At 38.7% G+C, this 230,686-nt stretch carries 223 protein-coding genes, 2 tRNA genes and 1 pseudogene (2 of these 226 running past the window's edge); 98 read left to right on the forward strand and 128 right to left on the reverse strand.

Annotated features, from left to right (window positions below; translation table 11 throughout):
- The 4 genes from groL to KIV10_RS01100 all read left to right on the forward strand — a co-directional run.
- A protein-coding gene (gene groL, locus KIV10_RS01085; RefSeq protein ID WP_214111637.1) for a chaperonin GroEL crosses the window boundary here: on the forward strand, positions 1–198 show its 3' portion. 1,440 nt of this gene lie to the left of the window's left edge; the window shows 198 of its 1,638 coding nt (coding positions 1,441–1,638); the start codon falls outside the window, past its left edge; it ends in the stop codon at positions 196–198.
- 114 nt (positions 199–312) lie between these two features.
- Positions 313–1,740 (forward strand): mannosyltransferase, encoded by a 1,428-nt coding sequence (locus KIV10_RS01090; RefSeq protein WP_214111638.1) that lies wholly within the window; start codon positions 313–315, stop codon positions 1,738–1,740.
- A 12-nt stretch (positions 1,741–1,752) separates the two neighbouring features.
- Positions 1,753–2,220: a type II RES/Xre toxin-antitoxin system antitoxin gene (parS, locus tag KIV10_RS01095; protein ID WP_214111639.1), complete on the forward strand. Its 468-nt coding sequence runs from the start codon at positions 1,753–1,755 to the stop codon at positions 2,218–2,220.
- Position 2,221: 1 nt separating this feature from the next.
- Complete coding sequence (locus KIV10_RS01100) at positions 2,222–2,677, forward strand: RES family NAD+ phosphorylase (RefSeq protein WP_214111640.1); 456 nt, start codon at positions 2,222–2,224, stop codon at positions 2,675–2,677.
- Positions 2,678–2,754: 77 nt separating this feature from the next.
- On the opposite strand, the gene KIV10_RS01105 is transcribed toward KIV10_RS01100, so the two are convergent.
- The 7 genes from KIV10_RS01105 to KIV10_RS01135 all read right to left on the reverse strand — a co-directional run bounded on the left by KIV10_RS01105 (position 2,755) and on the right by KIV10_RS01135 (position 11,048).
- Positions 2,755–4,293, reverse strand: a complete 1,539-nt coding sequence (locus KIV10_RS01105; protein ID WP_214111641.1) for a bifunctional GNAT family N-acetyltransferase/carbon-nitrogen hydrolase family protein — start codon at positions 4,291–4,293, stop codon at positions 2,755–2,757.
- A 237-nt stretch (positions 4,294–4,530) separates the two neighbouring features.
- Entirely contained in the window at positions 4,531–5,508 is a 978-nt protein-coding gene (locus KIV10_RS01110) for a deoxyhypusine synthase family protein (RefSeq protein ID WP_214111642.1), read from the reverse strand.
- The gene (gene speB, locus KIV10_RS01115; protein ID WP_214111643.1) at positions 5,498–6,433 is read right to left on the reverse strand and encodes an agmatinase; all 936 of its coding nucleotides are present in this window, start codon (positions 6,431–6,433) and stop codon (positions 5,498–5,500) included. Before speB ends, KIV10_RS01110 begins: the two co-directional genes overlap by 11 nt.
- Positions 6,423–7,820 carry a type III PLP-dependent enzyme domain-containing protein gene (locus KIV10_RS01120; protein WP_214111644.1) on the reverse strand — a complete coding sequence of 466 codons (1,398 nt, stop codon included), beginning with the start codon at positions 7,818–7,820 and terminating at the stop codon, positions 6,423–6,425. The genes speB and KIV10_RS01120 overlap by 11 nt, the downstream gene beginning before the upstream one ends.
- 276 nt (positions 7,821–8,096) lie before the next feature.
- A complete protein-coding gene (locus KIV10_RS01125) occupies positions 8,097–9,008 on the reverse strand; it encodes a pseudouridine synthase (protein WP_246516151.1) in 912 nt (303 codons plus the stop codon).
- Positions 9,009–9,149: 141 nt separating this feature from the next.
- Positions 9,150–10,061 carry a geranylgeranylglycerol-phosphate geranylgeranyltransferase gene (locus KIV10_RS01130; RefSeq protein ID WP_214111645.1) on the reverse strand — a complete coding sequence of 304 codons (912 nt, stop codon included), beginning with the start codon at positions 10,059–10,061 and terminating at the stop codon, positions 9,150–9,152.
- A gap of 48 nt (positions 10,062–10,109) precedes the next feature.
- Positions 10,110–11,048 carry a mevalonate kinase family protein gene (locus KIV10_RS01135; protein ID WP_214111646.1) on the reverse strand — a complete coding sequence of 313 codons (939 nt, stop codon included), beginning with the start codon at positions 11,046–11,048 and terminating at the stop codon, positions 10,110–10,112.
- Between the two features lie 235 nt (positions 11,049–11,283).
- Between KIV10_RS01135 and KIV10_RS01140 the strand changes: the two genes are divergently transcribed.
- Positions 11,284–14,523 carry a CHAT domain-containing protein gene (locus tag KIV10_RS01140; RefSeq protein WP_214111647.1) on the forward strand — a complete coding sequence of 1,080 codons (3,240 nt, stop codon included), beginning with the start codon at positions 11,284–11,286 and terminating at the stop codon, positions 14,521–14,523.
- Between the two features lie 14 nt (positions 14,524–14,537).
- On the opposite strand, the gene KIV10_RS01145 is transcribed toward KIV10_RS01140, so the two are convergent.
- The gene (locus tag KIV10_RS01145; RefSeq protein WP_214111648.1) at positions 14,538–15,623 is read right to left on the reverse strand and encodes a diphosphomevalonate/mevalonate 3,5-bisphosphate decarboxylase family protein; all 1,086 of its coding nucleotides are present in this window, start codon (positions 15,621–15,623) and stop codon (positions 14,538–14,540) included.
- A gap of 527 nt (positions 15,624–16,150) precedes the next feature.
- On the opposite strand from KIV10_RS01145, the gene KIV10_RS01150 reads away from it, so the two are divergent.
- The 5 genes from KIV10_RS01150 to KIV10_RS01170 all read left to right on the forward strand — a co-directional run bounded on the left by KIV10_RS01150 (position 16,151) and on the right by KIV10_RS01170 (position 20,434).
- Positions 16,151–16,588, forward strand: a complete 438-nt coding sequence (locus KIV10_RS01150) for a hypothetical protein (protein ID WP_214111649.1) — start codon at positions 16,151–16,153, stop codon at positions 16,586–16,588.
- Between the two features lie 115 nt (positions 16,589–16,703).
- On the forward strand, positions 16,704–17,012 hold the full coding sequence (locus KIV10_RS01155) for a hypothetical protein (protein WP_214111650.1): 309 nt from the start codon (positions 16,704–16,706) through the stop codon (positions 17,010–17,012).
- 25 nt (positions 17,013–17,037) lie between these two features.
- Positions 17,038–17,397, forward strand: a complete 360-nt coding sequence (locus tag KIV10_RS01160; protein ID WP_214111651.1) for a hypothetical protein — start codon at positions 17,038–17,040, stop codon at positions 17,395–17,397.
- 190 nt (positions 17,398–17,587) lie between these two features.
- Positions 17,588–18,001, forward strand: a complete 414-nt coding sequence (locus tag KIV10_RS01165; RefSeq protein WP_214111652.1) for a DUF5004 domain-containing protein — start codon at positions 17,588–17,590, stop codon at positions 17,999–18,001.
- A gap of 102 nt (positions 18,002–18,103) precedes the next feature.
- A complete protein-coding gene (locus tag KIV10_RS01170; RefSeq protein WP_214111653.1) occupies positions 18,104–20,434 on the forward strand; it encodes a T9SS type B sorting domain-containing protein in 2,331 nt (776 codons plus the stop codon).
- 33 nt (positions 20,435–20,467) lie between these two features.
- Here KIV10_RS01170 and KIV10_RS01175 read toward each other — a convergent pair whose 3' ends face one another.
- On the reverse strand, positions 20,468–20,866 hold the full coding sequence (locus tag KIV10_RS01175) for a GlcG/HbpS family heme-binding protein (protein WP_214111654.1): 399 nt from the start codon (positions 20,864–20,866) through the stop codon (positions 20,468–20,470).
- 98 nt (positions 20,867–20,964) lie between these two features.
- Between KIV10_RS01175 and KIV10_RS01180 the strand changes: the two genes are divergently transcribed.
- Complete coding sequence (locus KIV10_RS01180) at positions 20,965–21,528, forward strand: DUF4256 domain-containing protein (RefSeq protein WP_214111655.1); 564 nt, start codon at positions 20,965–20,967, stop codon at positions 21,526–21,528.
- Positions 21,529–21,593: 65 nt separating this feature from the next.
- On the opposite strand, the gene KIV10_RS01185 is transcribed toward KIV10_RS01180, so the two are convergent.
- The gene (locus tag KIV10_RS01185) at positions 21,594–21,815 is read right to left on the reverse strand and encodes a hypothetical protein (RefSeq protein ID WP_214111656.1); all 222 of its coding nucleotides are present in this window, start codon (positions 21,813–21,815) and stop codon (positions 21,594–21,596) included.
- Positions 21,816–22,520: 705 nt separating this feature from the next.
- Here KIV10_RS01185 and KIV10_RS01190 point away from each other — a divergent pair.
- Positions 22,521–24,143, forward strand: coding sequence for a DNA methyltransferase (locus KIV10_RS01190; protein ID WP_214111657.1), 1,623 nt, complete (start codon positions 22,521–22,523; stop codon positions 24,141–24,143).
- Positions 24,136–25,254, forward strand: a complete 1,119-nt coding sequence (locus KIV10_RS01195) for a hypothetical protein (RefSeq protein WP_214111658.1) — start codon at positions 24,136–24,138, stop codon at positions 25,252–25,254. Before KIV10_RS01190 ends, KIV10_RS01195 begins: the two co-directional genes overlap by 8 nt.
- Positions 25,255–25,488: 234 nt before the next feature.
- On the opposite strand, the gene KIV10_RS01200 is transcribed toward KIV10_RS01195, so the two are convergent.
- Entirely contained in the window at positions 25,489–26,460 is a 972-nt protein-coding gene (locus KIV10_RS01200; protein WP_214111659.1) for an IS110 family RNA-guided transposase, read from the reverse strand.
- A gap of 352 nt (positions 26,461–26,812) precedes the next feature.
- Here KIV10_RS01200 and KIV10_RS01205 point away from each other — a divergent pair, with 352 nt between their 5' ends.
- Positions 26,813–27,469 carry an EndoU domain-containing protein gene (locus KIV10_RS01205; RefSeq protein WP_214111660.1) on the forward strand — a complete coding sequence of 219 codons (657 nt, stop codon included), beginning with the start codon at positions 26,813–26,815 and terminating at the stop codon, positions 27,467–27,469.
- Positions 27,470–27,543: 74 nt separating this feature from the next.
- Here KIV10_RS01205 and KIV10_RS01210 read toward each other — a convergent pair whose 3' ends face one another.
- From KIV10_RS01210 to KIV10_RS01225, 4 genes are all read right to left on the reverse strand, one after another.
- Positions 27,544–27,813, reverse strand: a complete 270-nt coding sequence (locus tag KIV10_RS01210) for a type II toxin-antitoxin system RelE/ParE family toxin (RefSeq protein WP_214111661.1) — start codon at positions 27,811–27,813, stop codon at positions 27,544–27,546.
- A complete protein-coding gene (locus KIV10_RS01215) occupies positions 27,803–28,048 on the reverse strand; it encodes a hypothetical protein (protein WP_214111662.1) in 246 nt (81 codons plus the stop codon). Before KIV10_RS01215 ends, KIV10_RS01210 begins: the two co-directional genes overlap by 11 nt.
- A gap of 86 nt (positions 28,049–28,134) precedes the next feature.
- Positions 28,135–29,355, reverse strand: coding sequence for a BaiN/RdsA family NAD(P)/FAD-dependent oxidoreductase (locus KIV10_RS01220; protein WP_214111663.1), 1,221 nt, complete (start codon positions 29,353–29,355; stop codon positions 28,135–28,137).
- A 3-nt stretch (positions 29,356–29,358) separates the two neighbouring features.
- Positions 29,359–30,828, reverse strand: coding sequence for a T9SS type A sorting domain-containing protein (locus KIV10_RS01225; protein ID WP_214111664.1), 1,470 nt, complete (start codon positions 30,826–30,828; stop codon positions 29,359–29,361).
- Between the two features lie 97 nt (positions 30,829–30,925).
- Between KIV10_RS01225 and KIV10_RS01230 the strand changes: the two genes are divergently transcribed.
- Positions 30,926–31,996 carry an endonuclease/exonuclease/phosphatase family protein gene (locus KIV10_RS01230; protein WP_214111665.1) on the forward strand — a complete coding sequence of 357 codons (1,071 nt, stop codon included), beginning with the start codon at positions 30,926–30,928 and terminating at the stop codon, positions 31,994–31,996.
- A gap of 36 nt (positions 31,997–32,032) precedes the next feature.
- On the opposite strand, the gene KIV10_RS01235 is transcribed toward KIV10_RS01230, so the two are convergent.
- Positions 32,033–32,114: transfer RNA gene (locus tag KIV10_RS01235), tRNA-Leu, on the reverse strand.
- 251 nt (positions 32,115–32,365) lie between these two features.
- On the opposite strand from KIV10_RS01235, the gene KIV10_RS01240 reads away from it, so the two are divergent.
- On the forward strand, positions 32,366–33,754 hold the full coding sequence (locus KIV10_RS01240; RefSeq protein ID WP_214111666.1) for a dipeptidase: 1,389 nt from the start codon (positions 32,366–32,368) through the stop codon (positions 33,752–33,754).
- A 41-nt stretch (positions 33,755–33,795) separates the two neighbouring features.
- On the opposite strand, the gene KIV10_RS01245 is transcribed toward KIV10_RS01240, so the two are convergent.
- Complete coding sequence (locus tag KIV10_RS01245; protein WP_214111667.1) at positions 33,796–34,371, reverse strand: PhnA domain-containing protein; 576 nt, start codon at positions 34,369–34,371, stop codon at positions 33,796–33,798.
- 123 nt (positions 34,372–34,494) lie between these two features.
- Between KIV10_RS01245 and KIV10_RS01250 the strand changes: the two genes are divergently transcribed.
- The 4 genes from KIV10_RS01250 to KIV10_RS01265 all read left to right on the forward strand — a co-directional run bounded on the left by KIV10_RS01250 (position 34,495) and on the right by KIV10_RS01265 (position 38,103).
- The gene (locus tag KIV10_RS01250) at positions 34,495–34,860 is read left to right on the forward strand and encodes a BlaI/MecI/CopY family transcriptional regulator (RefSeq protein ID WP_214111668.1); all 366 of its coding nucleotides are present in this window, start codon (positions 34,495–34,497) and stop codon (positions 34,858–34,860) included.
- A gap of 2 nt (positions 34,861–34,862) precedes the next feature.
- Complete coding sequence (locus KIV10_RS01255) at positions 34,863–36,851, forward strand: M56 family metallopeptidase (RefSeq protein ID WP_214111669.1); 1,989 nt, start codon at positions 34,863–34,865, stop codon at positions 36,849–36,851.
- A 72-nt stretch (positions 36,852–36,923) separates the two neighbouring features.
- Complete coding sequence (locus tag KIV10_RS01260; RefSeq protein ID WP_214111670.1) at positions 36,924–37,631, forward strand: peptidoglycan DD-metalloendopeptidase family protein; 708 nt, start codon at positions 36,924–36,926, stop codon at positions 37,629–37,631.
- A 43-nt stretch (positions 37,632–37,674) separates the two neighbouring features.
- The gene (locus KIV10_RS01265; RefSeq protein WP_214111671.1) at positions 37,675–38,103 is read left to right on the forward strand and encodes a YybH family protein; all 429 of its coding nucleotides are present in this window, start codon (positions 37,675–37,677) and stop codon (positions 38,101–38,103) included.
- Here the strand turns inward: KIV10_RS01265 and KIV10_RS01270 are convergent, their stop codons facing one another.
- Genes KIV10_RS01270 through ruvC form a run of 11 tightly spaced genes read right to left on the reverse strand, consistent with a single transcriptional unit; the run spans position 38,104 to position 47,066 of the window.
- Positions 38,104–39,639 (reverse strand): cryptochrome/photolyase family protein, encoded by a 1,536-nt coding sequence (locus KIV10_RS01270; protein WP_214111672.1) that lies wholly within the window; start codon positions 39,637–39,639, stop codon positions 38,104–38,106.
- Between the two features lie 9 nt (positions 39,640–39,648).
- Positions 39,649–40,962 (reverse strand): DASH family cryptochrome, encoded by a 1,314-nt coding sequence (locus KIV10_RS01275; RefSeq protein WP_214111673.1) that lies wholly within the window; start codon positions 40,960–40,962, stop codon positions 39,649–39,651.
- A complete protein-coding gene (locus KIV10_RS01280; protein ID WP_407650138.1) occupies positions 40,929–41,075 on the reverse strand; it encodes a DUF2256 domain-containing protein in 147 nt (48 codons plus the stop codon). Before KIV10_RS01280 ends, KIV10_RS01275 begins: the two co-directional genes overlap by 34 nt.
- An 11-nt stretch (positions 41,076–41,086) precedes the next feature.
- Positions 41,087–42,859 (reverse strand): MutS-related protein, encoded by a 1,773-nt coding sequence (locus tag KIV10_RS01285; protein WP_214111675.1) that lies wholly within the window; start codon positions 42,857–42,859, stop codon positions 41,087–41,089.
- A 19-nt stretch (positions 42,860–42,878) separates the two neighbouring features.
- Entirely contained in the window at positions 42,879–43,238 is a 360-nt protein-coding gene (locus KIV10_RS01290; protein WP_214111676.1) for an MmcQ/YjbR family DNA-binding protein, read from the reverse strand.
- On the reverse strand, positions 43,235–43,864 hold the full coding sequence (locus tag KIV10_RS01295; protein WP_214111677.1) for a DUF4230 domain-containing protein: 630 nt from the start codon (positions 43,862–43,864) through the stop codon (positions 43,235–43,237). The genes KIV10_RS01290 and KIV10_RS01295 overlap by 4 nt, the downstream gene beginning before the upstream one ends.
- A 1-nt stretch (position 43,865) precedes the next feature.
- Positions 43,866–44,216 carry a DUF4260 domain-containing protein gene (locus KIV10_RS01300; RefSeq protein WP_214111678.1) on the reverse strand — a complete coding sequence of 117 codons (351 nt, stop codon included), beginning with the start codon at positions 44,214–44,216 and terminating at the stop codon, positions 43,866–43,868.
- Positions 44,216–44,965: a cyclase family protein gene (locus KIV10_RS01305; RefSeq protein ID WP_214111679.1), complete on the reverse strand. Its 750-nt coding sequence runs from the start codon at positions 44,963–44,965 to the stop codon at positions 44,216–44,218. The genes KIV10_RS01300 and KIV10_RS01305 overlap by 1 nt, the downstream gene beginning before the upstream one ends.
- Entirely contained in the window at positions 44,962–46,095 is a 1,134-nt protein-coding gene (gene hemW, locus KIV10_RS01310; protein ID WP_214111680.1) for a radical SAM family heme chaperone HemW, read from the reverse strand. Before hemW ends, KIV10_RS01305 begins: the two co-directional genes overlap by 4 nt.
- A gap of 24 nt (positions 46,096–46,119) precedes the next feature.
- A complete protein-coding gene (locus tag KIV10_RS01315; protein WP_214111681.1) occupies positions 46,120–46,485 on the reverse strand; it encodes a four helix bundle protein in 366 nt (121 codons plus the stop codon).
- Positions 46,486–46,502: 17 nt separating this feature from the next.
- Complete coding sequence (gene ruvC, locus KIV10_RS01320; RefSeq protein WP_214111682.1) at positions 46,503–47,066, reverse strand: crossover junction endodeoxyribonuclease RuvC; 564 nt, start codon at positions 47,064–47,066, stop codon at positions 46,503–46,505.
- A gap of 163 nt (positions 47,067–47,229) precedes the next feature.
- On the opposite strand from ruvC, the gene KIV10_RS01325 reads away from it, so the two are divergent.
- Both KIV10_RS01325 and KIV10_RS01330 read left to right on the forward strand, forming a co-directional pair.
- Positions 47,230–48,309 carry a glycosyltransferase family 2 protein gene (locus KIV10_RS01325; RefSeq protein ID WP_246516152.1) on the forward strand — a complete coding sequence of 360 codons (1,080 nt, stop codon included), beginning with the start codon at positions 47,230–47,232 and terminating at the stop codon, positions 48,307–48,309.
- Between the two features lie 48 nt (positions 48,310–48,357).
- The gene (locus tag KIV10_RS01330; protein ID WP_214111684.1) at positions 48,358–49,239 is read left to right on the forward strand and encodes a hypothetical protein; all 882 of its coding nucleotides are present in this window, start codon (positions 48,358–48,360) and stop codon (positions 49,237–49,239) included.
- Here the strand turns inward: KIV10_RS01330 and KIV10_RS01335 are convergent.
- The 8 genes from KIV10_RS01335 to KIV10_RS01370 form a co-directional block, all read right to left on the reverse strand.
- Positions 49,236–49,715, reverse strand: coding sequence for a hypothetical protein (locus KIV10_RS01335; protein ID WP_214111685.1), 480 nt, complete (start codon positions 49,713–49,715; stop codon positions 49,236–49,238). The two genes, KIV10_RS01330 and KIV10_RS01335, sit on opposite strands and share 4 nt — an antisense overlap.
- A 67-nt stretch (positions 49,716–49,782) precedes the next feature.
- On the reverse strand, positions 49,783–50,334 hold the full coding sequence (locus tag KIV10_RS01340) for a nitroreductase family protein (RefSeq protein WP_214111686.1): 552 nt from the start codon (positions 50,332–50,334) through the stop codon (positions 49,783–49,785).
- Between the two features lie 93 nt (positions 50,335–50,427).
- Entirely contained in the window at positions 50,428–52,074 is a 1,647-nt protein-coding gene (gene gldJ / locus KIV10_RS01345) for a gliding motility lipoprotein GldJ (protein WP_214111687.1), read from the reverse strand.
- A 146-nt stretch (positions 52,075–52,220) separates the two neighbouring features.
- Positions 52,221–52,988: a YoaK family protein gene (locus KIV10_RS01350; RefSeq protein ID WP_214111688.1), complete on the reverse strand. Its 768-nt coding sequence runs from the start codon at positions 52,986–52,988 to the stop codon at positions 52,221–52,223.
- Positions 52,972–53,448: a hypothetical protein gene (locus KIV10_RS01355; RefSeq protein WP_214111689.1), complete on the reverse strand. Its 477-nt coding sequence runs from the start codon at positions 53,446–53,448 to the stop codon at positions 52,972–52,974. The genes KIV10_RS01350 and KIV10_RS01355 overlap by 17 nt, the downstream gene beginning before the upstream one ends.
- 9 nt (positions 53,449–53,457) lie before the next feature.
- Positions 53,458–53,955, reverse strand: coding sequence for a hypothetical protein (locus KIV10_RS01360; protein WP_214111690.1), 498 nt, complete (start codon positions 53,953–53,955; stop codon positions 53,458–53,460).
- Between the two features lie 100 nt (positions 53,956–54,055).
- Positions 54,056–55,435 carry a HAMP domain-containing sensor histidine kinase gene (locus tag KIV10_RS01365; protein ID WP_214111691.1) on the reverse strand — a complete coding sequence of 460 codons (1,380 nt, stop codon included), beginning with the start codon at positions 55,433–55,435 and terminating at the stop codon, positions 54,056–54,058.
- Complete coding sequence (locus KIV10_RS01370; RefSeq protein WP_214111692.1) at positions 55,432–56,130, reverse strand: response regulator transcription factor; 699 nt, start codon at positions 56,128–56,130, stop codon at positions 55,432–55,434. The genes KIV10_RS01365 and KIV10_RS01370 overlap by 4 nt, the downstream gene beginning before the upstream one ends.
- Positions 56,131–56,508: 378 nt before the next feature.
- On the opposite strand from KIV10_RS01370, the gene KIV10_RS01375 reads away from it, so the two are divergent.
- From KIV10_RS01375 to KIV10_RS01385, 3 genes are all read left to right on the forward strand, one after another.
- Positions 56,509–57,126 carry a hypothetical protein gene (locus KIV10_RS01375; protein WP_214111693.1) on the forward strand — a complete coding sequence of 206 codons (618 nt, stop codon included), beginning with the start codon at positions 56,509–56,511 and terminating at the stop codon, positions 57,124–57,126.
- Positions 57,127–57,144: 18 nt separating this feature from the next.
- Positions 57,145–58,065: a hypothetical protein gene (locus KIV10_RS01380; RefSeq protein WP_214111694.1), complete on the forward strand. Its 921-nt coding sequence runs from the start codon at positions 57,145–57,147 to the stop codon at positions 58,063–58,065.
- 104 nt (positions 58,066–58,169) lie between these two features.
- On the forward strand, positions 58,170–59,690 hold the full coding sequence (locus tag KIV10_RS01385; RefSeq protein ID WP_214111695.1) for a T9SS type A sorting domain-containing protein: 1,521 nt from the start codon (positions 58,170–58,172) through the stop codon (positions 59,688–59,690).
- A 744-nt stretch (positions 59,691–60,434) separates the two neighbouring features.
- Here KIV10_RS01385 and KIV10_RS01390 read toward each other — a convergent pair.
- The 22 genes and pseudogenes from KIV10_RS01390 to KIV10_RS01490 form a co-directional block, all read right to left on the reverse strand.
- Positions 60,435–61,481: a hypothetical protein gene (locus KIV10_RS01390; RefSeq protein WP_214111696.1), complete on the reverse strand. Its 1,047-nt coding sequence runs from the start codon at positions 61,479–61,481 to the stop codon at positions 60,435–60,437.
- A 21-nt stretch (positions 61,482–61,502) separates the two neighbouring features.
- On the reverse strand, positions 61,503–63,296 hold the full coding sequence (locus KIV10_RS01395) for a DUF262 domain-containing protein (protein ID WP_214111697.1): 1,794 nt from the start codon (positions 63,294–63,296) through the stop codon (positions 61,503–61,505).
- A 10-nt stretch (positions 63,297–63,306) separates the two neighbouring features.
- Positions 63,307–65,043 carry a hypothetical protein gene (locus KIV10_RS01400; protein ID WP_214111698.1) on the reverse strand — a complete coding sequence of 579 codons (1,737 nt, stop codon included), beginning with the start codon at positions 65,041–65,043 and terminating at the stop codon, positions 63,307–63,309.
- Positions 65,044–66,870, reverse strand: a complete 1,827-nt coding sequence (locus KIV10_RS01405) for a restriction endonuclease subunit S (protein WP_214111699.1) — start codon at positions 66,868–66,870, stop codon at positions 65,044–65,046.
- Positions 66,860–68,356 carry a class I SAM-dependent DNA methyltransferase gene (locus KIV10_RS01410; protein ID WP_214111700.1) on the reverse strand — a complete coding sequence of 499 codons (1,497 nt, stop codon included), beginning with the start codon at positions 68,354–68,356 and terminating at the stop codon, positions 66,860–66,862. The genes KIV10_RS01405 and KIV10_RS01410 overlap by 11 nt, the downstream gene beginning before the upstream one ends.
- Before the next feature lie 15 nt (positions 68,357–68,371).
- On the reverse strand, positions 68,372–70,738 hold the full coding sequence (gene hsdR / locus KIV10_RS01415; RefSeq protein WP_214111701.1) for an EcoAI/FtnUII family type I restriction enzme subunit R: 2,367 nt from the start codon (positions 70,736–70,738) through the stop codon (positions 68,372–68,374).
- 56 nt (positions 70,739–70,794) lie between these two features.
- Positions 70,795–71,658, reverse strand: a complete 864-nt coding sequence (locus KIV10_RS01420) for a hypothetical protein (protein WP_214111702.1) — start codon at positions 71,656–71,658, stop codon at positions 70,795–70,797.
- A gap of 398 nt (positions 71,659–72,056) precedes the next feature.
- The gene (locus KIV10_RS01425; protein ID WP_214111703.1) at positions 72,057–72,725 is read right to left on the reverse strand and encodes a recombinase family protein; all 669 of its coding nucleotides are present in this window, start codon (positions 72,723–72,725) and stop codon (positions 72,057–72,059) included.
- A gap of 62 nt (positions 72,726–72,787) precedes the next feature.
- On the reverse strand, positions 72,788–73,258 hold the full coding sequence (locus tag KIV10_RS01430) for a DUF488 domain-containing protein (protein ID WP_214111704.1): 471 nt from the start codon (positions 73,256–73,258) through the stop codon (positions 72,788–72,790).
- Positions 73,259–73,529: 271 nt separating this feature from the next.
- Complete coding sequence (locus KIV10_RS01435; protein WP_214111705.1) at positions 73,530–74,525, reverse strand: hypothetical protein; 996 nt, start codon at positions 74,523–74,525, stop codon at positions 73,530–73,532.
- A gap of 8 nt (positions 74,526–74,533) precedes the next feature.
- Entirely contained in the window at positions 74,534–74,812 is a 279-nt protein-coding gene (locus KIV10_RS01440; RefSeq protein ID WP_214111706.1) for a helix-turn-helix domain-containing protein, read from the reverse strand.
- 77 nt (positions 74,813–74,889) lie between these two features.
- Positions 74,890–75,504: a hypothetical protein gene (locus KIV10_RS01445; RefSeq protein ID WP_214111707.1), complete on the reverse strand. Its 615-nt coding sequence runs from the start codon at positions 75,502–75,504 to the stop codon at positions 74,890–74,892.
- Positions 75,497–76,780 (reverse strand): tyrosine-type recombinase/integrase, encoded by a 1,284-nt coding sequence (locus tag KIV10_RS01450; RefSeq protein ID WP_214111708.1) that lies wholly within the window; start codon positions 76,778–76,780, stop codon positions 75,497–75,499. Before KIV10_RS01450 ends, KIV10_RS01445 begins: the two co-directional genes overlap by 8 nt.
- Before the next feature lie 164 nt (positions 76,781–76,944).
- Positions 76,945–77,018, reverse strand: a tRNA-Asp gene (locus KIV10_RS01455).
- A 366-nt stretch (positions 77,019–77,384) separates the two neighbouring features.
- A complete protein-coding gene (locus KIV10_RS01460; protein ID WP_214112134.1) occupies positions 77,385–78,314 on the reverse strand; it encodes a DUF58 domain-containing protein in 930 nt (309 codons plus the stop codon).
- Between the two features lie 80 nt (positions 78,315–78,394).
- Positions 78,395–78,640, reverse strand: a pseudogene (locus KIV10_RS01465) (four helix bundle protein); the annotation flags it as partial.
- 12 nt (positions 78,641–78,652) lie between these two features.
- Entirely contained in the window at positions 78,653–78,748 is a 96-nt protein-coding gene (locus KIV10_RS14110) for a four helix bundle protein (protein WP_456048979.1), read from the reverse strand.
- 102 nt (positions 78,749–78,850) lie between these two features.
- Complete coding sequence (locus KIV10_RS01470) at positions 78,851–79,396, reverse strand: ClpP family protease (protein WP_214111709.1); 546 nt, start codon at positions 79,394–79,396, stop codon at positions 78,851–78,853.
- A 234-nt stretch (positions 79,397–79,630) separates the two neighbouring features.
- Complete coding sequence (trxA, locus tag KIV10_RS01475) at positions 79,631–79,948, reverse strand: thioredoxin (RefSeq protein ID WP_214111710.1); 318 nt, start codon at positions 79,946–79,948, stop codon at positions 79,631–79,633.
- 103 nt (positions 79,949–80,051) lie between these two features.
- Positions 80,052–84,431, reverse strand: a complete 4,380-nt coding sequence (gene dnaE / locus KIV10_RS01480; RefSeq protein ID WP_214111711.1) for a DNA polymerase III subunit alpha — start codon at positions 84,429–84,431, stop codon at positions 80,052–80,054.
- A gap of 225 nt (positions 84,432–84,656) precedes the next feature.
- Positions 84,657–85,106 (reverse strand): ferritin-like domain-containing protein, encoded by a 450-nt coding sequence (locus tag KIV10_RS01485; protein WP_214111712.1) that lies wholly within the window; start codon positions 85,104–85,106, stop codon positions 84,657–84,659.
- Positions 85,107–85,271: 165 nt separating this feature from the next.
- Positions 85,272–86,069, reverse strand: a complete 798-nt coding sequence (locus tag KIV10_RS01490; RefSeq protein ID WP_214111713.1) for a DUF6252 family protein — start codon at positions 86,067–86,069, stop codon at positions 85,272–85,274.
- A gap of 135 nt (positions 86,070–86,204) precedes the next feature.
- On the opposite strand from KIV10_RS01490, the gene KIV10_RS01495 reads away from it, so the two are divergent.
- From KIV10_RS01495 to KIV10_RS01515, 5 genes are all read left to right on the forward strand, one after another.
- Positions 86,205–86,783 carry a 30S ribosomal protein S16 gene (locus tag KIV10_RS01495; RefSeq protein ID WP_214111714.1) on the forward strand — a complete coding sequence of 193 codons (579 nt, stop codon included), beginning with the start codon at positions 86,205–86,207 and terminating at the stop codon, positions 86,781–86,783.
- 11 nt (positions 86,784–86,794) lie between these two features.
- Positions 86,795–87,319, forward strand: coding sequence for a ribosome maturation factor RimM (gene rimM / locus KIV10_RS01500; RefSeq protein ID WP_214111715.1), 525 nt, complete (start codon positions 86,795–86,797; stop codon positions 87,317–87,319).
- A 127-nt stretch (positions 87,320–87,446) separates the two neighbouring features.
- On the forward strand, positions 87,447–88,106 hold the full coding sequence (locus tag KIV10_RS01505; protein ID WP_214111716.1) for a tRNA1(Val) (adenine(37)-N6)-methyltransferase: 660 nt from the start codon (positions 87,447–87,449) through the stop codon (positions 88,104–88,106).
- 50 nt (positions 88,107–88,156) lie between these two features.
- Entirely contained in the window at positions 88,157–89,335 is a 1,179-nt protein-coding gene (locus KIV10_RS01510) for an acyl-CoA dehydrogenase family protein (RefSeq protein ID WP_214111717.1), read from the forward strand.
- A 128-nt stretch (positions 89,336–89,463) separates the two neighbouring features.
- A complete protein-coding gene (locus KIV10_RS01515) occupies positions 89,464–90,153 on the forward strand; it encodes an SGNH/GDSL hydrolase family protein (protein ID WP_214111718.1) in 690 nt (229 codons plus the stop codon).
- Here KIV10_RS01515 and KIV10_RS01520 read toward each other — a convergent pair.
- The 7 genes from KIV10_RS01520 to trmB form a co-directional block, all read right to left on the reverse strand.
- A complete protein-coding gene (locus KIV10_RS01520; protein WP_214111719.1) occupies positions 90,150–90,479 on the reverse strand; it encodes a 2Fe-2S iron-sulfur cluster-binding family protein in 330 nt (109 codons plus the stop codon). The genes KIV10_RS01515 and KIV10_RS01520 overlap by 4 nt on opposite strands.
- A gap of 37 nt (positions 90,480–90,516) precedes the next feature.
- Entirely contained in the window at positions 90,517–91,569 is a 1,053-nt protein-coding gene (locus KIV10_RS01525; RefSeq protein WP_214111720.1) for an NAD(P)/FAD-dependent oxidoreductase, read from the reverse strand.
- 71 nt (positions 91,570–91,640) lie between these two features.
- Positions 91,641–91,883 carry a NifU family protein gene (locus KIV10_RS01530; protein WP_214111721.1) on the reverse strand — a complete coding sequence of 81 codons (243 nt, stop codon included), beginning with the start codon at positions 91,881–91,883 and terminating at the stop codon, positions 91,641–91,643.
- Between the two features lies 1 nt (position 91,884).
- Positions 91,885–93,024, reverse strand: coding sequence for an Mrp/NBP35 family ATP-binding protein (locus tag KIV10_RS01535; protein WP_214111722.1), 1,140 nt, complete (start codon positions 93,022–93,024; stop codon positions 91,885–91,887).
- 158 nt (positions 93,025–93,182) lie between these two features.
- Positions 93,183–93,509 carry an MGMT family protein gene (locus KIV10_RS01540; protein WP_214111723.1) on the reverse strand — a complete coding sequence of 109 codons (327 nt, stop codon included), beginning with the start codon at positions 93,507–93,509 and terminating at the stop codon, positions 93,183–93,185.
- Between the two features lie 2 nt (positions 93,510–93,511).
- Entirely contained in the window at positions 93,512–94,138 is a 627-nt protein-coding gene (locus KIV10_RS01545) for a LysE family translocator (protein WP_214111724.1), read from the reverse strand.
- A gap of 39 nt (positions 94,139–94,177) precedes the next feature.
- Positions 94,178–94,852 (reverse strand): tRNA (guanosine(46)-N7)-methyltransferase TrmB, encoded by a 675-nt coding sequence (gene trmB, locus KIV10_RS01550; protein ID WP_214111725.1) that lies wholly within the window; start codon positions 94,850–94,852, stop codon positions 94,178–94,180.
- 65 nt (positions 94,853–94,917) lie between these two features.
- Between trmB and KIV10_RS01555 the strand changes: the two genes are divergently transcribed.
- On the forward strand, positions 94,918–95,991 hold the full coding sequence (locus KIV10_RS01555) for a glycosyltransferase (RefSeq protein WP_214111726.1): 1,074 nt from the start codon (positions 94,918–94,920) through the stop codon (positions 95,989–95,991).
- Here KIV10_RS01555 and KIV10_RS01560 read toward each other — a convergent pair.
- Positions 95,956–96,999, reverse strand: a complete 1,044-nt coding sequence (locus KIV10_RS01560; protein ID WP_214111727.1) for a sensor histidine kinase — start codon at positions 96,997–96,999, stop codon at positions 95,956–95,958. The genes KIV10_RS01555 and KIV10_RS01560 overlap by 36 nt on opposite strands.
- Positions 96,999–97,679 carry a response regulator gene (locus KIV10_RS01565; RefSeq protein ID WP_214111728.1) on the reverse strand — a complete coding sequence of 227 codons (681 nt, stop codon included), beginning with the start codon at positions 97,677–97,679 and terminating at the stop codon, positions 96,999–97,001. The genes KIV10_RS01560 and KIV10_RS01565 overlap by 1 nt, the downstream gene beginning before the upstream one ends.
- Before the next feature lie 263 nt (positions 97,680–97,942).
- On the opposite strand from KIV10_RS01565, the gene KIV10_RS01570 reads away from it, so the two are divergent.
- Both KIV10_RS01570 and KIV10_RS01575 read left to right on the forward strand, forming a co-directional pair.
- A complete protein-coding gene (locus KIV10_RS01570; RefSeq protein ID WP_214111729.1) occupies positions 97,943–98,890 on the forward strand; it encodes a T9SS type A sorting domain-containing protein in 948 nt (315 codons plus the stop codon).
- 88 nt (positions 98,891–98,978) lie between these two features.
- Positions 98,979–99,953: a LuxE/PaaK family acyltransferase gene (locus KIV10_RS01575; RefSeq protein WP_214111730.1), complete on the forward strand. Its 975-nt coding sequence runs from the start codon at positions 98,979–98,981 to the stop codon at positions 99,951–99,953.
- Between the two features lie 135 nt (positions 99,954–100,088).
- Here the strand turns inward: KIV10_RS01575 and tyrS are convergent, their stop codons facing one another.
- Positions 100,089–101,387, reverse strand: coding sequence for a tyrosine--tRNA ligase (tyrS, locus tag KIV10_RS01580; protein ID WP_214111731.1), 1,299 nt, complete (start codon positions 101,385–101,387; stop codon positions 100,089–100,091).
- Between the two features lie 195 nt (positions 101,388–101,582).
- Here tyrS and KIV10_RS01585 point away from each other — a divergent pair, with 195 nt between their 5' ends.
- Positions 101,583–102,599 carry an NAD-dependent epimerase/dehydratase family protein gene (locus KIV10_RS01585; RefSeq protein ID WP_214111732.1) on the forward strand — a complete coding sequence of 339 codons (1,017 nt, stop codon included), beginning with the start codon at positions 101,583–101,585 and terminating at the stop codon, positions 102,597–102,599.
- A gap of 8 nt (positions 102,600–102,607) precedes the next feature.
- Here the strand turns inward: KIV10_RS01585 and KIV10_RS01590 are convergent, their stop codons facing one another.
- The 3 genes from KIV10_RS01590 to KIV10_RS01600 form a co-directional block, all read right to left on the reverse strand.
- On the reverse strand, positions 102,608–103,030 hold the full coding sequence (locus KIV10_RS01590; protein WP_214111733.1) for a DUF4296 domain-containing protein: 423 nt from the start codon (positions 103,028–103,030) through the stop codon (positions 102,608–102,610).
- On the reverse strand, positions 103,030–104,370 hold the full coding sequence (locus KIV10_RS01595; RefSeq protein ID WP_214111734.1) for a dihydroorotase: 1,341 nt from the start codon (positions 104,368–104,370) through the stop codon (positions 103,030–103,032). The genes KIV10_RS01590 and KIV10_RS01595 overlap by 1 nt, the downstream gene beginning before the upstream one ends.
- A 61-nt stretch (positions 104,371–104,431) precedes the next feature.
- Complete coding sequence (locus tag KIV10_RS01600) at positions 104,432–105,181, reverse strand: polyprenol monophosphomannose synthase (protein WP_214112135.1); 750 nt, start codon at positions 105,179–105,181, stop codon at positions 104,432–104,434.
- A 74-nt stretch (positions 105,182–105,255) separates the two neighbouring features.
- Between KIV10_RS01600 and KIV10_RS01605 the strand changes: the two genes are divergently transcribed.
- Complete coding sequence (locus KIV10_RS01605) at positions 105,256–105,951, forward strand: DUF4271 domain-containing protein (protein WP_214111735.1); 696 nt, start codon at positions 105,256–105,258, stop codon at positions 105,949–105,951.
- A 33-nt stretch (positions 105,952–105,984) separates the two neighbouring features.
- A complete protein-coding gene (locus tag KIV10_RS01610) occupies positions 105,985–106,734 on the forward strand; it encodes a uroporphyrinogen-III synthase (RefSeq protein WP_214111736.1) in 750 nt (249 codons plus the stop codon).
- Positions 106,735–106,802: 68 nt separating this feature from the next.
- On the opposite strand, the gene pckA is transcribed toward KIV10_RS01610, so the two are convergent.
- Together pckA and KIV10_RS01620 are read right to left on the reverse strand one after the other, a co-directional pair.
- Positions 106,803–108,401: a phosphoenolpyruvate carboxykinase (ATP) gene (pckA, locus tag KIV10_RS01615; protein ID WP_214111737.1), complete on the reverse strand. Its 1,599-nt coding sequence runs from the start codon at positions 108,399–108,401 to the stop codon at positions 106,803–106,805.
- A 69-nt stretch (positions 108,402–108,470) separates the two neighbouring features.
- On the reverse strand, positions 108,471–108,869 hold the full coding sequence (locus KIV10_RS01620) for a DUF423 domain-containing protein (protein WP_214111738.1): 399 nt from the start codon (positions 108,867–108,869) through the stop codon (positions 108,471–108,473).
- Positions 108,870–108,939: 70 nt separating this feature from the next.
- Between KIV10_RS01620 and KIV10_RS01625 the strand changes: the two genes are divergently transcribed.
- Entirely contained in the window at positions 108,940–110,307 is a 1,368-nt protein-coding gene (locus tag KIV10_RS01625; protein WP_214111739.1) for a saccharopine dehydrogenase family protein, read from the forward strand.
- A gap of 122 nt (positions 110,308–110,429) precedes the next feature.
- Here the strand turns inward: KIV10_RS01625 and KIV10_RS01630 are convergent, their stop codons facing one another.
- From KIV10_RS01630 to KIV10_RS01640, 3 genes are all read right to left on the reverse strand, one after another.
- Positions 110,430–111,119: a zinc metallopeptidase gene (locus KIV10_RS01630; protein WP_214111740.1), complete on the reverse strand. Its 690-nt coding sequence runs from the start codon at positions 111,117–111,119 to the stop codon at positions 110,430–110,432.
- Positions 111,120–111,237: 118 nt separating this feature from the next.
- The gene (locus tag KIV10_RS01635; RefSeq protein ID WP_214111741.1) at positions 111,238–114,390 is read right to left on the reverse strand and encodes a leucine--tRNA ligase; all 3,153 of its coding nucleotides are present in this window, start codon (positions 114,388–114,390) and stop codon (positions 111,238–111,240) included.
- A gap of 89 nt (positions 114,391–114,479) precedes the next feature.
- Positions 114,480–115,268, reverse strand: a complete 789-nt coding sequence (locus tag KIV10_RS01640; protein WP_214111742.1) for a UbiA family prenyltransferase — start codon at positions 115,266–115,268, stop codon at positions 114,480–114,482.
- A 204-nt stretch (positions 115,269–115,472) separates the two neighbouring features.
- On the opposite strand from KIV10_RS01640, the gene KIV10_RS01645 reads away from it, so the two are divergent.
- From KIV10_RS01645 to KIV10_RS01665, 5 genes are all read left to right on the forward strand, one after another.
- Complete coding sequence (locus KIV10_RS01645) at positions 115,473–116,351, forward strand: cell division protein FtsX (protein ID WP_214111743.1); 879 nt, start codon at positions 115,473–115,475, stop codon at positions 116,349–116,351.
- Positions 116,352–116,398: 47 nt separating this feature from the next.
- Positions 116,399–116,662, forward strand: coding sequence for a DUF3098 domain-containing protein (locus tag KIV10_RS01650; protein WP_214111744.1), 264 nt, complete (start codon positions 116,399–116,401; stop codon positions 116,660–116,662).
- Complete coding sequence (locus tag KIV10_RS01655) at positions 116,662–117,456, forward strand: undecaprenyl-diphosphate phosphatase (protein ID WP_214111745.1); 795 nt, start codon at positions 116,662–116,664, stop codon at positions 117,454–117,456. The genes KIV10_RS01650 and KIV10_RS01655 overlap by 1 nt, the downstream gene beginning before the upstream one ends.
- Complete coding sequence (truB, locus tag KIV10_RS01660; RefSeq protein WP_214111746.1) at positions 117,456–118,145, forward strand: tRNA pseudouridine(55) synthase TruB; 690 nt, start codon at positions 117,456–117,458, stop codon at positions 118,143–118,145. Before KIV10_RS01655 ends, truB begins: the two co-directional genes overlap by 1 nt.
- Before the next feature lie 71 nt (positions 118,146–118,216).
- Complete coding sequence (locus KIV10_RS01665; protein WP_214111747.1) at positions 118,217–118,939, forward strand: energy transducer TonB; 723 nt, start codon at positions 118,217–118,219, stop codon at positions 118,937–118,939.
- 5 nt (positions 118,940–118,944) lie between these two features.
- Here the strand turns inward: KIV10_RS01665 and KIV10_RS01670 are convergent, their stop codons facing one another.
- From KIV10_RS01670 to KIV10_RS01695, 6 genes are all read right to left on the reverse strand, one after another.
- Positions 118,945–119,295, reverse strand: coding sequence for a hypothetical protein (locus KIV10_RS01670; RefSeq protein ID WP_214111748.1), 351 nt, complete (start codon positions 119,293–119,295; stop codon positions 118,945–118,947).
- A gap of 217 nt (positions 119,296–119,512) precedes the next feature.
- Positions 119,513–119,848 carry a hypothetical protein gene (locus KIV10_RS01675; RefSeq protein WP_214111749.1) on the reverse strand — a complete coding sequence of 112 codons (336 nt, stop codon included), beginning with the start codon at positions 119,846–119,848 and terminating at the stop codon, positions 119,513–119,515.
- 132 nt (positions 119,849–119,980) lie between these two features.
- Positions 119,981–121,720, reverse strand: a complete 1,740-nt coding sequence (locus KIV10_RS01680) for an agmatine deiminase family protein (RefSeq protein ID WP_214111750.1) — start codon at positions 121,718–121,720, stop codon at positions 119,981–119,983.
- A 72-nt stretch (positions 121,721–121,792) separates the two neighbouring features.
- A complete protein-coding gene (aat, locus tag KIV10_RS01685) occupies positions 121,793–122,467 on the reverse strand; it encodes a leucyl/phenylalanyl-tRNA--protein transferase (RefSeq protein WP_214111751.1) in 675 nt (224 codons plus the stop codon).
- Positions 122,468–122,575: 108 nt separating this feature from the next.
- Positions 122,576–122,956 (reverse strand): DUF3127 domain-containing protein, encoded by a 381-nt coding sequence (locus KIV10_RS01690; RefSeq protein ID WP_214111752.1) that lies wholly within the window; start codon positions 122,954–122,956, stop codon positions 122,576–122,578.
- 51 nt (positions 122,957–123,007) lie between these two features.
- Complete coding sequence (locus KIV10_RS01695; protein ID WP_214112136.1) at positions 123,008–123,883, reverse strand: flavin reductase family protein; 876 nt, start codon at positions 123,881–123,883, stop codon at positions 123,008–123,010.
- A 102-nt stretch (positions 123,884–123,985) separates the two neighbouring features.
- Here KIV10_RS01695 and KIV10_RS01700 point away from each other — a divergent pair, with 102 nt between their 5' ends.
- Both KIV10_RS01700 and KIV10_RS01705 read left to right on the forward strand, forming a co-directional pair.
- The gene (locus tag KIV10_RS01700) at positions 123,986–125,140 is read left to right on the forward strand and encodes a sensor histidine kinase (protein ID WP_214111753.1); all 1,155 of its coding nucleotides are present in this window, start codon (positions 123,986–123,988) and stop codon (positions 125,138–125,140) included.
- Positions 125,141–125,142: 2 nt separating this feature from the next.
- Positions 125,143–125,481: a hypothetical protein gene (locus KIV10_RS01705; RefSeq protein WP_214111754.1), complete on the forward strand. Its 339-nt coding sequence runs from the start codon at positions 125,143–125,145 to the stop codon at positions 125,479–125,481.
- A 3-nt stretch (positions 125,482–125,484) separates the two neighbouring features.
- On the opposite strand, the gene KIV10_RS01710 is transcribed toward KIV10_RS01705, so the two are convergent.
- Positions 125,485–125,880: an HIT family protein gene (locus tag KIV10_RS01710; RefSeq protein ID WP_214111755.1), complete on the reverse strand. Its 396-nt coding sequence runs from the start codon at positions 125,878–125,880 to the stop codon at positions 125,485–125,487.
- 3 nt (positions 125,881–125,883) lie between these two features.
- Positions 125,884–126,360: a transcription elongation factor GreA gene (gene greA / locus KIV10_RS01715; RefSeq protein ID WP_214111756.1), complete on the reverse strand. Its 477-nt coding sequence runs from the start codon at positions 126,358–126,360 to the stop codon at positions 125,884–125,886.
- Positions 126,361–126,573: 213 nt separating this feature from the next.
- Between greA and KIV10_RS01720 the strand changes: the two genes are divergently transcribed.
- Positions 126,574–127,008, forward strand: a complete 435-nt coding sequence (locus KIV10_RS01720; RefSeq protein ID WP_214111757.1) for a hypothetical protein — start codon at positions 126,574–126,576, stop codon at positions 127,006–127,008.
- Positions 127,009–127,076: 68 nt separating this feature from the next.
- Here the strand turns inward: KIV10_RS01720 and KIV10_RS01725 are convergent, their stop codons facing one another.
- Complete coding sequence (locus KIV10_RS01725) at positions 127,077–129,266, reverse strand: TonB-dependent receptor (RefSeq protein WP_214111758.1); 2,190 nt, start codon at positions 129,264–129,266, stop codon at positions 127,077–127,079.
- A 401-nt stretch (positions 129,267–129,667) separates the two neighbouring features.
- Between KIV10_RS01725 and KIV10_RS01730 the strand changes: the two genes are divergently transcribed.
- On the forward strand, positions 129,668–132,109 hold the full coding sequence (locus KIV10_RS01730; RefSeq protein ID WP_214111759.1) for a hybrid sensor histidine kinase/response regulator: 2,442 nt from the start codon (positions 129,668–129,670) through the stop codon (positions 132,107–132,109).
- Between the two features lie 3 nt (positions 132,110–132,112).
- Here the strand turns inward: KIV10_RS01730 and KIV10_RS01735 are convergent, their stop codons facing one another.
- From KIV10_RS01735 to KIV10_RS01775, 9 genes are all read right to left on the reverse strand, one after another.
- Positions 132,113–133,489 carry a sigma-54-dependent transcriptional regulator gene (locus KIV10_RS01735; RefSeq protein WP_214111760.1) on the reverse strand — a complete coding sequence of 459 codons (1,377 nt, stop codon included), beginning with the start codon at positions 133,487–133,489 and terminating at the stop codon, positions 132,113–132,115.
- A 127-nt stretch (positions 133,490–133,616) separates the two neighbouring features.
- The gene (locus KIV10_RS01740; protein ID WP_214111761.1) at positions 133,617–134,018 is read right to left on the reverse strand and encodes a hypothetical protein; all 402 of its coding nucleotides are present in this window, start codon (positions 134,016–134,018) and stop codon (positions 133,617–133,619) included.
- Positions 134,019–134,226: 208 nt separating this feature from the next.
- The gene (gene arfB, locus KIV10_RS01745; RefSeq protein WP_214111762.1) at positions 134,227–134,631 is read right to left on the reverse strand and encodes an alternative ribosome rescue aminoacyl-tRNA hydrolase ArfB; all 405 of its coding nucleotides are present in this window, start codon (positions 134,629–134,631) and stop codon (positions 134,227–134,229) included.
- Positions 134,628–136,154 carry a DUF4301 family protein gene (locus KIV10_RS01750; RefSeq protein WP_214111763.1) on the reverse strand — a complete coding sequence of 509 codons (1,527 nt, stop codon included), beginning with the start codon at positions 136,152–136,154 and terminating at the stop codon, positions 134,628–134,630. Before KIV10_RS01750 ends, arfB begins: the two co-directional genes overlap by 4 nt.
- A 1-nt stretch (position 136,155) precedes the next feature.
- Entirely contained in the window at positions 136,156–136,689 is a 534-nt protein-coding gene (locus KIV10_RS01755; protein ID WP_214111764.1) for an AAA family ATPase, read from the reverse strand.
- A complete protein-coding gene (gene pnuC / locus KIV10_RS01760; protein ID WP_214111765.1) occupies positions 136,686–137,324 on the reverse strand; it encodes a nicotinamide riboside transporter PnuC in 639 nt (212 codons plus the stop codon). Before pnuC ends, KIV10_RS01755 begins: the two co-directional genes overlap by 4 nt.
- Positions 137,308–137,568 carry a thiamine-binding protein gene (locus KIV10_RS01765; RefSeq protein WP_214111766.1) on the reverse strand — a complete coding sequence of 87 codons (261 nt, stop codon included), beginning with the start codon at positions 137,566–137,568 and terminating at the stop codon, positions 137,308–137,310. Before KIV10_RS01765 ends, pnuC begins: the two co-directional genes overlap by 17 nt.
- A gap of 97 nt (positions 137,569–137,665) precedes the next feature.
- The gene (locus KIV10_RS01770) at positions 137,666–138,367 is read right to left on the reverse strand and encodes a phosphoglycerol geranylgeranyltransferase (RefSeq protein ID WP_214111767.1); all 702 of its coding nucleotides are present in this window, start codon (positions 138,365–138,367) and stop codon (positions 137,666–137,668) included.
- Between the two features lie 3 nt (positions 138,368–138,370).
- A complete protein-coding gene (locus KIV10_RS01775) occupies positions 138,371–139,006 on the reverse strand; it encodes a 4'-phosphopantetheinyl transferase family protein (RefSeq protein WP_214111768.1) in 636 nt (211 codons plus the stop codon).
- A gap of 95 nt (positions 139,007–139,101) precedes the next feature.
- Between KIV10_RS01775 and ahcY the strand changes: the two genes are divergently transcribed.
- The 6 genes from ahcY (at position 139,102) to KIV10_RS01805 (ending at position 145,979) form a co-directional block, all read left to right on the forward strand.
- Positions 139,102–140,418 carry an adenosylhomocysteinase gene (ahcY, locus tag KIV10_RS01780; protein ID WP_214111769.1) on the forward strand — a complete coding sequence of 439 codons (1,317 nt, stop codon included), beginning with the start codon at positions 139,102–139,104 and terminating at the stop codon, positions 140,416–140,418.
- Positions 140,419–140,523: 105 nt separating this feature from the next.
- A complete protein-coding gene (locus KIV10_RS01785) occupies positions 140,524–140,994 on the forward strand; it encodes a very short patch repair endonuclease (protein WP_214111770.1) in 471 nt (156 codons plus the stop codon).
- Complete coding sequence (locus tag KIV10_RS01790; protein WP_214111771.1) at positions 140,987–142,126, forward strand: methionine aminotransferase; 1,140 nt, start codon at positions 140,987–140,989, stop codon at positions 142,124–142,126. The genes KIV10_RS01785 and KIV10_RS01790 overlap by 8 nt, the downstream gene beginning before the upstream one ends.
- A 131-nt stretch (positions 142,127–142,257) precedes the next feature.
- Positions 142,258–144,498, forward strand: coding sequence for a catalase/peroxidase HPI (gene katG, locus KIV10_RS01795; RefSeq protein ID WP_214111772.1), 2,241 nt, complete (start codon positions 142,258–142,260; stop codon positions 144,496–144,498).
- Positions 144,499–144,655: 157 nt separating this feature from the next.
- Entirely contained in the window at positions 144,656–145,126 is a 471-nt protein-coding gene (locus KIV10_RS01800) for an ankyrin repeat domain-containing protein (RefSeq protein ID WP_214111773.1), read from the forward strand.
- A gap of 76 nt (positions 145,127–145,202) precedes the next feature.
- On the forward strand, positions 145,203–145,979 hold the full coding sequence (locus tag KIV10_RS01805) for an amidohydrolase (protein WP_214111774.1): 777 nt from the start codon (positions 145,203–145,205) through the stop codon (positions 145,977–145,979).
- Here KIV10_RS01805 and KIV10_RS01810 read toward each other — a convergent pair.
- Both KIV10_RS01810 and KIV10_RS01815 read right to left on the reverse strand, forming a co-directional pair.
- Positions 145,966–147,570: an Ig-like domain-containing protein gene (locus KIV10_RS01810; protein ID WP_214111775.1), complete on the reverse strand. Its 1,605-nt coding sequence runs from the start codon at positions 147,568–147,570 to the stop codon at positions 145,966–145,968. The two genes, KIV10_RS01805 and KIV10_RS01810, sit on opposite strands and share 14 nt — an antisense overlap.
- Positions 147,571–147,613: 43 nt before the next feature.
- Positions 147,614–148,276 (reverse strand): ComF family protein, encoded by a 663-nt coding sequence (locus tag KIV10_RS01815; RefSeq protein ID WP_214111776.1) that lies wholly within the window; start codon positions 148,274–148,276, stop codon positions 147,614–147,616.
- Positions 148,277–148,360: 84 nt separating this feature from the next.
- On the opposite strand from KIV10_RS01815, the gene KIV10_RS01820 reads away from it, so the two are divergent.
- A complete protein-coding gene (locus KIV10_RS01820; RefSeq protein ID WP_214111777.1) occupies positions 148,361–149,242 on the forward strand; it encodes a hypothetical protein in 882 nt (293 codons plus the stop codon).
- Between the two features lie 84 nt (positions 149,243–149,326).
- The gene (locus tag KIV10_RS01825) at positions 149,327–150,865 is read left to right on the forward strand and encodes a glycine--tRNA ligase (protein ID WP_214111778.1); all 1,539 of its coding nucleotides are present in this window, start codon (positions 149,327–149,329) and stop codon (positions 150,863–150,865) included.
- Here the strand turns inward: KIV10_RS01825 and KIV10_RS01830 are convergent, their stop codons facing one another.
- Both KIV10_RS01830 and KIV10_RS01835 read right to left on the reverse strand, forming a co-directional pair.
- Positions 150,866–151,240 carry a hypothetical protein gene (locus tag KIV10_RS01830; protein ID WP_214111779.1) on the reverse strand — a complete coding sequence of 125 codons (375 nt, stop codon included), beginning with the start codon at positions 151,238–151,240 and terminating at the stop codon, positions 150,866–150,868.
- Between the two features lie 38 nt (positions 151,241–151,278).
- A complete protein-coding gene (locus tag KIV10_RS01835; RefSeq protein ID WP_214111780.1) occupies positions 151,279–154,716 on the reverse strand; it encodes a hypothetical protein in 3,438 nt (1,145 codons plus the stop codon).
- Between the two features lie 256 nt (positions 154,717–154,972).
- On the opposite strand from KIV10_RS01835, the gene KIV10_RS01840 reads away from it, so the two are divergent.
- The 4 genes from KIV10_RS01840 (at position 154,973) to KIV10_RS01855 (ending at position 157,326) form a co-directional block, all read left to right on the forward strand.
- Entirely contained in the window at positions 154,973–155,737 is a 765-nt protein-coding gene (locus tag KIV10_RS01840) for an exodeoxyribonuclease III (RefSeq protein ID WP_214111781.1), read from the forward strand.
- A 43-nt stretch (positions 155,738–155,780) separates the two neighbouring features.
- Entirely contained in the window at positions 155,781–156,737 is a 957-nt protein-coding gene (locus tag KIV10_RS01845; protein ID WP_214111782.1) for an OmpA/MotB family protein, read from the forward strand.
- A 75-nt stretch (positions 156,738–156,812) separates the two neighbouring features.
- Complete coding sequence (locus tag KIV10_RS01850) at positions 156,813–157,067, forward strand: type II toxin-antitoxin system Phd/YefM family antitoxin (RefSeq protein ID WP_214111783.1); 255 nt, start codon at positions 156,813–156,815, stop codon at positions 157,065–157,067.
- A 1-nt stretch (position 157,068) separates the two neighbouring features.
- A complete protein-coding gene (locus KIV10_RS01855; protein ID WP_214111784.1) occupies positions 157,069–157,326 on the forward strand; it encodes a Txe/YoeB family addiction module toxin in 258 nt (85 codons plus the stop codon).
- 40 nt (positions 157,327–157,366) lie between these two features.
- Here the strand turns inward: KIV10_RS01855 and KIV10_RS01860 are convergent, their stop codons facing one another.
- From KIV10_RS01860 to radA, 3 genes are all read right to left on the reverse strand, one after another.
- A complete protein-coding gene (locus tag KIV10_RS01860; RefSeq protein WP_214111785.1) occupies positions 157,367–158,731 on the reverse strand; it encodes an acyl-CoA dehydrogenase family protein in 1,365 nt (454 codons plus the stop codon).
- A gap of 67 nt (positions 158,732–158,798) precedes the next feature.
- Positions 158,799–159,932, reverse strand: a complete 1,134-nt coding sequence (locus KIV10_RS01865) for a M23 family metallopeptidase (RefSeq protein ID WP_214111786.1) — start codon at positions 159,930–159,932, stop codon at positions 158,799–158,801.
- A gap of 36 nt (positions 159,933–159,968) precedes the next feature.
- Positions 159,969–161,339 carry a DNA repair protein RadA gene (gene radA / locus KIV10_RS01870; protein WP_214111787.1) on the reverse strand — a complete coding sequence of 457 codons (1,371 nt, stop codon included), beginning with the start codon at positions 161,337–161,339 and terminating at the stop codon, positions 159,969–159,971.
- Positions 161,340–161,385: 46 nt separating this feature from the next.
- Here radA and KIV10_RS01875 point away from each other — a divergent pair, with 46 nt between their 5' ends.
- Together KIV10_RS01875 and KIV10_RS01880 are read left to right on the forward strand one after the other, a co-directional pair.
- Positions 161,386–164,256: a sensor histidine kinase gene (locus KIV10_RS01875; RefSeq protein ID WP_214111788.1), complete on the forward strand. Its 2,871-nt coding sequence runs from the start codon at positions 161,386–161,388 to the stop codon at positions 164,254–164,256.
- Positions 164,256–164,906, forward strand: a complete 651-nt coding sequence (locus KIV10_RS01880; RefSeq protein WP_214111789.1) for a response regulator — start codon at positions 164,256–164,258, stop codon at positions 164,904–164,906. Before KIV10_RS01875 ends, KIV10_RS01880 begins: the two co-directional genes overlap by 1 nt.
- A gap of 1 nt (position 164,907) precedes the next feature.
- On the opposite strand, the gene KIV10_RS01885 is transcribed toward KIV10_RS01880, so the two are convergent.
- The 4 genes from KIV10_RS01885 to panC all read right to left on the reverse strand — a co-directional run bounded on the left by KIV10_RS01885 (position 164,908) and on the right by panC (position 168,309).
- Positions 164,908–166,056 carry an alpha/beta hydrolase-fold protein gene (locus tag KIV10_RS01885; RefSeq protein ID WP_214111790.1) on the reverse strand — a complete coding sequence of 383 codons (1,149 nt, stop codon included), beginning with the start codon at positions 166,054–166,056 and terminating at the stop codon, positions 164,908–164,910.
- 78 nt (positions 166,057–166,134) lie between these two features.
- Positions 166,135–167,100: a lysylphosphatidylglycerol synthase transmembrane domain-containing protein gene (locus KIV10_RS01890; RefSeq protein WP_214111791.1), complete on the reverse strand. Its 966-nt coding sequence runs from the start codon at positions 167,098–167,100 to the stop codon at positions 166,135–166,137.
- Positions 167,101–167,451 carry an aspartate 1-decarboxylase gene (panD, locus tag KIV10_RS01895; RefSeq protein ID WP_214111792.1) on the reverse strand — a complete coding sequence of 117 codons (351 nt, stop codon included), beginning with the start codon at positions 167,449–167,451 and terminating at the stop codon, positions 167,101–167,103.
- Between the two features lie 12 nt (positions 167,452–167,463).
- Positions 167,464–168,309 (reverse strand): pantoate--beta-alanine ligase, encoded by an 846-nt coding sequence (gene panC, locus KIV10_RS01900; RefSeq protein WP_214111793.1) that lies wholly within the window; start codon positions 168,307–168,309, stop codon positions 167,464–167,466.
- Between the two features lie 181 nt (positions 168,310–168,490).
- Here panC and KIV10_RS01905 point away from each other — a divergent pair, with 181 nt between their 5' ends.
- From KIV10_RS01905 to KIV10_RS01930, 6 genes are all read left to right on the forward strand, one after another.
- A complete protein-coding gene (locus tag KIV10_RS01905) occupies positions 168,491–169,300 on the forward strand; it encodes a glycogen/starch synthase (RefSeq protein ID WP_214111794.1) in 810 nt (269 codons plus the stop codon).
- A 22-nt stretch (positions 169,301–169,322) separates the two neighbouring features.
- Positions 169,323–170,855 carry a DUF4270 domain-containing protein gene (locus KIV10_RS01910; protein ID WP_214111795.1) on the forward strand — a complete coding sequence of 511 codons (1,533 nt, stop codon included), beginning with the start codon at positions 169,323–169,325 and terminating at the stop codon, positions 170,853–170,855.
- Between the two features lie 6 nt (positions 170,856–170,861).
- Complete coding sequence (gene glmS / locus KIV10_RS01915) at positions 170,862–172,709, forward strand: glutamine--fructose-6-phosphate transaminase (isomerizing) (RefSeq protein WP_214111796.1); 1,848 nt, start codon at positions 170,862–170,864, stop codon at positions 172,707–172,709.
- A gap of 539 nt (positions 172,710–173,248) precedes the next feature.
- Positions 173,249–174,754: a F0F1 ATP synthase subunit beta gene (gene atpD, locus KIV10_RS01920; protein ID WP_214111797.1), complete on the forward strand. Its 1,506-nt coding sequence runs from the start codon at positions 173,249–173,251 to the stop codon at positions 174,752–174,754.
- Between the two features lie 73 nt (positions 174,755–174,827).
- Positions 174,828–175,103 (forward strand): FoF1 ATP synthase subunit delta/epsilon, encoded by a 276-nt coding sequence (locus KIV10_RS01925; RefSeq protein WP_214111798.1) that lies wholly within the window; start codon positions 174,828–174,830, stop codon positions 175,101–175,103.
- 141 nt (positions 175,104–175,244) lie between these two features.
- A complete protein-coding gene (locus KIV10_RS01930; protein WP_214112137.1) occupies positions 175,245–176,108 on the forward strand; it encodes a cupin-like domain-containing protein in 864 nt (287 codons plus the stop codon).
- 5 nt (positions 176,109–176,113) lie between these two features.
- Here the strand turns inward: KIV10_RS01930 and KIV10_RS01935 are convergent, their stop codons facing one another.
- The 3 genes from KIV10_RS01935 to KIV10_RS01945 all read right to left on the reverse strand — a co-directional run bounded on the left by KIV10_RS01935 (position 176,114) and on the right by KIV10_RS01945 (position 179,005).
- Positions 176,114–176,587 (reverse strand): regulatory protein RecX, encoded by a 474-nt coding sequence (locus KIV10_RS01935; RefSeq protein WP_214111799.1) that lies wholly within the window; start codon positions 176,585–176,587, stop codon positions 176,114–176,116.
- 174 nt (positions 176,588–176,761) lie between these two features.
- The gene (locus tag KIV10_RS01940) at positions 176,762–178,321 is read right to left on the reverse strand and encodes an Rne/Rng family ribonuclease (RefSeq protein ID WP_214111800.1); all 1,560 of its coding nucleotides are present in this window, start codon (positions 178,319–178,321) and stop codon (positions 176,762–176,764) included.
- A gap of 393 nt (positions 178,322–178,714) precedes the next feature.
- Positions 178,715–179,005, reverse strand: a complete 291-nt coding sequence (locus KIV10_RS01945; RefSeq protein WP_154191036.1) for an HU family DNA-binding protein — start codon at positions 179,003–179,005, stop codon at positions 178,715–178,717.
- A gap of 128 nt (positions 179,006–179,133) precedes the next feature.
- On the opposite strand from KIV10_RS01945, the gene mutY reads away from it, so the two are divergent.
- The 4 genes from mutY (at position 179,134) to gldD (ending at position 182,650) form a co-directional block, all read left to right on the forward strand.
- Positions 179,134–180,198, forward strand: coding sequence for an A/G-specific adenine glycosylase (gene mutY / locus KIV10_RS01950; RefSeq protein ID WP_214111801.1), 1,065 nt, complete (start codon positions 179,134–179,136; stop codon positions 180,196–180,198).
- Positions 180,199–180,306: 108 nt separating this feature from the next.
- Positions 180,307–180,762, forward strand: coding sequence for a single-stranded DNA-binding protein (locus tag KIV10_RS01955; protein WP_214111802.1), 456 nt, complete (start codon positions 180,307–180,309; stop codon positions 180,760–180,762).
- Between the two features lie 21 nt (positions 180,763–180,783).
- Complete coding sequence (locus KIV10_RS01960; RefSeq protein ID WP_214111803.1) at positions 180,784–182,100, forward strand: gliding motility-associated protein GldE; 1,317 nt, start codon at positions 180,784–180,786, stop codon at positions 182,098–182,100.
- A complete protein-coding gene (gldD, locus tag KIV10_RS01965; protein WP_214111804.1) occupies positions 182,090–182,650 on the forward strand; it encodes a gliding motility lipoprotein GldD in 561 nt (186 codons plus the stop codon). The genes KIV10_RS01960 and gldD overlap by 11 nt, the downstream gene beginning before the upstream one ends.
- An 81-nt stretch (positions 182,651–182,731) precedes the next feature.
- Here the strand turns inward: gldD and KIV10_RS01970 are convergent, their stop codons facing one another.
- The gene (locus KIV10_RS01970) at positions 182,732–183,310 is read right to left on the reverse strand and encodes a hypothetical protein (RefSeq protein ID WP_214111805.1); all 579 of its coding nucleotides are present in this window, start codon (positions 183,308–183,310) and stop codon (positions 182,732–182,734) included.
- Between the two features lie 150 nt (positions 183,311–183,460).
- On the reverse strand, positions 183,461–183,718 hold the full coding sequence (locus tag KIV10_RS01975) for a hypothetical protein (RefSeq protein WP_214111806.1): 258 nt from the start codon (positions 183,716–183,718) through the stop codon (positions 183,461–183,463).
- Positions 183,719–183,802: 84 nt separating this feature from the next.
- Between KIV10_RS01975 and KIV10_RS01980 the strand changes: the two genes are divergently transcribed.
- Positions 183,803–184,459 carry a hypothetical protein gene (locus KIV10_RS01980; RefSeq protein ID WP_214111807.1) on the forward strand — a complete coding sequence of 219 codons (657 nt, stop codon included), beginning with the start codon at positions 183,803–183,805 and terminating at the stop codon, positions 184,457–184,459.
- 80 nt (positions 184,460–184,539) lie between these two features.
- On the opposite strand, the gene KIV10_RS01985 is transcribed toward KIV10_RS01980, so the two are convergent.
- Entirely contained in the window at positions 184,540–186,606 is a 2,067-nt protein-coding gene (locus KIV10_RS01985; protein ID WP_214111808.1) for a M16 family metallopeptidase, read from the reverse strand.
- A 22-nt stretch (positions 186,607–186,628) separates the two neighbouring features.
- Positions 186,629–187,945: a M16 family metallopeptidase gene (locus KIV10_RS01990; RefSeq protein ID WP_214111809.1), complete on the reverse strand. Its 1,317-nt coding sequence runs from the start codon at positions 187,943–187,945 to the stop codon at positions 186,629–186,631.
- A gap of 268 nt (positions 187,946–188,213) precedes the next feature.
- Here KIV10_RS01990 and KIV10_RS01995 point away from each other — a divergent pair, with 268 nt between their 5' ends.
- The 4 genes from KIV10_RS01995 (at position 188,214) to KIV10_RS02010 (ending at position 192,211) form a co-directional block, all read left to right on the forward strand.
- Positions 188,214–188,675: a DUF4199 domain-containing protein gene (locus KIV10_RS01995; protein ID WP_214111810.1), complete on the forward strand. Its 462-nt coding sequence runs from the start codon at positions 188,214–188,216 to the stop codon at positions 188,673–188,675.
- A 166-nt stretch (positions 188,676–188,841) separates the two neighbouring features.
- Positions 188,842–189,582, forward strand: a complete 741-nt coding sequence (gene rplU / locus KIV10_RS02000) for a 50S ribosomal protein L21 (protein ID WP_214111811.1) — start codon at positions 188,842–188,844, stop codon at positions 189,580–189,582.
- Between the two features lie 31 nt (positions 189,583–189,613).
- Positions 189,614–189,877 (forward strand): 50S ribosomal protein L27, encoded by a 264-nt coding sequence (gene rpmA / locus KIV10_RS02005; RefSeq protein ID WP_214111812.1) that lies wholly within the window; start codon positions 189,614–189,616, stop codon positions 189,875–189,877.
- A gap of 129 nt (positions 189,878–190,006) precedes the next feature.
- Positions 190,007–192,211 (forward strand): response regulator, encoded by a 2,205-nt coding sequence (locus KIV10_RS02010; protein ID WP_214111813.1) that lies wholly within the window; start codon positions 190,007–190,009, stop codon positions 192,209–192,211.
- A 55-nt stretch (positions 192,212–192,266) separates the two neighbouring features.
- Here the strand turns inward: KIV10_RS02010 and KIV10_RS02015 are convergent, their stop codons facing one another.
- From KIV10_RS02015 to KIV10_RS02040, 6 genes are all read right to left on the reverse strand, one after another.
- Positions 192,267–193,013 (reverse strand): succinate dehydrogenase/fumarate reductase iron-sulfur subunit, encoded by a 747-nt coding sequence (locus KIV10_RS02015; protein ID WP_214111814.1) that lies wholly within the window; start codon positions 193,011–193,013, stop codon positions 192,267–192,269.
- Between the two features lie 40 nt (positions 193,014–193,053).
- Complete coding sequence (locus tag KIV10_RS02020; protein WP_214111815.1) at positions 193,054–193,416, reverse strand: four helix bundle protein; 363 nt, start codon at positions 193,414–193,416, stop codon at positions 193,054–193,056.
- Between the two features lie 29 nt (positions 193,417–193,445).
- Positions 193,446–195,449, reverse strand: coding sequence for a fumarate reductase/succinate dehydrogenase flavoprotein subunit (locus KIV10_RS02025; protein ID WP_214111816.1), 2,004 nt, complete (start codon positions 195,447–195,449; stop codon positions 193,446–193,448).
- An 11-nt stretch (positions 195,450–195,460) separates the two neighbouring features.
- Positions 195,461–196,123 carry a succinate dehydrogenase cytochrome b subunit gene (locus KIV10_RS02030; RefSeq protein WP_246516156.1) on the reverse strand — a complete coding sequence of 221 codons (663 nt, stop codon included), beginning with the start codon at positions 196,121–196,123 and terminating at the stop codon, positions 195,461–195,463.
- A gap of 146 nt (positions 196,124–196,269) precedes the next feature.
- Positions 196,270–197,382 (reverse strand): T9SS type A sorting domain-containing protein, encoded by a 1,113-nt coding sequence (locus KIV10_RS13860; RefSeq protein ID WP_246516157.1) that lies wholly within the window; start codon positions 197,380–197,382, stop codon positions 196,270–196,272.
- 43 nt (positions 197,383–197,425) lie between these two features.
- Positions 197,426–200,260 (reverse strand): WD40/YVTN/BNR-like repeat-containing protein, encoded by a 2,835-nt coding sequence (locus tag KIV10_RS02040; RefSeq protein ID WP_214111817.1) that lies wholly within the window; start codon positions 200,258–200,260, stop codon positions 197,426–197,428.
- A 169-nt stretch (positions 200,261–200,429) separates the two neighbouring features.
- On the opposite strand from KIV10_RS02040, the gene KIV10_RS02045 reads away from it, so the two are divergent.
- The 3 genes from KIV10_RS02045 to KIV10_RS02055 all read left to right on the forward strand — a co-directional run bounded on the left by KIV10_RS02045 (position 200,430) and on the right by KIV10_RS02055 (position 203,718).
- Entirely contained in the window at positions 200,430–201,452 is a 1,023-nt protein-coding gene (locus KIV10_RS02045; protein ID WP_214111818.1) for a bestrophin family protein, read from the forward strand.
- A gap of 134 nt (positions 201,453–201,586) precedes the next feature.
- On the forward strand, positions 201,587–202,879 hold the full coding sequence (locus KIV10_RS02050) for an aminopeptidase P family protein (RefSeq protein ID WP_214111819.1): 1,293 nt from the start codon (positions 201,587–201,589) through the stop codon (positions 202,877–202,879).
- A 68-nt stretch (positions 202,880–202,947) separates the two neighbouring features.
- Positions 202,948–203,718 (forward strand): alpha/beta fold hydrolase, encoded by a 771-nt coding sequence (locus tag KIV10_RS02055; protein WP_214111820.1) that lies wholly within the window; start codon positions 202,948–202,950, stop codon positions 203,716–203,718.
- Between the two features lie 13 nt (positions 203,719–203,731).
- Here KIV10_RS02055 and thiL read toward each other — a convergent pair whose 3' ends face one another.
- The gene (gene thiL, locus KIV10_RS02060) at positions 203,732–204,787 is read right to left on the reverse strand and encodes a thiamine-phosphate kinase (protein WP_214112140.1); all 1,056 of its coding nucleotides are present in this window, start codon (positions 204,785–204,787) and stop codon (positions 203,732–203,734) included.
- Positions 204,788–204,984: 197 nt separating this feature from the next.
- Between thiL and KIV10_RS02065 the strand changes: the two genes are divergently transcribed.
- The 17 genes from KIV10_RS02065 to KIV10_RS02145 all read left to right on the forward strand — a co-directional run bounded on the left by KIV10_RS02065 (position 204,985) and on the right by KIV10_RS02145 (position 219,111).
- A complete protein-coding gene (locus tag KIV10_RS02065) occupies positions 204,985–206,400 on the forward strand; it encodes a choice-of-anchor B family protein (protein ID WP_214111821.1) in 1,416 nt (471 codons plus the stop codon).
- An 18-nt stretch (positions 206,401–206,418) separates the two neighbouring features.
- Entirely contained in the window at positions 206,419–207,828 is a 1,410-nt protein-coding gene (locus tag KIV10_RS02070; RefSeq protein ID WP_214111822.1) for a hypothetical protein, read from the forward strand.
- Between the two features lie 27 nt (positions 207,829–207,855).
- Positions 207,856–208,695, forward strand: coding sequence for an MbnP family protein (locus KIV10_RS02075; RefSeq protein ID WP_214111823.1), 840 nt, complete (start codon positions 207,856–207,858; stop codon positions 208,693–208,695).
- A 5-nt stretch (positions 208,696–208,700) separates the two neighbouring features.
- The gene (locus KIV10_RS02080) at positions 208,701–209,804 is read left to right on the forward strand and encodes a cytochrome-c peroxidase (protein WP_214111824.1); all 1,104 of its coding nucleotides are present in this window, start codon (positions 208,701–208,703) and stop codon (positions 209,802–209,804) included.
- A 146-nt stretch (positions 209,805–209,950) separates the two neighbouring features.
- Positions 209,951–210,280, forward strand: a complete 330-nt coding sequence (locus tag KIV10_RS02085; RefSeq protein WP_214111825.1) for a HesB/IscA family protein — start codon at positions 209,951–209,953, stop codon at positions 210,278–210,280.
- 82 nt (positions 210,281–210,362) lie between these two features.
- Complete coding sequence (sufB, locus tag KIV10_RS02090; RefSeq protein WP_214111826.1) at positions 210,363–211,811, forward strand: Fe-S cluster assembly protein SufB; 1,449 nt, start codon at positions 210,363–210,365, stop codon at positions 211,809–211,811.
- Between the two features lie 40 nt (positions 211,812–211,851).
- Positions 211,852–212,247, forward strand: a complete 396-nt coding sequence (locus KIV10_RS02095) for a hypothetical protein (RefSeq protein ID WP_214111828.1) — start codon at positions 211,852–211,854, stop codon at positions 212,245–212,247.
- Position 212,248: 1 nt separating this feature from the next.
- Complete coding sequence (sufC, locus tag KIV10_RS02100; RefSeq protein WP_214111829.1) at positions 212,249–212,998, forward strand: Fe-S cluster assembly ATPase SufC; 750 nt, start codon at positions 212,249–212,251, stop codon at positions 212,996–212,998.
- 79 nt (positions 212,999–213,077) lie between these two features.
- Positions 213,078–214,391, forward strand: coding sequence for a Fe-S cluster assembly protein SufD (gene sufD / locus KIV10_RS02105; protein ID WP_214111830.1), 1,314 nt, complete (start codon positions 213,078–213,080; stop codon positions 214,389–214,391).
- 55 nt (positions 214,392–214,446) lie between these two features.
- Entirely contained in the window at positions 214,447–214,692 is a 246-nt protein-coding gene (locus tag KIV10_RS02110) for a hypothetical protein (RefSeq protein ID WP_214111831.1), read from the forward strand.
- A complete protein-coding gene (locus KIV10_RS02115) occupies positions 214,683–215,000 on the forward strand; it encodes a type II toxin-antitoxin system RelE/ParE family toxin (protein WP_214111832.1) in 318 nt (105 codons plus the stop codon). The genes KIV10_RS02110 and KIV10_RS02115 overlap by 10 nt, the downstream gene beginning before the upstream one ends.
- 27 nt (positions 215,001–215,027) lie before the next feature.
- Complete coding sequence (locus KIV10_RS02120; protein WP_214111833.1) at positions 215,028–216,245, forward strand: aminotransferase class V-fold PLP-dependent enzyme; 1,218 nt, start codon at positions 215,028–215,030, stop codon at positions 216,243–216,245.
- A gap of 85 nt (positions 216,246–216,330) precedes the next feature.
- Positions 216,331–216,768 (forward strand): META domain-containing protein, encoded by a 438-nt coding sequence (locus tag KIV10_RS02125; RefSeq protein WP_214111834.1) that lies wholly within the window; start codon positions 216,331–216,333, stop codon positions 216,766–216,768.
- Between the two features lie 6 nt (positions 216,769–216,774).
- A complete protein-coding gene (locus tag KIV10_RS02130; RefSeq protein WP_214111835.1) occupies positions 216,775–217,200 on the forward strand; it encodes a SufE family protein in 426 nt (141 codons plus the stop codon).
- Between the two features lie 5 nt (positions 217,201–217,205).
- On the forward strand, positions 217,206–217,529 hold the full coding sequence (locus KIV10_RS02135; RefSeq protein WP_214111836.1) for an SUF system Fe-S cluster assembly protein: 324 nt from the start codon (positions 217,206–217,208) through the stop codon (positions 217,527–217,529).
- A 74-nt stretch (positions 217,530–217,603) separates the two neighbouring features.
- Positions 217,604–218,113, forward strand: coding sequence for a DUF2480 family protein (locus KIV10_RS02140; protein ID WP_214111837.1), 510 nt, complete (start codon positions 217,604–217,606; stop codon positions 218,111–218,113).
- Positions 218,114–218,190: 77 nt separating this feature from the next.
- A complete protein-coding gene (locus KIV10_RS02145) occupies positions 218,191–219,111 on the forward strand; it encodes a DUF3078 domain-containing protein (RefSeq protein ID WP_214111838.1) in 921 nt (306 codons plus the stop codon).
- Between the two features lie 50 nt (positions 219,112–219,161).
- Here the strand turns inward: KIV10_RS02145 and hflX are convergent, their stop codons facing one another.
- From hflX to KIV10_RS02160, 3 genes are all read right to left on the reverse strand, one after another.
- Positions 219,162–220,376, reverse strand: a complete 1,215-nt coding sequence (hflX, locus tag KIV10_RS02150; protein ID WP_214111839.1) for a GTPase HflX — start codon at positions 220,374–220,376, stop codon at positions 219,162–219,164.
- Positions 220,377–220,613: 237 nt separating this feature from the next.
- Positions 220,614–221,978, reverse strand: coding sequence for a DUF5689 domain-containing protein (locus KIV10_RS02155; protein WP_214111840.1), 1,365 nt, complete (start codon positions 221,976–221,978; stop codon positions 220,614–220,616).
- Between the two features lie 27 nt (positions 221,979–222,005).
- On the reverse strand, positions 222,006–224,777 hold the full coding sequence (locus tag KIV10_RS02160) for a TonB-dependent receptor (RefSeq protein WP_214111841.1): 2,772 nt from the start codon (positions 224,775–224,777) through the stop codon (positions 222,006–222,008).
- 135 nt (positions 224,778–224,912) lie between these two features.
- Between KIV10_RS02160 and KIV10_RS02165 the strand changes: the two genes are divergently transcribed.
- From KIV10_RS02165 to KIV10_RS02175, 3 genes are all read left to right on the forward strand, one after another.
- Complete coding sequence (locus tag KIV10_RS02165; RefSeq protein ID WP_214111842.1) at positions 224,913–225,959, forward strand: endonuclease/exonuclease/phosphatase family protein; 1,047 nt, start codon at positions 224,913–224,915, stop codon at positions 225,957–225,959.
- 80 nt (positions 225,960–226,039) lie between these two features.
- Entirely contained in the window at positions 226,040–226,666 is a 627-nt protein-coding gene (locus tag KIV10_RS02170; protein ID WP_214111843.1) for a DUF4097 family beta strand repeat-containing protein, read from the forward strand.
- 35 nt (positions 226,667–226,701) lie between these two features.
- The gene (locus tag KIV10_RS02175; protein WP_214111844.1) at positions 226,702–227,364 is read left to right on the forward strand and encodes a lipoprotein signal peptidase; all 663 of its coding nucleotides are present in this window, start codon (positions 226,702–226,704) and stop codon (positions 227,362–227,364) included.
- Here the strand turns inward: KIV10_RS02175 and KIV10_RS13865 are convergent.
- The 6 genes in view from KIV10_RS13865 to KIV10_RS02205 are tightly spaced (at most 45 nt apart) and all read right to left on the reverse strand, a layout consistent with a single transcriptional unit that may run on beyond the window.
- A complete protein-coding gene (locus tag KIV10_RS13865) occupies positions 227,339–227,749 on the reverse strand; it encodes a DUF2752 domain-containing protein (protein WP_317194695.1) in 411 nt (136 codons plus the stop codon). The two genes, KIV10_RS02175 and KIV10_RS13865, sit on opposite strands and share 26 nt — an antisense overlap.
- Complete coding sequence (locus tag KIV10_RS02185; RefSeq protein WP_246516158.1) at positions 227,736–228,035, reverse strand: CD225/dispanin family protein; 300 nt, start codon at positions 228,033–228,035, stop codon at positions 227,736–227,738. The genes KIV10_RS13865 and KIV10_RS02185 overlap by 14 nt, the downstream gene beginning before the upstream one ends.
- Positions 228,036–228,080: 45 nt before the next feature.
- Entirely contained in the window at positions 228,081–228,644 is a 564-nt protein-coding gene (locus KIV10_RS02190; protein ID WP_214111845.1) for a 5-formyltetrahydrofolate cyclo-ligase, read from the reverse strand.
- Between the two features lie 23 nt (positions 228,645–228,667).
- Positions 228,668–229,669, reverse strand: coding sequence for a succinylglutamate desuccinylase/aspartoacylase family protein (locus KIV10_RS02195; RefSeq protein WP_214111846.1), 1,002 nt, complete (start codon positions 229,667–229,669; stop codon positions 228,668–228,670).
- A 2-nt stretch (positions 229,670–229,671) separates the two neighbouring features.
- Positions 229,672–230,544, reverse strand: coding sequence for a 30S ribosomal protein S6--L-glutamate ligase (gene rimK / locus KIV10_RS02200; protein WP_214111847.1), 873 nt, complete (start codon positions 230,542–230,544; stop codon positions 229,672–229,674).
- Positions 230,534–230,686: the end of an ATP-dependent zinc protease family protein gene (locus KIV10_RS02205; protein ID WP_214111848.1), read on the reverse strand. The gene runs 279 nt beyond the window's last position; 153 of the gene's 432 nt are visible here — the last part of the coding sequence; the start codon falls outside the window, past its right edge; its stop codon occupies positions 230,534–230,536. The genes rimK and KIV10_RS02205 overlap by 11 nt, the downstream gene beginning before the upstream one ends.

A 230,686-nucleotide genomic window follows, 5' to 3' on the forward strand; every position in this document is an offset into this window, starting at 1 on the left:
AAAACTGAAAACTATGTTGATATGCTGAAGGCCGGAATCATCGATCCTAAAAAGGTTACACGTATTGCTCTTGAAAATGCTGCGTCCGTTGCCGGAATGATCTTGACTACCGAATGTGCACTTATTGACATAAAAGAAGAAAACGGCGGAGGCGGAATGCCAGCCGGTATGGGCGGAGGAATGCCCGGAATGATGTAAAATTGAGTATATAACGGTTGATTAATGGTTGAAATAAGCCTGACAGATTAAGTTCTGTCGGGCTTTTTCTATTTTAGAAATGATTATTTTTAGCTGAAATTTTTCAAAAACAAAATGCTGAAAGCAATTAAATTATATAAAATACCCATTATTTTTGCTTTACTTTCAGTAGTATTTTATTTCAATTTTGCATATAATTTGCATCGAAGTGATTTCTTAAAACTCACTACTCTTTACACCGCGCTCTTTTTTTTTACTTATTTATTAATTGAAAAGAATAAACTGAATTTTTGGTTTCTAGCTAGTCTTGGGATTGTTTTTCGTTTACTTTTTATATGCGCAATTCCTAATCTTTCACAAGACTTTTACCGATTTTTATGGGATGGAAGATTGGTTGCGCAAGGAATGAGTCCCTATATTTTAACGCCCGAAATGTATTTTCAAAATTTAGAATTGGGATTTAAAATAAGTGGGGCGCAAAAATTAATTGAAGGAATGGGAACTTTAAGCGCTGGTCATTTCAGCAATTATCCTCCTGTGAACCAGTTATTTTTTGCTATTGCTGCATTCTTGGGCGGAAAAAGCCTTTTGGCTTCGGTGGTAATATTGCGAGCAATTATCATTTTCGCAGATTTTGGAATTCTTTATTTCGGAAAGAAAATTTTAGAAAAACTAAACCTATTCCCAAATAGAATATTTTGGTACTTTTTGAATCCATTCATTATTATTGAGTTGACTGGAAATCTTCATTTTGAAGGTGTAATGCTTTTCTTTTTCACTGTTTCAATTTATTTTCTTTTCAAAGATAAATGGATTTGGGCAGCTATCTTTATGGGAATTTCAATTTCGGTAAAACTGATTCCACTTTTATTTTTGCCGTTATTTTTGAAGTTTTTGAGCAATAAAGATGCGACTACAAAAAATTCCTTCTCGGGAATTGAAAGTTTCAACTTGATGGCGATTTTAAAAGTTTATTGCACAGTTGGTTTTACGGTTATGTTGACATTTCTGCCATTTTTTTCCTCTGAATTCATTCGAAATTTTACATCAACCATTGCACTTTGGTTTCAGAATTTCGAATTCAATGCAAGCATTTACTACCTTATTCGCTGGATTGGCTTCCAAATAGTAGGCTGGAACATTATTGAAATTGTTGGAAAAATCCTCCCCGTAATCGTTTTCTTATTTGTGTTAGGGCTTTCAGTTTTCAGAAAGAATAGAGAACCTAAACAACTGTTGACAGCAATGTTATTTGTTATCTCATTTTACTTTTTATTTTCCACAACAGTGCATCCGTGGTATCTTGCCACTCCGCTATTACTGTCGGTTTTCACAAAATACAAATTTCCAATTGTATGGAGTTTTGCTGTGGTGTTCAGCTATTCTGCCTATGGCGAAAATGGATTTCAAGAGAACCTCTGGTTCGTTGCTATGGAATATTGCATGGTTATTGGATTTGCGATATGGGAAAATTTTTTGAAAGGAAGAATAAATTTGGAAAACTTCAGCAAAAAGTTTAATTTTATATCAGGAAAAGAATAAACTTATACTATTATGGAGAAGCCATATAATATTGAAGAAAAAATCAGCTATGCCCAAGAGGCTCCCACCAGTTTTTATGATGGCAATCTCGCCATTCCATTAATAGACATGACACCGTATCAGAAAATGCAAATTGTGAGGGACGGTGTTACAAAACAATATCTTACCAAATTAAAAGAAGAAACTTCACTAGATTACGATGCCTTAGCACAGGCACTTTCAGTAACAAGGGCCACTCTTATTAATAAAAAAGGCGAACAAAAATTCAACGACCACGTGAGCGAAGGTATAATTGCCGTAGCTGAAATCTATTCATTTGGTTATGAAGTTTTTGAAAATAAAGATAACTTCAATCGATGGATGATGGCTGAAAACCAAGCGCTTTCGGGAGCCACGCCTTTTGATCTAATGGATAATCAATTTGGGCGCGAAGAAATTAGAAACCTCATTGGCCGTATTGCGTATGGCGTTTTTTCCTAAAATGAAAGTTTACCGCATAAGTAAAACGCAATACAAAGATGACCTCAATGGTACGGGTTCAAAACTTTTTGGTGGACGCTGGAACCATATTGACACCCCGTGCATTTATACATCAGAAAATCGTGCGCTCGCTGTTTTGGAATATTCCGTTAATATCGCGATGGATTTTATTCCAAGAGCTTTGAGCATTTCTACGTTCGAAATAGATGAAAATCAAATTTATGAATTGACACTGGCTGATTTACCCGGAAATTGGAACCTAACACCAGCACCCCGATCTACTCGAGATTTCGGGACGAAGTTGCTTCAAAAAAAATATGGTGTTCTGAAAATTCCTTCCATCGTTATTCCTCAGGAATTCAATTATATTTTAAATCCACTTGCCGAAAAACTAAGTTACAAATTACTGGATAATGAGGATTTTATATATGATTTAAGGATAAAAGCAAATACCTAAAATTTTTATAATCAGTATTCTTTGAAAAAAATTTTGAAACCAAACCTACAAGGTTTTAAAAACCTTGCAGGTTTCATCTATTTTTTAACCCGCTCCAATCTGTAAAAATCCTTCCTTCTGTCCTTCAAGTTGTGTACTGCTCCAAAAGTATGTAATTCGCGAAGCAAATCTATGTCGACATCAGCAACCAATATCATTTCGGTATTTGGTGTGGCTTCAGCCTTTATACCATTGCTTGGGAAAGAGAAATCGCAGGGCGTGAATACGGCACTTTGCGCGTATTGAATATCCATATTATGGACGTTGGGCAGGTTACCTACGCTGCCGGCAATTGCCACATAGCATTCATTTTCTACAGCGCGGGCTTGCGTGCAAAGGCGTACACGAGAATAACCATTCTGCGTATCGGTTAAAAATGGAACAAAAAGTATATCCATTCCTTCATCGGAAAGCAGTCTGGAAAGCTCGGGAAATTCAGAATCGTAGCATATCAACACGCCAATTTTTCCACAGTCTGTATCAAAAGTTTTAAGTGAATTCCCATTAACCATTCCCCAGACTTTTGCTTCATCTGGTGTAACGTGAATTTTTTCATAGCGCTCAACGCTTCCATCACGACGGCATAAATACCCTACATTGTACAATTTTCCGCGAACGACTTCGGGCATGCTGCCCGTAATAATATTTATGTTGTATGAAATGGAAAGTTGGGACATTTTTTCGGTAATTTCCTTAGTATGTTTCGCTAATTCGCGGATTGCTTCGGGCTCGCTCATATGGTTGTATTCAGCCATAAGCGGCGCATTGAAGAATTCAGGAAACATGGCAAAATCACAACGATAGCCGGCAACACTGTCTATAAAATATTCCACTTGGTGCATAAGGTCTTCCATCCCTTTATAACTGCGCATCTGCCACTGAATTAAACCAAGCCGTACAATGCTTTTTACTGCGGATGGCTTTGGCTTTGTGATGGGTTTTGTGTAATAAATGTTATCCCACTCCATCAAAACGGCATATTCACCCGAAGCTTTATCGCCTTCCAAATAGCCTTTCAATACACGGATGGGATGAAAATCATTTGAAATTTGAAAGTTGAGCACCGGATCGTCAATCTGCTTGCGCTTCACTTTATCTATATATTGTTTCGGTGAAAGTTTATCTGCATGGAGATGATAATTGGGCATTCTTCCACCGAATACGATGCTTTTCAAATTTAAGTTTTCACACAATTCCTTTCTGTAATCGTACAATCTTCGGCCAAGACGCAAGCCACGGAAATCTGGGCGAATGAACACATCGATTCCATAAAGGACGTCGCCCTCGGGATCGTGAATACTAAAGGTAGGATCATCTGTAATATCCTTATAGGTGTGCTGGTCCTCAATAGCATCATAATCCACGATGATGGATAGCGCACAGCCGGCAATTTCGCCATCTGCCATAATAACAACCTGACCTTCGGGGAAAATTTCAATCAAATTCCCGATTTCATCAATTTTCCAATAGCTGTTCGGCAGACCACCGTAGGACTGAATCGTTGCTTCTTTTAAAGCTTCGTAATCCTTTAGTGTTAAAAATTTAAGTTCTATATTTTCGATTTTCTGTGGTTCCATCTATCTTCTATTTTATGCGGTTCTTTTTTGTAGTGGTTGGGAGATAACAGTTTGTTAGTGGCGAATCATTGTGAGTTGGTGGTAGCCCATTGTTAGTTGGAGGAGACCCATTGTTAGTTTGCGGATCGGGAAAACTTTGTATAATAGAAGCTCCGCAACTTTTGGGTACGGGATTGTAAACTGCAAATTGCCGATTGTTCTTTTCAATACATAGTTTTTATCTGTAGCTTTATATATTTACATACCTAAGAGATACGCAAAAATCAAGGGTGCAACGATGGTGGCATCACTTTCAATGATAAACTTTGGGGTATCAATGTCAAGTTTTCCCCAAGTAATTTTCTCGTTGGGAACTGCACCAGAATAGCTTCCAAAACTAGTTGTAGAGTCACTTATTTGGCAGAAATAGCTCCAAAACGGCGTATCGGTGCGTTCCATGTCTTGGTAGAGCATGGGGACAACGCATATTGGGAAATCCCCGGCTATTCCTCCACCAATCTGGAAGAAACCAATCCCTTTTTCCGAATTATCGGTGTACCAATCTGCTAAGAACGTCATATACTCAATTCCGCTTTTCATTGTGGACGCCTTCAGTTCGCCTTTTAGAACATAGCTTGCAAAAATATTACCCATAGTACTGTCTTCCCAGCCTGGGCAAACGATGGGTAAGTTTTTTTCAGCAGCGGCGTACATCCACGAATCTTTTAAATCAATTTCGTAATGCTCTTCCATAACTCCACTTAAAAGAAGTTTGTACATATATTCGTGCGGAAGATAACGCTCACCTTTTTCCTCGGCTTCCTTCCAAAGTTTTACAATGTGTTTTTGGATTCTTCTGAAAGCCTCTTCCTCTGGAATGCAAGTATCCGTTACGCGGTTCATTCCTTTTTCAAGCAAATCCCACTCGTCTTGCGGCGTTAAATCACGATAATTGGGAACTCTTTTATAGTGGCTGTGCGCCACAAGATTCATTATATCTTCTTCCAAATTTGCTCCCGTACAAGAAATGATATGTACTTTATCCTGGCGTATCATTTCGGCAAAAATCTTTCCCATTTCCGCGGTGCTCATAGCTCCGGCTAGGGAAACAAGCATTTTTGAACCTTGGTTCAATTGCGCTTCATAGCCCTTAGCAGCATCTACGAGGGCCGCAGCATTAAAATGTAAATAGTATTTTTCAATAAACTGAGAAATAGATCCTTTGCTAGTACTCATCTTCTTCTGTATTAAATTTTGAGACACCTTTTTTGGCATCGTTAAAGTTGCTTTCGTATTCATCATCTTCATCTGTTCCTGAAAATTTGTACGTAAGCATTTTATAATAAAGTTTCGCCGCCACAAAATCTGATGCTTTTTCATCTTTATTCGGGCATAGTTCAACAATATCAAACCCCACCACATTTCTTTCCTCAAAAACCTGTCTTAGAAAATCGAGCGTTTCATACCAAAAAAGTCCACCGGGCTCTGGAGTTCCGGTTGATGGCAGGATGGAAGGATCAAACGCATCCAAATCGAACGTGATGAAAACGTTTTCGCCCAAAGCTTCAATAACCTTATCTGGCCAATATTCATCTTTGGCCATATCGTGCGCAAAAAATACTTTTTCCTCGTCCATAACGGTAGTTTCCGAAACGTCCATGCTTCTTATACCCACTTGCACCAAATTGGTGTTTTGACTGGCTTCGTAAACGGCGCAGGCGTGGTTACATTTTGTTCCGTGGTATTCCTTGCGCAAATCTGCGTGCGCATCGATATGCAGCACGGTCAAATCATCAAAACATTCATTGAACGCGCGTATGGAACCGATTGAAATACTGTGTTCGCCGCCGAAAAGCGTTACGAATTTATTTCGTTTGATATATTCCTTTGTAGATTTATGGACTGCCGCAACCATAGCTTCCGGCGATTCATTTTCGGTTATGGCATCTGCGAGGTACACCCCTTGCTTGTATACTTCAGTTCGCGTTTCAATATCAAAAAGCTCCATATTTTCCGATGCATCCAAAAATGCCTCCGGACCTTTGTCCGCACCTTTTTGCCAAGTGCTCGTACCATCGTACGGAACGGGTATCAATACAATTTTTGAAGTTTCCAGTGCCGCATATTTTTGCGGGATTCCTGCGTACGTTTTAATGCTCATAACCTAAAATATTTAGCAATTGCTCGCTTGTTTGTTGTTCTGAAAAAAGTTGATATGTTAATTTATTGTTTTTATCCCTGTCTATTAATATATGCTTAGGCGATGGTATCAAACAATGCTGAAGTCCACCAAATCCGCCAATGCTTTCTTGGTATGCACCCGTATTGAAAAAGCCAATATACAAAGGTTTTTCTTTTCTGAATTTTGGCAAATAAATTGCCGCCATATGTTGCTCGCTGTTGTAATAATCATCACTATCGCACGTCATTCCGCCCAAAAGTACGCGTTCGTACTCATCGTGCCAACGGTTCACGGCCAGCATAATAAAACGCTTGCTAATGGCCCAAGTGTCTGGCAACGTGGTAATAAATGAAGAATTGATCATATTCCATTTTTCGCGGTCGTTCTGTTGCTTTTGGTACAGCACTTCATAAATGGCACCGCCACTCTCGCCAACGGTAAAACTTCCAAATTCCGTAAAAATATGTGGCACCGGCACTTCCCATTCTGCGCAGGTGATGTTGATCTGGTTGATGATTTCATCAATCATATATTGGTAATCGTACTCAAAGGCAAGGCTGTTTTTAATGGGAAATCCCCCTCCAATGTTAAGGCTATCGAGTGTTGGACAGATTTTTTTAAGCCGTACGTAAACCTTTAGACATTTCACTAATTCATTCCAATAATAAGCGGTATCGCGTATGCCCGTATTGATGAAAAAGTGAAGCATTTTCAGCTCAACCCTTTCATTATTCTTAATCTGTTCTTCATAAAAAGGAATGATATTTTTATAACCAATCCCCAAACGCGACGTATAAAATTCAAATTTTGGTTCTTCTTCCGAAGCTATTCGAATACCAACTTTAAAATCTTCCTCAATACTGTCTGATAGCAGCTCTATCTCTTCATAATTATCAATAATTGGAATGCAATTTTCATGTCCCTCATTGATCAATTTGGCTATTTTCTCGATATATTGATCGCGTTTAAATCCGTTGCAGATTACATAGGTTTCATCCGTGATTTTGCCTTGGGCCTTTAAATTTTGGACAATATCTATATCGAAGGCAGAAGAGGTTTCAATATGAATATCGTTTTTAAGCGCTTCGTTTAAGACGTGCTTAAAATGGGAACTTTTGGTACAATAACAATAGTTGTAGTTCCCTTTGTAATCATTTTTATTTATGGCATTTGCAAACCATTTTTTTGCAAGTTTTATATTTTCTGAAATCTTTGGAAGATATGTAAACTTGAGCGGCGCACCGTATTTTTCTACCATTTCCATAAGATCGATGCCGTGAAACTCGAGACCGTTTTCCCCTAGTTTGAATTCCTTTTGCGGAAAATAATACGTTTGGTCAATCAGGTCTATGTATTTGGTGTTCATTCTTGAATTTTGTTGGATTTTGAAAATTATAAATGAATGTCTAATATTCCACGCAAATGGCGGGATATAACATAAAATTAACTTTGCGAATCAATTGAGAATAGGCGTCTGAATGTTAAGTGAATAGAGAAAAGTTGCGCAAGGCTGCGCATATATGATAATGGTTTGAAAGGATAGTAGCCTATTCATTAAAATTAAAGGGGAAACAGTTGTTTCAGATACAAATGTGCCAAAAAAAATTTATATTTTATAAAATTTGGACAATTTTCACAATCTCTATATCATGCTGAAGAAGTTCAGTTCCTTTTCCGTCAATGGTCTCCATCTTCCACGCGGTAGATCTTTTTTGGTGAGTGGGCCAAGTGTAACGCAGTCCACACGAACCACATCATATCCCAAACCTTCAAAAATTGTGCGGATAATGCTGTTCCCGGTATGCTTGATTTTAAGGCCCACTTCACTTTTGGGGGCATTATCCACATAGCTTATTTCCTCAACGAAAATTTCTTTTCCATCCGCCGTAAATCCATCCTTTATTTTTTTGAGGTGTTCCGCTTTCAAGTTTTTATCGAGCTCAATGTGAAATAACCTTGGGATTCCCTTCTTCGTGAATTTTTGAACAAATGCATCATCATTGGTGAACAAAAGAAGTCCGGTTGCGTTGCGGCCCAAGCGTCCAAATGGTTTTATCCTCGCGGTAGTGGCATTTGCAACCAGATCCATAACCGTCATTCCCTTCGCATTACTGTCTGTTGTTGCAAAACCTTTTGGTTTGTTCAATAGTATATAGGTTAAAGGCTCTGGATTGATACGTCTGCCGTCAAAACGAACATCATCTTCAAGTTTTACCTTGTAGCCCATTTCGTTTACAATCTTGCCGTTTACCGTAACCAAACCCGTAGAAATATAGGTATCCGCTTCGCGTCTGCTGCAAATGCCGCTGTTTGCAATGTATTTGTTCAAACGAATTCCGTCCTCAGGATTTGCCTGTTTTTTTTCGATAGTAAGTCTTTCCCTTCGGCCAATTTCCTTTCCGTTTTTATCAAATTTCAATCTCTGCTTGCCCACACGTTCCCCGGAAGTTCCCGGTTTTCTTGAGGCGTTTTCCCTGGAGAGCATTTTCTTGCGCGCATTTTTGCCCGGCTTTCGCGGCGCGTTTCCATTATCATTATTTTCTTCTCTGCCCATATTTGGAAATTTTATTTGAATTTTTCTTTAAAAATTTAATACCGAAATACCGTATTTTCTGGATAATTTCCTGCAAAGATACAGGATTTAAACACCAAATTTTAACAAGTGAAAATTCAATTTAAAAATTGATTGACGGGTTTACGCAAATCTGCTCAAAATTAAAGAGGGATGAATCAAAACAATACTGAAAACCCCTGCAACAATGATAAATTTCAATGTATTGTGAAGGACAACGTAGTGGATTTTCTTTTTTGAATTCCAAAGAATTATCATAAAAACTCCCAGCGCGGCAATGCTTCCGAAGAAATAGAAATCCATGTATCCTATTTCCTCACTAAATTTTGTAATGAGTAGAATGGTAGGCACAAGCGTGAGTAAAATTAGAGCACTCAACATTTGTTTGGAAACCTTTTCGCCGTACACCACGGGAATCGTTCTATACCCCAGTGCCAAATCGCCAGTAATATTTTCAAGATCCTTTACCAGCTCCCGCATCGAAATTAGTAAAAAAAGAAAAGTGGCATGGCCAAAAATTACAAGATCAAAATTTGAGTAGTGTATAAAAATCGCAAAAAATGGAATAACAGCGAGTATCGCGGCGGTTATATTCCCTATAAACGGATATTTTTTTAGCTTATGCGAATAAAACCAAAGCGCAAAAATATAGATGGAAAAAAATAGTACAGCCCTAAATGAAACGTAACTGGCAAAAATTACCGAAAGAAAATTGAGTATAAAATAAGCGGAAAGTTTGGTATGCTGGCTCACCAGTTTATCGAGCATGGTTTTTTGCGGCCTATTTATTAAATCCTTCTCGCTATCATAAAAACTGTTTATAATGTACCCACTAGCGATTGCAGATGAAGATGCAAGTACGAGCATCAATAAATTAACATCCAGCAAAACTTGCCGTACGGGCAAATCTGGAGCCAAAATAAATATGGATGTTAGATACTGGGCAATTACAATTATGAGAATATTATACCCACGAACAATTGAAAACAGACTGAAAAACTTAAGTAGAAAATGTTTTTGTTTTCTGCTCCACATGAATAAGAATTGAAATTTTTCAGATAAAAACTTGCGCTGCGGACTATCTTAAAAATTGTAGACCACTTCCAGTTTGTAATTTTTCAGTGCTTTTTTGGCCTTGTCAATATCTTCGGTGAAACCCAGCATATATCCTCCGCCGCCACTGCCGCAAAGTTTTAGGTAATATGCGTTGCTGTCAATCCCTTTCTTCCAAAGTTTGTGGAATTCCGCAGGAATCATGGGCTTAAAGTTATCCAACACTACTTTTGAAAGTTGCTTAATGTTGCCGAAAAGGGATTTCACATCGCCTTTCAGAAAGTCATCCACGCACGCATCGGTATGTTTTACAAATTGATCTTTCAGCATATTTCTGAAACCTTCCTGTTTCATATTTTCCATAAAAAGCTGAACCATAGGTGCAGTTTCGCCTGTGCTTCCGCTATCCAATAAAAAGACTGCACTCTTTCCATTTTCGGTCTGTGAAGGAATGCCTGCTGGCTCAATATTATCGCTGGAATTGATAAGTATGGGCAAACTTAAATAACTGTTTAACGGATCCAACCCGGAAGATTTTCCGTGGAAAAAAGATTCCATCTCACCAAAAATAGCTTTCAGTTTCAAGAGTTTTTCTCGGGTAAGATTTTCCAAAATGGTAATTTTTTCTTTCGCATATTGGTCGTAAATAGCGGCAACCAGTGCGCCACTACTGCCAACGCCATAACCCTGCGGAATGCTGGAATCAAAATAAAGTCCTTTTTCAATATCCGCATTCAAGCTTTCAAGATCAAAACGTACCAGTTCCGGTTTTTCTTGCTGAAGCGTTGATAAATGTGCTGCAAATCGCTTTAATCCTTCATTTGATTTATGCGTGGAAATAGTGTGGTGCTCATCAATTTTTAGGGCACCGTTGTAAAAATTATACGGAATGGAAAGCCCTTTTGAGTCTTTAATAATTCCATATTCTCCAAAAAGTAAAATCTTTGAATAAAATAAAGGTCCGCGCATATTGCAAGAGTTTATAGGGTAAAAATAGTTTTTTAACGTGTAAAAAACTATCCACGGCGCAAATATACCATCTAATCACCTAATAATTTCCCTAAATTATTATAAATATGGCGGTAGCAATCAGCAACTTATTATTCAATATTTGAAATTTAAAACGCAGAAATAACCTTCATTGAAGCGAACAATTTATTTGTATCTTTCCGTGAGTTTCAAGAAATAATTCATTTTTACTTGTATGAATTCAGAAATCCGGAGCGCGTCAATTTTTGCTTTTTCTTTCTTTTTATTGAATTTTAGCACCCTTTTCTCACAAAATATTTCAACCGTAAAACAAATTCAAAAATTAATTGAACAGGACTCGCTGGCGAAAGCCAAAACTGAAGTTTCACAAAACATAGCCTATTTCAAAAAAGAGCAAAAATTTGATTCGCTTGTGAAATACATTCAGTTTGAGGGCAGTTTCAAATTGAATAATGGCAACAAGCAATTGGCAATAAAAAAAGCCGAAGGCTTAGTTTCAGAAATAAAAAATTCCGGAGATAACCTTGCAATTAATGAAGCCTTTAAAGAATTATCCTGGATTTACGATCTCTCAGGAAATACCCAAAAAGCGTATGATATCGTCTTTGAAAGTTTGGAATATGCAAAAAAAATCAACGACCCACAGAGCACCGCGCTGGCTTCTACCTACTATAAATTGGGTTATTTGGCGGCCAATCTTGGCAATTTTCCCTTGGCCAATAAAAATTACCAGCAAGCACTGCAACTTTTAAGAAAAACTGAAAAAAAGGATTTTGAATTTTACAATCAAATCTACAATGCCCTGGGCGGAATTAAATGGCAGGAAGCAAAACTGGACAGCGCAAAATTTTATTTTGAAGCAGCGCTGAAAGTGCTCGAAAAAACGGACGGCGCAGATATTATGAACCAATACTATCGGCCGGCTCTCATCAAAATGAACCTTGCCGTACTGGGCAATGCCTTGGGAAAAAACAGGGAAGCGATAGAATATTCAGAAAAGGCGATTGCCGGTTTTCAGAAATACATTGAAAAATCAACCGATGAAGCCCGAATTTTAAAGGCGAAGGGAAATCTATTTATGTCCACCGATAATCTTGCGGCATTTTACAACACGCTGGGTGAATACGCCCGCTCCCAGCAATTGATTGAACATTCTTATGAACAGAAGAAAAAATTTTATGAAAAAGGGGACATCAATCTTATTATTTCACAAATTATTCTCGCAGAAGCGAAAATTGCCAGCCGTGATTTTGAAGGTGCCGCAAAAAATGCAGATCAGGCGTTGCAATCCTTAAAAACCAGTCCGGGAGCCAATCTGTATTGGGAAGCGGCGGCGCTCTCCACTCGAGCCAATATTTACGAAATTGAAGGGGATATTGAAAACGCCGAAGCGTTTTATGAGAAAAGTGAGGCAACCTATAGAAAATCCCTCGACGGCTATCCTCAAGGATTTTTGGATAGTATGCTGGAACAATCGCTGTTTTATGCAAGCAACAACAAAGGCAAAAAAGCCCTTCAACTGGCAAACGAAATGTATGAAGCCACGCACACGGGCGATTATAAAAATACCATCCAGCAGTTTTACCACACGCTCAATTTGGCGCAAGTACACTATAAATTGAAGAATTATAAAGATGCGCTGCAATTCAGCGAAGAAGCACTGAAATTCAATTCAGCGGCGGGTTTGGACGGCATCAGCACCACGGATTCCATTTTGGGGCAATACCGAAAACCCATGGCGCTTCTTATAAATGCTTCGGCAAAATATTATCTAGAAAAAAATAAATCTGAAGTTTTTCTGAAAGAACTTTTGAAATCCCTGGAAGATGGAATTTCAATTTTGGACCAACGGAAAAAGGTGGTAAACAATCAAGAAGATGTAAAATTATTGATTGCTGAAAATGAAGAACTTCTCAATTTTGCCAAAAAAATTCGGCTGAAGCTTTTTGAAATCACTAAAGAGGAAAAATACCTCGACAAAGTAATCGCCCTTCACGAATCCAGTATTTACAGTCGCATCAGGTCCCGACTCAACCTGCGCGATAATATTGCCTTTAATAATATTCCGCAGAAAATTTTGACACGAGAGCAAAACCTAAAATCGGGCCTTACCACCGCGCTTGACGGTCCCGGAAATGGACTTTTAAATTATTTTGAAATTTCAAGGCAATGGAATTCCTTTTTGGATTCCTTGCGGCGCGAGTATCCCAAATATTATAAAATGCGCTACGCAACGCTGGAGGAGCCCATTGCAGACCTTCAGCAAAATATACCCACAAACACAACGGTAATTCGCTATTTATTTATTGAGGATGATTTATACGCCTTTGTGGTTTCGGCAAATGCGAAGCAGATTTTCAAATTGGTTTACGAGCCGATTAAAAACCACATCGCCGCACTTCAGCAAAGTAATTTCAGCACCACCCAGAGCAGAACATTATTGTATGAATTGTACAGGGCGCTCTTCCACCCCATTGAAAAAGCGGTGCGCACCAAAAAGATTATCATTTTCCCGGATCGCGACCTTTTCAATTTGAGCTTTGAGACGTTGACGCCCAAACCGCTAAAAAACTTTCAGGAATTTGCAACCAACAGCCTTTTGGCGAAGTATGATATTTCATATAATTTCAGCCTATTGCTGTATAAAGATATGCGGGCAGAAAAGAATTTTTCAGAAAAATATATCGCGTTTGCCCCCGGCTTCAACCATCAAATGAAGCAGAAGTACCAGCAGAGCGTGATCGATTCCTCGAAAATGGATAAAAGCTACCTTACCTTGCTTCCGCAGCCTTTCAGTGAAGATTTGGTAAAGCAATATGCCAAAATTTTCAATGGCGAATATTTTATAAATGAAAATGCATCCAAGCAACATTTTATTGATAATGCGAGGGAACACAGAATTATCCACATTGGCACGCACGCCGAAAGCAATAATTTGAGCCCGGAACTTAGCCGACTTATTTTTGCGAAAGACTACGAAAGTGGCAATGCATATGATGAAAATTCGCTGTATTCGTACGAGATTTACAACATCAACCTTTCCAGCAATCTCGCCATATTAACGGCCTGCGAGACCGGAAAACCTACCTACCAAGCCGGCGAGGGAATGATTAGCCTATCGCACGCATTTAATTATGCAGGCAGCGAAAGCATCTTGACCAGCCTTTGGGAAATTGACGAACAGTCCAGCGCAAAAATTGTCAAACTTTTTTATGAAAACCTTGCGGACGGAATGCCGAAAGATGAAGCTTTACGAAAAGCAAAACTGGATTACATTGCGACCGCGCAGGGCCGCACCTCAGCGCCGCAATACTGGGCAGGCTTGGTATTGATTGGCGACACCTCACCCATAGATTTAAGCCGTGGATTAGATTGGTGGTGGTATGCCCTGGCAGCAATCGTGGGAATCAGTCTGCTTATTTTTCTACTTCAAAACAGAAAACGAACTTTTTAATTTTGAATTTTGAACTATGAATTCTGAATTATTCCAGCACCGAAGCCAACCTCGTCCTCAATAAACTCTCCATTTTTGCAGAAGGGTGCCAATTCGTTTTTAATAAATTCCAGCACCATTTCCTTTTCAGATTTTGGATAGAGCACGTGCGCGTTTGCCCCGGCATCCAGCGTAAAGCTAACGTTGCTGTTATTCGCTTTGCGGAATTTCCAAATGCGGTTGATAATTTCCAGCGTGTTAGGCTTCATCAAAATGAAATACGGCATGGAGCTCATCATCATAGCGTGCAGCGTAAGGGCTTCGCTTTCCACGATTTTTATAAATTCTGAAAGATCGCCCGTTTCAAGAACAGGAATCAATTTTGAAAGATTTTCATTTGCCTGCGTAAAACGTTGCGCGGCAAATGGGTGGTTTTCCATTAAATTATGCCCCACGGTACTGCTTACCTGTTTTTCGCCTTTGTCCACAAGCAGTATTGTATCTTGATAATTTTCAAAGTTTTTGTGGATTTTAGCTTGAAATGTTGTTCCGAAAAGATTGCTGCTACCCTCCACTTTGGGGTGTTCGCCCCAAACTACCAATGGCCCTTCAATGCTTCGGCACGCGCTACCGGAACCTAAACGGGCTATAAAGGATGCCTTTTTCAGTATTTCACGTGCAGTCAAGGCATTTTTATTTTCCATTTCAACCAAGCAAAGTGCTAAAGCGCTCATTCCGCTTGCGGAGGAGGCGATGCCGCTGCTGTGCGGAAAACTGTTGGATGTCTCAATTTTAAATTTATAATCCTTCAAAAAAGGGAGGTATTTTTCTATCCGTTCAAAGAATTTTTTGATTTTCGGCTCAAAGGAAATTTCCCTTTTCCCGTCCAGAAAAACTTCAAAATGAAAATCAGTTGACCGCTTTATTTTTTCGTAGGAAAGTTTGGTGACCGTATGGCATTTGCTCAACGTAAAACTGATGGATGCGTTCATGGGCAACTGTTCGCCGTGTTTTCCCCAATATTTTACTAGGGCAATGTTGCTTGGCGATTGGTAGGTTACGCTTCCATTTGCTAGCGGTCGCAGTTTTTCAATTGATGGCAAAAAATCCTTTTCAGTCATGTTTTCTTTTTTAATAGCCCTACAAGGCCGCCATCGGCGATAGTTGCAGGATATGTAGGTTTCTTCAAGATTACCTTGAACCAAACCTTGCGGTTGACAAAAATAAGGTCTTTTTAAATTAAACTGATGACAATTTTAAACGCATCCCGATGCCCTAGTGCAAACCCCTAATGTAAATTCCACTAATCTATAAAACCCTGCCGATGGCCCCATTACATATTTTGAGGATTATAAAGATGCGGTCCCGTAAGGCGGGGATGGGGGAAGTCCAAAAGCCCTTTCAAGATATTGAAAGGGCTTTTTTATTGGGATTTTCGCTAAATCTTACCAACTTAAAAAAAGCCAGAAAACCTAATTGGGAAAAAGAACAAACTGCTGACTAAAAGCGAAACTCTTGAGGAGATAATGCAGGAGTTGATGATTTGTTTATATTTGGAAATGACTGGAAAGAATTTTTGCTTTATGGTTGGTAGGTTTTTAATCTTAATGTTATTTAGATATATCTTGTGTATAATACAAGTAAAAGGATGTTATTTAGGACAATCATATTTTTAATCATAATAATATCAGGTTGTAATGGAACCAAAACTGTATCTGCGCATTTAACATTTCCTGAATTAAAAATTGAAAATGAAAGATATGATAGGCTTATTTTAGATAGAAAGCCCGAATACGGATATAGTGGAAAAGATGGATGTGTGGTTATGAGAGAAATCTCTATGAATATAACCGAGCTGAGCAATGGTAAATTCATAATTGGACAAGTATACGATTCCGAAAACAAAACCCCACTCTTAAATGCAGGCATAATCTTTTCTGTAAACCGTAATGGAATAATTAATACGATTGAAACTTTATCCGATAAAAATGGAATGTTCTATACTGAATTTGACGGAAAATTAAAAAATATAATTGTTGCACGTGTCGCTTATAGAACTTTAAAAATTGATTTTGACAAACTGTAAAAGCTACATACGCCGCAATTAAAAACCACCATAACGATGTTCTAAAGCCTGGTGACATTATATCCAAATCTTCAAGATAATTACAGGCAGACTTAAGCGCTTAACAATTATTTATATGCATCACAGAAATAAATCGTACATAAAATTATCAGAATCAGTTCATAAAGCTGTTGTTCGTTGGGATCCTTTAGCACTTATATCTTTAGGAGCAGTAAAAGATGAATATGATGTTATTGAGAATAGATTCCTAAGCGGACTAATAAACTCAGAATCTAATGATATTATCATCGAAAAAGTTAAGCTAAGCCTTGAATACTTGGGAATTGATTTAAAATACTTGGAATCTGAAAAAGAAATGGAATTGGAGGCCGATATAAGAAAAATACTTTCTGAACTAAAAAAGCATACGTTCAACAATAAATAAAAGTTACAATACAAAATATATAAATATGAGCCACAGGATATTTTTAAAGTCTAAACCGGGATTACGCGTCGAGAGACTCTCTGAAAACCTCTGGTCAGCTCAATCTAAAGTTCATAATTTGTTTATCACTCCAAAAATTGAATTTAGTGTTGACGTTAAAAACCAAATAAAAATAAAAAAATACGACGTGCTTAAACCAGCATTAATTTATTCCATATTATTCGCTGCAATATTTTTAATTTTAGACTTCCTTTCTGAATCAAGTTTAGCAAATGGCCTCGGATATTTAATTTTGGGAAGTAGTATATTTTATTTTGGAATTATGTCATTACTGATTTTCATTGTAAAAGTTCGAATTCAAAAGCAATTGAATAATAAAAGTTAAAAAACATTTCCTTGCTGTATATCTGAAATTACTTCGTCACAAAACCTCTGGAGCATATCTTTAAATCTTCCCGAAAATCCTCGCTACAAAAAACTGCTCTTAGCCGAAAACTTAACCCATAATTTTCCGCCCTCCCCAAAACTCAATTTTTTTCCATAGCTTAGCGTACGTCGTTTAAAACATCCCAACCATGAAAAAACTATACGTTCTATTCGCATTCATCCTCATCACGGTAGCTGCTAACAGCCAGTCCATTTCAGAAAAGGAGCTTATGGGCGTTTGGCAGGTCACCTCCGTTACCAGCGCTTCCCAAAATCCCAACCAGGCACAGCTTATTGCCGGGTTACAACGTGCAACGATGTACTTCAAAAACGACCATACTTTTGAGTTCAACAGCTACAGCACCAATCCCACTCTTGCGTCATTTATTGAAAACACCCAAAACAGCCAGTGGAAGTACGATGCCAATTTGCAAACGGTAGCCATAGGAACCGCGGAAAATAACTATTCCGCAATGATTATAAAAGTGAGAAAGCAAAACGGAAAAGTGAGTTTCCTTCTTCAGGAAACTAACGTGGAGTTACAGGTAATAAAACCGGAATGATACTTAGATACCAGCATCAAAAATTTATTAACGTTAAATTGTTCTTTAAAACGTTTTAAAAAGATATTTTTGCCGCGCTTAAAAAGAAAGGTTACGTTTTAAATGAAATTTTTAATACATCTGTTAATTGCCTTGGGCTGTGCAAGTTCGGCCCTTTCGCAAAATCTTCAGATTGATGCCACAACTTATACACCGCAACAACTTATTGAGGATATATTAATCGACAGCGGTTGCATTGAAAATGTGCAGATCAGCCAAACCATTGGCGGTAATTTTCAAGATGGCGATAAAAGTTTCGGGTATTTTAGTGCGAACGACAGCAACTTCCCCTTTGAAAAAGGATTGGTGCTAAGCACGGGCAAACTCGCCAATGTACCCGGCCCAAACAACTCATTGAGTGATGATGACGCGCCCGGCTGGGGCGGCGACCAGGATTTGGAAAATGCACTAAACATAAGCAACACCACAAACGCTACAATCATTGAATTCGATTTCATCCCAAAGGCAGATAACATCCAGTTTCGGTATCTTTTTGCTTCGGAAGAATATCAAGAGGGCTCGCCAAATACCTGTATTTATTCCGATGCCTTTGCATTTTTAATCAAACCTATTGGTGGCAATTATACAAATATTGCCGTGGTCCCGGGAACAAATACCCCCGTGCTGGTAACCACCGTACATTCCGGGATTCCCGGATCCTGTCCGCCCATTAATGCCAATTATTTTGAAGGCTGGAACGGCACCAATGTTCCCATCAACTTTAATGGCCAGACAAAAGTACTCGTTGCCGAGGCGCCCGTGGTCATAGACCAGCCGTACCACATAAAACTGGTAATTGCCGATGAGGTGAATTATAGGTATGATTCGGCGGTATTTCTGGAGGGCGGCAGTTTTAACATTGCCGCAAACCTTGGTCCGGATAGAAGTTTTGCTACCCAAAGCCCGCTATGCGATGATGAGGTGTACATCCTCGATGCCACGCCGGAAGGCACAACCCCAGAAGGTTATAAATGGTTCAGAAATGGAAATCTAATTCCTGGGGAAAACACCGCACAGCTAACCGTAACTACGGCGGGGGTGTATAGCGTGGAAGTAGATTTTGGCAATGATTGCATCGCCCACGATGAGGTAACGATTGATTATGCAGACCCAATAACGGTTTTTGATACCGAACTTGTACAATGCGATCCCGGGGTTGACGGCCGCGCAACGTTCAATCTGTTTGATGCGCAACCCAATGTAACCAATGGAAATACCTCACTGGAAATAGCTTCTTTCCATAAAAGTTTTGAAAACGCACAAAACAATCTTCAGCCTATTGTAAATCCCAGCAATTATACAAATACCATAGCCGAAGAGGTTGTGTATGCGCGTGTGGTTTCCATTTTAGGGTGCGTAGGCGTGGCGGCGGTTACTTTAAAAACTACCGCAAATACACTTTCAGATTTTAATCTCGCCGTCTGTAGCAATCCCGAAACGCCCGGTTTTGGAACATTCAATCTTTCAGAAATAACCGCAGAAATTATTGCGATTTACGGCAATGCAGTTACGGTAAACTACTACGCAACATACAATCAAGCCATTGCACAGGTGAATGAACTTTCGCTACCGTACACAAATACCGTTTCGGGAATTCAGACCATTTACGTACGCATTTCTGGAGAAATAGGTTGCGTGGGAACGGCGGCTATTAATTTACGGGTGCTGGATACACCAGAATTCCAAGGGCCTACGGAATATATCTATTGCTTAAATACTTTTCCTCGAAAAATAAGAATTTCAGCAGGGGTAGTTGGCACACAATCCGATCTACTTTTTGAATGGTCCACAGGCGAAACAACCTCTTCCATTGAAGTAAACGAGGCGGGAACCTTTACCATAAATGTAACGAGAAGAAGGCCTATTTTCGGCGAAAATTTTACGTGCAGCGCTTCCAAGACCTTTACTGTTATCGCTTCAGAACCGCCACAGGTCACCTACCAACTTTCAGGAAATCTGGGCAGCGAGACCGTCACCATACTTGCCTCAGGCGAGGGCGATTATCTCTATTCGCTGGATGGGAGCAGTTTCAGTGAAAATTTTATTTTTGAAAACGTGGGGCCGGGCATACATACCGCAGTTGTTATAGATGCCAACGGCTGTGGCAGTACCACCATTGAAGTTTTTGTACTGGGTTTTCCCAATTACTTTACGCCGAACAATGATGGCCACCACGATTTCTGGGAGATAAAAGGAGTCAATTACGAAAAATACCAACTGGCACGCGTAGAGATTTTTGATCGTTTCGGAAAAATGCTGTACACCCTGCGCCGTTTTGAAAATGGCTGGGACGGAACGTACCGTGGCAGGCCCGTTCCTTCCTCAGACTATTGGTTCAAGGCAGTTTTCAACGATGGCAGGTTCCACCGTGGACATTTCACCTTGAAAAGATAAGTAGGTTAAGCAGTTCTTCTTTTTTTAGAAAGTTTATTTTACGGCATCCGCACCGGCTTGGGCAACCTTGTGGTCATTTTCCACCGAATCTCCAGAAACACCAATAGCGCCAATAATTTCATCTCCTTTTTTTATCAAAACCCCTCCCGGAAATGAAATCAATCCCCCATTGGAGTGTTCTATCCCAAATAGCGACCCGCCCGGTTGCGACAGTTTTCCTATTTCGCCAGAATTCATATTAAAATATCTTGCGGTTCGCGCTTTTTTCATAGAAATATCAATAGACCCCAGCCATGCGCCGTCAATGCGCGAAAAGGCAACCAGATTGGCCCCGCTGTCCACCACGGTAATATTCATTTTTACGTTCAGTTCCTTTGATTTTTCAATGGCGGCCGCCACTGCTTTCTGTGCTTGTTCAAGTGTAATATTCATAACATTCATTTTTTAGATTTTAGCCTAATATAATTAATAACTTGCAGACAAACTGAAACCTAGGTATTTTTATAGTGTAACTCTGTACCAAAAAACCGATGCCCACCAAAAACCAACTTATCCAGACCCAGCAAACGGAATTACTGGAAACACTAAAAACAAGATTCCACAAAAACAAGCACCGCCACAAAAATGCGGACTGGGAAAAACTACAAACCAAACTATTGGCAAACCCAGAAAAACTTTGGTCACTGCACCAAATGGAAACCACCGGCGGCGAACCGGACGTAATTGACTATAACAGCAAGACAGATACCTACACCTTTTTCGACTGCGTCCCCGAAAGCCCCAAAGACCGAAGAAGCCTTTGCTATGATGCCGAAGCCCTCCAGGCCAGAAAAGAAAACAAACCCAAAAACTCCGCAATGGAAATGGCCAGCCAAATGGGCATCATCTTATTAACCGAAGCCCAATACAAAATACTGCAAAACCTCGGCGAGTTCGACCTTAAGACTTCCAGCTGGTTGCACACACCCGCAGCCATAAGGCAATTGGGCGGAGCCATCTTTGGAGACCGAAGGTACAATCACGTATTCACCTACCACAACGGCGCCTCCTCCTATTACGCCGCACGCGGGTTTCGTGGGTGTTTGAAAGTTTGATTTAAAAAATACTGCTCAAAGGAATTGCGCCGAATGTCTCGCAAACCAAATGACGCAGGGCTATTCTAACATAGAAGCAGAATGTGCCGCACCCGCCGCCCGCCGCCCTCTACTACCGTACCCTCGTCGCCCTCAAGTTTAAACAGTATAGGGACTAACCAATAAAGTAAAGCCACTCCCTCAATGCTTCGGGTTGAGGGAATGGCTTTTTTTTTTGAAAATTTATATGAAATGTTTTTTTGTAGATTTACGGAAATTGTAATAATGAATATGTTGTATATAGACATGTTGTACGAGAGTTAGAAAGATTACAAAACAACTTCTTCCTCTCCCAAATCAATTCAAAAAATTCCAGGCTTGCTACCGAAGAAGAAAACACGGTTTTTGGGCTGTGGGATTTCAAAACCCATAGCAATGGTAGTTGTTTGTTTGCAAACTTTCCAAAACCCAATCAGTACGTTGAGCGCAGTTGCTTACCCGCGAAGTTTGCACCTGGCGTTTTGAAATCCCGAGAATGGCCGGTACCTGTTTGCCTACGTCTGAAAAAAATCAGCCGAACGGATATTTTTTGGCAGGTGCCTGTCTCCAAAGAATCAAAAACCGTGTTTTCCGCAGAGCCACGATCGCCATTGTTGCCTTTCGATGGCCGGTGATATGGGAAACCCCCGTACAACAACAGCTATAAGCAATGCGGGATGTGTGCAGAAACGAAAAGCAGTTGTATATTTACAAAATCGCCAAAACTTTATTGGCAACAGAAAAATAGAATAAAAAAAGGATCAAAGTTTTGGCTTATGGCGAGTTCGAAGATCATTGAATTTTTGACCCCGCACTGCTCATAGCCGCGGTCCGTTGTGCCTCATTGTGAAAAGCCAACGCACATTCAAGCACATTTGGTTTTTGCCGACACACAAAGCAAACGCTGAAAAACCAAAAGAGCTTGAATTTTGCCAACGCTCGAAGAAAGAATCGTAACTTTGAAAAAAAGATAAATGCAGACGACATTATTTGAAAATATAATTAAACAAGACCAGTCAAAGAAAGAGATTTCTCATAAAGCAGAATCCTACAAAGGACTATATGCAATGCACAAATATTGGGGAAAGAAGCCTTTCAATATTATGGCTGACTTTATCAAAAAATATACTTCTCCTAATGAAATAGTCCTTGACCCGTTTTGTGGTTCAGGAGTTAGTGTTTCAGAAGCTGTATTCAATGGAAGAAAAGGAGTAGGAATAGACATCAATCCCAGCTCTATTTTAATCACAAAAAATGTCATTCAAACTGTTGACACCAAGCTTGTTTTAAGTGAATTCAATAAAATTGAAGCGAAAGTAAAGGATAAAATACAGGAACTATATTTAGTTGAAAGAAATGGTCAAAAGTATGAAGGTCAAAACTATTTATGGGAAAATGGTGAACTAACTGAAATTAGATATTCCAACGGAACAAGAAAGAGATATTCAGATGTTCCCAATCAACTAGATATTGATAAGTCTAAGGAAATAAGCTACGATAATATTAACACCTTTTTCCCAAAAGAGAACTTTTTCCACAATTCTAGAATCAATGCTAACAGAGAAAATAAAACTTCCGACCTCTTTACACCAAGAAATTTACTTGCTCTTTCATTGATATATAAAGAAATTGATAGCATTTCAAACATTCAAGTTAAAGACTTTTTCAAGTTTTGTTTTACAGCATCTATGGGGCAAGCAAGCAAAATGGTTTTTGTCATTAAGAGACGTAATAAAACAAAAGAAAATGGTTCGACTAAAATATCAGAGAAAAAAGAAATAGGAAGTTGGGTTATAGGCTATTGGATGCCAAAAGATTATTTTGAAAACAATGCTTGGACTTGCTTCGAAAACAGGTTTAAAAAAATCTACAAAGCTAAAAAAGAGCAAGGTAAATTAGGTCAAAATCATCAAGAAGGAAAAAAATTTGAGGCTCTCGACAAAACAGATTTTCTTTTAGTAAAGAGTCCGTCACAAGATTACCTAAAATCACTATCTGATAATTCGATTGACTATATTTTAACTGACCCACCACACGGCAACAGAATACCATATCTTGAATTGAGCTTACTTTGGAATAGTTGGTTGAAAGAGAATGCTGATTTTGAAAAAGAAATAATAATTAGCGAATCAAAAGACAGAAAGAAGGATAAAAACGATTACAGTAATTTAATGTACGCTGTTTTCCAAGAGTGCTTTAGAGTATTAAAGCCAGAGAAAAAACTATCGTTTATGTTCAACAGCCTTGATGATGATGCTTGGATAAGTTCAGTTGAGATGTTTAGAAGTATTGGCTATAAATTGGAACTTATAGAAACCCTTGGCTATTCTGCCAACTCTGTTGTTCAAGATAATAGAAAAAATGGCTTGCAAACCGACTTCATTATAACTTACTCTAAGCCTATGCACCCTATTAGTACTGACAGGTTGGAAATAATAAGATTTTCGGAATACCCTGAACTTGTATTAAAAATATCTGAACTAAAGGAAAAGGGCTATAAATCCTATCAAATTATGAATCATATAATGAAGGAGCTATTGTCTCAAGATAAATTTTTAAATGTTACAGAACTCATAAAGGAAATAGATAATGCCTAAAAATTTTGAATATTGGAAAAAGCAACACGACAGTGAGGAGCTTAAAGAATTTAACACCGATAGACTTGGCACACTTTGGTTAAAAGTTAAGTCTATAGTTCGCAGGGAATACATAAATCAATTCTGTCAAGACAATGATATTGAACTTGAGAACACAAGACTAAATGCTCAATTTAAAGAATTGTACAACATTCTTTCTGAGAATGTTGATGAATCTCACGAGTTGCTTAACAATTTCATTTCCCATCAAAATACTTCTGAATTAGACGAGCTTGACACTGATAGCTTAGTTCAAGAACTATATAAAGTTGAAACATTTAAGTGGGGTGCTGACAATCAAAACGACTTGGGCAAGTATCTTGTCAAAAAGTACATAAAGGATAATACCTCTTACGATTATCTTATTGAACAAATGGAATCAGGAGTTCTTGGAACTGTTCAGGACTACCTAGTTTGTAGTTGGTATAACCATTGGTCAAGCATCTTAATAGAACACTTGTTCAAATCTCACGAAGTAGTTTTACCAACTGTAGGCCAAATAAAAAGTGTCGATTTCTTTATGAACGAGATTCCATTTGACCTTAAAGTAACATATCTACCAACAAATTTTATTGAATTTGAAAGAAAACAGGGTGACCTACGACCTGAATTGACAACACTTAAGCAAGCCGCAAGGGCTGCGGATATTAAGTTCAATAGTGATGATTCAAACCTTTACTACTCTTTAACTGAACGATTGAAAGACAAGGGTGGTCAAGCAGCACAGACAGTTGCTGACATAAGACAATTTAGATTAGACTTGATAGATAGAGTTAAGGCTGACCCGTTACTATTAGCCCGTAATCTTTATGAAAACCAGAGTGATTTTAGATTCGGTGCTGAAAACAGAATTTTTCTTATCCTAATCGACAGAACAGATTTTGAACAATCTTGGAAATTGAAAAGAAATGTAGATTTATTAGAACCTGCAATACACTCATATCTTGACACTTTTGAGCAAAAATCAACCAATGATTTGAAACTTGAGTTTTACAAACAAGGTGATTCAGCAAGATTTCCTAAAAAATACGAAGTTTTGACTGATGTAATTATAGTAGAACGAGATAACTAAATGCCAATGCTTCAAAGCCACACACATTGCCAAGCCGCTCAAGCCAGCAGCACCAGCCAAAGCTTGTCAATAAGTGTGTCTTTCCAAACGCACGGACGAAAAAGAAACAACGAAGGCACAACAAAGAACTGAGGTAAAAAACAACTAATTTCTTCATTAATTTTCGACATTATTATTCTAGGCTAACAGATTGAAAAAATGGATCTGTAAGCTATTTTTTTGTTTGGGACCCACTTATTTTACCTCAAGCACCGAAACGAATCCGGCATCATAGGGCAACCCCGATTTTGCGATGGCAAAACACTGTTTCAGCAGTTTGTTGGCCACCGCTATGAGCGCCAGTTTCTTGCTCTTTCCCTTGTTCACGATACGCCCATACAGCTCGCGGCAGGCCCTGTTGTGCTTGCAGGCATTGAAGGCGCACAGGAACAACAGGTTGCGCAGTTTCTTGTTGCCCACCTTGCTGATCCTGCTACGGCCCCGCACGCTGCTACCAGACTCGCGGATGGTGGGCGTGATGCCCACATAGCTGCAAAGCTGCGCAGCGGTGCCAAACTTGGAAAAGCCATCGGTTACCACGATCAGGAACAAAGCTGTCTTGGTTCCGATGCCCGGCACGGTCTGCAAAAGCGTCAGCTGGTACTGCTGCTCCTGCCTTACCAATTCCAGCAGGCGCTCATCGATCGCGGCAAGTTCCTTGTCCAAGTGTTTTTTATCGCGCTTTAAAGAGCGGTACACAAACTTTGACGGGATTCCCAAGGTTTCCTCGCCGTGCAGCTTGTTCTTGGTGGCCGTGCGCTTCTTCAGGTAGCTGTCCATTAAGCGGAAGAGCTGCAGGCACTCGGCCTGCACGTCTGTCAGGGCACTGTAGGGCGGAACCCCGTTGGCCAGGGCATAGTCACAGATGGCCCTGGCATCGCTCTTGTCGGTCTTTACCTTGGCCAGCTTCATCTGTATGAAGCGCTTTACCGACAAAGGGTTAACTACCGATACCGCCACATTGCTTTTGTAAAGAAACTGTGCGAGCCTGTAATGGTAATAGCCCGTGGCTTCCATCACTACCAGTGATTCTTTTGGGATTCCCTTTAAAAAAGAAGCAAGCCCCTTTGCATCATTTTTGAACTGGTTGTGCCCACTGGCACTGCCGTGCACATCAAAGACATCCTTGCTGATGTCGACTCCAAAAGTTTCCATATATTTATCCATAGGAACTGAATTTATGAAAGAACCGGCTACTTGGGCCACAACAACTTGAAAACGAGGTCCAGGCCTCACAGAACTGAACGTGGTTTAAGTAGTAAAAGAGCGGGGATTATCAATGTTGCCGAAGTCTAAAAGCTTCACCGTGTATAGTAACCTTACTCCGCTCTTTTGTTCTTTCTGATTATTACTTAAAGTTAACTGATTTAATGAAAATCAAACTTAAGTTGTGTATAAGCAATAGCGGGTTTAGTGATAAAAAGGAAAGTCTTCTTGTCAATCAAAGTTCGGTGCTTGGCTGAAAGTAAGTGCCTTGTAATCCGCTACTGCTCATGCACGAGACCGTTGGCAACAAAATATGGAATACCATTACTACATACTTCGGAATGGAACTTCCACAGATAAGCAAGCTTTAAAAACTGGTACTTTTATAGTCCGAATTCCGAATCACTATCCATTCAACTTTACTGATGGAAATGGACCTTATAAGTCATTACGAGCTATAAAAAGATATTCACCGATTTATCAATTGTTAAAAAGATCTAATCCGAGACGAGCACAACAAATTGTAGAGGAAAAAAATATTATAAAATCGGACAAATTAATCGCAATACCAAAAGGAACTAAATTTAAACCAGACGTAGTTGAAGGATTTATTCATGCAACTATAGGACGAATAAAAATTGGAGACCTTACTGGAATTCACTTTTTCGACCCTGACAAAGTTAGAATTATAGAGACTCTCGAAAAAAGCGAAAAAACTTCAGTTTTCAAAGCCAAATTTGAATTCTATGATGTCCGAACAAAAAAATGGATTGAGAAAAAAACAGCAAGTACTTTTTTTCCGCTAAATTGGAATTTAGCAACATTACTTATGGAATGTAAATTCGCTTTTGATAGACTAAATGAAGAGGATTTGAATGATGGAAAAATAAAGTCTGTTACTCAATCAAATATTGAGGTTGAAATGATAATAAAAAACGGAAAATTGAAATCATTATATCCATTAATTTAAAAATATCATAAAAACCCAAACACACCCCGCTACCGCGAGCGTTCCGCTCGTGAACAATCATCAAATCCTTCTATTTAAAAAGCCTGTTTTTGGTTTAAAATCCTTAAAACAGTTATGGTTTTATCAAAAACACAATAATGAATGGAGTAATTAAATTTTTTCAAATGAACCATACGCACATCTTTGTAGCGAAGTTGAAATTGAAATGGATTCGCCTTAATGTGCTGCATCTGTTCATGAAAATCTAGGTGGAATTTTTCATTAATACCTTTGGCGCCCAAAAAACAATCGATAATATAAAATTCAATATCCGCCTCTTTCGAAAAGACAATATCAAAATCCATACTTCTTCCTAATTTCAGAATACGGTATGGTTTCTAAAGTCCCATCCTTTTGTCTTTGAAGCATATCATCCATCATCGTTTTATATTCTTCAGAGGGTTCAGCAAAGTGAAGTGCCCTATCCTCAAGCATAAATTCAATATAATTTTTCAGCGAACGCTTTTGTAACTTGGCCTGTGTTTCGAGTATTTTAATAGCTTCATCGTCAAGCTCAATCAATTTCTTTGTCTTTCCCATGGTATATAGATGTTATATACCAAATATAACATAATATCTAATGACACAAATACGGAAATCTCTTAAAAACTAATCCCTTTAGAGCTTCAAGTGCTTAAAGCCTGCGCCACAACAAACCCACCCGTCCAAGCATTCTGAAAGTTGAAGCCACCCGTAATGGCATCAATATTTAAAACCTCCCCAGCAAGGTAAAGTCCGCCGACTACATTGCTCTCAAAAGATTTAAAGTTCACTTCCTTGAGGTCCACACCGCCCGCGGTCACAAATTCCTCTTTAAAAGTGCTCTTGCCCGTTACCTCAAAAACCCCTGCCGTCAATTGGTTGGCAAAATTCATCAAATTTTCGCGGGTCGCTTCCGCCCATGTAAGCGTTTTCGGGATGCCAGCTGCCAATACCAAGTTTTGCCAAAGCCGCTTCGGCAATTCAAACTGTGCATATTTAAAAATAGTCTGCTTGCCCTGCGTATTTTTTAATTCCTTCAAAGAAGAAAGCGCATCCGCTTCCGAAATATCCTGCAACCAATTCACTTCAATGGAAAAATGATATTTCAAAGTCTCCAAAACACGCGCCCCCCACGCCGAAAGTTTCAAAATAGCCGGCCCGCTCATCCCCCAATGGGTTATTAAAAGCCCCCTAACCCCCGAAGGGGGAACTTTTGTATCGGAAACTATCTTCACGTTGGCCTGCGTAGAAATTCCTTGAAGGTTGGCAATCCGCACATCTTTTATATTAAATGTAAAAAGTGAAGGAACGGGCGGAACAACGCTGTGCCCCAAGCCTTCCAGCAATTGCCAGATTTTAGGATTGCTTCCCGTAGCAACCACAATCTTTTCTGCCGAAAAAGAATCGGTAGTAGTAGTTATTTTGAAAAAATCTTCTTCCTTTTCAATCTCCCTCACAGATTGGTTCAGTAATATTTGAATACCAAGCGTATTTGCTTCGCGAAGAAAACAATCAATAATGGTTTGCGATGCATCCGTAACCGGAAACATTCTCCCATCCTCCTCAATTTTTAGGGCAACGCCTCTCTTTTCGAACCAATCAATGGTATCGCCGGTCATAAAACTGTGGAAAGGACCCAAAAGCTCTTTCTCGCCCCGCGGATAGTTCAGCGAAAGTTCCTTTGGGACAAACTCTGCGTGCGTAACATTGCACCTCCCGCCACCGCTCACCTTTACTTTGGTAAGCACCTCTTTTCCCCGCTCAAGAATAAGGATGCGGAGTTTGGGATTGTTGGCAGCGGCGTTTATAGCGGTAAAAAATCCCGCCGCGCCGCCGCCAATTACTATTACATCCGCTTTTTTCAATGCTTATTGCACCACTAATTTTTTGGTGATTTCAGTTTTTTCATTTTTGAAATTCACAAAATACACCCCGCTCGGCAAATTGATTCCGAAGGTATTCTCCCCTTCTGAAATTGCTTCGGTTTTAAGAAGATTACCGGCAATTCCAAAGATTTTCATTTCTGAAAAACCAAAGGTATTGTTGAAATTGATTTCCCCACGTGAAGGATTTGGATAAAAACCGAAGTTTGAAAGATCATTTTCGGCAACATTCAAAACAGCGCAGTCAAAAGGCGTATAAATCACTTCACCCAAAGAAGCATCATCCACCACGTGGAAAATTACATCCTCTACTTCTTCAGCTGTGCTTAGCTCACCCTCAATCCAGCAGTTATTGATTGCCTGTATTGTGTTTGCGGTGTTGTTATAAATGGCAAACGTTTCGCCATTGTTCCCATTTTCAGAAAAAATATTTTCACCGGGATTATCAGCATCGTCACCAAGATTTATCGATGCAGTACCAATAACGGTAATTCCCCAAAGATTTCTTCGGAATTCGTTACCGGAAGCCACCACATTCATAACCCCTGCAGAAGTATTCAGGGAAATTCCGCTGCCGCCAAGATTGGGATCGCCTTGCGTATTGTTGTCCTCAATTACATTCCCACGAATCAATGCAGAATCGCAACTTCCTATAATGGTTATTCCATATCTATTGTTCTGGATTATGTTATCGTCAATAATGGCATTGATGCTTCCGCCTGTGAAATTCGCAATTGCAATACCGCCTGCCATTTCATTTACTGGGTCGCCAATAATTGTATTTTGGATTATCTCCAAAGGCTCATTCGCCATAGTTGTCCCAATATTTATTTGCGGACGGTTGCTGTTGGCCTGGTTATTTCCCTCAATGGTATTATTAAAAATATAAGCTGAAACCGCAGAATTCGCTGCCGATCCAATAGCGGGATTTTCATTAAAGGAAATTGTGTTATTGGTTATCTGTGGCATCCCGCCCGAAAGCTGAATCACGGCACTCGTAGTCGCCCCGGAAACATTGTTGGTCAACGTGCAGTTGTCTATTGAAAATGTATCTGTCAAAACACGGAGTCCACCACCGTATTCAATGGTAGCGTTATTGATTTCAATTTCTGAAAACTCTTCAAAACGAAATCCTTCGTAAGGCATGGTCTCATCAATTGCAGTGATTGTAACCGCATCGCTATCTACGGTGAAAGTCCCAAAAACGGTAACCAAGATTTCAGAATCGATGGCCAGCGTCAAATCGGTATCGATGATAACGGTATCGTTTTCGGCAATTTCAAGATTTTCAAGTAGCGAATAATTGTTACCCGAAATGGTAATGGTGGTTGGGCTTGCGGTGGCAATGTCATCCAGCGTCCAGACAACCCCTGTATTGGGGGTTGTGTAGGTTTGCGCAAATGAAATTGCGGTAAATAATAGTGTAATAAATGTACTGAGGATAATTTTTTTCATTGTAAAATTTTTTTGAAGCGGTAAAAATACGCATCTGCGCTTAGGCAAAAAAGATATTTATCTCCTTTTAAATTGATAAAAGCCCTAAATTTGAAAAATGGTTTTATACATATTTATTGTCTTTTTTATAATAAGCCCATTTTTTCCCGCCATTGGCAGCGCCCATTGGTTTTTCCGCACAGCGGATTTTGTTCGCATACAATCCTTGGTCATTCAGGCAGTTTTACTTGCACTTCTTATTTATTTGAAAGAAGAATTCACGGTATTCAGTTGGGTTTTGCTCGGCGGATTGGTATTGACCATGATTTATCAACTCTTCAAGGTTTTTCCGTACAGCTCGCTCTTCCCCAGAAGACGTTCGCACGCTCCCAGTGATTGCCACGTGTCCATTTTAGCGGGAAATGTACTGCAAACCAATAGTTGCTATCCCGATTTTTTAAACGAAATAAAACGATTTGACCCTGATTTGGTTCTCGCTATGGAAACCAATCAGGATTGGGAAGATTGCCTTTCAGAAATTGAAGATAAATATCCCTACAGCATAAAAGTTCCATTGGAAAATTTCTACGGAATGCACCTTTATTCCAAAAAGGAATTGCAAAACCCTGAAGTAAAATACCAGATTGAGGATGATAAGCCTTCCATTTTCTTTGATTTTCCCACGGGAAATAATAATTCGATTTTCTTTTGCTGTCTGCATCCCGCCCCGCCAAGCCCCACTGAAAATGAAACATCAAAAGAGCGCGACGCAGAATTGATGCTCACCGGAAAAAGGATTCGAAAGTTACAAAAACCCACCGTGGTTTGTGGCGATATGAACGACGTGGTCTGGAGCCGAACCACAAGGCTTTTCAAAAAAATGACGGGAATGATTGACCCACGCGTTGGCCGTGGATTCTTTTCTACATTTCACGCCGGGTATTTCTTTTTGCGTTTTCCCCTGGACCACCTTTTCCACACCCGCGACCTGTATGTGGGGAAAATGATACGTTCCAAAAACTTTGGCAGTGACCATTTTGCAATGTATTACGAGATTCACCATAAAAAAAGCACTGATACCCCAAAAAACCCAAAATTAAACGGCGACGAAAAAGAGGAAATAAATGAATTGATTGAAGAGGGAAAGGAGAATCAAGAAAATATGGATACACCATCTACCCAAAAATAAAAAAAACCGACTTGTAAAAGTCGGTTTTTTGTTTAGTACAGGCGGAGAGACTCGAACTCTCACACCTCACGGCACTAGATCCTAAGTCTAGCGTGTCTACCAATTCCACCACGCCTGCAACTAATTTTTATTCTTTAGCGTGTCTAACATCCCGATAGCTATCGGGACCACAACGCCTTCAACTAATTTTCACAACACTTAATACATATTGTAAAAGGAGTGCAAATATAAACAAGAATTCTATTTTCTAAATTATTTTTTCCGGAAAATTTAATTATTCTTAAAAAATACTTCAAATAGCTTTTCCACCCACGACCTACCAATTTACAAACGTGTTTTGTACCTTAGCGTTTCTTCAAAAATAAATAGATGGAAAGTGCAAAATCATACATTGAAAAAAATAAGCAACGATTCTTGGATGAATTGATCGAGCTTCTTAAAATACCTTCAATTAGTGCTGATTCAGCATACAAAAAAGATGTGCTGCAAACCGCCGAAGCCGTAAAAAAACAACTTGAAAAAGCGGGATGTGATACTGTAGAAATTTGTGAAACCCCAGGGTATCCTATTGTTTACGGGGAAAAATTGATTGATAAAAAATTGCCCACCATCCTCGTTTACGGACATTATGACGTGCAACCACCGGATCCACTGGATCTTTGGGAAAGTCCGCCGTTTGAACCTGTCATCAAAAAAACAAAATTACATCCTGAGGGTGCCATTTTTGCCCGTGGAAGTTGTGACGATAAAGGTCAAATGTATATGCACGTAAAGGCCTTAGAATATATGACTGAAACCAATCAACTTCCCTGCAATGTGAAATTTATGATTGAAGGCGAAGAGGAAGTAGGCAGCAGCAGTTTGGAATGGTTTGTAACCAAAAACAAGAAAAAACTTGCCAATGATGTTATTTTAATAAGCGATACGGGAATGATCGCAAAGGACGTTCCATCAATTACTACGGGCCTTCGCGGGCTAAGCTATGTGGAAGTGGAAATTACGGGGCCAAATCGCGACCTCCACAGCGGCCTGTATGGCGGTGCGGTGGCAAATCCCATCAACGTGCTTGCAAAAATGATTGCTTCCCTTCACGATAAAAACAATCACATAACCATTCCAGGTTTTTATGATGAAGTTGAAAAACTTTCAAAAAAAGAACGGGAAAAAATGGCTGAAGCACCTTTCAATATAGAGGAATATGAAAGAGCGCTGGATATCGATGCCGTTTATGGCGAAAAAGGATTTTCAACAAACGAGCGAAACTCCATTCGGCCAACATTGGACGTTAACGGAATTTGGGGCGGCTACACCGGCGAAGGCGCAAAAACCGTAATTGCCAGTAAAGCCTATGCAAAAATAAGTATGCGATTGGTGCCAAATCAGGATTGGAAAAAAATAACGGAACTATTCAAAAATCATTTTGAGAGCATTGCCCCAGCCGGGGTTCGTGTTAAAGTGAAACCCCACCACGGCGGGCAGGCATACGTTACTCCTATTGATAGTTTGGGTTACAAGGCTGCCGAAAAAGCTTATGAGGAAACTTTTGGAAAAACGCCAATACCTCAACGCAGCGGTGGAAGTATTCCCATCGTATCGTTATTTGAAAAAGAACTGAAAAGCAAGACTATTCTAATGGGTTTTGGCTTGGACAGCGATGCCATCCACTCGCCTAATGAGCATTTTGGCATTTGGAATTATTTGAAAGGAATAGAAACTATTCCGCAGTTCTATCGTTATTTTACTGAGCTGAGCAAGTAGTTTTCCCATTCCTCCTCCTCTTCGGGGAGGTGGGCAGTGGCTTACATTTTCTTTACAAAATCTGTGATGATGACTATTTGTTGGCCATCAACTTTGCCTTCAATATATTTCTCGTTTTCGTGGTCGAGGGAAATCCGGCGCACGACAGTACCTTGCTTGGCAACCATACTGCTTCCTTTCACTTTTAAATCCTTGATTAAAACCACAGAATCGCCCGCTTCCAAAATAACACCATTGCTGTCTCGATGAACAACTGCATCGGCTTTCACTTCTGCTTCCCCACTCCTTGCCCATTCTTTTGTTTCGTCTTCCAAATACATCATATCCAGTAAATCCTGTGGCCACCCTTCAGCTTTCAAACGATTCAGCATTCGCCACGCCACGACCTGTACGGCAGGGACAGTGCTCCACATACTATCGTTCAGGCAACGCCAATGGTTTGGTTTTACTTTTTCTGGATCTGCAATTTGTTCGCTACAAATATTGCAGATTAATATGCTCATTTCGGCAAAATCCGTTGGGGAATTTGGGACTTCATAAACACATAAGTTTTCCGTGCTTTCGCAGAGTTCACATTTATTATCACTGCGCTTCCGCAATTCTTTTTCAGAATTCATTCTTCAAAATTTGGGTCAAAGATATTGTTTTTGATATTTGAAATTTGAACAATTTTACTTCTACGTTTGTAGAATTAAGATTTTTATTCTACGTTTGTAGAGTACAATAATGTTTTTTTCTATATGGCTTTATCTAATTCTGAAGAACAATTGATGCAAATTTTATGGAAACAGGAGCGTGCGCTTATGAAAGATCTCATTGATGCATATCCAGAACCAAGGCCTGCCACAACAACGGTTGCAACATTACTTAAACGAATGCAGGACAAAAATTTTGTGGACTATAAGCAATTGGGCCGTTCCCGGGAATATTTTCCATTGGTGAAAAAAAGGGACTATTTTTCAAAACACGTAAATGGGTTGATCAAAAAATTTTTCAATAACAGTCCGTCCCAATTCGCCTCTTTTTTCACCGAAACGACCAATCTTTCAAAATCTGAACTGGAAGAATTGAAGCAATTGATTGATTCTGAAATTAAAAAGAAGTAAGTATGGAAGCTTTCATATTAAAATCCACTGCAATACTCCTCGTTCTTTACGTTTTTTACAAAATATTGCTGGAAAGCACATCCATCCACAAGTTCAAAAGGGTCTATCTGTTTTTGAGCTTGATCTTGCCATTTGCAATCCCATTCATCACTTTCACAACTTATGTCGAAATTGAACCAATTATAGAAAATTTTGCAACGCAGCAACAACAAATTATATACGCTGAACCCACGCAAATTATAGAAACATTTAATCTTTGGCCCGTGATTTTGTGGACAGTGTACGGACTGGGAGTTCTGTTTTTCGGGATAAAATTCTTCGGAAATCTTTTCAGATTGATCCAAAATATGAATAAGAATCCGAAACGAAGAAATAGGCAATTCACCTATATTTTATTGAATGACAGCATGCTTCCCCATACTTTTTTCAATTTTATTTTTTTGAACAAAAAGGAATTTGAAAGTGACAAAATCCCGCAAGAGGTATTGCTTCACGAGCAAACTCACGCCACGCAGATGCATAGTTTGGATATAATTTTCGTTGAACTATTGCAAATTCTATTTTGGTTCAATCCGCTGTTTTATTTCATCAAAAAAAGCATAAAACTGAACCACGAATTTCTGGCGGACGAAGCGGTTTTACAAGCGGGAACAATCCTCTCAAAATACCAAACCATATTACTCGCGTTCTCATCAAACGGCGAAACGCCTTCATTGGCAAATTCAATCAATTTTTCATCAATCAAAAAACGATTTACAGTTATGAAAACAAAAACATCAAAAAAGGCAATTTTGCTACGCAGTCTACTCCTTTTACCATTGGTTTCCATTTTAATTTTCGGCTTCAGTTCAAAGGAAACTATTCAAAAACAGATTGAAAAATCCATTTCTTCTACTGAAAAAATTCAGGATATAAATATTAAAATAATTGAAGATTCAAAAATCCAATTGAATGGAAAATCCACAAATCTCGCAGCATTAAGTACAGAAATCAACAAGTTAAATACGCATTTAACAAACGAGCAAAAGCAAAAATACCTTTACGCAAATGTTGAAATCACGAAGGATTCCCAAAAAGATTTAGCCGAAAAGATTTCCGAAATTCTTTACGCAAGCAATATTAGAATGTGGAATATTTCAAATCTTGAAAATGAAAAAAATGAGGGTTTTAAACATATCCCTTTTAAAAGTCCTACATCCGGAAAAAGTATTGCCGAGGCTGAAATAATTTATCGAGAGCGATTGGAGGAAATTGATAAATACAAGAAATCCATTTCTCAAAATTCAGAAAATAATCCTTGGTCAATAGAATTGGGCGAGACAACGGAAAGGGATTCGGTAACTCGAAAAATTATTTCAAACAAAGAGAAGACTGATCAACAAAAATCACATACTCGCTTCGTTTTTAACACTTCCAAAAAAACAAATACCGGATTGAAAAAAGCAAAGTATTCAGAAAATTCAAATCTAAAAGGATTATTGCCTCCCCTAAAACCAGGTTTAGATCTCACCGCAAGAAACGTAGATATTGTTGTTTTTGAAGATGGCACATATACTGTAAATGGAGTTTTTTCAACCAAACAAAATTTTGTGAAAACTGTCAATAAATTTCATCAAGATATAAGTGCTGATGTTCGAAACAAAATAATAAATATCCATCTTGAAAGCAAAAAATATATTCCGGATGCCGAGGTAAAATTTATATATAATTCACTAAAAGATTACGGATTTTACCGAATGGTTACGCCCAATCAAGAAATTATTCTTGCCAAAGGAAACACTCCAATGGAAAGTACAATAGGAATGTTTCCAATGGTAAACCCCGAAGAAACCATAAAAGAACTCACCAAAAAAGGTGCTGAATTTTACAGCGGCCCGCATAGAATTACACCAGACGAGGCTTTAGAATTGGTCAAAAAATTCAGGGAAACGCCTATTGAAGTAAACGAAAACGACCCGCTAAAGCCCATCGTTATTCTCGGTGGCTGCTGATTAGTCTTTTTGAAATCTTACCATTTAAAAATTTTATCCGAAGTTTGCCTTTTAGAAATTGATTATATCCCAATGCCCGAAAGCAGCCTATTTTCATCAGAAGAATTTAAAAATTTTGCCACGAACAATGCCCTTTCGCTTCACGATTTATTTCCAAAAATATCATTCTCAAAAGTTTTAAAAATCGATATGGAATCCACACTTCCGCCGGATTCCAATTACGATACAGTAACAGAATTAGGAAATTTTATTGTTAAAATTCAAATTAAAAATCCCGATGCGCTTTTGGCAAACGGCTACTTGGAAAAACGGAGATTTTACACTACGGATGCCTACAAAAAAGTTGTGGGAAAAGGCGTGGAATACAGAAACATCCATTTGGGAACGGATTTTTGGGTTGTAGCGCAGACACCCATTCACGCGCTTTATGATGGGAAAATAGTAATTCTGCACGATAACAATTTCCCCAAAGATTACGGTCCAACGCTGGTTTTGGAGCATACCATCTCCAGTAAAAAGTTTTATACGCTTTACGGCCATCTTTCCCGCGAAAGTCTGTCTTTTCATAAGAAAGGGAATATTGTGAAAGCTGGTGAGTGCATTGGTTTTATAGGCGATGCCAAGGAAAATGGTGGTTGGGCGCCGCATCTTCATTTTCAAGTTATTTTAAATCTTTTGGGCAATTCTGAAAATTTCCCGGGAGTTGCGTTTCCTTCAGAAATTGAGACTTGGAAGAAAATTTGCCCAAACCCTTCTTTACTCTTTTCTGAAGATTTTTAATCAAAATCGGTTTATCTTTATTGAAAACCAAACCCAAAGTTTTATGAAAAAACTGCTCCTTCTTTTATGCTTTATCATTGCAATAAATACAATCGCACAAACCGAGGCCAATGATAAAAAGGCAATTCTTGAAGTACTAAAAATGCAGGAAAACGCTTGGAATAATTACGATCTCGAAGGTTTTATGCAGGGTTATGTAAAAAGCGATTCCTTAAAATTTTACGGAAAAAACGGAATAACAAGTGGTTGGCAAAAAACGTTGGAAAACTACAAAAAAGGCTACCCCACAAAAGAAAATACAGGGAATCTTTCCTTCACAATTGAAGCTATAACCAATATTGATGAAAATTCATATTACGTTATGGGCCAGTTCCACTTAGTAAGATCAATAGGGAATGCCGATGGCGTTTTTCTGATAATTTTCAAAAAAATTGAAGGCGAATGGAAAATCATTGCAGACTTAAGCTGCTGATTAAAATTTATCTGGATTTTTTATAATTTCCTGCGCACGTTTTAAATGGGCCTTCAAGGTCTCTGACTTCATTTTGTCAAGCAAGCTCAACATCATATTCATCCGGTTGTTATTTTCAAAATGTGCCTTTTTTTCACTTAAAAAATTCCAATATAATGAATTGAACGGACAGGCTTTCTCTCCCGTTTTTTTGTTGACGTCATAAAAACAATTTTTACAATAATTACTCATTTTATTAATGTAACTACCGCTGGAAATATAAGGTTTCGTAGCTACAATCCCATCATCCGCATATTGGCTCATCCCTCTGGTATTGGGCATTTCAACCCACTCGATGGCGTCAATGTAAATCCCTAAATACCACGCCTCAACCTCATCTGGATGCACCTGCGTGAGGAGCGCAAAATTTCCTGTGACCATCAACCGCTGAATGTGGTGTGCGTATGCATTTACAAGACTTTGCGTTACGGCGTGGTGTAGGCAATTCATTTTTGTTTTGCCCGTCCAATAAAAATCTGGTAACTTATTTTTATTTTCTAATTTATTCTCTTTTGCATAGCCCGGCATTTTCATCCAATAAATTCCGCGCATGTACTCACGCCAACCTAATATTTGCCGAATAAATCCTTCAACCTCCGAAATAGCTATCTCAGATTTTCGGCGGTAGTACGTTTCAATCACCTTTTCAATAATTTCCTTCGGCGAAAGCATTTTAGAATTCATGGAAAATGACAACCGCGAATGGAAAAGAAATTTTTCCTCGGTATGCATGGCATCTTGAAAATCGCCAAAATGAACCAATAAATTATCACAGAAATAATTGAGAACGCTCAAACTATCGGCACGCGAGGTGGGCCAACTAAAACTGCTTTCATTTAAGGTGCCAATTGTTTTGACTTTCTGTTTTTCAATCTGCTTCACAATTTCAGAAACGTCTTTTCTGAAACCGCGCTCGTGCGGAATTTCAGTTTTTTCGTCCCATTTGTTACGATTGCTCTTGTCAAAATTCCATTTTCCGCCTTCAGGACTGTCTTTTCCCGTTATCAAAATGTCGTGCTTTTTACGCATATGACGGTAAAAATACTCCATTGTCATTTCCTTTTTGCCTTCATAAAAGTCTGCCATTTCGGTTCGGGAAGTATAAAAATGTTCGGTATCGAAAACTTCACTTTCAATGCCCAAATCTTCACAGAAAGTGCGCAATTGTTTGTCCAACCTATATTCGTCCGGCAGTTGGTATTCAAACTTTTCAATGGAATATTTTGAAATCAGTTCGTTGAGATTTTCAACCAACTTTTGCTTATTCGCTTGTGCATCAATTTCATAATAAATGAATTGATGTCCCTTTGATTTAAAATGGTCGTAGAAATTTCGCATCGCGGAAAAAAACGCCACAATTTTCTGAATATGGTGATGGGCATAATCTGTTTCCTGGCGCATTTCGGCCATAAAATAGAGCGTATCCTTTTCAGTCTTATCAAACCAGGAATGCTTATAATTCAATTGATCGCCGAGGATGAGCCGCAGTTTTTTCATATTTCTAATTTACTCAAAATCCCCAAGCCATGTTTTTTGATATTCCTTTTTGGGATCATACTGTTCAGCCTGCTTTTTTATATTGAATTTCCTATCGCGAGGATCGTTGCCCACGCCACTATTGTACATCCAGTTGCCCCAATTGCTGTGGACATCGTAATCTATAAGCAAACTCTCAAAGTAAGCCGCGCCCACACGCCAATCCTGCTTCAATTCCTTTGCCCAATAGCTGTTCACGTTCTGTCTGCCGCGGTTGCTCATAAAACCAGTCTTGGCAATTTCAACCATATTTGCATTTACAAATGGCTCCTGCGTTTTGCCTTCGCTCCAATTTTTAAATGTTTGGGCATCATTTCCCCAATCCAATTTTTTATCTGAAATACCCGTTAATTGAAAGATTTTAGACCCGTGCTTCATCGAGATATATTTGAAATAATCACGCCACAACAATTCAAAAATGAGCCAATAGGTACTTTCATTGGCACCCGCCTCTTTTTCAAATCTTTTAATTTCCCAATAAATGATTCTCGGCGAAATTGAGCCGTTGGCAAGCCACGCGGAAAATTTTGAACTATAATCCGTGCCCAACATTCCGTTGCGGGTTTCCTTGTACGTTTTTATTTTTTCAGAATTCCATACGTAATAATCCAAGCGTTCCTTGGCTGCATCTTCGCCGCCACTGAAGGGAAAAGCAGACCGTGAGTCTATTTCAAAATCCTCAAAACCCAATTTTGATAGGGTTGGAATTTCCGTTTCATTTTCAATTAAATTAGCCGCGGATTGCTTTTTGGGTTCTTCGGCACATTCACGCACATTAAAATTTGCCTCCACTTTTTTTCTGAAGTTGGTAAAAACCTCAGGTATTTTTGAAAAATCTGAATACGGAATATCTTCCGGATGAAGCAAAAATTGGTCATAATCCTCAACGAAGCGGCAATCTGGCAATGCGCTTTTTACCTTTTTTTGAACTGCAACTTCCTCGCTCGTCCATTCTTTCTGAAAATATATAGTGTGAAAATCAAACTTTTTTGAAAGTTGAGGAATGGCTATTTCAGGTTTTTCGAAATAAACCAATAAACTTATATTAAGCAATTGCAGATTCTTCCGAAGATTTTCAACGCTTTCAATCAAAAATTTGGAATGGAATTTTCCCGTTCTTTTAAAGCCATATCCCGTTTCAGAAAAATCCCTGGGATCAAAACAATATACCCCAAAAATAGTATCATTTTCGCTTAAAGCTTTTTCAAGTGAATGATTATCGCATACCCGAAGATTTTTTGTAAACCAGATCAATCCTGTGGATTGTTTTTGTTTTTTTGACATTTTTTACTGCAATAAATTACGTTTTCCCAATCGCGCTCCCACTTTTTTCGCCAATTGAAAGGCCTTTTACAAACCGGACAAATTTTCTGTGGAAGACCCTTTTTCTTATTCACCACCCAATCAATTAATCAACAATTTCCATTTTCTTCAACAAAAACGAAGCGTTCATATTTTGGCAAATTCCGGGCTTAAAAGTGTAATCAAAATAAAGTTCGTCATTTTCGATGCGCGCATCAAAATAATAGTTTTTAACCTCATCCAGTTCGGCGGAAGCCTCACAAAGACTCAAATCGTGCGTGGCGATGATTCCCGTTGAATTGCTGCCAACCAGTTTTTCCACAAATTTGCGGGAACCAATTGCTTTGTCGGTACTATTCGTGCCCTTTAAAATTTCGTCAAGTATTATAAAGTAGCGATCTTCTTTAATTTCATCAACAATAAATTTCAAGCGCTTCAATTCACTGAAAAAATAGGATTCGTCATCGGTCAAACTATCGGTGGTCCGCATACTTGTAATCAGCTTTATCGGGTTGTATTCCGCTTTTTTTGCACAGACCGGCAGACCCATATTCCCCATAACTATTTGAAGCGAAACCGTGCGCAGAAACGTACTTTTTCCCGCCATATTTGCACCCGTAATTATGAAAAATTCCTCTTCGTTTATACGGATATCATTTTCTACCATCGTGTTCGGGTTTAGCAACGGATGCCCGGCTCCAGTGGCGTTTACCACGGGACCATTCAAATTTATCTTTGGAAAAACATAAGCTGGATGATTAAAAACGAAATTTCCCAAACTGTTGTATGCATCAAAAAATGTAATGCCCTCAAACCATTTGAAAACTTGCTGCTTGTGCGCTTCAATCCAAAGTTCAATATTTCTGCTTTGGTATAAATCCCGCAACAGAAAACCGTTTGAGATAAAACCGACAAGCATATTTGAGCGTTGGTCCAAAGCATCCAAATTTTTGGCAAATTTCCGAAGGATTGATGATGCCTTTTGGGAAGTTCCATTCACGATTTTCTTTTTTTCCGAAAGTAATTCCGAAGAAAAATCCTGTGTTTCTATTTCTAAAATGAGCTTGTGAAATTGATCAAAAGTGCTTTGGATTTTTGAGGTATGCGAAGCGAGATCGTTCACCTTTTTTAGATATTTCCCGGAAATGGCAAGCCCTAAAAAGAACCAGCCCGCAACCGCATAACCTGAAACCAAGTTGAAAAAATTGGCGACAATAATGGCAACGGAAAGTATTGAAAAAATAATGGAAACGGGCTTGATCCACGTTGGAACAAAATTTTTGTAATTCTGCAACCAATCCGTTACCTCACTTGCCGCAACCTCGGTTTTCACCAACGATGCGATGGCAGAAAAACGCTGGCGCCACTCCGCCAATGCTGAAATTTCCTGAATGGCTTTTTGTTTTTTTTCAATAGAATTGGTTTCATTTTCAGTAAAAATTGCTGCCAATCTATCTGCACCGCTTTCAAGCGCCGTTCTATTTAAATATTGAAAAAAGGATCCGCGACCAAAAAGATCGATATCCTGACTATAATAATGTTGCGGATCCGTATATTTTTCGCCGGAAGGCAAATGGTGGAAATTTCGATTTAAAACTTCAAGCTCAATTTCATTTTGCGAAATAAGCGCTTTTTCCAGATCGCGTTTTTGTTGAAGGCTGCTATGTTTTGAAACCAAATAAACGAAAATTGCAACGGTTAAAAGAATTGTAGCGATAATGATTTTTACATTTCCGAAGAAAAAATAGATAGCCGCACAAGCAACCAAAAAGACCAAAAGCCGCAATGTGCTTGAAAATGCAAGTTGCTTTTTCAATTTTTGAAGTGCTTCGGTATGTATTGTTATTTGATTTTTATAAAATTCTGAAGGAGATGTCATCAACGGTTATTTCAAATTTCTAAAGTTTGGCCAATTCAGCCTGAATTTTTTTCGTGAGGCTGCTTACAACCAAATTGTAGGAATGGTCAATCAATTCAATCACTAATTTTTGAGGGATATTTTTTTCCAACTCCACGGTATTCCAATGTACTTTGCTCATATGGTACCCCGGCCTAATCAAGCCATCGTATTCCTCCCGAAGTGCCACGGACCAATCCGGGTCGCATTTTAGATTGGCCTGCGCGGGATTATATTCCAAACCCGCAAGCGCAAACATTTTACCCATAACCTTGAACACAAGTGTTTTATCATCAAACGGAAATGTTTCCTCGACCCCTTTTTTTGAAAGACAATAATCTCTGAATTCTTCTATATTCATTTTATTTTTCCGGAGTCTGGTTTTAAAATTTTTGCATCATTCGGTGTTTGAAGCGCGGTGTAATCCAGCTTCCAATTGATGGTCTCGACCAATTTTTCCATCAAATAAATGGTTTCCAGCGCTTGTTTGGAAGCTTCGTCCAGCAAGCCGCTGCCGGGAATTTTATCAATAATCTGCTGTTTCGCCTCCTTGTTTATATCTGTTAAATCCTCTGCGGTAAATGGATTTGCCCAACCTTCCTGTTTGTCGTAATATTTAAAATCTGTTTCAATTGTCAATAATTGCGGCTGTGGAAAATTGGTAAGCGTGATGGTTTTTGAACGTGGGTCTGCATCCATTTTAATTTTGGTCAAATCAAAACCCACGTGTGCTTTTGCCTCAACCAAAACAATTGCTTTTTTCTTGCCCAAGATGATGTTCATCCATTTATCCTTTACGTTTTCGTAGTGGAAAATTTCAGAAAAATCCCCTTCAACCGTAATAAATTTGCAGACACTCCTGATTTTTTCCATTAAAACTACGGATTGCCGGTTTGCGCGCTCATGCTTCCTGCTGCTATTGAACCGTGAAAAAATAAAATATGCCACCACGGCACCCGCCGCCAGTCCTATAAAAAGTTGTTCCATATTATTTGCCTATAGTTCCCAAATGCGTATGTTTAAAGCTGTCCGGATATTTTAATCCGTAACCAAAAATTCTGTCAAAAGCAATGTGGGAAAACAAAATTACGCCTATTAAAATTAAAACTGTATTTGCCAGAAAAAATCCTGCCAACCCAAGAATAATAGCCACTGCCCTATGATGAAAAACATTGTAGGTTATAGCTCCCACTTTGGTGCCGAACGCATAGCCTACCATCCCAATATCTGGCAAAAATAGGAGCGCTGGAAAAACCCACCAGGCATACCCGAGCTGGGAAAAAATTACAACGCCCAAAACAAATTGTGCAAACTCTTCAATTTTCAAGGAAATTTTCATTATTCTAAAATTTTATAGAGAACAGGTTTGCTGGGTGAGGCGTCATTTTCAAAGGAAGTGATCTGTAAATTCAACAAATATGCGCCATCTGTTATATGCTCGGGAACGTAGATCATTTCTGTAATGGTGCAAACTTTTCTGGGGTTTTCGGGATAATTCCAAAAGGCTTTATGAGCTAAAAGTTTGCCTTCGTCACGTTCTTTATCTACGGATGGCAAATCAATCAACAAATGTTTTACACCAATGTTCCGTAAAAAAAGTGCGGCTTTTTCGTGAAGAAAAGGCCAATTGGAATCTGACCAGTGCTTTTCTTTTTTTTTTGAATTGTTTGGAAGCGTCCTAATAACTAATGCTTCCGGAGATTTTGCCGCCAACGCTTTTTTTATGATTTCTTCTGAAATTATTTCGTCTTCCCTGAAATTTTCAGGTGTTACGGTAATAACTTCAGCCAAAAAGAAAAACGTTTTTAAAGATTCATTTATGGAATGAAATTCTTTTGAAATATGCCCAAAACATTCCGTGTGCGTACCGTGCGCGTGTGGATTGAATTGTATGGTATTGAAATTAACGGATGCGCCCTCAGAGACTTTTCCCGTCCAATCGCCCATTTTTACAGGTTCAATCGAAGGTTTTTCCAAATACCAAGCTAGTGGATTCTTTTCTGAATCCTTCAAAACTATTGAAATATCTAAGGGTTTTGAAAAATCAACCTCTATCTTTTTATTGTGAATTTCAAGGGTAGCTTTCATTCTTCTAAATGTATCAAAAATAAATCTGATGCAATTCCATCACTTAAAAATTTTCCGTTTTCCGAAACTTTAAAAAATCCATTTTCGAAAACCAAAAGACCTTTTTTAATCTGAATTTCAACCTGTTCCATAAAGTAGTTATAGAAATTTTCGCCAAAATCATTCAATATTTTTTGGGCTGAAATTCCTTTTTGCGTGCGCAGGCCAGTCATAATATATTCATTGAATTTATCCTTTGCTGAAAGAATTTCCCACTCTGAGGGCAACTCCCCGGCTTCAATGCTTCTTATGTATTTCGAATTATTTGCAACGTTCCAACTTCGAATTTTTCCATTGTAACTATGCGCCGATGGGCCAATTCCCAAATAGGGCTTTCCCTCCCAATACGCGGTATTGTTGCGGGAATGATAGCCGGGCTTTCCAAAATTTGAAAATTCATAATTTTCGTAGCCCGCCTGTTTGGTTTCCGTACGTAAAATTTCATAGTGCTTTTTCGCCATCGCATCATTAACTGGCGCAACAATTCCTTTTTTTATAAATTTTTCCAAAGCGGTTTTTGGCTCGACCGTAAGCGCATAGCAGGAAAGATGCGGAATTCCAAGACTGAGGGCGATTTCCAGATTTTTACGCCACCGCTTTTCAGACATTTTTGGAATTCCATAAATTAAGTCGATGCTTATATTTTCGAAATATTTCTTGGCCAATTCGATACTTTTCAGTGCTTCGTGCGCATTGTGCGCACGATTCATAAGCTTTAAATCTTCTTCAAAAAAAGATTGCACGCCTATGCTTAAACGATTAATTGGACTTTTGGATAATTGGAGTATTAAATTTTCCGACAAATCATCAGGGTTTGCCTCGAGCGTAATTTCTGGGTTATCGGAAATTTTATAATTTCTATAAATTTCAGAAATCAAAAATCTTAAATCCTCACTCGACAATAATGAAGGGGTTCCTCCGCCAAAATAAATAGTTTCAACCGTTTCAGCAATTTCATCTTTTCTTAAAACCAGTTCTTGACAGAGCGCCGCAAGCAGTTCATCCTTTTTTTTCAACGATGTGGAAAAATGGAAATCGCAATAATGGCAAGCCTGTTTGCAAAAAGGAATATGTAAATAGATGCCGCTCATTTTTCAATTAGCAATAAACAATTATCAATTTTCACTATTTTTTATACGTGTTGCCTTTAAAATTGAAAACATAATCTTTGATAACTCGTCGGCATTTGAAAATAATAGATCATAATATTCGATAGATATGTATTCTGAATCTTTTAATAAAGACAACCAATATTTTGTTTCTAAACTTTCTTTATATGCCACAGAAATTTTTGCAGAAAAATCAGCCTTGGAAATGGCGCCATTTGCCTCCGCAATATTTGCCCCAATAGAAGTTCCAGATCTTAATAGCTGTTTTGACAAAAAATATTCCTTGTTTTGATTTGTCAATATTTTATAAAGATCAATGATTTTTAGGGCAAAATTGTATGATTTTTCAGCGAGTGGATTCTCTTTATTCATTGTTCATTGTTCATTGTTCATTGTTTATTGACCTTAGCTTCATTCTGTTTCACAAAAGCTGCCCAACCGGAATAACTTTTCCCGATTTCCGTTTTTCCCGAATTGTAAAAATGGCACACCGCAGCAGCGAGACCATCTGTACTATCCAGATTTTTGGGCAGAGTTTTAAGGGCCAAAACATTTTGAAGCATCTTTGCCACTTGCTCTTTGCTGGCATTTCCGTTTCCGGTGATTGCCATCTTTATCTTTTTGGGGGAATATTCCGTGATGGGAATTTGCCGCGAAAGCCCTGCCGCCATCGCCACGCCCTGTGCTCTTCCCAACTTGAGCATCGATTGAACGTTTTTACCAAAAAAAGGCGCTTCAATGGCAATTTCGTCCGGATTGTGGGTATCAATCAATTCTATGGTACGTTCAAAAATCAGTTTTAATTTTAGGTAGTGATCTTCATATTTTTTTAGTTGAAGCTCATTCAACTGCATAAATTCCATTTTTTTACCCACAACTTTTATCAATCCAAAGCCCATAATTGTGGTTCCGGGATCAATTCCCAAAATTATTTTTTCAGTTTTAACGGCCATTTTGCTTCTGTTTTTGCATCGGTGGGAATTTGTATTTTAGCGGTATGCTCAAGGCTTCGCACAAAGTTAGACAATATTCGGCAAGCAATTCTTCAATTGTCGAGAATCGGTGTTTTGTATGATTTTTATTGGAATTTTCATCATATCAATTTACAGTTTCGCGATGCTTATAATCCTTATTGGCTTCCGGAAAATAAAAATTTTTAAAGCTGAAAATAAAGAAGCCAACACCACTTTCAGTGTGGTAATTCCCTTCAGGAATGAAGCTGAAAATTTGCCAATGCTCTTAAAAAGCATATCTGAATTGAACTATCCCGCACACCTATTTGAAGTGATTCTGATAAATGATGAATCCACGGATGATTCTGAAAATATCATTTCAACAAAAATTGATAAATTAGATTTGAATATTAAACTCATTCAAAATCAACGATTTTCAAATTCACCGAAAAAAGATGCAATTACCGCTGCGGTGAAAATTTCAAAATTTGAGTGGATCTTAACTACCGATGCAGATTGTAAACTTCCCAAGAATTGGCTTCAATCGTTCAATAATTTTATTCGGAAAAACGATGCTGTTTTTATTGCCGCACCTGTAATTTATCTTTCCAACGGAAGCTTTTTACAGCATTTCCAGCAGCTCGACGGGTTCAGTTTGCAAGCGGCGACCATGGGAAGTTTTGGTTTTCAAAATCCCATATTTTGCAACGGCGCCAATCTCGGCTATAAAAAAAGTGCATTTTTTGAAGTGCAAGGTTTTGCTGGAAACGATAAAATTGCGAGCGGTGATGATATGTTTATGCTTGAAAAAATGAAGCTATTTTTCCCGAACCAACTCCATTTTTTGAAATGCGAAGATGCCATAGTTACCACGCTACCTCAAAAAAGTTGGGGAGACGCAATAAACCAACGCGTACGCTGGGCTTCAAAAACTTCAAAGCAGGAAAATTTAGTTTCGCAATTGTTGGGGATTTTCGTGGTTTTGGCAAATTTATATATCTTATTTACTCCGGTGTTTATTCTTTTTCAACCGGAAAATTTCGGTTTTTATATGGTTTTTTTTATTTCAAAAATCGGAATCGATTTTTTGGTGCTTTGGGTTTCATCAAGATTTTTCAATCAAAAAATGAAAATCTTCAAAACCATCCTTTCCATTTTTGGATACCCAGTTATCACTTTATTGGTGCTGTTTGGAACCTTTCGCGGAAAGTATAATTGGAAGGGTCGCCGTTTCGGCAAATAGAAAAATTCAATTAATTTTTTACCTTAGCCCGTACTAATTTTTGGCCCTATGAAACCGTTGCACCTATTTTTCCTGACTTTTCTTGTGTTTTCATCTTTCAGTTTCGCCCAAACGGAATATGCAGTTGATGGAAAAAATTATGTTTTAAAAACTGAAGTTTCAGGAAAAATGACGCTTCTTTGGAATACCATAAATGGCGAATACCGCTATTTTATCCAAAAAAATGATGAAATCTTTGAGCTGAAAAACACCCAGTCTAATGGCGATTTTAATGAAGAATACAAACAAACACTCCAACAATTGACTGCAGATGCGCCGCTTCCTGCAGAAGATGTGCGATTTACCTTGGCAGATTTGCGAACCTTTGTAAATGAGTATAATAAGCGAGTAGACCCAAGTTTTACTGAAAATGCCAAACCGTTGGATATTCAATTGCGCCTCGGAATATTTGGTGGAATAAGCAACGCTATTTTTACTGAAAATCCCACAAACCAAACATTGCCGGTAGGGGGTGCGGATTTTGAGATTTTTGACGCCGAAAAATTGAAACGCCACGCAATCGTTCTGCGGTTCAAACAAACATTTCAAAATGAGGAATACCAGTTTTCATCCTCGCAATTTTCATTAAATTACCGTTTCAAGTTTGTTAAATCACCAAGATTTGATGCTTTTGTGAATGCAAAATTTGCCGCTTTTACTAGCGTAAAAAGGGAAAATGTAATCGTTGGCGTAGATGGGACGGATGTGCCAATTTTGGGAACTTCCACTGGCAGCGATTTCAACGCGCCATTTACATTTGGATTGGGTGCGGATTACAAAGTGGGCAATGGCTACATTACGTTTACGTACAATGATGTTGTGGGACTGAATGTAGATAGCAATGGCGAATTTCCTCTGGATTTTACGCTTGGTTATAAATTCAATCTTTAATTTGTTTGAATAATAACGGGCAGCGTAAACTGCGTTTTTACAGGAATTCCGCGTTTATATGCTGGTGCTATGGGTTGCAATGAATCAATAGTTTTGAGCAACAAATCTTCAAGATTTGGGAAATCTTTTTTTAGCACTGAATCCATTTCTATTTGCAAAATGGAGAGATTCCCTTTGTTGCTTACCGCAAAGTCCACCAAAACAGTATCGTAAACCTCGTGAACCGCAATAATATTTTTATCGCTTATGGACTGGTAGAGCCTTGAATTGATTGTGTTTATAAAACACTGCTTCTGTTCAGGTTTTTCGGCAATGCTATCACAATGTATAAAAGATGGATATCGATCCACTTCTTTCCAATCAATAGCTTCAATTTCTTCTTTATAAATTTTTTCTGAAGAAACCTTTTCCGTCTCAAAATACTGGCAGGAACTTGCCGCAATTGAAAAAAGAAGAACTATGATGAGGTATTTCATTTCAGAAAAAATTCAACTTGAAAAGTACAAATTTACTGAAACTTACAGCTTTAATTGAAAAGTTCTTTTAAACCCAAATAGTTTTCTCCTGGATTGTGGTTTTTCGAGTTCCTTCGGGCAATTCATCATATTTTCCCATATAGAAAAAGCCCAAGCAGCGCTCGCCTTCCTCCATCTGTATAAATTTATCCATATACTTCAATAATCCCGGGGTGGCCCAATAGGAGCCAATGTTCATATCTGCCGCCGTAAGCCACATATTTTGAACGGCCATGGCGGTAGCGGCAATTTCTTCCCACTCGGGCAGACTTTCCTTTGGATCGCGCTGCATGCAGATTACTATAACGCACCCAGCTTTTACTGGATTTTCCAAGAATTTTTTATAGGTAAATCCTGAAAAGTTTTCTGTGGTCTGTTTGTAGGTTTCGGCCAAAAATTTACCAAGGCCAATTTGGGACGCGCCGTGAAAAACCTTGAACCTCCATGGCTCTGTACGCTTATGCGTGGGTGCCCAGTTGGCACTTTCCAATATTTGTAAAACTTCTTCTTTACTGATTGGCTGACCGTTATATTGTGCGGGGAAAACGGAACGCCGGTTTTTTATGGTTTGTGAGATCATTATTTTATTTTGGTTGGTGAAGATACTAAAAAACACCCCTTAAACGAAATGAAAATTGTGTTTAAAAGAACTTTTAATAGCTATGGTAATTTCCTAATTACGGGACCTTTTTTTAGTTTTAGATTTTGAACCCACCCGAGACATAGCACAGCGAAACCCTATAAAGCTGGTTGCCATATACTCAGGTAAAAATCTGCGTTGTGCAGGATCAAGCCAGTATTCCCTATCTTGCCAAGAACCACCTTTATAAACCCTTACATTATCACTGATCAATGTAGTCCTGCTTGAACTTTTATCATAACCGCGTTGCATAGCTCCTGTGCTGTCAACAGTAGCGGTATGCTGTGGGGAATTGTACATGGATTTATCACCGGTTTTTCGTGATTTGGAAGCTTCATCGCCATCTAAAAAATTTCTATTGTCTGCTGTTGAAAAATTGGTTCTCAAATACGTTTCCTGTTCATCTACTGGTATTTGCAAAACCTCTCCGGGAAATTGCCTCGGGATCAGGTTTCCGGTGGGCAGCGTGTCATATAGTATTGAGGTGCTTTTAATTATCTCGAAACTTCTGTCTGGATGGCGATAATCTTTTGAATACACATTACCGCGGTGGTAATTGAAATCATTGTAATCGTCATTCACGGTTGGGCGATAAACGTCCGCCACCCATTCTGCTACGTTTCCTGCCATATCGTACAGTCCAAAATCATTGGGAGCATATTGCGCAACGGGTGCGGTGATATCAGCACCATCTTCGCTCCATCCTGCAATACCGCCATAGTCACCACTACCTTGTTTAAAATTCGCTAATTGATCTCCTCTGGTTTTTCTTTCTCCGGAACGCGTGTACTGTCCTTGCCACGGATATTTTTTTCGGCCTCGTTCGCTGTTGTATTCACGAATCCCACCAAGGCTTACCGCTGCATATTCCCATTCTGCTTCGGTAGGCAAGCGATAATCCGGAAGAAATATTCCATCTTTTCTTTGAACATAGATATCGCGAATATCGCCTCTTCCCGCCGTTGAATCCTCCATTAATTTCTGAATTCCTTTATATCTGCTGCCTCCTTGCAATATGGAATCGTTCCCACCATAGGTACGCGTGGGTGCTTTTAAATAGGTATCTGTGGAAAAAGTCTCGTAACCATTCACTTGAAGACGTGCATTTTTCGCAGTAAAATTTTCTTCTTCCAGCAACTTCTCATTGACCCTATCGGTTCGCCATTTACTGAAATTGACTGCCTGAACCCAGCTAACTCCCACCACGGGATATTCCGCAAAAGCGGGGTGACGCAGGTAATTTTCAACCATAGTTTCGTTAAAGCCCAAACTGTTTCTCCAAACCAAGGTATCTGGCACGGCACTGGGGTATATATTTTTGTAATTGCTATCACTGGGAGGAAAAACGCGCTTGAGCCAATCTAAATATTCAAGATACATAAGGTTGGTTACCTCAGTCTCATCCATGTAAAATGACATAACATGCTGTTGATTGGGAATATTATTCCAATCTTTTATGGGGTCATCCTGTACGCGGCCGAAGGTAAAAGTTCCACCTTCAATAAAAACGAGGCCCGGTCCCGTAATCTGTTCATTTGACTGATTTTTATAGCCTCTGGCAGAGCCGCCATTTCGGCCAATCATCTTCCAACCCGTTGCCCGCGAACTTGTTTTATAATCTTGATTTCCAGAACAGGATGCTATTAAAACCACCAGAGCGATGGTGAAAATACGCTGCATGATACTCTCTATTTTAAGAATGGCAAAAATAGAATTATTATTGACCTAAGCAATTAGATAGGCACCTGATTTCTGTAAGAAAATTACCTTCTCAACAACCTTAATCTTCAATACAGAAACCATTGTGCTGCCTATCTGCCATCAAACTAACTTTCCTTGCCTGCAATAATGTACCGTCTTACAAACGGCTGCCTGCGCTGCATATATCGTGTAACCTGAAGCTTTGAATAATCATATACTATTACTATGGTAAGAAGTAGGCTTATAATTAAAAATGTATAATTCTGAATTTGGATATAAAACACACCCGCCATGATCCCGCCTCCCATATAGGAAAACATGATTGCCAATAGCAATTTTGCCTTTTTCTGAAGTTTCACATCTTCGCGGAATTCTCTTTTGGTGAACATTGAAAACAATATTCCCAAATCTGTTGTAAGCCCCGTAAGGTGGGTGGTCTTCACCTTAGCATTGGAGATACTTGCGGTGAGTCCATTCTGTAAACCCATGGCAAAAAGCATTGCGGCAACCAGGATTTCAGTTTCATATAAAGTTTCCGTATAGAAAAATTCCAAATAGGCACCTACAAACAACAGGCAAGCCATTTCTAAAAGCACTGGGACTGCGTGGGCAAAATACCGGCTGGATTTTGAATTATTATGGATTATCAAACAATTTGACGTGAAATTTCCCATAAAAAATAGGAATACCCAAAGTAGGACTACTGCGGCTTGGTACCAATTCCCCTTGGCGATTTCCTGCGCCAAAATTGCATAGTGCCCCGTAACATTTGAAGTAAATGCGAAGAAAACAATAACCGAGACAACATTGACCATCCCCGCCGTGAAAGCAGTGAGACCACCCAGTTTTATGTTATCTGAAAAACTTCTGAAATTGCTATATTTTCTGAGCATAGCTGTCTTTTTGTATTCTTTTGAAAGTCATTTTTACAATGCCGCGCACCTGCAGATCGAAATTGAAATGCATCACCATAGTATCCTGATTTATTTCGGCAATTTGGTAATTCTCGCTTCCTATTTCGTTGTGCTTGAGTTCTAAGATATGGCCGCGGCCTTTCATATTCCATTTTAATTGTTCCATTTGCGCCGTGCCTTTTGAAAAAACCAAGGTTTTATCTTCCGTGAATTTCCATACTTCAGCTTTGTGTATTATCAAATTTTGCGCTATTTCATCCTTTTGGTTTTCGTCTATAAAAACGTGAACGCCATTTTCGTGGTCGGTTTTTTCGTACTCCCAGCTCACTTCTTCCCATTCCCCAATAATGAGCTGCTCCGGACTGCTTTTTTTCGCTAAAATGAAAATACAGCAAAGCAGCATCGCCATAAAAATTGCGTATATAAACCTTAATTTCATGGTGGAAGATTAGGTTCTAGAGAAAAACAGATCAGAAATTTGCTCGCGAACGGTCGTAGCTTTTTCGTAAACGGAGCTGCACTCCAAATGATTCAATTTTACCTTGCACTTTGTGAAAAGAGGTAGCGGGCTAAATGAATTTTTTCCTTTGAAATTAAGCGAATCCTCGTTTGGCACCACAATTTCATCAATACCATTTGCCAATAAATATTCTTGGAAATATGCATTGTTTTTACTGGTAATCACGTCAACACAAAAAGAATTGATGCGCGAGTCGTACTTGTTTTTCAGCATTTTGCACGCCTCATTGAATTCTTCAGATTGAAAACTTTTCACCAGTTTTCTCTTTGAAAAAAACAGCATTTCAGTAATTGAGCTCGGCAAATACGCACCCTGCAACAGCACAATATCCACTTTTTCCTCCCGGCTTGTCTCAATGGCCTGTTTTACTAGGTTCAAGGATTTTACTGAAAAATCTGTGGGGATTAAAATCTTTTTCGTTTCCATAGCAATTTGTTTTTTACAAATGTACCATGGCACGTATTAGAAGCTCTTTATAGTGAAATTAGAAAAATATTAGATACCCTTTTAAAAGATTAAAAAGCGATTAAAGCTTGATAATGGCTATGGGCAGATTGATCTGCACCGAAGTTCCCTGTCCTTCTATGGAATTCACCTCCAGTTTTCCTTTGTGAATCCGGATAATATTCCGCGCAAGCGGAAGACCAATTCCATAGCCTTTAAAATCTCCCGTGTTTGATGCACGAAAGTAGGGATCATAAATGTATTGCATTTCTCCCTCTGGAATACCGATGCCGGAATCGCGCACTACGATTATTATTTCTTTATCTGATGCGCCCAGGGCAACGTGCACCGGGCTATCGTTTGAATATTTGCAGGCGTTGAGGACGATGTTGCTGAGCGCAAGATGTAACAGGTAAAAATTTCCGTTCACTTTTAATTTCATTGGATTTTCAGGCAGTAAGCTGAAATCCAAATAAATTTTACAATTGAAATTAATGCGTTGCACAGTTTCCTTCACATCAAGAATCAACTGGTCCGTACGCAAAATATCAAACTTCTGCGATTTGCCATCAAAACCTGTTTGTGCCAAAAGAAGAAGCGCTTTCGTCTTTTTTTCCAGTTTTTCGGCTTCGCTTAAAATATTGGCGAGGGCTTTTTGGTATTCTTCTTTCTCCCTATCCTTTGAAAGTGCCAAATCTGCCTCACCAATTATACTGGTGAGTGGCGTATTGAGCTCGTGCGATGCGTTGCTTATGAAGTTTTTCTGAGTTTCTACCGTAGTTTCAAGCCTGTTTAGCATATCGTTGAATGTGAGTGCAAGCTTGCGAAGGGAATCCTTACTTTTAGGAAGTTTTAACCGTAGATGTAAATTTTCGAAGCTTATTTTTTTCACTTCTTTTATAATATTCTGCACCGGGCGAACCAGTGTACGCGATATAAGAAGCGAAACGAAAACGATCAAAAGAAGGCCGTACAGCAAGGAAGTTATGAGCAAATTTTGAAGATAGGCAATGTGGTGCGTGTAGAAATAATTTTGTGCGGAAACCACGGCTATAAAACTATCGCCATTAAGTGTCTTAAATTTTATGCCGGAATAGAACTTGCTCTTCTCTTGAAAATTTCCATTCCCGAACTCAATGATATCCGCAACGAGCTCATCTGGGAGCCCATCTTCCCCTTTAGGTACCGTTAAGCCATTGTTTTCGGGATTGATTTTATATACATATTCCTCTTGCTCCGGTAATTTTTCAAGAAATTCCTGCCGCATTTCTTTTATTACGGAAACGTCCTTCGGCTTTTCAGATTCAATTTTGGCGGTGGTTGCCGCTCGAATTTCAAGCCTTTTATAAAAATCCTGAAACGAATAGCTGGAAATGGAATAATAAATAAATCCGCAGAAAAGAAGCGTGTAAATGAAGAATACCGAAATTAAAAGATAAATTATCCTGTAGTGAATTTTCATTTGTCATCCCTTAAAGCGTAACCCATTCCCACAACCGTGTGGATGATGCGATCGCCGCCGTTTCTTTCCAGTTTTTTCCGAATATAATTCACATAAACATCCACCACATTTGTCCCGATATCAAAATTGATTCCCCAAACCTCATCGAGAAGATCGGTACGGGAAATTACGCGGTTGGGGTTTTTCATAAACATTAATAGCAACCTGTATTCCGTAGGCGTCAAAAGGATTTCCTGACTATTTCTGGTAACTGTTTTTGAATAATCGTTTATTTCCACATCCAGAAATGAATAGCTATTTCCATCTTTTGGCTTGCTGGTTTCGCTGTTTTCAACCCTTCGCAGCAATGTGCGCAACCGGGCCTTCAACTCAATAAGCTTGAATGGTTTCGAAAGGTAATCATCTGCCCCGCTATCCAGCCCCAAGACTACATTTTCAGCACTGCCCAATGCCGTAAGCATTAAAATGGGTAAATCTGAATACCCAAGTTCCCGGATTTTTCGGCATACTTCAAGTCCGTTCATTTTCGGCAATAAAATATCTAGAATTACCAGATTTATTTGTTCTTCGTCCAGCAATTCCATAGCGCTTATGCCATCGACCCTATGTATAATTTTGTAGCCGTCTTCCTCAAGACCCTTGATAATGAGGTTTGCGACACTGTGCTCGTCCTCAACTAATAGTATGGTATTCATAACGTTTGCGCGTAACTAGATAAAATTATACAACAATAGCGCATAATTTTTCTTTTGAAGTTAAAATGTAATTAAAATTAATCTGTTTGAATTTAATGTGCTAAAATTGAAATGAACTAGCTTCAACAAAAATTTTAAAACAGTAAAAGAATTACAGAAAAATAAATTCAGAATAAAATCTAAAAACCAGCAGGCCCAAAGATTTCAGAATCTTTGGGCCTTTTTGTATTCTGAAGTTTTTTACGACTGACTTTAATTACGGCATCTGCCTTATTGCCGAAAAACGAAAGTCGTCCCATTTTTGTAATGGAGATTTCACGTAGACTTTACGATTGCGAACGTGAAGGAAATGAATTTCCAAAATAAAAACTGCCAGTTTTGAAAAACATAAATCCTACATTAAACGCTATTGCTCATCATTATAAAAGGTGGGATTTATTATTATTCACTTTTCTCACGTCGCTTGCGGTAGTTTTTGGCCAAACTACCATTTTCTACATTATCTATTTTTTCTGGTGGAATGAACTTATCCGGATTTTTGCTACCATTTTCCGCACATTAAAGGATAAAAATCAGTCCCAAAACAAGACTTCGGTTGAGATTTTTGGCCCCTTGTTTATGATGGGCATTTATTTCGTATTTATCGTTGTATTTTTTGGTTTTATTGCCAATTGGGGCAATGAGGAATTGACGATGGTCAATTTGGGCATTCTCTTTTTTCAGAATTGGTTTTTCAATATAAATCTCATGATCGTGGCTTTGGAAGAATTTTTTTTATTTGATAAAGCATTGAATAACAGCGTAATTGGACCTTTTACCCCATCAATGCTTGTACTGCACATCTCTATTATTCTGGGAGGCATTTTAATGTTCTTTGTGGTGAAAACCTTCCCCGATAGCTTCGGGCCGCAGAATCTCTGGGGTTCATTGCTTATTATTTCGCCCTTTTTGCTTTTAAAATTTTTGATGCATCGCTTTTTACAATCCATAACATAATCCTATAATTTTTCACTTATGAAAAAATTTCTATACGCTTTCAGCCTATGCTTTTCTACTTTGACATTTCAGGCGCAGACTTTCCATGTTTCGCATTTTGAACTTAAAAACCCCGCGGTCAAAAAAATTGTGGAAACGGAATACACCAGTTTCAACAAACCCAGTGCACGGCAAAATACTTTCAGTTTTGATGATAAAGGCTACGTTACCCAAGAAATTTTTGAATTTTCAAGAGGCAACAAACCTACCGTTACACACTATATGTACGGTGAGAATTATTCAGAATTAACCAAACAATTGATGGATCAGTATGGAGAACCTGTTAAATTTTTTGGAAAATCTGGACCCTATAAAATTTACGATACCAAAATTGGATTATTGTACGATTTTCCCACTGTGGAAAAAAACACGAAAGGCGAAGTGACAAAACTTATACATGAAAAGAAAGGAATTGAAAAAAGAATTGAAACGAAGCAAAACAAACTCACGTATTGCTTTACAACGGAAAACGGTATCAATAAACCAGCACAAGTATTTGACAAAAACCAAACGCTATTGGGAACGGTTCAATTCAATCGCCCTGAAAGTTATTATTCTTATGAAAACAACGTGCCGGTGGCATATTCCTATTTAATTTCGAAACTGGCGTTTAAATATGTATATAAATTTGACCAAGCCGGCAATTGGATTAAAAAATTGACTTTTTCGGCAGTGCCAAGTAAAAATTATCAATGGGAACTTATAGCAATCAATACGCGGATGATTACCTATACGGATGGCAAGTTCAATACGAAGCAAAATGAAGTATTAAATACGCTTGATGTAACCAATATTAAACCTACCATTAACGAATATGCTGCCAAACACACCCCAAAGGATGTTATAAACAGGGATTATTTTACGAAACGCGAGGCGGAATTTGCCAAATTGCTGGAATAATATTCGTGTACATATAAAAATAATTCTTCTGAAAAATCTAAACTTGGAATGATGACAAATCATGCCAGATTCAATGTATAACTGCAAACATCAAATTTTGAGTCATGATTTCAACAATTACTTCCTTACCAATTTCACGAACAATCTTTTTGTTCGTATTGATCAATTTCAGTTTTCTCCCGATACATTCACAAGATTATTTGCAATTCGGCACAACCATAGTTGGAACAACTGCTGAAGAAAGAAATGGAACTTCAATTGCAACCAATGCTTTGGGCAATACCCTCGTTACTGGCTCCCCATCTTTTGATAATGATGGTGGCACCACATCAGATTTTGGGCAGGCCAGAGTATTCAGTTTCAACGGCACAGATTGGAACCAAATAGGACAGTCCCTCGTTGGCGCTTCGGCTCAAGATTTTTGCGGAAATGCAGTGAGCATGAATTCATCCGGAAACATTGTAGCCGTGGGATGTTCACCTAGCAACACCAATGGAACGGCTTCAGGAAAAACGGTACTATATTCCTATAACGGTTCGGTCTGGGAACAGATGGGTAATGAAATTGTTGGTGCAGAAGCTGGCGACCTGTGTGGAACTTCCGTGGCTATGGATACTTCGGGCAACGTTGTGGCAATTAGCTCAATGGCGGGAACAGTACCCAACAATAATCCAGGTTCGGTGCGGGTATTTAGTTGGGATGGAACAGCTTGGGTACAGCGCGGCAACACACTTGTTGCAATGACAAGCAATTCGGAATTTGGAAAGTCGATTGCTTTTTCAGCAGATGGCAATACATTGGTAGTGGGGATTCCAAGGGGAAGTACCAATTCTGTTGGAGTCGTGCAAGTTTACACATATAATGGTACAGAATGGATACAAAAGGGACAACAACTTCTTGGCGTTTTGACTTTGGAAAATATGGGGACTTCAGTAGCATCTGCAGCTGACGGAAATACTATTGCCATGGGTTCCCCGAGCTTCTTTGGTTCAATTCCCGGTTACGTACGCGTATATGAATATTTGGGGAACGCTTGGCAGTTAAAGGGAGATATAATAACGGGCGAAGCCAATGGCGATCGCGCTGGCACGTCTGTAAGTTTAAGTGAAGACGGAACTATCGTGGCCGTGGGAGCACCCAATAATGCCGGAACGTTAACAAATACAGGCCACACCAGAGTGTATGAGTTTAATAATGGGAATTGGGAGCAATTGGGAATTGACTTAGATGGAGAAAATACGGGTGATGAATTCGGTTTCAGTGTTGCTCTTAACGCTGCTGGTGATAGGGTATTTGCTTCTGCCCCATTTGAAAACAGTAATGGCAGTGAGTCCGGCGCGGTGCGATCGTTCGCTTATAACGGCATTTTGGAAATTTCGAACGTATCAAAGGAGACCATTTCCTTTTTCCCAAATCCTACGGATGGCATTATCACTATTCAGTTGCCAAAAGCGTATAGCAAAATAAAAATGACAATAACAAATGCGCTTGGACAAATTGTTTCCGAAGAAAATTACGCGTCTGCTAAAACCTTGGAAGTGGCATTGAATGGTACAGCAGGAATCTATTTTGTGACACTTGCAACTCCAAACCTTACCGATACATTCAAATTAGTGAAAAAATAAGTCTTTAAATTGAGGCTCAAGCTGTCTTTGTGTTCAGGTATTTTGCTCTTCGAGATTGTAAACCGAAAATTGCAAAATAGATTTAATCAATCACAACATGCCACTTCTTAATTTAGTCCTAACCACCACTGTTTTAAATGTTGTGTAAAATCCTTAAGCCTTACGACCTCACCAATTATGGGTGTTACCAATGGAATTTTAGCGGATTAATTTAGTATTCAAAAAATTCAAAAGTTGCGAATAGCATTGCTACAATAATATTGCAAAAAAGGCAGCGAAAAAATAATTATTTTGATTAGAAATAAGTAATCACCAAATTGACAATTTGGAGTTTAGTAGCGAGCATTATTATAACACCACAAATACACTACAATTGTAAAACAAAAAAAGCCCATCCACTTCGGCTCCGCTCAGTGCAGGCTTCAGGATAAGCTTCTCATCGGTATTCCCAATAGCTATTGAGATCTAACCACGAGCCACCTTTAAGTGACCCAACACAACATTATAGTTGCGGTCTGGACGAGACAAAAGTTAGGGTTTATTATATGTTGATTATTAATTATTTATATTTTAAGATGGAATTTTATTGGACAAATATTTGACAAGATTTTTATTTTTTACAAAAAAAGCCTTTCCATTTGGAAAAGCTTCTCATCGGTCTATTTCTAAACCACATCTCTACTTTCATAGAGACAACACAACAATGCAAAAATAACAAAAACCATACTTATAAACCTATTAGTTTTATATTTTTTCAGAAACACTAAAGTAATTTATTGGGAAAAATTTATTGAATCCCATGTAGGGAGTATGCTTGGCACCGATGTAATTAATCATGTAACAATATTCTTTTTTCCAGAGTTGAGACTTACTGTTATAAAAACTTGGAGATATATAACAATTTTCGGCATTATTAATTAAATGGTAGCTTAGAAATTTTTCTTGTAATATATTTGGTTTTATGTTATCTATATCGTCCAAATATTTTACACCATTTGGCTCCTCTGGAAAAGCAGCTAAAATTAAAACAGATCTCTTTGAAAAGGGCAATGCCGTTGTTATTATATTAGAGTAAACATATGTTGGGTCAGTACTAATATTAACTGGTACATTGTGCAAATTATATGCTGGTGTTGTACAAGCAGCGCAAGCTATAGGAATTGTATGCTTATATTCATAACACAAATAGTCTAGGGCATCAAATTCTCTATTTTCTATATAGTTATCCATTCTTTCTTTAGGTTTAGACAAATCATCTAAAGCCATCTCAACAAACATTTTATTAGATTCAATACCAGCCCTTCCGTGTAATTCTTCAAGAATTTTTATAACTTCTGAATCCCTTGACGTATATAATTTATACTCTTCGTATTTCCGATGATATGAATGTGCGAATGAACGATAGGAGTGAAGAAAACAATGTTCATCAGATTCTATATCTGTAATTTCCGGTTCATTTTCGATAACAGAAAAAAGTGAAGTGTCATGAAAATCACAAAATCCAAAAAAAGTAGAGGCTGCTTTTCTCCCTAGCGGCTTTAAATCAATAAAGTCATTTTGTTTATTTACCTCTCTTTCTGTATGACAATATACAGATAAGTTTCCATCAACTTCCCTTTCCAATATTTTTAAAGAACCTTGCCTTTGCAAACTATGTGCGTTTTTAATTGGCAACTTACATTCTTCTTTTTTATGATGAAAACAATCTTTAATCGTTGCCTCAGAAGAAAGCGTTTTTAACCTGCCATTAAGTTGTTTATTTAGCTCGATATGTTTCTGAAAATCTGTCATAATTCAAAAAAAATAATATCATTACAATCTGAAAATCTCAAGAGCTCTCTCTACTAAATCATTATTCCTTTCAATAATATCTGCTTTTGTCCATTTCGATATTTTGCTAATTTTTTTATTTAAGTATAGACCGTTTTTAAACCCAATATATTTGCCATCCTTTGATTTCCTATCCTGTTTTTGTAACAAGGACATATTACTTAATTGAGAATTATAACCTGTCAGAGTCAGATTGCCCAACTTATGAACATAATTTTTTCTTATTGATTTGGCTTTCTCTTTGTCGCCATCACCAATCATTTCAACCCAATGACTAGGAATATTTTCTCCTTGAGGTAATATATGTTCAATTGTCCAGACAAACTTTCTGTTTTCACGTGCATAAAAATTTTTGTAAATTTCTTTAGTTTCAGTATTAGCTAATTCTATGGAAGATAATATATAGCGAGTAGCTCCTACATTTTCCTCGTACAAGTTTCCATTCAATTTTTCTTCAAAAAATTCATCAGAAGCTGGCTTACCTTTATCTAAAATTATTGACTTCAGAATGTCGAAGTCGTAGGATAACATTTTATTGGCTTCCAAAATAATATCCATAAAGTGATTTGTCAAATCTCTTGTGGGTGGTGTGTCAGTAACATTTCTTCGTATGGAATAACTGCATAGTAGGTCTACCAATTCAATTTTTTGCTTTTCATTTATATCAAACTTTTTAACAATAAATAATAAAAGCATGTAGGCATCCGCTCCAGTAACATTTTCCAAATTTCTTAGAGACTTTACTAACTCAATTGAGTGCTCATCTATATCATATTGGATATGTTTTGAGTAAATTAAAGAGGCTTCTTCTAAGCGGTTAAAAAAATAATGCACATCTCTATTAATTAATTCTTCATAGATTAAAATAAGATTAGACCTTAACGCTTTTGGTTTCTTATCTACCGCAATATTTTTTTCAATTCTAAAAGCATTGTAAAATTGGCGTAAGAATCTCTCTTGGACCTTATATTCATCAGAAAGATTTTCTATTATTTCATTCCATCTCTCAAAATTCTCATCAAGGTTTGTTGTTTTATCAACCTTTTCCAAATGACCTAACAATTTATTCTTAATTAAATCAATTGCAGATAAGGGAACGCCTCTATTATTAAGGGTTTCAAATAATGTGAATGCATCTGCGTGAGTAGCAACATCAATTTTTACAAGCGTGGCACTATTTAACTTTGATAATATTTCTTTTACATCATCATAATTATATATCAAATTGTCATCTTCATCAACCGCATTTAATCTTTCATAGAAATAATTATATGCTTTTTTAATTCTTCTATTACCTAAATTTTTAGGTGCTTTGGATGTTTTTAATTCGTCAATTACCTCATAAAATATGTATTTATAATCTATAAGATTATTATTAGAATATGATGGAGACAAGCGTATCTCATTTTTGTCGTTAATAATTATTTTATTTCGTAATGAACGAAGTTCTACAAGCATATCTACATCCGTTTTGTCTGGAATATAATATTTCAAAAAATCATAGATAGCTAAGTAGAAAAGACTTATTGTAGTCATTCTCTGCTGACCATCGACTAATTCTAAATCTGCTGGTTTGTGTGAGTCTGTTTCCGTGTTTATACAAATAATTGATCCTAAAAAGTGGCCCCCTTCACTTTCTTCTATATCATCATATAAAGATTCCCAATTCCATTTGCTCCAAACATATTCTCTTTGATATTTAGGAATATGATATGCTACCTTGTTATCTGCACTAAAGAGTTCTGAAAGCGGTTTGTTATCTGTGTTTTGTATCATATATTTTGTATTATTTACTTGAAAGCCTCCTAAAAGCTAAAATTAATTGAAAAATTAGAATACCAAGAACTACCCTGTGAAGCAGGTCAACAAAATACAGTCCAGATGCAACATTTTCTCCGAATGTTTCCGAAAATCTACGAGCCGGGTTAAACATTTGAGCGAGAGCAGGTAAATTATTTACAACTTCAAAAAAATAATTTTTAAAACCAATAAATTTTCCGCAACACCAATTCATCTTGTCTGAAAATAAAGGTATGCTAAGAATATAGGTCAGTAATGTCACCAATATTATCAACATAAGGGGTTTTATCCATTTCAAGCCGTAACCATTAGTCCTGTTGACGGTCATTATTATCTTGTCAGAACATTTATACTTACCAGATGATTTTAGTTCGTTACGATATGCTTGCATTTCTCTCGATTGAAAAATTAAGCTGTCAATCTTATTTCCTTTCGATTTAAGCGCCTGTTTGATTTGGCGATATATTTCTCTCTTTCGTCTGAATGCAATTTCATTTGAGGGTCTCGCGCTATTGAGCCGTAATTTTTCATCCGCAAACCATTTAACATTTGAGGCTTCTATTCCCTCAAAAGAAACATTTGCTGTATTTATAAAGTCAAAGCTTTGAAAGTTAACTTCGGAAAATCTGGTATTGTTTAAACTACTGTTTGAAAAATGAAATGAACTATTAGGGTCTTCTTCACTTATAAAATTTTCATTATCTGCATTGCATTCATCAAAACTTAAAACTCCAAAATTTGAAAAGTCATTTATAATAATTCTTTTGAAGTCTATACGCTTGAACAGAAGCTTCAAATTCTGATTTATGCCCGTTATCCAAGTCTCATGAACTTTCCACCCTATAATTCTTAAAACACCTTGAAAATTAGGGGACATGGGCAAAGTCAATTTTGATAAATTTTTGCTCATTCCATCAAACTCAAAGCCTTCTACAAAATTTGCTTCTGTGATGTAAATTTCGTTTAGATAAGTATCGAAATTATTCCCAGAATCATCTCGGTTCTCCAGTTTCCCTTTTCTATGAAAGGTGTCGCCATGAATAAAAAAACCTTTTATCCTACTCGCTCTTACATCAAAGTCCTGTTCAAAAGTATTGTTGTTTAGTGTAAGACTATTTGGACACTCAATATTCCAAAATTTTACCCAGTCTGAAAATTTTGTATTAATAAGCGTAATATCTCCGGTTAAAGTTTCGACACGGAAAGTTTTAATTTCAGAATTATCAATTCTAACTGGAAAAACACAATTTGAGATGTCAAATAATTTAGATATTGAACTTTCCTTAATTGTTATGCCCCCATTTTCAATCTTACATTGCTTTAAAATAAGTTGTTGAAAGTCACTATTCCCATATATCCCAACACCTCTCATAATTTCACATCCATTTTGGAATGAAATATATAGTCCCTTACAATTCAGAAAAAAAATCCCCCCATTTGAATCTTCATTTGTAGTGGGGACACCAGTATTTCTAACATTACTGAACACTATGCCTTTATTAAAAGTACACCCAACAAAACTTAATCCCAGATTAATATCAACGTCTAATATCTCAACAATTTCTTCAAAAAAAACATAATATAATGTCCTTGTTTTCCATGAAATAATCGTTGCATCTAACTTTACTGGCTTATCAACACCCTTTTGGGTATGGCTGTCAAGAGTATCAGTCTTTATGTCCTGATAAAAATCTGCAAGGTTATAAATAGTTCTTGTAGCCATTTACTCAATCAATTTTTTATCCCAGCCCAATCTCCTAACTAATCCAATCATGGCAAAAGTCTCGTGTGGATTAAATTTATCGGCTTTTGTGTTATAGCCATTCTGAGATATTTTCCAATCGCCCATGAATTTATATATGGTGTTTCCGATTATTGAGTTTGTTTCCTTCATCGCTCGCATAACGGTATTCAATAACTCCACCCTATCGGTAACTCCCTCAATCAAATCATCTTTATATACAGCAAGCATTTCTTTTACTGCATTAGCAAATTTTGAATATTTATCAGACTTGATGGCTTCGCTAACCTCCTTTTTCTTCTCTTTTCTTATTTCAAAAACATCTCCATATTCGGTGGAAATTTTAATTAGATAGGGGTTTTTATCCAAATCCTCCGACAATTTCCAAGAAAAGTCTCCGTGATGGGACATATTAAATTCATAGGGTATATCTACATCTTCAACTTTTTGAATATTTGCTGAGGTTTTTTGTAAGTAAACTTTACCTCTGCCAGAACCAAAGGTTTGCTTTGTTTTTAGTACAATGATAGCTTGTTGTAAATTAGCTACCTCTGAATATGCATCCAAATCTGGAAATAAACTATCCAAAACAGTTGAATTTTCGATCTCAGCCACTTCATGCTTAAGTTTACCCTTAAAAGCACTATCTAAAACACTCTTTTTAAGGTCTTGTAGCGAGTGCAATTTATTTTGATAGTGTTTAATAAGCCGACTATTCTTTTCGGTTATATCATCTAAATATTTGGCGATTTTTTTTTGTTCGGTAATGTTAGGAAATGGGATTTTTGTTTCTAAAATATTCTTATCACTAATAGCAGGGTACTGAGCACCCCTTATGAACGGCTCAATCTGTGCCTGTATATTATCGGAAGTCACAAAATGGAACAAATAATTTTTATCAATAATTTCCGATGCCCTTAAAACAGAGAAACCAGTCGTAGCAATAGGATTCTCATAATCCTCTTCTACTTTAGCTATATTTTTATTTTTGGGTCTGGTTGTTGAAAAAAGTATATCACCTTTTTGTATTTGTTTCTTTGCTCTACTTGGAGCATTTTTACCAATAAAACTATTTGGATTTGTGATTTTTTGAATTGAATTATCAATTGCAGAAATATCTATGTATGTAAATTTATCTTTAGGTTTCAGTTTAGGATTAATTTGTGGTGTGTTAATAACTACATTTTTAAGTATAACTTTTTCAAATGTTGAATATTCAAACACCTCATCCAACACACTTTCATTGAGTTCTTGGATTTTTTGAATATTCTTTTCCACCAAGGAAATGGCTTGGTCTATTTTGTCGAATGTAGCTTCTAATACCTGTACTATTGCCTGTTGTTCGGGAAATGGGGGTAAAGGAATACTAAAATTTCTAATGTAGGTTTGACTAATATTTGGTTGAGCGCCACCAAAGCTATCATTAATAATTTGCCCACGTTTTAATTTTAAATAGTGAAATATATATTCCTTAATAAGTTCATTTTCATTTGGGAAAATAGCACAAACCGCTTGATTGGTTGCACTTTCAAAGTTTAAATAGCCTAATCTTCCAGCAGTTGCTCCATATAAAGCTAATAGTAGAGTTCCTTTAGGAAAAATTTTTGCACTTGAGTTTTTTAAACCATCTTGAGAAATGAACTCTGAATTTGATGTGATTAATCCATCATTTAATTCTCCAGATTTTAGCCAAGCAATATTACCATTCCAAAAAGATGATATACCCCTATTAGGAGTACCGCCACTTGTTGTTTTGCAGTGATTTCCAATTAAACTCCACTTCCAGTCTTTTGGCAACTTATCCTTCATATCCTGTTTGGATTAAGTTGCCAATTTCGTTTAATAGCGAATTTATCTTCTTATCGTTGCTTTTTAATTCGGCTAAAATTCCCCTCGGTTCTTGGTGTATAATTTTCTTAATATTTGCTGGGTTCTTAGCGCTAATATCATAATTAGCTTTTCTTATTTCCTCAATGGGTACTGACCAACTATATTCGGTTGTTTCTCTTTTTTCAAATCCAGCAACAAATTTTTCCAGATGTTCATATTGTACAGGTTTGTTTTTTGTGAGTTTGTAGGGCGGTGTGCATTCATAATACCAAATATCCGTGGTGCCTCCTTTTCGGTCAAAAAATATAACATTGGTTTTTACGCCACTATAAGGCAGAAAAATACCTGCGGGTAATGAAAGAATGGTATGCAGATTAAAATTCTCTAAGAGGTCTTGTTTTACGGCCGTGAAAGCATTGTTTGATTGAAATAAAACTCCTTCTGGAACAATAATGGCAGCTTTACCTCCTTTTTTGAGCATTTTCATAAAATGCTGGAGAAACAACAATTCGGTAGCAGAACTTTCTATCGGGAAATTCTGTTGTACCGTTTTCTTTTCTTTACCCCCAAATGGTGGGTTCGCCAGTATGACCGAGTAGCGGTCTTTTTCTTCAAAATCCCGTATATTTTGGGTTAGCGTATTTTGTTTATAAAGATTAGGACTTTCAATACCGTGGAGTATCATATTCATCATTCCCATAACATACGCCAAAGGGGTCTTTTCATTTCCAAAAAACATATCTTCTTTGATATGCTTTAATTGTGTTGTACTGTATTGCTCCCGCTTCCCATCCTGCATTAAATAATCATACGCCTGTATTAGAAAACCAGAACTACCAACCGCACCATCATAAATAGTATCTTTTACAGTTGGTTTAACGACCTCAACCATTGCTTTAATGACTGGACGGGGCGAATAAAATTCTCCACTATTTCCGCCATCGTTACCCATACCTTGAAGTAAACTTTCATAAATAACACTTAGTTCAAACAGGTCATCCTTACTTTGAAAGTTGAGGTCTGCAATAATTTCAATTACTTCTCGCAAGGTGTGTCCGCTCGCAATCCTGTTTGTAATGAATTCAAATACAGCACCAATTTTGTACTTAATAGTTTTTACTTCCTCAATATTGGTGTTAAAGCCCTGTAAATATGGAAATAAATCATTGTTTACAAATTTGATAAGGTCATCTCCACCCATAGCATTCTTTAGGTCATATTCGCCATCTTCCTTAAGCGGATATGCCCATTCATCCCAGCGATACTTGGTGTCAATGATGTATTTGTACTGTTTGCCATCTACCAGCGCATCCTGGGCTTTATTTTCTTCATAGTCGAAAAGGTATTTTAAAAATAATACCCAGCTTATTTGTTCGGTATAGTGCATCGCACCACTAATACCATCGTCTCTGCGGAGTATATCGGTAATTCTATTAATTTTTGATTGTAAGTTAGCTATCGTCATTATTCGTTTAATATTCTATGATACCGCCTTGTACATTACCTCTTGCAAACGGTAAAAAGCGGTTATCAAATTATCTACATTGCCAAAAACTTTGGCAGCATCATTTGTTGTTCCCAGCCCGTTCAACTGTATTAATTCTGAAAGTTTATCACGCTTCAATTCTTCAATACCGTCCTTCTTGTAACGTTCAAGTATAAAGTATAAAAATTCCTGTGCTTTTTGGTTTTCATAACCATTAAAAAATTCTGCATGCGCTCTTGTGGCATCCGCCCTTTGAACTCGTGAAATAATATTTTTATTGTAGCTTAAAAATGCGAGCAAATCAAAGATGTCGCTTTGCTCTGCCTCAAACATCTCTTTGAGTGTCCCTAACTGTTCGCTATCAAAGCCCAATTGTCCTAATTTTGCCAATAGTTCATCTCGTGTCTCTGGCTTACTCCATAATTCACGCAACTGCTCTTCGCTGTTGAATAGGTTGGGTAAAAAAAGTGTTAACTTATCCAAAAATTCGGAAACTGTCAAAGGTCTTCCGTCATCCCCCACATATCGAACCTCTACATCAGTAATTTTAAGATTTCTGCCATTTTTTAGTTTTACTACAATTTTCTCTTTTTTTGATGTTTCTTCTATCTGAAAGTCCACATCTGTTTCTGCATAATCTGGTTCTTCTTCCTCATCTACAGGTTTTTCAATAGGAGAGTTCGGTATTGGCTCTATATCATCCTCATCTTTTATCACAATCATTTCTGGTGGTGCTTCGGGTAATCCATCCCACGCATCATCATAAAAAAGATTTGTTGCGCCTGTAAAATCTATAATGGTAAAAAAATCCTTGCCCTCAATGACACGAGTGCCACGCCCTACAATCTGTTTAAATTCTACTATTGAATTTATCACACGAACTAAAACCACATTTTTGACACTTTTTGCATCCACTCCCGTTGTCAACATTTGGGAGGATGTCAAAATTGTGGGAATGTCCTTGTCGTTATCTTGAAACTTTTCTAATAAGGTTTTACCAATATCGCCCTCATCGCTTGTAATTCTAACGCAATAATGGGGGTCGCTCACATTTTTATATTTGTTAATTGCATCCCGCATCATTAATGCGTGTGATTGATTAACACAAAAAATAATGGTTTTGTCCATTTCTTGGATATTGGCCAATATTCCTTGCGCAATTAATTCTGTTCTATCTTCAACCACGATTTTTTTCTCAAAATCGGAAAGATTGTAAATTTTATCCTCAATTTCCCCACTAATAATTATATCGTCTTTAGTGGGTATATACTCATCAATATTTGTCCGTATCCGCTTGACTTTATACGGAGTTAGGAAACCATCATTAATACCGTCTTTTAGTGAGTATTCATAAACAGGTTTGCCGAAATAGTTATAGGTATCAATATTATCACTTCTTTTGGGTGTAGCGGTTAAACCTAAATGGACTGCCGAACTGAAATAAGTAAGAATATCTCGCCATGAACCATTTTCGTTAGCCGCCCCTCTATGGCATTCGTCAATAATTATTAAATCAAAAAAATCGGGCGGATATTGTCTATAATAACCTCCAATATTTTCCTTTTCGGCAATCGCCTGATAAATTGCAAAAAATACATTTGCATTGGTCGGAACTTGACCATTTCTACTTCTTATCTCATCGCCATTAATTTTGATTAAATCCTTTTCCAATGGGTTAAAGGTATTTATGGCTTGGTCTGCGAGAATATTGCGGTCTGCTAAAAATAATATTCTGGGGCGTCTATGAACTCCATCTACATTCCACCTCGCAGTAAATAATTTATAAGTTATCTGAAAGGCAATAAATGTTTTCCCTGTTCCCGTTGCTAATGTCAGCAAAATTCTCTGCTGATTATCCGCAATAGCATCCATTACTTCTCTTACTGCTATATCTTGATAATAGCGAGGTTTCATACTACCAGTCAAATAGAATGGTATCTTATGAAGTTCTGCTTTTAAATTTTTGTTTGTCGAAAATTTACTATTGTATAAACTCTGTGGAGTTGGGTAGTTGTCAATAAATTTACCTCTGCCTGTTGTTAAAGAAAATTCGTAAATTTTCTTTCCGTTGGTTGAAAAAACAGTATCGACCTTTAGTTTTTGTGCGTAGTCTATGGCCTGCTGTAATCCGTGGGTTGGTTCTTTATCATACCTTTTCGCCTCAATAATTGCTAAAGGCGTATTGTTATATTTCAGAAGATAATCGACGTATAATTGTTTTCCCCTTCTATTGCCAGAGAGTTTTCTACCAGCGGTAAAGAAATATTCACGTATTATAAAATCCTCATCCCATTCATCCTGTTTAAGTTGAGGGTCTATAAATTTTGCACGTGTATCTTGTTCGGAATACTTCAAACACATTTGGTTAGGTGGGCAATTTAAACAAAAATATTATAATTGCGTTGAAGTAAGTTCCACTACTCGTAACAGCCTATTTTTCTCATATTTTCGTCAATGAAACCCATTAATTCGCTGTTTCCCGTTCCCGTTCTTGCCAGTTGACTGTTCATATTTTGCTCGGCAATATCAAACTGTTTTTGAAGTCCATCACAATCCTTTAGATAAATCATTTGAACGATTTTCCGTTTTACTTCTGCATCATAATTTTTCCAAAAATCATCTGAATAGTCATCTGGTAGATATTCACTTCTTTTATGATGTTCGGATAAGAATTCCGTGTAATCTGGAATTGTTGCAGTATAGGAATTGATATAAGAACCTTTATCACGGGGGTTAAACCATATACTTATATTTTTTTCATTTGCCTCGTATATGGCTTCTACTGCATTTCTGTTTTCTGGGTCAATCACCCCAAAAATTGAACTTAAATTATAAGGATATTCAACCTTAGAAATCAATTTGCCATTCATATCGTGAAATGTACTCGGTAATCCGTAATAATTATATTCCTTTCTATAGCTTTCAAACACACTAATAATTTCGTGGGGAATACCTCCTTTGTTTGGAAGGGATAGCAATACAGTATTGATAACAAAATCCAACTTATCGTTTCCGTTTTCGCTTTTACTAACCCTTTGAACTAAACCCTCATCAATAGCAAACATTTCTTCGCTATTTTCATTTATATAACTTGAACGTATCCCATCGTTTATTGCTGTTAACAATGGTAAATATTCTGGCGATACCACGTTACTATCTACAAGAATTTTATAGGTTTCTGTATTTTCCAATTTTGCAATTGCCTTTTCCCTTGACTTTATTCTGTCGGGCGGAAAGTTTGCAATATTTTTTTGAGTGGATTGATTATAGGATTTGTACAAATCCCTTTTGTCGGAAGTGGAATTACCTTTTTTTTCACTTTGACAACCCAATGCGGTAAATAATAATATTCCAATTAAAAGATGGCATAGAGGTTTTGATTTGAAATATTTCATGTGATGATATTAATACCACCAGTTCCAAATGGATGTTATTAAAACTAAAGAGCGTGGAACTGAACTCATCAGCAACAGAGGCATCGCCAAACGCCAATCCACCAAATAAGAACAGCCCACGCCTTAGGCGTGAGCGTTATTGCTTATTTATAGGTGGATATTTGAAAAATTGGCGATTTTCTGTTACCTAAACGAGCTAACGCTAACTATGTATTTTTAAAATTTTGTTTAATCCAAATATTAAATTTTGTTTGTAGGTAAAATTAGGTATTAATTTTCATTTGTTACGCACATTTGACTGAATGTCTGTCATACAAACGTTTTACAGACATTGCTGAGAAATTTTTATTTCTACGGGTTTTGTATCCTGATGCATTTAATTCTTCCGCAATTATAGAATAGCTTTTATTCTCTTTTCTCATTGAAACTATTAATGCGGTTGCTAATCGATTATTAATATTATTATTTGCTTTTTCCTGTCGGACTTGCAAACTTCGCTTTCTTGAAAAGTCTGAAAGATTTTCTGGCTTGCCAAGTTTGACCCCTTTTGATTTTAATTCTTCCAGAGCCGATTTTGTTCTTTGGCTTATACGCTCCCTTTCATCCTGCGCCAAAACTGCCATAATTCCAATGGTAACAGGAGAAGCATTAGGCATATCTGCACAGACAAAATCAATTTTACTATCACGTAGGGTATATATAAAACTTACATTTCTTGACAACCTGTCTAACTTTGCGATGAGTAAAGTGGCATTCATTTCCTTGCAACGTTGTATCGCCTCTTTCAGCATTGTACGCTCATTATTCTTACCACTTTCTACTTCTTGAAATTCTACCAGTAAATTATCTTCTGGTTTGAGAAAATTTTTCACTGCGGATTTTTGGGCTTGCAGACCCAATCCAGAAATGCCTTGTCTGGTTGTGGAAACTCGTATGTATGATATATAATTCATTTTATAACTTTTGTTAAATGTGGGTTTTTGAAACGTTATGATTAATTGAATAAAAAAGAGGCTCAGAAAAGCCTCTTATCTTGAACTTTACTTCCATCTCGAAGGATATGTACCACTTCGTACCCTAAACGCTCTAAATCGTATCCTACAAGATTATGTCGATGGCATTTAATATAATCGGAACAAGCGCAAAGTAATACCATTCTACAGCCAAATTCCAATCCCTTCTCCAGATAGTCCAACCCTTGCCGATAAAGTAACGTATTGCGGATTTTATTATAATCGGGAAGATTGTCGGTTAGCAATTTTGGATTGCTCGGTAAGCCGCCTAACTTATCGCCTTGAAACTTATAGCCAATTTTATTGGCTACTAAGTGATGTTCTAAATTGTTCCGATTGTAATCTGGGAGGTAACGGGAATACGGCTTACTCCGAATGTCTATGACTGCTTGGACGTTATTACACTGTAGATTTGAAATGAATTGCGATATGTCCAAATTTCCATATCCGATGGTTAAAATACTGATAGTCATTTGTTTATTGTAAAACTATGCAGATATTGACTTTTGACAAAACGCAATAGGGCTAAATTTTCTTTTTTTAATGGTGTCCGATATGTCCGATTCCCTTTTTTTATAGAGTGTCTAATGTGTCTATTTCTTCCTTTCTTCCAGAACTTATATTTGTTGCTTTTTTATAGTGTCGAATATGTCGATTTTGACCTTTTTTATAGTGTCGGATGTGTCGGGTAGAATTTAAAGATTTTCTTTTTTTATAGGTGTCAGATGTGTAAAGTAAAATAATTTATGAATTTTGTATTGACCCAAAATTATTTAGCTTATTTAATTCAAGGCTTATATCTAAATCAAATTGCGTGTTTAATTCTGTAATTAATGGATGGGGAGTGTTGATATTTGGATTTTTCAAACAATCTTTCAACTCTTGTCTTAATCTGTATTTTTGATTTGAATTTTTAAACACACCCATTTTACTTATCTGTTCAATTTCTCGAAATGCTGAACTAAATCCTCCATTCATTAGAATTCCTCTCAAAATGGATAATTTCCTATACTCCTTCACACTCTTTAATTTTAAAACATTATCTACTGGCAAAGTTTGCTTCAAAATATTATGGTAATGCTTCCTAAATTCAAGAAGCAGTTTTTTATAATTATCTGGTTCGTATAAATCCTTAACATATTTAAATCCTAAAATTTTTTTCACATCTTTTAAAATTCTAAATTCAATTCTCAACCAATTTTCCATATCATTGGCAATCTTTTTACTTTTAAAATATTGTGTTTTATTATAAATATCTACAGCCTTAGATTTAGTATAAAAGAGTACGCCTGCATCTCTTTCTATCCTTTTAAACTTTGATAAGTCAAGAAATAAATTCCGAGTATAACTTTCTATTAATTCTTTAGTGCTATAATTCCAATTTACATCTACCCTATATAATTTTGCCGAATGCAGATTTATACCCAATTCGCTGCTCAATTTATCTATAGCATCATAAAATTGAATATATGGAAGTGTATTCGCTTTTCCGTTAAAATAGTTTGAAGGACTACCTGTAATAGTTATTGCAAAGTCATTAATCTCTAAATCGAATCCTTTGTATTTACCAATCCACACAAAAGAATTTACCTTTCGCGCTCTAAATTTTGAAATTATATACTTCAATTCACTCTCTGTTACTTCCCATCTACAAAATGCCATTCTAATTGTATCCAATTCAATAATCGCCATAAAATGATGATAAGTCTGACTTATTATATTATCGCCATTTATATCCATTAGTAAAACTATTTTTTCGTTATACCGGATATAGCTTCTGTAACATCAGACATTTTATACAGAACTCTTGAACCAATCCTACATTCTCTTACTATACCACGCTTCACATAACTTCTTAAAGTTGGAAGTGATATTGATAACAAATTAGATACCTCTTGACGAGTAAGAAGTTTTTCTTTGTTATTTTCAGAAAAATATTGCTGTAAAAGTTCTTTAACCCCTTCTAAAATTTCAGTCTTAAATTCTTGAGGAGAAACATTATGGAGTTGTACTGTATTTGATTGCATATCCCGATTTTTAATTATTCGGGTGCAAATTACTTATGGGAAAATTCGGGAAAATTCGATTTAATTCGGCATTATCATTATTGAGATTTTGGAGGATTTAATTTGAAAAATTTATCCACCTCTTCTTCATATTTAATACCGTCAGAAAGTCTATTGTCCGATTTTATTCCAGCCTCGAACCTTTCATTTAAATATTTAATGTAATCTTGAAGTTTGAAATTGAAACAAAAAATATTGTCTTTATACAAATTTGATTTTTTAATTGCATCACATGCTGCTTGAAACCCACGTTTGGCTTTCCCATTAGCATCGAGAACATTTAAATGCTTAAGTGTTTCTATAAAAAACAATTCGCTTTCCATATTTCTAAAAATAGAATCTCGTGAAAATTCAGCTTTAATTTCATCGTTGGTAAAAGTTTTTAAATAGTCCAATATATCAACGATCATTTTTCGCTCTTTTGGTTTGTTCATACCAAAACTTAATAATTCATTTTCAACAAATTCTATTTTTTCTTTTATCACAATTGGCGAAATATCATCAAAACTATTTTCCAATTGTTTTTTCAATGATTTTTTTGCTCCATAGTAGAGGGCTTGTAAATCGATGTTTTCTTCAAATCTTTCTTGTTCAGTCATTTTTGCAGCGAAAACAAATTTCCAAAGTGGAGGAAAAATATCTAACTTATTCATAAATTTTGTTTGAATACCAACTTTTAAATTTTTCGATTACAATCTTTAAAATATCTTGATGGGTTACACCGATGTATCTATAAAAATCTTCTTCCTTTTTATGACCTGTCATTGCCATAATATACTGCACCGGTAATTCTTTTTTAAACATATTGGAAGCAAAAGACCTTCTTGCAGTATGGGTTGTTACTTTTTCATATCTTTTGCAAATTTTCTCTTCCTCCGTATTTCCTTGAATATACCGCTGTGTAATTGATTTATTCATCGTTTCCAATTTTTTACAGACTATTTTAATATTTGAGTTTACTAAAGGCTCGGCCATTCTTGGAATAGCACCCTGATATTTTTTCAATAACTCTTTCAAAATCGGATGGGCTGGTACTGTGATGGTTTTATCTGTTTTTTTAGTGTGTATAGTGAAGTAAGAACTATCTTCACTCAAATGACTTTCATTTAATCTAACAATATCACTTATTCTTAATCCAGTCCACGCTCCAACAAGGAATATATCTCTTGCCTTGTCAAGTTTTGGCTTATCGGAAAAATCTAATTCGGCAAGATTATTAAGTTCAGTCTCATTAAGAAATACAATTTCTTCGGCCTTCCTAATTTGTTTCTGAACCTGCCAATACTTATCTCGATACGTGTTGGAAATTGGTATAGCATATTCATCCCTTGCTGAATTAATAACACTTTTCAAATTCTTGATATGCTTACCTACTGTATTTGGAACAAAATTTAGAGTAGTTTCCATATAATTGAGAAGGCTGTCGTAAGTAAGATTGGAAAGTGTCAAAAATGATAAAACCACACCCGTATCCTCTTCAAATTTTTGTAAAGTCTTTTTTGTCTGTTCGTAACTATTAATAGTACTTTTTGCAATTGGCTTACCCGTTTTAGGGCTTTTCTTTGAATGTAATTTTTTAATGAAACTTTCGTAGAAATCCCAAAAAGATAATTGTTTATGATGACTACTTGCGCCAAAGAAATTTTCTTCTAATATTTTCTTCAATTCTTTTGGTGCTGGAATAGCACCAAATTTTTTGACTAATTGTTTAATTTCATTTTTTGATATTGTCTCAATTCTGTCCAATTCAACTTGGACACCTGAATATTCTGTCCAATTTTTTCTAACCTTGTTTTTATTAAATGCCTTTGGTTTAATTTTTTGTTTGGTTTTCAACTTCGCACGTTGTCCGTTATATGTAATGGACATATATACTGGTGTTTCCAAAGAAGCATTTGGGTCAGAAAGAAAAAAACTGATACGAACCATCTATTACATTTATGATGATTAAATGTAATTAAATTGGACGAAAATTGGACACGTTTTATTGTTTTTGTCCAATTTAGTTTAACTTTGATTAATTGTTGAAAATAAAAAAGCCCTTTGAATAAAGGGCTTTAGAGTAAATTTAGCAAAATACGATTTACTTTCTGCGGTCTGGACGAGACTCGAACTCGCGACCCCCTGCGTGACAGGCAGGTATTCTAACCAACTGAACTACCAGACCAATTTTCCAAATTCACCAAGGCGAACGCTAACAACAGTTAGACTTCCAGGAAATTGTTACCATACATTTTGGGACTATTCCCTTGCTGTATTAAGCGGTGGCAAATATACTACTCCATTTCATTTTCACAAATTATTTTTTCAAAAAAATGAATAAATTTCAAATACTTCTTTTCATATATCAATAATGAAAAAATTACGGAGAATTTTCATTCTTAGAATTGGAAGGAATAAAAAGCAAATCGAATATTGAATTTAAAAAACAAAAAACAATCAGCTGCTAAAGGCTAAAGGCTAAAGGCTAAAGGCTAACGGCTAACGGCTAACGGCTAACGGCTAACGGCTAACGGCTAACGGCTAACAAAATTCATCCAAACTTCTGTCGCTCTACCAGATATGTGGTCAAAATTTTATTAAAACTCTCATTGATATCTGTCAACACATACTTAATCTTGTATTGGGCGCAACGTAATTGTAATTCCTTGAAATAACTCTGAACTGCCTTTTCATAACCTTCCTTTATATTATCTGCGTAGAGATTGACAAACTCGCCAGTTTCCACATCAACAAAGCGTTTGGGGCGGTTTGTGAAATCAAAATTCACCTCCCGCTTTTTATCGAACGTATGGAAAAGAATAACTTCGTGCTTGTTGTACTTTAAATGCTGAAGCGCCTCAAAAAGCTTTTCTTCTTCTGTATCGCTTTGGAACATATCTGTAAACAGAAACACGAGCGATCGACGCTTCAGCTTTTCGGCAATTAAATGTAAATATTCGTACGTTTTGGTTTCAGACTTTGTCGCGGAAGAATGCACTGCTTTGTTCAAATTTTGAAGAAGCATTTGGTGATGGCGCTCACTTCCCTTTTCCGAAGCATAAAATTCATACGTATCACTATAAATGCTCAGACCAACGGCATCCCGCTGCCGTTTCAGCAAATCCATGATCGCTGCCGATGCAAGTACGGAAAATCCTATTTTATTTAAGGAATTTATATTGAATTGCTTCAGTCTGGGATAGTGCATGGAGCTACTGTTGTCCAAAATTAAATGGCAGCGCAAATTTGTTTCTTCCTCGTACCTTTTGGTAAAAAGTTTATCCGTTTTTGCAAAAAGCTTCCAGTCTATATGTTTGGTGCTTTCCCCTGCGTTGTAGATTTTATGCTCGGCAAATTCAGCCGAAAAACCGTGAAAAGGACTTTTGTGAAGCCCAGAAATAAAACCTTCCACCACTTGTTTTGCAAGCAGCTCAAGGTTTTTAAAACCAGTAATTTCGTTTATTTCTTTTTCAATATTCATCGTGTCATCCTGCGCTTGTCGAAGGGTCATTTATTTCCTTTTCAATATTCACTTTTTAGTGAATCGTTAAGGGTAAAGGGTTATTTGTCAACTTTTTTAATATAATTTCTTGTGCCTAAAAGAAGTTTTCTAACCGTAATTATTAATTCGTTAATTACCGTATCCTCTTTTAAAAATCCTAATCTAATGGATAGCAAATATTGTGTTTCAACCTCAGCTAATGAACCTATAGCAATATGTATAAACTGTAAAAACTCCTTATTGCTTTTTCTCGCGGCGCCTTCAGCAATATTTGACGGAATTGAAACTGAAGCTCTCCGTATCTGACTTTTAAGCCCTTATGTTTCTTCCTTTGGAAATTCATCACTCGTAGTATAAATTTTTTCCGCTAAATCCATACTCTTCAACCAAACATCCATTTCCTTGTGATTCATAGCTTAATTTTAAAAATCCATTCACCAGTAACCCTTAACTCTTAACTTCTAACCCTTAACTCCTAACCCATAACTCAAAACTCATAACTCAAAACTCATAACTTATTTCAAAATTCCGTCAACAATACCATATTCCACTGATTCCTGCGCACCCATCCAGTGATCGCGATTGAAATCCTTCATGATTTTTTCAAAAGATTGACCACAGTTTTCGGCGAGAATACGTGCGCTCAATTCCTTTGTTTTTAGAATTTCTTGAGCCGTGATTTCAATATCGCTGGCTACCCCTCGGGCACCACCACTAGGCTGGTGTATCATAACGCGGGCGTGCGGTTGTATATAACGTCTTCCCTTTTCCCCTGCGGAAAGTAAAATACTTCCCATAGATGCCGCCAGACCGGTACAGATTGTTGAGACCGGACTCTTTATTTCGCGAAGCGTATCATAAATTGAAAAGCCCGAAGTTACATAACCACCCGGACTGTTTATGTAAAATTTAATTTCATCATTACTTAAGGAATCAAGGTATAAAAGTCGATCCACGACGTGGCGTGCGGTTTTGTCGTCCACCATTCCCCAAAGGAAGATTTTGCGTTCTTCCAGCAATTTTGCATCTATTCTATCTTGTACTTTATTATTTTTTTCCATAATTATTCCCGTGATAGCGGGTATTTTTGAATTTTAACTTCCAATTTAAATTTCTCAACGAGCGCTTCCGATAATTATCGGAACGAAAGATTTTTAATCATGTTTTTAGAAAAGGTCTCGACTGTATTTCTGTTACGCTCAGGGCAGGTTAACTTAACCTGACATTTTTACTAATATAGAAAAAGGCCCGGCATTGCGCCAAGCCTTTTTAAAATTTATTTTGTATTGAACGGATTACAAAAGCGAATCTATTGCTTCTGCGTACACATTTTTAGGGGCAACGCCAACTTGACGTCCTACTACCTCCCCATTTTGGAAAACCAATACCGTTGGTATATTCCGCACGCCATATTTTGCGGCAAACTCTTGGTTTGCATCCACATCTACTTTTCCCACAACGGCCTTACCGTCATATTCTTTGCTTATCTCTTCAATTATAGGGCCCACCATTCGGCAAGGACCGCACCAAGCCGCCCAAAAGTCTACCAAAACTGGTTTATCACTTTTCAATACGGTTTGTTCAAATGTTGCGTCTGTTATTTCTAAAGCCATAATCTTATGTTTTGTTTGATATTCAAAAGTAGTCAATTTATGCCAAGTAAACACCCTCTTAATATTTGTTTAGGAAATGGTTGCATTGGCATTTATTATTATTTCAATTCAGTTTGTACCGTATCTGCGCTAGTGCCAGGGCATCCAGTAATTCTTTGGAAATATTGATTTTATGTTTTCTGCTGGGCATCGTCAATTGTATTTTTTCATCCTTTTCATACACCACAAAATACAGTTGCTTTTCGCCTTTATGCGTTTTTACCAGATCTTTTAACGAATCAATCTTCCCATTTTCCAGATCCTTTAATGGAATTTGAAGGGTAAGTTTTTTTCCGTGGGTTTCCATTACATCATGAAGCAGCTGGATGCTATTATACTGAAGTCGTGGTTCACCTTTCTTTCCGGTTTCACGGTTGGTCCACCCCTCTTTCACATAAACACGCCCATATATAAAACTATTCGGAACCAAAAAATGGCGCCATTTCAAATATTCTTCCCCAAAAATCTTGAATTCATAACTGTCTTCATAATCCTCAACGGTGAATATTGCCCAGCCTTTTCCAGCTTTGGATTCGCGGTGCTGCACATCGCTCACCACGCCACCAAAGCACAATTCCTTATTGATGAAATCTTCCAAATGATTAAAATCTGAAACCTTGCAGTTGGTAAAACTTTTCATTTCTATTTTGAAATCGTCCAGTGGGTGGCCAGAAATGTAAACGCCCACTACTTCGCGCTCCTGTTTTAATTTCTTCATAGTTCCCCATTCTTCGCAGGGCGGAACTTCCGGCTCGGGGATCTGTACCTCACTTGCATCACCAAAAAGACTCACCTGAGCCGAATTCTGCGTTTCCTGGTATTTTGCGGCATAGCGCAGCACCTTTTCAAGAAACATAATTCCATCTCCATCATCGTGCAAATATTGGGCACGGTGCGTATCAAAACTATCAAACCCGCCCGCCAATGCCAGATTTTCAAAGGCTTTCTTGTTTGCGGAACGGAGATCGATCCGTTTGGCCAAATCAAAAACCGATTTGTATTTTCCATCCTTTCTGTTTTCCACAATGGTGGCTACGGCACTGCTGCCCACACCTTTTACGGCTCCCATTCCAAAGCGCACCGCACCTTCGGCATTAACCGTAAATTTATGGAAGGATTCATTTACATCAGGGCCCAAAACCGTTAGGCCCATCCGCTTGCACTCGTCCATAAAAAAAGTGACCTGTTTTATGTCGCTCATATTATTTGAAAGCACTGCCGCCATATATTCTGCGGGATAATGCGCTTTTAAATAAGCCGTTTGGTAGGCAATCCAAGCATAACAGGTGGAATGCGATTTGTTGAAAGCGTAGCTCGCGAATGCTTCCCAGTCTTTCCAAATTTTTTCAAGCTTTTCGGCATCGTGGCCTTTTGCAGAAGCCTGTTCCACAAACTGGGGTTTCATTTTGTCGAGAACGGCTTTCTGTTTTTTCCCCATTGCCTTTCGCAACACGTCCGCCTCGCCTTTTGTAAAGCCTGCCAATTTCTGCGAGAGCAACATCACCTGCTCTTGATAGACCGTAATTCCGTAGGTCTCCTTCAAATATTCCTCCATTGCGGGCAGATCGTACGCTATCTCTTCCTCGCCATGTTTTCTTCGCACAAAACTCGGGATATATTCCATTGGGCCGGGACGGTACAGTGCGTTCATAGCGATAAGATCCGCAAAAACCGTGGGCTTCAATTCCTTCATATACTTCTGCATTCCCGCAGATTCATATTGAAAAATTCCCACTGTTTCCCCTCTTTGGAAAAGCTCGTAGGTTTTTTCATCATCGAGTGGAAATTCATCTGGATTTAGCTCGATATTATGTTTGTGCTTTACAAGTTTTACGGTATCCTTTATGAGTGTCAAGGTTTTCAAACCAAGGAAATCCATTTTCAGCAGTCCTGCACTTTCCACTACGGAATTATCGAACTGCGTTACATACAAATCTGAATCCTTTGCCGTAGCCACGGGAACAAAATCGGTAATATCACTGGGAGTAATAATTACACCACAAGCGTGAATACCGGTATTCCTGACGGAGCCCTCCAAAATCTTTGCTTGGTTTATGGTCTGCGCCTCAAGATCACTTCCTTCGGAAAGATTTAAAAGCTCGTTCACTTTCGGAAGCTCATCGCTGCGGAAACGGCTACGCAATTCAGCATCACTTAGACCAAAAATCTTGTTCAGCTTGGTCATATTCGGAATAAGCTTCGCAATTCTATCGGCTTCGTTCAACGGTAGATCGAGTACCCTCGCCGTATCGCGAATGGATGATTTTGCGGCCATTGTTCCGTAGGTAATAATCTGTGCCACTTGATTGCTCCCATACTTTTTAATAACGTAATCCATTACCTTACTCCGTCCTTCGTCATCAAAATCAATATCGATATCGGGCATACTCACACGATCCGGATTTAGGAAACGCTCAAAAAGCAAATCGTATTTAATTGGGCAAATATTGGTAATCCCCAAACAATACGCGACAGCACTTCCCGCAGCAGAGCCCCGACCGGGACCCACGGAAACACCCATCTTTCGGGCTTCGGCTATAAAGTCCTGCACGATTAGAAAATATCCGGGATAACCCGTATTTGCAATTACCTCAAGTTCAAAATCAAGTCGCTGCTTGATTTCCTCAGCTCTTTGTTTATCGGTTTCTGCTTCGCTGGTCAATTCTTGATATCGTTTTTTGGCGCCTTCATAAGTAAGGTGTCTCAAATACGCATTTTCGCCCCGCTTACCACCGTCCAAATCAGCACCATCCAAGAAGGCCTCGGGAATCCCGAAATTGGGAAGCAAAACGTCCCGGTTCAGTGTAAAGGGTTCAATTTTAGAAACAACTTCCTCAATATTCAAAATAGCTTCCGGCAGATCCTTGAAAAGAGTTTTCATTTCATCCGAACCTTTGAAATAATATTCCTGGTTCGGCAACCCATATCTGTACCCACGACCGCGACCTATGGGTGTATCCTGCTTTTCCCCATCTTTTACGCACAGTAAAATATCGTGGGCATTGGCATCCTCCTTCTTTACATAATAGGTATTGTTGCAGGCTACAAGCTTGACATTGTGTCGCTTGGCCATGGCAACCAACACTTCGTTTACGCGCTTTTCATCCTCTTGGTCGTGGCGCATTATTTCCATGTAAAGATCATCGCCAAAGGTTTCTTTCCACCAAAGCAACGCTTCCTCGGCCTGATTTTCACCTATGTTTAAAATCTTGCCGGGCACTTCGCCATATAGACTTCCGGTCAAGACAATAATGTCTTCCTTATATTTTTCGACTACTCTTTTATCAATCCGCGGCACGTAATAAAATCCTTCCGTGTAGGCTATGGAAGCCATTTTTGCTAAATTATGGTACCCATTTTTGTTTTTGGCAAGCATTACAATTTGGTAGCCGTTGTCTTTGTGCGATTTGTTTAAATGATCTTCGCACACAAAGAATTCACAGCCCACAATGGCTTTTAGCTCTTTACCTTTATTTTCTGGCGAAAGCGATCTATTGTAATTGGAAACAGCCTGCACAAAGTGAAACGCACCCATCATATTACCGGAATCTGTGATGGCGACCGCGGGCATATTGTTTGCGACGGCAGCATTTACCAAATCTGCCGTGCTGGATGTGGATTGAAGGATTGAAAATTGCGAATGGTTATGTAAATGGACAAAAGGGGCGTCCTCCAGCGTGGCAATATTTTCCTTTATTTCTTCGGAAGAAATTTCTTGTGTTTCTGAAGAGGCCTGCATTTGCTTTCGGATTCTTTCCGAAGCTTTTTTCAGATTGATATGCTCTATCCCAATCAATTCAATAGTCTGCGGATTTTCTTCTGAAAAGTTTTCAAAATAATCCGGCTGCACGTCCAATTCTTCCTTCGTGAAAATCTGGCGGCGTACCAGTTCCAAAAAGCAACGCGTGGTTGCCTCCACATCTGCCGTTGCGTTGTGCGCTTCAGCAAAAGGCTCACTGAAAAGAAATTCGTGAAGTTCCGTTAATGTTGGCAATTTAAATTTTCCGCCCCTACCACCGGGAATCTGGCAAAGTTGTGCGGTAGCTTCAGTACAAGTATCCAAAACGGGAAGATTGGGCAACGGATTTTCCATTCCCAGTCGGAAAAATTCAGCACCCATAATATTGATGTCGAAATCTACATTTTGACCAACGATGAATTTCGTTTTTGAAAGCGCAGTGTTGAATTTTTTCAAAACCTCTTCCAAGGAAATTCCTTTGGCAGCGGCCAATTCCGTAGAAATCCCGTGAATTTTTTCAGCATCAAAAGGAATATTGAAACCATCGGGTTGCACCAAATAATCTTGATGCTCAATTAAATTTCCCAAGGCGTCGTGCAATTGCCAGGCAATCTGGATACAGCGTGGCCAATTATCGCTATCGCTTACGGGAGCGTTGTAACGTTTGGGAAGACCAGTGGTTTCTGTATCGAAGATTAAATACATAGGATTTGTGATTTTGAATTTTAATGATTCGATTTTCTATTTCCTCACATCGATTTAACATTTAGGGTTTGCCTAAAACAGAGATGGAATGGTGAATTTCGGAAAAAAGTAAAAGTAGAAAAATAGTCGTCTTATACCCGTTAAAATTACTATGAGTTGTTCACAACAAAAAACCGCTTCCCATAATTTAGGAAGCGGTTCTAAAATTTTTTTATTCAAAAAATACTATGAGATCACAGATTCAAAGTTTTTGGCGCTTTGCAACGCAGTCTGGATCGTGTCGCGATGGTTGGTCAATATTTTCTGGGTGGTGGGCGGTAATGTGGTATCTTTAATTACCTCATTATATTCTTCAATAGCGGCTTTTTCACCTTTTTGGACTTCATTTAGAATGGTTTCCTCATTGTTGGAGGAAAAAGCTGTTTCAAGATCCATCCATACTCTGTGCATTGCTCCTTTCGCACTCCCACCTTTGTCTGGGCTCTCGCCGTAATTTCGGATTTCTGATTTTATCTCATGTCCGAAATCGTAACGCTTTTGGGCCTGTTCGTTAAAAAATTTTTTCAATTTTACGTTTTCAACATTTTCAGCGGCTTTTTTATATCCTTTTTCCGCGTCGTAATTTTTCTCTAATAATTCGTTTAAGCTATGTGTCAATTTTTCGGTAAACTTCATCTTCTTTTTTTTTAAATTATGCAATGTTTATTTTTAAGCATTTCGAAATAAGCTCACTGTTCAACTTCATTTCGATATAAATCAATATACCGAAAATACTGGTGTTAATCAAATTTATAAGAAAATTTTAGCGGAATTTAACAGGGTTTAACCTCTTAATCAATTCTATTGATACGTTACATTAAATGACCCTTCGGAAATTTCATTCAAATCGGTAATAAATGAAAATGTACCGCGAATATTCATAGTTGAAGTATTGTGTTCCGTGATTGTTACTTCACCTGCTTCCGCTCCATTGTTGCCATCGTTGGATTGGTATCTGGCTTGCACGATAGCATTTGGAAGTTCATAGGTGCCGGCTGTAATGGTATTTCTAAAAATAAAACCTATAATATTGTTTGAAGACCCACCCGTAACCTGAATGGAATTATTCCTTCTGCGCGCAGTAACGTAAATAGGCAAGAAACTGGAGCCATCAATTTTAGCCGTAAAACTTCCCGCCGCCGTTGGGTCTGCCATTGGCTCATCCACGTATGGAATTTGATATATAAAACCATTTTCCACATAAACGGTGTCAATACCTGCCGATATTGCTGTGAAATTGAAATTGCCCGTCACCGTATTTGTGCCCGAGTTGAATTCCGTGATAACTACTTCTCCCTCTCCAGCCAACTGGGTGTTGAATGTTACACCTTGCCTATTTTCATAAATGCCAAGATTGCCTCCTTCACCACCAAGCAAATACGTTCCCGGATTTACGGATGGAATCCTAAGCAAAATGGACTCCTCGCCCGTTAATCCTTGAACGGAAACAGTGCCATCTTCATTTTTAGCGGCACGGGCACCGCTTGCCACATAGCTTACGTCATCTATTTCTGCACGGAGCGCAACTTGATTATCTTCATTATCTTCACAAGAAATTATCGAGAAAGTAGTCAAAAGTATACATAGGAAACGTACCATAAATAAGGTGTGTTTTAGGGATTTAGACAAATGTAAAATAAAAACTTTAATCGGTTGAATTTCAAAAAGAAAAAATACTATCTTTGCCGTCCTTTAATTATAACCGGGGTCGGGAACCCCAAAAATTAATTCAATATGCCTGTAAAAATCAGACTACAAAGACACGGAAAGAAAGGGAAGCCTTTTTTCTGGATCATCGCGGCGGACAGCCGTGCAAAAAGGGATGGTAAATTCCTTGAAAAAATTGGATCTTACAATCCTACTACCAATCCAGCACAGATTGAACTTGATGTGGACAGCGCTGTAAAATGGCTTCAGAACGGAGCACAACCTACGGATACTGCTAGAGCAATTCTTTCTTACAAAGGGGCTTTAATGAAAAACCATCTTGCTGGCGGTGTTCGCAAAGGCGCTTTGACCGAAGAGCAAGCTGAGGCTAAATTTAACGAATGGCTGGAGCAAAAATCGGGCTCTATTGACCACAAAAAAGCATCACTTTCTGAAGCAAAAGAAAAAGCAAAAGCTGAAAAGCTTGCTGCTGAAAAAGCCGTAAGTGATAAGCGTGCTGCAGATGCTGCCGCCGCTAATGCTCCTGCGGAGGAAGCAACTGAAGAGGAAGCACCAGAAACTGAAGCTGCCGAAACAGCGTCTGAGGAAACTGCAACCACAGAGGCTCCTGCCGAAGAGGCAAAAGAAGAAGAAAAAGAAGCTTAAAACTATTAACGATGCAAAAGGAGAATTGCTTCTACTTAGGCAAAATCGTTAAAAAATATAGCTTCAAGGGGGAACTGCTTATCAAACTTGATACAGATGAACCCGAAATCTTTACCGAAATGGAATCGGTTTTTGTGGAACAACGCAAAAACTTGATTCCATTTTTTATTGAAGAAAGCTCGCTTCATAAAAGTGAACTGCTGCGCGTGCGTTTTGAAGATGTAAAAAATGAAGAGGATGCAAATGCCCTAATTGGCGCACATTTATACCTTCCATTGGAATTTCTTCCAAAACTTACCGGAAATAAATTTTACTACCACGAAATAATTGGCTTTACGGCAGTTGATCAATCTTTCGGTGACATAGGTAAGATTACTGGAGTAAATGACACAACCTCACAGGCTCTTTTTGAAATTGACCGCGATGGAAAACAGATTTTAATCCCGGTAATTGATCATTTTATCAAAAAAGTGGATCGCGGACAAAAATCTATTCTTTTCAATGTGCCGGAAGGGTTGATTGAAATGTATTTGTAAAAATTTGAAAAAACAAATACGCTATTCCTTCTTAATTTCAACAATTGGCAATCCCAAATCGTAAATCCAAAATCACTTGAAGCCTTTTCAATTCAAAAAATTTACCGTTGAACAAGACCGCTGCGCGATGAAAATTGGAACGGATGGAGTGTTGCTGGGGGCTTGGGTTTCTCTAGAAAATAATCCCTTTTCAATTTTAGATATTGGTGCTGGCACAGGAATTATTGCGCTGCAATTGGCGCAACGCAGCAATGCTGAAATGATTGATGCCATTGAAATTGAGGAAGATGCATACGAGCAGTGTGTTGATAATTTTGAAAATTCGCCGTGGGGCGATCGGCTTTTTTGCTATCACGCCTCGCTTGAAGAATTCGTGGAGGAAATAGATGATACCTATGATATTATAATTTCCAATCCGCCCTTTTATTCCGAAGATTATAAAACATCCAGCGAATCACGGGACAAGGCACGTTTTGCTGAATCACTTCCTTTTGATGAATTGATCGGGGGTGCATCGCAAATGCTTTCAGATGATGGGATTTTTGCAATTATCCTTCCGCGTAAGGAGGAAGAGAATTTTATATTTTTGGCTTCAGAAAAAAATCTTTTCCCTAAAAGAATTTGCCGTGTGCGCGGTACCGAAACTTCCGAAGAAAAAAGAAGCCTTATAGAGTTTTCTTTCAGAAATACACCTCCAAAAACCGAAAAACTCACCATAGAAATTTCTCGACATAACTATACTGAGGAATATAAAAATCTGGTGAAGGATTTTTATCTGAAAATGTAGGTGTTTAAGGTTGTGATTTCTACATTTGTACTCCTTTAAATAAAGAGAAAATGAAACCAGATTTATTCGAAGCACCAGATTATTACAATCTTGACGAATTACTTTCAGATGAACATAAATTGGTACGCCAGGCGGCCCGCGAATGGGTAAAGCGTGACGTGTCCCCCATTATTGAAGAATACGCGCAAAAAGCCGAATTTCCAGAACAAATAATAAAAGGTCTCGCCGAAATTGGTGCGTTTGGCCCCTACATCCCAGAAGAATACGGCGGTGCCGGACTGGATCAAATTTCATACGGCCTCATAATGCAGGAAATTGAACGCGGCGACAGTGGCGTGCGCAGTACAGCATCCGTGCAGTCATCCCTTGTTATGTACCCAATTTATAAATACGGAACTGAAGAGCAACGAAAAAAATATTTGCCGAAACTTGCTTCGGGTGAATGGATGGGATGTTTCGGGTTGACCGAACCCGACCATGGCAGCAATCCGGGCGGTATGACCACAAATTTTAAGGATAAAGGCGATCATTATCTTTTAAATGGCGCCAAAATGTGGATAAGCAATGCCCCATTTGCGCAAGTGGCCGTAGTTTGGGCAAAAAATGAGGAAGGCAGAATTCACGGGCTTATTGTGGAACGTGGAATGGAAGGTTTTTCAACGCCTGAAACCCACAACAAATGGTCGCTTAGAGCTTCGGCAACCGGCGAGCTTATTTTTGATAACGTAAAAGTTCCGAAGGAAAATTTACTTCCGAATAAATCTGGACTGGGCGCGCCACTCGGCTGTTTGGATTCAGCTCGTTTCGGTATAGCTTGGGGAGCCATAGGAGCGGCGATGGACTGTTATGACACCGCGCTTCGCTATTCAAAAGAAAGGGTTCAATTTGGCAAACCCATTGGTCAATATCAGCTTCAGCAGAAAAAATTGGCTGAAATGATTACCGAAATTACAAAGGCACAATTACTTGCTTGGCGTCTGGGCGTAATGCGAAATGAGGGCACCGCCACCTCCGCACAGATATCTATGGCTAAAAGAAACAATGTGGAAATGGCCATTAACATAGCGCGCGAGGCAAGACAGGTCTTGGGCGGAATGGGAATTACTGGAGAATACAGCATTATGCGCCACTCCATGAATCTTGAAAGCGTTATTACATATGAAGGTACGCACGATGTACATTTATTGATTACAGGGCTCGACATTACTGGTCTCAACGCTTTCCAATAAATTTTAAAGAAATAAATAACCAAAGAAAACCACGAAAATGATTTAAATTTCGTGGTTTTTTTATTGTGAATATTCTAAAACCGAATGCCCATCTTTCTCGTTAATATTAGTCAAACCAAAGCTAAATTATGAATTTCAAGATATTATTTCTGCTTATCCCATTTTTGCCATTGTCGTGCTCAGTCTCAAAAAATAAAAAGACTTCTGAAAATTCTGTATACGCGTATTTGGCACTTGGCGACAGTTATACCATTGGCGAAAGCGTTTGCAGCACTTGTAATTATCCTGAGCAATTGACGGAGCGATTGAATAAAAATTCAAACAAAAAAACCTCAGTAAAAATTATCGCTAAAACCGGCTGGACCACTACAGATTTATTGGGCGCAATTCGGCTCGAAAATCCATCTACAGATTATGATTTGGTAACGCTTCTAATTGGTGTGAATAATCAATATCAAGGTAAACCCTTTTCAATTTATGAAGAAGAATTTAATCAACTTCTGAAAATGGCGATTGAATTTGCCAATGGAAAAAAAGAAAATGTAATTGTGCTTTCCATTCCAGACTATGCGTACACACCGTTTGGGCAACAATCTGGCAAGGCTGAAAGAATTACTTCGGAATTAAAACGGTACAACCAATACGCTGAAAAAACCGCAAAAGAGATGGGCATTTATTTTCAGGAAATTACTGATATTACGCAGCAGGGATTAGAAAATCCAGCCCTTGTAGCTTCAGATGGGTTACATCCTTCAAACGAAGCTTATTCAAAATTTGTAGATAGAATGATTGAAAAAGTTTCAAAAATACTTCGTTAAACTTCCGGAGCCAATTCAACTTCAAGGCCATCCAATTCTTCTTTCAAAAAAATTTGGCAGCCCAAGCGGCTATTTTCTTTCACATTAAACGCTTCCGAAAGCATTAAATCCTCATCGTAACTCATTTCTGGCAAGTCGTGATTGCTCATAATATAACATTGGCAAGAGGCACACATCGCCATTCCGCCACAGATTCCAATAGTTCCTTCGGGTGCAAGTTCATAGGAGCGAACCACTTCCATTAGGTTCATATTCATATCTGTGGGAGCATCAACTATATGTGCCGTACCCTCGCGATCGATTATTTTTATTTTGATATCTGTCATAAAATCTTGAAACCCACTATTAATCCGAAAAAAATCGCTAGTCAATTGATTTTACAACCGCTTTGGGAGCTTCCTTTTTGCTTCCGTCGAAACCTTCCACGCCACCAACGGTGGTATATTTCATAACATAACGCTTCTCGGGGAAAATTCTCTGGAAGGCACTTTGGCACATTAACGTTGCTTCGTGAAAACCGCAGAGTATCAATTTCAATTTTCCGGGATACGTATTAACATCACCAATGGCGTAAATTCCCGGAATGTTTGTTTGATAATCCAATGTATTATCAACTTTAATGGCATTTTTTTCAATTTCCAATCCCCAATCAGCAATGGGTCCGAGTTTTGGTGCCAATCCAAATAGCGGAATAAAGTGATCGCACTCTCTGTTAAAAACCTCAGCACCCTGTTTTATTACAACTTCTTCCAAATGATTTCTGCCTACCAAACCGATGACTTCTGCCGGGGTAATCATTTCAATTTTACCTAAATTTTTTAGTTCCTGCACTTTTTCAACGCTATCTAGCGCACCACGGAATTCATTTCTTCTGTGAATGAGTGTCACGCTTTCGGCTATATCTGTTAAAAAAATACTCCAATCCAGTGCAGAATCGCCCCCTCCAGAAATAATCACGTTTTTTCCTCGATACATTTCGGGATCGCGAATAATGTATTCCACACCATTATCTTCATAATCTGAAATATTGGTGATGGGAGGTTTTCTGGGTTCAAAACTTCCCAGCCCGCCGGCAATTGCTATAACCGGAGCGTGGTGTTTTGTTCCCCTATCTGTGGTTACGATAAAGGATCCATCTTCAAGTTTCTCGATGGTCTCTGCCCTTTCGCCCAAGGTAAAACCGGGCTGGAATGGCTCAATCTGTTTCATTAAATTATTCACCAAATCTCCCGCAAGTACTTCGGGAAAAGCTGGAATATCATAAATTGGTTTTTTGGGATATATCTCGGCGCATTGGCCGCCAGGTTGTGGAAGCGCATCGATTAAATGACATTTTAATTTTAACAATCCTGCCTCAAAAACGGTAAAAAGACCTGTAGGGCCCGCACCAATTATGAGAATATCTGTTTTTATCATGAAAGATTAACTCTTAAATTTCTGTTAGTAATAAATTTGGGACAAGAGAATTTTTAAAAAAATAGTTTGGCTTATGCAGTAACACTTACAACCTTTTCAATTTGCGGTGCGTATTTTTTTATGGTCATTTCCACGCCACTTTTTAGGGTCATTTGGTTAACGGAACACCCCACACAGGCACCCTGCAATTGAACATTCACCACTTTACCTTCTTCAATGGAGACCAATGAAATATCACCCCCATCACCTTGTAAGAAAGGACGGATTTCAGCTAGTGCTTCCTCTACTTTTGTCTTTAATTCGTGTGCTGTCATATTATTTTTTTACGGCGCTGCAACCGGCCATTGTAGTGATTTTAATTGCTTCGGTAGGAGGCAAATTTTCATTGCGCAACACCGTTTGCTGCACAACATTTTTGGTTATCGCCTCAAAAGCTTCTTCCGTTTTAGTAGCTGTTTGTAAAGCCGCGGGTCTGCCCACATCACCAGCTTCACGGATACTTTGAACCAAAGGTATTTCGCCCAGATAAGGTACGTTCAAGTCTTCTGACAGATTTTTTGCGCCTTCCTTTCCGAATATGTAATACTTATTTTCCGGCAGTTCTGCTGGGGTAAAATAGGCCATGTTTTCTATAATTCCCAAAACAGGAACATCAATATTTTCCTGCTGAAACATAGCAACTCCCTTTCTGGCATCTGCCAAAGCCACATTCTGGGGAGTACTTACAACCACAGCTCCAGTTATAGGAAGGGATTGCATGATGCTTAAATGAATATCGCCCGTTCCCGGAGGTAGGTCAATCAACATAAAGTCCAGTTCGCCCCAAGCCGCGTCAAAAATCAATTGATTGAGGGCTTTAGCGGCCATAGGCCCACGCCAGATAACAGCTTGATTGGGCTGTGTGAAAAACCCAATGGATAGAATTTTGATTCCATAATTTTCAATGGGTCTCATTTTACTTTTTCCGCCCACATTAACAGATAGTGGCTTTTCCATCGCAACATCAAACATAATGGGGATTGATGGCCCATAAATATCTGCATCCAAAATACCAACCTTAAAACCCATTTTTGAAAGCGTAATGGCAAGATTTGCAGTTACAGTAGACTTACCAACACCGCCCTTGCCAGATGCTACGGCTACAATATTCTGTATTCCCGGAATGGGCTTGCCTTTTATAAGATTTGGATTTTGCGGTTTTGTGGGAGCCTCAACTTTTATATTGACTTGAACTTTTGCGTTTGGATCCACATTTTCATGAATGGTTTTAATGATATCGGCTTCGGTCCTTTTTTTTATATGAAGTGCGGGTGTGGACAATTTCACATCCACAATTACCTCATCCGCAAAGGTTACAACATTATGAACCGCACCACTTTCAACCATATTTTTCCCTTCGCCAGAAACTGTTATATTTTCAAGGGCACTGAGGATATTCTGTTTTGAAATGTTCATTATTTTACTGAAATATTTAGATTGATTCTAAAGTGCAAATATACTAAAATAAGTTGGCAGTAGTCTGTGAGAGCCAGTACTATCTATTCGAAGAAAATTACTATTTTATGTAAATTTTAAAAAAATTAGGAAATAATTTTTTCCAACATTTCTCTCCTTCATAATTCAATATTTGGGTCCCAAAAAATGTTTTTAAAATCCTGAACTTTATTATCCTTAATTTCTACACCTTCACTTTCAAGCAGCTGTTGCATCAAATTAGTTCCCTGGAAATGGTGTTTTCCAGTAAGCAAACCATTTCTATTTACAACTCTGTGCGCAGGAACATCTGGAAGTTTTCCGCTGGAATTCATAGCCCAGCCAACCATCCTGGCACTACCGGACGCACCCAAATAGATTGCAATGGCACCATAGCTGGTTACCCTGCCGAAGGGAATCTGCACGGCAACTTCATAAACTCTTTCAAAAAATCCTTCGATGGACATTTTTAAATTTCGTTTAAAATTTTCAGAAAAGTAATGATTGAAATTATGGCGGTGATAATTCCCAAGAGATAATTAAAGTTCATTTTGAATTTACGCTGATGCTCCTTCGGCCTAAAAAATTGGACGTAAATGGCAAGCATCGCAAACGTACCCAAACCTGATGCAATTACCGCAACCAAAAGTGCGGGCTGCGTAAACGAAAACCAATGAAAGGCTGAAAATGTGATGCTTACATATACCCAATAAGGCAAGGGCAATAAATTCAAAATAGCAAGAAACATTCCCGAAAAAAAGCGATTGGTCTTTGAGTGCACGGAATTTTCCCGGACTTCGCGGCGGGTATCCTTCGCAATAAAGAAAAAATAAATAGTAAGACTTATAAAAATACCCAGTGCTACTTTTTGAAGAACATTCACCACCTCTGGGTGCATTTCAATATACCGAGCAAAAAGAAGCGCAACATACGTCTGTACCAAAACCGTTGTGCAAACCCCCGCAGAAAAAAGAAAGGCTTTTTTGCGTCCTTCCTTCATACTTATCTTGGCAGCGTACATATTGAGCAAACCTGGTGGAATTACTCCAATAATAGCGCCCACAAAACCAATAAGGAAGTTGCTGAAAATGGTCATTTTTTGGTTGTTATGCCCGTGAATATAAGAAATTAAAACTTAACGGAAACCAAAGCGGATGTACGTTATCTTTTTACCGATTTCCAAATATTGTTTCTCGTAAAATGTCTGAATATTGGTTACGGCCGAAGGAGAATAGCTGTTTCCATAAACATCGTGGTGCGCGTATTCAATGTTTTGCCCCATTCCCTGCAATAAACCCAAGGTATAACCGTGCATAAACTCGCTATCGGTCTTTAAGTGGACAACCCCACTTGGTTTCAGGATTTTTTTGTATTTCTGAAGGAATTCGGGATTTGTCAATCGGTGTTTGGTGCGCTTGTATTTTATCTGCGGATCTGGAAAAGTAATCCAGATTTCGTCAACTTCATTTTCGGCAAAAATATGATCGATCAATTCAATTTGAGTCCTTAAAAAACCAACATTACTGTAACCTTCTTCCAATGCAGTTTTTGCTCCGCGCCAAAATCTGGCTCCTTTAATATCAATCCCCAAGAAATTTTTATCTGAAAAGGATTTAGCGAGATTCACGGAATATTCGCCCTTTCCACAACCAAGTTCCAACACAAGCGGGTTGTCATTTTTGAAGAAATTTTTCTTCCAATTTCCCTTTAAATTCAACGAATCCGCGATTACTTGCTCTCGTGAAGGCTGCACTACGTTTCCAAATGTCTCGTTTTCCTTGAATCTTTTAAGTTTGTTCTTACTTCCCAAAATTTTAAATTTTTGGTAAAATTACGGAAATATAACAGCGTCGCAATTATAGCTACCTTTGTTTTATGCCGAAAAACAAGACCATTCTGGTTGCGCCGCTGCACTGGGGCCTGGGCCACGCCACACGTTGCATTCCCATAATTCGAGAATTGCTGAAAAATGATTTCGATGTTATTTTGGCTTCAGATGGCGCTGCGCTTTTACTGCTTCAAAAGGAATTTCCGCAGCTGCAATCCTTGGAACTTCCTTCCTATAATATTAAGTACCCAAAGAAAGGAGAGTTCTTCAAAATGAAAATTTTTCTGAAGCTTCCTGCCATTCAAAAAACAATGGCCGAAGAAAAGAAAATTATAAAAAAATTAGTGGCCGCGAACAAAATTGATGGGATAGTAAGCGATAACCGCTTTGGTGTTCGCCACAAAGCAATTCCGTCAGTTTTTATCACGCACCAGCTCAATGTTTTGACCGGAAACACTACCTATTTTACAAGTAAGATGCACCAAAAAATCATAAAAAAATTTGATGCATGCTGGGTGCCCGATGTTAAAGATAGGGTGTTGAATTTAAGCGGGGATTTGGGACATCTTAAAAAACCTGATTTTCCCGTAACCTACATTGGCATTTTAAGCCGAATGGAAAAGGAGAAACTTCCCAAAAAATATGACATTCTTGCCGTTTTGTCCGGACCGGAACCGCAGCGTACCTTGCTTGAGGAAAAATTATTGGAGGAATTCAAAAATAGCCGAAAAAAAATTCTAATTGTTCAGGGAATTGTGGAAAAGGAACAAAAGTGGACTGAAAATTCCAATATTGAAATCGTCAATTTTATGCAGAGCAAAGAACTGGAAAAGGCCATTAATGAAAGTGAAATTGTTGTATCACGTTCAGGTTATACCACTATTATGGACCTTGCCGCACTAGGAAAAAAGGCATTTTTTATACCCACACCGGGACAATATGAACAGGAATATTTGGCCAAACGATTAAAGAATCTTGGCATTGCGCCAAGTTGTAAACAGCATACATTTTCAGAAGAAAAATTGAATTCCACAACGCTGTATAAAGGGTTGCAATCCGTTAAATCCGAAACCAATTTTGAAGAATTATTTGGCTTTTTCCAAAGTAAAGGAAAACTCTGAGCCTATCCCGAATTGGCTCTCCACGTAGATTTTTTCCTTATGAGCTTCCAGGATATGTTTTACAATGGAAAGACCCAAGCCGCTGCCGCCCTCTTTGCGGGACCCACTTTTATCCACACGAAAAAAGCGTTCAAAAACGCGGTGCATATTCTGTTTTTCAATCCCTTCGCCATTGTCGGTTACACGAACCATGAGTTTATTTTTTATGAAACTTTCAATACTTACCTCTGTGGTTCCGTTCTCTTTACCGTATTTTATTGAATTGACAATCAGGTTTGTAACTACTTGCTGAATTTTTTCACGGTCGCCATAGGCCAGGATTTTTTCAGGATAATCTTTATCAAAAGTGAGGACAATATTCTTTTTGGCGGCCTTCATCTCTAGCAATTCAAAAACACCTTTTACCAATTTTACGATGTCGAATTCCTCATAATTAAGATTTAAATCGCCAACTTCAAGTTTACTTATCATATCCAGATCTTTCACAATATAGATAAGCCTTTCCACGCCTTTACTTGCATTTTTGAGATATTTTTTCCGAACGGATTTATCTTTCATTGCGCCGTCCAAGAGGGTAAGAATATACCCTTGCACCGTGAAGAGCGGGGTTTTTAGCTCGTGCGAAATATTCCCCAAATATTCCTTTCTGTAATTCTCGCGAATTTTTAATGCTTCAATTTCCAGTTTTTTATCCCTTGCGAATTTCTCCACTTCACGGGTAAGCACTTTCATATCAGTAGTTATGGGCGCTTGGGCAAGACTAGTTTCATCCAAAAGACGGACATCATCGTAGATTTTCTTTACCCTCCGGAAGATGAATTTTTCAATTCTGAATTGAATTATGAAGAATGATATGAAGAATGCGACAACGGCAAACAGAAGAATCCACCAGATACTGGCATCAGAAAAACTGAGAAGAAAAGCGCCAACGGCGACCGTTAAAATTAGGGCAACATAAAGTGAGGAAATAGCGGCAAAACTGTATTTGGGATTGAATTTTTCTGCCATTAAACTACAAACTTATATCCTACTCCTTTAACGGTTTTAAATTTATCATCACCTATTTTCTCGCGCAATTTACGAATATGGACATCAATAGTGCGGCCTCCCACAATCACTTCATTCCCCCAAATGGTATCCAGAATATCTTCCCTTTTAAAAACTTTTCCCGGTTTTGAAGCCAACAGTGCCAAAAGTTCGAACTCCTTTCGTGGCAAAATCATTTCTTCCTTGCCGAGCATTATTTTATATTCTTCCCGGTTAATGACCAAATTACCGAGTTTTATTTTATCATCCTCATCGGTTTCCTTGAATCTTCGCAACAAAGCCTTCACTTTACTTAGAAGGATTTTCGGCTTGATGGGTTTTGTGATATAATCATCCGCGCCCGCTTCAAAACCTGCCATCTGCGAGTAGTCCTCGCCGCGCGCCGTTAAAAATGTAATAACGGTTTCAGATAGTTCAGGGATTTTCCGCATTTTTTCGCAAGCTTCAATTCCATCCATCTTTGGCATCATAACATCCGGCACGATTAATTGCGGTCTGTATTTTTTAGCCTGTGCAATCCCCTCTGCTCCATTTTCTGCGGTTACTACATTATAACCTTCCGAAGATAAATTGTATTTAATTATCTCCAAAATATCCGGTTCATCATCAACCAAAAGTATAGTAATATCCTTTTTTTTCATTTGTGAATGCTTATTTGTTCTGGGCTTCAAAGATACTATTAAAAAACCGCAGCAAAGTTTTGGCTTACTTATTGTTAATCCTGTGATAACCTTTTGGTAACATAAATAATAGGCTCATATTTTTTCAATGTTACTTTTCGGTTAAACCATGTAAACAAAGGTTATTTTAACCTTTTTGAAGTAAAACATTTATATATATTTGCACCCTAAAATTAAAAACAAATTTTACAATGAAAAAAATTACTTTTTTAGCGGCTCTTTTATTGAGCGCTGCTTCATTTGCCCAAGTTGCAGGTACAAGCTTTGAGGAGCCTGCAGTATTTTCCGGTCAATATACCGATACTGGAGATGCAAACGTTGCACATGATTTAGTGAATAATACAGATCAACCATTGGTTAACTTTGTTTCTATTGGTGGCGAATTAGGCTTCAGCGCTTCTTACACGCCTTATGATACTCCAGATGTAGGTCTTACTGATGGTGATTTTGTGGGTGTTACAAACTTTACACCTTCTGCTGATGTTATGTTTACAGATGGTGAACAAGGATACCAAATAAGCGATGTGGATGGCAATTACATCCTTGAATTTGATATTGTTGATCTTTCTGGCGTGGCTAATCCTACCATTTCTTTAGATTATTTAATGTCTATCAACACTAACAATCCAGCAAACGGAAACTACGAAGGTGATGGTACGCTAAACGAATCTGGATTTGATAGATTGCGTATTTATGTAAGAGACCTAACAAACAATACTGAGATTGATATTTTCAACTCTACTGGAAGTGATCTTGATGATTTCGTTCCTTTTGATACTGCATCTGGTGAATACCAAGTGGAGTGGTTGTCTGGAACTGCTGATCTTACAACGAACACAAACGTTCAATTGGTTGTGGAAGCTAGAACAAACGCTAGCGCAGAGACTTTCTTCCTAGACAATATTGTATTTGGCGGTATATTGGGCGTAAATGGTCAATCAAGCAATCAATTCGCTATCTACCCAAATCCATCTACAAATGGTTTTGTGAACATTGTTTCAAAAGTTAGCGGAGCAAAAGCGGTTGCCGTGTACGATGTTCTTGGAAAAGAAGTAATCAACACTACAATCAACGGTGATAGACTTGATGTTTCAAAACTTAACAGCGGTATCTACATTGTAAAAATCGCTCAAGGAAAAACTACAACTACACAAAAATTGATAGTTAAGTAATTCTTTTAAACCTATATTTAAAAGCCTCTGTTAGCGCAGGGGCTTTTTTATTTTGATTAATTTTGGAGCCATTCTGAAATAGAAAATCATGCTGGAAAATGATATTTTTAAAATAAATTCTTCGGAAGAATTTGAAAGGGCGGCCTTGCGGGTTTTTCAATTTCAGTATGAAAATGTAAAAGTATACAGAAACTTTTGCGATTTTTTAAAAGTGGATTTTTCTGAAGTAAATCAAATTGAAAAAATACCTTTTCTCCCCATCCAATTCTTCAAGTCACACCAAATTATCGCACGAGGCTTTCCTTCTGAAACAATATTTACCAGTAGTGGCACAACTGGAAGCATAACAAGCAAACACTTGGTCGCCAAGCCAGACCTATATATCAAAAGTTTTACAAAAGCATTTAAAAATCAGTATGGTGATCCATCGAAATTTGCGATACTCGCTTTGTTGCCCAATTATCTGGAACGTGAAGGGTCTTCATTGATTTATATGGTAGATTATCTCATAAAATCCAGCAAGAATGAGCACAGCGGATTTTATTTGAACGATTATGAAGCATTAATAGAAAAGTTGCATTTCCTTGAAAGCAAAAACGAAAAGATGCTTTTAATTGGTGTTTCCTATGCATTATTGGATTTAATTGAGAAAGAAAATTTTAATCTGAAGTATATTATAGTAATGGAAACCGGCGGAATGAAAGGCCGTAGAAAGGAAATGATAAAAGAGGAATTACATAACGTATTAATATGCGGTTTTGGTGTAAAAAAAATCCACAGCGAATATGGAATGACGGAATTATTATCCCAAGCCTACTCTGTGGGCGATGGAATATTTGAGTGCCCGCCCTGGATGAAAATCTTGACCAGAGACCCAGAAAATGCGCTGGAGTTTGTAAACGGAAAAACGGGTGGAATAAACGTTATTGATCTTGCAAACCTGTATTCCTGCTCCTTTATTGCCACTCAGGATTTGGGCAAAACCTATGATGATGGCTCTTTTGAAATTCTTGGCCGTTTTGATTCCAGCGATATTCGGGGATGCAATCTTATGGTTTTTTAATTCCAAAAAAAGTGGAAAGCCCTGTAAGTTTTAAGATTGGCACCCGACCAATAAAATGTGAAAAATGAAAATTTTTCATAATTTGGTTGGTTAGTTAATTGAGAAATCCCCGGCAACGTATTGCACGGGGATTTTTTATTGAAATTTAATTATAAAATAATTTTTCTTCCCGCGCTGTAATAGCACAAACGTATTATTGATCAAATCAGATTCGGTGATTTTGAAGTCTTCAGAAACCTTTTCCCTGTTTACCGAAATTGAATTTTCCTTCAGTGCGCGCCTTGCTTCTCCATTCGATTTTAAAAATCCTGTTTTTTCTGCCAGTGCACCAATAACATTCAATCCAGATTTCAATTCTTCTTTTGAAATTTCCGCTTGCGGAACACCATCAAAAACATCTAAAAATGTCTTTTCATCTAAGGCTTTTAAATCATCTGATGTTGAATTCCCAAACAGTATTGTCGATGCCCGAACCGCTTTTTCAAATTCTTCATTCCCGTGGACGGTGGTAGTCACTTCTTCAGCCAATTTCTTTTGAAGTGCCCGTAAATGCGGAGCTTCTTTGTGTTCAGTTACCAAATTTTCAATGGTCGCTCTATCTAAAAATGTGAAAATCTTAATATATTTTTCAGCATCTTCATCGCTGCTGTTCAGCCAGTATTGGTAGAATTTGTAAGGTGAAGTCCTATTTGCATCCAGCCAAACGTTGCCACCCTCGCTTTTACCAAATTTACTTCCATCACTTTTGGTAATCAACGGGCAGGTAAGTGCGTAGCCTTTGCCACTGCCAATCCTGCGGATGAGCTCGGTCCCGGTGGTTATATTACCCCATTGGTCGCTACCGCCCATTTGCAATGTACAATCCAGATTTTTATATAAATGAAGAAAATCATACCCCTGCACCAATTGATAGGTAAATTCCGTAAAAGACATTCCGTCCGCACTTTCCCCCGTCAATCTGCTCTTTACCGAATCTTTCGCCATCATATAATTTACCGTAATGTGTTTGCCCACGTCGCGGATAAAATCAAGAAATGAAAATTCTTTCATCCAGTCATAATTATTCACCAATCGTGCTTGGTTGGGCGCACCGGAAGAAAAATCCAAAAACTGGGAAAGCTGATTTTTCACGCATTCCTGATTATGCCGAAGTGTTTTTTCATCCAGTAAATTGCGCTCATTGCTCTTCCCTGAAGGGTCGCCAATCATCCCCGTGGCACCGCCAACAAGGGCAACAGGTTTGTGTCCGCAACGCTGAAAGAAAGAAAGAAGCATAATGGGCACCAAATTACCAATGTGCAACGAGTCTGCCGTAGGATCAAAACCAACGTATGCAGAACGCATGGTTTCCATGAGGTGCGATTCGGTTTCTGGCATCACATCATGCACCATTCCGCGCCATTTCAGTTCTTCAACAAAATTTTTGAGCTTCATTTTTTTTGATTTTTGGCAAAGATAGGATTATCAATTCAGAATTATAAAATATGGATTACGAATTGGCTGCCAATGCTCCCAGTTTAAAATTGCGAAGCAGTTTTAAATGAATGTTGCACGCTACATTTTGCCCCAATTGTTGATTTCGAATTCAGTTTCCGTTTTAATTTGAATTCCATTCCCTAATTTCGCCATATGGTTTTAGTAACAGGCGGCACAGGTTTGGTGGGTTCGCACCTTTTGTATTTTCTTCTGAAGAAAGAAGAGCATGTTCGTGCAATTCATAGAAAGAATAGCAATCTGGAAGGTGTAAAGCGTATTTTTTCAGCATATACATCTTCCGCCGAAGCATATTTCAATAAAGTTGAATGGGTGGAAGCTGATATTCTTGACATCCCAGCACTTTCCAAAGCATTTTTGGGCATTGAAAAAGTTTACCATTGCGCGGCATTAATCAATTTTGAAGCGAAAAATTACAAATTGCTCAAAAAGGTAAATATTGAGGGAACGGCAAACGTGATAAATCTTTCACTTTCAAATAAAATTGAAAAATTTTGTTATGTAAGCTCGGTAGCGGTTTTCGGAAATGCATTGAATAATGAATTGATCACTGAAGAAACCGCATGGAATCCCGAAGATGATAACAGTGTGTACGCGATTACAAAGTTTGGCGCTGAAATGGAAGTTTGGCGCGGCGCACAGGAAGGCTTAAAAACTGTGATTGTAAACCCTGGATTGATTTTGGGTTCTGCCCCCAATGGTGATGGTAGCAGTTTTATAGTAAGTATTGGAGCCAGCGGCATCCCTTATTATCCATCGGGAGGGATGGGCGTTGTAGATGTGGAAGACGTCGCAAAAGCAATGATTTTGCTGATGAATTCTACGATTGAGAACAGACAATATATTTTAGTTGGCAATAATATTCTGTACAAAGAATTGATTTCAAAATTGGCGCAACGTTTTCATAAAAAACCACCAACCAAAAAACTTTCCAGCAATGTTATGCTTTTCTTAAGCGCACTGGAATGGTTCTTTGCACGGATTTTTGGATGGAGTCAAAAATTGCAGAACCACAATGTGAAATCCATGTTCAAAAAATCATTTTACGACGCATCGCGCATACAGAAAGATTTGGATTTTAAATTTACACACATTGATGAGACTTTGGACAGAATTGCAAAATTCCATTCTGAAAATACTTCGGAAAACTAAATTTCAAATTAAATTAGACTGTCTTTTATGGGTTCTGTAGGTTCAACCTTCGGTGAAACATTATTGATGCTATCCTTAATGCGCTGAATTTTTTGAAGGCTGTCCAGGTTTTTCACCATCCCCTCAAAACGCGCTTGCACTTCGCGGAAAATTTCAAGATATGTATTCATGTCTGCCGCGTAATACGCGTTGCTTTGGGCAAATTGCAAACTATCAATATCATATTTTTGATACACCAAAGAATCGAGTTTTATCCCATTCCTCACTATTTCTCTATTGTCCACACTTCTGGCGGCATTGGCAAGATAGGCTTCAGAAATCACATCCACCATCTTCTCTTTTGGAATTAAATTTTCAGGCTTTTCAGGACGTTTTACATCTTGGCAAGCCGAAACAAAAATTACGAAAATGGCGACTATATAAAATTTCATTATCTATTGAAGGTTAATCTTTCGGCATTGCTTTTATTCGGAAATTTTGAGTTTTCATAGACAACCGTGCCGTTTACCAAGGTGTGCGTGACGCGTGATTTGAAAATGGTTCCCTCAAATGGGGACCAGCCACACTTGTATAGTAAATTTTCCTTTTTTACCGTCCACGGAGAATTGAGATCCACCAAAACCAAATCTGCCTTATAACCTTTTCTTATAAAACCGCGTTCCTTTATTTGGAATAAAATGGCGGGATTGTGTGCCGTTTTTTCCACAATTTTTTCCAAGGAAATCTTTCCTTTATGATACATTTCAAGTAACGCGACCAGCGCATGCTGGACCAGTGGACCCCCGGAAGGTGCATTCAAATAATTATTGTTTTTTTCCTCGAGCGTGTGGGGCGCGTGATCCGTAGCAATAACATCGATTCGGTCATCGAGCAGCGCTTTTAAAAGTCCATCCTTGTCCTTTTGCGTTTTAACCGCGGGGTTCCATTTAATTTTTGTGCCCTTGGTTTTGTAATCTTCTTCGGTAAACCAAAGGTGATGGATACAGACTTCAGCAGTTATTTTTTTCTCCGAAAGCGGTTTTTTATTGCTGAAAAGATGGGTTTCCTTTTCGGTGGAAAGATGAAATACGTGCAAGCGAGCCCCTGTTTTTTCAGCTAATTTAATAGCATTTGAAGATGAAATATAGCACGCCTCCTCACTCCTTATCTTGGGATGGAGTTCCACCGGAATATTTTCACCATATTTTTCTTTATATTTTTCAAGATTCGCTTTTATGGTTGCCTCGTCTTCGCAATGGGCAGAAATAAGCAATTTCGTTTTACTGAAAATTTCTTCCAAAATTTTCGGGTTATCAACCAACATATTTCCTGTGGAAGAGCCCAAAAAAAGCTTTAAACCAGCCACTTTTTGCGGATCTACTTTTAAAATTTCATCCAGATTATCATTTGTGCCACCAAACATAAATGAATAATTGGCCCACGAGGTTTTTGAAGCAATATCAAATTTTTCCTCAAGCAGCTCAATAGTTGTGGCCTGTGGGACGGTATTCGGCATTTCAATGAATGAAGTAATGCCGCCAGCCACCGCAGCTTTTGATTCGGTTTCAATGGTGGCCTTGTGCGTTAAACCCGGTTCCCGAAAATGGACTTGATCATCTATCATTCCGGGCAAGAGATAACTTCCATCTGCATCGATAACCTTTGTGTCTGAGGATTTTGCGCTTATGGTTTCAGAAATTTCCGCGATGCGGCCATCCTGCACGAGCACGTCGCCATTAAATATTTCACCTTCATTTACAATATTTGCGTTTTTTATTAAAACTGCTCTCATCAATCAATTCTTATTTTTCTTCGTTTATGGCGTGAACCCACTCTATTTTTTCCAATTGGAATTAGTTGAATGAAGTTTTTTCAAATTTTCTTCTTCCAAACACACTTTTAAATTTCATTTTAATAACGCCAAAAATGGCTTCGGAAATAATACCGGAGCTCATTTTTGATTCCCCTTTTGTGCGGTCCGTGAATATTACTGGGATTTCTTTTATTTTAAATTTTTTCAGAAATGCCTTAAATTTCATTTCAATCTGAAAGGCATAGCCCACAAAACGGATGTTGTCCAGATTTATTTTTTCAAGCACCTCTCTTTTATAGCAAACAAATCCGGCAGTGGTGTCATAAATATCCATTCCCGTAATAAAGCGCACATATTTTGAAGCGCCCCAAGACATTAAAACCCTATCCATAGGCCAATTGACCACATTTACCCCGCGTACGTAACGGCTGCCGATAGCCATATCAAAACCATCTTTATAACATGCATTATACAGACGGATAAGATCATTGGGGTTATGCGAAAAATCTGCATCCATTTCAAAAATGAATTTGTATCCACGGTGCAATGCCCATTTAAATCCCGCTATATAGGCAGTGCCAAGACCTGTTTTCTTCTTTCTTTTTAAAAGATGCAATCTATCCGGATACGTGAGCATGAGCTCTTCCACTATTTGGCCGGTGCCGTCCGGCGAATTGTCATCCACTACCAAAACCTCAAAGTCGCGCTGCAATGAAAATACCGTCCGCAGAAGGCGCTTTATGTTATCAGCTTCATTGTAAGTGGGTATTACAACCACGGCATTGGGCATACTGCAAATTTTGGGCAAATGTACCGTTTTTTTAAAGAAATAGTAACCCGTAAAATCCAATTGGCAACAGGGCTGTGAAATTTATTTTCAATTACCTTTGCTCAAAAAAATTGGCGGTGCAATTTGTTGAAAGATTTCAAGATTCCACGGACTGGGCTACGCTTATGCTCGTTTCCTGTCTATTTTTATTTGCGGCCGCCAAATATTTCTATCCCAGAAGATTTGATGAGTTTGTTATGCTTTTGATAACCAACAAATATTTTTTGGTCCACGGGAAAAATGACGAAATAAACCATCCCTTCAATATTTTACTTTTTATAAGCCAAGTGATTTCGGTCTCACTATTCTTTTATTTGGTATTGAAAGCTGTGGCACCGGAAGAAACCGCTGGAAATCCTTGGTTATTCGTACAAATCTGCACAGCCTACACCGTATTTGTACTTGCCAAATTTTCAATTGAAAAAATAATTGGCAACGTGTTCTCTATTGACCCATTGATCAACCAATATTTATATCAAAAACTGAGCTACCGGAATTTTTTGGCAATTTTTTTATTTATTGGCAACTTATTTTTTCTGTACGTTTTGCCACAAACGGTTATAGGACTATCCATTTTTATCGCAATTGTGTTAGTGTTTAACGCTATTGCATTGTTTTACAGTTATAAGAATTACGGAAACATGATCCTCGGTAATTTCTTCTATTTTATTTTGTATCTTTGCGCACTTGAAATTTCACCCTATATTATTCTCTATAAAAGCTTTGTTTGATAGAGAATTGTATTTAAAAAAATTCAAAATTGTATGAAAGTGAAAACTATTTTGGTCTCTCAACCTGAACCTAAAATTGAAAATTCTCCTTATTTCGATCTTATCGAAAAACAAAAGGTAAAAATAGATTTCCGCCCTTTCATACACGTTGAGGGCGTTTCCAGCAAGGATGTGAGAGCCCAGAAAGTTGATCTTTCAAAATATTCAGCAATAATACTTACCAGTAGAAATTCCGTGGATCATTATTTCAGAATTGCTGAAGAATTACGTTTTAAGGTTCCGGATAGTATGAAGTATTTTTGCCTAAGCGAGGCGGTGGCTTTCTATCTTCAAAAATATGTAGTTTACAGAAAACGAAAGATTTACGTTGGAAAGCGAACCTTCAGCGAACTTTCCCCACTTATTAAAAAATATAAAAACGAAAAGTTTTTGCTTCCATCTTCAGATAAATTGAAACCAGAGGTTCCAGAGGTTTTGAATGAACTGAAAGTTGATTGGAAAGAGGCAACATTCTACAGAACGGTGATTAGTGATCTATCTGATTTACGTGATGTTTATTACGATATTCTTGTGTTTTTCAGCCCAAGCGGGATTGAATCCCTATTTGAAAATTTTCCGGATTTTGACCAAAAGGACACGCGTATCGCGGTTTTTGGAAACACTACCGTAAAGGCCGCAACCGAAAAGGGACTGCGTGTGGACATACAGGCACCCACACCCGAAACGCCTTCCATGACCATGGCTCTGGAAAAATATATTAAAGAAGTCAATAATAAGAAATAGAACTGAATTATTAGTTACAAAAAAGGCTTGCCAATTGGCAAGCCTTTTTTTATTCGTAAAACTATAATTTAAGCCAAAGGCGCACCGCTCAAAATCTCATCATTTGCATAGGATTCAAACTTGGCGAAATTTTCCTTGAATGAATTTGCCAATTCCTTCGCCTGAATATCATAAGCCTTTTTGTTCTTCCATGTTTCCTTTGGGTTCAATATTTCCGAAGGGACATTGGGGCAGGTTTTTGGCATCATCAAATTGAAAATAGGGTGTTTTTCAAACTCAACGTTTTGCAATTCGCCATTGAGCGCTGCAGCAATCATAGCACGGGTGAATTTCAATTTCATTCTATTACCAACGCCGTAGGGACCGCCCGTCCAACCAGTATTTACCAGCCAAACATTCACTCCGGAAGCCTTCATTTTATCACTAAGCATTTCGGCATATTCGGTGGGGTGAAGTGGCATAAACGGCGCCCCAAAACACGCTGAAAAATTGGGGGTGGGTTCATTGATTCCATCTTCGGTACCCGCAACTTTCGCAGTGTAGCCACTTATAAAGTGATAAGCAGCCTGTCCCGGAGTAAGTTTTGAAATGGGAGGCAATACGCCAAAAGCATCTGCGGTAAGAAAGAAAATATTTTTTGGATTTTTACCTATAGATGGTTTTTGGATATTTTTAATGTGGTAGATTGGGTAACTTACGCGAGTATTCTGCGTGACGGAAGTATCTGTAAAATCAACTTCGCCATTTTCATCCATCACTACATTTTCAAGAATGGCTCCCGGTTTTATAGCGTTAAAAATATCGGGTTCCTGCTCTTCGGTAAGATTGATAACTTTAGCATAACAACCGCCTTCAAAATTAAATATGGTATTTTCTGCTGTCCAGCCGTGCTCATCATCACCTATAAGTTTACGTTCCGGATCTGCGGAAAGCGTAGTTTTCCCGGTTCCCGAAAGACCGAAAAAGATTGCGGTCTCGCCATCTTCGCCAACGTTTGCCGAACAGTGCATAGGCATCGTATTCTTATAAACGGGTAAAATAAAATTTAACGCCGAAAAAATTCCTTTTTTGATTTCCCCGGTATAACCAGTACCGCCGATTAGTGCTATTTTTTTAGTGAAATTTAAAATTGCGAAATTATGCTGGCGTGTGCCATCCACTTCAGGATCTGCTTTAAATCCTGGGGCATTTACTACAAGCCATTCTGGATCAAAGGACTTCAATTCCTCTTCGTTGGGGCGAAGAAACATGTTATAGGCAAACATATTGCTCCACGGCATTTCCGTAATTACACGTATGTTCAATCTGTAATTTTCATCAGCGCAAGCGTAACTATCACGCACATAAATTTCTTTTTCAGAAAGATAATTTGTCACCTTTTCATATAAAGAATCAAACATATCTGTAGGAAATGGAATGTTTATATTTCCCCACCACACTTTGTCACGGGTAACATCATCCTTTACTATAAATCTATCTTTTGGAGAGCGTCCGGTAAACTCACCCGTGTTAATGGCGAGAGCTCCTGTGTTTGCTTCTGTTCCTTGTCCTTTTGAAAGTGTTTCTTGGTGAAGTTCTTCTGAAGAAAGTTGATAATTTACTTTGGCATTCTTGATTCCGTATTTATCAAGCGAAATCGTTTTCGTAGCTTGGGTTTTATCGACCATAACTTGGTTTTAATTTGTAGGCTACAAAAATAGGAAATCTTATACGGACTTTTTAAATTAAAGATGCATTTATACGGACTTTAACGTAAAGATTCCGTAACCTAGCCGTAACCATCCCACGATAAATAACAGTCCGCCGATGGGTGTTACGAAACCTATTTTTGTGGCATCAAAAGGTAAAATACTGTTCAAGGAAAGCAAATATATGGATCCCGAAAAAAGCAGAATACCGAATATAAATAACCAGAACACACTTCTTTTTAAGCCTGATGGAAGGTTCCCCAAAAAGCTGAGAAAGAGCAAAACTATAATATGGTACATCTGGTAGCGCACTCCCGTTTCAAAAGTTGAAATTGCCGCGGCATCAACCAATTTTTTAAGTCCGTGAGCGCCAAAGGCACCAATGGCAATGGTAGCTGCGCCAAGTACAGATGCGGTTACAGCTATTTTTTTATCGTAATTGTTCATTGGCAGAGCGGTATTATTTAGTATTTTCGTGAACAGTTTTATACTTTTCAAATTTACAAAAAACCTCTCGATGCGAAACATTCTAATCATTGGCGCTGGCCGCTCGGCAACGAGCTTGATCCGCTATTTATTGGACAAAAGTGAAGAAGAAGAATTATTTATAACCATTGGCGATATTTCCATACAGGCCGCACAAAAATTTACTACAGGGCACCCGAACGCCCGCGGCATTATGCTGGATGTTTTCAATGATGTGCAACGAAAAAATGCAGTGGAAAACAGCGATTTGGTAATTTCCATGCTTCCGGCGCGCTACCACGTTGAAGTTGCCAAAGACTGTATTGAATTCGGAAAACATATGGTTACCGCTTCCTACATTAGTGACCAAATGCAATCCCTAAATCACAAAGCGCAAGCAAAGGGATTGGTTTTTATGAATGAAATTGGCGTGGATCCCGGCATTGACCATATGAGCGCCATGCAGGTAATTGATAGGATTCGCGCCAAAGGCGGAAAAATGATTCTTTTTGAATCTTTTACAGGCGGGCTAATTGCCCCTGAAAGCGATAATAATCTTTGGAATTACAAATTCACGTGGAATCCCAGAAACGTCGTAGTTGCCGGACAAGGCGGTGCTGCCGAATTTATACAGGAAGGAAAATATAAATACATTCCATACCACCGTCTATTCCGAAGAACGGAATTCATAAATATTGAAGGTTATGGAAAATTTGAAGTCTATGCCAATAGAAATTCATTGAAGTACCAATCCATTTATGGACTTGACAATGTGCTTACTTTGTACCGCGGCACCATTCGCCGCGTAGGCTTCAGTCGTGCCTGGAATATGTTCGTACAATTGGGAATGACGGATGACGGCTACACTATCCCCGATTCAGAAACTATGAGCTATCGCGAATTTGTAAATCTCTTTCTTCCCTATTCTCCTTCAGATACTGTAGAGTTGAAACTGCGCCACGCCCTTCGCATCGAGCAAGATGATTTAATGTGGGATAAGCTGGAGGAATTGGATCTTTTCAATAAAAACAAAGTCATCGGGATTAAAGATGCAACACCCGCCATGGCGCTTCAGAAAATTTTGGAAGACAAATGGACCCTGGCCCCGAAGGACAAGGATATGATTGTTATGTACCACAAATTTGGGTATGAACTTGACGGCAAACAATATCAGATAGACAGCCACATGGCGTTGATTGGTGAAGACCAAACGCATACTGCAATGGCAAAAACCGTTGGGCTTCCCGTAGCCATCGCAGCTCTAAAAATTTTAAATGAAGAAATAACCACCCCGGGCGTTCAATTACCGATAACGAAAGAAGTTTACGAACCAATTTTAAAAGAATTGGAAGAAAACGGAATCATTTTCCACGAAGAAGAAGTAAAATATATGGGATACAACCCGGATAATGTTCATTAAAGAGTATTGAGATATTAGTATTGAGATATGAGAAATAAAAAACCCGCGAATTCGCGGATTTTTCAATTCAAAAATTGACAATCGTCAATCTTATCCCGATAGCTATCGGGACGTTAATCATTTTATCTTCTTCCCAAGAAAATGGAAATGAAATAAAGCAAGGTTGCCAAGGAACCAATTGCCGCAACCACATAAGTTCTCGCTGCCCATTTTAAAGCATCCTTTGCGCCTGCGTGTTCTTGTGGTGTAACCATATTATTGGTCTCTAACCAGACAAGCGCTCTTTTACTCGCATCAAACTCTACTGGAAGCGTAATAAACGCAAAAGCCGTGGTAACTGCAAAAAGTAAGATTCCAACACCAAAAATCCACGTTCCAAAATAGGAGCCGGTGGCAAAAAGGATAAGCCCTGCCATAATAATAAAATTGGAAAGTTTACTGGAAACATTCACGGCGGGCACAATAGTGGAGCGCAATTTTAACCAAGAATAGGCAGTTGCGTGCTGCACGGCGTGTCCACATTCGTGAGCTGCAACTGCCGCCGCAGCAGCGTTTCGTTGCATATAAACAGGCTCACTCAAGTTTACGGTTTTCTTTGTAGGATCGTAATGGTCTGTCAATTTTCCTTCAACCGAAATTACTTTAACATCAGTAATTCCATTGTCTGCCAGCATTTTTTCGGCAATTTCTTTTCCGCTCATTCCATTTTGAAGATGGATTTTGCTGTATTTTTCAAATTTGCTCTTCAGTTTGTGGCTTACGTACCAACTCACCAAAAAGATGATTCCTGCAATTATATAGTATCCAATCATTTTTTTATGCCCGTTAAGATGGGTATTTATTAATTAATAATTCAATTTTGAATAGGTCTCGACTGCGCTCGACCTGACATTTTCGGTGAATAAATTTAAACAAAAAGCGTGCTAAAATTTACCCAACAATATTCACAATTTTTCCGGGAACTATAATCACCTTTTTCGGTTTTCTTCCCTCTAAATACTGGGCTGTTTTCTCGTGTGCCATTACGGCAGACTCAATTTCTTCTTTTGAAATACCTAACGGAAGTTCAAGCGTAAAACGCATTTTACCGTTAAAGGAAATGGGATATTCCTTGCTGCTTTCAACCAAAAATTTCTCTTCAAATTTTGGGAAGGGTGCCGTTGAAATACTTTCGTTGTGCCCAAGTTTCTCCCAAAGTTCCTCCGCAATGTGCGGTGTGTAAGGCGAAATAAGAATTGTCAACGGTTTCAAAACCTCGCGCGAATTGCAGTTTTGCGCAGTAAGTTCATTCACGGCAATCATAAATGACGAAACCGAAGTATTAAAGCTGAAATTCTCAATGTCTTCCTGCACTTTTTTGATGGTTTTGTGCAAAACCTTAAGACTGTCTTTGGAAGCCGAATCCTCCGAGACATAGAATTCCAGCTCCCCTCCTTCGGAAAGGGCGGGGGAGGCCGAATGGTACAATTTCCAAAGTTTTTTTAGGAAACCTTGCACGCCCGTAATCCCGGCGGTGTTCCACGGCTTTGCCTGCTCCAATGGCCCTAGGAACATTTCGTACATCCGCAACGTATCGGCACCATACTGCTCGCAAATATCATCGGGGTTTACCACGTTGTATTTGCTTTTGGACATTTTTTCAACTTCGCGACCTACAATGTATTTCCCATTTATTCCAATGACTTCAGCGTCTTTAAATTCTGAAGATTCATTTTTAAAACTATTTATATCTAGTTCATTCGAACTATTTACAAAAGAAACGTTTGTATGAATTGCTTGAGCGGAATATGAAATGCTAAAATTATTCAAATCAAAATAATGAATATCTTCTTTTGGAATTAAATGTTTAAATGAATTTATCCTTTCTTTCTCAAGATCTTTTTCTGTCAACTTTTTTATTTCATCTTCGCTAAAACCCTTACTTCTTTTCCATTTTTTAAATTCATCAAATTTGAAAAATTGAAGTGGAATTAGAATTTTATCATTTTTTAATTGAATGGTCTTAACTATAAGTTTTCTTGTCTCTCTAGCCCATTCATCTCCCATTTGAGCAAATTTTTTCACATCCGGTATCTCTGAAATTGTAATTTTAGAATTCATTCGATACACAAACGCACTCTCTCCCAAAATCATCCCTTGATTGATCAACTTTTTAAAAGGTTCGTCCACAGGCACCAAACCGCGATCGTGCATAAACTTCACCCAAAAACGGCTATACAATAAATGGCCCGTGGCGTGCTCGCTGCCGCCAATGTATAAATCCACGTTTTTCCAATAGTCCAATGCTTCTTTTGAGGCGAAAACTTCGTCGCGCTTTTCATCTTCCATGTAGCGGAAAAAATACCAACTGCTGCCCGCCCAACCTGGCATAGTGTTCAATTCAAGCCCCCAAACCCCCGAAGGGGGCTTTTCGCCTTCCGGGACCGAAACAACTTCATTTTTGTTTTCGTCCCAATGCCATTTTGTGGCACGGCCCAAAGGCGGTTCGCCCTCTTCGGTGGGCAAGTATTTTTCAACTTCAGGTAAGCGCAACGGCAAACATTCGGTGGGGATTGCGTGCGGCATTCCATCTTTATAATAAATAGGGAACGGCTCACCCCAATAGCGCTGGCGGCTGAAAACGGCATCGCGCAAACGGTAGTTTATTTTTCCCTTGCCTACGCCTTTTTCTTCCAAAGCCGCGATGATTTTTTCGGTCGCTTCGGAATAGTTCAATCCATTTAAGAAATCGGAATTCTTCAAAACAAAGCCTGTTTTTTCCGAAAATGCTTCCGTTTCAATTAGATTTTCGTTCTCATTAATTCCCCCTTCGGGGACAAGGGGGCTGAAAATATTCGGAATCGGCAAATTGAAATGTTTTGCAAAATCATAATCGCGTTGATCGCCGCAGGGAACGCTCATCACCGCTCCGGTTCCGTAGCCCGCGAGAACGTAATCGCCAATCCAAATGGGTAATGGTTCTTTTGTAAATGGATGTTCCGCATACGCGCCCGTGAAAACACCGGTAATACTTTTAACATCGGCCATTCGCTCGCGCTCGCTGCGTTTTGCGGTGGCTTCAATATAGTTTTCAACAGCTTCTTTTTGCTCCGAAGTCGTGATTTTTGAAACCAAATCGTGCTCTGGTGCCAAAACCATAAAGCTAACGCCGAAAATGGTGTCGGGACGTGTAGTAAAAACTGGGATTTTGAATTCTGAATTCTGAATTTTGAATTCTACAGTCGCGCCTTTGGAACGTCCAATCCAGTTGGTCTGCGAATCTTTTAAAGGTTGTGGCCAGTCGATGGTATCGAGACCGTCAAGCAAACGCTGGGCATACGCGGTAATTCGCATACTCCACTGTTTCATTTTTTTGCGGACCACGGGATAGCCACCACGTTCGGAAACGCCGTTTACTATTTCGTCGTTCGCCAAAACGGTGCCTAGCTGTGGGCACCAGTTTACTTCGGTTTCGGCGAGGTATGTCAATCTATATTTTAAAAGAATTTCCTGTTTTTTAATTTCTGAAAAACCAAGCCAGTCCGAAGCGGTAAAATGTTCAACACCTTCATCGGCAACCGCATTTATATGGACATTTCCTTCCGAAGAAAAAATTCCGCGTAATTCTTCTATCGATCGCGCCTTGTCTGCATTTTTATCGTACCAACTTTCAAAAAGCTGGAGGAAAATCCACTGCGTCCATTTGTAATATTCGGGATTGCTGGTGCGCACCTCACGGCTCCAATCGAATGAAAAACCTATTTTGTCAAGCTGTTCTCGATAGCGGGCAATATTTTCCTCGGTTGTCTTCGCGGGATGCTGTCCCGTTTGAATGGCGTATTGCTCCGCCGGAAGTCCGAAAGAATCATATCCTTGCGGATGCAACACGTTGAAACCTTGATGGCGTTTGTAGCGCGCATAAATATCACTGGCAATATACCCCAGCGGATGCCCCACGTGCAAGCCCGCGCCGGAAGGATAAGGGAACATATCCAAAACATAGTATTTTGGTTTTTTGCTTTGGTTCTCAGCCTTAAAGGTTTGGTTTTCGGCCCAAAATTTTTGCCATTTTGCCTCTATTTCGTTGAAGTGATATTTGCCCATGTTTCGCTTTTCTTTTTGAAAAAATTGATTCCCCATTGCGGAAACCGCCGCAAATTTAAGGTTTATTGAAGAAGTAAAACCTGAATGCTTCAAAAATTTGGATGCAGCAGATTGCCCGAATACAGCACCCAAGCCATTGAAATCAATGCCGAAATATTTATGGCGAAACCGAAAATTTTCATCTGTTTCAATGTGTAGGGTTTGTTTTTGAAAAAGATAAAAACATCCAAAACCAACCACAGCGCAAATGCCGCCAGAAATGAAGAAAGTACCCAATCGTTAAACCAAAATTTCAAAATATAAGCTTCAAATAAAAGTAGGAAAAGCATCAGAAATTTTGATTTTTTTCGGCCTATAAATACGGCGGTAGTTTTCTTGCCTACCAATTTATCTGGCTCAATGTCCATAATTTCGCCTGCAATGTGCGCCTGAAATGCAAACAGTGTTAAATAGAGGAATGTTTGCCAGGAAATCATTTCCAAATCATTCAAAAGTATGCTGAAAAGCGCCGTAAAAACATAGCCAACTTGGATTAAAATTTCAAATGGCGGCCGTTCCTTTAACCGAAATGGTTTGTAATTGTAGATAATGTTTATGACCACCATAAAAAGTAGCAGAATGAAAAGTTCCACGCCGCCCACGTATGAAAAATAGGCCAAAAACGGAATCATTACAATGGATATTTGCCACGGCACGTTTGCCAATTCCTTTTTGCTAAGCCGCGCACCGAAAAGATAATTTCCTTTACGCGGATTGAGGGAATCTGCCTTGCCATCGGTAAAATCATTAAGGCCATAAACAAGAAAATTTAACGGAAAAGTGACAAAAAACAGACCGATCCAAAAAAGAGGCTTTTCCCAAAAGTGGGTTGACGGCACAAACGGAACCAAATAAATCCAAATGGTTGCAAACCAAAGTCCCGGGCGGGATATTTTTAATAATTTCAGTAGGCGATTAAAGATAACTACAAAATTTAGAGCGCTTCAAAATTAATCTTATTATAACAAAATGGAAACTTTCGGCGTTGTTTAACACAGGATGCAAAATTACTTGTATTTTTACGCAAAAATTCCGCAGACGCTATGAGTTCCTCATTTGAAAAATACCAAAAACGCAGGTTGATTTCCTCTTATTTTTCCGTGGTTATCAGTATTTCCTTGGTGCTTTTTCTTTTGGGACTTTTGGGGCTTTTGGTATTGAATTCAAAAAAAGTTGCCGATTATTTTAAGGAACAAATTGCCATTACCGTTTTCTTAAAAGATACCGCCAAAGAAGTTGAAATTACTCAACTTAAACAAAGTCTAGCACTAGCAGAATACACCAAAAGTGCCGAATTTGTTTCAAAAGAAGAGGCCGCAAAGGAACACCAAGAAACCCTTGGTGAAAATTTCATTGAATATTTGGGGGAAAATCCGCTTCAAAACAGCATAGACGTGTACATACTTGCCGATTATGTGACACCGCAAAAAATGGAAGAAATTACAACTGAACTGAGAAGCAAGGATTTTGTGGATGATGTAATTTATGACAAGCCACTCATAGCGCAATTGACTGAAAATGTAAAAAGAATCAGTTTTTGGGTGCTTGTTGTAAGCGGAATATTCACATTTATCGCTGTATTGCTCATAAATAGTAGCATTCGGCTTTCCATTTATGCCAAACGATTTACCATTAAAACAATGCAAATGGTAGGGGCCACAAAAAAATTTATCCGCAGGCCTTTTGTTTGGAAAAGCGTTCGCTTGGGGATAATTGGAGCCATTGTGGCAATGGTAGGGATGGGATTGGTTTTGTATTATTTGGACCAAAGTTTTCCGCAATTGCAATTACTGAAAGACCATTTATTGCTTATCGTGCTTTTCGCATTTATTTTTTTGATGGGAATTATAATCACGTGGATAAGCACATTTATAGCCACACAGCGATTCTTAAATCTTAGGACAGACGATTTATACTACTAAAATTGATGTTCTTTATTTGAAAAATAAAACTTGAAAACTTCACAATAATGGGAGAACAAAAAAGAAAAGAAGAAGCCGGAAAAATATTTGTTTTTGAAAGAAAAAATTACAAGTTTATGCTTATAGGCATTGCATTTATTGCACTTGGTTTTATTTTGATGACTGGCGGCGGCAGTGATGATCCCAACGTTTTTAACCCAGAAATTTACAATTGGAGAAGAATACGTTTGGCGCCAGCGCTTGTATTGCTGGGGTTTGCCATTGAAGTATATGCTATATTATTGAAACCGGACAGTAAAAAAGAAAGTTAGTGGATTATTTAGATGCCATTATTCTTGGTATTATTCAAGGTTTTACTGAATTTTTGCCCGTTTCCTCCAGTGGCCATCTTGAAATTGGAAAAGTAATTTTAGGAAATAAGGCAGTACCGGAGGAAAGTTTGCTTTTCACCGTCATTCTTCATTTTGCCACTGCATTAAGTACACTTGTAGTTTTCAGAAAAGATATTATTCAAATAATTGGCGGTATCCTGAAATTTCAATGGAACGAAGAAACACTTTTTGCAGTAAAAATTATGTTATCTATGATTCCAGCAGTAGTCATTGGATTGCTGTTTGAAGAACAATTGGAATCCTTTTTTGGTGGCAGCATTTTTTTTGTTGGGGCCATGCTTATTATTACTGCCATTCTTTTATGGTTGGCAGACAGAGCAAAAAATACCGGAAAACCCGTTACACTGCGGGATTCCGTAATTATTGGTGTTGCTCAGGCAATTGCAATGCTTCCGGGAATTTCACGCAGCGGTGCAACTATTTCAACTTCTGTTTTATTGGGAAATGATAAAACGAAAGCCGCCCGATTTTCATTCTTGATGGTCGTACCATTGATTTTTGGAAAAATCGCGAAAGATGTTTTAAGCGGTGAAATTTCTACCCAGAATACTAATTTTGGGGTAATGGGCATAGGCTTCCTTGCTGCATTTGTCTGCGGGCTCGTGGCCTGCACTTGGATGATTTCTTTAGTGAAAAAAAGCAAATTGCGCTATTTTTCCGTTTATTGCCTTTTCGTAGGAATTATTGCCATAATTTTTAGCATATATTTTTAATGACCGAAGAAGACTTCAAAGAAGGCCAAGTATTGTTGATTGATAAACCACTGGAATGGACATCCTTTCAAGTAGTAAACAAAGTGCGGTGGCTCATTAAAAAATCCTTCGGAATAAAAAAAATTAAAGTGGGCCACGCGGGAACGCTCGATCCACTGGCAACGGGACTTCTGATTATCTGCACGGGAAAATTCACAAAAAAAATTGATACCTATCAAGCTCAGATAAAAGAATATACCGGAACATTTACGCTTGGCGCAACTACGCCCAGCTACGATTTGGAAACTGAAATTGACCAAACTTTTGATATTTCTGAAATAACCTCAAAAAAAATATACGAAGCCACAAAACAATTTATTGGCGAAATACAGCAACAACCGCCCGTTTTTTCAGCATTGAAGAAAGATGGAAAACGGCTGTATGAATTTGCCCGAAGCGGTGAAAAAGTGGATGTACCCAGCAGAAATATCACTATTTCAGAATTCGAGATAACAAATATTGACCTTCCAAAAATCGATTTCCGTGTGGTCTGCAGCAAAGGAACTTACATTCGTTCATTAGCTTACGATTTTGGAAAAGCATTAAACAACGGCGCCCACCTTTCAGCGCTTCGAAGGACGAAAATTGGTGAGTTTAGCGTTGAAAATTCAGACACAATCGAAGGTTTTGAAGAATCGCTTCCGCGTTAAAAAATTTTTAATACCATCTTAATTTTCAGCGTTTTTGTGGATTTTTGCTGAAAAATTCGGTACTTGCAAGGATGAATTTTAATTATTCATATAGATCATTTCTAATAACTTCACTACTTACGGGAAGTTTGGTGCTTTTTCTCTACAGCATCAAATTAAAGGGCGAGATTGAGGAGGAAGAAGAAACCTACAATATGGTGGTTACCGAGGAAGAATTGATTCCAGAGGAAACCCAGATTGCATCACTTACCCCAGAAAAAGTAAAGATTGAAACCAACCGCGCTTATAACGAAGCCGAAAAATTCATTTCAGAAATTGAAAACGAAAACCGTGAGCTTACAGAAGAAACTGAAGGTGCCCAACAAGAAATAAGCGAAAACGAAGAAACGGCAGATGGTGGAAGCGACTATATGGCGGCACTACGAAAGAAAAAACCCAAAGAGCTGAAAAAGAAGGATTTTTCAAATTCTAAAAGTTCCAAAAGCAATACTGCCGTAGTGCGCAGTGGCAATAGAAATACCACCATAAGTTACCAATTGGTAAACCGAAAGGACATTGATTTACCGAACCCCGTTTACACCTGTGATGGATTCGGAAAAGTAGTGATAAGTATAGAGGTCAATGCCAGCGGTAGGGTTGTAAAAAGCTCTTACAGTAAAGGCGCGAGCACAACAACCAATCAGTGTTTGATTGATAGTGCGCTGGAGTATGCCTCACAGGCAAGATTTAATACCGAAGCTGGAAAAACTAGCCAACTTGGCACTATAACCTTCAACTTCCCCGGTCAGAATTAAAGATTTTAATTGAATGCCGTTCTATTTTCGGTCTGCAGATTGTCAGTTGCCGCAATTGCTTTTAAGGTTTGATTGTATTGGTAGTCCAGAGCCGGGTCTGTATTATCTTCTTCTGAAAAAAGTTTTTCAAAAAAGGCCTTCGCCTTTAAAAATTCATTTTTAAAATAATAGGCCGAAGCTAATTTTTTGTAGATAAATGGGGTTCCATAGCCTTCCTTAACCACTTGTTCGTAAACCCGAACAATGTCGATGTCCTTATTTACATCTGTTTTTTTCGATTGTTTTACTTGAGAAAAGCCTACTGCGGAGATGCTTACAAACAAAAGTATTGCAAGCAGATTCTGCCTGTTATTCATGGGGATATGTTATTTGGAGCTACCTTTTGCAGTATTGTGGGATTGCAAAAAGTGGCATGGTTTGTTATTTCAAAAAAACTGAAAAATCTTTCAATTATTGTATCAATTTCAATTTATGTGAAAAAAAATCACCAAGAATTATAGCTTGATTTACCACAATGCAAAATAGACCGAAAGAAAATTTCTCCCGGCCTTCCCAACTATCACGTGCCCTGCCCTATATTTTTACCAAGGCCTTTTCGGTTTTTGTTGCGGCCACGGCTTTTTTTGCCTGTTTGTATCGTCGAGAGTTTTCCTCGGTTAATTGGATACCGTCCTCAAAAAGTTTTTCAAACCAAATTACTGCTTTGTTGTATTCGTTTTTGAAATAGTAGGCGGTGGCCAATTTTTCGTAGATAAATGGAGTACCGTATCCTTCACGGACTACTTGCTCATAGACGCGCGTAACATCAATGTCTTTATTCACATCTGTTTTTGAAGCGGTCTGAGCGTTGGAAATAATTGAAATTCCCGCACATAGCAGGAACCCAAGTAGGTTAGACTTGAATTTCATTTGGGGCTAAAATATTAATAACAGAGGGCTGCGGAAATGTAGGTATGCAGACTTTCTGTTATGGTTAACGCTGTAAAAAAAACAAAAAACCGCAACATAATGCGGTTTTTTGTAAAATTTTCGATTAAATGCCTAAAGCTTAATTACTTTTTTGTGGATTTTTCCGAAGTCACCTTCAAAAGTTATAAGCAAAGTTCCTTTCCAGTTTGGGTTTAGATCCAATGTGATGATGCCGTTGCCACTTTCCACAATTCCATTATAAAGCTGTTGCCCGAGAATGTTTGAAATGTTGACCGAAATTGCTCCTTCAATTCCTTCCATTCTGAAATTGACCTTCCCAAAAGTGGGATTAGGGAAAGCCGAAGAAATATGATTTTGAGCCCATTCTGCTATTGAAAGATTTTCAACCTGAATTGTCCAATAACCTTGCGGAGCCACGATGGGCCTTGCAATACTTTTTCCGGAATTTGCTTCAGCCCAAACGTAATATTCAATATTTGTTGAAGAAATTGGCAAATCTGCTATCCAATTATCTCCGTTTGAAGGCGACATGGCTATTTCATTGTAGGTTGAACTGCCTTCTTCTCTCCAAAATACTTTGGCATTCGCAATTCCTGAAATATGCTTTATCATTGCCTCAATGGTAACTGTGCTACCCGCATTGGCTTCATCAATAGGTTGATGAACAATCCATAGCGGATCCGCTACTCCAATGGTATGCGTAATACAATGGATAGCACCCAATGAAGCAATAAGATTTTCACCGGGATTATCCACATCAATCCCTACAACGTTGTAACCCGGCAGTAATTCCTGCAAATAAGTGAGCGCGGGAGCATCCACCTCGGGTCTATAAGTGGGAACCAAAATTGTATTATTTATAAAAACCGAATTGCTAAATGTTCTGTAGGAACCTCCGGTATCTGGGTAACTTCCCGAAGCACTTGGCGGCGCATCAATCCATTTTATATCGTACGGCGTGCCAAATGGCGACATAAAATTATTGAGCACGTAATCTATATTGGCTTCAATTTGGGGGCCGTCCGCAACACCATCCGGATATCTGCTAACTAAAATGGTTTCTTCATCCAGCAATTTCATGTGCATATCTATGTGATGGATCACGTCATACGGGAGCGCTTCCATTTTTACGTAACGCTGTATGCCCATATAATTTTCCATTATTCCATCTATTTGTGCCTCGGTTTTTGCACTAACACCGTATGGATTTCCGGGTGCATTTTCATCCAAAATTAAATCGGAAGCAAACGCATTTCCCATTCCGTCGCTCATATAATTTCCACCAGTATTCACCAAATCATTGGTGCCAGAATCTGTATTATAAATAGTAATACCAGTAGTGGCGGCGTGTGCCGCTGGCATAACATCATCAAAAGGGCGGGGACGATTGTAAATCCAATCTGTAATGGCACGTTCACCAACATCATTGGAATAAATAGTATTCCCTGCGTAATCCCGAATCCAAATACTATTCCACGGCGCATCCATAAAAATTACATTGGTAAGGTCAACACCGTTTGAAGTTAAATAGGTGCTAACCGTAGCTTCTTGCTGGGTGGTTATAATTACTTTACACTCCTGCACGCCCGCTTGGACTATTTGCCTTAAAATATTCTTGTAATTTGGATCCCAAGTGACTACCAAATACTCCACTTCCTCCCACTCAGCAGCTGCGCGAACAGGCCCGGAGGGCGGCGGGGTCAACCGCTGATTTGTAAACTGAAATTGCGATACAAGTCCTTTTTCTTCTTCGGTGAGATTATTTGGAAGTGATTTTCTTTCTTGTGAAAAAGAAACTGATTGAAAAATTACCGAAAGAATCAGTACTAGTTTGAAGGAATTATTTTTCATTTTAAACTTGATTTTAAAACACGAATATACCGTTTAAGTTCCTTATTTTAAGAACTTCATAAACGGAAATATTTATTCTTCATTTAAAAAATTTAAAAACGCTACTCTGGAAATTTCCTCGGCGCCTAAACTTTCCAAGTGTTCATTGTAAATTTGGCAGTCTATAAGTGTATAATTTTTGTCGAAAAGATTTTCGGCTAAATGATAAAATGCAACTTTTGAAGCATCGCTGACCACGCTGAACATACTTTCTCCGCAAAATATTTTCTTCTCCGGAAGATCAATCCCGTAAAGTCCACCCACCAATTCTTTGTTTTCCCAGACTTCGACGGAAATAGCTTGCCCACAGTTGTGAAGATTGATATAAGCTTCCTGCATTTCATTGGTAATCCAAGTACCCGATTGATTTTTCCGCGGAACGCTTGCACAGTTTCGAATCACTTCAGAAAAGCTTTTATTGAATGTAATTTCGAATTTTTCACTTTTCAAGGTTTTACGAAGACTTTTGGAAACCTTGAATTTTTCGGGAAATAATACCATTCGTGGGTCTGGGCACCACCATAAAATTTCCTGTCCATCTTCAAACCAAGGAAATATCCCAGAATTATAGGCAAGTAATAGCCGCTCTTTTGAAAGGTCTCCACCCACCGCCAGCAAACCCTCGTTTTCATAATAATCCAGCTCTTCATTTTCTGGAAAAGCTTCTTCCGCAGAGGGAAACCACAAGGTTTTATCAAGCAGGAACATATAACTTAAAAGTTGCTATTTTAAATTCAGAAAAAATTCAAAATGGGTTTATATAAAAAAGCCCGAAAAACATTTTATTCTTTCGGGCATTTCATTTTTTTATAAATTTTAAAAAGGAAGATCGTCGTGCTCGTCCTCGTTAAAATCATTGGTAGATTCAAACGCCTCCGCCGGTGGCATTGGTGGCATCTCACCGCTTACACCCTGGCGTTGGGTTAGCGTTTCAACACGCCATCCTTGAATGCTGTTGAAATATTTTTTTTCGCCTTGCGGGTTTATCCACTCGCGGCCGCGAATGTTTATGCTCACTTTTACATCTTGCCCCACATTGAATTTGTTCAATAAATCTGTTTTATCCTGTACAAATTCAATTAGAATATCCTGTGGGTATTGCTCCTCCGTGGTTATTACCAACTCGCGCTTTCTAAAACCGTTGTTTCCGTAGGTTTTAGTTTCATCAATCATTTTAATTTTTCCTTGTAATTCCATCTCTCTATATAATTTTTCTCAGTTTACTTTACTATTGAAGATTGGCCACAATTACGCTTTGTAAAGCAATAATTTCCAAGCTTCGTTTACTTTTCCTTCACATAAAAATTCCTGTGCCCTTCTATGGATTGCCACACTGTTTTTCTGCGAAGCTAAATGTTTCAATTCTTCTGAAGCATTTATAAATGCATCAACTTCTTCCCCACTTGGAAAATTTTCAACGTTGCCGAGCATTCCCAAATCATTCCCGGTTAAAACCGTGCTATTTTTTATCTCTTCGGGCAATGAATCTACCCCGATGCCTAATGTTGTTAAAGGCTTTGGCACTTGAAACAGTCCTTCTTTGGCGCGGCCGTACCAATTGTCCCCCAACCTTGAGACTGTGTCAATTTTATGCGGATCTATGTGTCCATCTTCACCAAAAATGTGCTCCATCATATGGATTTTCACCACTTCACAGATTACCAGATTTCCCGCTCCGCCATTAGCTCCCAACGAAATCACTTCATTCACTTTGCATTCCATTTGTACGGGTGCTTCGGCCACGCGCGGTGGTTTTATTATTTCTGAAGCCATTTCAGTAAAACCCGCTTTTTTGAATTCGTTTACGCCTTTGGCATATTCCGTGGAGGAAAGTGACATTTGCTGAACCATTGCGTAACTCACAATATTTATGACAACTTCTGGCACTTGCAGAATATTTTCGTACGTGTGTTTGGTAGTGTTGTCCCGTCCGCGCCGTGCCGGTGAAAATACCAGAATTGGCGGATTGGCGCTAAAAACATTGAAAAAGCTGAATGGAGAAAGATTTACGTTTCCGTCCTTATCTACGGTGCTGGCAAAAGCAATGGGCCTGGGCGCTACGGAACCTAAAAGATAACCGTGCAATTTTCCTACGGGTATGTCTTGTGGTGAAATTGAGATCATTGCCTGCAAATGTACCCAAAGATTACAGCTTCCAAAAATATGACGGCACAATAATATCAACATATTTGCTTTATATTTAACACTGAAAATCTTTTTTGATTTATGCGAAGCAACCGGGCACTTACCCGCTGGATTTTTATTCTGGCATCCATCTTTATCATTACCCTTATTTTATGGAACACCTATATTTTCTTTATTCAATTAAAGGAAAATGAACGCGCCAAGATGGAAATATGGGCGTCTGCCTACCAAGAACTTCAGCAAAAAAGCATAGCAAACGACCCCACGGTGGGCGAACTCGTTCTTTCCGTAATACAGAGCAACAGCACTACCCCAATGATTCTATATACCATAAAGGAGAAAACGTATACGGAGCGCAATATAGATTCCATCGATGTGAGTACGCTGGAAAAAAAACAAGAACTTATAGCCCAATTTTCTTCGGAATATACACCGATTGAAATTTACAATGATGATGCACTGCTATCTACTATCTATTACGGGAATTCGCCACTCATCAATAAATTGAAATATTATCCTGCATTTTTAATATTGATTATTTTTCTGTTCGTATTGGCCGTTTATCTTTTTTATAGAACTTCAAAATCTGCCGAGCAGAACAAACTTTGGGCAGGGATGGCAAAGGAAACTGCGCATCAAATAGGCACACCGCTTTCATCCTTGGTAGGCTGGACCGAACTATTAAAATCTGAAAATGTAAATCCCGAATATATTAAGGAGATGGAGAAGGATGTGGTACGGCTGGAGATGATTACCGATCGCTTCTCAAAAATTGGTTCCGTGCCCAATCTCGAGCGTAAGGATCTGGTCACAGAAACAAAAAATTCATTTGAATATTTGAAAGCCAGAACTTCAAAAATGGTGAATTTTGAACTGGATGTTCCCGAAAACCCCATCTACGTTGAACTGAACCAACAACTCTTTAGCTGGACCATTGAAAATTTGGTAAAGAATGGAATTGATGCTATGAAAGGTAAAGGAAATATCAAAATTTCAATTTCGCAGAATTCAAAATATGCTTTGGTGCGTGTGCAGGATAGCGGCAAGGGTATTCCGAAATCGCATTTCAAAAAAGTTTTTATGCCGGGATTCACAACGAAAAAACGCGGTTGGGGATTAGGTCTATCCTTGGCAAAACGCATCATTGAAGAATATCACAACGGTAAAATAAGAGTTTTGAAAAGTTCTGCTTCCGAAGGAACAATTATGGAAATTGCCATAAAACCAATAAGTTAACTATGGGCGATTTCCAAAAAACAATACACACTGCAAGGCTGAACAACAACTGCCCAACTTGCTTTGGAAAAGATGGTTTGGAAATAACTTTCAGCCAAAAATTGAAGGAAACTATTTTCTTCGAAAAAGCATCAAGGCAAATTGGGAAATCACTCTACTGCCATACGTGCAAAAACACTATTTATCCAATAAACTGGACAGAAGACATAGAGCGTGTCTATGATTACAATTATAAAATAGCCGAAACAAAAAAGCAGTTTCCCAAAACGAAACCGCTATTTTATGTTTTAATAGTGGTGGCTATTGCCGTAATCGCTGCCGTAATCTATACAGTCATTTAATTTTTAGGAGCCCATTTTTTCTTGGATTGCTTCGGCCAATTTCTCAAATTCCTCTGACGTCATTTTAGTTTTTTTCGTAAACCGAAAATCGTCCATATCGTTCAATGGAATTAAATGCACGTGGACATGAGGCACTTCCAGACCAACAACTGCCATGCCTACCCTTTTACAGGCCACTGTTTTTTCAAGTGCTTTGGCAACTTTTCGTGAAAACTGCATCAATTGAAGGTACATATGCTCACCCATTTCAAAAATTTTATCCACTTCTTCCTTTGGCACGCACAGCGTGTGGCCCTTTGCGTTAGGGTTTATGTCCAAAAAAGCTATGAAGTTATCATCTTCCGCGACTTTATAACTGGGTATTTCGCCTTCAATAATTTTTGTAAAAACTGTCGCCATCCTTTAATCTCTTGATATTTCTAAAATTTCGAATTTTAGCACGCCATTGGGCACTTTTATTTCAGCGACTTCGCCCACTTCTTTGCCCAGCAATCCGTGGCCAATGGGAGAATCTACGGAAATTTTTCCGGCTTTTAAGTCTGCTTCGCTTTGCGCCACCAGCTTATAGCTCATTTCCATCCCATTGTTTTGATTTTTTATTTTCACTAAGGAATGTACCAAAACTTTTTTTAAATCTAGTTGAGATTCATCAATTAGCCTAGCATTGGCAAGTACTTCCTCGAGTTTTGCAATCCGCATTTCCAGCATTCCCTGCGCCTCCTTGGCTGCGTCGTATTCGGCATTTTCACTTAAATCACCTTTATCGCGAGCCTCTGCAATGGCATTTGATGCCTTTGGCCGTTCCACATCTCTCAAATGGTCTACCTCATCCCTTAATTTTTTTAGGCCCTCAGCAGTATAATAGGATACTTTACTCATAACTTCATCGTTTTAATTCTACAGCTATAAATTTTCAACGAGTTGAAAAGTTTATATAAATAAGATTCCCGCCATACTTTATCGTGTGATAGCCGAACGGGCGGGAATAGAAAAATCCCATACGTTGACGGGATTTTCGTTTACCAAATATACTAAAAATTTACTTGTTGCGTATTTTATCGTAATTTCGGCAACAAATATTTCAATTTTATTATGAAAAAAGTTGTGTTTGCAATTCTGGTTATTTTCATAGGGATTTCCTGTTCCAACAATGATGATAGGCCTAACAATAATCCTTTTTTGATAGACCCTCCCGTAAATGCCGTTTTGAATTTGAGCCTGCCGGAATACAATCCCCTTCGTTTTGCAGGCAATTCAGTGGTGATAGATAATGGAATCAATGGCATTGTGGTGTACTGTGTTAATGAAACATTGTACACGGCCTTTGAACTTAGTGACCCAAACCACGAATTGCGTAACTGTTCCAGAATGACGGTTGACGGCGTGATCGCAAGCTGCCCTTGTAGCGATGACGACAATGAATATTTCATTACTTCTGGTCAGCATACTACAGAGCCGGACGTAAAATACCCAATGCAGCCATATCGCGTTGAAAGAAATGGAAATGTAATTACAGTTTCTAATTAATTCATTGTATTGGAAAATTTCGGCTTTGCAAATGCTGCTTCTGCATTTCACAAAGCCGAAATTCGTTTCTAAAACTTCACCGTTGCGCCTACTAAAAAGTTAATGGTTGCTTGCGGATAAAAGCCTGCACCTTCTATAGTTGTTACGGTTCCCGGATTGCTGAAATCATCATCAAAAGTGTAGAAATATCCATTGGATTCATATTCCACATTAAAAATATTGTTCACCAATGTTGAAAACAAAACTTCTTTTACCCAAGGAAGCGTGTTCACCCTGTAAACAATATTCAAATCGTTGATGAAAAAACTGTCAAGTTTTGAAACTTCGCTATCAATATTCCCCATAAATTGCTCGCCCACATATTTTGAAAGCAACCCTACCTGGAAATTGGGAGTAAAGGAATATTCAAGCATATTGCCGGCAACTACAGATGGTGAAAAGGAAATGTTGGTGTTCCCCAAATTTACAAGCGCACCGTCTATTGATGCAATGAAATCAACATTTTTGTTGGTGCTCAATGCAATATTTGGCATCGTTCTCAATTTGGTTAAAAGCTGCACTTCGCCGTCAATTTCGAGACCAAGCCTGTAGCTTTTTCCACTGCTCGTGCGCAAAGCTGCGCCCACATCGTTCAATTCGCCGGAAAGCACCAATTGATCTTTGTAATCCATATAATAAATGTTGGAATTCACCTTCACGTTATCTGAGGCGAAACGCCATCCCATTTCATAATCGTCCAGTTTTTCGGCAGTTGTAATATTCTGTTCGTAATCGTTTCGGGATGGCTCGCGGTGCGCCTTTCCGTATGAAAAATAGAATTGGTTTTTTGGATTGAGCTTGAAAGAAGCCCCCGCTTTTGGATTAAAAAACGAATAATCCTCATCAATGGTTAAATCAATTAAATCTGAAGTTATCCCTGAAATATTATAATTGACAAACCTCCCTTGCAAATCCCCAAAAACGCTCCATTTTTCGTCAATTTTATATGTGGCTTTTGAAAAAACGGTGAATTCAGTCTTCTCGCCATTACCGTCATAATATCTATCCCTAATTTCAGAATTGCTGGCAAACCGCGCCCAGATTACTTCGCCATAATGATCGCCGGTATAATAACTGAAAAACGCACCGGTATTTATGTCCAGTTCATCATCCTTGTAATTCACATTTGCATTTGCTGCGTAAAAATCATTATCCAGCCATCTTCTGCGGATTAAATCTGTTGTATTTATCGTTTCTTCGCCAATGGTGATGGGCTCAAAACCATAAGTTTCAAAATCCTCATCTTCACGGTATTGCTCAAAATAACCGCGCCCGTACGTGTAATTCAACGAAACATTGCTGCTCCAATTATTATTGAACCGCTGGTTCCACAGAAACTGATAGTGATCCTGCGCATAATTATCCACTTCGTTGTCATAAAATTTAATATTCCCGTCTTCATCCGTATACATCCCCACGGAATTATAGGTTCGGTCATTTTCCAGTTTCTCCGGGTCTTCCAACCCGTTCCAAGATTGGTATGTTTCTTCACGACCGCCGAAAATCAGGGTTTTTATCAAGGTGTTTTCATCTACATAGGCGCCTTGAAGAAAATAAGATTTTAAATCTGAAGTTGCCCTGTCAATATACCCATCACTTTGAATGGTTGAAAGTCTTCCAGCAATTTCAAAATGGTCTGAAAGCAAACCTGTACTGAATTTTAAATTGTGCTTGTGCGTATTGAAACTTCCGAAGGAATTGGCAATTTCGCCGTATGCTTCATTTGAAACTGCATCGCTCAATAAATTTAAGCTCGCTCCAAACGCGCCCGAACCGTTCGTGGAAGTGCCTACACCGCGCTGCAATTGAAGACTTTGAACAGAAGATGTAAAATCTGGCAGATTTACCCAAAAACTTCCCTGGCTTTCCGAATCGTTGAATGGAATTCCATTCAGCGTAACGTTTACGCGGGAGGCGTCACTCCCACGAACCCTAATATAAGTATAACCCACGCCTGCCCCTGCGTCGCTTGTGGTAACTACGGATGGCAAATGATTAAGCATATACGGAACATCCTGTCCCAAATTTCGTTTTTCCAAATCCTTCTTATTCAGATTTGAATGCGTAATGGGTGAATCTGCCTCAACGCGAACGGAACGCACTAAAACCTCTTCCAATGCTTCAACCTTCGTGGAATCTTGTGGCCGTGGCAATGTGTCCTGTGCAGAGAGGGAAAATGCGAAGGCACTTAAAAGTGTGGTAATCAATAACTTTTTCATTCGTATAAAAAATTTTTGTACGAATAAAAGGGGCGTTATTCTTTGTTAGTTAAAATGATAAAATAAAAAATCCCTGAAAAATTCACAATTCGTGAATTTGCAGGGGGTTTCCTTTTTTGGGATACACACGGTATCCTTAAAATCCCTTGGCAGCATTACCTGCCCAGGTTCTTCGGGTATAATCTCAGCCCTAAAAGTTAAAAGATAAAAGCTAAAAGTTTACAGATTTTTATTCTGATAACTGTTAACTGAAAACTGTTAACTGAAAAAGCACCCCTTTGAGATGTGCGGCAAAAGTACATTTCTTTTTTAAATTTCAAAGTGAAGTTGGATTTAGGTTGCAGTTTTTTACCATATAATTAATACTTCACTTTTATGATACTTTTTACATTTGGGTTTTTATGCGTAATTCTAAGAACAAATTTACCTTTAAAATTATCCTGAGCTATCTGGTGCTCGGGGCGCTTTCTGTGCTGGTTGCGGTATTTGTCTATTCTGAATTCAAAAATTATACTGAGGGTATTTCTGAAAAAACCGGCGAAAAAAAATTTATTGAAACCGGAACGCTTATCAATCTGGTTTACGAAACGGACGGTTTTTCGCGCTTGGCATTGCTTACCGAAAATGATGCTGAATACGAACAATTTATAGCCAATACCGATTCGCTTTTTAAAAAAATTGAGGAAATTAAATTGCTTTCTACCAATAATTTCCAACTGAAGCAATTGGATAGCGTGAAAGCACTTTTGGAAGAAAAAACTCGGAATATTGAGCAGTTGCGTATTCTTCGGCTTACCAATAAAAAGGATACTTCGCTGGACGACATTCTTAAAGAAGTGAAAAAACTGGAAGCTTCTATAGGCTTGAATTCGGTAGAAACCTTGGTAAAAAATCCAAATCAATTATCCAAAAGAGATCGCAGAATTTGGCAAAATTATGCCGAATACCTCAACAATTCCATTCGCGATACTTCCCGCATCAAGTCAAAAACCGTGGATTCCATGCTTACGGCCTCCCGCTATATTGTGGCGGAAGCAAAAAAGGAAAATTCCAGAATTCGTGAATCATTGATTCAAAAAGAAAATGAATTGATTCGTAACGACCTCAATATTTCTGCCCGTCTGCGCGAAATTATTGCCAGTTTTGACCGTGAGATAGCCCGTAATAATACAATTGAAAAAACACAACGCGACCTCTCCATTGAACGCACGACAACAATTTTGCGCTTCGCGGCAATCATTGGCGCCATCGCCGTGCTGCTTTTTTCCTACTTTATTCTATCCGATTTTTTCAAGGCAGAAAAATTCAAAAATAATCTTGAAGAATCAAAAAATTATGCGGAATCACTTTTGAAGAGTCGCGAAATGTTAATTTCAACAGTAAGTCACGATCTAAAAACGCCTTTGAACACGATTACCGGATATTCTGAATTGTTTGAAAATTCAAGCCTTACGGAAAAACAGAAATATTATTTGCAACAAATAACTTCCAGCTCCCATTTTATTTCACATTTGGTGGATGATCTTTTGGATTTTTCAAAATTGGAGGCCGGAAAATTGCCTTTGGAAACGGTACCATTTTCTTTGGAAAACATAATAGTACAGGCCGGAAATGCTTCAAAACAGATTTATCTTCAGAAAAATGTAGACCTCAAAATTTCGATTGCCGAAAAGATAAAATCCCAGATTTTTGAAAGTGATCCGCTTCGCATTCGGCAGATAATCAATAATCTGGTGGGCAATGCATTTAAGTTTACCGAAGAAGGAACTGTTGAAATAAGAGTGACCCAATTCTCTGAAATAAATAATAAAACGAACATCAAAATTGAGGTAATTGATACGGGGATAGGTATTTCAAAAGAAAAACAGGAACTTATTTTTCAAGAATTTACGCAGGCGGAGGTGGATACCGCCCATAAATTTGGTGGCAGCGGACTTGGGCTGGCCATTTCAAAAAAACTTACCGAATTGCTGGGCGGAAGTCTGGAAGTTACCAGTGTTTTAGGCGAAGGAAGCACCTTCACATTGATACTTCCATTGAAAGTTTCCCAAAGAATCCAGCATTCGAGACAGCCGGAAAAACAAGAGGATTCGCACGTGTTTGAAGGATTAAAAGCCGTAATTATTGATGACGACGACGCCATGCGTGCGCTTTTACAGGAAATTTTTGAACAATTTAAAATTACTTCCCAAGCTTTTAGCACATTTGAAAAATTTCAATTTTCAGGTGGGGAATTCAATTTTTTGCTCACCGATATACAAATGCCAGGAACGGATGGATTTGCCGTGCTGCAAAAATTGAAAAATGGCGAAGCAAAAAATTATAATAATCAGCCCATCATAGCAATGACAGGGAGTAGGGAGCACAACCGAAACTATTATTTGGATAAAGGATTTGCTGAAATGTTGCCCAAACCATTTTCGAAAAACGAGCTTTTAAGCGTATTGACTGAAGTTTTAAATATTGAAAGTTCGCTTACTGTTAATGCAGAAGATGAAGAAATAAATTCGGAAGTTTCAGAAAAATATGATTTATCACTTTTGAAATCTTTCTTGGATTCAGATAAGGCACTCAATGAAATCCTCGAAGTTTTTTACCAACAAACGGAAAAGGATTTGCACCAATTGCATGAAGCAATTTCAGATAAACATTTTTCGAAAATCGAAGAAATTTCACACAGAATGCTAACGATGTTTCGCCAGATAAAAGCCCATTTTGTAGTACCAATTCTCGAAAAAATGGAAAATTATTCGCATAATGAAACAGAGGCACAACTCCTTAAAGATTACAAAAAACTTACTACAGAGATTACAGTGCTGGAAAATTCTTTGAAAAATCGGTAACTTTTAAAGCTCAATATTGTAAAGTTCCAATTTGTTGTAAAGCGTTTTTCGGGTGATATTCAGAAGTTTTGCGGCCTTACTTTTATTGTAATCTGCTTCTTTTAAAGCATTTAAAATCAATTGCTTTTCATTACTTTCCTTTGAAAAATCTTTTTTTTCTGCATCCTTTTTTTCAGAAAAAATAACTTCTCGCGGAATCACATCCAAAGGAACCAACGTTCCCGGAGTCAATAAAACCGATCGTTTTATTACATTTTTCAACTCCCGTAAATTGCCGGGCCAGGCATAATTTTTAAAAGTTTCCTCCACTTCTTTTGAAAACCCCAAAACCTCCTTTCCCAATGATTTGTTTGCTTCAGCTAAAAAATATTCAGTGAATAAAAATAAATCATCCTTTCGCTCTCGAAGTGAAGGAATGTGGATAGAAAATTCATTCAAGCGGTGGTACAAATCTTCCCGAAATTTCCCTTCCGAAACGGCTTTCAGCAAATCTTCGTTAGTTGCCGAAAGTATACGCACATCCACATCAATTTCCTTATTGCTGCCAACAGGTTTGATTTTCCGTTCCTGCAAGGCGCGCAACAGTTGTACTTGATTTTCATAACTCAAGTTGCCTACTTCATCCAAAAATAATGTACCCCCGTGCGCTGCTTCAAAATGGCCTTTTTTATCATTTACGGCACCCGTAAAACTTCCTTTTACGTGGCCAAAAAACTCACTCGCCGCGATTTCCTTTGGGATAGCGCCACAATCCACGGCCACGAAATTGTTGGATTTCCGCATGCTGTACTTATGGATTGCCTTTGCCGCTACTTCCTTGCCTGTCCCGCTTTCACCTTGAATAAGAACACACATATCAGTTGGTCCAACAAGTTTTAAGTATTCATTGAATTTTTTGGAATTTTCACTGATACCTGTAACAAAATTTTGTTTTTCTGAAGGAATTTTTGAGTCTTTCGGTTGCGTTTTTTTTGCAATTGATTCCTTTTTTGGAGCAATTTCAGAAGCCGGAATTACATCATTTTCAAAATCCTGCTCAATAACCATCAAAAGTTCCTCAGGCCGAAAAGGTTTGGAAATATAATCGAGCGCACCTTTTTTTATAGCTTTTACGGCTGTATCAACTTCAGAATAGGCCGTCATTAAAATCACCTTTGTGTCTGGCGAATTATTTTTCGCAAACTCGAGAATATCAAGACCTGTATCATCCGGGAGCTTCAAATCTGTAATTAAGAGATCAATTTTTTTATTCTGAAGAACCAAGCGCGCATCCGTACCCGTAATAGAAGTGCCCACAGTAAATCCTTTTCTTTCCAAAAAAGTTATGAGCATTTTTCCAAATGCTACATCATCTTCTACAATATGGATATTTTTAACCATGAGTTTTCGTAACGGCAAAAGTAGTGAGTATGCAGTGCGCAATCTTTAAAATTTTCTTAAAAACACAGAAAAGGCGTTCAAAATTGAACGCCTTTTCAGAAGTATTGAATCTAAAAATACCTGCAGTTTACTGCTTCTTCATTGCTTTTACAGCTTTTTTATCGCTTTTAATCCATTCACCTTGTGCAGTTGCATACACAGTTGATGCTTTTTTGTCTGCGGTGGCAAGATCAATTTTATATTCTCCATTTGCATTTACATATGCTTTGGATATTGTTGCGCCACTAAAATCCTTTTTTACGGCCTCTCTTACTGGCACAGGAACATCAGTCACCTTTACTTCTTTATAATCCTGTACTGGTTTGGAAGGAATTGCCGCATCCTGTGCTGCATCAAGTCTGTTTTCCATCTGCGCTTGTGTTGCAGATTGTTTTTGCGCATTCATAGCCGTTGGCTCTTTCTCAGTTTGCGCGGTTGCTGCGGTTAAACCTCCTAATACAATCGCTGCACTTAAAATTAACTTTTTCATAATGAGATTTTTTTTGTTTAAACTATTTATATATGTTTCTAAGTTTGTTTGTTGCTTCTGTTATTGAAAAAGTAGTGCCAAAGAAGCATTGCACAACCCTACAGATAAAATATACTGACTATCAATTAGTTATTATTTAAGCGAGATAATATAAAAATGTATAAACTTGGAATTTCCGTGTAAATTTTATACACTTTCTGTGTAAGAATTATTCAATTTTGGGTGGTTTACGTGAAGATTTTTTGAGCGCATTCTCCTTTTTTGATTTCAAACGCTTCTCGATAGCACTTTTTGAGGGTTTTGTTTTCTTCCGTGGTTTTGCAACTTTTATGTTTTGCTGAAGCAATTCAATTAAGCGTTCAATAACGATTGCTTTGTTTTTGTGCTGGCTTCGGGTTTCCCCACATTGCAGAAGAATTGTTCCTTCGGAAGAAATTTTTGTTGGAATTTTATTCCGAAGCCGTTCCTTTTCAACATCAGACAACGCTTCCGAAATTTCCAAATTAAAGGAAACCTCAACTTTTGAAGCCGTTTTGTTAACGTGCTGCCCGCCCGGCCCACTGCTGCGAATGGCCTTGAATGATAATTCAGAAAGTAAAATTTCGGTGTTCATTGCGTTTGGTGTACTTCGTTCAAAAGATCGTTTACCGTCTTTACGGGATTGAAAGTTATCAGTGGCACTTCAACAAAAATAGTGTTCCAATTTGCCATCGCCCCATTCCAAAGTCCAGGGAGTTCCAAAGCTTTTATTGGTTTTCCGTTGTAACTCTTATTCGAAATAAAACCTGCGCTAGGGTCTGAAAATTGCAAGAGATCATATTTTTCGCCTTTATAATTACGAACGCCACAAACCAAATCAACCGGATTGAAGTGTGTCGCTTTTTCAGCTAGCGCCTTTTGTTGCGGATCATTGGTATCAATTTGGCTCATTTCCACAATTTGATAGGAAAGATTTCCTTGTTTATCTTTTATAAGAAATGGTCCGCCGCCCGGAGCGCCCGTATTTTCCACCACGCCGCAAACGCGGATTGGGCGTTCAAGAATCTTCAAAATCGCCTCCTTATATATAGGAGTATTTTTTATGAAAAGCTTTTCTGAAATAAATGTTTCTGCTTCTTTTATAATTTCTTCGGAAACTTTCTCTGAATGAAGTTTTTCTACAAGGCCAAAGATTTTTTGCTGCAGTGAAAGTAATTTTCCAGCAAGCACTTTTTTATGGAATGCGATCGTTTCAACATGCTTTTCCGAAACTACGTTATCTATATTTTTTATGAAAATGATGTCGGCATCTACGTCGTTCAAATTTTCAAGCAAAGCCCCGTGACCGGATGGACGGAATACCAAATTGTCGTTTTCATCCAAAAATGCTTCATTATCAAGGGTTGCTGCAATGGTATCGGTTTCTTTTTTCTGAAATGAATATGAAATTTTAAACTTCACTCCCGTTTTCCTTTCAACTGTTTCCTGAATTTCCGCATATCGATTTCTAAATTTTTCCTCGTGCTCCTCGGAAACCGTAAAATGCAGATTGGCAATTCCGTTTGACGTGGCATAAAAAGCGGCTTCATGCAATTGCTCACCAAAGGCGGTAACATAATTTTCGCCATATTTATGGAATGGCACCAATCCCTTCGGTGTGTTATTGAGATTTAAACCAAATTCCCCAATCATTTCGTTCACAAAAAAATGAAATTGTTTTCCTTTTTCGAATTGATGAAAATCGGGATATTTATTATGAAGATTTTCCATTACCAAGTCTGAAAATGGAAATTTTTCCAAAGCGGAAAAGAATTTTCTTAAATCACCATTTTCTTCTTTTTGAAGAAACTCTTCAATATTATCTTTCTTATATTTGAACTGTTCCAAAAAGCGATGCAAAAACTGGAACATTCTTGTAGCCGCGCCGGATGCGGGCGTAAATTTTAGCAGATCGAGTTCGTCCTTTTTACTTTCAAAAAGCGTTACAAATTCTTGCTGTTGCTTTTCAGAAAAAATGGCTATTCCATTTCCCGCGGAAGCGGCTTCAACCACATCTGCGAAAGGAATTCCATCCCTAAAAATTTTGAGCTGGCTCTGTATCTTTTCCTCGGTTAGCCCGTGATTTTTTATTTGTTCTTTATTTTTTTCAGTCAACATTTTAATTTTTCTTCAGCAATTCGTCAATAATTTCAATCGCACTTTTCAAACGCTCTGTTTTATTTCCCTTTAAAATTTTATACGGAAAATTCTGTTTTTTCAATTCGGCCTCGAAAATACGAAACATTTCCTCGCGATTTTCAGGCCGGTCGCGAAGGTCGTCCGCTTCCCAAGGCGTGTCAACATACGTTAAAAGATAGATGCCGTACTTATTTTTGGTTGCTTCCTTTTTTATTTCCGAAGGACAAAATCCGTTGTAATAATATTCGGAGTATACTTTCAACTCGAGCAAATTGGTATCACAAATCAACAGATTTTCAACTTTTTGCGAAGCTTCCTTTTCCAGTTTTAATTGCCCTTTGGCAATGGGAATTAAATCTTCTTTTTCGACTAATTTCTTTTCAGTATCCCACTTTTTTTGAAGGTATTCGCGCATAAATTCTGGCACCCAAAGCGTGTTGTAATGTTCAGCCAACTGTTTTGCGAGCGTGGTTTTACCTGTTGATTCGGGACCGTATAAAACTATTTTAATCAATTTAAAAGGCTGGTTTCGGGTACATTTACATTTTGTTTCCAAGCACGGTATCCGTAAATTGAAATGATGATAAAAAGTAAGAATTGAAAGGATGTAAAAATTAATCCTTTGTAAAAATATAAGGGTAGCGAAATGATATTTCCGACGAGCAAAAACGTCCAATTTTCAAGCTTTTTCCGCGCCAACAGCCACATTGCCACAAAAAATATAGCGGTTGTAAGCGTGTCAACATAAGCCGTCCAACTATTCCACCTGTCAAAAATTTCATAGACGGCGTAAATGAAAATCAGTGTTCCCACAAAAATAAAAAAGCAGATTTGCTTCTCTTTTGAGGTGGTGGTTGTGATTGGCGTGTAATGTTTGGCGTCAACTCTTCGCGTCCAAACGTACCAACCGTAAATGCTCATTGAAAAATAATACGCATTTATGACCAAATCGCCCAACAGCCCGTAATATGCTAAAATGTAAACGAATATTGCCGTGCTTAAAATGCCTGTGGGATAGATTAAAATATTGTCCATTTTTGAAAACCAAGCGCTTGCCAAAGCTAATAAAACCGCAATGATTTCAAGAATTACAATGTGCGAGGAAACATTTTCATATTGCTGAAAAAACCAATCAAAAATGGGGCTCATAGTCGCTGCGATCGGATTTTACGATTTTTATATAAAGCAAACCTCTTTCCACGGCTTCCAATGCAATTTTCATTTCCTTTTGAAGTAGGTTCATCACTGCATCATAATCGCCGAAAATCTGCGTGCTCAGCGGATTTTCCAAAACGGTAAGCCCTGAATTTCGCAAACTTTTTATGAAATTGATGATGGCGGGTTCGTAATCGTCCTGCAAAGGTGTAAGAGTGAGTTCAACTGAGATTTTCATTTTCCAATTTTTTCCAAAACTACGATTTTAAAAATTTTTCAGTCGCAATCGCAGTTTTCAGTTTTTGGAATTTGGCATAGGAATTCCCCCTTCGGGCTTATTGGGCTTTTTCAAAAGCTGTTCCCATTACAACTATATCTGCTCCGGAATTGTACGCTTCTTCTTTTTGGATTTCGGTTTTTATTCCGCCACCAACAATCAAAGGAATGTTGATTTCCTTTTTTACTATTGAAATAATTTCAGGTTTTATTGGAAATTTCGCGCCGCTGCCCGCTTCCAAATATATAAGCTTTGAGCCCATAAATTGTCCCGCCAAAGCTGTGTGCACAATCAATTCTACATTTTCCTGCGAAAGTGGTTCCGTATTTGTCACTTTTGAAACTGCCGAATAATTTCCGCCGTCAATCAAAATATAGCCCGTGGGAATAATTTCCAAAGTAGTATTTTTCAATTTTGAAACGGATTTTATTTGCTGACCGATTAAATATTCGGCATTTCGACCGGAAAGCAGACTCAAAAATAAAAGCGCATCCGCAGAATCCGTAATTTGCGAAAAATCTCCGGGAAACAAGAAAATGGGAAATTTTGTTTCAGCTTTCAACGCTTTCACGGTTGCTTCAGTTTCACCATTGGCGACCGTGCTTCCGCCCACAAAAATATGGGTGGTTTCCTTCGGGATTTTCTTCAAAAATGAATTCGTTTCAGAAATTTTGAATTTATCAGGGTCAATGAGGATGGCGAGTTGTTTCCTTTTTTCCGAAATCGATTTTAGAAGATTATTATATAAATTTTCTTCCATCAATTACTCTTCAGCGATGAGCGCGTAGGCACACGTAAAACCTTCAAACTCCAGAAAATCTACATTGTATTTTTCCTGTTTTTCTTCAAAAGAAACCGTTGCTGTGGTTTTTTTGTCTTCAAACATAAATTCCTCAACGTAAATATTCTCCAAAAAACTCACGCCTTTTTCAGCAAAACTTTTATACAACGATTCCTTTGCGCACCAAACAATCGTGAGCTTTCGTATCATGGCATCTTCATTTGCAATCGTTCGGTATTCTTCAATTGGAGTGAATTTATGGGCAATCTTCAAGATTTTGTTGCGCTGCTTTTCGATATCGATTCCCACCTCAACATCGCTAATAATAATTGCCGAAAAATTAAAGGAATGCGTGATAGAAATGTGTTTTTGATCCTTTAAATGTGGTTTCCCGTTTTCGTCATAATATAAATCATGATCTGTATAGCCCCCCAAATCCAATAAATGCCGGATGCTCATAAAACCGCGACGGTGCAGGTCGCTTTTCATATTTGAAACCCGGGCGGCACAATTTGAAGTAAGATCCATTCCTTCCGATAACGACTCAAACGGCTCTTCGATCTTCCAAATGAAGACTTTAGTGTTTGGATTTACTGTTATAGTTTTGTAAAGCGGCATATATTTAAAGGGATATTTTGTAGTTTTGCGGACTTTAGATTTTAAATAGAAATTTTTTAATAAAAACCCGCATTTGCGGTATAAAGATAACAAATATGTCAACTAAAACTGTGCCTTACACGGCTTACAAAGTAAAAGATATTACCCTTGCAGATTGGGGAAGAAAGGAAATTGAACTTGCCGAGGCCGAAATGCCGGGGCTTATGAGTCTTCGCGAAGAGTATGGAAATGAGCAGCCATTGAAAGGTGCGCGTATTGCCGGATGTCTCCACATGACTATCCAAACCGCAGTACTTATTGAAACTTTGAAAGCTCTTGGAGCTGAAGTAACGTGGAGTTCGTGTAATATTTTTTCCACCCAAGATCACGCCGCTGCTGCGATTGCCGATGCAGGAATTCCAGTATATGCCTGGAAAGGTATGAATGAAGAAGAATTTGACTGGTGTATCGAGCAAACGCTTTTCTTTGGCGAAGATCGCAAACCGTTGAATATGATTCTTGACGATGGCGGCGATCTAACCAATATGGTTCTGGATAAATATCCTGAGCTTGCCGCTGGCGTGAAAGGGATTTCTGAAGAAACCACAACGGGTGTTCACCGCCTTTATGAACGTATGAAAAAAGGTACGTTGCCAATGCCGGCAATCAATATTAACGATAGCGTTACAAAAAGTAAATTTGACAACAAATACGGTTGCCGCGAAAGTGCTGTTGATGCTATCCGCCGGGCGACTGATGTGATGCTTGCCGGAAAACGGGTTGTTGTTTGCGGTTATGGCGATGTAGGTAAAGGTACCGCAGCTTCCTTTAAAGGTGCGGGAAGCATTGTTACCGTTACAGAAATTGACCCAATTTGTGCGTTACAAGCTGCTATGGACGGTTTTGAAGTGAAGAAACTGGAAACGGTTATCGAAAATGCCGATATCGTAATCACAACTACAGGGAATAAAGACATCGTTCGTGGCGAGCATTTTGAAGCGATGAAGGATAAGACCATTGTTTGTAATATTGGGCATTTTGATAATGAAATCGCCGTTGCTTGGTTGAAGAAAAACCACGGGAACACGCATGTTGAAATCAAGCCACAAGTTGATAAATATAGCATCAATGGAAAAGACATCATCCTTTTGGCCGAAGGCCGTTTGGTGAATCTTGGTTGCGCCACCGGTCATCCAAGTTTTGTGATGAGCAACAGTTTTACCAACCAAACTTTGGCGCAAATTGAGCTTTGGAAAAATGGCGAAAACTATGAAAACCAAGTATATATGCTGCCGAAACATTTGGATGAAAAGGTTGCAAAATTGCACCTTGAGAAAATTGGCGTTGAATTGACCGAGCTTCGCCCAGACCAAGCGGAATATATCGGTGTGGAAGTTGAAGGGCCATTTAAGCCGGAGTATTATAGATATTAGACTTTAGATTTTAGAAGCTAGATTAAAACCCTTGCAGCAATGCGGGGGTTTTTTGTTGGAAAATATTTAACTTTTAAGCACGTAGAATATGTTTATTTTAAATGAATGATTTATGACGAAGAAAAAATAAAAGTCCCAAGATTCAACGAAGCATCCGGCTTCTACACTACGAAAAAGCGTTCCAAAATGATGGGGAAAATCCGTGGGAAGAATACCAAACCCGAATTGCTCTTCCGGAAAGCACTTTGGAAAAAAGGAATCCGTTATCGGGTTGACAATAAAAAACTTCCCGGAAAACCGGATGTTTCCATTATAAAATACAAACTTGCCATTTTCATTGACGGAGAATTTTGGCACGGTTACAATTGGCCCGACCGAAAGAAAACTTTAAAAAGCAACCGTGGTTTTTGGATTCCCAAAATTGAGCGCAATATGCAGCGCGACCGTGAAGTGAATCGTCAACTCGAGGAAATGGGATTTACCGTTTTTCGCTTTTGGACCAACGAAATCAAGAATGATTTAGACCAGTGCATCAATGATGTTTTGGTTTTCATAAATACAGGACAGAATGATTAACTCGAAATTACCCAATATTGAAACTTCCATTTTTGCAAAAATGAGCAAAATGGCGGCGGATCAGAAGGCATTGAATCTTTCGCAGGGATTTCCAAATTTTCCCAGCGACCCTGCGCTAAATGCTTTGGTGGACGAAGCGATGCGCGAGGGTTTCAACCAATACGCCCCGATGCCGGGCGATTTTGGGTTGCGGATGGAAATTTCAAAAAAGATTGAAAAACTGCACAACCATTTTTACAATCCCGAAACGGAAATCACGATAACTGCTGGCGCAACACAAGCTATTTTCACCATAATTGCAGCAGCAATAAATAAAGGCGACGAGGTTATTATTTTCACTCCAGCCTATGATTGTTACGCGCCCACGGTAGAACTTTTTGGCGGAAATATTGTTCCAATTCAATTAAAACCTCCTTTTTATAATGTGGATTGGCAGAAAGTTGAAGATAAAATTTCTTCCAAAACGAAAATGATAATCATCAATTCACCACACAACCCCAGCGGAATGCTTTTTTCAGAAGAAGATATGCTGCAGTTACAGGATTTGGCAGAAAAAAATAATCTTCTGGTTTTAAGTGATGAAGTTTATGAACATATTATTTTTGATGGAGAAGTGCACCAAAGCGCTTCAAAGTTTGAAGCATTGGCGAAACGTAGTTTTATAACAGCCTCTTTCGGAAAAACATTTCACAATACAGGTTGGAAAACGGGCTATTGTGCCGCGCCAGAAAACTTGATGAAAGAATTCCAAAAAGTGCATCAATTTGTGGTTTTCTGCGTAAATCATCCTATTCAAAAAGCATTGGCAACCTATTTGAAACATGAAAAAAATTATTTGAAAATTCCTGATTTTTATCAGCAAAAGCGGGATCTTTTTCTTCATTTGTTGCGAAGGAGCAATTTTAAAATCATTCCTTCAAAAGGAACTTATTTTCAAATGCTTGATTTTTCAGAAATTTCCAAAGAAAGCGATATAGCTTTTGCGGAAAGATTGACGAAGGAAATGAAAATTGCTACCATACCTACATCGGTTTTTAATGAGGGAAAAAGTGATTTTAAACAAATTCGTGTTTGTTTTGCAAAAACTGATGAAACGTTGATTAATGCCGCCAAGATTCTGAATTCAATTTAAAATTTCTATTCAATAAATCTTTTCCATAGACAAAATCAATTGGTGGATTAGGACTTATAATTAAAATTGAAGTCCATATCCATCGAATTTGGTAATTTTATAGACACATTGAAAAATTAAAAAATAAAAATATGAGTAATCACAACAGTAATCACGGAGAAGCTTGGGAAGTTAATGAATCAAGCGCCAGCTGCCCATTTTTAAGTGGAAAAATGAACCATGTTGCCGGCGGCGGAACTACCAACCGCGATTGGTGGCCCAACCAACTGAATCTTAATATTCTTCGCCAAAATTCTTCGCTTTCAGACCCTATGGACGAAGGCTTCAACTACACGGAAGAATTTAAAAAATTGGATTTGCAGGCCGTTAAGGATGATCTTAATGAATTAATGACGAAAAGCCAAGATTGGTGGCCCGCAGATTATGGACATTATGGCCCATTTTTTATACGTATGGCGTGGCACAGTGCCGGTACTTACCGAATTGCGGATGGAAGAGGTGGGGCAGGCTCCGGTCAACAGCGTTTTGCACCATTAAATAGCTGGCCGGATAATGCCAATTTGGACAAGGCTCGACTTTTACTTTGGCCAATTAAACAAAAATATGGCAAGAAATTATCTTGGGCAGATTTATTAGTGTTGGCTGGAAATTGCGCCCACGAATCTATGGGGCTAAAAATGTTTGGATTTGCTGGAGGGCGTGCCGATGTATGGCAACCCGAGGAAGACGTGTATTGGGGTTCAGAAACGGAATGGCTTGATAATAAAGACAGATATGCTGAAGGAAAACTGGAAAGCACGTTGGGAGCCGCACACATGGGATTGATTTATGTAAATCCTGAAGGCCACAATGCCAACCCAGATCCTGTGGAATCTGCACATTATATACGGGAAACTTTCGGGCGTATGGCGATGAACGATTACGAAACTGTAGCCTTAATTGCTGGTGGGCATACGTTTGGAAAAACACACGGCGCAGCCAATCCAGAGGAATATGTGGCCGCTGAGCCTGCAGCCGCTGGGATTGAAGCCCAAAGCATGGGCTGGGCAAACACATTTGGCACTGGAAAGGGCGCAGATACCATTACCAGCGGTATTGAAGGCGCTTGGACCGATACACCCACAAAATGGAGCCACACCTATTTTACAAATCTTTTTAAATACGACTGGGAACTCACAAAAAGTCCAGCAGGAGCGCACCAATGGAAACCAAAAAACAACGAAGGTGCAGGAACAGTGCCAGATGCGCATGATCCAAATAAAAAGCACGCGCCATTTATGTTGACAACGGACCTTTCTTTGAAAATGGATCCTGCCTACGAAAAAATTTCTAGACATTTCTTAGAAAATCCTGATGAATTTGCAGATGCCTATGCGCGTGCTTGGTACAAACTCACGCACCGTGATATGGGACCAAAGGAAAGATACTTAGGTCCAGAGGTTCCAAAGGAAGAATTGATTTGGCAAGACCCTATTCCAACCGTTACGCACGAGTTGATTAACGATTCGGACATTTCTGCTTTAAAAGAAAAAATACTGAATTCTGGTTTGTCAATATCGGAATTGGTATCTACCGCTTGGGCCTCGGCTTCTACTTACAGAGATTCTGATAAACGAGGCGGCGCTAACGGGGCTAGAATTCGTTTTGCACCCCAAAGAAATTGGAAAGTGAATAACCCTTCACAACTTCAAAAAGTTTTGGAAAAATTGACTTCAATTCAAAAAGAATTCAATGATTCACAATCTGGAAATAAAAAAGTTTCAATCGCAGATTTAATTGTTTTGGGCGGTTCTGCTGCTGTAGAAAAAGCGGCGAAAAATGGTGGCCAAAATATATCAGTTACTTTTAATCCCGGTCGTGCAGATGCTTCTGAAGAACAGACAGATGCGCAGGCTTTTGATGCTCTGGAGCCGTACGCAGATGGTTTCAGAAATTATTTGAAGGATAAATACGACGTTAGTGAGGAAAAATTATTGGTGGACAGAGCACAACTTCTTACCCTCACTGCACCTGAAATGTCAGTACTTTTGGGCGGCCTACGCGTTTTGGGCGCAAATTACAACGGTTCAGACCACGGAGTGTTTACGGATAAAAAGGAAACATTGACCAATGATTTCTTCGTGAATCTTTTAGACATGTCAACCACTTGGAAGGCAGTGGATGAAAACGACAATGTTTTTGAAGGAAGAAACCGCGCAACAGATTCGTTTAAATGGACGGGTACACGTTCCGATTTGATTTTTGGCTCGAATTCTGAACTTCGTGCCATCGCGGAGGTTTACGCCAGCGAAGATTCAAAAGAAAAATTTGTAAAGGATTTTGCAAAAGCTTGGACAAAAGTGATGAACCTTGACAGGTTTGATTTGAAATAAGTATTTTAAATAATCCATAAAACCAAACAGAGTTGCATCTTATGTGGCTCTGTTTTTTTACTTTTATAAGACTATGAAATTCAAAAAAAATTGCACCTCATATGAAGATGAATAATTTGGGCATTCCATCTTCCATTTTATCAAAAATTTTACACGGATGAAAGAAAGATTATTTGATGCCATACGGCAAGAAGAAACTCGCGAAGTTTCAACAATATTACAGGAAAATCCAGCATTGGTTTCAGAAAAGGATGCCCGCGGCTCTACCCCGCTATTGCTCGCCACTTATTACGGTCTCTACGATATTTCAGAAATGATTTTAAAATATCCACAAAATATCGATGCGCAGGACGCCTCTGGTAATACGGCGTTGATGGGCGTTTGCTTCAAAGGTTTTGACAATATTGCGAAGCTGCTGTTGGAGCATAATGCCAATGTGAACGTGACAAATTTTAATGGTGCCACCGCGCTGATTTTTGCCGCCACCTTTGGCAGAAAAGGAATTGCAAGAATGCTTTTAGCAAACGGTGCAGATAAAAATCTAAAGGATGACCGTGGGCACACGGCTACAGATCACGCAAAAATGCAGGGAATCAGGGAAATGGTAGAATTGCTGGAAGCCCATTAATCTCCAAAGGGGGAACTCACAATTTTCCTGCAAGATTTTCAAAACCTTGAAGGTCTTTCAGAAGAACGAAAATACAATGAAAAACAATCTCAAAATAACAATTATTCAGAGTGAATTGCACTGGGAAAACGCATCGGCCAACCGATCTATGTTTTCACAAAAAATTCAGCAAATTGAAGGCGAAACGGATTTAATCGTATTGCCGGAAATGTTTTCAACAGGTTTTTCAATGAATGCAAAAAAACTTGCTGAAGAAAATAATGGCGAAACGTTGAATTGGATGATTTCCGAAGCAAAAAAGCACAACACAGCGATCACCGGAAGCGTGATAATTTCTGATAAAAATCATTTTTACAATCGCTTATTTTTCGTTTTTCCAGATGGAAGTTTTCAAAAATATGATAAGAAACACACCTTTACTTTAGCGAAGGAAAACGATGTTTATACCGAAGGAAACGACCGATTGATTTTGGATTATAAGGGGTGGAAAATCTGCCCGCTTATATGCTACGATCTCCGATTTCCCGTTTGGGCCAGAAATACAGAAGATTACGATTTTTTAATTTACGTTGCAAATTGGCCAAAAACCAGAACCTTGGCTTGGGATATCTTGCTTCGCGCACGAGCCATTGAAAATATGGCCTACTGCGTGGGTGTAAATAGGGTTGGTTTTGATGGAAATGACCACGAATATGTAGGCCACTCTGCGGTTTATGATGTACTTGGACAGCAGATTTCAGCTTCTTCCTTTGGCGAATTTTCACAAACGGTAACTTTGGAAAAGGAGCACATCAAAAGCAATCGGGAACACCTTCAATTTTTGAATGACCGGGATTCTTTTACTTTAACGTAAAAGTTTCGTTTAAACTCCAATTGGCGCGCACTTCAATCTGCTTCGGATAGTAAATTATTCGTTCTGGCGATAGCCTGTTGAGAAAATTTCCCGTATCCCATCGGCCATTCCCGTTATCGTCGTAAATAATTCGAAGATAGTATTTATCCGGATTGAGCGCTTCGAATAGAATATTTTGATTTTCGGTTAAATATTTTTCGGCAACCACTTCATATTTACTGTTTGTCAACTGTACTATAATAGGAAATCGATTCACGTTGTTGAGCGTGAGCGCCATCGTTCCATAATCTGAAGCCGATTTGGTTGCCAGACTATATTTTAGCGTATCATTTTCTTTTCCAAAAAAATCTGTAATTGCGCCCGGATAAAGGCGTACACTATAGCTTTGATCTTCTCTCTTCGGAAAAAAAATATTTGCCGTGTTGTATTTTGAATCGATTTTAATTTCGGCAGAAATAAATGTGGAATCCTTTGCCATAACCTCAACTTTTTCGGCATTTACGGAGACAAGTGGGGTATTCGCGCTTAATTTGATGGTGTCATTCAATTTTATACTTGCGCTACCCAACGAACCAAATTTTAGGGAATCTGCATATAATTCCCGCATTCGAATTGTGGTAGTATCAATCTGATTTCGACTCGTAACCTTAAATGTTATGGAATCGGTCTCTATCGGCGGTTTGTACCAATAGTGGAGCGTATCTTTGTTGCGTTCGTTGTATGTGCGACTTTCAAAATCCGGCGGCACGGTAGAAAGAACCTCAACAGCAAGACTGTCCTCTGGTCCGTAATAACCAAAGGTCATGTGGTTTTTTGCTTCCTGTTTTGGCCTGGCGAGGGAATATTCCGGTAATTCCTTAAAAAGCGTAACGGTGTAGGTACTATCCGTTGGTAGCGTTACAAAATCTGAAACAAAACCTATTTTATCATTTTGTGGCTGAAAAATGTAGTCGCTATTTTTTTCCTTTAAGGCCAAAAGCAAATATTGACCTTCTTTTAAATTGGAAAATTCAAAAGTTCCCGTGCTGTCTTTGGTAACGGTTATGTACGTTGGTTTTTCAGAATAAATCAAAGAGTCCGTAAATGTTTCGTTTGCTTCATAGAGCAAAACAGTTGTGGGAATTTCTGGCGCAACCAATTCTGCATCACGCACGCGGCCAGAAAGTTTAAGACTGTCTATATAACTTCCGGTAGAAAAAACGTATTTAAAATATTCGAATTTATTTTCCTCATTGTTGTCTACAATACTATTTCCAAAGTTGAAAGAATACGTGGTATTCGGTTTCAGCGTATCTAGAATTTTAATTTTTAGGATTCGGGACGTGTTTAAAGGCGTGATTACCGGAGTATATTTTAACGGTGGGGAAATTATGAGTTCCCTATTTACATCTTTCAATTTTATGTATTCATCAAAGCGAATTTCAATTTCATCACCACTGAAATTCGTACTGTAATTTTCTGGAATACTGCGCACGATTACTGGAGGAATGGTATCCCGTGCGCCTCCATCTGGCGTTCCTTTTTTTGCGCAATCCATAAACGAGAGCATAAATAGAAATGAAATGAAAAATAAAAGGAGGCGGTGCTTCACTGCGAAAGTCTGATTAAATTTTTTCAAAAATAAACAATAACTTTTAGGCAATGGCTATGGTGGCAACACTTATGGTAACATTCTGGGCTTTCTGCAATTGCAGCGCACATTTTTCAAGGGTGGCGCCTGTGGTAATAATATCATCCACCAATAAGATGTGCTTCCCGATTATGGATTCCAAATTTTTGCTTTCAAAAACTTCTTCGGCCTCAAAACGAAGTATCCGGGTCTTGAAAACCTGCGAGCCAGATTTTGAGACTTTTAGCAAAACATCATCTTTATAAGGAATGGTGAGTGCTTTTGCAATTTCCTTCCCAAATCCTTCCACTTGATTATAACCGCGTTTTTTCAGTTTTTGTTTGTGAAGCGGCACGGGAATTACCATATCAACATTTTTATAGGATTCAATTTCTGAAAGTTCAGCGCCAAGCCATTTGCCGAAATAACCGCTAATCTTTTCTTGTTTTCGGTATTTTAAATTATGGAGAACTTCCTGTGTTATTCCCCTTTTTTGAAATTTGAGCAGTGCGGTGGCATTTGCAATGGGTACTCTTCCGTAGAACATATTTTTCATAAACTCATCCCCGGACTTATGGAATTGAGCCAAGGGAAGTCTATGAACGCACTCGCCACAAATAATTTCCTCATCACTCATTAACAGTTCTTTACACCCAGCGCAAATTTTTGGAAAAAGTAGATTTAACATCTTTTAAGAATTTTTACCATTTTATAAACGTTTGTTAAAGAAATACCTACCTAATTTTACCGCGTTATCTAAAACTTACTGATTATGAGTACAGAAAATAATAGCGGTAAATTCAAAATACTGATTGGCGTACTTTCAGTCTTGCTTATCGCCTTGGCAGTTTACACTGTTACGTTATTTAACGACCGCGAAAACACGGTTTCAAACCTAGAACAGCAAAAAGCAGACATCGAGCAAGAACTTGAAGGTCTCATCGCTAATTATGATGAGGTTATCAAAGATAACGAATTAAAGGACAAAGATTTATTGGCAGCTCGAGAAAGAATTACCGTTTTATTGGATTCCGTGAAAGGTGCTAAAGCTAATTTAGCTTTGATAGACCGCTATAAAATTGAAGTAGGAAAATTGAAGCAGGAACGTGCCATGCTATTTAAAAGAGCAGATAGTTTGATTGCTGCGAACAAACAGTTGGCAATGGAGCGTGATAGCACAAATGTGGCCCTTACCAATACTATAAAAGTTGTGGATTCCGTAAATATGGAAAATATGGCGATGAATGAAACAATTAGAAAGGGTTCTATTGTGAAGGCTACCGATCTTCGGGGAGAAGCCGTAATTGTTAGAAATAGCGGAAAGGTAGTGGACACAAAACGTTCCAGCCGTGCAGATAAAATCAGGGCGTGCTTTACCATGGCCCCGAACGCCATTGCCCAAAAAGGAGATAGAACGCTTTATGTTCAGGTAATTAACCCTAGGAATAAAACTTTGGGAGACAATGCTTCAAAACAATTTGAAAACAAACTGGTTAATTACAGTGCGAGCTCCAATGTTTTCTACGAAAATGATGAACTTGATGTGTGTATTCTCGTAAATGCAACCGAAGCTGATTTAATTGAAGGTAGATATACCATAAACCTTTACGATGGTGAAAATCTAGTAGCTACTACTGCAATGCAATTAAAATAAGGCATATACTATTAATTTAAAGTATAATTCAAAATAAATGAAGCCGCTGTGAGATGTTCACAGCGGTTTTTTTATTTTTGCGCTATGGCAAACAACAGCGAAGATCAGTTCAAAAAAGTTATTTCACACGCAAAGGAATACGGTTACATTTTTGCTTCAAGTGAAATTTACGACGGCCTAAGTGCCGTTTATGATTATGCCCAAAACGGTGCAGAATTAAAGAAAAATATACGTGAGTACTGGTGGCGAAGCATGGTTTACATGCACCAAAATATTGTGGGCATCGATTCTGCAATATTGATGCACCCCACCACTTGGAAAGCCTCGGGTCACATTGATGCTTTTAACGATCCGCTTATAGATAATAAAGATTCAAAAAAAAGATATCGTGCCGATGTTTTAATTGAGGACCACGCCGAAAAAATTTATCAAAAGGCACAAAAGGAGATTGAAAAAGCTCGCGGCCGTTTTGGTGAAAGTTTTGATGAAGAGCAATATAAAACAACCAATCCGCGAGTCGTCAAATATCTTGAAGATCACAAAAACATGCTTTCAAGAATGGCGAAATCCTTGGAAAATGAGGATTTGGCTGATGTGAAAGCGCTTATTGAAGAATTGGAAATAGCAGATCCGGATACTGGATCAAAAAACTGGACGGAAGTTCGCCAATTCAATTTAATGTTTGGAACAAAACTGGGCGCTTCCGCAGAAAATGCAATGGATCTTTATCTTCGGCCGGAAACCGCCCAAGGAATATTTGTGAATTTTCTGAATGTCCAAAAAAGTGGGCGCATGAAAATTCCTTTTGGAATTGCCCAAACCGGAAAAGCCTTTAGAAATGAAATAGTTGCTCGCCAGTTTATATTCCGTATGCGGGAATTTGAACAAATGGAAATGCAATTTTTTGTACGTCCCGGTGAAGAATTGAAATGGTATGAATACTGGAAGGAAACCCGCTTGAAATGGCATCTTTCATTGGGAATGGGAGAAGAAAATTACCGTTTTCACGATCACGAAAAATTGGCGCATTACGCAAATGCCGCAGCAGATATTGAATTCAATTTCCCTTTTGGCTTCAAGGAACTGGAAGGAATACATTCCCGCACCGATTTTGATTTAAAGGCTCACGAGAAACATTCAGGAAAGAAATTACAATTTTTTGATCCAGAAATGAATGAAAGTTATGTACCCTATGTTGTTGAAACTTCAATAGGCCTCGATAGAATGTTTCTTGCCGTGTTGAGCAATTCGTTGCAGGATGAAACCCTTGAGGATGGAAGTACCCGCACCGTGCTTAAAATCCCAGCTATTCTGGCTCCCGTAAAAGCAGCCGTTCTCCCGCTGATTAAAAGGGATGGCCTGCCAGAAATAGCACAAAAAATCATTGAAGATTTGCAGTGGGACTATAATGTAACGTATGATGAAAAAGATGCCGTGGGAAGACGTTACCGACGTCAAGATGCAGCGGGAACGCCTTTCTGCATTACCGTGGACCATCAAACCATTGAGGATAATACCGTGACCATTCGCCATCGCGATAGTATGGAGCAGGAACGAATTGCCATAAGTGAAATTTCAGAAAAAATGAGGGAATCTATTTCCTTCAAAAATTGGTTGAAATAATTATTCGTCCCTATTCTCAATGGCATTCAGTTCTACGGGATTCGCTTTGCTACAGCGGTTGGCGCGGCGCAGTCCTGTGAATTTTACCCAAACCGTTTGCCCATCTCGATGAAATTCATCACTTAAATTGATGGGATCTACGTAGTAAAATTCGGTTTTATCGTCTTTTAATTGAATAGTATATCGGCAATCATCCTCAATATCCGAAAAAATTATCCTTCCCGGAAGGTATCCATCCTCAAGCATCTTTTCAGCCGAAATTTTTTCGGCAATAACTTCACGTTCATTCTCCCTTTCATCTTGGGGAACTCTTTCCAAAGGCTTGCATGATAGGGTTATCATTACAAAAACGAGTAGCGTAATTTTTGACAGCATTTATATTTTTTTGAAAGTGAAGTTGAAAGGTACAAAATTTAAAAATACGCACGTAACTGTACACTGCCCGTGTGTACTGTATTTGTGGTTTCGCTTTTCCTCCCAAAATATGAAAGATTGGCATCCAAATATTTGGTGATTCGTTTTTGGAAGAGCAACCGCCACGTAAAATTGGTGCCAGGCTGCAACCCTTCCAGCATTTGGTACGCAACCGGGGAAAACGCGCTACCCTCAAATTTGTTATCAATATAGCTAACTTCCCCATTTACCGATATTTTTTCGGCATTTGTATATGCAAATGAAAGTCCGAAGGTCTGCTGGTCCAGTTTTTCCATCTCGCCCAGTTGGTTATCCTGGTTCATAAATTCATAAAACGCATCAAATCTTGTTTGCTGGTTCAACAAATAGGAAACTTTCGGATTAAAATCATAACTATCCAATCGGTAATTTCTATTTTCAAAATTAGCGGAAAGACTTTCGTTGCTGCTTGTCGCGGTTTTCAGATTCAGAAGCCAACTTTCCCAAAATTTATGGTTGAAATTGAGTTGATGGCTTTGCAATTCATTCTGTTGAAGTCCCACGGCCAGCAAATTATTACTTGAGGTTGAAATAAACGTATAACTGGTAGTATAGCGTTGTTTCCCACGGTTGAAAAATAAAGCATTTCTGAAATTGAGCGTCAATCCAAGCTGATCTTCCCCTCCATCCAAAAATGGATTTATGTTGAAACCATCATTCCTTCGGCGTACTTTTCTGTCCAAAACATAAGATGTTTGATTGTAAAAATGCGAAAGTAACTTTTTAAATCCTTCCTTGTTTGACCAGCTTTGCGGATTCAACGTAAGGATTTGGCTAAACCTATTTTCACGAATTTTCACAAACAGCTGATTTGGCAAAAGCACGCGCACATACTCCGCTTCGTCCTGAAATTGCGCAATCTCAAATTCCTCCAACTCCTGAATTCCGTTATTGTTATAATCATTCCAAGTATAAACGCCCTGTCCGGGATCCGTTTTCACATACGTAAATTCCTGTTGGGCAATCACACCATTATTGCTTTCCAGCGCCGTGTTCCAAATAATGCCATTCTCAAAAAAAGTTTGGTTGTACAGAATTCGGGAATTGAGGGATTTTTCAATTTCATTTTCCTCCCTTTCAGCAAGTTGGAGTGGATTTTCATATTTAATGGTACGGTAATTCGCAAATGCGGAAAGTTGGGTTCTATCGGTATTTATAAGTCTCGATTTCAGGTAATACGTATTTGCCGTATTCACTTTTTGAAGCAGATTATTTCGAACGCTATCCGTTACCCGAAATTGATAACCCGTTTCCACAAAAACCTTTGTACTGTCCCCAACACCCGCAAAAACTTCAAACGCACTAAATCGCTGGCTCACGGGCGATAGACTGTCCAGATCCACATCGTTTACTTGATTATCTTCTAACGCAACCTTGCCGCCTACCCACGATTTTTTGAGAGAATAGGCCGTTCTGTTATTTAATCTGAAAAATTGGGAGGCAATAGAATCTGCCTTACTATCCAAATAACTTCCGTAGGTGGTGATTTTCAGCTTCTTCAAATTGATGTCTGAAGCAATAACGTGCCGAATCCCGCTGAAATTTTCAGAATAATCCAAATTCTGGAATTCATATCTTCCGCCACCATATTTGGGATCCGTAACCTCAAAACCAGAAATGAGAAAACGCTGGTTGCCCACCGGATTTACAAGGTTCCAATCCCTGCTGAATTCGATATTATAGATACGCTCCACCGTTCTAAAATCCCTATTCACAAAATCTATGGAGCCAAAACCGTCAATTTTCAGCGTATCCGCTGTTGTGAGAAGGGTCTGTTTGGCTGCCAATCTTCCGGCAAAACCATCATTGTTATTGTCATCCAATTCTGAAAAAAGGTTTAGATTGTTTTGGCTTCCGGCAACTTCAAAGTCAATTCGGGTTTTTTCAGAAGGGTGAAAACTTCCGTTTAAACCCCCAACTTGCAGTTTCGTTGGCGCATTTAATTGAATAATAGGCGCGTAATTTCCTTGTTGGATTCCATTGATGGGTGGCACGTATTCAAAAATTCTACTAATTGCACTCGTATTGCTTATCACATAATCCCCCATATTATTGCCAACGAGGGTAAAGCGAACGCTGAAAAGCTCATCTTCCGGATTACTGGAAAAGACGAAAATTTCCTCCCCATTGAGAATTTCCTTTCTATAAAGAATTTTATTTTCTGAAAAAACATCTGGCACGGCAGATGGCGCCGTCATTAAATCAGGATCATCGCCAGCGGCTTGCAGAATTTCCACCTGCTCTTCAGAAAGGTTTTGCTGAAGTGGCTGGTTTTTGGCATCATTTTCAGAATAAACATATACGCCCAAGTCCAGATTTTCACTACTATAATTTCCACCGCCGTAGCCTATGAACCGCGTATAGTTTCTATCAGTATATTGATATTCCACTACAATTCGCATGTTGCTGGTGATGGGATACGTAGAATTGAATTTTATCTCGCCTGCGTTATAATCTATTACATAATCCTCATTTTCGCCACGCCTCAATAGCAGTCCGTTAACATATACGCGCTCACTGCCAGATACTACCAGAATAAAAAGTTCGCCATTGGGACCAATCAATTTATACGGCCCTTGGTTTCCCTCCTGCCCTACAAATTCGCTTCTCGCAAAAACGCCCCTAACCAGCGCGCCAGAGCCGAATGCCGAAATTTTCGAGCCATTGTCATTATTGAAAGTGCCACCGAGCGAAATTCCCTGTACTTTTTTTATAAATCTCCCAAAATAGCTCGTACTGTTTTGAAGATCAACATCCCCAGCGCGAATATTCCAATTATCGCTGAAAAGCTCAATGAAAATTTGATCAAACTCATTTAAACTTTGTGAGTATCCGCCTTCCTGCGTTGGGATATTTGCATCTTGAATGGACGCTCGAATGGAAACTTTATCACTCAACTTTCCTGTAATTTGAAGATCTAATTGACTGTTTAAAACTGCATTTTGATTATTCCCAATGGTAACCCCTCGCGATATGCTACCGGAAGTATTTAAACCTTCAAACGGTGTAAAAACATTGGTATTAGTACTTTGCTGCAACGAATAGAGTTTATCCATACTTCCCGTATTTTCCACAATAATCTTGGGATCGAGCGCAAAATAGTCGCGCGTCAAAAAATCCGGATATCGCAAATATTGAACAGTAAGTGAATCTTTTGTTTGTTGTAATTCTTCTGAAAAAATTAAAATCCCTTTTTTGAAATCCATTCGGTAACTGAATGGACTTGGTGAATTTCCGCCATCATCCAAAATAGCGAAGTTTTTGGGGTTTATACTCACCGAATCGAGCACAACTGTATCTCGCACCGCTACTTTTTTTTGTCTGTAATTTGAAGAAATATCCTGCGCAAAGCCAATGGCTGCCATAAAAAACAGGAAAATAAACAGATATAACTTCATAATTTTTCCCGGGCGGGCGGGAATCTTTTGATTCGACCAAAAACTTGATAGTAAAACTAAATACGCAGGTTTTTATTTTGTAGATTATTTATTGATAACCTTTTGCGGTTTGGTTAGGGTAAAAATACAATCTTATTTACTTTAGCCACACAAACATTCCGAGTAACTCCGCGGATTTCTGCTTAACGCTGCACCTACGCAATAATGCTTGTTTGAGTAAAAAATCCTTCGGAGCCTCAAGCTAAAAAATTCAATTTTGAAAATAATATCATACAACGTAAATGGAATTCGCGCCGCCATGCGCAAAGGTTTTATTGATTGGCTGAAGGCCGCCAATCCAGATGTAATCTGTCTTCAAGAAACAAAGGCAAATTTTGACCAGGTAGAAATCGAGGCAATTGAGGAAGCTGGATATCCTTTTCATTATTGGTTTAGTGCCGTAAAAAAAGGGTATAGTGGCGTCGCCATTTTTTCCAAAATAAAACCAAACCACGTAGAATATGGTACGGGCATAGAATATATGGATGCGGAGGGAAGAAACATCCGCGTGGATTTTGATAACCTATCGGTGATGAGTCTTTACCTTCCCAGCGGTACAAACATCAACAGACTGGAGCATAAATTTACCTATATGGCAGATTTTAAGAAATATATAGATACGCTGAAACTAGAATTTCCCAATTTAATTATTTGTGGAGATTATAATATTTGCCACGAAGCAATTGATATCCACGACCCAATTCGGAATGCAAACGTGTCTGGTTTTTTGCCTTCAGAAAGAAAATGGCTGGATGGCTTTATGAAAAGTGGCTTTATTGACAGTTTTCGACATTTCAACAAAGAACCGCACAATTACACGTGGTGGAGCTACCGCGCCAATGCCCGAAACAATAACAAGGGTTGGCGTATAGATTATAATCTGGTCTCGCAGCCACTGCAAGATAATTTGAAACGCGCCGTTATATTGCCAGATGCCATGCATAGCGACCACTGTCCGCTTTTGGTGGAGTTGGAGTTTTAAAAAATGTTGCAGGATAGAAATAACTAAAAATCAACCTTTCAAAATGATAAAAAAAATTTTCTTCGGAATTGTTCTCGTGAGCTTAACAACTTCTTGTGTTTCTTCAAAAATATATGAAGATTTGAAGGCCAAAAATGAAATGCTTAAAGCCGAAAATGAGACATTGATGTCCCGCTTAAACGAAAAAAATGGTGGAAATTCCAATCAATATTCAGTTGCAAACCTTCAAAAGGAAATTGAAAAGTTGAATTCCGAAAAAAGCAGATTGGCAATGGATTTGGCTGCCGCCGAAAGCAACTACCAAAGAATGAAGGATAGTTATGATGCTTTGGAAGAAAACAGCTCATCTGCGCTTACGGATAATCTGGCCCTCAATCGTGATCTTTTGGTAAAACTGGAAGAAAAAGAAAAAGCATTGGCCGCTGAAAGCGTGCGACTTGAAAAACTGCAAAGAGATCTTGCTGCACGTTCGGCACGTGTTGAGGAACTTGAGGGAATTATCGCTTCAAAAGATGCAAAAATGAAATCGCTTAAAGATGCCATTTCCGCAGCATTGACAAATTTTGAGGGCAACGGTCTAACTGTGGAACAACGCGATGGCAAAGTATATGTTTCCATGGAAAATAAACTGCTATTTGAAAGCGGAAGTTGGGCAGTGGGCACTCGTGGACGCGAGGCTGTAATGGAGTTGGGCAAAGTACTCGCTAAAAATCCTGAAATCGCTGTATTGATTGAGGGGCATACCGATAATGTGCCATATGGCGGAAGCGGAAATATTGAAAATAACTGGGATCTCTCCACCAAACGCGCAACAGCAATCGTTCAAATTTTGACTGAAAACGGCTCAATTCCCAAAGAAAATTTAACCGCCGCCGGCCGAGGAGAATTTTCTCCCGTAATGCCGAATACTTCAGCGGAGGGAAAAGCCAAAAATCGCAGAATAGAAGTTGTGCTAACTCCAAAACTTGATGAAATTAACAAGCTATTGAATGAGATTTAATTTTAGAATTTGCCTATTTGAAAATTAATTGCTTATGATAATTTGTACGTATATTTGTACACAAAAAATTTAATTATGCAAATTACAACTGTCTCAGATTTTAGAAAAGACATAAAAACGTATTTGGACAAAGTGGTAAAGAATTTCGAAACTTTGATTATCAATAGAGGAAAAGATTCGGGAATTGTAATAATGTCTTTGGAGGAATACAACTCTTTAATGGCAACAAATCACGAATTATCCTCTCGAAAAAATGAATTGAGATTAGATTCAGCTATTGAAAAATTAAAGAGCGGAAGTGGCATTGATAAAGATTTGATCGAGGAATAAGATGAAATATATATTTGTCGATGAATCTTGGGAGGATTATTTATATTGGCAAAAAACAGATAAGAAAAAACTGCAAAAAATAAACGAGCTTTTAAAAGATATAGCCAGAAATCCATTTGATGGAATTGGCAAACCGGAAGCTCTTAAACACAAATATTCTGGATTTTGGTCAAGAAGGATTGATAATGTGCATCGACTCATTTATCAATATAACGAAAATGAGATCATCATAGTAAAATGTAGATTTCATTACGACTAGTAAAGAAATTTGATCTTCAATTTATCTAAAAAATTTCATCCTAAACAAACGCGCTGTAACCAGTAATCGCCCGGCCCACAATCAACGAATTTATCTCCTTCGTACCTTCATAGCTGTAAATTGCTTCGGCATCTGCCACAAAACGTGCAACGTCGTGTTCCAGTAAAATTCCGTTACCGCCCATAACTTCTCTCGCACGGCTTACCACATCGCGGGTTCGCATACTGCAGAACACTTTGGCGAGTGAGGCGTGCTCGTCTGTCAACAACTTTTCATCCTGCAATTCCGAAAGCCTAAAACACATAGTCTGCATCGCCGTCAAATTTGCCACCATTTCCACCAAATGATTTTGAATTAACTGAAATGAAGCAATCGGTTTTCCAAATTGCTCGCGCTTTTTGGTATATTTCAAAGCACTTTCATAGGCTCCTCGCGCGCAGCCCACTGCTTGCCACGCAACAGCGGCACGAGTCATTTTCAGCACCTTGGCGGTATCCTTGAAGCTATCGCATTTTTGGAGTCTGTCACTTTCGGGAACACGGCAATCGGTCATGGTAATCAATGCATTTTGAACGGTTCGCAATGCCATTTTATCTTCCATTTTTTCAGCTTTGAAACCGGGATTTCCTTTTCGAACCAAAAAACCTTTCACTTGGTCTGAAGCCTCATCACGCGCCCAGATAATTACAACATCTGCAAAAGTGGCGTTGCCTATCCATTTTTTCTGTCCGTTCAAAACCCATTCGTCGCCCTCAAGCCTGCACGTGGTTCCCAGACCGCCGGCAACCCCAGAGCCAACCTCCGGTTCCGTTAAGCCAAATGCGCCAATCAATTCCATACGTTGCATTTTGGGGAGCCATTCCTGTTTTTGTTCCTCGCTGCCACACAAGTAAATAGAGCCCATAGCCAGACCGCTGTGCACTCCAAAAAAGGTAGAAATGGAAACATCTACCCGCGCAAGTTCCATCGCAATGATTCCCTCCATTAAAAAAGGTTGTTCGTATTTCCCGATTCCTTCGTATGAAATTCCGCAGATGTCCAGTTCTGCCATTTTCGGAATAATTTCAAAGGGAAATTCGGCTTTGTTCCAATATTTATTGGCTATCGGTCTTATTTCTTCTTCCATGAAATTCCGAACTTTAATCTGCAATTCGCGTTGTTCCGGTGAAAGTTTTAAACTTAAATCGTAGAAATCGCCATCAATGGGAGGTAATTTGTGCTGTCCTTTTTTTCCGCCTTTGTGCTTCAGCATTTTCATTAAACCGGCCAGCTGGCGGTCATCGAGTTCGCCCACGGTTTTCATAATTTCAGAAAGATCTACTTTTTGCGATAGCTTTCCCAGCGCATCAAGGTCAACATCTTTCATTAAATTTATAGTCTGCTTTATTTTGGAAAAAATGGACATAACGAAGTTTTTCAGAATTGATTTCTAAAGATACCAATATGCCCATTCCAAAAAATCTAAATAAACGTTAATTTGAAGATAAGTCTTTCAGCAAGGACTGATTTATATAGCCTTTCAAACTATCTTTTGTTTGAATGTGAAACCATTTTTCATTTTTTCCGAGTACTAAAACGGTATCGTTTTTCTTCAAAAGTTTTAATTCCTTAAAAACGGTTGCAGGCCCTTTCCGCAATTCGGCCCTATTTTTTGTGACCGAAGCAACAACAACTTTTGAAGTATCCTTTATTTGCTGAATTTCGGTCAATTTTATATATGGATACGGATTAACGGCGCCAGAATTTCTATAAATTCCAAAATGCAAGTGGGGCTGTGTGGTTTTTGCGTTCCCAGTATTTCCCACAAAACCTAGCGTATCACCAAGTTTGACTCTTTCTCCAGAGGTGGCGGCAATGCTGTCCAAATGAGCGTAATAAATGCTTTTCCCAAAAAGACCATCACGCAACCAGACCTGCTTTCCGCCCAGTCCCCGCTCACCCGTATAGCCTATTCTACCATCAGCGACTGCAACAACAGGGGTTCCACGATCTGCAAAAATATCTACACCCTCGTGCGAACGCTTTCCACCTTCGCGCGGATCTGCCCAAAAACTCTGCACGCTTTTATTTGTCCCACCACTCACGGGAAAAAAATACATAGGCTGCGAATAAATTTTCAAAATAAAAGGGATACTGCGCCTCATTTCCGGCTGCACAATGATTTTGTAAAAATCTGATTTATCAATTTCAAAAGAAAGAAACGCCTGCTTGTCCTCTGAACTTTTTATGAGTTTGAAAGTCTTCAGCGAATCGCTCTGCATCTGAAAAAAATCGATAAAAACAGATGCAGAATCGGGTTGCTTTTCAACCTCAACGATCAATTTTTCACCTTCCTTCAGTTGAAGATTATAGCTATACACGTGATTATTTTCTTCAGAAAAAATTCCACTTTCAGAATAGGGAAGCGTTATTTGCAGGCTGTCCCTCTTTGCAAGTTCAAAGGCGTTTTTCCAGCCTAGTAACAAGGAATCATCCTTTTTAAAATTACGCTCATAGACCTCGCGGGCAGTTGGTTGAATAATTACATCTGCTGCTTTCTGGACTTGCTTACAACCTACCATACACAGCACGAATACTGCTAAAATGTAGCCAATTCTTTTTTTCATAGCGTTACACTTTTAAGCAGAAATTGTACCAAAAAATTATCCAAATAAATGGTGTACAACATCGTGGACTTTTGCAACCTTTATAATATTTATGTGAAAGGAATGCTTTGGAATTTTGCAGTATTTTGAAATAACTATGGAAGTGAATCCTAATTTTTCGGCTTCCAAAATACGCTGCTCCACACGGTTTACGGGTCGCACTTCCCCCGCAAGGCCAACTTCGGCGGCAAAACACATTTGCTTGTCGATGGCCATATCAATATTTGATGAGAGTACGGCAGCGACTACTGCCAAATCTATTGCGGGATCGTCCACGGTTATGCCGCCGGTAATATTCAAAAAAACGTCTTTTGCACCCAACTTAAAGCCGGCGCGCTTTTCCAAAACAGCCAAAATCATATTCAGTCTTTTGGCATTATATCCAGTGGCACTTCGTTGTGGCGTGCCGTAGACCGCGCTGCTCACAAGGGCCTGAATCTCAATCATAAGCGGCCGCATTCCTTCCAGCGTTGCTGAAATTGCGGTACCGCTCAATTCCTCATCATTTTTGGAAATCAATATTTCTGATGGATTGCTCACCTCGCGCAAGCCGCTTCCCTGCATTTCGTAAATTCCCAATTCGTTTGTGCTTCCAAAGCGGTTTTTATTCGCCCGTAAAATTCTATAGATATGGTTTCGGTCGCCCTCAAATTGAAGGACTGTATCAACCATATGTTCCAGGATTTTGGGCCCGGCAATATTCCCATCCTTCGTTATGTGCCCTATCAAAATGACTGGAGTGGCGGTTTCTTTTGCAAATTTTATAAGTTCGGTTGTGGTTTCCCGAATCTGCGAAATGCTTCCGGCACTGCTTTCAATATTATCTGTGTGCAATGTTTGAATGGAATCAATAACCACGATATCCGGCTCAATTTCTTCAATATTTCTGAAGATATTTTGCGTTTTTGTTTCGGTGAGAATGTAACAATTTTCTGAAACGGGCTGAATTCTTTCGGCCCTCATTTTTATTTGCTGTGCACTTTCCTCGCCAGAAACGTACAATGTTTTATAGGGAAGCTGAAGCGCAATCTTCAGCATTAATGTGCTTTTTCCAATTCCCGGCTCGCCGCCTAAAAGTGTTAATGAGCCCGGCACGAGACCGCCGCCCAAAACCCGGTTGAGTTCGTTGTTTTTTGTATTGAGTCGTGCCTCGCTTTGGGTTGAAATCTCTGAAATGCGTTGCGGTTTCGCGGTTCGGTTTTTAGTTCCGCCAGAGGAATCGTTTATCTTCCAACTGGATTTTTCAGCTTTTTGGATTACTTCTTCGGCGATGGTGTTCCATTCTTTGCAGGAAGTGCATTGCCCTTGCCATTTAGCGTACTGTGCGCCGCAGTTTTGACAGAAAAAAGTGGTTTTTGTTTTGGCCATAATATTCAGCTAAAATAAATATATTTACGCTACCAACCACAGCTGGATGAAACTTCTCAAGCTCGTCATTTGCTCTCTTTTATTCATAACCAATTGCGCCATCGCGCAGAAATATTCCTTTAAGAATTTTACTATTGAGGATGGTTTGGTAAGCAATGAAACTTCAGATATATTTCAGGATAAAAAAAACCGAATCTGGGTTACCAGCACAGGCGGTGTAAGCTGTTTTAACGGCAAAAGTTTTACCAATTATTCTACCAAAAATGGACTGGCCTCTAATGTTGCCTTCAGCATTTTTGAGGATTCCAAGGGGAGGATTTGGGTTGGCACGTTGAACAATGGCATAAGTATTATTGAAAATGGAAGAGTGAGGAATCCGCAAGGGATTGATTTTTCTACGCTTGGCAGTTGTAATGATTTTTTGGAGGCCGCGGATGGCACTATTTACATTTTTTTCTCAAAAGCCATTGCTACCTTCAAAAATGAAAAGCTTGAATTGATTGAAAATCTTCACAACAACGAAAAAATAAATAGCATTGAAAGCGCGGAATGGTACGATAGCAATACCATTTATATGGCATCGCTATCTTCAGGCGTATTGAAGTGGACTTTGAATCCGCAGAAGATTGAGATTTTCAACAATGAAACCCATGGCATCAACAATATCTGTTATTCAATTTATGTAGATAAAAACAAGGACGTGTGGGTAGGGGCGTATGGCGAATTGAATAGATTTTCAAAGGGAAATCTCAAAAAATTTAGTTTTGACAAAGAAGATTTCGACAAAAACCGGATTTATCACATTTGGGAGGAAAATGAAAATGAATTCATTTTAAGTACGGAAGGTAACGGCTTTGGAATTTTCAATAAGAATACCGGAAAAATAAAATTTTACAATGAAGCACAAGGTTTACCCAGTCGATATATCTATACTTCAATTAAAGATACGGAGGGAAATCACTGGTTTACCTCTTTCGGGAAAGGAATTATCCGATTTCGGGACACGGCTTTCAAGATTTATGATGAAGATCACGGATTACCGTCAAATTCGGTAACCGAGTTGGTTGAATGGAAGCAAGACTGGTTGGTGGGCACGGATAACGGACTAGTTGCAATAAAGGATGGCAATGTTCAAAATGTGCTGATAGACGGCCGCGTAGTGAATAATCTTTCAGTCACTTCTGAAAATAATTTGCTTGTAGCTACGGATAAAAATACCGTTGAATTTTCAGAAGAACAAAAGCCGAAAATAATTGATGAGGGTTACTTCAATTTGGCTTATAAAGATAAAGGGAAGTATTATTTATTCGGGACCAATGAAATAAAGATTATGGAAAATGATACGTTTCATAAATTCCGAACCGGAAAGGCCATTGCAATAAATGCTTTGGATGACAGATATATTCTCACAAAAATAAGCGGGCTTTATCAGCTTCACAATAACAAGTTGGACACCATACCGGGCTTGAGTCCATTTGAAACCAGTGACTTTCATTCTACGGACGTAATTAATAAAAATGAACTTTTAGCGGGAAGCGAAAAGGAATTGTTCCATATAAAATTGCAGAACGGTATCTATAAAATTCGTTCTTTTCGAATGAACCGGTTTTCATCCCTCCACCATTTTAGGGCGTTACGCGTTGTGGGCAATGCTTTATGGCTTGGCGGCAGGGATGTAATCTGCAAAGTGGATCTAAAACTTCTTTTGGAAAAAGATTCGGTGAAAATAAAATATTTCAAGACTGCAAAAAATTTCCTGGCCAACGATATTGATTTCAATTCATTTACCATGACGAGTGATAGTACGCTTTTGGCAACTTCGGTCAATGGAATTTTGGCTTTCAATGAATCTTCCTATAAAACGAACACGCAAGCCCCAAAACTTGATATTTCAGAAATATTACTTTTTTCGGAACCGCTGGTAGACAGTATTTATAAAACCAAAACAGGCATCAGATTACCGCACCAAAAAAATTATCTGACCTTTACGATGGAGGCGATAACGTTTACCAATCCAGAAAACGTTCATTACAAATATAGGCTTAAAGGATTGCGGGAAGGCGACACGTGGTCCCAACCCACTATGGACGCACAGGTTGTTTTCAGCTATTTGCCTCCGGGAAATTATACATTTGAATTTACAGCAGATAATGGTGATGGAATTTGGCAGGAAAACCCATATACATATTCCTTTGTTATTGACCTTCCCTTTTGGAAAACGTGGGAATTTTGGTTCTCTACGCTCATTTTGCTGGGCGGTTGCGTTTTCGCAGTTAGCTATTACCGGAATAAAGCCCTTTTGAGGCGAAGTGAAGCCTATTCCCACGGTCTTATAAGAGCACAGGAAGAAGAAAGAACGCGCGTTGCCAGAGAACTTCACGACAGCGTTGGCCAAAAATTAATGCTGTTGACCAAAAAAACCAAGGACACTGGAAATGTTGAAATGGAATCCTTGGCGGGAAATACACTTGAGGAATTACGAAGCATTTCTCGCGGACTTCATCCGGCAAACCTTGAAAAATTGGGCATAAGCGCCGCACTAAGAAATATGATTGATGAAATTGATGCCAACACTAATATTTTCTTTACCCACGAAATTGAACAAATAGATGCTTTGCTATCCAAAGAAGCCTCCCTACATTTGTATAGGATTATTCAAGAAGTGCTAAGCAATATGGTTAAACATGCGCAAGCAAAATCTGCCATGATACGTATTCAAACAACAGGAAATACCATCGAAACCGTAATCCGTGATAACGGAAAAGGATTTGTTATTTCTGAAAAAATGAAAACTTCCGGCAGTTTGGGAATGAACACACTTTATGAACGGGCAAAAATCCTAAATTCAAAATTGGATATTAAAAGCCAAATAAATAAAGGAACCACTGTAAAATTGACTATACCTATTTCAGCATAATGATTGACAAAAATTCCATAACGTTAATAATTGCAGATGACCATCCGCTGTTGTTGAAGGGACTTTATGAGGAATTTACAAGAAACAATTACAATGTTTTGGGGCAAGGGAAAAATGGGACCGAAGCGCTTCAGCTTATTTTGGCGCACGAGCCGGACATTGCATTTCTGGATATTGACATGCCTTATTTAACCGGTTTTGAAGTAATAAAAACTGCCAAGGAAAAAGGCGTAAAAACAAAATTTATAGTACTGTCTTTTCACAAGGAGCAGGAATATATTTCACAGGCAAAAGCGCTTCAAATAAATGGCTATCTTTTAAAGGAAGACAGCTTTTTTGAAATAGAACGCTGTATGGAAAACGTTTTAAAAGGGGAATATTGTTTCAGCCGTTCGTTTGAGGCAGACTTGCTTAAAAGCGCCAGTGATGACATCAAAAATCTGCAACTGCTGACACCTTCGGAAAGCACGATACTCAAAATGGTTTCGCAAAACAAAAGCAGCCACGAAATTGCCGAGGCACTTTTTATTTCAATCCGTACCGTAGAAAAACACCGAAGCAATATAATCAACAAACTTAAACTGGACCCAAACAACAACACTCTTACTTCGTGGGCTTTGAGCAATAAAGCGGTTATTCAGAAATTATAGTTTAATACCCAAAGTCCGTTTTTATTTTATCGGCACGGTCCAATAACATATCTATCGTCAAGAAATCCACTTCCTCCTTATCAAATGCCGCTTGATAGGTGCGCATGGCTTTTTTGGGATCGCCGTTTTCTTCGTAATAACGACCCATATAATAATCGCCCAAAATAGTATTTGGATAATCCTTTTGGGCCATAGAAGCTATTTCGCGAAGCGATTCCCATTGCTTTTTCTTTTCGGAAGCCGTTGCGGTTGCAATGTAATCATTCACACGAATGGGATTATCAAGTCCAAAAAGATCTTCAATGGTAGCGTATTTGTCAATTAAATATTGATGGATTGGCGTGTTCAGCTTCATTACCACGTCACTATATTCCTTTTTACTTATCGGCCTATACACAGAGAATATTTTTTCAAGCGCATTGGGTATTCCCCTTCCTACCAGGGAGTAATGCGTGGCATTTTCAAAATTATCATAATAGTAATTGAATGTTTGGCTTTTTAAACCTACTAATTTAGTGTTGAGGGCTTCCGTACTTTCCATCAACCCTTTAATATCATCAGTCCCCGTTGCCAGATAATAAAATACTTTTTGTGAAATGGAAGGTAGGCGTTGCGCAATTCTATCATCAATCATTGGTGCCAAATCTGGACTCAAAACTATATATCCATTGAATAACGGCGGGTCTTTAAAAAGGTAATAATTGAGGAAATTCGCCGTAAAATCGTGCCCCACGCCTATCACAAATTTCGCCGTGCGGTATTTGCCGTCAATATAGGGCAAAAGCTCCAAGCCTATAAATTCAAAAAACTTTGCGCTGTCCTCATCCGGCATAAACGTGTTATCATCGTACGCGCAATCCTCATAGCGAGAATCTCCCTGCATAATACCTACCACAATAGATTCTGGCATATCTTCCCAATAGCTGAAATAATCCACATTTCCCGCCACTGGTTCAAAAAGATAGTCTCCGTCCAGAACGATGACTATGGGATAAACCTTGTCTTTATTTGAATCATAATTTCGGGGAAGCTGGATTTTCAACTTTCGGGATTCACCAAGTTTTGAAGAGTTGAATTCTTCATAAATTATTTGTGAAAACGCCGAAACATTAAAAAAAACACAGATTGCAAGCAGTAGGATTTTATTCATGGGTAGAAATTTTATATTCTTCGGAAAGATAACAATTTTTGGATTCGCAGTTTTTCCGAAGCAAAAAATTTAGACCCGCTACAGTTTTACCCTGTTATAGACCGGCAAAAGCAGAAATGAAAGTCCACCAAAAAAGATGATGGATGCAATGCTGGACGTCCAAACAATCCAACCGAATGCAGTCCCAGCCGTTTCAGCTATACCAAAAACGGCCAAAATTCCAGCTACGAAAAAGGGATAAGAACCAAAACCGCTATTGGTAAAGGCAAAGGCAAAACTCCCCACTACAAATGTAATTATAAGCGTACTCGCCGAAATGAATTCAGTTTCGGAAAGTGCGTGGGTTGCGGTATAAAATGATAAAAAATATAGTGCCCAAATAATGCAGGTATGAAGCAGAAAAGCGAATTTCTTCTTCATTTTCAGAATACTAAAAACACCTTCCTTTAACCCGGAGATAAATTTCTTCAATTTATTCCGAAGATTGCTTTTTGAATGTTTCATAAACAGGAAAAAGAAAACCACCAACGCTATGAGTGTAGCCATTGCGAACAACATTTTTGTGGGTTCCACAACTTCCTTCAAATAAGCAAACAGTACGTCAAACTGAATTAAAAGTGCGGCAATGGTAAATAAAAAGAGAAAAATCAAATCCACGACCCTTTCAGAAATTATACTTCCGAAGCCTTTTTCAAAAGGAACCTTTTCGTATTTATCCAGCACAATGGCTCGGGAAACCTCACCACTTTTCGGAATAAAAATATTCATCAAATATGCTATATACACAGCCATGAAATTGTTGGCCAGCTTGGTCTTATAGCCCATAGGTTCCAGCATAAAATTCCAGCGATAGGCACGGGATATGTGGCTCAAAAAACTTAAAAAAACCGACAGTGCCACAATGGCATAATCCGCCTTTCCGAAGTAAATTTTTATCTCCTCAATTTGCTCCGGAGAAAACCGGCTATAGGAATACCATATTAAAAAAATGCCCAAACCCAGCGGCAAAGCAATCTTGAGAAATTTAGAAAGGGAGCGGCTCAATTATTTTAGAAGATTTGTTTCCTCATCTGGGAAGACCAGAGCTGGTTTGAAAGCTTTTGCCTCCTCAACTTCCATAAGGGCATAACATATAAGTATAAGCACATCGCCGGGAGCAACCCTGCGAGCGGCGGCACCGTTCAATGTAATTTCGCCACTTTTGCGCGGACCAGGGATTGCGTATGTTTCCAGACGTTCGCCATTATTGTTGTTGACTATCTGTACTTTTTCGCCCTCAATAATATTGGCGGCATCCATTAAATCTTCATCAATAGTTATGCTTCCTATGTAATTTAGGTCTGCGCCGGTAACTTTTACCCTATGGATTTTAGATTTTACTACGTGTATTTGCATTGTGCAAAGGTATTAATTTAAAGGCATATTATCTATTAACCTGACGTCCCCCGCAAAGACCGCTACAAACGCCCGATATTTTGCATCTTCGCTTTTTGAGCTGGCAGACTTGAGGGTTTTTTCATCGGCAATTTCAAAATATTCCAAATTGAGATTGGGAGTAGACAAAAACCGTTCCGTAACCATTTGATTGAGTTCTTCCAAAGTTTTTTCTTTGAAATGTCTTCGAACTTCGGTCAATATTTTATAAATAATACTGGCTTCTTCAAAAAGTTGTGGGCTCAGTCGTTTATTCCTTGAACTCATTGCAAGACCATTTTCCTCACGAACAATAGGACAACCAATAATGGTCACGGGAAGTTTTTCAATTTCAACCAATTGTTTCACAATCTGCAATTGCTGAAAATCCTTTTCGCCCAAGTAGGCAAAGTCTGGTTCAATGATTCTAAAAAGCGAATTTAAAATGGTTCCCACGCCGTTGAAATGCCCTTTTCTGTGCTTGCCTTCCATTTCATTTTCCAGACCACCATAATCATAATTCTTTGCGGCAACCTTATCTTCATATATATCTGAAATTTCCGGAGCATAAACTAAAATATTCTTGTTAAGACTTTTTAAAAGCTCACAATCTTCATTCAGCGTACGGGGATATTTTTTTAAATCTTCGGCATTATTGAATTGTGTTGGGTTAACGAAAATACTTACCACGACCACATCATTTTCATCCAAAGCTTTTTCAACCAAAGAAAGGTGCCCTTTGTGCAGCGCGCCCATAGTAGGAACAAAACCGATTTTTTCATCTCCCCGAAAGGAATCCAGCGCGTTTTTAAGATCTTTTTTATGGGTGTACAACACCATGTTTTTTGTTTAAGAGCGGGCAAAATTAATATATTAAAGACAATCTACATAAATTTTCGTAATTTTGCGTGTTTAAAATTCCAAGCCCAATATTGCGCCTATTTGAGCAACGCCAACGAGGAACTTTAAAAAAATTCAAATTTGGCACCGCTCCATTTAATTAATTATAAAAAAAGTATAGATGAAAGATAAAAGAGTCTTGTATGTGTCTTCCGAAGTTATTCCATACCTTCCCGAGACCGAGATTTCTTCAATGTCGTTTGAAGCCCCGCGAATGATAAACAGCCAAGGCGGCCAGATTAGGATTTTTATGCCCCGCTATGGGAATATAAACGAACGCCGGCACCAACTGCACGAGGTTATACGCCTTTCTGGTATGAATTTGGTTATCAATGATTTTGATATGCCTCTTATTATTAAAGTGGCCTCTATCCCAAAAGAACGCATACAGGTTTATTTTATAGATAATGACGATTACTTTAAAAGAAAAGCTACGTATGCAGATGAGGATGGCAATTTCTATCCAGACAATGATGAGCGCGCTATATTTTTTGCAAAAGGCGTTATTGAAACGGTCAAAAAACTGAATTGGTCGCCAGACATTATACACGTACACGGCTGGCTGGCTTCACTTTTTCCGCTATATCTACGTAATTATTACGGAAATGAGCCCTTGTTCGAAAACAGTAAAATTGTTACCTCAGTATACAATCAAGGCTTTGAAGGCACGTTAGATAAAAACATGATCAATAAGGTACGTTTTGATGCCATTGATGATGAGGCTATAAAGGATTTGGAAAATCCCACCTATGCCAATTTAATGAAAGTTGCCGTAAAGCATTCTGATGCCGCTATTATCGGTTCTTCTGAAATTCCAAGTGAACTGGAAACCTATTTGTCCCAAGTAGACAAGCCGGTGTTAAAGTATCATAATATGGATAATTTTTCTGAAGCATATTTGGACTTTTACCGCACCGAAGTTTTAAAATAAAATTTTTTACCGCGTATATTTTATGAAAATTAAAAATTTATTGCCCAAGCTTGGCGCCATACTTTTTATAATTATTGCGATGGCCTCGTGCCAAGAGGACATCAGCACAATAGGTTCCGAGATTTTGGGAGAAGAAACGCCCAATGGAATTCTATTTGACCAAAGCACCGTTATTGCTTACAGCAAAAAATTGAACTCAGTACAAACCAATAGACTTCCCGCATATCAATTAGGAGTTTACAACGATGCCGTATTCGGAAAAACTACGGCCAATCTTCTCTCACAACTAACACTTTCACAGAATGCGCCAACATTTGGCGAAAATGCAAGTCTGGATAGTGTTTATATTTATATACCATATTTTAGCACAGGAACAACCGTGGATAGCGAAACTACATACGTTAATGACTCCATTTTTGGGAATTCAGAGATTAATATCCGGGTTTCGCGATCCAATTATTTTCTACGGGATTTGGATCCCAATTCAAATTTTGAACAGGCCCAAAAATATTATTCTGATGATGCTTCCCTTTTTGAAGCTAATCTCGGCGAGGAATTAGCCTACATTGAAGATTTTAAACCAAATTCTAACGGATATATTTTTAATGAAGGTACAGACGATGAAGTAATACTGGGTCCAGGGCTGCGCATAAAATTGGACTCAACATTTTTTGCGGAGAATATTTTAGCTAAGGAAGGCATGCCAGAATTAAGCAATAATAACAACTTCATTAATTTTTTAAGGGGAATTTATGTTGAAACAAGTTCGCCAACGGATGATGGAAGCCTCTTTCTTTTTAATCCCGCAAATGCGAATATTACTTTGTATTACAGTTCAGATGGAGACGATGGTGAACGGGAGTCAGATACTTTTGTACTGAATTTAGGCGGTATAAATGTAAATACTTTTGAACGTGAAATCCCAGCTGAACTCAATAGTACATTGGAAAATCAAGATGTAATCAATGGGGAAGAAAATATATATTTACGAGGCGGCGATGTACTGGGCATTGTTGAGCTTTTCGGGGAAGACCTCGATGGCAACGGCGTACCCGAAGAGTTGGAAATGCTTCGCGAGAAACAATGGCTTATCAACGAGGCCAACCTAATTTTTTACGTGAATCAAGATGTAGTCGCTGGCGGTTCCACAGAACCTGAACGGATTGTAATTTACGATATAAACAATAGTAATGTCTTGGCGGACTATACGCTAGATTACACAAATGGTCTTGCTCCCGTAAATGCATTAAACATTCATTTGGGAAGACTGGATCGCGGCAATGACGAAAATGGTGATTTTTACAAAATCAGAATAACCAATCACATCAGTAATCTAATTAATAGAGATAGTACAAATGTAAAACTGGGTGTCATGGTTTCACAAAATGTACTTGCCCAGACCACCCAAGGCGTAAGAATTCCCACTTCTCCGGGAGTGAAGGATGTTCCCACAAGTGCCGTAATCTCTCCTGAAGGAACTGTTTTATATGGAAATGCTTCAGCAAATCTGGAAAAAAGATTAAAACTTCAAATTTATTACACTGAACCCAACTAAAATATTATGTGCGGAATTGTAGGTTATATTGGCAAAAAAGAGGCATATCCCATTGTTTTAAATGGCCTAAAGCGTTTAGAATATCGAGGTTATGATAGTGCCGGAATCGCATTGTATGACGGTACCGATATTCAACTTTGCAAAACGCAGGGGAAAGTAGCAAGTCTTGAAGAAAAGGCTGAATCTGAAATTTCAAGAAAAGGAAGTTTGGGAATAGGCCACACCAGATGGGCAACGCACGGGGTGCCTAACGATGTAAATAGCCACCCGCACTACTCAAATAGCGGAGATTTGGTAATTATCCATAATGGAATTATCGAAAATTACGATTCCTTAAAAAAAGAACTAAAAAAACGCGGTTATATATTTCATTCCGATACCGATACCGAGGTGCTTGTCAATCTGATTGAGGATATTCAAATAAATGAAAAAGTAAAACTGGGAAAAGCCGTCCAGATTGCGCTCAACCAAGTTGTTGGGGCGTACGCCATAGCTCTTTTTGATAAGAAGAAACCAGATGAAATTGTAGTGGCAAAACTGGGAAGTCCGTTGGCCATCGGGATTGGTGATGATGAATTTTTTGTAGCCAGTGATGCATCACCTTTTATTGAATTTACGAACAATGCCATTTATTTGGAAGATGAAGAAATGGCGATTATCCGTTTGGGTCGTGATGTAAAAGTGCGTAAAATCAAAGATGATAAATTGGTTGCTCCTTACATTCAAGAACTTCAATTGAATTTGGAACAAATTGAAAAAGGAGGTTATGACCATTTTATGCTGAAGGAAATTTACGAACAGCCGTCGGTAATAAAAGACACCTATCGCGGGAGATTGCTTGCCGAAAAAGGAATCGTTAAGCTGGGAGGACTCGAGGATTACATTGAAAAATTCATAAATGCGGACAGAATTATAATCGTTGCCTGCGGAACCTCTTGGCACGCAGGTTTAGTGGCTGAATATATTTTTGAAGATCTGGTTCGTATTCCCGTTGAAGTAGAATATGCATCAGAATTTAGATATAGAAATCCGGTAATCTCCGAAAATGATGTTGTTATTGCCATTTCGCAAAGCGGTGAAACCGCAGATACATTGGCAGCCATAAAACTTGCAAAATCAAAGGGAGCTTTTGTTTATGGAATTTGCAATGTTGTGGGTTCAACAATTTCAAGGGAAACACACAGCGGCACCTATACCCACGCCGGACCCGAAATTGGCGTAGCTTCTACCAAAGCATTTACTACCCAAATTACGGTACTTACTATGATTGCCCTGCGATTGGCAAAAGCCAAAGGCACCATTAGCCAGCGGGATTTTATGCTTTATCTTAGGGAATTGGATCTAATCCCGGATCAGGTTGAAAAAGCATTAAAAACCGAAGATAAAATCAAGGAAATCGCGGCGGTTTTTAAGGATGTACGCAACTTTCTTTATCTGGGAAGAGGATATAATTTTCCCGTAGCACTTGAGGGTGCGCTAAAACTCAAGGAGATTTCATACATTCACGCAGAAGGCTATCCCGCCGCCGAAATGAAACACGGCCCAATTGCGCTTATCGATGAGCAAATGCCCGTTGTAGTAATTGCCGTGAAAAGCGACCATTACGACAAAGTTGTCAGCAATATTCAAGAAATTAAGGCCCGTAAGGGAAAAATAATCGCAGTTGTTTCCAAAGGAGATACAGCGGTAAGGGACTTGGCGGATTATGTGATGGAAGTTCCAAAAACTCCCGAAGCATTAACCCCATTGGTCACCACTATTCCTCTTCAGCTTTTATCATACCACATAGCCGTAATGTTAGGCAGAAATGTGGATCAGCCCCGTAATTTGGCGAAATCTGTTACGGTTGAATAATTTTTGCCATTAAGATATTGCCCTTATTTTCTTTGCAAAGTTTGAAAGAAATGCCTGCAAAATTGAAAAAGCGAATAAAATTCCGAAGAACAAATAAATATAGTTGGGATGATTGCTTACTAGCGCTGCTGAGCCAAGTAATATTATTGCCCAAATTATCGCGTTGACTGTTATTAGTTTTCTCATAAATTATAAGTACGATAATTATTTACTTGTTACATAATTGCCTTAAAAGTTTTCCAAATTGCGAAATGAAATTTTAAGTCTGCTCGAAAGTTTTACTTAATAAAATCCATTTTAAGAAAATTTCCCTGCCGATATATTCTTTTATAGAATTCGTCGAAAATCACGCAACTAACTTTAAAATGTTACTAGTCATATAATTATATTTAAAAAAGAGAATGGTTAAGTCTATTAAAATTCTTCGAATTTTTTAAACACAGCCATTGCGATTTTTATTCAGAAAAAACTATCTTTGCACCGTTCAAAAAGGGGGTGGTTTTTTTGCCCTTAGTTAACTATAATATAAACAGTTACTCATGTCACAAAGTACAGGAAAAGTTGCACAGATTATTGGCCCGGTAGTAGACGTTGCCTTCGATGGCGGATCGGAACTTCCAAAAATATACGACTCGCTTGAAGTTGATAACAACGGAAATAAATTGGTTCTTGAAGTTCAGTCACACATTGGTGAAAATATGGTGAGAACTATATCGATGGACTCAACTGATGGTTTAAGCCGTGGTGTTGATGCTATTGCAACAGGAGCGCCAATCCAAATGCCAATTGGGGATGATGTTTACGGTAGACTTTTCAATGTAATTGGTGATGCAATCGACGGTATTGGAAACCTTCCAAAAACTGGCAACGATGGACTTCCTATTCACCGCGAGGCTCCAAAATTCGAAGATCTTTCCACTTCAACAGAAGTTCTTTTCACAGGGATTAAGGTAATTGACCTTATTGAGCCTTATGCAAAAGGTGGTAAAATTGGTCTTTTTGGTGGTGCGGGTGTAGGTAAAACCGTACTTATTCAAGAGTTGATCAACAACATCGCGAAAGGTCACGGTGGTCTTTCAGTATTTGCCGGTGTAGGTGAGCGTACTCGTGAAGGAAACGATTTGCTTCGCGAAATGCTTGAATCCGGTATTATAAAATACGGTGATGACTTTATGCACTCTATGGAAGCTGGTGGATGGGATCTTTCAAAAGTTGATAAAACTGCAATGAAAGAATCTAAAGCTACTTTTGTGTTTGGACAGATGAACGAGCCACCTGGAGCACGTGCGCGTGTTGCGCTTTCAGGTTTAACAATTGCGGAATATTTCCGTGATGGTGCTGGGGATGGACAAGGAAAAGACGTTCTTTTCTTCGTAGATAATATTTTCCGTTTTACACAGGCCGGTTCAGAGGTTTCCGCGCTACTAGGGCGTATGCCTTCTGCAGTGGGTTACCAACCAACTCTGGCAACTGAGATGGGTGCCATGCAAGAGCGTATTACTTCAACAAAAAGAGGTTCCATTACTTCGGTTCAAGCGGTTTACGTACCTGCGGATGACTTAACGGATCCTGCGCCAGCAACAACATTTGCCCACTTGGATGCAACAACCGTACTTTCACGTAAAATTGCTGAGCTTGGTATTTACCCAGCGGTGGATCCATTGGATTCTACCTCTAGAATTCTAACGGCCGATATTCTTGGAAAAGAGCATTATGGTTGCGCACAGCGAGTAAAAGAGCTACTACAGCGATATAAAGAATTGCAGGATATTATTGCCATCCTTGGTATGGAAGAACTTTCTGAGGACGATAAATTGGCAGTAGGTCGCGCCCGTCGTGTTCAACGTTTCCTTTCACAGCCTTTCCACGTTGCGGAACAATTCACAGGTATCCCAGGAGTTTTGGTAGATATCAAAGAAACTATAAAAGGGTTCAATATGATTATGGATGGCGAACTGGATCATCTTCCAGAAGCGGCGTTCAACCTTAAAGGTACTATCGAGGAAGCCATTGCCGCAGGTGAGAAAATGCTTGCCGAAGTTTAAATTGGTTAACAGTTGATAGTTGTTGGTCAATAGAATGCCAACAACTATCAACTAACAACAAACAACTAAAAATATGTACTTAGAAATAGTAACCCCAGAAGCGTCATTAGTTGCCGGAGAAGTTGAAAGTGTTACCGTTCCGGGAGTGGAAGGCGAATTCCAAATGTTGAACAACCACGCTCCTATTGTTTCTGTTTTGCAGGAGGGAAAAGTGAAGTTTAAGGGAAACCCAACAATTGCGGAAGCTTTCAAAAACAAATTCACCCAGGAAGATGGAAAATGGATTCTTCATATAAACGGCGGAACTGTGGAATGCAATAACAATCGCGTGATGGTCTTGGCAGATTGAAACTTCACAATCTAAAAAATACTAAAACCTTCAAACCCAATTCTGGAATTTGAGGGTTTTTCATTTATATTCCTTAAAGTTATATTAATATTCCAATAACTTATACCTCAGGATTTGTAAATTTGCGCGTTGATGAAGCATATGCAGTTACAGCAAATAGACAGGGTAAAAACCATTACCAAAGAAGATTTTCTAAAAAAATATTTTAAGCCCCAAAAGCCGGTTGTCATTGAACGGTTTGTTGAGGATTGGCCCGCATTTTCAAAATGGAATCTGGATTATATGGCAGAGGTTGCTGGTGAAAAACAAGTTCCGCTATATGATAATAGGCCCGTGAGCCACGAGGATGGTTTTAACGAGCCGCACGCCAAAATGAAAATGCGCGATTACGTGGAGCTTCTTAAAAAAGAACCTACAAAATACCGCATCTTTCTTTGGAATATTTTAAAGGAAGTGCCCCAACTGCAAAAGGATTTTTGGTTTCCGGATTTTGGGCTGAAATTAATGAAGGGGCTGCCAATGCTCTTTTTTGGCGGAAAAGATTCGTACACCTTTATGCATTACGACATTGATCTGGCGAATATTTTCCACTTTCATTTTCAAGGAAAAAAGGAAGTAATTCTTTTTGACCAAAAGCAGAACGATTATCTCTACAAAATCCCTCACTCGCTCATAACCCGCGAAGACATTGATTTTCACGACCCCGATTATGAAAAATGGCCCGCTTTAAAGAAAGCGAAAGGTTACATTACCCATTTGGAGCACGGAAACGTGCTGTACATGCCCGAAGGCTATTGGCACTACATGCGCTATATAACACCTGGTTTTTCCATGAGTCTGCGCGCCATTGCTCGCAATCCAAAAAACTTGGCCAAAGCCATTTACAATATTGCGATTATGCGGTATTTCGACACGTTAATGAGAAAGCTGAAAGGGCAGGAATGGATAGATAAAAAAAATGAGAAAGCTATTCATAACACTCATAAAAAACTGGGCATAGTTTAAAGATTTTAGGATATCTCTGAAATCTTTCCATAAACAAGCTCACTTTCCCAGCCGCGATAAAAAAGATAATCGGCAAATTTTTTTCTTTTTTTCTGAAGATTTTTTTCTGAAGTTAATTGCTGCAAACGCTTTTCTGCCAAGGCTTCAAAGGTATTGTAATATTCCTTTTCTGAAATTTCCTTTAGGGCAATTTGAATATTAAATTTAGATATTTCGCGAAGCTTCAGTTCATTCAAAATTCTATTTTTGCCCCATTTTTTGGTTCGGAATTTTCCCCGGGCGAAGGTTTGCGCAAATCGTGTTTCGTTTAAATAATTATTTTCAATTAAATGAAGTAAAATCTGGTCTGCCGCTTCGGGAATCATTCGCATTTCATACAGTTTTTGGGTCACCTCCTTATAGCAGCGCTCTTGGTACGCGCAATAGCGTTCCAATCTTTTCTTGGCTTCATTTACAGTGTAGGTTTTGTGGGTATCCAATAGAAAATTTTAAGTGAAGATAAAACTTTTTATTTCCGCAGAAAAAAACCAAGACCCCTGCGCTATAAGAATCACGAACCTAGATGATAGAAACAAAAGCATCCATAGTATCGATAGAATCCATAGAAAATAAAAAAACCCTTCCGAAGTAAAGTCTTCAAAAGGGTTCTTTTGCTATTTTATTAAGTTACCATCTTTGTCGTGAAAGTGGTATTCAAGATACGTGTATGCATCCCGAGGTTGAATTTTTACCCATTTTTTGTGCTCCATAAACCATTTGGTACGCACACTGGGAAAACCTTTGGTTAAAAAGGCGGCTATAAATGGATGCGCATTGAGCGTTATCTTTTTATAGTCTTTCGTGAAAAGGCGTTTTACCTCATCGTTTATTTTGTTTATCACGATGATGGGCGCTTCAATCTCTCCGTTTTCATCGCCACCGTTCCCGTTTGCATTTGGGTCTTCCTCACGCGTCTTTATGTTCATTTCTGGACGTACGCGCTGTCTGGTTATCTGTATTAACCCAAATTTACTCGGGGGAAGTATTTTGTGCTTTGCCCTATCGTCCTTCATCTCGTCACGAAGATGATTGTAGAGTTGTTTTCTGTGATTGGCATTTGCCAAATCTATAAAATCGATCACAATAATACCGCCCATATCACGCAACCTAAGCTGTCTTGCCACCTCTGTGGCCGCAATTAAATTCACTTCCAGCGCTGTGCCTTCCTGTGTTTTCTGCTTGTTGCTTCGGTTGCCGCTATTTACGTCTATAACGTGCATGGCTTCGGTGTGTTCTATTACCAAATAGGCTCCTTTGCTACCTGATACCGTTTTCCCGAAGGAAGTCTTAATCTGTCTTTCAATTCCAAATTTTTCAAAAATGGGAATGTTGGAATCATAAAGTTTTACGATGTTCTCTTTTTTCGGTGCAATTTCCTGCACGTAATCTTTTATTTGCAAGTAGAGATTTTCATCATCAATATGTATTGCAGAGAATGAATCGTTGAACATATCTCTAATAATTGATGCGCCCCTGTTTAGCTCGCTCAGCACTTTTGAAGGGTGGTGCGCCCCTTGTAGCTTTTTGCACATGGCCGTCCAGCGATCCATGAGATTTTGTAAGTCTTTGTCCAGTTCTGCTACTTTTTTGCCCTCGGCTACGGTGCGTATTATCACGCCAAATCCTTTTGGTTTTATGCTTGTAATCAAGCGTTTCAACCTATCCTTTTCTTCGTTGCTTTCTATTTTCTGTGAAACGGAAACGCGGTCTGAAAATGGCACCAGCACAATATACCTTCCGGCTATGGAAAGTTCTGAGCTTATGCGTGGGCCTTTGGTGGATATGGGTTCCTTCACTATTTGAACCAATATGGATTGATTGCTTTTAAGGGCATCATTCAAGTTGCCATTTTTATCAATCTCTTTTTCAAATGGAAAATTATTTAGGGAATAATCCTTGAGTTTTCCGGAACTTACGCTTTTTACAAATTTTAAAAGCGAGAGCACCTTGGGCCCAAGGTCATGATAGTGTAGAAAACCATCTTTCTCATAGCCTACATTCACGAAGGCGGCGTTAAGCCCGGGAACAGTTTTACGGATTTTGGCAAGAAATATATCGCCTACCGTAAAGTTATTGTCCTCTTCCTCCTTGTGTAATTCTATAAGTTTTCCATCCTTTAGAAGGGCAAAATCAACTTCTTGTGAACCGGACCTAATAAATAATTCGTAGTTCACTTTAAATTAATTTTTTTCCCAAAAATATACCTATACCAGGCGTGCATTATTTGGGAAAGATTAAACAATATTTTTAACAGGTTTTATCTAAAACCCGGCGAAATCGCTATATAGCAATGAATGCCTATTCCACGATTTCATTTTCAAAGAACGATTTTTTTAAACTGTTATTCTGAATGGAAGGAATAAAATCCTTGTTTTCAGAAACATTTTAAAAAAGAAAAAGTAGTTTAGAAACTACTTTTTCTTTTTGTGGCGGTTAGCGCGTCTTCTCTTCTTGCGCTTATGGGTCGCTACTTTATGTCTTTTTCTTTTTTTACCACTTGGCATACTAAAGTTTTTTATGTCCCTCCTATCCAGATTTGCACCGGGACGTGGCGGGGCGGGTTATTATTATTTTACGTCCACGTTAGTCTTAACACCTTCAACAAAAACTTTCGCTGGTTTAAAGGCTGGGATATTATGGGCAGGTATTTTGATTGTAGTGTTTTTAGAAATATTTCTTCCAGTTTTTTCAGCTCTTGTTTTAATGATAAAACTTCCAAAACCTCTTAAATAAACGTTGTCACCACTCTCCAATGAATTTTTCACTTCATCCATAAAGGTTTCAACAGTAGCTTGAACTTCATTCTTTTCCATTCCTAGTTTTTCTGAGATCTTCGCTACGATATCTGCTTTCGTCATTATATATAAATTTTAATTAATTAATCTTTTACTAGATTTTTTTGAGTGGGCAAATATACGTATTTTAAAATCAATAAATCAAACCATAATCCTTTAAAATTTAATCACATATAGGCTATTTTTACCGAATGCCGAAAAACACCCCCTCTTTTTCCAAAAAACTGATTTCGTGGTATTTACACAATAAACGGGAATTGCCGTGGCGCGGTACCAAAAATCCTTACCATATTTGGCTTTCTGAAATTATGCTACAGCAAACCCGCGTGGCGCAAGGGCTTCCGTATTATTTGAAGTTCATTGAAAACTATCCCACAGTGCAGCAACTGGCCCACGCTCCCGAAGACGCTGTTTTAAAACTATGGCAGGGTCTGGGCTATTATTCCCGGGCCAGAAATCTCCACGCCACGGCAAAAATGGTTTCCAAAGATCTAAAAGGGGTTTTCCCAAAAACCTATAAAGATTTGTTGCAGCTTAAAGGCGTTGGCGATTACACCGCGAGTGCCATTGCCAGCATTTGTTATAACCTGCCGGAGGCGGTGGTGGATGGAAACGTGTACCGTGTGCTATCTCGGTATTTTGGCATCAGCACACCTATTAATTCATCAGCTGGGCAAAAGGAATTCAAAAAGCTCGCCCAACTTGTTATCGATACAAACGAGCCGGGCACCTATAACCAAGCCATAATGGAATTTGGCGCCCGCTTTTGCGTTCCCCAGAATCCGAATTGCGGAAACTGTATTTTTAATGATAGTTGTGAAGCCTATAAAAGCAATAAAGTTTCTGAATTACCAGTAAAACTGAAATCCAAGGCCGTGCGGAAACGCTTCTTCAATTATATGGTCATTATTTCAGAGGACGAAAAAACGCTTCTCCAACAACGATTGGGAAAGGGAATTTGGCATAAACTGTATGAATTTCCACTCATTGAAACTTCAGAAGAAGTAACCCTTTCAGAATTAAAAAAACTTCCGCAGTTTCAGAAATTTTCAGAAAATATGGAAATTGAATCCATCTCGCTTTACAATGAAACGCCCATAGTCCACAAACTCTCGCACCAACACTTACTTACCCGGTTTTGGATTGTTACCTCAAAAAAGGAAGTTAAAAACTTGATTCCGATTTCTGAAATCTTCAAATATGCGGTACCTGTTTTGATCGAGAATTTTGTTTCAGAATTTTTTGAGGGTTCTTGAAAAATTCATTTCAATTCCAATCGTGAAATCGTCTCATATAAAAATTCAAAAAATCTGTATATTTAAAACGCAAAATCTACCTTTGCACAAATTGAAAAAGAAACAATTATGAGTGGGACTTTGAACAAGGTAATGCTGATTGGGCATACGGGCGATGATGTAAAAATGCATTATTTTGAAGGCGGCAACAGTCTGGGCCGTTTTCCGCTTGCTACCAATGAAACATACACAAACAAAACAACGAACGAACGCGTAACCAATACCGAATGGCACAATGTTGTGGTACGCAACAAGGCCGCGGAAATCTGCGAAAAATATTTGAAGAAAGGTGATATGGTCTATATTGAAGGCCGCCTGAAAACCCGCAAATGGCAGGACGAAAAAGGAATGGACAGATACAGTACTGAAATCCATTGTACGGATTTTACCTTTTTAACGCCTAAAGGCGATAGCAACCCAAATAATTCTGGCAACAACGCCGGGCAGTCACCACAAAAACCACAACCTTCGCAACAGCAGCAAAACAATGCCCTGCCGGAGGATGACGACGATTTGCCATTTTAATGTTTAACTAAATCCATCAACTTGGACACGGAGCCCCCTGGTTTATTAATTTTCGCACTTATAGATTTTTCGCAAGTATCGAGCATCATCTTGTTGATTGTCCTGCTCGCTTGTTCCGCGCTTATTTCTGGCGCCGAAGTCGCACTCTTCTCCTTAACACCGGCAGACCTCGAGACAAACGAAGAAAAATCGATCTCAAAAAATCTTGCCATTATCCAGCGGTTGCTCTCCAAGCCCAAAAAGCTTTTGGCAACCATTTTAGTGGCAAACAATTTTATAAACATTGCCATAGTTTTGCTTTTTGATACGCTAAGCGATGCCATGTTTTCTGGGATCAACGCAAATTACTTTGGTATCGATATCCGTTTTATTGTTGAAGTGGGCGTTGTTACGTTCTTCATTTTGCTTTTCGGGGAAATTCTTCCGAAGATATACGCAAACCGCAACCGCCTTTCATTCGCCGTGTTTATGTCCACGCCCTTAAACATTCTGGACACCCTGCTTTCACCCATCAGTTTACCTATGCGCGCGCTCACGCTGTATCTTCACGACAAATACGGCAAGCAAAAGTCAAACATAAGCGTGGACCAACTTTCGCAGGCTTTGGAACTTTCAAACCAGGATACAACCCACGAGGAGCAAAAAATTTTACAGGGCATTGTAACCTTTGGAAATACAGATACCAAACAGGTCATGAAAAACCGGATGGATATTTTTGCCCTCAGTGAGGATATGACCTTCAAGGAAATTATGCCCGAAATTATTGAGCATGGCTATTCGCGAATTCCCGTTTATAAAGATAGTATGGACAACATCACGGGGATTCTGTACGTAAAGGACCTCATTCCTTACACAGACCGAAAAATTCTGGACTGGAAAACCCTAAAGCGCGAAGCCTACTTTGTCCCGGAAAATAAAAAACTGGATGATTTGCTGAATGAATTCAAGGAAATGAAAATGCACCTCGCCATTGTGGTCGACGAATATGGCGGTACCAGCGGACTCATTTCCCTAGAAGATATTATTGAGGAAATTGTGGGCGAGATAAGTGACGAATTTGACGACGAGGACCTCATATTCTCAAAACTGGACGACAACACTTTCATTTTTGAGGGAAAAACACCCTTGAAGGATTTTTACAAAGTAATAAAACCCGAGAATACGGAAATTTTTGAGGAAGAAAAAGGCGAAGCTGAAACGCTTGCAGGCTTTCTGCTCGAAATCTCCAAAGGTTTCCCCAGAAAAAACGAAGTAATATCCTTCCACAATTATGCGTTTACCATTGAAGCCTTTGAGGGAAAACGCATCAAACAAATAAAACTTGCCATTGAAAATTAAAAGCTTACTATACATTGTTTCACTTTCATTTTTGGCCCTTTCCTGTGGCGACGAGGTAATTGTAAAACCGCGGGCGCTCCTTCGCTTGGATTACCCAAAGCCGGAATACCGCACCGTACAGACAGATTGCCCCTATTCTTTTGAAATGAATGAAAATGCAACCCTCATAAAAAAGAAAGGCTGCGGCACCAACATTACTTACCCAAATATGAAGGCAACTTTGTACTTAACCTACCAAGATGTAAAGAACAACAACCTGGATTCCCTGCTGCGCGATGCGCAAAAACTGGCGTACGACCATACCATAAAGGCAAACAGCATCCCCGAGCAACCCTTTATAAACCCGGACAAAAAAGTGTACGGAATGTTTTATATGATAAACGGGAACGCCGCCACCCAGGCAGAGTTTTACGTAACGGACAGTATAAACCACTTTTTGAACGGCGCCCTGTATTTTGACGCCAAGCCCAATTTTGACTCCATTTATCCCGCTGTGGAATACCTTCGGGAAGATATACGCAAGTTGATGGAGACGGTTACTTGGGAGTAACGTGCTAAGAATATAATCGCAAAACAAAACCGCCCCCATTGCTGGGGGCGGTTTTCATTTACAAAATTATTATTTTATCATTTAATCCAGAAAACAAGGCTTTTGGGTATTGTCCAGCGTAGATTTGTTAAGGTTAAACTCCCCGGTAATTGTTTTCTTAACTGAAGGATCTGCGGTGCTTACCAGCTCTGCCGTAAAGGTGCCCACCAGTATTCCTAAATTATTGTCATATCGGGTTATTTCAACTTGTCCATTTTCAGAGCTTATAAATGAATACGTGCTATTTATTTCATCACGTATATACAAAGAAATAACCTCATCACAAAAAGCTGGAATTTGGGAACTGTCTCCCGCCTCTATTGAATAATTACCAATACTATTTACATTTATCAAGTACAAATAAAAACTTGGGCCATTATTTTCTGTGTTTACAGATAAATACCAGTTACCCTCATTCTCACTGCATCTATTAAAATTTAAGGTATAGACACCAAATCCACCTCCTTGGGCGTAATGAGGTTCAATCGTTGTCCCATCAAATTGGGCCTCAAAAAAATTCTCTTCCTTTACGCAGCCTTGCTCTTCTTTGCCGTCATCATCCTTGTTGCAGCTGGTTGCCAAGAGGGCAAACAACATCATAGTCTTTACTATCATTTTCATAATTTATTCTTTAACGTTCTATACTTATATGTTTAATTGTTTCATTTCCATTCATGGCTTGAAGGCCCGCAATATATTTAAAATTATCTTAAAGTTTTAGGTTGAATTTTAAGAATTCTTGTAATTCACTAAACCCTAAACGTTTGATGATTATAATTTAACATCTTCAATGCTCCAACTCCCATTTTCATCGCTCCAACTTCCAATTTCAATACACCAACTTCCATTTTCAAGGCTCCAACTCCTATTTTCAATGCTCCAACTCCCATTTTCAACGCTCCAACTTCCATTTTCAATGCTCCAACTCCCATTTTCATCGCTCCAACTTCCATTTTCAATGCTCCAACTCCCATTTTCAACGCTCCAACTCCCAATTTCAATGCTCCAACTTCCATTAATAAAGGGCAAAATTAATTTTTGATAAAACTGAAAAAAAATTCATTACTTTAGATTGAATGGATATTTTTCTAACCTTAACTAAATGAAACTATTATGATTCCGAATAAAAGAACGTATCAGGACAAGTTTGAGCTGTTCAACATGGCACTCACCAATGCTGAGGAGCAACCAGAAATTGCCGCTGCCATGGCACAATATGGCTACACCGCCGCCCGTATTCAAGAAGGGAAAGACCTTCTGGAAACCACACAGGATATTGCCAACACAAATGCCAAAGAGCTTAGGGAAGAACACCAAAGCTATGCAGAATACCTGCCATTGTACACCGAAGTGAGAGACACCTATAGAACCCACCGCCGTTTGGGAAAAGTAGCGTTCAAAAAAGACCACGTAGCATTGAGCGCCCTAAAGCTTATTGGCCAGTTGCCCGTAAACTACATTCCTTGGTTGGCGCATGTTAAAACATTCTATGAGGGCACACTTAGCAACCCAAATTATATAACCAAAATGGCAAATTTTGGCATAACCGAACAAGTGCTTACCCAGACCAATGAGAAAGTTTCACAAATGGTTAATGCCCGTAATGTGTACCAAAAAGAAAGTGGGGAAGGCCAAGACGCAACAAAGCACAAGGAGGAAGCCTTCGAAAATTTGGATGAGTGGATGAGCGATTTCTATGCAGTGGCAAGAGTGGCTTTAAGAGAACACCCGCAGCTACTGGAATCCTTGGGCAAATTTGTAAGAAGCTAGCCAACCCTACCATACCTCCCCAAAAACAAAACCGCCCCCAATACTGGAAGGCGGTTTCTTATTAAAAGGGAAAAATTATCTTAGTTGAAATCGGCATCGCTCACCCCTTCGTTGATCTTCACATCGGTAATGTTGAAGGTCAACACCTGCGGCCCGGCGGTCTGCCCAATGGTGTACGGCAATTTTATTCCGTTTACTTCCTTGTAGTTTCCAAAGGTGGTAGTGGCATTGATGGTCTGACCCATCATTTCGGTAACAGTGTTTTGCTTCACCTTAAGCCCGCTTTCCTTCTCATAAAAAATTTCGGTATTCTCCCCTGTTGAAATCACGTAGGCATCCTTACCGTCCACTTGCTCCATACGTTCCAGCTTGGCATCTTTTACTTGCAGCTCCATAAAAGGCAGCGCTTCCATTTTGGCAGCGGCGTTTTGCTTGGCATCATAATCAATACGCTGGCCCTGTACCATCATATATCCTTTTTCGCCATCAAAAACTATTTTCTGAATCGAAGTGCCACCCATAGTTACGTTTACAAGCGATTGGCTTTTGGTAGTGTTCTTGGTTTCAAGACCCAATTGCATTCCCTGCATCTCTGCGGTTGCGGTCACCATAAGTGACTTTACAGCTTCAAGTTTCTCGCGTCCCCCAATGGCATCAATGTATTTATTGATAACGGTTTCGGCGGTAACGCCTGCATCCATAGCTTTGTTATAGTCCGGTGCCGCCACGGGATTTCCAAACTTATCAAAATACTGTACGGGTATCTCTTTGCCTTCCGCATTTTTCAAGTTCTTGAGTCCGTCCAGCACTTCAGATCCTTTTCCTACCACTACAATACGAAGGTTGCCCGGCTTGTAATATTTTTTGGCCACGCGCTGTACATCTTCGGCAGTTACGGCATTTATCTTTTTAAGATAATCTACATAGAAATCTTTTGAAAGATTTTGGGTCTCAATTTCCAGCGCATAATCCGCAATGGTTTCTGGGCGTTCCAGCGCAAGTACAAAGTCGCCCACAAATTTTGCCTTGGCATTTGCCAACTGCTGTGGGGTAACTTTGTTATCACGTAAATAGCGAATCTCCTTCAGCGTTTCAACCACGGCGCTATCCGTCACCGCATTGCGCACGCTTGTGGTGGCAATGAAACGGGTAATGTTCTTATCTGCCCCGGTGCTTGAGCGCGCGCCATACGTCCAGCCATGCTCCTCACGAAGGTTCATATTCAATAAACTGTTGAAACCGCCGCCCAGTATTTTGTTCGCAATTAAAACTGCGTGATAGTCCGGGTCGCTCATTTTCAGTTTAACCAAGTTCTGCACGGCAAGTTCAGACTGTACCGCGTTTGGCATATCCACAAAGTTCACCTGCGTAAACTGAACATCCTTAGGCTCTGTATAGCTGTAAGAACGTGCCGCATTTGAAGCCCAATCGGCTAAGTTGGCACGCACCAAAGTCTCAACGTTCTTTCTTGAAACATCGCCCACCACAACCAGATAAGCGTTTCTTGGGTTGAAAAAGTCTTCGTAGAAATCCTTTACATCGGCTAGGGTAAGTTTCTCCACTTTTTCAATTGTGGTAAATTCCCCTTTTGGGTGATTGCTGCCATACAGCAGGGAAGAACGAACTCTGCTCGCCACGGTTGAAACATCTTTTTCCTGCGTTTTAAGACCGTCTATAAGTTTGTCTTTTTCTTTTTTGAATTCCTCTTCGGTAAGTAACGGATTTTTAATGGCATCTGCCATCAATTCCATAATCCGTGGAAAGTATTCTGAAAGAGAACTGGCATACGCACTTTCTGAACCAAAGAATATGCTGGCCCCCAGGTAATCTACTTCTTCATTGAATTGGTCTTTGGGAATGTTGGTAGTACCGTTACCCATCATTTGTGAAAAGAGACTTTCTACCCCGGCTTTTTCGCCAGAAGCGTGAATGGGATTGTCTATTAAAAGCTGAACGCGTACTGCGGGCAGTTTGTGATTTTCCACCACCATAACCTTCAATCCGTTGGGAAGGTCAAAACTGGAAGGTTGGGTTAAATTTATTTTTGGTGCGGGACCGGGCTTGGGTTGTTTGCTTCGATCTATCTGCGCAGTTGCAAGCGTGCTTATGAAAATACTTGCAATGAATAGGTATATATATTTTTTCATTTCTGAAGTTTTCTTTTTTAGATTATTGATTTTTTTCTGGCAAGTATTCCAAACGCAAGCGTTGGTTTGGATTTAAATATTTTTTGGCTACCTCTCTTATTTCCTCACGGGTTATGTTTTTGTAGATATCCAGTTCCTTATTGATAAGGTCCGTATCGCCATAAAAGGTATAATAGTTGGCCAATGAATTTGCGATACCCGCAACGGTTGCATTTCTGGTAACAAATTGATTTTTGTAAATATTCTGAAGTTTTTCAAATTCCCTTTCAGAAATAAGCTCCGTTTGAAGTTTTACAATTTCTTCATCAATTTCCCTTGTAATATCTTCCAAAGGCGTATTGTTTAAAGGAATTGCCAGCGTCACGTAGCTTCCGTAATCTTCTTGGCTTAAATTAATGGCCGCCACCTGAAGCGCCATTTTTTTATCGTCTACCAATTTTTTGTAAAGCCGCGAACTTTTACCATCACTTAAAATCGTTGAAATCATATCCAGCACATACGCATCGTGCTCCAGCATAGACGGTGTACGGTACGCGTGCACAATCATAGGCAACTGAATGTTGGGGTCGTAGTATTTAGCGTCTATCTGTTTTGTGATAGGCTGTTCCTTTGCATCTACCTGAACTACTTCGGCACCTTTTGGAATGCCTCCAAAATAGTCCTCAATCATTTTCTTCACCTTTGGTTTATCGATGTCTCCAGCAACAACTAGCGCTGCATTATTAGGCACATAATATTTTTTATTGAAATCCTGAAATTCCTGAAGCGTGGCAGCGTCCAAGTGTTCCATAGAACCAATGGTTGCCCAACGGTACGGATGGTTGGTGAACAATTTTTCCTTTACGGCTTTTAAAAGATTTCCGTATGGTTGATTGTCCACACGCAGTCTTTTTTCCTCCTTAACCACTTCGTTTTGGGTATCGACACCTATTTGGTTGATGATGGGATGGTACATACGCTCGCTTTCCATCCAAAGGCCCAATTCCACATTGTTTGATGGAAATACTTCATAATAATATGTACGATCATCGGTAGTATTGGCATTATTGCTACCACCTTGGGAAGAAACTATTTCGAACCATTTTCCGCGTTCTATGTTTTTGGTTCCTTCAAATAGAAGATGTTCAAAAAAGTGGGCAAAACCCGTACGTTCCGGGTTCTCGTTTTTGGCCCCAACGTGGTACATAACCGAAGTAATTACTACTGGTGCGGTTTTGTCTTCGTGTAAAATAACGTGCAAGCCATTTGGCAGGTCATATTCTTCAAAATCTACTTGCTGCGCTTGGCTGCCGAAAAAACCGGCACAAACCAACAAGGTGGAAAGAAATGTTTTTTTCATTTTAATTATTTAGAGGTTATTATTTTCATTTTTTGCAAAAATACAAAGTTTGATGTGCTTTGTTGCCAAAGCATAAGTCCATTAAGATTTATTTATGTTACAAAAATTACCAAATACTTTATTCTGAAATTTTATTATAAATCAATTATTTAACCATTTGAACAGATACTATTTCCTGTAGCGACAAAGGCTTGGTAGAAAAAGTTAACAAACCGTTTGTACAATATAATTGAAGTTTTTGTAACTTTTCACCATAAAACTAACAACTATGTTCAAGATATATTCACGCTTTGGTATTTGGATTGCCGTAATATTAATCGCCTATTTTCTGCTTTTGAAAATTGTCGGTCTTCACCAATATCCCGTTTTGAGTGCGGCAAACGGACTTATTTATGCAATAGGTCTATACATGGCGATGAAAACATACCGTTCCAGAAAGACCACAAGATTAAAATATGAAAAAGGATTTGAAGTTGGCCTTTTCTGCGGTGGCATTGCCACCATTTTGTTTACCATTTTTATGGCGATCTACATGTACCAAATTGATGGGGAATTTGCCGCAAATATTATGGAATCTTGGGATCTTGAATATGATCTTGGCACTTTAATGCTCCTTATATCATTATTAATCATGGGTTTTGCCACTACTCTTGTATTGACATTGGCTTTTATGCAACTTCTCAAAAATTCATGGAATACCCCGGACGGCAATAGAAACACAATGAAATAATTCAGTATTTTATGAATTAAATATTGTCTTCGAAATACTTTACCTCCTTGGCTCCGAAAAGATTAAATAAAAACACTTTGTTGTTTAGTTTTTAAAAATTATATTTGCACCCGCTTTTACCGGACGGTAAAGGCATTTTGTTTAACCATTTTATAAACGATTCGCTATGTACGCAATTGTAGAGATAGCAGGGCAGCAAGTAAAAGTTGCGAAAGACCAAAAGGTGTATGTTCATCGTTTACCAGTAGAAGAAGGAAAAAGTGTTTCTTTTGACAATGTTCTTCTTATAGGTGACGGAGATAATATTACCATAGGCGCCCCGGCTATAAACGGCGCTCTTATAGGAGCAAAAGTCGTAAAGCACCTTAAAGGTGATAAAGTTATTGTTTTCAAGAAAAAAAGAAGAAAAGGTTTCCGTAAGAAAAACGGACACCGTCAGTATCTTTCTGAAATTATGATTGAAAGCATTGTTGCTTCTGGAGGAAAGAAAGAAGCACAGAAAGAATCAAAGCCTGAGCCCAAAAAAGAAACCGCTAAAAAAACAGAAGCTAAGCCTGAAACAAAAAAGGCAACCACTTCTAAAAAAGAGGTTGAGGTTAGTGAAAATTTGGTTTCCAGAGCTGAAAAAAGAGCTGAGAGCGCAAACATCGAAATCAATATCGAGAAAGTGCTTAACAGCATTGGCACTGCGCCAAAATCTGCCGCAGATGACTTAAAATTAATCAATGGAATTGGCCCAGTTTTCGAAGAGAAATTGAACGAACTTGGTATCTATACCTTTGAGCAAATCAGCAAACTTAAAGCTGCAGACCGCGATGAACTTTCAAGTATCGATGGAATAACCCGCGAAAAAATCGAGGCCGATGAGTGGGTAAAGCAGGCAAAAGAATTGTTGAAGAACAAATAAACTAAAGTTATTAATTAAAAATCTATAAACCATGGCTCACAAAAAAGGAGTTGGTAGTTCCAAAAACGGTCGCGAATCAGAATCGAAACGTCTTGGCGTTAAGATTTTTGGTGGTCAAGAGGCTATCGCTGGAAATATCATCGTAAGACAAAGAGGCTATACGCATCACCCTGGTGAGAACGTGTATGGCGGTAAAGATCACACTTTGCACGCAAAAGTGGATGGTGTGGTAAAATTTACCAAAAAAAGAGATGACAAAAGCTACGTTTCAATTATTCCGAACGCAGAAGCATAGTCACTTCATTTATATCTTAAATATTCAAAAGCCTTCACAACAAACTGTGAGGGCTTTTGTATTTAATTGAATGATTTCGATTCTGCAAATAATATTATTTTAGCAACAAATTGCTTTCAGTCAATAACTATGGTTTTCAGAATAATCTTTCCTCTTCTTTTACTTTTTTCTTCTATTCACATTGCGGCACAAAATCAAGCCCAAAAATCCGTTACCAATCAAAAAAAAGCGAAGGACTCCCTTAAGAAACTTCAGGATAAAGTTGATTTTCAACTCTTCGAGGGAAAATATGATTCTGTAGTACTCAATAGCATTGAGAATATAAAATTTGCAGAACGTTTGGGCGATACCGCTGCCGCATTTTACTCCAGATACATAATGGCAGCCACCTTTATGTACATGGAGGATTTCAAAAATGCACACGAATACACAGAAGCTTATAAAAATTTTGCCGAGGAAAAAAAGGATACGTTTAAAATGGCTCGTGCCTACAATCTAATGGGCGCACTTTTCGTGAGTGAAAAAAACCATGAAGCTGCGCTACCCTATTTCCAAAAGGCGCTGCCGCTTTCAAAAAAACTTGGAGACACCATTGAATATTCTATGGTATATTACAATTTATCAGAATCCTACCTCAATCAAAATGACAGAAAAAAGGCTATTTCCTTCTTCGAAAAAGCCAAAGCAGGTTTTGATGCCGTGAAATTCAATGGGCTTACCACTGAAATGAAACTGCTGGAGGGTAAAATAAATTTGGCAAATAACAATCCAGAAACAGCTATTAAAAATTTTGAGATCGCCATTGACTTTGCATTAAAAGGTGAATACAACGATGACAATCTTATAGAGGTTTACAAGGAATACAGCAAGGCGCTTTTTGAAAACAAAAATTATAAAGAAGCTTTTCTAATCCGAAAAAAATATGACAGCCTGAATTCACTTCAATTTGAAAAAGAAAAGATGATGGCAATGCAGACTGCCAATGCGCAGTTTAGCGTAAACGAATATAAACAACAAGCCAAACAGGCGGAACTGGAGACCGAACTTAGCAGACAAAAAGCGCGACAAAGCAGTATTCTCCTTTACATTTTTATAGCAGCTGCCTTTGTTTTGGCCACATTTCTTGTCATTTTGTGGATTAATTATAAACGTCGGAAAGTGTTGCTCTTAGATTTAAAGGAGCAAAATAGATTATACCAAATCGCAAAGGAAAAATCTGAAGAACTAGCCAAAGCCAAAAGCCAATTTTTTTCAACGGTAAGTCACGAATTGCGCACTCCGCTTTATGGCGTTATAGGGTTGAGTACCATTTTACTGGAAGATGAGGGGCTCAAAGACCACGAGAAGGATTTAAAACACTTAAAATTTTCTGCAGATTACCTTTTGGCGCTAATTAATGATGTACTCCAGATAAGCAAAATAGAATCAAAAACCTTGGAGGACGTTCAGATTTCTTTTGATTTGGAAGAACTTATCAATTCCATTGCATCATCTTTTGAATACATTCTTCTTCAGAATAAAAATGAAATTCGATTAAATATTTCCGAGGAAATTCCTAGCCCGCTTATTGGGAACCGAATGAAGCTTTCACAAATTTTAATGAATCTTGTGGGCAATGCTTCAAAATTTACAGAAGAAGGTGTTATTTCAATCATATTAAATTTGGAGAGCGCAACGGATGATTTTGTAACCATTCGTTTTGAAATAAAGGATACCGGCGTGGGAATTCCTTATGAAAAGCAGCAGACCATTTTTGAGGAATTTCAGCAGGTGGATTCCCACGAATATAAATTTCAGGGTACCGGACTCGGGCTACCCATTGTCAAAAAACTGCTGGACAGTGCCAATACAACTATTCATTTAGAAAGTGAGCCGGGGAAGGGTTCTTCTTTCATATTTAATTATACGTTTAAAAAAGGCGTGATAGCTAGCGACGAGAAAAATGTTTTGGATGAAACAAAATTGCTGGCCGGTAAAAATGTTTTGGTCGTGGATGACAATAGAATCAACCAATTGGTTTCAAAGAAAATTTTAGAAAATCACCATTTAAAATGCACGATAGCGAACAACGGCGATGAGGCAATTGAAATTTTGAAAAATACGGAATTTGACCTTGTTTTGATGGACATCAACATGCCCGGAAAAAATGGCTTGGAAACAACCTTGGAAATAAGAAAATTCAATAAAACCGTACCCATTATTGCGTTAACAGCCGTGGAAGAGGAAAATATGCTTTCCGCAATTATGGAAAGTGGAATGGATGATATCATGGTGAAACCGTATAACGTGGACAAATTTCTGAAAAAACTATCCAAGCATATTCAAAAAAATTGAGCACAAAAAATCCCGATCTTAAATCGGGATTTCGCATATTAATATGGATTTTGTTTTATCCTTTTATACTCGCTCCTAAATATTCACGATTCATTCTTGCAATATTTTCCAATGAAATTCCTTTTGGGCACTCAATCTCGCAAGCGCCTGTATTGCTACAATTTCCGAACCCTTCCTTATCCATCTGTGCAACCATATTGAGAACGCGTTCTGTTGCTTCGGTTTTTCCCTGTGGCAATAAAGCGAATTGGCTCACCTTTGCTGAAGTAAACAGCATCGCACTCGCATTTTTACAGGCAGCTACACACGCACCGCAACCAATACATGTAGCCGCGTTGAAAGATTCGTCAGCATCGTGCTTATTTACAGGGATTGCATTGGCATCAATAGTGTTTCCAGAAGTATTCACCGAAATAAATCCACCCGCCTGCTGAATTCTATCAAACGAACTTCTATCCACTACCAAATCCTTAATTACTGGAAAGGCCGTAGCGCGGAATGGCTCAATTACAATAGTATCTCCATCCTTGAACATACGCATATGTAGTTGGCACGTAGTAATCAACCTATCTGGGCCGTGCGGCTCACCATTTATTTGTAGTGAGCAGCTTCCACAAATTCCCTCACGGCAGTCGTGATCAAAAACTACGGGCTCCTCACCTTTGTTTATTAAACCTTCGTTCAATACGTCAAGCATCTCAAGAAAAGACATATCGCCCTCAATTCCATCGATGGGATATGTTTTTAATTCTCCTTTAGTATTTGCGTTTTTTTGGCGCCAGATTTTTAAAGTAAGTTTCATATTATAAAGGAATTAGAAATTAGCGAAAAGCAAAGAGGGATTATTCTCTTTCATTCAAGCTTTTAATCAGTGCATTCAACATTTTGCTAATTTCAATTATTAAACTTTCAATATTTTTAGTATTTGTAAAAAAATTCAGCTCTGCTGAAATAATTATTTGAGTTTCCAATTCAAACAAAGAACCTCTTGCCGTTCTAAGAAATAGAATATAACTTTTTTTTGACATCCTTCCCCACCCTTCTGCAATATTTGATGGGACTGAAACAACCGAACGTCTCATTTGGGAAACCAATCCGTATTTTTCATCCTCTGGAAAAGAATTGGTGAGCAAGTAAATTTCCTTAACAAGCTTTATGGCTTTTTGCCAAACAATTAATTCTTTATAGGATTTTACAGAGCCCATTTTATTGACTATTCGCTATTCTCTTATTCCTATTTATAGGAACGTGACTTCACTTCAATATTCTCATAATCCAATTCTTCTTTATGCAGCACCTCGTTTCCGGGATCTCCGGTGTATTCCCAAGCGGCTACGTACATAAAGTTCTCATCATCGCGCAATGCCTCTCCTTCCTCGGTTTGGTATTCCTCACGAAAATGGCCACCACAACTCTCATTTCTGTGCAGCGCGTCTTTTGCAAACAATTCGCCCAATTCAAGGAAATCTGCAACACGGGTTGCTTTTTCTAGCTCGCTGTTCATTTCGTCCATCCCGCCAGGTACTTTCACATCTTTCCAGAATTCCTCCCGAAGCGCTCTTATTTCAGACATTGCAGACTTCAAATCCTCTGCATTGCGCGCCATTCCGCATTTGTCCCACATAATTTTTCCGAGCTTTTTATGGAAATAATCTACGGAATGCGTGCCGTTGTTGTTAACCAATTTATTTAGAAGTTCACGAACGCGGCTTTCAGCTTCGTCAAATTCTTTTGTTTCAGTCGAAATTTTTCCTGTTTTAATATCTTTTGAAAGGTAATCACCAATGGTGTACGGCAATACAAAATAACCATCCGCAAGACCTTGCATCAACGCCGAAGCACCCAAGCGATTGGCTCCGTGGTCGCTGAAATTAGCTTCACCCGTAACGTAGCAGCCTGGAATCGTGGATTGCAAATTATAATCTACCCATACACCACCCATTGTATAATGTACCGCGGGATAAATCATCATGGGAGTTTCGTATGGATTTTCATCTACAATTTTCTCATACATCTGGAAAAGGTTTCCGTATTTGCTTTCAATAACCTGCGTTCCTAATTTTTTAATTTCGGCATCACTTGGATTGTGGTTTCCGTGGATGGCAGCCTGTTCTTTTCCGTAGCGCTCAATCGCCGAAGCAAAATCCAAATAAACAGCTTCACCTGTTTTATTTACACCATAGCCGGCATCACATCTTTCTTTTGCGGCACGCGAAGCAACGTCCCGTGGCACCAAGTTTCCAAAAGATGGATATCTTCGTTCCAAATAGTAATCTCTTTCTTCAGCTGAAAGATCAGTGGGTTTCTTTTTTCCGTTTCTGATTGCTTCCGCATCCTCCTTTTTCTTCGGAACCCAAATTCTTCCATCATTTCGAAGTGATTCAGACATCAAAGTAAGTTTACTTTGGTGATCTCCGGAAACAGGAATACACGTTGGGTGAATCTGCGTGTAACACGGATTTGCGAAATACGCCCCTCTTTTATGAATTTTCCAAGAAGCGGTTACGTTACTTCCCATAGCATTTGTTGAAAGGAAGAAAACATTTCCATAACCACCCGAGGCAATAACCACGGCGTGTGCGGAATGTCTTTCAATTTTACCTGTTACCAAATCACGCGCTATAATTCCTCTAGCCTTTCCATCCACGATCACCAAATCCAGCATTTCGTGACGGTTGTAAGGTGTTATTTTTCCACGGTTTATTTGGCGATTCATGGCAGCATAAGCCCCTAAAAGCAACTGCTGACCAGTTTGGCCCTTCGCGTAAAAAGTTCTTGAAACCAACACCCCTCCAAAAGAGCGGTTGTCCAGCATTCCACCGTATTCACGCGCAAAGGGAACACCTTGGGCAACGCATTGGTCAATAATATTTGCCGAAACCTCAGCAAGACGATACACGTTTGCTTCGCGAGAGCGATAATCACCTCCTTTTATGGTATCATAGAATAATCTATAGGTTGAGTCGCCATCGCCTTGATAATTCTTTGCGGCATTGATACCTCCCTGTGCAGCAATAGAGTGTGCGCGGCGAGGTGAATCTTGATAGCAAAATGTTTTTACGTTGTAACCAAGCTCGGCCAGGGTTGCGGCGGCACTTCCCCCTGCAAGACCCGTGCCCACCATAATAACATCAATGTTACGTTTGTTGGCGGGGTTAACGAGGTTTATATCGTTTTTATGTTTTGTCCACTTATCGGCTAAGGGTCCTTTGGGTATTTTGGAATCTAATATCGACATCGCTTTTTCTTTTAGTGGATTTGATTAAAATGAAGGTATAGTGCAATAAATATAAAACCAAGCGGAATAGCTATTGCATAAACTTGGGTAAAAGCCCTTAATCCCTTAGAATATTTGTTGTTCCATCCCATACTTTGAAAGGAAGAGGAAAAACCATGCCAAAGGTGAAGCATCAACAATACAAATGAAACACAGTAAATACCCGTACGAACAGGGCTTCTAAATTTCTCAACCAATTCTGGATAATATCTCGTGGGATCCTCTGGGTTCGATTCTAAATATTTATACGTTATTTCGTGAAACCAGAAATCGTAAAAGTGAAGTCCCAAAAATGCTAAAACAACCAATCCGGTTACTATCATATACCGAGATGCCCAAGTTGAATTTCTATCGCCTTTATAGGATTTGTATTTTATTTTCCGCGCGCTATTATTTTTAATTTCAAGAAAAATTCCCATACAAAAGTGAAAAATAACGCCAAAAATCAAGATGGGCTGAAGCACACCTTGAACAAGTACATTTGTACCCATAAAATGTGACCAGCTATTGAAGGTATCCGGATTTATGACCGATATAACATTGATGGTAAAATGCTGGGCAAGAAAGACCACAAGAAACAAGCCAGAAAGTGCCATAGCTACTTTTCGGGCAATTGAAGAGGATAATATTCCCATTATTATTTTATTTCAAGAATTGAGAATGCAAAAATACACTACGAGACATTGAATGCCAAAAAAATAGCATTATTACTACACTATTTAGACTTATTAAAGCAAAAACCACCCAATGGGTGGCTTTTTTCTAAGTAATTTAGCAAAAGTTATTGTACAACTAATTTTTTAGTGGCCGTGGCATTGTTTTGTGTTACACTAATCATATAAACTCCAGCTTTTAATTCAGAAATATTAAGCTCATCTCCTGAAAGAATAGTGCTCAATACTTGTTTTCCTAAAACATCATAAATAACAATACTCTTTTCGCCAGATAGTTTAGTTTGAATATTTACTATACCATTTGCAGGATTAGGATATAGATTGAAGTTTGCAATGCTGTTATCATTTACGCCAGCAATAACATCTTCAAATAATTCTAGAACAAACAATTGATCAGAAGGAGTACCTTGAGATACACCAATAATAACAGAAGTATCTTGGACTAATTCATCTGTAATAAAAAGACCACCAGCAATACCAGTGTTTCCTGCGGGTTGACCAGATAAGTTATAATCATACACTACGCCAGTTGGATTTCCGGAAGGAAGCTCAAGTTGTACAACCAAATCTCCCCCACCAACAGCAGTTTGATCGTGAATCCATAAAAAAGGGCCATCTGGGCTAACAAGATCCACTGCTCCGCCATATATGGTTGTTAAATGTGTAGATTGGGGAATAACTGATATTTCATTTCCGGACATATCAAAAGAAGCTATATCAGAACCAAAATTTCCAGTCCAAAAACCTCCATTGCCTCCATCAAGAGTAGGATCATAGGCGACCATTCTCGCTGTCGCATCAGTAGATGGCGAAATTGTTATTGCACCAGTATTTGTTCTGGTTGCAGGATCTATAATTAATATTTGTGTTGATGCAGTGCCTATATAAATATTTGTGCCATCTGTAGTCATTGATCGAGTTCCTGTAACTCCAGGAATGCTAAATGTTTCTATAAAATTACCATTAGAATCGAGAACGTGAATTAAATCTGAAGCCCAAGCCGATATCCAATATTGGTCATTGAAAAATATGACCCCGGCATTACCCTGGGCACCTATTTCTGCGCCAATATCATAATTGAAAAGCAAATCAAAAAGTTCATTAGTATCTTCAATTTCATAAGAAGAATTAGTAGTTGGAGCCATTTCTGCATTTTGAGCAGCACCTTTTGTAAATATTGTCAAAGACAATACGATCGATAAAGCAAGTAGTTTTTTCATCATATTAGTTTTTTAAATTGTTAGAAGCATTAAATATAAAAAATTATTCTATTGAAAAATTGGTAAGTGAAGTAATTTCTTCTAATTTGATTTGGACAGAATATTTCCCCGACGGCAAATAATACAACCCATTTTCAGCTTTCGATATTTTCTCTTTATCAAAATATTTAATTCTCTTTTCAGATACCGTGAAATCATATTCCACAACATTTACCCCTTTTTCTGCATCAACTGTCCATTGCTTCAATTCCTTTCCCTCCTCGGAAGAGATTAAAATTATTGCCTTTCCTTTTTTCGGTGCATAAAATTGAATTGAAGTTTTCGGTTCATAAAATTTGCCCCACGTGCTAAATTTGCTTCCCCAACGTGGTGAAAATTCTATGGTATCCATTTCAGAAACAACAATTTCTTTCATCGTATCATCCGTCAATTTTTGAAGCAGGGCAATATCCGCAACATAAAGTGAGCGGCCGTGTGTTCCCAGAACTAAATCTTTTGCCTCTGGCTGAATTACCAAATCGTGCACGGCAACATTGGGTAGTTCCTTTGAAAAAACCTCCCAATTTTCGCCTCTATTGAAAGAAATGTATGCACCGTTATCTGTTCCCAAATAAAGAAGATTTTCATTTACTGGATCTTCTTTTACTACATTAACAGGAGAGGCTGGAAGATTGCCGCTGATGTCTTTCCAAGTGTTTCCAAAATTTTCGCTTACATAAACGTAAGGTTTAAAATTGTCGAAACGATAGCCATTAAGCGTGATGTAAACTCTTTCCTTTTTATGCGAAGAAGCAATGACACGGCTTACCCAAAGATCCTTCGGAAGACTACCCGATATATTATTCCAATTTCCACCACCATTTTTTGATATATGAATCAATCCATCATCGCTTCCGGTGTACAATAACCCAAACTGAAATGGAGATTCGCTGATGGAAGTAAGCGTGCCGTATGCCACGTTTCCAGCTTTTCCGCCCTGTGTTAAATCTTCTGAAATAGCAGTCCAATCAGTACCCTGGTTCATACTCCGCATCAATTTATTTCCGCCCAAATAAAGAATGTCCTGATTGTGCGGACTCAATAAAATAGGTGTCTGCCAATTAAAACGATACGGACTTTCCCCCAACTCGTGTTTGGGCTGTATGTACGTAGTCTCATCTGTTTTTCTATTTATCCTGAAATAATTCCCAAACTGAAACCCCGTGTAAACCACATCGCTATTTCGGCTATCAATTTGAACCTGCATGCCGTCACCGCCCATAATGCTTTCATACGGATATTTGCCATTTTGTTGCCAGCCAGCGCTTTCCTCGTAATTATGTGGGCCTACCCAGACGCCATTGTCTTGCAAGCCTCCATAAACATTGTAATTTTTTTCAGAATCAACATTAACGGAATAAAACTGACCTACAGCTGGAGCATTATTTTTTATCCACGTTTTGCCATCATCATACGTAATGTTTACCCCGCCATCGTTGCCATCAATCAAATGTCCGGGCATATTGGGGTTTATCCAAAGTGCGTGATGGTCTGCGTGCACGTTATCGGCATCGATGCTTTCAAAAGTTTTTCCTCCATCAGAAGATTTTAAAATGGGGACCCCATAGATGTAGATTTTATTGGCATCGCTTGGGTCCACATGGATTTTTCCGAAATAATATCCATAGGAATAATAGAGATCGTCCAGAAAACCATCGTGGGTTTTTATCCAGCTTTCCCCTCCATCCAAACTTTTATAGACCTCTGCCCCAATCACGGGCGTATTGAACAACTGGCTATTTGCATCTTCAAGATATTTTGCTAAATCTTCCGGTTTTACCGTACCTACACGAACCATTTGCTTTATATTTTCAGCCCTATATTTTTCCTGAAAACCGTTTGCCTTCAGAAATTGGTTTAACTTTTTATCCTCCATCTCCAAAAAAGTTTCGGCAGTCATCCCAATAAAAAAATCTTTTGAAATAATATCAGTTTCTTCCTTTTCCGTTTTCTCTTCGCGGTGAAATTGGTTATCCACAATTAAATAAACAGTTTCATCATCCACAACTGCCGTCCCCATCCTGCCCATTCCTTTGCCTATGGGAAGACCACTAGTTTCGGTAGAAATTTTTACCCACGTGCTCCCAGCATCAGTGCTCTTGTACAGTCCACTGCCCTCACCACTGCCTTCAAAATTCCACGCTTTGCGGTCCTTTTCCCAAGCCGCCGCATACATAGTATTGAAATTTTCCGGATTCGCCGAAATTTCAATAACGCCCGTTTTATCATTAATAAAAAGTGTTTTTTGCCAAGATTTCCCGCCATCAATTGTTTTAAAAACCCCTCTTTCCTCATTAGTGGAGTATAGATGTCCCACCGCACCAACTACTACTTCATTTGGATTTGACGGATTTATAAGGATGCTTGCTAAGTGATGGCTGTCCGTAAGCCCCATATTTTCCCAAGTCTTTCCTCGGTCAGTGCTTTTCAAAAGACCAATTCCCGCGTAGGAAGATCGAGAGGCATTAACCTCACCCGTGCCCACCCATATAGTACCATTTTTCCAATCTACAGCCACACAGCCCACATTTTGAGTCGGACTGTTGTCCATTACAGGTGCAAATGAAGTTCCGTTGTTGTTTGTGTACCAAAGTCCTCCACTGGCGTAGCCCACGTAAAACTCTGTGGGGTTGGCTGGATTTACCGCAAAATCAACTACCCGGCCACTCATAATTGAGGGACCTATATTTTTAAAGGAAAGATTTTTTACCGCGGAATTTTGAGCGAGTTCATTTTTTTGTTGAATTCCATTTTGAATAATTATTGCTGGGGTGGGCGGTTGCTGTGAAAACGCCAGAAATGAAATAAGGCACGTAACTAAAAAAAAATTTTTTTGCATTGGGAAGTGTTTTGAAAGTTGAAGGTATAAAAACAAAATGTGCAATACAACTTGAGATGTGACAATAGCATAAAATCAAATAGGATATTAAAAACCAATTAAATTTTATACAAATAAAATTTAACCACCCATTTAATCGCTACATTCGCAAACATCAAACTTCCACACTATGTATGTAAGAAGGCAGATTCGCTGGACTTTAATCTTTCGGTACACTTGGCTTAATATTGCACTTTTTATCGCTTATTCGTTTTTAATTTTTTGCGTGTACAATTATCTGGGATGGACCTTTATTGATATTCCTTTCGAGCCGCTGACCGTTATAGGTATTGCGGTTTCGTTTTATGTGGGCTTTAAAAATAGTCAAAGTTATGAGCGTTTTTGGGAAGGCCGGAAAATTTGGGGCAACGTTGTAAATTATAGCAGAACTTGGACTATTCAGGTTTTAAGTTTTGTGCAAACGGGAAATACCGAAGCCGATAAAATTTTCAAAAAAAGAATGGTTTACCGCCACATTGCCTGGATGAACGCATTGCGAATACAGTTAAGACAGTCCAGGCCTTGGACACTCGATCACGGTTATTTCATGGAACGAATGTTCAACAGACACGGCGAAAGAGATATTCCATTCGATATGCTTTCAGAATTTTTAGATAACGAAGAATATAAAGATGTTACGAACAGGGTAAATCCTGCCACGCACCTAATAAAAAATCAAGCTGCGGATATATCGCAACTTCGAAAAACATACAACTTAGACGCCCTGCAGGAACAAACCATGCACGGAATTTTGGAAATGTTCTACAATTTACAAGGTATGTGCGAACGTATCAAAAACACACCATTCCCCAGGCAATACGGTGATTTCTCGCGTATTTTTACGTGGGTCTTCGTTCTGTTGATTCCTTTGGGGCTCTTAAATATTTTTGAGGAACATGTATATGGTGACGTAGCCGAAAGTTTTGAAATTTCCCTACTTTTTTTACAAATGATTCCTTTTACGGTATTGATTATGTGGATTTTCACAACCATGGAATTGGTTGGAGATATAAGTGAAGATCCTTTTGAAGGCCGCACAAATGATGTTCCTATCACTGCACTTTGCCGTACCATAGAAATTGATCTTCGGGATATGCTGGATGAAGACAATTTACCCCCGCCCGTTTTGGCCAAAGATGACATTCTTTATTAGCATTTTTCCTATTTCATTTGCACTAAAAATGATTTCTTCTTAAATAAACCTCAACATTGGTACACTTTTAACCCCCAACTTTCTTGGCTTCGGTTTAGAATAATTAATTTTGAAGAAATTCAGAAAAATTCAAGATGAAATACAAGCAAATAAACAGCAAACTATTCATTAAAAACCGCAAGAATTTTATGGCCAAAATGAAGCCGAAAAGTCTTGCCGTATTCAATAGCAATGATATTTATCCCATTGGCGCAGATAGCACGATGCCATTCCAGCAGGCACGCGATATCTTTTACCTCACCGGCGCGGACCAAGAGGAAACCAAATTGGTACTCTTTCCAGATGCGCCCAATAAAGAGCACCGCGAGATGCTCTTTGTGCGCGAGACCAATGATCACATCGCGGTTTGGGAAGGTGAAAAATTGACCAAGGAAAAAGCATTTGAAGTTACCGGAATTAAATCCGTGCATTGGCTCAAGGATTTTGATAAAATTTTCTTTGAGGTAATGACCCAAGCGGAAACCATTTATTTCAATACAAATGAGCATTATCGCGCATCTGTTGAGACCGAAACGCGCGAAGATCGATTTATAAAAGCGACAAAGGCGAAATTCCCAGCGCACAACTGGGAGCGTAGCAATCCCATTTTACAGCGATTGCGCTCGGTCAAGGATCAAATTGAAATCGATTTGATTCAGGAAGCCTGCAATATCACCGAGAAAGGTTTCAAAAGAATCCTAAATTTCGTAAAACCAGGTGTTTGGGAATATGAAATTGAAGCAGAATATATGCACGAGTTTTTAAGAAACCGGTCACGAGGTTTCGCGTACACGCCCATTGTCGCAAGTGGAAACAATTCAAATGTGCTCCATTATATTGAAAATAACCAGCAGTGCAAAAAGGGCGATCTTATTTTGATGGATGTGGGTGCGGAATATGCCAATTACAGCAGCGATATGTCCCGAACCATTCCCGTGAGCGGAAAATTTAGCAAACGTCAGCGCCAAGTTTATGATGCCGTGCTCCGTGTGAAAGATGAAGCTACAAAAATGCTCGTTCCCGGAAACTACTGGAAGGAATACCACGTTGAAGTGGGTAATTTAATGACCAAGGAACTGCTCGACCTGAAACTATTGGACAAGGCAGATTTAAAAAATGAAGATAAAAATTGGCCAGCCTACAAAAAATATTTTATGCACGGCACCAGCCACCATTTGGGTCTAGATACCCATGATTACGGGATTCTATGGGAAAAAATGACCGAAAACATGGTCTTCACCGTAGAACCGGGCATTTACATTCCGCAGGAAGGTTTCGGGATTCGGTTGGAGGACGATGTGGTTATCCAGAAAAAAGGCGAACCTTTTAACTTAATGCGCAACATTCCAATTGAAGCTGAAGAAATTGAGGAATTGATGAATAAATAGAAGAAAGAAAAGAGAATAATAACATTAGACCTGCAAGGTTTCAAAAACTTTGTAGGTCTATTTCAAACATGACTTTTAAATTCAAAAATATTTCCATCCATTACGAAATCTTCGGGCAAGGCCCGGCGGTAGTTTTATTGCACGGTTTTTTGGAAAGTAGTACCATGTGGAACTATTTAATTCCGAAGCTTTCTGAAAAAAATACGGTTCTTATTTTGGACTTTCCCGGTCACGGCAAGAGCGAAACAGTTCACGAAACCCACAGTATGGAATTGATGGCGGATGTAGTCAATTCACTTTTGAAAGAATTGAAAATTCAAAAAGCCACATTTGTTGGGCATTCCATGGGAGGTTACGTGGCTTTGGCCTACGCCGAAAAATATGTGGATTCCGTTGAAAAACTCATTCTTTTGAATTCAACAACTGCCGAAGATTCTGAGGAAAGAAAGCAAAACAGAGATCGCTCGCTTGAGATAGTGGATAAAATTCCGGAAGCCTACATAAGTATGGCCATCGGCAATCTTTTTGCAGAAAATTCTAGGGAAAAATTTGCTTCGGAAATAGAAAAATTAAAAAACGAAGCCAAAGCCTTTCCCATGGAAGGCATAAAAGCAGCCATTCGCGGGATGCGCGACAGAAAGGATCGAACTTCGGTTTTAAAAAATTTTCCAAGAGGGAAATACATCATTTCCGCTTCCGAAGATCCCATAATCCCGATGGATGAAATCAAAACTATTTCAGAAAAAACGGGTGCAAAATTGAAAACGCTTCCCGGCGGCCATTTAAGTACCGTTGAAAATGGGCAAGCAGTTTCGGATTATCTGCTTTCAGTTTTGTGAAATTCAGAATACATTATTCTTCGTTTTTAAGCGCATTCCAGCCACGCGCAACGAGCGGAATTTTGGTATTTGCCCTACTTATAAGATGAATCCCCTCGCTTTCGGCAGTCATATGCCCTATAATTGTTAAATGCGGGTTTGATTTTATTTTCGGGAAATCTTCCGTTTTAATTGTGAATAGAAGTTCGTAATCCTCGCCTCCACTGAGCGCAATGGTGGTACTATCAATATTGAATTCCTCACAAACAGAAATCACCTGCGGGTCCAGCGGGATTTTATCCTCATATACATTACAGCCCACTTTTGAGCTTTTACAAATGTGAATTATTTCCGAAGAAAGACCGTCGCTAATATCAATCATGGCACTGGGCAAAACGTCAAGTTCTGCCAATAATTTCGGTATATCTTGGCGTGCTTCAGGTTTTAATTGCCTTTCAACCAAATAGGAATATGGTTCCAAATCTGGCTGCGAATTTGGATTTACCTTAAAAACTTCCTTTTCGCGTTCCAAAACCTGAAGTCCCATATAGGCTGCTCCCAGATCTCCGGTAACAACGAGCAAGTGGTTTTCCTTTGCGCCGTTTCGGTACACAATTTTTTCTTTCGCGGCCTGCCCTATTGCGGTAATACTTAATAGCAATCCCGTGGTTGACGAAGTAGTGTCGCCACCCACAACATCAACATTATATATTTTTGCGGCGGCTTCTATTCCGGCGTATAATTCTTCCATAGCTTCTAACGGAAATCTATTTGAAACCGCAACGGAGACAGTAATTTGGGAAGGTTGAGCATTCATAGCAAACACGTCTGAAAGATTTACAACCACGGCTTTATAACCTAAATGTTTTAGCGGCATATAGCTAAGATCAAAATGGATGCCTTCCAAAAGCAAATCTGTGGTAACTACAATTTCTTTTTTCGCTTCCGCGGAAATTACGGCAGCATCATCGCCAATCCCCATAATAGTGGATTTCTGCTTAATTTTGAAATTTTTGGTGAGATGATCTATGAGACCAAATTCGCCGAGTTGGGAAATGCCGGTTTTGGAATCGTCCTTATTTTCAAACATGCTGTCTTTTTTGAAATTTCCGCAAAAATACGGCTTCACTTTCTATTAAAAATAATAAATATCACAATATGTTGAAGGTCTGTGAGTTTTATTGCTGAGTCCACTCAATTATAGCCCATTAACTTTTAACCTTTCTCATTTGCTAATTTGCCCTTAATATAAGTACTTTTAAGCCCTTCTTAACATTTTATACTATTATGAAAAAATTACTACCCTATTCCCTCTTATTACTTTCTTATATTACAATTGCCCAAACTCCCTGCGTTAATGGAATGGCAGGAGCCTACCCTTGTAGTGGAATGGATCTTCAATCCAGAATTTCCCTAACAACTATGAATGCCTTTGCTGGTAACGATTCTTGGGGCTGGACAGATCCGCAGGACGGCAAGGAATATGGAATTATGGGCCTTGATAACGGAACAGCCTTTATTGATATTACAGATCCCATCAACCCCATTTATCTTGGAAAATTACCTACCCATACTGATCCAAGTATTTGGCGCGATATAAAGGTGTATAACGATCACGCATTCATCGTTAGCGAGGCTTCCGGTCACGGAATGCAGGTTTTTGATCTTACAAGATTGAGAAATGTACCAAATCCACCGGCTACTTTTACGGAAGATGCTCATTATAATGGCATCGGTAACTGCCACAACATTGTAATAAATGAGGAAACGGGTTTTGCCTATGCCGTGGGAGCAAGTTCTACCAACGGCGGAGGACCCATATTTATTAATATTCAAAACCCCACCAATCCAACCTTTGCCGGAGATTTTACCAATGATTTCTATTGTCACGATGCGCAGGTAGTAATTTATAATGGACCTGATACTGACTATACCGGAAGGGAAATATTATTGGGAAGCAATGAGGATTTTGTATCCATTGTTGATGTTACTGATAAAAATAATCCTCAAGCCATTTCACGTGGATTTTATGCGAATACAGCTTATACGCATCAAGGCTGGCTTACAGAAGATCAACGCTATTTTATTTTAGGAGATGAAATTGACGAAGAAGCCTCAGGTTTTAATACGCGTACCATCATATTTGATTTGTTGGATCTTGACAACCCGCAAGTTGCGTTCTATTATGAAGCTGACAATGAATCTATAGACCATAACGGATATGTTCTTGGCGATGAATTTTTTCTATCAAGCTATAGAGCTGGATTGCGAATTCTTGATATTACCGATTTAGCCAATGGAAATATGACTGAAACCAAATTTTTTGATACATACCCTGACAATAATGGCACTAGTTATAACGGAGCTTGGAGCGTATATCCATATTTTGCTAGCGGCAACGTGGTTATTAGTGATATAGACCGTGGCTTTTTTGTAGTGAAGGCATCCGAAGATTTAAGTACGGAAGACAATGCAATTGCTGAATTTTCAATATACCCGAATCCCGCAAACCATACAGTGAATATAGCCTCTAAAAATACCCCGGTTACACAAGTTGAACTATTCAATTTACTTGGCCAGCGCATTTTCAGTCAGAATTTTTCTGAAAATTTGATAGAAAAAATTGATGTATCCGCTTTTTCTTCAGGCATGTATGTAATGAAGATCAATGGCGTTACGACCAAAAGACTGTTGATTAAATAATATTAGATTTTCCCATTAATGTTGAAGCACAACACTTTCTTTTTAAAATCAATTTATTTCGCTCTATTTGTCTTGTTTCTCTTTGCCTGCTCAAAGGATGATTCCATCACGCCAGATGAGAATCCCCAAGGCAACTCGGATACCATCCCAAACGACACCATTCCTACGGACACCATTCCGGAGCCCGTAAGCGGAATTGATTTTGTAAAAACCTATGGTGGAAGCGGCACAGACGAAGCCGTTTCATTTGTGCAGACCACAGACGGTAGCTTCGTTATTTTGGGAAACACAATGAGTACCGATGGTGATATTGTAGATAAATCTACCCCAGATAATGATTTTTGGCTTTTGAAAATTTCCAGCACAGGCAATATCATTTGGAGCAAAACCTTTGGCGGCACCGATAACGATAACGCTGCGCGAATTACAAAAACAAGTGACGGTGGTTTTCTTTTAAGCGGTTTTACCACCAGCAATGATGGTGATGTAGATAGCAATTTCGGATTTCAGGATTATTGGATAGTTAAGGTTTCTTCAGAAGGAAATAAAGTTTGGACAAAAAACTTCGGATTTTCCGGTAGCGACCAAGCATTCAAAGCTTTCGAAACTGCAGACGGCGGATATTTTATCACTGGCTTTTTTGACGTTTCGGCAAGTGGCGGTGCAGGTAATGACCTTCAAAGAGGAGCCAATCACGGTGTTGGTGAATATTGGGGAATTCGATTGAATGCTGAAGGCGAAACCTTATGGCGAAGGTATTTTGGCGGAAGCAATAACGACAGAAGTTACGATGCATTGCAAACGGCAGATGGCGGATTTTTAATGACGGGTACTTCAGAAAGTACTGATTTTGACAAGACTGACCCCAAAGGCAGCTACGATTATTGGGCCGTGAGGCTTAGCGCAAACGGCGATCTTCTTTGGACAAAATCCTACGGAGGTTCCGAAATTGACAACAGTTATGGATTGACCAAAACTCTTGATGGCAATTATATTATGGTGGGCGACAGCCGCAGCAACAATCAGGATGTAACCTCTGCCCGTGGCAATGCGGATGCTTGGGCAGTGAAATTCAGCGATGGCGGGAATATGATTTGGCAAAAATCCTTTGGAGGAACACAATTTGAAACTGCACATAGTATTTATCAGTTATCAAATGGCGATTTGGCCCTTACAGGAAATAGCAGAAGTGAAGATGGCGATCTTTCAAAAAATTACGGAGGCAATGATGCCTGGCTTTTTGTGATAGACAGCAATGGAAATTTAAAAAGTAATGAAATTATAGGCGGATCTGGATTAGACTTCCTTTCAGAAGTACTTGAAACATCTGATCAAAAATTAGTAGCCGTTGGCAACACCGAAAGCAATGATTTTGACATTCCCCAAAATCGCGGCCTTAAAGATTTTTTATTCGTAAAACTAAAATAAATTCAACTTAATACTTTTTTAAAATTCATGAAAAAAATAGGCTTATTAGTGATGTTTGCAGTATTTGCAATTGGTTGTAATAGTGATGATGATTCCTCAGCAGAGATTTTGGGCTGTATGGATCCAGATTCCATTAATTTTAACCCTGAGGCAAATACAGATGATGGCTCTTGCAGCTATTTAAAGAATGTAACTTTCAATTTCACCCAAAATTGGGGAGGCGAAGACAGACCGGTGACAAAGATTGATTTCAATTCAACTACCTACGAAAATGAAATGGGTACTACGTTGACATTATCCAAACTTCGATACCTAATTTCAAAAATTCAGCTTCATAAAAGTGATACCACGATTACAATTGAAAATTACCAATTGGTAGATCTTGCAATGGACAGCTCGCTAAGCTTGGCACCAACTCAGCAAATCCCAACAGGGGATTATACGGGTATTTCCTTTGTATATGGTTTTAATGAAGAAGACAACATTAGCGGAAATTATCCAGATTTAAATGATGCGTCTTGGAACTGGCCAGCGATGTTGGGCGGAGGTTATCACTTTATGCAAATGGAAGGAAGTTATAATGATGAAAATGGCATGCCTCAGCCCTATGCGTATCACAATGGACGGGCAAGATTAAGTATGGATAACTTTGTAAATAATCATTTGGAATTCGATTTCCAGAGAAATTTTACCGTTACTGACGATACTACTATCGAAATACGAATGGATATTTCAGAATGGTACAAAAACCCAAATATGTGGGATTTAAACCAATACAACGTGGATTTAATGATGAATTATGACGCGCAAATTCTTATGCACGAAAATGGTGCGAGCGTATTTAGCATTGGGGAAATAAATCAATAAATTATATGCAGGAACGTTTACGGGGAAACATATACTATTTCGTTTTGGCCTTTGCCTTTGCGATATGCTCATCTTGTTCTTCCGAAGATCCAGGTGGCGAAGTGATGGAGGAAGGCTATGTGCCCACCCCCAAACCTTTGAACGTTCCTGCCATATTTCAACAATATCTTCCGCAGCCCAATATCCCTGAGGATAATCCTCAGACAGTGGAGGGGGTTGCTTTGGGCAGAAAATTATTTTTCGACCCAATGCTTTCTGGAGATGGCACACAATCTTGCGCTACCTGCCATCAACCCCAAAATGCGTTTACTGATCTTCAACAATTCAGCGAGGGAATAGATGGAATTGTTGGTTTCAGAAATGTGATGCCCATCTACAATCTGGCTTGGAATACCAATGCAAAATTTTTCTGGGATGGTCGTGCCGGTGATTTGGAAACCCAAGCGCTAGAGCCGGTTACCAATCCCATTGAAATGCACAATACTTGGCCAAATGCTGTGGCGAGCCTTCAAAGCGATGCCGCTTACCCAGAACTTTTTGAACAAGCTTTTGGAACGGAAACAGTTACGAAGGAATTGGTCGCAAAAGCCATTGCCCAATTTGAAAGAACACTTATTTCTGGAAATTCACCTTTTGATAAATATTTGCTGGGAGAAGGAACGCTTACGGAACAAGAAATTAACGGTTTCGAAATATTTATGGATGAAGCGCGCGGCGACTGTTTCCATTGCCACGGAAATGAATTTAGCCCCCTTTGGACTGACAATATTTTTCATAATAACGGGCTGGATGAAATAATTACGGACAAAGGATTGGGAAATATTACCGGCGATCCTCGCGATGATGGGCTTTTTAAGTCACCATCACTTCGAAATCTTGCCTACACCGCACCCTACATGCACGACGGCAGGTTTGAAACGCTCGACGAAGTTATAAACCATTACAGTGAAGGCCTTGTTTATTCGCCAACCATTGATCCTTTAATGAAAGCAATCGCGCAGGGTGGTGTACAATTGACCGAGTCTGACAAGGCAGATCTCAAGGCTTTTCTTCTTAGTCTTTCAGAGCCGGCTTTTGTAAACAATCCAGATTTTCAGAATCCCAATTAACTACCAAATTTTAACTATTTTCAAAAATTCCGATGGTTTGTTAAAGATTGGCTAAAACTATGGCGCCATTCGCTTAAAATATTTTTACGCTATGGTTTGCCGTGCTATTTGCCGTACCTTTGCAGATAATTATTATTTGAATACTTATGATTAAAGTTAGTGATTCAGCAAAATCAAAAATTGCGCATCTTATGTCTGAGGAAGGTTTTGATGTTGCTAATGATTTTGTGCGCGTTGGCGTAAAAAGCGGTGGCTGTTCAGGCCTTAGCTATGAACTGAAGTTTGACCACCAATCTGGAGAAAACGATAAACTTTTTGAGGACAATCCCGTAAAAATTGCAGTAGATAAAAAAAGCTTTCTTTATTTGGTTGGGACAACCCTGGAATATAGCGGCGGGCTCAATGGTAAAGGCTTTGTTTTCAACAACCCCAACGCTAACCGCACCTGTGGTTGTGGTGAAAGTTTTTCACTTTAAAAAAGTAGAATCTTTTTTGCGCAGTAAAGAGATAACAGTTTTATTGACTGCGAATATTAGAGGAATGGTATAAATTTTAAGAATGGCGAAGTTTACAGAAGACGATTTAAAAAAAGAACTCGAAAATAAAGAATACGAATATGGTTTCTATACAGATATTGAATCTGAAACCTTTCCCGTTGGTCTTAACGAAGAGATAGTTCGAGCCATTTCCCTTAAAAAGGAAGAGCCCGAATGGATGACGGAATGGCGCCTGGAATCATTTCGATATTGGAAGGAAATGGTAGAGCCGGAGTGGGCAAATGTTCATTACGAAAAACCTGATTTCCAAAATATTTCATACTACAGTGCGCCCAATAAAAAACCGAAATACAACAGCATTGATGAAGTTGATCCAGAGCTGTTGGAAACCTTCAAAAAACTTGGGATTTCACTTGAGGAACAAAAGAAACTGGCTGGAGTTGCTGTAGATATCGTTATGGATTCCGTTTCCGTGGCAACAACTTTTAAAGACACACTTGCCAAAAAGGGAATTATTTTCTGTTCCATTTCTGAAGCAATAAAAAACCATCCCGAATTGGTTAAAAAATATTTGGGAACCGTAGTCCCGCAGCGAGATAATTTCTATGCCGCGCTAAATAGTGCCGTTTTTAGTGATGGTTCTTTCTGCTATATTCCAAAAGGGGTGCGCTGCCCTATGGAGCTTTCCACATATTTCAGAATAAACCAAGCGGGTACTGGACAATTTGAACGAACCCTGGTTATTGCCGATGAAGGCAGCTATGTAAGCTATCTTGAAGGCTGCACCGCACCAAGCCGTGATGAAAATCAATTGCACGCCGCAGTAGTAGAATTAATTGCGCTTGATAATGCAGAAATAAAATACTCAACCGTACAAAACTGGTTTCCAGGCAATAAAGAAGGAAAAGGTGGAGTTTATAATTTTGTGACCAAGCGAGGTCTTTGTGAAAAAAACGCGAAGATTTCTTGGACGCAGGTGGAGACCGGAAGCGCGGTAACGTGGAAGTATCCTAGTTGCGTACTCAAGGGTGACAATTCCATCGGGGAATTTTACTCCATTGCTGTGACCAATAATTTTCAGCAGGCAGACACCGGCACGAAGATGATACATTTGGGGAAAAATACCCGAAGCACGATTATTAGCAAAGGTATTTCAGCGGGAAAATCACAAAATAGCTACCGCGGATTGGTCCAGATAAGCCCCCGAGCAGAAAATGCACGTAACTTTTCGCAGTGCGATTCACTGCTAATGGGCAACAATTGTGGAGCACATACATTTCCATACATTGAGGCAAAAAACAAGACCGCAAAGGTAGAACACGAGGCTACCACCAGTAAGATTGGTGAAGATCAAATTTTTTATTGCAACCAGCGTGGGATCGATACCGAAAAAGCAATCGCACTCATTGTTAATGGTTTCAGCAAGGAAGTCTTAAATAAACTCCCTATGGAATTTGCCGTTGAAGCCCAAAAACTTTTGGAAATAAGTCTCGAGGGCTCTGTTGGTTAATTTCTTAAGAATACTTAAATCAAATAAAATTTCTTTTCAAATGAAAAAAATCCTTTTGCTTTTTTTGATTTCGATGGCAATTTTTTCCTGTAAAAATTCAGAAGAAAAAAATGCGGATGCAGAAATAGTTGAAAATTCAGATAATTTGAAAACCTATCAAGGCGAATTCATCTATTCCGATGATGCCAGCGTTTTAATGGGAAAAAATTTCATTTACGGGGTCTCGCGCAATTCAAAAGCCGAGGAGCTAGCAAAAAGAGTGGACGCCGTAAAAAACGATCCGTATGATATGGTTGGCGTCTCCGTAAAGGGCGTAGTATCAAAAAACAACTCAAACGAAAGTCAATGGGAAGAAGTAATCACCATTAGTGAAATAGTAAGTGTGAGCAATACACCTTCACAACCAGACGTAAAAATTGAAGAAAAAAAGAATTAAAATGTTAAAAATAAAAGACTTACAAGCCGGATTAGAAGGCAAAAAAATATTGCAGGGAATCAATCTCGAGGTAAAACCAGGCGAAGTGCACGCAATTATGGGCCCCAACGGATCCGGTAAAAGTACTTTGGCATCGGTTATTGCTGGCAAAGAGGAGTTTGAAATGACAAAAGGAGAAATCACCTTTGAAAATGAAGACATTACAGAATTGGATCCAGAGGAAAGAGCCCACAAGGGCATTTTCCTATCCTTTCAATATCCGGTGGAAATTCCCGGTGTTTCGGTTACCAATTTTATAAAAACGGCTATTAATGAAACCCGAAAATCCAAAGGTGAGAAAGATATGCCAGCTTCAGATATGCTGAAAATGATAAAGGAAAAGGCAGACCTTTTGGAAATTGACCGTAAGTTTTTGTCGCGTTCCCTAAACGAAGGTTTTTCTGGCGGCGAGAAAAAACGAAATGAAATTTTCCAAATGGCGATGATGGAGCCAAAACTTGCCATTCTTGATGAAACCGACTCGGGATTGGATATTGATGCGCTAAAAATTGTGGCAAATGGCGTAAACAAATTGAAAAGTAAAGACAATGCTGTAATTGTAATTACACACTATCAACGACTTTTAGATTACATCGTCCCAGATTTTGTCCATGTTTTAATGAATGGAAGAATTGTGAAATCCGGCACCAAGGAATTGGCTTACGAGCTGGAAGAAAAAGGCTACGACTGGATTAAGGAGGAATTGGTATAATTAATTTGAAGTTAAGAGTTCACGATTCAAGTTAAGTTTGAATCCTGAATTCTGAGTTTTGAATTCTGAATTAAAAGAAATGAGCTTTAAAGATAAATTATTATCATCATACATTGCCTTCGAGGATTATCTGGAAGCGGATTCCCCATTGCACGATCTTCGGAATGAGGCAATCAAGAATTTTGAGACTAAAGGTTTTCCTACTAAGAAAGATGAGGCCTGGAAATACACCTCTCTTAATTCGCTTCTGAAAAAGGACTATAATATTTTTTCAAATAAGGAAAAAAATGTAGAGCTTAAAAACGTCCGTAAATATTTCCTTCACGAAATTGACACATACAAAATCGTTTTCGTGGATGGCGTCTATAATTCATTTTTATCAGAAACTACGCACGATACACTGGATGTTTGCTTGCTGTCTTCGGCATTGAATAAAAGCAAATACAAACCAGTGATTGAGGCCTATTTCAATAAAATAGCGAAGGACGATAGTTTGACTTCCCTAAATACAGCTTTTACAAAAGAAGGTGCCTACATTAACATCCCCGCGCACAAGGAAGTGGAAAAACCCATTGAAATAATCAATTTTTCTACGGGAAATGAGGCTGCCATGTTTTTGCAGCCACGTAATTTAATTGTTGTGAGTGAAAATGCGCACGTCCAGATTATTGAGCGCCATCAAAGTCTTTCGGAAAATGAAGTTTTAACAAATTCCGTTACCGAGATTTTTGCCGAAAAACGCGCCTATATGGATTATTATAAAATCCAGAATGACGCTGAAACTGCTTCGTTAATTGACAATACGTATATTTCACAGGAGAGGGAAAGCGTTTGTCGCGTACATACGTTTGCCTTCGGCGGAAATATGGTACGAAACAACCTCAATTATTTTCAAAAAGGGGAGCGTTGCGATTCTACCTTAAAGGGAATCACTATTTTGGAAAATAAGCAGCACGTAGATCATAATACTTTGGTACACCACATTGCGCCAAATTGTGAGAGCCACCAAGATTACAAAGGCATTTTCGCCGAAAATTCTACCGGGGTCTTCAACGGAAAAATCATTGTTGAAAAAGATGCCCAGAAAACGGATGCATTTCAGCAGAACAATAACATATTAATTGACGATAAAGCAACGATAAATGCAAAACCGCAACTGGAAATTTTTGCGGATGACGTTAAATGTTCGCACGGCTGTACCATTGGTCAGTTTGACGAGGACGCCTTATTTTACCTGCGCAGTCGCGGAATTGGATTGAAGGAAGCACGCGCTTTGTTGATGTACGCATTCGCCAATACGGTTATTGAAAGCGTAAAAATTCCTGAATTGAAAGTGCGAATAAATAAATTGATTGCCAATAAAATTGGGGTTAGCTTAGGTTTTGAGCTTTAAGTTTTTTGCTTCAAATTATTGGTGCTTTTAATTTCTTTGATTAAATACAATAAATATGAATTTAGAGGCTAGAAAAATAGAATTTGTAAAGGAGTTTTTAAAAATCCAGAGCGAAGAAGTGATTGCCAAATTGGAGAAAATTTTGATGAAAGAGAGTAGATTCTATTCGGAAAATAATGAGTTCATACCTATGACCGTTGAGGAATTTAATGACCAAATTGAACGCTCCTTGGAAGATTCCGAAAATAATAGAGTAATTAGCGCAAAAGATCTCAAAGAAGAAATAAAAAAATGGCGCTAACCGTTTTTTGGACCAAATTTGCAAAAGAAAAACTCGCAGAAATTTTTGAATATTATAAGGCGAGGGCTGGAAGAAATGTTGCCCAAAAATTGATAAACGAAATTATCGATCACACTGAAGGATTAGAATTAAATCCAACCATAGGTCAAAAGGAAGAACTGCTTTATGATTTTCCCAACCAATTCAGATATTTAATTTTCAAGCACTATAAAATAATTTATTGGATAAATTCCGCTAAAGACAGAGTCGATATTTCCCATATTTTCGATACAAGGCAGAATCCTTTTAAAATAAGAGAAATAAAATAATTATTTACCAATTGATTAAATTTTAAAATGCCCTTCAACATCCAAAAAATCCGTAAAGATTTTCCAATCCTAAAACGAAAAGTGAACGGCTATCCACTCGTGTATCTGGACAATGCCGCAACTTCGCAAAAACCGCAGCAGGTGATTGATTGCATTGTAGACTATTACAGCAATTACAATGCAAATATTCATCGTGGGGTGCATACACTTTCGCAGGAGGCAACGGATGCGTATGAAATATCAAGGCAGAAAATTCAAAAACATTTCAATGCAAAAAATCCATTTGAAATAATTTTCACCTCCGGCACAACCCATGGAATCAATTTAGTAGCGCAAGGTTTTTCAGAATTTTTAAAAGAAGGTGATGAAATAATAGTTTCGGCTATGGAGCATCATTCAAATATAGTCCCGTGGCAAATGCTTTGCGAGCGCACAGGCGCCATTTTGAACGTAATACCTATGAGCGAGCAGGGAATCTTGGTTTTTTCAGAATATGAAAAAATGCTTTCCGAAAAAACTAAATTGGTATTTGTGAACCATATTTCAAATGCGTTGGGCACCATCAATCCCATAAAAAAAATCATCGAGAAAGCACACGAAGTTGATGCTGCCGTTCTTATAGATGGCGCGCAGTCCTGCTCCCATATAAAACCGGATTTGCAGGCGCTGGACGTTGATTTTTATGTAACCTCAGCCCATAAAATGTGCGGTCCCACAGGGGTTGGCATTCTTTATATGAAAGAAAAATGGGGTAACAAACTTCCGCCCTACCAAGGTGGGGGTGAAATGATTGCGGAAGTCACTTTCGAAAAAACAACGTATGCCGGGCTTCCACATAAATTTGAAGCCGGCACTCCCAATATCTGTGGAGGCATTGCATTTGGCGCAGCTATTGACTATCTTAATGAAGTTGGCTTTCAAAATATTGAAAAACACGAAAATGAATTACTGGCATACGCCACAAGCGAATTGCTTAAAATTGAAGGATTAAAAATCTATGGAACGGGACCGGACAAAACCTCAGTAGTTTCATTTAATATTGAAGGAATCCACCCATATGACATCGGCACTATTGTAGATAAAATGGGCATTGCCGTAAGAACGGGCCACCACTGCGCTCAGCCCATTATGGATTTTTACAAAATTCCCGGGACCGTGAGAGCTTCATTTGCTTTTTACAATACCATTGAAGAAGTAGATATATTGGTTAATGCCGTAAAAAAAGCTAAAATGATGTTAAGTTGATGCGTGTTATATTATAGATAACGGAAATTAGTCTGAAATTTTTTTTAAACTAACTCTTTCTTTAAAACTATTAAAAACACAAATTATGAAAACACTAGCTACCATTTCAACACTTATTATTGCGCTCATTTTTACAAGCTGTGACGAAACCAAAAGAGTAATAGATGTTGCCGGAAGCGTTCAACTATCAGGGACGTACACGGTTTCAACCATTAAAGGCAATGCCGTTGGCGCCACCGCTCCCACGCTTACATTTTCCGCTCTGGACAAATCGCTACGCGGAACAACGGGCTGTAATTCGGTTTTTGGCAATTACACATTGGATCTTTACGCAATAGATTTTGCTGATTTGGCTGTAAGTGAAAAAGCTTGTACCGACAAAAAATTAATGCAGATGGAACGTAACTTTCTGGATGCTTTAAAGGAAACGGGCTCTTATTCCATCGAAAACAATACGCTTATGTTTTATTCGAAAACAGATAGAAGTGTTTTGTTGACCGCAACAAAGAATACAAACGGATAATTGATAATGAAGATTGAAGAAATACAGGAAGAATTAATAAGCGAATTCGCGATGTTCGATGATTGGGTGGAACGTTATGAATATATGATAAGTTTGGGTAAAACCCTTCCGCTTATTGATGAAAACCTGAAAACTGAAGACAAATTAATAAAAGGATGCCAAAGCAAGGTGTGGCTCAATTCTGAAATGAATAATGGCAAAGTACATTTTACCGCAGACAGCGATGCCATTATCACAAAAGGAATTATAGCCATTTTGATCCGTGCATTTTCAAATCAAAAACCGCAGGATATTATAAATGCAAATACTGCCTTTATAGATGAAATAGGGCTCAAGGAACATCTTTCCCCTACCCGCGCAAATGGTTTGGTATCAATGATCAAACAAATGAAGCTTTATGCAGTGGCTTACCAAAGTCAATTAAATAGTTGAATAAAATGAAGGAAGAAATAGATATGACCGAACTCGGGGAAAAAATCGTAACTGTTCTAAAAACCATTTATGATCCCGAAATTCCCGTAGACATTTACGAATTGGGACTTATTTACGATGTATTTGTAAACGAGGACCGCGAAGTAAAAATTTTGATGACTCTTACCACGCCCAACTGCCCAGTTGCAGAAACGCTACCGCTGGAAGTGGAGGACAAAGTAAAAACTCTTGAAATGGTAAAAGATGCTGAAGTAGAAATAACGTTCGACCCACCGTGGAGCCAAGAATTAATGAGCGAGGAAGCGAAACTGGAGTTGGGAATGCTGTAAAAAAGTTTTCTGCATTCAGCAAGATTTTTCAGAAAAACAAATCAATAATCTTATTACCAAATAACTTTTAAAAAGTGTCTGAAGAAATTATAAATCGTGTAGCCAACAGTAAATTGATAACTTTTGATCTTGAAAGCTATTATCCCAATGGCGAACGCGTTGCGTTTGATATTTCTGGCTGGTTGATGGAAGGTATTGTGCTGCGCGAAAGTGATTTTCGCGAAAAGGCAAATGCACACAATTGGGAACAATATCAAAATAAATACGTTGCACTCCACTGCAGTACCGATGCTATAGTGCCCGGGTGGGCCTACATGTTGCTTTCACTGCATTTATCGCCTTACGCTAAAAAAATTTCCGTGGGAACTTTAGAAGAAATGGAAAGTATTCTTTTTGCTGAAATTCTTCAAAAAATCGATTTTTCACAATACGAAGGAAAACCGATTATCATTAAAGGTTGTTCCCACAAACCTGTTCCAAATAATGCGTATGTCATGGCCGCCCAAAAACTCCAACCTTTTGCCAAAAGCATTATGTATGGCGAGGCTTGCTCTTCGGTGCCACTCTTCAAGAGAAAATTATAAGGTTAATTTAAGAGTACAAATTTTTTCATTAAAAGACGAAACCAGTACTTTTGCCAAAAATTTATAATTTCAAAAAAATGAAAAAATTTGTATTTCTATCCGTTTTATTATTTTCCACATATATAGCTTCGGCACAGGACGCTACTGAAAATGATAGTATTGTAAATGGCTGGAAAACGGCTGGAAATATTTCGCTTCTCTTCAATCAGGCAGCATTCAACGCAGAATGGACCGGTGGGGGTACTTCAAATTATGCGGGAAACCTTACCTTAACATATGATTTTAACTATCGAAAAGACAAATTGACTTGGGACAACAGGATTTTGGCTGATTACGGTATCACCAAAAATAGGGACGAGGAATTCTCCAAAAAAACAAACGACCGTTTGGAATTGAATTCAATTTTGGGTCAACAAATCAATGACACCAATTGGTATTACTCCTTTTTTGTCAATTTCAAAACGCAATTTGCTCCGGGTTATGAATTTGGTGAGGATGCAGATGGCAATGAAACCCGTACGGAAATTACCCGCTTTATGTCTCCCGGCTATTTGCAATTTGGCCCCGGTATCCTTTGGAAGAAAAATGACAATCTGAAGGTAAACATAGCCCCAGCAACGGCCAGATTCATATTCGTGAATAGTGATTTTACAGCTGTAGACACAACGGTTGATGGCGCTTTGGAAGCTTATAATGAAGATAAATATTTTGGTGTTGATGCCAATGAAACCAGCAGGTTTGAGTTTGGTGCATCCATTTCTGCGTATGCTAAATTTAAATTGATGGAGAATATTTCAGCTGAAAATATTCTGAATTTATATTCAAATTATCTCGAAGACCCACAAAATGTTGATGTGGACTACACCTTAAATGTTGTACTGAAAGTAAATGACTATATTTCTTCAAACGTAACATTTCAAGCCATTTATGACGATAATGCCGTAAAGGGTTTCCAAATTAGGGAGGCGCTTGGCTTAGGGCTTACGTATGCGTTTTAAAAAGTTTAGAAAATTTCTTAACAACTAGTTATTTTCAATAATCTATTTACTTAAATCTCTTCATCCGTATATTCATCGTAAAGAAAATTATTATAGGGGAATCGTGTGGTGTGGATTTCCTTCACTTTTTCATACACCAATTTTCTGAATTCGCTGAAATTTTCTTTGTTCAATGCTGAGATAAAAATGGCGTCACCGTTCAATTTTGCCATCCAAGTTTGCTTCCATTCTTCCAGTGTGTAGTGAGCTTTGGTTTTTTCGGTCATTAAATCATCAGCATCGATTTTTTCAGGTTCGTATGCATCAATTTTATTAAAGACCATAATTGTAGGCTTATCGGCGCTGTCTATTTCCTCTAGAATTTTATTCACGGAATCAATATGGTGCTCAAAGGATTCGTGGGAAATATCAACCACGTGAAGCAACAAATCTGCCTCTCGTACTTCGTCGAGCGTACTTTTAAAAGATTCCACTAGTTGGGTGGGCAATTTTCGGATAAAACCAACAGTATCTGTGAGCAGAAAAGGGAGATTGCCAATCACAACTTTCCGAACGGTAGTGTCCAAGGTTGCGAATAATTTATTTTCGGCAAAAACATCACTTTTGCTGATTACGTTCATCAAGGTAGATTTGCCCACATTTGTATACCCTACCAACGCCACCCGAACCAATGCGCCGCGATTGCCACGCTGGACTTCCATTTGCCGGTCAATTTTTTTCAGTTTGTCTTTAAGCAAAGCTATTCGGTCCCGTACAATACGTCTATCGGTTTCAATCTCCGTTTCACCGGGACCACGCATCCCTATACCCCCACGCTGGCGCTCCAAGTGCGTCCACATACCAGCCAGTCGTGGCAATAAATATTGATATTGGGCAAGCTCAACCTGCGTGCGCGCATAACTGGTCTGGGCGCGCTGCGCGAAAATGTCTAGAATTAAATTGGTTCTATCTATTATCTTGCACTGAAGAATTCTTTCAATGTTTTTTTGCTGTGCAGGCGATAGTTCGTCATCAAAAATGGCTACACCTATATCATTTTCATCAACAAAATTTTTTACTTCCTCCAGTTTACCCGTTCCTATAAATGTTTTGGGGTTTGGCACCTCCATTTTTTGGGTGAAGCGTTTTAATACTTCTCCTCCGGCGGTGTAGGCTAAAAATTCAAGTTCGTCTAAATATTCTTGGGATTTTTCTTCGTCTTGATATTGGGTTATTAAACCAATCAGAATGGTTTTTTCGTAAGAAATATCATTTTTCTCCAGCATATATTTGTTTAAAATTTTTTATTATTTCATTAAAGTAAATATACAAACCTCTCCAAGCAAAATATCTATCATTTTTTTTTATTTTAAAATAGCATACAAATCATTAGATGTTTAGACTTTTAAATCTTTATAATGCAAATCTTTTCGATTATAAGAAATTTTAGATACCATGCATACATAAACAAAAAACCGCTTCAAAAATGAAGCGGTTTTTTATTATAAAATGTAGTCTGCTTTTTATTGTACCGAAATATTATCTACTTGATAGGTAGTTGTAACGCCAGAGTCTGAGCCTACATACTTAAACCTGATATACACTACTTGACCAGCGTATGCGCTAAGATCAATATTTCCAGAATTGGTAAAGTTTTCTGGATAGCCGCTTGTACTTCCTTGGGCAATTGTTGCGTTAAGGTCTGTCCAAGTAGCATTGGTAATATCACCATTGTAATCCGTAGAAACAGAAACCGTCAAGGCATCGCCATTGTAGAAACCATCTTTTGTATCAAAATTCAATGTTGCAGAGGTTTGATTCTGGAGGTTAAGACCTGGAGTGATCAACCAAGCTTCGTATGGGTTTTCATCAGAATTGAATGCAGAGGTCTGTGCATATTTATTTGAGCTGAACTCACGTACTTCCCAAATTCTTGCACCACCGTTCACATTAACGTTGGTCCAGAATTCAATATTTACAGCGGCTCCAGTCCCAGCAGATTGTCCTTCAAAATTCTCCATAAATGGTAATTCTACCACACCTACTTCAATGGGGTCTATTGCACATCTATCCCCCGTTAAGTCAACATCCTCAACATCTCTAATGAATAATTGGTATGTGCCATTGAAAACGCTGGTAATGGCGGTCAACGTTCCATTTCCTGTAGGCAATGCAACGCATCTGAAATCTGCAAAACCGCTATTTCTTACCACTATTGAATTGTTTTCACAATCCTCGATAACTCTGTTTTCACTGAAAGTGCTATCACAGTTAGCATACGTATCTCCATTGAATTCGCTCAAAAATTGAACGTTTTCAAACTGAACCAAGGTGCTCAAACGTGCATCACTTAATGCTTGCGAAATTGGAATAACGGTAGGCACTAGCGTTTCAGATTCAAGGGAACGGAAAATTCTGTTTTCGAAATCCTCAACACTTATACGGCCTATTTCGTCACCACTCCGTGTTCCAATTGTGGGAAGACCTGCAAATTCTCCGGTATAAAGACCATCAACTCGAAAATAGATTTTTCTTCCCGGCTCATATTTAGTGTAAAGATCTACTGCCTCCGTAGAAATTGCGATACCTGCTGTTGGATTTTCAGGCGCATCCTGTATAATTAAAGTCTTAAAGAAATTTCCAGACTCATCGCTAGAAACAACATACGCTTCAATGAAAAGAGGAATGTCAGAATCTGCTCCCAATTCTACTGGCTCAAAGCCATCGTATGTACTTTTTAATAATGCGATGGTAAAATTAGGCTCAATATCCGGTTCAACACTCGTAATTTCTGGTGTTCTAAAATCATCATCCTGTACGCAAGATGTAAGTATCATTCCTACAATAAATAGGAAACTTAGGAATTTCAATTTTTTTAAATTTTTCATGTGTACTCTATTTTTCTTTCTTTTTTATTAAAATCTAACGTATAAATTTAGGTAATAGGTGGCTCCATAGCCATAAAAATATTTGGGACCAAAAACTCTGGTCTCTTTTGAAGTATCTTCAACAAGTTCGCGATAATTTGCTACTCTGCCCTGCTCAAATCCTCCAGTTTTGTAAACTTTGTCGAAAACGTTATTGATGGTTGCAAAAAATCCAACATAATAATCATCAATTTTCCAAGACTTACCGCCCACCACGTTTACAAGAATGTAATCGTCAAATTTCTCCTGTCTAAGCAATTCCCTTGCCACAGCTGGATCATACTCACTAAATGGCTGTTGATCTGAATCCAAATATAAATTCTGGGTTCTGGTTATAGGCGCTACATCTATATACGCGTTTGAAAAGTAATTGGTTGTGGCACCAAACCACCAAAAATCCGGATCGCGGTACTCAAACCCAAGTTGATACGCTTGCTGTGGACCTCCTGAAATCTTGTAATCCTTCAAAAATGCCGTACCCACATCCAAACGGTTAGGGTTTGCGCCATCAGAGATAACATCATCTGAAGTTAAATATAGATTTGGATTATTTGCATAGGTATATTGACCGTACGATCCTGCAGCTTTCAACTTAACAGTGGTTGTTACTTGAGCTTCCAATCCTAATTCAGCACCTAAAAATCTTTTATCAATTCCAGAAAGAACTTCCTGCACAAACGCGTTGGAAACGTTTCTATTTGTGGATGAAATTCCATCTGCATAATAAAAAGCAATTTCTGTTGCGTCTTCCTGTTTGGTATAAAAACCTGTCAATCTACCCTTGAGGAAAGTAGAGCGGTAGATGTAGCTTGCATCAAAGTGCATAGATTTCTCTTCGGTAAGTCCGTCCACAACATCATTATTCTGTCTTGAATTTGAAAATGAATTTCGCACTGTGGGCGCATCTGTAAAGTAGGCAGCATTAGCATCAAAAAAGTTTCTGCCGGAAAGTTTATAGGTAGCACCCCCTTTAGCACCATAGGTTGTGAAATTCAATTTTTCACTCTTCCCAAAAGAATTGTCCGGGAAACTTCCGTTGCGGTATAGTCCGTTTCTTTGATATTCGGTCTTTCCAACATTTCCAGACAAATAGAAATCAACTTTGTTATAAGTGAATTGAGCCTGTGCAAAACCAGAGTATACCGAAGCATCAATTTCGTAGTTATATCTAAATTTATCATCTTCTCCCACAATTCTGTTTGGCTCATCAAGATTGTTTTGCTGTGCAATACCAAAATTGAATGTGTCTATATCCAAGTAACCATTTCCGCCCAAAAGGTCAATCATACTAGCAAAGTTGTCGCTGTTCAATTTCCTGTAGTTAAGCGCGGCGTTGATGGAGACGTGGTCTGTCAATTTTGAAGTAAAATTGGTGTTTGCCATCAATTGGTTGTCATCGTTTCTATCTTCGTATAAATAATATCTTGAGGTTCCACCGAAGAAAATGTTGGTTTCATAAATATCATTCCAATCTATTTGGCCATCTCTGGTGAAGGCTCTATTTGCTCTGAAGGCACCTTCAAAATCTGGTCCGTCCGGGTTACCTAAATAAAAACTTGGAAGGTACTGATAGTACGTTGGGTCCGGATTGGGCGCATTGTCAAATCCCAAACGGCTGTTACCGATAGATCCAAATTGATACGCCACATTTGTATTCAATCTTGAATTTTCAGAAATATCCCAATAGTGGTTAAGCATTACAATAGGCTCCTTTACTTCTTTAATGCGTGAGTTTCGAATTTCGCCATCCTGCATGCCCCAATATGGATTGTATTCCACACCTTTTAAGTCAATAACTTCCTGGGTATTTGGCGCAGATTTTCCTCTTCGGTTTGGCGTGTAAATTCCTGTAAAGTTTAAGCTATGATTTTCGTTTAATTTCTTTTCAATCGAAGCAAAGAATGAATTGGAGTCGTAAAGCGTTCCATCATAAAAACCTTCTTTACCAAATCTTCTCGCAGCCAAGACCGTATACGCCCAGCCGTTTTGCATCAATCCACTACTGTATGATCCCATTACGCGACCTTGGTAGCTTCGGTTTGAAGTAGCATAACTTACACGGCCACCTTTACGATATTGCGATGCGCGCATAATCATGTTGGTTGTTCCGCCCAAATCCCCAAAGGTATATTCGTTCGCTTGGGTACTCATTGTAAACTCTTGGTTGCGCTGCACATCGTTAATTCCACCCCAGTCTGCCCATTGTGGTCTTCCGTCGTAGATTTTGTTCATCCTTACACCATTTATAAGTACAGATCCATTTTCAGAATCGTAGCCTCGTGGTCTAAAAAATGTTGCACTAAAATCAAAAGCCGCGGCATTCAGAAATACATCACGTGATGCCTGAAGCAATCCAGATACACTAAAGGATGTACCCTCATCCTCATTAAGCTCGTTGTCTGAAAGACTTATAGTACCTATTTGTGCCTCAAGTGCCTGTACATCCACCTGTAATAGAATAGGATCCAAATTTACGGGAACATTGTTTTGGATGGTCACGGGAATCGTTAAGGTAACGTAGCCCACTTTTGAAATTTCCAAGACCTGCTCGCCCTGCGGTAGGTCCGTTTGTGTGAAAGAGAACAGACCTTCTGCATTGGTCTTGGTGGTGTAAATACTTTCTTGGATAGAAATCTCCACATCCGGAACAGGTTCACTGGAGTTGTCATCTATCACCCGTCCTTTTACAACTGCATTCTGCGCAAAGGCAGATGCCGAAAGCAATAATACAGTGCAAAAACTAAAAATGAATTGTTTCATTCTAAATGGTTTTCTTTTTTTTGTGATTAAATAATTGTTATAAATCGGCTGCAAAACTACATTTTTTCGTTCAAATTCCTACTTTTGGCCTCGCTATTGCTAAAACTTTACTAAAACTTAATATTGAAGATTAAAATGAAGCTATTCTATTACTCTTTGTCCGTCTACTTACTGGCCTTTTCAACGGTTTTCGCACAAAAAGAAAAAACATATAAAGTAAATACCGTTGCATTTTACAACGTTGAAAACTTATTTGATTACGAAGATGACCCACTTATTTTTGATGATGACCGCACTCCAGAAGGTAAAGATCACTGGACCAAGGAAATTTACGAGGCAAAATTGGCCAATATGGCCAAGGTAATATCAGAAATCGGGGAAGATGTTACCGGAAATTCCCCAGCCATCATTGGCGTTTGCGAAATTGAAAACCGCCGCGTCCTCGAGGATTTATTAAATGAAAAGCCTCTGGTGAATAAAGATTACGGCATCGTGCATTATGACAGTCCAGACAGGCGCGGGATTGACGTGGCACTTTTATACCAAAAAGGTCTTTTTACTCCTACAAATTCAAAATCGTACGAGTTAATGATTTATGATGACGAAGACCGAAGCAAACGCGTTTACACCCGCGATCAATTATTGGTAAGCGGAATGCTGGATGGTGAAAAAATACACGTAATCGTTAACCATTGGCCTTCTCGAAGCGGAGGCGAGGAACGCAGCAGACCTAAAAGAATTAAAGCCGCCGAACTCAATAAGCAAATTATCGATTCGCTTTACAGTGAAGATCCCTACGCAAAAATCATTACCATGGGAGACCTCAACGATGATCCCATAAGCCCAAGCGTAAAGGATGTGCTTAAGACCAAAAATGAGCGCGAGGATTTAAAAATGAAGGAATTGTACAATCCCATGGAGAATATGTTCAAGCGTGGTATGGGAACGCTAGCCTACCGCGATGGATGGAATCTTTTTGACCAAATTATCATTTCCAGCGAACTTGCCAAAAAGGATTTTTCAACGTACAGCTTTTACAAGGCCGGAATTTTCAATAAAAGTTATCTGGAAACGCCGCGCGGGCAGTATAAAGGCTACCCTTTCCGAAGTTTTGTTAGCGGGTACACCGGTGGCTACAGTGACCATTTTCCAGTTTACATCTATCTTATTAAAGAAAAATAATTTCAAAAATTAAAACCAAATTAAAACCCTGCATCCATGCGGGGTTTTTTTATTGAAAATAAATATCTTGAAACCTATTTATGAGTATAAAATTTCTCTATATAATATGCTTGTTCTCGCTGCAGTATACTTCGGCCCAAAAAATCTTTCAAAAAGAAATTTCTTCGGAAGGAATAAATACGGTAATAATCAACGATGATTTTATTTCTGAAATAAAGGTTCTATCAACAAAACTGAAAAATATAATCATTGAAGCAAGGGTTTCCGGTGAAAACGAGGAAAATGTGGTAATCCAAGAAATTTTTGAAGGTTCCAAACTTTTTATTTCGGCTGCGTTTATGCCATTTTTTGAAGCCGAGGACGATAAACTCGCGGCACATAAAATACTTTCGGTTTCATTACAGATTCACATTCCTGAAAATTTTACAATAAAAATAAACTCAAAAAAAGCATCGGTTTTTACAGTTGGCAATTTCGAAATAATTGAAATGGGACTGGAAGAAGGCAATTGCGTCCTTCAAAATTTCAAGGGAAATGCCAAGTTGCAGACCAAATCCGGAGACATTACTGTATACGCCAAAGAAGGAGTTTCCGCGGAAGCGATTTCAAAAAATGGCTCAGTGCAAAACCAACTTCCGAAAAAGAGAAAATTCCACATAAAAGCTGAAAGTATCAACGGCAGTATTATGCTGTTGATAACCGAATAATATTGCTATTTTTGCCATCGCTATTGAAACCCGTTATGAGCCTGAAAAAAGCTACAGTCATCATTATATTGATTCTTTTGATTGACCAGATATCAAAAATCTACATAAAAACAAATTTTATGTTAGGCGAGGAAGTGCCTGTTTTTAATTGGTTCCGCATTTTGTTTGTTGAAAATGAAGGTATGGCTTGGGGCGCAAAAATCCCAGGACAGTACGGCAAGCTTGCCCTTACGCTTTTTAGAATTGTTGCCATTGCGGGAATTGGCTATTGGCTCTGGGATTCTGTGAGAAAACACATGCCCAGGGTACTGATTATTTCAATCGCATTTATTTTTTCCGGAGCGCTCGGCAATATTATCGACTCTGTTTTTTACGGAATTATCTTTAACGACAGCTACCGTCAGGTTGCCACCTTGTTTCCGCCAGATGGTGGTTATGGTACGCTCTTCCACGGAAAAGTGGTAGATATGCTCTCGTTCCCACTCTGGGAAGGCTATCTTCCGGAATGGCTTCCATTTTGGGGTGGCCAGTGGTTTACATTTTTTGATCCCGTTTTCAATGTGGCAGATACGGCCATAAGCATTGGCGTGGGTATTCTTTTGGTTTTCAACAAACAAGCTTTTCCGAAGAAAAAAATGGAGGATACCATTGCTGAAAAAAACCAAGCTGAAGTCAACCGTGTGGAGCGAGAAGATTGAAGGGATAGCCAGGAATATTCCTCAATACCCAATACAAAACTGCCAGCCCGAAATATCCATAAATAAATAGCTTGCTGTAAAAAAGCATAAATCTATACCGCGTTCCAAAAATCCAATTGGAGAGCGTGATTGCCAATCCATAAACTACCAGTGGAATAGAGAGAACCATTAGCGGATTAAACCGAAGTGCGCCCAGAATATTTCCGTGAAGCAATAAATGAACGGCCCGTTGCGAACCGCATCCCGGACAATAAAATCCTGTTGTGTAATAAATGGGGCACGACGGAAAAAAATGAAATGAGGGATTGAAAAAATAATATACAATTAAAAAGCCCCCAAAAACAAAGGCAATGAGGGCTATTTTTAAAATTTTAGTAGTTTCCACTATCCATCAACGCGCCGCCAATTCCTATAAAAAAGAATAACACAAAATACAGAACCCAAACAATAACGGCAGCCACTGCGCCCCATATTGCCCATTTTTTTGCTTCATCAGCAGCTCTTTGGGCTCCTGCGGTATCACCCATCGCCCACAACTCCTTTACTTTGGTCGATTTTATAATTGAAACTATACCTAAAGGAAGGCAGCAAAATATGGTGCAAAGTATTGCCCAAACTAAATGGTTATCGGGCGGTGTGCCCATTGGCTGTTGGTTGTTGAATGTTTCCATTATTTAAATTTTGTTGGTTACAAGGCTAAAGATAAGTTGATATTTTTAAAATTGATACGTTTTTTTTGGCGTCACGCAAAAATGGAGCGGGACATCCGTTACTTCGGAAAATATTCTTTCTTCAGCTTCAAAGAAGGAAAGACCGACAAATATTGAGTCTTCACGACAACTGGAAAGAAAACGATCGTAAAATCCCTTTCCATATCCCACACGTTGACCGGAATGATCAAATGCCAACAATGGCACAAAAATCACTTCCAGGCTTTCCGAGGAAACCTCAATGCCAGTAACAGGTTCCGGGATTCCATATTTTGAGACTGCGATTTTTGTATTTTCCTGTAGCAGTATTTGCTTCATATGCCCTGTTGAAAAATCAGATTTTGAGACCACCACGCTTTTATCTTTTCCCTGTAAAATGTGCAAAAGGTATTCCGTATTCACTTCTTTTTTATCTATAATGGGAAGGAAAATATGATAATAGGTTTTATCCCAAATGGGAAGCTTAAGGGCATTGTTGGCAATTTCAAGGCTCCATTTTTCTATGGAATCTTCAGAAAGTGATTGCCGAAGCGCTTTATATTTTATACGAAGCATTTCTTTATTCTCCATAATATTCAGAAATAAGAATTGCATCAATCCTCTCTTTCCCCATCCTCTGTTTTGGCAGAATTTAAAGTTGAAATATGGAAAATGGCATCGCCTTGATTAACAATAGGTGACTGATTTATATTGATGATATATCCTTCATTTGGAGCGGTAACCTTAAAGCGCATTTTGCCATAGGGGTCTGTAATAGTTGCCAAAAACTCCCCTTTTTCAACGTGTTTGTTGCATTCCACTTTTACGTGCAAAAGCCCACTGCGGAATGCACGAATCCACTTACTTTTTTGAATGATAACGGTTTTGGAATGCGGTTCTGGCGCAGAATGCCTTACACCCAGCATATCCAAATGTTTTAAGAATCTCATAACACCATCCACACCTTCCTTTACAATATATTTATTGCTTTCACGGGATTTTCCGCCTTCAAAAAGAAGAATGGGAATATTCATTTTTGCGCATGTGTTTCTGTAGGATTTCTCAATGGTGCTTGAAAAAAGCGTAAACGGTGCATTGAAAACCTTTGCAAGCTCAAGCAGTTTTTCATCGCCGGGCCTTACCCTGATTTGTGCAGCGTTGAACCTGCTGGCCCCACCGGTGTGAAAATCCAAACAATAATCAGCGTGCGGTAAGACTTTTTTGCTGAAATGAAAAGCAACCCGACTTGCCAAGGATCCCGTTTTTGTTCCCGGAAAAACACGGTTCAAGTCCCGCCCATCTGGAAAGGAACGCTCACCGTTCAAGAAACCGAAAACATTTAAAATGGGAATGCAGATAATGGTACCACGCTTTGGCTTGTTTATTTTTTTGGCAATCAATTGCCGAACAATTTCCACCCCATTGATTTCATCGCCGTGAAGGGCGGCGGTAATGAGCACCGTAGGTCCGGGATTTTTTGAACGTTCAATAATGATGGGAATTTCAACTTTGGTGGAAGTATAAAGCTTCGCGATGCTGAAGTCTATAACCTTGCTTTCCCCGAGGGCAACGTGCTCGTTCAATATTACAATGTCCCGTTCCTCCTTTTTCGCCATAGCTATACGTTTCGCTCAATATATTTTATGATTGAATTTGCAATATCCTTTCCGGTGGCAGTTTCAATTCCCTCCAATCCCGGGGATGAATTCACTTCCAAAATAAGAGGCCCGCGTGCAGATTGCAGCATATCTACCCCGGCAATACCCAGCCCCATTGCTTTGGCGGCCTTTAGCGCCGCAGTTTCTTCCTCATCAGAAAGTTTAATGACGGTAGCCGTTCCGCCACGGTGCAGGTTGCTTCGGAATTCCCCTTCCTTTCCTTGACGCTTCATTGCGCCCACTACTTGCCCATCTACTATAAAGGCCCGAATGTCTGCGCCCCCGGCTTCCTTTATAAATTCCTGCACGATTACCCGCGCCTGCAAATTGTTGAATGCTTCAATAACAGATTCTGCGGCCTTTCGAGTTTCGGCCAAAATCACACCGATACCTTGCGTGCCTTCCAAAAGTTTGATAATTACGGGCGCACCCCCAGCCTGATCCACAATTTCCTTTACGTTTTTGGAATAATTCGTAAAAACGGTTTTTGGCAAACCAAGTCCCGCGCGGGAAAGTACCTGCAAGCTTCGCAATTTATCCCGGGAGCGTACGAGAGCCTGTGATTCCGTAGTGGTGAAAACACGCATCATTTCAAACTGCCGCACTACCGCTGTGCCATAAAAGGTAACGGACGCTCCAATTCTGGGTATGATGGCATCGGTATGGTCTAGCTTATGGCCCTTGTAATAAATTACGGGGTTTTTCTTTTCAATAACAATATCGCACTTGGCGTGGTTTATCACTTCCACATCGTGCTTTCTTTTTTTGGCGGCCTCTACCAGCCGCTGGGTGGAATATAAATGGCTGTTCGCCGATAGAATCTTAATGTTCATTTTTGGTTTTTAGTTTAAAAGAAAGGTTTGTTTTGTTGATGTCCACCATATATTTTTTACTCAGGAATTTTCTACCCAAAAGTACCGGAAAACGCATTTCTTCCCTATCGCTCAGCGTTAAATAAATAGGCTGGGTTTTTCC

It is taken from the genome of Aequorivita echinoideorum (assembly GCF_018476645.1).
GTDB lineage: Bacteria > Bacteroidota > Bacteroidia > Flavobacteriales > Flavobacteriaceae > Aequorivita > Aequorivita echinoideorum.

Excerpts from the sequence above, each read along its gene's own strand:
- KIV10_RS01150 (WP_214111649.1), top strand. The coding sequence starts at position 16,151 with ATGTTATTTAGGACAATCATATTTTTAATCATAATAATATCAGGTTGT.
- sufD (WP_214111830.1), top strand. The coding sequence starts at position 213,078 with ATGAGCTTTAAAGATAAATTATTATCATCATACATTGCCTTCGAGGAT.
- KIV10_RS02110 (WP_214111831.1), top strand. The coding sequence starts at position 214,447 with ATGAATTTAGAGGCTAGAAAAATAGAATTTGTAAAGGAGTTTTTAAAA.
- KIV10_RS01805 (WP_214111774.1), top strand. The coding sequence starts at position 145,203 with ATGAAAAACAATCTCAAAATAACAATTATTCAGAGTGAATTGCACTGG.
- KIV10_RS01175 (WP_214111654.1), bottom strand. The coding sequence starts at position 20,866 with ATGAATATTACACTTGAACAAGCACAGAAAGCAGTGGCGGCCGCCATT.
- KIV10_RS01110 (WP_214111642.1), bottom strand. The coding sequence starts at position 5,508 with ATGAGTACTAGCAAAGGATCTATTTCTCAGTTTATTGAAAAATACTAT.
- KIV10_RS01970 (WP_214111805.1), bottom strand. The coding sequence starts at position 183,310 with ATGAAAATGATAGTAAAGACTATGATGTTGTTTGCCCTCTTGGCAACC.
- KIV10_RS01985 (WP_214111808.1), bottom strand. The coding sequence starts at position 186,606 with ATGAAAAAATATATATACCTATTCATTGCAAGTATTTTCATAAGCACG.
- truB (WP_214111746.1), top strand. The coding sequence starts at position 117,456 with ATGACCGAAGAAGACTTCAAAGAAGGCCAAGTATTGTTGATTGATAAA.
- KIV10_RS01140 (WP_214111647.1), top strand. The coding sequence starts at position 11,284 with ATGAATTCAGAAATCCGGAGCGCGTCAATTTTTGCTTTTTCTTTCTTT.
- KIV10_RS01995 (WP_214111810.1), top strand. The coding sequence starts at position 188,214 with ATGTTCAAGATATATTCACGCTTTGGTATTTGGATTGCCGTAATATTA.
- rplU (WP_214111811.1), top strand. The coding sequence starts at position 188,842 with ATGTACGCAATTGTAGAGATAGCAGGGCAGCAAGTAAAAGTTGCGAAA.
- KIV10_RS01355 (WP_214111689.1), bottom strand. The coding sequence starts at position 53,448 with ATGAAATTAAGGTTTATATACGCAATTTTTATGGCGATGCTGCTTTGC.
- KIV10_RS02065 (WP_214111821.1), top strand. The coding sequence starts at position 204,985 with ATGAAAAAATTACTACCCTATTCCCTCTTATTACTTTCTTATATTACA.
- KIV10_RS01120 (WP_214111644.1), bottom strand. The coding sequence starts at position 7,820 with ATGAACACCAAATACATAGACCTGATTGACCAAACGTATTATTTTCCG.
- KIV10_RS01305 (WP_214111679.1), bottom strand. The coding sequence starts at position 44,965 with ATGAAAGCTACCCTTGAAATTCACAATAAAAAGATAGAGGTTGATTTT.
- KIV10_RS02045 (WP_214111818.1), top strand. The coding sequence starts at position 200,430 with ATGTATGTAAGAAGGCAGATTCGCTGGACTTTAATCTTTCGGTACACT.
- KIV10_RS01645 (WP_214111743.1), top strand. The coding sequence starts at position 115,473 with ATGAGTTCCTCATTTGAAAAATACCAAAAACGCAGGTTGATTTCCTCT.
- KIV10_RS01340 (WP_214111686.1), bottom strand. The coding sequence starts at position 50,334 with ATGATCTCACAAACCATAAAAAACCGGCGTTCCGTTTTCCCCGCACAA.
- KIV10_RS01510 (WP_214111717.1), top strand. The coding sequence starts at position 88,157 with ATGAAACCAGATTTATTCGAAGCACCAGATTATTACAATCTTGACGAA.
- hsdR (WP_214111701.1), bottom strand. The coding sequence starts at position 70,738 with ATGTGTTTGAAGTATTCCGAACAAGATACACGTGCAAAATTTATAGAC.
- KIV10_RS01850 (WP_214111783.1), top strand. The coding sequence starts at position 156,813 with ATGCAAATTACAACTGTCTCAGATTTTAGAAAAGACATAAAAACGTAT.
- arfB (WP_214111762.1), bottom strand. The coding sequence starts at position 134,631 with ATGAACACCGAAATTTTACTTTCTGAATTATCATTCAAGGCCATTCGC.
- dnaE (WP_214111711.1), bottom strand. The coding sequence starts at position 84,431 with ATGTATTTAATCTTCGATACAGAAACCACTGGTCTTCCCAAACGTTAC.
- KIV10_RS01565 (WP_214111728.1), bottom strand. The coding sequence starts at position 97,679 with ATGAAAAAAAAGGATATTACTATACTTTTGGTTGATGATGAACCGGAT.
- KIV10_RS02010 (WP_214111813.1), top strand. The coding sequence starts at position 190,007 with ATGGTTTTCAGAATAATCTTTCCTCTTCTTTTACTTTTTTCTTCTATT.
- KIV10_RS01245 (WP_214111667.1), bottom strand. The coding sequence starts at position 34,371 with ATGAATTCTGAAAAAGAATTGCGGAAGCGCAGTGATAATAAATGTGAA.
- KIV10_RS01855 (WP_214111784.1), top strand. The coding sequence starts at position 157,069 with ATGAAATATATATTTGTCGATGAATCTTGGGAGGATTATTTATATTGG.
- KIV10_RS01275 (WP_214111673.1), bottom strand. The coding sequence starts at position 40,962 with ATGTCAAAAAAACAAAAACAATCCACAGGATTGATCTGGTTTACAAAA.
- KIV10_RS01145 (WP_214111648.1), bottom strand. The coding sequence starts at position 15,623 with ATGACTGAAAAGGATTTTTTGCCATCAATTGAAAAACTGCGACCGCTA.
- KIV10_RS01845 (WP_214111782.1), top strand. The coding sequence starts at position 155,781 with ATGATAAAAAAAATTTTCTTCGGAATTGTTCTCGTGAGCTTAACAACT.
- KIV10_RS02025 (WP_214111816.1), bottom strand. The coding sequence starts at position 195,449 with ATGTCGATATTAGATTCCAAAATACCCAAAGGACCCTTAGCCGATAAG.
- KIV10_RS01250 (WP_214111668.1), top strand. The coding sequence starts at position 34,495 with ATGGCTTTATCTAATTCTGAAGAACAATTGATGCAAATTTTATGGAAA.
- sufB (WP_214111826.1), top strand. The coding sequence starts at position 210,363 with ATGGCGAAGTTTACAGAAGACGATTTAAAAAAAGAACTCGAAAATAAA.
- KIV10_RS02030 (WP_246516156.1), bottom strand. The coding sequence starts at position 196,123 with ATGGGAATATTATCCTCTTCAATTGCCCGAAAAGTAGCTATGGCACTT.
- aat (WP_214111751.1), bottom strand. The coding sequence starts at position 122,467 with ATGTTCCTGCTTGATAAAACCTTGTGGTTTCCCTCTGCGGAAGAAGCT.
- hemW (WP_214111680.1), bottom strand. The coding sequence starts at position 46,095 with ATGAGCGGCATCTATTTACATATTCCTTTTTGCAAACAGGCTTGCCAT.
- KIV10_RS02075 (WP_214111823.1), top strand. The coding sequence starts at position 207,856 with ATGAAAAAAATAGGCTTATTAGTGATGTTTGCAGTATTTGCAATTGGT.
- KIV10_RS01090 (WP_214111638.1), top strand. The coding sequence starts at position 313 with ATGCTGAAAGCAATTAAATTATATAAAATACCCATTATTTTTGCTTTA.
- KIV10_RS01200 (WP_214111659.1), bottom strand. The coding sequence starts at position 26,460 with ATGGATAAATATATGGAAACTTTTGGAGTCGACATCAGCAAGGATGTC.
- KIV10_RS01315 (WP_214111681.1), bottom strand. The coding sequence starts at position 46,485 with ATGAATAAAGAGAATCCACTCGCTGAAAAATCATACAATTTTGCCCTA.
- KIV10_RS01930 (WP_214112137.1), top strand. The coding sequence starts at position 175,245 with ATGCAGTTACAGCAAATAGACAGGGTAAAAACCATTACCAAAGAAGAT.
- KIV10_RS01160 (WP_214111651.1), top strand. The coding sequence starts at position 17,038 with ATGAGCCACAGGATATTTTTAAAGTCTAAACCGGGATTACGCGTCGAG.
- katG (WP_214111772.1), top strand. The coding sequence starts at position 142,258 with ATGAGTAATCACAACAGTAATCACGGAGAAGCTTGGGAAGTTAATGAA.
- KIV10_RS01430 (WP_214111704.1), bottom strand. The coding sequence starts at position 73,258 with ATGACTATCAGTATTTTAACCATCGGATATGGAAATTTGGACATATCG.
- KIV10_RS02020 (WP_214111815.1), bottom strand. The coding sequence starts at position 193,416 with ATGGGCTCTGTAAAATCCTATAAAGAATTAATTGTTTGGCAAAAAGCC.
- KIV10_RS01360 (WP_214111690.1), bottom strand. The coding sequence starts at position 53,955 with ATGGAAACGAAAAAGATTTTAATCCCCACAGATTTTTCAGTAAAATCC.
- KIV10_RS01785 (WP_214111770.1), top strand. The coding sequence starts at position 140,524 with ATGATTTATGACGAAGAAAAAATAAAAGTCCCAAGATTCAACGAAGCA.
- KIV10_RS01350 (WP_214111688.1), bottom strand. The coding sequence starts at position 52,988 with ATGCTCAGAAAATATAGCAATTTCAGAAGTTTTTCAGATAACATAAAA.
- KIV10_RS01285 (WP_214111675.1), bottom strand. The coding sequence starts at position 42,859 with ATGACATCTCCTTCAGAATTTTATAAAAATCAAATAACAATACATACC.
- KIV10_RS02165 (WP_214111842.1), top strand. The coding sequence starts at position 224,913 with ATGAAGCTATTCTATTACTCTTTGTCCGTCTACTTACTGGCCTTTTCA.
- KIV10_RS02155 (WP_214111840.1), bottom strand. The coding sequence starts at position 221,978 with ATGAAAAATTTAAAAAAATTGAAATTCCTAAGTTTCCTATTTATTGTA.
- pckA (WP_214111737.1), bottom strand. The coding sequence starts at position 108,401 with ATGGTCGATAAAACCCAAGCTACGAAAACGATTTCGCTTGATAAATAC.
- KIV10_RS01590 (WP_214111733.1), bottom strand. The coding sequence starts at position 103,030 with ATGAAATTTTATATAGTCGCCATTTTCGTAATTTTTGTTTCGGCTTGC.
- KIV10_RS01260 (WP_214111670.1), top strand. The coding sequence starts at position 36,924 with ATGCCCGAAAGCAGCCTATTTTCATCAGAAGAATTTAAAAATTTTGCC.
- KIV10_RS01230 (WP_214111665.1), top strand. The coding sequence starts at position 30,926 with ATGGTTTTATACATATTTATTGTCTTTTTTATAATAAGCCCATTTTTT.
- KIV10_RS01210 (WP_214111661.1), bottom strand. The coding sequence starts at position 27,813 with ATGGATTTTGATATTGTCTTTTCGAAAGAGGCGGATATTGAATTTTAT.
- KIV10_RS13860 (WP_246516157.1), bottom strand. The coding sequence starts at position 197,382 with ATGAAAAAACTACTTGCTTTATCGATCGTATTGTCTTTGACAATATTT.
- KIV10_RS02040 (WP_214111817.1), bottom strand. The coding sequence starts at position 200,260 with ATGCAAAAAAATTTTTTTTTAGTTACGTGCCTTATTTCATTTCTGGCG.
- KIV10_RS01135 (WP_214111646.1), bottom strand. The coding sequence starts at position 11,048 with ATGCGCGGACCTTTATTTTATTCAAAGATTTTACTTTTTGGAGAATAT.
- KIV10_RS01205 (WP_214111660.1), top strand. The coding sequence starts at position 26,813 with ATGGAATACCATTACTACATACTTCGGAATGGAACTTCCACAGATAAG.
- KIV10_RS01425 (WP_214111703.1), bottom strand. The coding sequence starts at position 72,725 with ATGAATTATATATCATACATACGAGTTTCCACAACCAGACAAGGCATT.
- KIV10_RS01825 (WP_214111778.1), top strand. The coding sequence starts at position 149,327 with ATGGCAAACAACAGCGAAGATCAGTTCAAAAAAGTTATTTCACACGCA.
- KIV10_RS01635 (WP_214111741.1), bottom strand. The coding sequence starts at position 114,390 with ATGGGCAAATATCACTTCAACGAAATAGAGGCAAAATGGCAAAAATTT.
- KIV10_RS02145 (WP_214111838.1), top strand. The coding sequence starts at position 218,191 with ATGAAAAAATTTGTATTTCTATCCGTTTTATTATTTTCCACATATATA.
- KIV10_RS01335 (WP_214111685.1), bottom strand. The coding sequence starts at position 49,715 with ATGAAATACCTCATCATAGTTCTTCTTTTTTCAATTGCGGCAAGTTCC.
- KIV10_RS01485 (WP_214111712.1), bottom strand. The coding sequence starts at position 85,106 with ATGAAGTTTACCGAAAAATTGACACATAGCTTAAACGAATTATTAGAG.
- radA (WP_214111787.1), bottom strand. The coding sequence starts at position 161,339 with ATGGCCAAAACAAAAACCACTTTTTTCTGTCAAAACTGCGGCGCACAG.
- KIV10_RS01860 (WP_214111785.1), bottom strand. The coding sequence starts at position 158,731 with ATGTCCATTTTTTCCAAAATAAAGCAGACTATAAATTTAATGAAAGAT.
- KIV10_RS02170 (WP_214111843.1), top strand. The coding sequence starts at position 226,040 with ATGAGTATAAAATTTCTCTATATAATATGCTTGTTCTCGCTGCAGTAT.
- KIV10_RS14110 (WP_456048979.1), bottom strand. The coding sequence starts at position 78,748 with ATGAATCACAAGGAAATGGATGTTTGGTTGAAGAGTATGGATTTAGCG.
- KIV10_RS02125 (WP_214111834.1), top strand. The coding sequence starts at position 216,331 with ATGAAAACACTAGCTACCATTTCAACACTTATTATTGCGCTCATTTTT.
- KIV10_RS02015 (WP_214111814.1), bottom strand. The coding sequence starts at position 193,013 with ATGAAACTTACTTTAAAAATCTGGCGCCAAAAAAACGCAAATACTAAA.
- rimK (WP_214111847.1), bottom strand. The coding sequence starts at position 230,544 with ATGAACATTAAGATTCTATCGGCGAACAGCCATTTATATTCCACCCAG.
- mutY (WP_214111801.1), top strand. The coding sequence starts at position 179,134 with ATGCCGAAAAACACCCCCTCTTTTTCCAAAAAACTGATTTCGTGGTAT.
- KIV10_RS01945 (WP_154191036.1), bottom strand. The coding sequence starts at position 179,005 with ATGACGAAAGCAGATATCGTAGCGAAGATCTCAGAAAAACTAGGAATG.
- KIV10_RS01865 (WP_214111786.1), bottom strand. The coding sequence starts at position 159,932 with ATGAAAAAAAGAATTGGCTACATTTTAGCAGTATTCGTGCTGTGTATG.
- panC (WP_214111793.1), bottom strand. The coding sequence starts at position 168,309 with ATGGTGTTGTACACCCATAAAAAAGATCTTAAAAACGCGCTGGATTCC.
- KIV10_RS01885 (WP_214111790.1), bottom strand. The coding sequence starts at position 166,056 with ATGAATAAAATCCTACTGCTTGCAATCTGTGTTTTTTTTAATGTTTCG.
- trxA (WP_214111710.1), bottom strand. The coding sequence starts at position 79,948 with ATGGCTTTAGAAATAACAGACGCAACATTTGAACAAACCGTATTGAAA.
- parS (WP_214111639.1), top strand. The coding sequence starts at position 1,753 with ATGGAGAAGCCATATAATATTGAAGAAAAAATCAGCTATGCCCAAGAG.
- KIV10_RS02160 (WP_214111841.1), bottom strand. The coding sequence starts at position 224,777 with ATGAAACAATTCATTTTTAGTTTTTGCACTGTATTATTGCTTTCGGCA.
- KIV10_RS01325 (WP_246516152.1), top strand. The coding sequence starts at position 47,230 with ATGCTTATAATCCTTATTGGCTTCCGGAAAATAAAAATTTTTAAAGCT.
- KIV10_RS01450 (WP_214111708.1), bottom strand. The coding sequence starts at position 76,780 with ATGGTTCGTATCAGTTTTTTTCTTTCTGACCCAAATGCTTCTTTGGAA.
- sufC (WP_214111829.1), top strand. The coding sequence starts at position 212,249 with ATGTTAAAAATAAAAGACTTACAAGCCGGATTAGAAGGCAAAAAAATA.
- KIV10_RS01240 (WP_214111666.1), top strand. The coding sequence starts at position 32,366 with ATGGAAAGTGCAAAATCATACATTGAAAAAAATAAGCAACGATTCTTG.
- KIV10_RS01820 (WP_214111777.1), top strand. The coding sequence starts at position 148,361 with ATGAGTACAGAAAATAATAGCGGTAAATTCAAAATACTGATTGGCGTA.
- KIV10_RS01775 (WP_214111768.1), bottom strand. The coding sequence starts at position 139,006 with ATGCCGCTTTACAAAACTATAACAGTAAATCCAAACACTAAAGTCTTC.
- KIV10_RS01165 (WP_214111652.1), top strand. The coding sequence starts at position 17,588 with ATGAAAAAACTATACGTTCTATTCGCATTCATCCTCATCACGGTAGCT.
- KIV10_RS02070 (WP_214111822.1), top strand. The coding sequence starts at position 206,419 with ATGTTGAAGCACAACACTTTCTTTTTAAAATCAATTTATTTCGCTCTA.
- KIV10_RS01370 (WP_214111692.1), bottom strand. The coding sequence starts at position 56,130 with ATGAATACCATACTATTAGTTGAGGACGAGCACAGTGTCGCAAACCTC.
- KIV10_RS01435 (WP_214111705.1), bottom strand. The coding sequence starts at position 74,525 with ATGGATATAAATGGCGATAATATAATAAGTCAGACTTATCATCATTTT.
- KIV10_RS02055 (WP_214111820.1), top strand. The coding sequence starts at position 202,948 with ATGACTTTTAAATTCAAAAATATTTCCATCCATTACGAAATCTTCGGG.
- KIV10_RS01405 (WP_214111699.1), bottom strand. The coding sequence starts at position 66,870 with ATGAAGGATAAGTTGCCAAAAGACTGGAAGTGGAGTTTAATTGGAAAT.
- KIV10_RS01710 (WP_214111755.1), bottom strand. The coding sequence starts at position 125,880 with ATGGCGACAGTTTTTACAAAAATTATTGAAGGCGAAATACCCAGTTAT.
- KIV10_RS01725 (WP_214111758.1), bottom strand. The coding sequence starts at position 129,266 with ATGAAAAAGTTATTGATTACCACACTTTTAAGTGCCTTCGCATTTTCC.
- KIV10_RS01515 (WP_214111718.1), top strand. The coding sequence starts at position 89,464 with ATGAATTTCAAGATATTATTTCTGCTTATCCCATTTTTGCCATTGTCG.
- KIV10_RS01875 (WP_214111788.1), top strand. The coding sequence starts at position 161,386 with ATGAAACTTCTCAAGCTCGTCATTTGCTCTCTTTTATTCATAACCAAT.
- KIV10_RS01600 (WP_214112135.1), bottom strand. The coding sequence starts at position 105,181 with ATGCCCAATGCCGTGGTTGTAATACCCACTTACAATGAAGCTGATAAC.
- KIV10_RS01880 (WP_214111789.1), top strand. The coding sequence starts at position 164,256 with ATGATTGACAAAAATTCCATAACGTTAATAATTGCAGATGACCATCCG.
- KIV10_RS01790 (WP_214111771.1), top strand. The coding sequence starts at position 140,987 with ATGATTAACTCGAAATTACCCAATATTGAAACTTCCATTTTTGCAAAA.
- KIV10_RS01545 (WP_214111724.1), bottom strand. The coding sequence starts at position 94,138 with ATGACCATTTTCAGCAACTTCCTTATTGGTTTTGTGGGCGCTATTATT.
- KIV10_RS01490 (WP_214111713.1), bottom strand. The coding sequence starts at position 86,069 with ATGGTACGTTTCCTATGTATACTTTTGACTACTTTCTCGATAATTTCT.
- KIV10_RS02115 (WP_214111832.1), top strand. The coding sequence starts at position 214,683 with ATGGCGCTAACCGTTTTTTGGACCAAATTTGCAAAAGAAAAACTCGCA.
- KIV10_RS01630 (WP_214111740.1), bottom strand. The coding sequence starts at position 111,119 with ATGATTGGATACTATATAATTGCAGGAATCATCTTTTTGGTGAGTTGG.
- KIV10_RS01300 (WP_214111678.1), bottom strand. The coding sequence starts at position 44,216 with ATGAAAATTTCCTTGAAAATTGAAGAGTTTGCACAATTTGTTTTGGGC.
- KIV10_RS01470 (WP_214111709.1), bottom strand. The coding sequence starts at position 79,396 with ATGGAAAAAAATAATAAAGTACAAGATAGAATAGATGCAAAATTGCTG.
- glmS (WP_214111796.1), top strand. The coding sequence starts at position 170,862 with ATGTGCGGAATTGTAGGTTATATTGGCAAAAAAGAGGCATATCCCATT.
- KIV10_RS01265 (WP_214111671.1), top strand. The coding sequence starts at position 37,675 with ATGAAAAAACTGCTCCTTCTTTTATGCTTTATCATTGCAATAAATACA.
- KIV10_RS01575 (WP_214111730.1), top strand. The coding sequence starts at position 98,979 with ATGCTGGAAAATGATATTTTTAAAATAAATTCTTCGGAAGAATTTGAA.
- KIV10_RS01560 (WP_214111727.1), bottom strand. The coding sequence starts at position 96,999 with ATGGCAGAAAAATTCAATCCCAAATACAGTTTTGCCGCTATTTCCTCA.
- KIV10_RS01295 (WP_214111677.1), bottom strand. The coding sequence starts at position 43,864 with ATGGAACAACTTTTTATAGGACTGGCGGCGGGTGCCGTGGTGGCATAT.
- KIV10_RS02085 (WP_214111825.1), top strand. The coding sequence starts at position 209,951 with ATGATTAAAGTTAGTGATTCAGCAAAATCAAAAATTGCGCATCTTATG.
- KIV10_RS01735 (WP_214111760.1), bottom strand. The coding sequence starts at position 133,489 with ATGGTTAAAAATATCCATATTGTAGAAGATGATGTAGCATTTGGAAAA.
- KIV10_RS01705 (WP_214111754.1), top strand. The coding sequence starts at position 125,143 with ATGGGCGATTTCCAAAAAACAATACACACTGCAAGGCTGAACAACAAC.
- KIV10_RS01830 (WP_214111779.1), bottom strand. The coding sequence starts at position 151,240 with ATGCTGTCAAAAATTACGCTACTCGTTTTTGTAATGATAACCCTATCA.
- thiL (WP_214112140.1), bottom strand. The coding sequence starts at position 204,787 with ATGTTTGAAAATAAGGACGATTCCAAAACCGGCATTTCCCAACTCGGC.
- KIV10_RS01675 (WP_214111749.1), bottom strand. The coding sequence starts at position 119,848 with ATGAAATTCAAGTCTAACCTACTTGGGTTCCTGCTATGTGCGGGAATT.
- KIV10_RS02185 (WP_246516158.1), bottom strand. The coding sequence starts at position 228,035 with ATGGAAACATTCAACAACCAACAGCCAATGGGCACACCGCCCGATAAC.
- KIV10_RS01390 (WP_214111696.1), bottom strand. The coding sequence starts at position 61,481 with ATGACAGATTTTCAGAAACATATCGAGCTAAATAAACAACTTAATGGC.
- KIV10_RS01700 (WP_214111753.1), top strand. The coding sequence starts at position 123,986 with ATGCGAAGCAACCGGGCACTTACCCGCTGGATTTTTATTCTGGCATCC.
- pnuC (WP_214111765.1), bottom strand. The coding sequence starts at position 137,324 with ATGAGCCCCATTTTTGATTGGTTTTTTCAGCAATATGAAAATGTTTCC.
- KIV10_RS01215 (WP_214111662.1), bottom strand. The coding sequence starts at position 28,048 with ATGGGAAAGACAAAGAAATTGATTGAGCTTGACGATGAAGCTATTAAA.
- KIV10_RS01695 (WP_214112136.1), bottom strand. The coding sequence starts at position 123,883 with ATGATCTCAATTTCACCACAAGACATACCCGTAGGAAAATTGCACGGT.
- KIV10_RS01100 (WP_214111640.1), top strand. The coding sequence starts at position 2,222 with ATGAAAGTTTACCGCATAAGTAAAACGCAATACAAAGATGACCTCAAT.
- ruvC (WP_214111682.1), bottom strand. The coding sequence starts at position 47,066 with ATGGCCGTTAAAACTGAAAAAATAATTTTGGGAATTGATCCCGGAACC.
- atpD (WP_214111797.1), top strand. The coding sequence starts at position 173,249 with ATGTCACAAAGTACAGGAAAAGTTGCACAGATTATTGGCCCGGTAGTA.
- speB (WP_214111643.1), bottom strand. The coding sequence starts at position 6,433 with ATGAGCATTAAAACGTACGCAGGAATCCCGCAAAAATATGCGGCACTG.
- KIV10_RS01690 (WP_214111752.1), bottom strand. The coding sequence starts at position 122,956 with ATGGAATTACAAGGAAAAATTAAAATGATTGATGAAACTAAAACCTAC.
- KIV10_RS01670 (WP_214111748.1), bottom strand. The coding sequence starts at position 119,295 with ATGAATAACAGGCAGAATCTGCTTGCAATACTTTTGTTTGTAAGCATC.
- KIV10_RS01800 (WP_214111773.1), top strand. The coding sequence starts at position 144,656 with ATGAAAGAAAGATTATTTGATGCCATACGGCAAGAAGAAACTCGCGAA.
- KIV10_RS01195 (WP_214111658.1), top strand. The coding sequence starts at position 24,136 with ATGCCTAAAAATTTTGAATATTGGAAAAAGCAACACGACAGTGAGGAG.
- KIV10_RS01750 (WP_214111763.1), bottom strand. The coding sequence starts at position 136,154 with ATGTTGACTGAAAAAAATAAAGAACAAATAAAAAATCACGGGCTAACC.
- panD (WP_214111792.1), bottom strand. The coding sequence starts at position 167,451 with ATGCAAATACACGTAGTAAAATCTAAAATCCATAGGGTAAAAGTTACC.
- KIV10_RS01555 (WP_214111726.1), top strand. The coding sequence starts at position 94,918 with ATGCCGAAAAACAAGACCATTCTGGTTGCGCCGCTGCACTGGGGCCTG.
- rpmA (WP_214111812.1), top strand. The coding sequence starts at position 189,614 with ATGGCTCACAAAAAAGGAGTTGGTAGTTCCAAAAACGGTCGCGAATCA.
- KIV10_RS01925 (WP_214111798.1), top strand. The coding sequence starts at position 174,828 with ATGTACTTAGAAATAGTAACCCCAGAAGCGTCATTAGTTGCCGGAGAA.
- KIV10_RS01380 (WP_214111694.1), top strand. The coding sequence starts at position 57,145 with ATGAAAAAATTTCTATACGCTTTCAGCCTATGCTTTTCTACTTTGACA.
- KIV10_RS01180 (WP_214111655.1), top strand. The coding sequence starts at position 20,965 with ATGCCCACCAAAAACCAACTTATCCAGACCCAGCAAACGGAATTACTG.
- KIV10_RS02190 (WP_214111845.1), bottom strand. The coding sequence starts at position 228,644 with ATGGAGAATAAAGAAATGCTTCGTATAAAATATAAAGCGCTTCGGCAA.
- KIV10_RS01625 (WP_214111739.1), top strand. The coding sequence starts at position 108,940 with ATGCGAAACATTCTAATCATTGGCGCTGGCCGCTCGGCAACGAGCTTG.
- KIV10_RS02080 (WP_214111824.1), top strand. The coding sequence starts at position 208,701 with ATGCAGGAACGTTTACGGGGAAACATATACTATTTCGTTTTGGCCTTT.
- KIV10_RS01385 (WP_214111695.1), top strand. The coding sequence starts at position 58,170 with ATGATTTCAACAATTACTTCCTTACCAATTTCACGAACAATCTTTTTG.
- KIV10_RS01290 (WP_214111676.1), bottom strand. The coding sequence starts at position 43,238 with ATGAATATAGAAGAATTCAGAGATTATTGTCTTTCAAAAAAAGGGGTC.
- KIV10_RS01585 (WP_214111732.1), top strand. The coding sequence starts at position 101,583 with ATGGTTTTAGTAACAGGCGGCACAGGTTTGGTGGGTTCGCACCTTTTG.
- greA (WP_214111756.1), bottom strand. The coding sequence starts at position 126,360 with ATGAGTAAAGTATCCTATTATACTGCTGAGGGCCTAAAAAAATTAAGG.
- ahcY (WP_214111769.1), top strand. The coding sequence starts at position 139,102 with ATGTCAACTAAAACTGTGCCTTACACGGCTTACAAAGTAAAAGATATT.
- KIV10_RS01125 (WP_246516151.1), bottom strand. The coding sequence starts at position 9,008 with ATGGGCAGAGAAGAAAATAATGATAATGGAAACGCGCCGCGAAAGCCG.
- tyrS (WP_214111731.1), bottom strand. The coding sequence starts at position 101,387 with ATGAAGCTCAAAAATTTTGTTGAAGAACTGAAATGGCGCGGAATGGTG.
- gldJ (WP_214111687.1), bottom strand. The coding sequence starts at position 52,074 with ATGCAGCGTATTTTCACCATCGCTCTGGTGGTTTTAATAGCATCCTGT.
- KIV10_RS01410 (WP_214111700.1), bottom strand. The coding sequence starts at position 68,356 with ATGACGATAGCTAACTTACAATCAAAAATTAATAGAATTACCGATATA.
- KIV10_RS01770 (WP_214111767.1), bottom strand. The coding sequence starts at position 138,367 with ATGGAAGAAAATTTATATAATAATCTTCTAAAATCGATTTCGGAAAAA.
- KIV10_RS01650 (WP_214111744.1), top strand. The coding sequence starts at position 116,399 with ATGGGAGAACAAAAAAGAAAAGAAGAAGCCGGAAAAATATTTGTTTTT.
- KIV10_RS02135 (WP_214111836.1), top strand. The coding sequence starts at position 217,206 with ATGAAGGAAGAAATAGATATGACCGAACTCGGGGAAAAAATCGTAACT.
- KIV10_RS01740 (WP_214111761.1), bottom strand. The coding sequence starts at position 134,018 with ATGAAAAAGTTAATTTTAAGTGCAGCGATTGTATTAGGAGGTTTAACC.
- KIV10_RS01680 (WP_214111750.1), bottom strand. The coding sequence starts at position 121,720 with ATGAAAAATAATTCCTTCAAACTAGTACTGATTCTTTCGGTAATTTTT.
- KIV10_RS01980 (WP_214111807.1), top strand. The coding sequence starts at position 183,803 with ATGATTCCGAATAAAAGAACGTATCAGGACAAGTTTGAGCTGTTCAAC.
- rimM (WP_214111715.1), top strand. The coding sequence starts at position 86,795 with ATGCAAAAGGAGAATTGCTTCTACTTAGGCAAAATCGTTAAAAAATAT.
- KIV10_RS01505 (WP_214111716.1), top strand. The coding sequence starts at position 87,447 with ATGAAAATTGGAACGGATGGAGTGTTGCTGGGGGCTTGGGTTTCTCTA.
- KIV10_RS01765 (WP_214111766.1), bottom strand. The coding sequence starts at position 137,568 with ATGAAAATCTCAGTTGAACTCACTCTTACACCTTTGCAGGACGATTAC.
- KIV10_RS01495 (WP_214111714.1), top strand. The coding sequence starts at position 86,205 with ATGCCTGTAAAAATCAGACTACAAAGACACGGAAAGAAAGGGAAGCCT.
- KIV10_RS02050 (WP_214111819.1), top strand. The coding sequence starts at position 201,587 with ATGAAATACAAGCAAATAAACAGCAAACTATTCATTAAAAACCGCAAG.
- KIV10_RS01225 (WP_214111664.1), bottom strand. The coding sequence starts at position 30,828 with ATGAAAAAAATTATCCTCAGTACATTTATTACACTATTATTTACCGCA.
- KIV10_RS01540 (WP_214111723.1), bottom strand. The coding sequence starts at position 93,509 with ATGTCCATCGAAGGATTTTTTGAAAGAGTTTATGAAGTTGCCGTGCAG.
- KIV10_RS01665 (WP_214111747.1), top strand. The coding sequence starts at position 118,217 with ATGAATTTTAATTATTCATATAGATCATTTCTAATAACTTCACTACTT.
- KIV10_RS02130 (WP_214111835.1), top strand. The coding sequence starts at position 216,775 with ATGAAGATTGAAGAAATACAGGAAGAATTAATAAGCGAATTCGCGATG.
- KIV10_RS01445 (WP_214111707.1), bottom strand. The coding sequence starts at position 75,504 with ATGAATAAGTTAGATATTTTTCCTCCACTTTGGAAATTTGTTTTCGCT.
- KIV10_RS01620 (WP_214111738.1), bottom strand. The coding sequence starts at position 108,869 with ATGAACAATTACGATAAAAAAATAGCTGTAACCGCATCTGTACTTGGC.
- KIV10_RS02120 (WP_214111833.1), top strand. The coding sequence starts at position 215,028 with ATGCCCTTCAACATCCAAAAAATCCGTAAAGATTTTCCAATCCTAAAA.
- KIV10_RS01720 (WP_214111757.1), top strand. The coding sequence starts at position 126,574 with ATGAAAAAAGTTGTGTTTGCAATTCTGGTTATTTTCATAGGGATTTCC.
- KIV10_RS01905 (WP_214111794.1), top strand. The coding sequence starts at position 168,491 with ATGAAAGATAAAAGAGTCTTGTATGTGTCTTCCGAAGTTATTCCATAC.
- KIV10_RS01730 (WP_214111759.1), top strand. The coding sequence starts at position 129,668 with ATGCGTAATTCTAAGAACAAATTTACCTTTAAAATTATCCTGAGCTAT.
- KIV10_RS02095 (WP_214111828.1), top strand. The coding sequence starts at position 211,852 with ATGAAAAAAATCCTTTTGCTTTTTTTGATTTCGATGGCAATTTTTTCC.
- KIV10_RS01255 (WP_214111669.1), top strand. The coding sequence starts at position 34,863 with ATGGAAGCTTTCATATTAAAATCCACTGCAATACTCCTCGTTCTTTAC.
- KIV10_RS01170 (WP_214111653.1), top strand. The coding sequence starts at position 18,104 with ATGAAATTTTTAATACATCTGTTAATTGCCTTGGGCTGTGCAAGTTCG.
- KIV10_RS01440 (WP_214111706.1), bottom strand. The coding sequence starts at position 74,812 with ATGCAATCAAATACAGTACAACTCCATAATGTTTCTCCTCAAGAATTT.
- KIV10_RS01815 (WP_214111776.1), bottom strand. The coding sequence starts at position 148,276 with ATGTTAAATCTACTTTTTCCAAAAATTTGCGCTGGGTGTAAAGAACTG.
- KIV10_RS01530 (WP_214111721.1), bottom strand. The coding sequence starts at position 91,883 with ATGACAGCACACGAATTAAAGACAAAAGTAGAGGAAGCACTAGCTGAA.
- KIV10_RS01535 (WP_214111722.1), bottom strand. The coding sequence starts at position 93,024 with ATGAACATTTCAAAACAGAATATCCTCAGTGCCCTTGAAAATATAACA.
- KIV10_RS01270 (WP_214111672.1), bottom strand. The coding sequence starts at position 39,639 with ATGAAAAAACTGCGGCTCATCCTCGGCGATCAATTGAATTATAAGCAT.
- hflX (WP_214111839.1), bottom strand. The coding sequence starts at position 220,376 with ATGCTGGAGAAAAATGATATTTCTTACGAAAAAACCATTCTGATTGGT.
- KIV10_RS01365 (WP_214111691.1), bottom strand. The coding sequence starts at position 55,435 with ATGAAAATTCACTACAGGATAATTTATCTTTTAATTTCGGTATTCTTC.
- KIV10_RS01955 (WP_214111802.1), top strand. The coding sequence starts at position 180,307 with ATGAGTGGGACTTTGAACAAGGTAATGCTGATTGGGCATACGGGCGAT.
- KIV10_RS02175 (WP_214111844.1), top strand. The coding sequence starts at position 226,702 with ATGAGCCTGAAAAAAGCTACAGTCATCATTATATTGATTCTTTTGATT.
- KIV10_RS01990 (WP_214111809.1), bottom strand. The coding sequence starts at position 187,945 with ATGAAAAAAACATTTCTTTCCACCTTGTTGGTTTGTGCCGGTTTTTTC.
- KIV10_RS01460 (WP_214112134.1), bottom strand. The coding sequence starts at position 78,314 with ATGAATATTGAAAAAGAAATAAACGAAATTACTGGTTTTAAAAACCTT.
- KIV10_RS01400 (WP_214111698.1), bottom strand. The coding sequence starts at position 65,043 with ATGGCTACAAGAACTATTTATAACCTTGCAGATTTTTATCAGGACATA.
- KIV10_RS01330 (WP_214111684.1), top strand. The coding sequence starts at position 48,358 with ATGAAACCGTTGCACCTATTTTTCCTGACTTTTCTTGTGTTTTCATCT.
- KIV10_RS02195 (WP_214111846.1), bottom strand. The coding sequence starts at position 229,669 with ATGGCGAAAAAGGAGGAACGGGACATTGTAATATTGAACGAGCACGTT.
- KIV10_RS01105 (WP_214111641.1), bottom strand. The coding sequence starts at position 4,293 with ATGGAACCACAGAAAATCGAAAATATAGAACTTAAATTTTTAACACTA.
- KIV10_RS01910 (WP_214111795.1), top strand. The coding sequence starts at position 169,323 with ATGAAAATTAAAAATTTATTGCCCAAGCTTGGCGCCATACTTTTTATA.
- KIV10_RS01130 (WP_214111645.1), bottom strand. The coding sequence starts at position 10,061 with ATGTGGAGCAGAAAACAAAAACATTTTCTACTTAAGTTTTTCAGTCTG.
- KIV10_RS01190 (WP_214111657.1), top strand. The coding sequence starts at position 22,521 with ATGCAGACGACATTATTTGAAAATATAATTAAACAAGACCAGTCAAAG.
- KIV10_RS01520 (WP_214111719.1), bottom strand. The coding sequence starts at position 90,479 with ATGACAGATATCAAAATAAAAATAATCGATCGCGAGGGTACGGCACAT.
- KIV10_RS01835 (WP_214111780.1), bottom strand. The coding sequence starts at position 154,716 with ATGAAGTTATATCTGTTTATTTTCCTGTTTTTTATGGCAGCCATTGGC.
- KIV10_RS01155 (WP_214111650.1), top strand. The coding sequence starts at position 16,704 with ATGCATCACAGAAATAAATCGTACATAAAATTATCAGAATCAGTTCAT.
- KIV10_RS01185 (WP_214111656.1), bottom strand. The coding sequence starts at position 21,815 with ATGTCTATATACAACATATTCATTATTACAATTTCCGTAAATCTACAA.
- KIV10_RS01525 (WP_214111720.1), bottom strand. The coding sequence starts at position 91,569 with ATGATAAAAACAGATATTCTCATAATTGGTGCGGGCCCTACAGGTCTT.
- KIV10_RS01595 (WP_214111734.1), bottom strand. The coding sequence starts at position 104,370 with ATGAGAGCAGTTTTAATAAAAAACGCAAATATTGTAAATGAAGGTGAA.
- KIV10_RS01395 (WP_214111697.1), bottom strand. The coding sequence starts at position 63,296 with ATGATACAAAACACAGATAACAAACCGCTTTCAGAACTCTTTAGTGCA.
- KIV10_RS01610 (WP_214111736.1), top strand. The coding sequence starts at position 105,985 with ATGAAAGTGAAAACTATTTTGGTCTCTCAACCTGAACCTAAAATTGAA.